This is a genomic window from Nissabacter sp. SGAir0207, assembly GCF_005491205.1.
In the GTDB taxonomy this organism is placed as follows: Bacteria; Pseudomonadota; Gammaproteobacteria; order Enterobacterales; family Enterobacteriaceae; genus Chimaeribacter.
In genome coordinates this window covers 114,638-343,626 of sequence record NZ_CP028037.1, presented here as the reverse complement: position 1 = coordinate 343,626, position 228,989 = coordinate 114,638, and the positions used below count along the sequence as shown (strand labels likewise).

Annotated in this window: 210 protein-coding genes, 6 pseudogenes and 1 riboswitch (2 of these 217 running past the window's edge); of the genes and pseudogenes, 81 read left to right on the top strand and 135 right to left on the bottom strand. The window is 58.8% G+C overall.

The window, feature by feature from the left end:
• The 5 genes in view from C1N62_RS20760 to C1N62_RS20740 are tightly spaced (at most 42 nt apart) and all read left to right on the top strand, a layout consistent with a single transcriptional unit that may run on beyond the window.
• Positions 1–1,315, top strand: the 3' portion of a protein-coding gene (locus C1N62_RS20760) for a DUF3131 domain-containing protein (protein WP_137765626.1). It extends 86 nt beyond the left edge of the window; the window shows 1,315 of its 1,401 coding nt (coding positions 87–1,401); the start codon falls outside the window, past its left edge; it ends in the stop codon at positions 1,313–1,315.
• Positions 1,312–1,770, top strand: coding sequence for a Globin (locus C1N62_RS20755; protein ID WP_137765625.1), 459 nt, complete (start codon positions 1,312–1,314; stop codon positions 1,768–1,770). Before C1N62_RS20760 ends, C1N62_RS20755 begins: the two co-directional genes overlap by 4 nt.
• Complete coding sequence (locus C1N62_RS20750; RefSeq protein ID WP_137765624.1) at positions 1,767–4,493, top strand: response regulator; 2,727 nt, start codon at positions 1,767–1,769, stop codon at positions 4,491–4,493. Before C1N62_RS20755 ends, C1N62_RS20750 begins: the two co-directional genes overlap by 4 nt.
• Positions 4,490–6,688, top strand: coding sequence for a glycoside hydrolase family 2 protein (locus C1N62_RS20745; RefSeq protein ID WP_137765623.1), 2,199 nt, complete (start codon positions 4,490–4,492; stop codon positions 6,686–6,688). Before C1N62_RS20750 ends, C1N62_RS20745 begins: the two co-directional genes overlap by 4 nt.
• Positions 6,689–6,730: 42 nt before the next feature.
• Positions 6,731–7,897, top strand: coding sequence for an alpha/beta hydrolase-fold protein (locus C1N62_RS20740; RefSeq protein ID WP_370465618.1), 1,167 nt, complete (start codon positions 6,731–6,733; stop codon positions 7,895–7,897).
• 42 nt (positions 7,898–7,939) lie between these two features.
• Here C1N62_RS20740 and C1N62_RS20735 read toward each other — a convergent pair whose 3' ends face one another.
• From C1N62_RS20735 to C1N62_RS20710, 6 genes are all read right to left on the bottom strand, one after another.
• Positions 7,940–8,515 (bottom strand): TerD family protein, encoded by a 576-nt coding sequence (locus tag C1N62_RS20735; RefSeq protein WP_137765622.1) that lies wholly within the window; start codon positions 8,513–8,515, stop codon positions 7,940–7,942.
• A 67-nt stretch (positions 8,516–8,582) separates the two neighbouring features.
• Positions 8,583–9,161 carry a TerD family protein gene (locus C1N62_RS20730; protein ID WP_137765621.1) on the bottom strand — a complete coding sequence of 193 codons (579 nt, stop codon included), beginning with the start codon at positions 9,159–9,161 and terminating at the stop codon, positions 8,583–8,585.
• Positions 9,162–9,215: 54 nt separating this feature from the next.
• Complete coding sequence (locus tag C1N62_RS20725) at positions 9,216–10,256, bottom strand: TerC/Alx family metal homeostasis membrane protein (RefSeq protein ID WP_137765620.1); 1,041 nt, start codon at positions 10,254–10,256, stop codon at positions 9,216–9,218.
• A 13-nt stretch (positions 10,257–10,269) separates the two neighbouring features.
• Positions 10,270–10,716: a tellurite resistance TerB family protein gene (locus C1N62_RS20720; protein WP_137765619.1), complete on the bottom strand. Its 447-nt coding sequence runs from the start codon at positions 10,714–10,716 to the stop codon at positions 10,270–10,272.
• Between the two features lie 20 nt (positions 10,717–10,736).
• Positions 10,737–11,909, bottom strand: a complete 1,173-nt coding sequence (locus tag C1N62_RS20715) for a TerD family protein (protein WP_137765618.1) — start codon at positions 11,907–11,909, stop codon at positions 10,737–10,739.
• Between the two features lie 2 nt (positions 11,910–11,911).
• Positions 11,912–12,499, bottom strand: coding sequence for a TerD family protein (locus C1N62_RS20710; protein WP_137765617.1), 588 nt, complete (start codon positions 12,497–12,499; stop codon positions 11,912–11,914).
• A gap of 540 nt (positions 12,500–13,039) precedes the next feature.
• On the opposite strand from C1N62_RS20710, the gene C1N62_RS20705 reads away from it, so the two are divergent.
• Genes C1N62_RS20705 through C1N62_RS20680 form a run of 6 tightly spaced genes read left to right on the top strand, consistent with a single transcriptional unit; the run spans position 13,040 to position 18,572 of the window.
• A complete protein-coding gene (locus C1N62_RS20705) occupies positions 13,040–13,558 on the top strand; it encodes a transposase (RefSeq protein WP_137765616.1) in 519 nt (172 codons plus the stop codon).
• Entirely contained in the window at positions 13,555–14,601 is a 1,047-nt protein-coding gene (locus tag C1N62_RS20700) for an ATP-grasp domain-containing protein (protein WP_168195919.1), read from the top strand. Before C1N62_RS20705 ends, C1N62_RS20700 begins: the two co-directional genes overlap by 4 nt.
• Positions 14,594–15,724 carry a phosphoribosyltransferase domain-containing protein gene (locus tag C1N62_RS20695; RefSeq protein WP_137765614.1) on the top strand — a complete coding sequence of 377 codons (1,131 nt, stop codon included), beginning with the start codon at positions 14,594–14,596 and terminating at the stop codon, positions 15,722–15,724. The genes C1N62_RS20700 and C1N62_RS20695 overlap by 8 nt, the downstream gene beginning before the upstream one ends.
• 1 nt (position 15,725) lies before the next feature.
• Positions 15,726–16,532, top strand: coding sequence for a hypothetical protein (locus C1N62_RS20690; protein WP_137765613.1), 807 nt, complete (start codon positions 15,726–15,728; stop codon positions 16,530–16,532).
• Between the two features lie 13 nt (positions 16,533–16,545).
• Complete coding sequence (locus tag C1N62_RS20685) at positions 16,546–17,625, top strand: cysteine protease StiP domain-containing protein (protein ID WP_137765612.1); 1,080 nt, start codon at positions 16,546–16,548, stop codon at positions 17,623–17,625.
• Between the two features lie 8 nt (positions 17,626–17,633).
• Positions 17,634–18,572, top strand: a complete 939-nt coding sequence (locus C1N62_RS20680; protein ID WP_137765611.1) for an HpcH/HpaI aldolase/citrate lyase family protein — start codon at positions 17,634–17,636, stop codon at positions 18,570–18,572.
• A gap of 8 nt (positions 18,573–18,580) precedes the next feature.
• Here the strand turns inward: C1N62_RS20680 and C1N62_RS20675 are convergent, their stop codons facing one another.
• The gene (locus C1N62_RS20675; RefSeq protein ID WP_240775830.1) at positions 18,581–19,384 is read right to left on the bottom strand and encodes an alpha/beta hydrolase; all 804 of its coding nucleotides are present in this window, start codon (positions 19,382–19,384) and stop codon (positions 18,581–18,583) included.
• Positions 19,385–19,702: 318 nt separating this feature from the next.
• Entirely contained in the window at positions 19,703–20,569 is an 867-nt protein-coding gene (locus C1N62_RS20670; RefSeq protein ID WP_137765609.1) for a LysR family transcriptional regulator, read from the bottom strand.
• Positions 20,570–20,674: 105 nt separating this feature from the next.
• Between C1N62_RS20670 and C1N62_RS20665 the strand changes: the two genes are divergently transcribed.
• On the top strand, positions 20,675–21,823 hold the full coding sequence (locus C1N62_RS20665) for a YbfB/YjiJ family MFS transporter (RefSeq protein ID WP_137765680.1): 1,149 nt from the start codon (positions 20,675–20,677) through the stop codon (positions 21,821–21,823).
• A 317-nt stretch (positions 21,824–22,140) separates the two neighbouring features.
• On the opposite strand, the gene C1N62_RS20660 is transcribed toward C1N62_RS20665, so the two are convergent.
• The 7 genes from C1N62_RS20660 to C1N62_RS20630 all read right to left on the bottom strand — a co-directional run bounded on the left by C1N62_RS20660 (position 22,141) and on the right by C1N62_RS20630 (position 31,365).
• A complete protein-coding gene (locus tag C1N62_RS20660; RefSeq protein WP_137765608.1) occupies positions 22,141–23,133 on the bottom strand; it encodes a replication initiation protein in 993 nt (330 codons plus the stop codon).
• A 1,220-nt stretch (positions 23,134–24,353) separates the two neighbouring features.
• Entirely contained in the window at positions 24,354–24,560 is a 207-nt protein-coding gene (locus tag C1N62_RS20655; protein WP_137765607.1) for a plasmid partition protein ParG, read from the bottom strand.
• Positions 24,557–25,183: a ParA family partition ATPase gene (gene parA, locus C1N62_RS20650; protein ID WP_137765606.1), complete on the bottom strand. Its 627-nt coding sequence runs from the start codon at positions 25,181–25,183 to the stop codon at positions 24,557–24,559. The genes C1N62_RS20655 and parA overlap by 4 nt, the downstream gene beginning before the upstream one ends.
• 1,453 nt (positions 25,184–26,636) lie before the next feature.
• Complete coding sequence (locus tag C1N62_RS20645; RefSeq protein ID WP_137765605.1) at positions 26,637–27,824, bottom strand: M20 aminoacylase family protein; 1,188 nt, start codon at positions 27,822–27,824, stop codon at positions 26,637–26,639.
• Positions 27,825–28,720: 896 nt separating this feature from the next.
• Positions 28,721–29,131 carry an H-NS family nucleoid-associated regulatory protein gene (locus C1N62_RS20640; RefSeq protein WP_137765604.1) on the bottom strand — a complete coding sequence of 137 codons (411 nt, stop codon included), beginning with the start codon at positions 29,129–29,131 and terminating at the stop codon, positions 28,721–28,723.
• 611 nt (positions 29,132–29,742) lie between these two features.
• Complete coding sequence (locus tag C1N62_RS20635; RefSeq protein ID WP_137765603.1) at positions 29,743–30,198, bottom strand: DUF4385 domain-containing protein; 456 nt, start codon at positions 30,196–30,198, stop codon at positions 29,743–29,745.
• 105 nt (positions 30,199–30,303) lie between these two features.
• Complete coding sequence (locus C1N62_RS20630) at positions 30,304–31,365, bottom strand: L,D-transpeptidase family protein (RefSeq protein ID WP_137765602.1); 1,062 nt, start codon at positions 31,363–31,365, stop codon at positions 30,304–30,306.
• Between the two features lie 535 nt (positions 31,366–31,900).
• On the opposite strand from C1N62_RS20630, the gene C1N62_RS20625 reads away from it, so the two are divergent.
• The 3 genes from C1N62_RS20625 (at position 31,901) to C1N62_RS20615 (ending at position 36,208) form a co-directional block, all read left to right on the top strand.
• Positions 31,901–33,295: an MFS transporter gene (locus C1N62_RS20625; RefSeq protein ID WP_137765601.1), complete on the top strand. Its 1,395-nt coding sequence runs from the start codon at positions 31,901–31,903 to the stop codon at positions 33,293–33,295.
• A gap of 9 nt (positions 33,296–33,304) precedes the next feature.
• Positions 33,305–35,686, top strand: a complete 2,382-nt coding sequence (locus tag C1N62_RS20620; RefSeq protein ID WP_137765600.1) for a glycoside hydrolase family 3 N-terminal domain-containing protein — start codon at positions 33,305–33,307, stop codon at positions 35,684–35,686.
• Positions 35,687–35,812: 126 nt separating this feature from the next.
• Complete coding sequence (locus C1N62_RS20615; protein ID WP_137765599.1) at positions 35,813–36,208, top strand: Exc2 family lipoprotein; 396 nt, start codon at positions 35,813–35,815, stop codon at positions 36,206–36,208.
• A gap of 52 nt (positions 36,209–36,260) precedes the next feature.
• Here the strand turns inward: C1N62_RS20615 and C1N62_RS20610 are convergent, their stop codons facing one another.
• Entirely contained in the window at positions 36,261–38,369 is a 2,109-nt protein-coding gene (locus C1N62_RS20610; protein WP_137765598.1) for a TonB-dependent siderophore receptor, read from the bottom strand.
• 389 nt (positions 38,370–38,758) lie between these two features.
• Entirely contained in the window at positions 38,759–40,066 is a 1,308-nt protein-coding gene (locus C1N62_RS20605; protein WP_137765597.1) for an MFS transporter, read from the bottom strand.
• A 194-nt stretch (positions 40,067–40,260) separates the two neighbouring features.
• Between C1N62_RS20605 and C1N62_RS20600 the strand changes: the two genes are divergently transcribed.
• Positions 40,261–40,836: an NTP transferase domain-containing protein gene (locus C1N62_RS20600; RefSeq protein ID WP_137765596.1), complete on the top strand. Its 576-nt coding sequence runs from the start codon at positions 40,261–40,263 to the stop codon at positions 40,834–40,836.
• Here the strand turns inward: C1N62_RS20600 and C1N62_RS20595 are convergent.
• The 9 genes and pseudogenes from C1N62_RS20595 to C1N62_RS20555 form a co-directional block, all read right to left on the bottom strand.
• A complete protein-coding gene (locus tag C1N62_RS20595) occupies positions 40,830–41,546 on the bottom strand; it encodes a YnfC family lipoprotein (protein WP_137765595.1) in 717 nt (238 codons plus the stop codon). The two genes, C1N62_RS20600 and C1N62_RS20595, sit on opposite strands and share 7 nt — an antisense overlap.
• Positions 41,547–41,705: 159 nt before the next feature.
• On the bottom strand, positions 41,706–42,641 hold the full coding sequence (locus C1N62_RS20590) for a transporter substrate-binding domain-containing protein (RefSeq protein WP_137765594.1): 936 nt from the start codon (positions 42,639–42,641) through the stop codon (positions 41,706–41,708).
• An 8-nt stretch (positions 42,642–42,649) separates the two neighbouring features.
• Entirely contained in the window at positions 42,650–43,444 is a 795-nt protein-coding gene (locus C1N62_RS20585) for an amino acid ABC transporter ATP-binding protein (RefSeq protein ID WP_137765593.1), read from the bottom strand.
• 2 nt (positions 43,445–43,446) lie between these two features.
• The gene (locus C1N62_RS20580; RefSeq protein ID WP_137765592.1) at positions 43,447–44,358 is read right to left on the bottom strand and encodes an amino acid ABC transporter permease; all 912 of its coding nucleotides are present in this window, start codon (positions 44,356–44,358) and stop codon (positions 43,447–43,449) included.
• On the bottom strand, positions 44,355–44,885 hold the full coding sequence (locus C1N62_RS20575; protein ID WP_137765591.1) for a GNAT family N-acetyltransferase: 531 nt from the start codon (positions 44,883–44,885) through the stop codon (positions 44,355–44,357). Before C1N62_RS20575 ends, C1N62_RS20580 begins: the two co-directional genes overlap by 4 nt.
• A gap of 9 nt (positions 44,886–44,894) precedes the next feature.
• Positions 44,895–45,716: pseudogene (locus tag C1N62_RS23640) on the bottom strand (ABC transporter substrate-binding protein); the annotation flags it as partial.
• Positions 45,717–45,769: 53 nt separating this feature from the next.
• A pseudogene (locus tag C1N62_RS23635) lies at positions 45,770–47,150 on the bottom strand (LLM class flavin-dependent oxidoreductase); the annotation flags it as partial.
• A 109-nt stretch (positions 47,151–47,259) separates the two neighbouring features.
• Positions 47,260–48,399, bottom strand: a complete 1,140-nt coding sequence (locus C1N62_RS20560) for an amidohydrolase (protein WP_137765588.1) — start codon at positions 48,397–48,399, stop codon at positions 47,260–47,262.
• Positions 48,400–48,432: 33 nt separating this feature from the next.
• Positions 48,433–49,440 (bottom strand): MsnO8 family LLM class oxidoreductase, encoded by a 1,008-nt coding sequence (locus C1N62_RS20555; RefSeq protein ID WP_137765587.1) that lies wholly within the window; start codon positions 49,438–49,440, stop codon positions 48,433–48,435.
• A 211-nt stretch (positions 49,441–49,651) separates the two neighbouring features.
• Here C1N62_RS20555 and C1N62_RS20550 point away from each other — a divergent pair, with 211 nt between their 5' ends.
• Positions 49,652–50,512, top strand: coding sequence for a pirin family protein (locus C1N62_RS20550; protein ID WP_137765586.1), 861 nt, complete (start codon positions 49,652–49,654; stop codon positions 50,510–50,512).
• Positions 50,513–50,541: 29 nt separating this feature from the next.
• Positions 50,542–51,327, top strand: a complete 786-nt coding sequence (locus tag C1N62_RS20545) for an AraC family transcriptional regulator (protein WP_137765585.1) — start codon at positions 50,542–50,544, stop codon at positions 51,325–51,327.
• Here C1N62_RS20545 and C1N62_RS20540 read toward each other — a convergent pair.
• From C1N62_RS20540 to C1N62_RS20480, 13 genes are all read right to left on the bottom strand, one after another.
• Positions 51,294–51,932: a LysE family translocator gene (locus C1N62_RS20540; protein ID WP_137765584.1), complete on the bottom strand. Its 639-nt coding sequence runs from the start codon at positions 51,930–51,932 to the stop codon at positions 51,294–51,296. The genes C1N62_RS20545 and C1N62_RS20540 overlap by 34 nt on opposite strands.
• 121 nt (positions 51,933–52,053) lie before the next feature.
• Complete coding sequence (locus tag C1N62_RS20535; protein WP_137765583.1) at positions 52,054–52,332, bottom strand: PAAR domain-containing protein; 279 nt, start codon at positions 52,330–52,332, stop codon at positions 52,054–52,056.
• Between the two features lie 49 nt (positions 52,333–52,381).
• Positions 52,382–53,608: a hypothetical protein gene (locus tag C1N62_RS20530; RefSeq protein ID WP_137765582.1), complete on the bottom strand. Its 1,227-nt coding sequence runs from the start codon at positions 53,606–53,608 to the stop codon at positions 52,382–52,384.
• Complete coding sequence (locus C1N62_RS20525) at positions 53,592–54,428, bottom strand: DUF6708 domain-containing protein (RefSeq protein ID WP_137765581.1); 837 nt, start codon at positions 54,426–54,428, stop codon at positions 53,592–53,594. Before C1N62_RS20525 ends, C1N62_RS20530 begins: the two co-directional genes overlap by 17 nt.
• On the bottom strand, positions 54,415–55,281 hold the full coding sequence (locus C1N62_RS20520) for a DUF6708 domain-containing protein (RefSeq protein WP_240775829.1): 867 nt from the start codon (positions 55,279–55,281) through the stop codon (positions 54,415–54,417). The genes C1N62_RS20525 and C1N62_RS20520 overlap by 14 nt, the downstream gene beginning before the upstream one ends.
• Positions 55,268–56,125 (bottom strand): YrhC family protein, encoded by an 858-nt coding sequence (locus C1N62_RS20515; protein ID WP_240775827.1) that lies wholly within the window; start codon positions 56,123–56,125, stop codon positions 55,268–55,270. The genes C1N62_RS20520 and C1N62_RS20515 overlap by 14 nt, the downstream gene beginning before the upstream one ends.
• Positions 56,112–56,978 (bottom strand): DUF6708 domain-containing protein, encoded by an 867-nt coding sequence (locus C1N62_RS20510; RefSeq protein WP_240775826.1) that lies wholly within the window; start codon positions 56,976–56,978, stop codon positions 56,112–56,114. The genes C1N62_RS20515 and C1N62_RS20510 overlap by 14 nt, the downstream gene beginning before the upstream one ends.
• A 10-nt stretch (positions 56,979–56,988) precedes the next feature.
• A complete protein-coding gene (locus C1N62_RS20505; RefSeq protein ID WP_137765580.1) occupies positions 56,989–60,114 on the bottom strand; it encodes a T6SS effector BTH_I2691 family protein in 3,126 nt (1,041 codons plus the stop codon).
• On the bottom strand, positions 60,115–60,969 hold the full coding sequence (locus tag C1N62_RS20500; RefSeq protein ID WP_137765579.1) for a hypothetical protein: 855 nt from the start codon (positions 60,967–60,969) through the stop codon (positions 60,115–60,117).
• An 8-nt stretch (positions 60,970–60,977) separates the two neighbouring features.
• The gene (locus tag C1N62_RS20495) at positions 60,978–63,311 is read right to left on the bottom strand and encodes a type VI secretion system Vgr family protein (protein ID WP_137765578.1); all 2,334 of its coding nucleotides are present in this window, start codon (positions 63,309–63,311) and stop codon (positions 60,978–60,980) included.
• A 312-nt stretch (positions 63,312–63,623) separates the two neighbouring features.
• A complete protein-coding gene (locus tag C1N62_RS20490) occupies positions 63,624–65,114 on the bottom strand; it encodes a sugar porter family MFS transporter (protein WP_137765577.1) in 1,491 nt (496 codons plus the stop codon).
• A gap of 168 nt (positions 65,115–65,282) precedes the next feature.
• Positions 65,283–65,831, bottom strand: a complete 549-nt coding sequence (locus C1N62_RS20485; protein ID WP_137765576.1) for a DUF4865 family protein — start codon at positions 65,829–65,831, stop codon at positions 65,283–65,285.
• Positions 65,831–66,220, bottom strand: coding sequence for a tautomerase family protein (locus C1N62_RS20480; RefSeq protein ID WP_137765575.1), 390 nt, complete (start codon positions 66,218–66,220; stop codon positions 65,831–65,833). Before C1N62_RS20480 ends, C1N62_RS20485 begins: the two co-directional genes overlap by 1 nt.
• A 101-nt stretch (positions 66,221–66,321) precedes the next feature.
• Between C1N62_RS20480 and C1N62_RS20475 the strand changes: the two genes are divergently transcribed.
• A complete protein-coding gene (locus C1N62_RS20475; RefSeq protein ID WP_137765574.1) occupies positions 66,322–67,221 on the top strand; it encodes a LysR substrate-binding domain-containing protein in 900 nt (299 codons plus the stop codon).
• 118 nt (positions 67,222–67,339) lie between these two features.
• Complete coding sequence (locus C1N62_RS23515) at positions 67,340–67,462, top strand: hypothetical protein (RefSeq protein ID WP_255508622.1); 123 nt, start codon at positions 67,340–67,342, stop codon at positions 67,460–67,462.
• Here C1N62_RS23515 and C1N62_RS20470 read toward each other — a convergent pair.
• Positions 67,459–68,001, bottom strand: a complete 543-nt coding sequence (locus tag C1N62_RS20470; protein WP_137765676.1) for an antibiotic biosynthesis monooxygenase — start codon at positions 67,999–68,001, stop codon at positions 67,459–67,461. The two genes, C1N62_RS23515 and C1N62_RS20470, sit on opposite strands and share 4 nt — an antisense overlap.
• A 174-nt stretch (positions 68,002–68,175) precedes the next feature.
• Positions 68,176–68,451 (bottom strand): YjcB family protein, encoded by a 276-nt coding sequence (locus C1N62_RS20465; protein WP_137765573.1) that lies wholly within the window; start codon positions 68,449–68,451, stop codon positions 68,176–68,178.
• Between the two features lie 310 nt (positions 68,452–68,761).
• Between C1N62_RS20465 and C1N62_RS20460 the strand changes: the two genes are divergently transcribed.
• Positions 68,762–69,364 (top strand): alpha/beta hydrolase, encoded by a 603-nt coding sequence (locus C1N62_RS20460; RefSeq protein ID WP_137765572.1) that lies wholly within the window; start codon positions 68,762–68,764, stop codon positions 69,362–69,364.
• A gap of 39 nt (positions 69,365–69,403) precedes the next feature.
• Here C1N62_RS20460 and C1N62_RS20455 read toward each other — a convergent pair whose 3' ends face one another.
• Both C1N62_RS20455 and C1N62_RS20450 read right to left on the bottom strand, forming a co-directional pair.
• The gene (locus tag C1N62_RS20455) at positions 69,404–69,775 is read right to left on the bottom strand and encodes a DUF86 domain-containing protein (protein ID WP_137765571.1); all 372 of its coding nucleotides are present in this window, start codon (positions 69,773–69,775) and stop codon (positions 69,404–69,406) included.
• Positions 69,772–70,062 (bottom strand): nucleotidyltransferase family protein, encoded by a 291-nt coding sequence (locus tag C1N62_RS20450; protein WP_137765570.1) that lies wholly within the window; start codon positions 70,060–70,062, stop codon positions 69,772–69,774. The genes C1N62_RS20455 and C1N62_RS20450 overlap by 4 nt, the downstream gene beginning before the upstream one ends.
• A 488-nt stretch (positions 70,063–70,550) precedes the next feature.
• On the opposite strand from C1N62_RS20450, the gene C1N62_RS20445 reads away from it, so the two are divergent.
• Entirely contained in the window at positions 70,551–71,612 is a 1,062-nt protein-coding gene (locus C1N62_RS20445) for a cell division protein ZapB (RefSeq protein WP_137765569.1), read from the top strand.
• Positions 71,613–71,860: 248 nt separating this feature from the next.
• Entirely contained in the window at positions 71,861–72,709 is an 849-nt protein-coding gene (locus C1N62_RS20440) for an SDR family oxidoreductase (protein WP_206057801.1), read from the top strand.
• 14 nt (positions 72,710–72,723) lie between these two features.
• Here C1N62_RS20440 and C1N62_RS20435 read toward each other — a convergent pair whose 3' ends face one another.
• Together C1N62_RS20435 and C1N62_RS20430 are read right to left on the bottom strand one after the other, a co-directional pair.
• Positions 72,724–73,578 carry an OBAP family protein gene (locus C1N62_RS20435; protein ID WP_137765567.1) on the bottom strand — a complete coding sequence of 285 codons (855 nt, stop codon included), beginning with the start codon at positions 73,576–73,578 and terminating at the stop codon, positions 72,724–72,726.
• Positions 73,579–73,698: 120 nt separating this feature from the next.
• On the bottom strand, positions 73,699–73,866 hold the full coding sequence (locus tag C1N62_RS20430; RefSeq protein ID WP_137765566.1) for a general stress protein: 168 nt from the start codon (positions 73,864–73,866) through the stop codon (positions 73,699–73,701).
• 424 nt (positions 73,867–74,290) lie between these two features.
• Here C1N62_RS20430 and C1N62_RS20425 point away from each other — a divergent pair, with 424 nt between their 5' ends.
• On the top strand, positions 74,291–74,488 hold the full coding sequence (locus tag C1N62_RS20425) for a BTB/POZ domain-containing protein (protein WP_137765565.1): 198 nt from the start codon (positions 74,291–74,293) through the stop codon (positions 74,486–74,488).
• Here C1N62_RS20425 and C1N62_RS20420 read toward each other — a convergent pair whose 3' ends face one another.
• From C1N62_RS20420 to C1N62_RS20410, 3 genes are all read right to left on the bottom strand, one after another.
• Positions 74,489–75,364 carry a PhzF family phenazine biosynthesis protein gene (locus C1N62_RS20420; RefSeq protein ID WP_137765564.1) on the bottom strand — a complete coding sequence of 292 codons (876 nt, stop codon included), beginning with the start codon at positions 75,362–75,364 and terminating at the stop codon, positions 74,489–74,491.
• A 66-nt stretch (positions 75,365–75,430) separates the two neighbouring features.
• Entirely contained in the window at positions 75,431–77,809 is a 2,379-nt protein-coding gene (locus C1N62_RS20415) for a phosphoketolase (protein WP_137765563.1), read from the bottom strand.
• 79 nt (positions 77,810–77,888) lie between these two features.
• On the bottom strand, positions 77,889–78,626 hold the full coding sequence (locus tag C1N62_RS20410) for an SDR family oxidoreductase (protein ID WP_137765562.1): 738 nt from the start codon (positions 78,624–78,626) through the stop codon (positions 77,889–77,891).
• 162 nt (positions 78,627–78,788) lie between these two features.
• On the opposite strand from C1N62_RS20410, the gene C1N62_RS20405 reads away from it, so the two are divergent.
• The 3 genes from C1N62_RS20405 to msrA all read left to right on the top strand — a co-directional run bounded on the left by C1N62_RS20405 (position 78,789) and on the right by msrA (position 81,400).
• Complete coding sequence (locus tag C1N62_RS20405; RefSeq protein ID WP_137765561.1) at positions 78,789–79,115, top strand: helix-turn-helix domain-containing protein; 327 nt, start codon at positions 78,789–78,791, stop codon at positions 79,113–79,115.
• A gap of 42 nt (positions 79,116–79,157) precedes the next feature.
• Positions 79,158–80,726 (top strand): GGDEF domain-containing protein, encoded by a 1,569-nt coding sequence (locus tag C1N62_RS20400; protein ID WP_137765560.1) that lies wholly within the window; start codon positions 79,158–79,160, stop codon positions 80,724–80,726.
• Between the two features lie 131 nt (positions 80,727–80,857).
• On the top strand, positions 80,858–81,400 hold the full coding sequence (gene msrA / locus C1N62_RS20395) for a peptide-methionine (S)-S-oxide reductase MsrA (protein WP_137765559.1): 543 nt from the start codon (positions 80,858–80,860) through the stop codon (positions 81,398–81,400).
• 57 nt (positions 81,401–81,457) lie between these two features.
• Here the strand turns inward: msrA and C1N62_RS20390 are convergent, their stop codons facing one another.
• Positions 81,458–83,767: a TonB-dependent siderophore receptor gene (locus C1N62_RS20390; RefSeq protein ID WP_137765558.1), complete on the bottom strand. Its 2,310-nt coding sequence runs from the start codon at positions 83,765–83,767 to the stop codon at positions 81,458–81,460.
• A gap of 311 nt (positions 83,768–84,078) precedes the next feature.
• Between C1N62_RS20390 and C1N62_RS20385 the strand changes: the two genes are divergently transcribed.
• Positions 84,079–84,471, top strand: a complete 393-nt coding sequence (locus C1N62_RS20385; RefSeq protein WP_137765557.1) for an ASCH domain-containing protein — start codon at positions 84,079–84,081, stop codon at positions 84,469–84,471.
• 36 nt (positions 84,472–84,507) lie between these two features.
• On the opposite strand, the gene C1N62_RS20380 is transcribed toward C1N62_RS20385, so the two are convergent.
• Positions 84,508–85,365 carry an oxidoreductase gene (locus C1N62_RS20380; RefSeq protein ID WP_137765556.1) on the bottom strand — a complete coding sequence of 286 codons (858 nt, stop codon included), beginning with the start codon at positions 85,363–85,365 and terminating at the stop codon, positions 84,508–84,510.
• A 151-nt stretch (positions 85,366–85,516) separates the two neighbouring features.
• On the opposite strand from C1N62_RS20380, the gene C1N62_RS20375 reads away from it, so the two are divergent.
• Positions 85,517–86,044, top strand: a complete 528-nt coding sequence (locus C1N62_RS20375) for a GNAT family N-acetyltransferase (protein ID WP_137765555.1) — start codon at positions 85,517–85,519, stop codon at positions 86,042–86,044.
• On the opposite strand, the gene C1N62_RS20370 is transcribed toward C1N62_RS20375, so the two are convergent.
• The 5 genes and pseudogenes from C1N62_RS20370 to C1N62_RS20350 all read right to left on the bottom strand — a co-directional run bounded on the left by C1N62_RS20370 (position 86,045) and on the right by C1N62_RS20350 (position 90,998).
• The gene (locus C1N62_RS20370) at positions 86,045–86,758 is read right to left on the bottom strand and encodes an ABC transporter ATP-binding protein (RefSeq protein ID WP_168195917.1); all 714 of its coding nucleotides are present in this window, start codon (positions 86,756–86,758) and stop codon (positions 86,045–86,047) included. It abuts the gene before it with no gap.
• Positions 86,755–87,626: pseudogene (locus C1N62_RS20365) on the bottom strand (ATP-binding cassette domain-containing protein). The gene C1N62_RS20370 and the pseudogene C1N62_RS20365 overlap by 4 nt, the downstream one beginning before the upstream one ends.
• Complete coding sequence (gene livM, locus C1N62_RS20360) at positions 87,623–88,909, bottom strand: high-affinity branched-chain amino acid ABC transporter permease LivM (protein WP_137765554.1); 1,287 nt, start codon at positions 88,907–88,909, stop codon at positions 87,623–87,625. The pseudogene C1N62_RS20365 and the gene livM overlap by 4 nt, the downstream one beginning before the upstream one ends.
• Before the next feature lie 9 nt (positions 88,910–88,918).
• Positions 88,919–89,833 (bottom strand): branched-chain amino acid ABC transporter permease LivH, encoded by a 915-nt coding sequence (locus tag C1N62_RS20355; RefSeq protein ID WP_137765553.1) that lies wholly within the window; start codon positions 89,831–89,833, stop codon positions 88,919–88,921.
• Between the two features lie 85 nt (positions 89,834–89,918).
• Positions 89,919–90,998, bottom strand: coding sequence for a branched-chain amino acid ABC transporter substrate-binding protein (locus C1N62_RS20350; RefSeq protein ID WP_370465617.1), 1,080 nt, complete (start codon positions 90,996–90,998; stop codon positions 89,919–89,921).
• Positions 90,999–91,790: 792 nt separating this feature from the next.
• On the opposite strand from C1N62_RS20350, the gene C1N62_RS20345 reads away from it, so the two are divergent.
• The 5 genes from C1N62_RS20345 (at position 91,791) to C1N62_RS20325 (ending at position 98,540) form a co-directional block, all read left to right on the top strand.
• On the top strand, positions 91,791–92,216 hold the full coding sequence (locus tag C1N62_RS20345) for a YsnF/AvaK domain-containing protein (RefSeq protein WP_240775824.1): 426 nt from the start codon (positions 91,791–91,793) through the stop codon (positions 92,214–92,216).
• A 48-nt stretch (positions 92,217–92,264) separates the two neighbouring features.
• The gene (locus tag C1N62_RS20340; RefSeq protein WP_137765551.1) at positions 92,265–93,350 is read left to right on the top strand and encodes a YsnF/AvaK domain-containing protein; all 1,086 of its coding nucleotides are present in this window, start codon (positions 92,265–92,267) and stop codon (positions 93,348–93,350) included.
• Positions 93,351–93,855: 505 nt separating this feature from the next.
• Positions 93,856–94,944, top strand: a complete 1,089-nt coding sequence (locus C1N62_RS20335) for a hypothetical protein (RefSeq protein ID WP_137765550.1) — start codon at positions 93,856–93,858, stop codon at positions 94,942–94,944.
• Positions 94,945–95,128: 184 nt separating this feature from the next.
• Positions 95,129–95,833: a class I SAM-dependent methyltransferase gene (locus C1N62_RS20330; protein WP_137765549.1), complete on the top strand. Its 705-nt coding sequence runs from the start codon at positions 95,129–95,131 to the stop codon at positions 95,831–95,833.
• A 313-nt stretch (positions 95,834–96,146) separates the two neighbouring features.
• Complete coding sequence (locus tag C1N62_RS20325) at positions 96,147–98,540, top strand: glucose/quinate/shikimate family membrane-bound PQQ-dependent dehydrogenase (RefSeq protein ID WP_137765548.1); 2,394 nt, start codon at positions 96,147–96,149, stop codon at positions 98,538–98,540.
• A gap of 203 nt (positions 98,541–98,743) precedes the next feature.
• Here the strand turns inward: C1N62_RS20325 and C1N62_RS20320 are convergent, their stop codons facing one another.
• Both C1N62_RS20320 and C1N62_RS20315 read right to left on the bottom strand, forming a co-directional pair.
• Positions 98,744–99,877 (bottom strand): MFS transporter, encoded by a 1,134-nt coding sequence (locus C1N62_RS20320; RefSeq protein ID WP_137765547.1) that lies wholly within the window; start codon positions 99,875–99,877, stop codon positions 98,744–98,746.
• Entirely contained in the window at positions 99,874–100,419 is a 546-nt protein-coding gene (locus tag C1N62_RS20315; RefSeq protein ID WP_137765546.1) for a TetR/AcrR family transcriptional regulator, read from the bottom strand. Before C1N62_RS20315 ends, C1N62_RS20320 begins: the two co-directional genes overlap by 4 nt.
• Positions 100,420–100,708: 289 nt before the next feature.
• Between C1N62_RS20315 and C1N62_RS20310 the strand changes: the two genes are divergently transcribed.
• From C1N62_RS20310 to C1N62_RS20300, 3 genes are all read left to right on the top strand, one after another.
• Positions 100,709–101,278: a TetR/AcrR family transcriptional regulator gene (locus C1N62_RS20310; protein WP_137765545.1), complete on the top strand. Its 570-nt coding sequence runs from the start codon at positions 100,709–100,711 to the stop codon at positions 101,276–101,278.
• Between the two features lie 47 nt (positions 101,279–101,325).
• Positions 101,326–101,802, top strand: coding sequence for a DUF1348 family protein (locus C1N62_RS20305; protein ID WP_137765544.1), 477 nt, complete (start codon positions 101,326–101,328; stop codon positions 101,800–101,802).
• A gap of 199 nt (positions 101,803–102,001) precedes the next feature.
• Complete coding sequence (locus tag C1N62_RS20300) at positions 102,002–103,003, top strand: alpha/beta hydrolase (RefSeq protein WP_370465616.1); 1,002 nt, start codon at positions 102,002–102,004, stop codon at positions 103,001–103,003.
• A gap of 80 nt (positions 103,004–103,083) precedes the next feature.
• On the opposite strand, the gene cynS is transcribed toward C1N62_RS20300, so the two are convergent.
• Both cynS and C1N62_RS20290 read right to left on the bottom strand, forming a co-directional pair.
• Entirely contained in the window at positions 103,084–103,554 is a 471-nt protein-coding gene (gene cynS / locus C1N62_RS20295; protein ID WP_137765542.1) for a cyanase, read from the bottom strand.
• A 28-nt stretch (positions 103,555–103,582) separates the two neighbouring features.
• Positions 103,583–104,242, bottom strand: coding sequence for a carbonic anhydrase (locus tag C1N62_RS20290; protein WP_137765541.1), 660 nt, complete (start codon positions 104,240–104,242; stop codon positions 103,583–103,585).
• Positions 104,243–104,351: 109 nt separating this feature from the next.
• Here C1N62_RS20290 and cynR point away from each other — a divergent pair, with 109 nt between their 5' ends.
• Both cynR and C1N62_RS20280 read left to right on the top strand, forming a co-directional pair.
• On the top strand, positions 104,352–105,239 hold the full coding sequence (cynR, locus tag C1N62_RS20285) for a transcriptional regulator CynR (RefSeq protein ID WP_137765540.1): 888 nt from the start codon (positions 104,352–104,354) through the stop codon (positions 105,237–105,239).
• A 71-nt stretch (positions 105,240–105,310) separates the two neighbouring features.
• Positions 105,311–105,706, top strand: coding sequence for a VOC family protein (locus tag C1N62_RS20280; protein ID WP_137765539.1), 396 nt, complete (start codon positions 105,311–105,313; stop codon positions 105,704–105,706).
• A 175-nt stretch (positions 105,707–105,881) separates the two neighbouring features.
• On the opposite strand, the gene C1N62_RS20275 is transcribed toward C1N62_RS20280, so the two are convergent.
• Positions 105,882–107,306 carry an MFS transporter gene (locus C1N62_RS20275; protein ID WP_137765538.1) on the bottom strand — a complete coding sequence of 475 codons (1,425 nt, stop codon included), beginning with the start codon at positions 107,304–107,306 and terminating at the stop codon, positions 105,882–105,884.
• A gap of 110 nt (positions 107,307–107,416) precedes the next feature.
• Between C1N62_RS20275 and C1N62_RS20270 the strand changes: the two genes are divergently transcribed.
• Positions 107,417–108,073 (top strand): helix-turn-helix transcriptional regulator, encoded by a 657-nt coding sequence (locus C1N62_RS20270; RefSeq protein WP_370465612.1) that lies wholly within the window; start codon positions 107,417–107,419, stop codon positions 108,071–108,073.
• A 76-nt stretch (positions 108,074–108,149) separates the two neighbouring features.
• Here C1N62_RS20270 and C1N62_RS20265 read toward each other — a convergent pair whose 3' ends face one another.
• Positions 108,150–109,046, bottom strand: coding sequence for a LysR family transcriptional regulator (locus C1N62_RS20265; protein ID WP_137765537.1), 897 nt, complete (start codon positions 109,044–109,046; stop codon positions 108,150–108,152).
• A gap of 154 nt (positions 109,047–109,200) precedes the next feature.
• Between C1N62_RS20265 and C1N62_RS20260 the strand changes: the two genes are divergently transcribed.
• The gene (locus tag C1N62_RS20260; RefSeq protein WP_137765536.1) at positions 109,201–109,926 is read left to right on the top strand and encodes an SDR family oxidoreductase; all 726 of its coding nucleotides are present in this window, start codon (positions 109,201–109,203) and stop codon (positions 109,924–109,926) included.
• 165 nt (positions 109,927–110,091) lie between these two features.
• Here the strand turns inward: C1N62_RS20260 and C1N62_RS20255 are convergent, their stop codons facing one another.
• From C1N62_RS20255 to C1N62_RS20240, 4 genes are all read right to left on the bottom strand, one after another.
• The gene (locus C1N62_RS20255; RefSeq protein ID WP_168195916.1) at positions 110,092–110,880 is read right to left on the bottom strand and encodes an IclR family transcriptional regulator; all 789 of its coding nucleotides are present in this window, start codon (positions 110,878–110,880) and stop codon (positions 110,092–110,094) included.
• Between the two features lie 285 nt (positions 110,881–111,165).
• Entirely contained in the window at positions 111,166–111,549 is a 384-nt protein-coding gene (locus C1N62_RS20250) for a VOC family protein (protein WP_137765534.1), read from the bottom strand.
• A gap of 45 nt (positions 111,550–111,594) precedes the next feature.
• Positions 111,595–112,710, bottom strand: a complete 1,116-nt coding sequence (locus C1N62_RS20245; RefSeq protein WP_137765533.1) for an S-(hydroxymethyl)glutathione dehydrogenase/class III alcohol dehydrogenase — start codon at positions 112,708–112,710, stop codon at positions 111,595–111,597.
• A gap of 65 nt (positions 112,711–112,775) precedes the next feature.
• Positions 112,776–113,906 (bottom strand): aminotransferase class V-fold PLP-dependent enzyme, encoded by a 1,131-nt coding sequence (locus C1N62_RS20240; RefSeq protein WP_137765532.1) that lies wholly within the window; start codon positions 113,904–113,906, stop codon positions 112,776–112,778.
• A 723-nt stretch (positions 113,907–114,629) separates the two neighbouring features.
• Here C1N62_RS20240 and C1N62_RS20235 point away from each other — a divergent pair.
• Positions 114,630–115,961: a dicarboxylate/amino acid:cation symporter gene (locus C1N62_RS20235; RefSeq protein ID WP_137765531.1), complete on the top strand. Its 1,332-nt coding sequence runs from the start codon at positions 114,630–114,632 to the stop codon at positions 115,959–115,961.
• A 155-nt stretch (positions 115,962–116,116) separates the two neighbouring features.
• On the opposite strand, the gene C1N62_RS20230 is transcribed toward C1N62_RS20235, so the two are convergent.
• The 9 genes and pseudogenes from C1N62_RS20230 to C1N62_RS20195 form a co-directional block, all read right to left on the bottom strand.
• The gene (locus C1N62_RS20230) at positions 116,117–117,709 is read right to left on the bottom strand and encodes an LTA synthase family protein (protein ID WP_137765530.1); all 1,593 of its coding nucleotides are present in this window, start codon (positions 117,707–117,709) and stop codon (positions 116,117–116,119) included.
• Between the two features lie 344 nt (positions 117,710–118,053).
• The gene (locus C1N62_RS20225; protein ID WP_137765529.1) at positions 118,054–118,773 is read right to left on the bottom strand and encodes a dienelactone hydrolase family protein; all 720 of its coding nucleotides are present in this window, start codon (positions 118,771–118,773) and stop codon (positions 118,054–118,056) included.
• 120 nt (positions 118,774–118,893) lie between these two features.
• Positions 118,894–122,499: an urea carboxylase gene (gene uca, locus C1N62_RS20220; RefSeq protein ID WP_137765528.1), complete on the bottom strand. Its 3,606-nt coding sequence runs from the start codon at positions 122,497–122,499 to the stop codon at positions 118,894–118,896.
• A 90-nt stretch (positions 122,500–122,589) separates the two neighbouring features.
• Positions 122,590–122,721, bottom strand: a complete 132-nt coding sequence (locus C1N62_RS23510; RefSeq protein ID WP_255508619.1) for a hypothetical protein — start codon at positions 122,719–122,721, stop codon at positions 122,590–122,592.
• Positions 122,712–123,347: an urea amidolyase associated protein UAAP2 gene (locus tag C1N62_RS20215; RefSeq protein WP_137765527.1), complete on the bottom strand. Its 636-nt coding sequence runs from the start codon at positions 123,345–123,347 to the stop codon at positions 122,712–122,714. The genes C1N62_RS23510 and C1N62_RS20215 overlap by 10 nt, the downstream gene beginning before the upstream one ends.
• A 12-nt stretch (positions 123,348–123,359) precedes the next feature.
• On the bottom strand, positions 123,360–124,085 hold the full coding sequence (locus tag C1N62_RS20210; protein ID WP_137765526.1) for an urea amidolyase associated protein UAAP1: 726 nt from the start codon (positions 124,083–124,085) through the stop codon (positions 123,360–123,362).
• Complete coding sequence (locus C1N62_RS20205; RefSeq protein ID WP_137765525.1) at positions 124,082–124,888, bottom strand: ABC transporter ATP-binding protein; 807 nt, start codon at positions 124,886–124,888, stop codon at positions 124,082–124,084. Before C1N62_RS20205 ends, C1N62_RS20210 begins: the two co-directional genes overlap by 4 nt.
• Positions 124,885–125,699: pseudogene (locus tag C1N62_RS20200) on the bottom strand (ABC transporter permease). The gene C1N62_RS20205 and the pseudogene C1N62_RS20200 overlap by 4 nt, the downstream one beginning before the upstream one ends.
• Positions 125,700–125,722: 23 nt before the next feature.
• Positions 125,723–126,780 (bottom strand): annotated as a pseudogene (locus C1N62_RS20195) (putative urea ABC transporter substrate-binding protein).
• A 56-nt stretch (positions 126,781–126,836) separates the two neighbouring features.
• Positions 126,837–126,936, bottom strand: a riboswitch (guanidine-I (ykkC/yxkD leader).
• A gap of 407 nt (positions 126,937–127,343) precedes the next feature.
• Between C1N62_RS20195 and C1N62_RS20190 the strand changes: the two are divergent.
• On the top strand, positions 127,344–129,404 hold the full coding sequence (locus C1N62_RS20190; protein ID WP_137765524.1) for an FUSC family protein: 2,061 nt from the start codon (positions 127,344–127,346) through the stop codon (positions 129,402–129,404).
• 44 nt (positions 129,405–129,448) lie between these two features.
• On the opposite strand, the gene adhP is transcribed toward C1N62_RS20190, so the two are convergent.
• Positions 129,449–130,456 (bottom strand): alcohol dehydrogenase AdhP, encoded by a 1,008-nt coding sequence (gene adhP / locus C1N62_RS20185; protein WP_137765523.1) that lies wholly within the window; start codon positions 130,454–130,456, stop codon positions 129,449–129,451.
• Between the two features lie 258 nt (positions 130,457–130,714).
• Between adhP and C1N62_RS20180 the strand changes: the two are divergent.
• The 3 genes and pseudogenes from C1N62_RS20180 to C1N62_RS20170 all read left to right on the top strand — a co-directional run bounded on the left by C1N62_RS20180 (position 130,715) and on the right by C1N62_RS20170 (position 134,068).
• Positions 130,715–131,967 (top strand): annotated as a pseudogene (locus C1N62_RS20180) (MFS transporter).
• Position 131,968: 1 nt separating this feature from the next.
• Entirely contained in the window at positions 131,969–133,024 is a 1,056-nt protein-coding gene (locus C1N62_RS20175; RefSeq protein WP_137765522.1) for a sugar phosphate isomerase/epimerase, read from the top strand.
• Positions 133,025–133,087: 63 nt separating this feature from the next.
• Positions 133,088–134,068, top strand: coding sequence for a LacI family DNA-binding transcriptional regulator (locus tag C1N62_RS20170; RefSeq protein ID WP_137765521.1), 981 nt, complete (start codon positions 133,088–133,090; stop codon positions 134,066–134,068).
• A 6-nt stretch (positions 134,069–134,074) separates the two neighbouring features.
• On the opposite strand, the gene C1N62_RS20165 is transcribed toward C1N62_RS20170, so the two are convergent.
• From C1N62_RS20165 to C1N62_RS20140, 6 genes are all read right to left on the bottom strand, one after another.
• Positions 134,075–134,584, bottom strand: a complete 510-nt coding sequence (locus C1N62_RS20165) for an SRPBCC domain-containing protein (RefSeq protein ID WP_137765672.1) — start codon at positions 134,582–134,584, stop codon at positions 134,075–134,077.
• A gap of 248 nt (positions 134,585–134,832) precedes the next feature.
• On the bottom strand, positions 134,833–135,261 hold the full coding sequence (locus C1N62_RS20160) for a molybdopterin-binding protein (protein ID WP_137765520.1): 429 nt from the start codon (positions 135,259–135,261) through the stop codon (positions 134,833–134,835).
• Positions 135,262–135,343: 82 nt separating this feature from the next.
• Positions 135,344–136,276 (bottom strand): nucleoside recognition domain-containing protein, encoded by a 933-nt coding sequence (locus tag C1N62_RS20155; protein ID WP_137765519.1) that lies wholly within the window; start codon positions 136,274–136,276, stop codon positions 135,344–135,346.
• 169 nt (positions 136,277–136,445) lie between these two features.
• Entirely contained in the window at positions 136,446–137,738 is a 1,293-nt protein-coding gene (locus C1N62_RS20150; protein ID WP_137765518.1) for an FAD-binding oxidoreductase, read from the bottom strand.
• A gap of 26 nt (positions 137,739–137,764) precedes the next feature.
• Positions 137,765–138,187 (bottom strand): RidA family protein, encoded by a 423-nt coding sequence (locus tag C1N62_RS20145; RefSeq protein WP_137765517.1) that lies wholly within the window; start codon positions 138,185–138,187, stop codon positions 137,765–137,767.
• 80 nt (positions 138,188–138,267) lie between these two features.
• Entirely contained in the window at positions 138,268–139,404 is a 1,137-nt protein-coding gene (locus C1N62_RS20140; RefSeq protein ID WP_137765516.1) for a tyramine oxidase subunit B, read from the bottom strand.
• A 177-nt stretch (positions 139,405–139,581) separates the two neighbouring features.
• On the opposite strand from C1N62_RS20140, the gene C1N62_RS20135 reads away from it, so the two are divergent.
• Both C1N62_RS20135 and C1N62_RS20130 read left to right on the top strand, forming a co-directional pair.
• Complete coding sequence (locus tag C1N62_RS20135) at positions 139,582–140,412, top strand: helix-turn-helix domain-containing protein (RefSeq protein ID WP_137765515.1); 831 nt, start codon at positions 139,582–139,584, stop codon at positions 140,410–140,412.
• A 152-nt stretch (positions 140,413–140,564) separates the two neighbouring features.
• On the top strand, positions 140,565–141,950 hold the full coding sequence (locus tag C1N62_RS20130) for an APC family permease (RefSeq protein WP_137765514.1): 1,386 nt from the start codon (positions 140,565–140,567) through the stop codon (positions 141,948–141,950).
• Between the two features lie 30 nt (positions 141,951–141,980).
• On the opposite strand, the gene C1N62_RS20125 is transcribed toward C1N62_RS20130, so the two are convergent.
• Positions 141,981–143,069 (bottom strand): tartrate dehydrogenase, encoded by a 1,089-nt coding sequence (locus C1N62_RS20125; RefSeq protein WP_137765513.1) that lies wholly within the window; start codon positions 143,067–143,069, stop codon positions 141,981–141,983.
• A 17-nt stretch (positions 143,070–143,086) separates the two neighbouring features.
• Entirely contained in the window at positions 143,087–144,394 is a 1,308-nt protein-coding gene (locus C1N62_RS20120) for an MFS transporter (RefSeq protein WP_137765512.1), read from the bottom strand.
• 124 nt (positions 144,395–144,518) lie between these two features.
• On the opposite strand from C1N62_RS20120, the gene C1N62_RS20115 reads away from it, so the two are divergent.
• Complete coding sequence (locus tag C1N62_RS20115) at positions 144,519–145,427, top strand: LysR family transcriptional regulator (RefSeq protein WP_137765511.1); 909 nt, start codon at positions 144,519–144,521, stop codon at positions 145,425–145,427.
• A 78-nt stretch (positions 145,428–145,505) separates the two neighbouring features.
• Here C1N62_RS20115 and C1N62_RS23225 read toward each other — a convergent pair whose 3' ends face one another.
• On the bottom strand, positions 145,506–145,676 hold the full coding sequence (locus C1N62_RS23225) for a hypothetical protein (protein WP_168195915.1): 171 nt from the start codon (positions 145,674–145,676) through the stop codon (positions 145,506–145,508).
• Positions 145,677–145,787: 111 nt separating this feature from the next.
• On the bottom strand, positions 145,788–146,747 hold the full coding sequence (locus tag C1N62_RS20110; protein WP_137765510.1) for a LysR family transcriptional regulator: 960 nt from the start codon (positions 146,745–146,747) through the stop codon (positions 145,788–145,790).
• 190 nt (positions 146,748–146,937) lie between these two features.
• Here C1N62_RS20110 and C1N62_RS20105 point away from each other — a divergent pair, with 190 nt between their 5' ends.
• The 4 genes from C1N62_RS20105 to C1N62_RS20090 all read left to right on the top strand — a co-directional run bounded on the left by C1N62_RS20105 (position 146,938) and on the right by C1N62_RS20090 (position 154,643).
• A complete protein-coding gene (locus C1N62_RS20105) occupies positions 146,938–148,410 on the top strand; it encodes an NAD(P)-binding domain-containing protein (protein WP_137765509.1) in 1,473 nt (490 codons plus the stop codon).
• Positions 148,361–148,888 (top strand): hypothetical protein, encoded by a 528-nt coding sequence (locus tag C1N62_RS20100; RefSeq protein ID WP_240775838.1) that lies wholly within the window; start codon positions 148,361–148,363, stop codon positions 148,886–148,888. Before C1N62_RS20105 ends, C1N62_RS20100 begins: the two co-directional genes overlap by 50 nt.
• Positions 148,881–149,453, top strand: a complete 573-nt coding sequence (locus tag C1N62_RS20095; RefSeq protein ID WP_137765508.1) for a peroxidase-related enzyme — start codon at positions 148,881–148,883, stop codon at positions 149,451–149,453. The genes C1N62_RS20100 and C1N62_RS20095 overlap by 8 nt, the downstream gene beginning before the upstream one ends.
• Positions 149,454–149,915: 462 nt before the next feature.
• Positions 149,916–154,643 (top strand): autotransporter outer membrane beta-barrel domain-containing protein, encoded by a 4,728-nt coding sequence (locus C1N62_RS20090; protein WP_137765507.1) that lies wholly within the window; start codon positions 149,916–149,918, stop codon positions 154,641–154,643.
• A gap of 52 nt (positions 154,644–154,695) precedes the next feature.
• On the opposite strand, the gene C1N62_RS20085 is transcribed toward C1N62_RS20090, so the two are convergent.
• The 3 genes from C1N62_RS20085 to C1N62_RS20075 are packed head-to-tail and all read right to left on the bottom strand — an operon-like array spanning position 154,696 to position 157,624.
• On the bottom strand, positions 154,696–156,192 hold the full coding sequence (locus C1N62_RS20085; RefSeq protein WP_370465615.1) for a tripartite tricarboxylate transporter permease: 1,497 nt from the start codon (positions 156,190–156,192) through the stop codon (positions 154,696–154,698).
• Positions 156,183–156,662 (bottom strand): tripartite tricarboxylate transporter TctB family protein, encoded by a 480-nt coding sequence (locus tag C1N62_RS20080; RefSeq protein ID WP_168195914.1) that lies wholly within the window; start codon positions 156,660–156,662, stop codon positions 156,183–156,185. Before C1N62_RS20080 ends, C1N62_RS20085 begins: the two co-directional genes overlap by 10 nt.
• On the bottom strand, positions 156,653–157,624 hold the full coding sequence (locus tag C1N62_RS20075; protein ID WP_137765504.1) for a tripartite tricarboxylate transporter substrate binding protein: 972 nt from the start codon (positions 157,622–157,624) through the stop codon (positions 156,653–156,655). Before C1N62_RS20075 ends, C1N62_RS20080 begins: the two co-directional genes overlap by 10 nt.
• Before the next feature lie 364 nt (positions 157,625–157,988).
• Here C1N62_RS20075 and C1N62_RS20070 point away from each other — a divergent pair, with 364 nt between their 5' ends.
• Positions 157,989–158,921: a LysR family transcriptional regulator gene (locus tag C1N62_RS20070; RefSeq protein WP_137765503.1), complete on the top strand. Its 933-nt coding sequence runs from the start codon at positions 157,989–157,991 to the stop codon at positions 158,919–158,921.
• Here C1N62_RS20070 and mdcH read toward each other — a convergent pair.
• From mdcH to C1N62_RS20010, 12 genes are all read right to left on the bottom strand, one after another.
• Entirely contained in the window at positions 158,918–159,820 is a 903-nt protein-coding gene (gene mdcH / locus C1N62_RS20065; protein ID WP_137765502.1) for a malonate decarboxylase subunit epsilon, read from the bottom strand. The two genes, C1N62_RS20070 and mdcH, sit on opposite strands and share 4 nt — an antisense overlap.
• A 3-nt stretch (positions 159,821–159,823) precedes the next feature.
• On the bottom strand, positions 159,824–160,438 hold the full coding sequence (locus C1N62_RS20060; protein ID WP_137765501.1) for a malonate decarboxylase holo-ACP synthase: 615 nt from the start codon (positions 160,436–160,438) through the stop codon (positions 159,824–159,826).
• Positions 160,435–161,394, bottom strand: a complete 960-nt coding sequence (locus C1N62_RS20055) for an AEC family transporter (protein WP_137765500.1) — start codon at positions 161,392–161,394, stop codon at positions 160,435–160,437. The genes C1N62_RS20060 and C1N62_RS20055 overlap by 4 nt, the downstream gene beginning before the upstream one ends.
• A 128-nt stretch (positions 161,395–161,522) precedes the next feature.
• A complete protein-coding gene (gene mdcE / locus C1N62_RS20050; protein WP_137765499.1) occupies positions 161,523–162,323 on the bottom strand; it encodes a biotin-independent malonate decarboxylase subunit gamma in 801 nt (266 codons plus the stop codon).
• A complete protein-coding gene (locus tag C1N62_RS20045; protein ID WP_137765498.1) occupies positions 162,320–163,156 on the bottom strand; it encodes a biotin-independent malonate decarboxylase subunit beta in 837 nt (278 codons plus the stop codon). Before C1N62_RS20045 ends, mdcE begins: the two co-directional genes overlap by 4 nt.
• The gene (gene mdcC, locus C1N62_RS20040; RefSeq protein WP_137765497.1) at positions 163,146–163,448 is read right to left on the bottom strand and encodes a malonate decarboxylase acyl carrier protein; all 303 of its coding nucleotides are present in this window, start codon (positions 163,446–163,448) and stop codon (positions 163,146–163,148) included. The genes C1N62_RS20045 and mdcC overlap by 11 nt, the downstream gene beginning before the upstream one ends.
• Positions 163,449–163,461: 13 nt before the next feature.
• The gene (locus C1N62_RS20035; RefSeq protein WP_137765496.1) at positions 163,462–164,307 is read right to left on the bottom strand and encodes a triphosphoribosyl-dephospho-CoA synthase; all 846 of its coding nucleotides are present in this window, start codon (positions 164,305–164,307) and stop codon (positions 163,462–163,464) included.
• Positions 164,307–165,962, bottom strand: coding sequence for a malonate decarboxylase subunit alpha (mdcA, locus tag C1N62_RS20030; RefSeq protein WP_137765495.1), 1,656 nt, complete (start codon positions 165,960–165,962; stop codon positions 164,307–164,309). Before mdcA ends, C1N62_RS20035 begins: the two co-directional genes overlap by 1 nt.
• Before the next feature lie 176 nt (positions 165,963–166,138).
• A complete protein-coding gene (locus C1N62_RS20025) occupies positions 166,139–166,516 on the bottom strand; it encodes a cupin domain-containing protein (RefSeq protein WP_137765494.1) in 378 nt (125 codons plus the stop codon).
• Between the two features lie 68 nt (positions 166,517–166,584).
• Positions 166,585–167,427, bottom strand: coding sequence for a PRD domain-containing protein (locus tag C1N62_RS20020; protein WP_137765493.1), 843 nt, complete (start codon positions 167,425–167,427; stop codon positions 166,585–166,587).
• A 28-nt stretch (positions 167,428–167,455) separates the two neighbouring features.
• On the bottom strand, positions 167,456–168,922 hold the full coding sequence (locus C1N62_RS20015) for a glycoside hydrolase family 1 protein (protein ID WP_137765492.1): 1,467 nt from the start codon (positions 168,920–168,922) through the stop codon (positions 167,456–167,458).
• Entirely contained in the window at positions 168,919–170,754 is a 1,836-nt protein-coding gene (locus C1N62_RS20010) for a beta-glucoside-specific PTS transporter subunit IIABC (RefSeq protein ID WP_137765491.1), read from the bottom strand. Before C1N62_RS20010 ends, C1N62_RS20015 begins: the two co-directional genes overlap by 4 nt.
• Before the next feature lie 273 nt (positions 170,755–171,027).
• On the opposite strand from C1N62_RS20010, the gene C1N62_RS20005 reads away from it, so the two are divergent.
• Both C1N62_RS20005 and C1N62_RS20000 read left to right on the top strand, forming a co-directional pair.
• Complete coding sequence (locus tag C1N62_RS20005) at positions 171,028–171,759, top strand: AzlC family ABC transporter permease (protein ID WP_137765490.1); 732 nt, start codon at positions 171,028–171,030, stop codon at positions 171,757–171,759.
• Positions 171,756–172,049 (top strand): AzlD family protein, encoded by a 294-nt coding sequence (locus C1N62_RS20000; protein WP_137765489.1) that lies wholly within the window; start codon positions 171,756–171,758, stop codon positions 172,047–172,049. Before C1N62_RS20005 ends, C1N62_RS20000 begins: the two co-directional genes overlap by 4 nt.
• A gap of 163 nt (positions 172,050–172,212) precedes the next feature.
• Here the strand turns inward: C1N62_RS20000 and C1N62_RS19995 are convergent, their stop codons facing one another.
• The 12 genes from C1N62_RS19995 to C1N62_RS19940 form a co-directional block, all read right to left on the bottom strand.
• Positions 172,213–172,656, bottom strand: a complete 444-nt coding sequence (locus C1N62_RS19995; RefSeq protein ID WP_137765488.1) for a DUF943 family protein — start codon at positions 172,654–172,656, stop codon at positions 172,213–172,215.
• Positions 172,657–172,712: 56 nt separating this feature from the next.
• Entirely contained in the window at positions 172,713–173,105 is a 393-nt protein-coding gene (locus tag C1N62_RS19990) for a DUF943 family protein (RefSeq protein ID WP_137765487.1), read from the bottom strand.
• A gap of 50 nt (positions 173,106–173,155) precedes the next feature.
• Positions 173,156–173,602, bottom strand: a complete 447-nt coding sequence (locus C1N62_RS19985; RefSeq protein ID WP_137765486.1) for a DUF943 family protein — start codon at positions 173,600–173,602, stop codon at positions 173,156–173,158.
• A complete protein-coding gene (locus C1N62_RS19980) occupies positions 173,595–173,945 on the bottom strand; it encodes a DUF3289 family protein (RefSeq protein WP_240775837.1) in 351 nt (116 codons plus the stop codon). Before C1N62_RS19980 ends, C1N62_RS19985 begins: the two co-directional genes overlap by 8 nt.
• A gap of 7 nt (positions 173,946–173,952) precedes the next feature.
• The gene (locus tag C1N62_RS19975; protein ID WP_137765484.1) at positions 173,953–174,345 is read right to left on the bottom strand and encodes a DUF943 family protein; all 393 of its coding nucleotides are present in this window, start codon (positions 174,343–174,345) and stop codon (positions 173,953–173,955) included.
• 25 nt (positions 174,346–174,370) lie between these two features.
• Entirely contained in the window at positions 174,371–174,763 is a 393-nt protein-coding gene (locus tag C1N62_RS19970) for a DUF943 family protein (protein WP_137765483.1), read from the bottom strand.
• Positions 174,756–174,992, bottom strand: a complete 237-nt coding sequence (locus tag C1N62_RS19965) for a DUF3289 family protein (protein ID WP_240775836.1) — start codon at positions 174,990–174,992, stop codon at positions 174,756–174,758. The genes C1N62_RS19970 and C1N62_RS19965 overlap by 8 nt, the downstream gene beginning before the upstream one ends.
• A gap of 107 nt (positions 174,993–175,099) precedes the next feature.
• Positions 175,100–175,492, bottom strand: a complete 393-nt coding sequence (locus C1N62_RS19960) for a DUF943 family protein (protein WP_137765482.1) — start codon at positions 175,490–175,492, stop codon at positions 175,100–175,102.
• A gap of 26 nt (positions 175,493–175,518) precedes the next feature.
• Complete coding sequence (locus tag C1N62_RS19955) at positions 175,519–175,911, bottom strand: DUF943 family protein (protein WP_137765481.1); 393 nt, start codon at positions 175,909–175,911, stop codon at positions 175,519–175,521.
• A 56-nt stretch (positions 175,912–175,967) separates the two neighbouring features.
• Positions 175,968–176,360, bottom strand: a complete 393-nt coding sequence (locus C1N62_RS19950) for a DUF943 family protein (RefSeq protein ID WP_137765480.1) — start codon at positions 176,358–176,360, stop codon at positions 175,968–175,970.
• Complete coding sequence (locus tag C1N62_RS19945; protein WP_137765479.1) at positions 176,353–177,573, bottom strand: PAAR domain-containing protein; 1,221 nt, start codon at positions 177,571–177,573, stop codon at positions 176,353–176,355. Before C1N62_RS19945 ends, C1N62_RS19950 begins: the two co-directional genes overlap by 8 nt.
• A 490-nt stretch (positions 177,574–178,063) precedes the next feature.
• On the bottom strand, positions 178,064–179,605 hold the full coding sequence (locus C1N62_RS19940; RefSeq protein ID WP_137765478.1) for a methyl-accepting chemotaxis protein: 1,542 nt from the start codon (positions 179,603–179,605) through the stop codon (positions 178,064–178,066).
• A gap of 459 nt (positions 179,606–180,064) precedes the next feature.
• Between C1N62_RS19940 and C1N62_RS19935 the strand changes: the two genes are divergently transcribed.
• The 8 genes from C1N62_RS19935 (at position 180,065) to C1N62_RS19900 (ending at position 188,830) form a co-directional block, all read left to right on the top strand.
• Positions 180,065–181,543: a hypothetical protein gene (locus tag C1N62_RS19935; protein ID WP_137765477.1), complete on the top strand. Its 1,479-nt coding sequence runs from the start codon at positions 180,065–180,067 to the stop codon at positions 181,541–181,543.
• Between the two features lie 247 nt (positions 181,544–181,790).
• Positions 181,791–183,008 carry an SfnB family sulfur acquisition oxidoreductase gene (locus tag C1N62_RS19930; RefSeq protein WP_137765476.1) on the top strand — a complete coding sequence of 406 codons (1,218 nt, stop codon included), beginning with the start codon at positions 181,791–181,793 and terminating at the stop codon, positions 183,006–183,008.
• A gap of 13 nt (positions 183,009–183,021) precedes the next feature.
• Positions 183,022–184,227 carry an SfnB family sulfur acquisition oxidoreductase gene (locus C1N62_RS19925; RefSeq protein WP_137765475.1) on the top strand — a complete coding sequence of 402 codons (1,206 nt, stop codon included), beginning with the start codon at positions 183,022–183,024 and terminating at the stop codon, positions 184,225–184,227.
• Positions 184,227–185,591 (top strand): LLM class flavin-dependent oxidoreductase, encoded by a 1,365-nt coding sequence (locus C1N62_RS19920; protein ID WP_206057803.1) that lies wholly within the window; start codon positions 184,227–184,229, stop codon positions 185,589–185,591. Before C1N62_RS19925 ends, C1N62_RS19920 begins: the two co-directional genes overlap by 1 nt.
• 30 nt (positions 185,592–185,621) lie before the next feature.
• Positions 185,622–186,446, top strand: coding sequence for a MetQ/NlpA family ABC transporter substrate-binding protein (locus C1N62_RS19915; protein ID WP_137765473.1), 825 nt, complete (start codon positions 185,622–185,624; stop codon positions 186,444–186,446).
• 2 nt (positions 186,447–186,448) lie between these two features.
• Entirely contained in the window at positions 186,449–187,534 is a 1,086-nt protein-coding gene (locus C1N62_RS19910) for a methionine ABC transporter ATP-binding protein (protein WP_137765472.1), read from the top strand.
• On the top strand, positions 187,518–188,171 hold the full coding sequence (locus C1N62_RS19905) for a methionine ABC transporter permease (RefSeq protein WP_137765471.1): 654 nt from the start codon (positions 187,518–187,520) through the stop codon (positions 188,169–188,171). The genes C1N62_RS19910 and C1N62_RS19905 overlap by 17 nt, the downstream gene beginning before the upstream one ends.
• A gap of 134 nt (positions 188,172–188,305) precedes the next feature.
• Complete coding sequence (locus C1N62_RS19900) at positions 188,306–188,830, top strand: GNAT family N-acetyltransferase (protein WP_137765470.1); 525 nt, start codon at positions 188,306–188,308, stop codon at positions 188,828–188,830.
• A 52-nt stretch (positions 188,831–188,882) separates the two neighbouring features.
• On the opposite strand, the gene C1N62_RS19895 is transcribed toward C1N62_RS19900, so the two are convergent.
• From C1N62_RS19895 to mntR, 4 genes are all read right to left on the bottom strand, one after another.
• Positions 188,883–189,695 (bottom strand): MetQ/NlpA family ABC transporter substrate-binding protein, encoded by an 813-nt coding sequence (locus C1N62_RS19895; RefSeq protein WP_137765469.1) that lies wholly within the window; start codon positions 189,693–189,695, stop codon positions 188,883–188,885.
• 17 nt (positions 189,696–189,712) lie between these two features.
• A complete protein-coding gene (locus tag C1N62_RS19890) occupies positions 189,713–190,381 on the bottom strand; it encodes a methionine ABC transporter permease (RefSeq protein WP_137765468.1) in 669 nt (222 codons plus the stop codon).
• Positions 190,374–191,399 (bottom strand): methionine ABC transporter ATP-binding protein, encoded by a 1,026-nt coding sequence (locus C1N62_RS19885; protein ID WP_137765467.1) that lies wholly within the window; start codon positions 191,397–191,399, stop codon positions 190,374–190,376. The genes C1N62_RS19890 and C1N62_RS19885 overlap by 8 nt, the downstream gene beginning before the upstream one ends.
• Before the next feature lie 478 nt (positions 191,400–191,877).
• Complete coding sequence (mntR, locus tag C1N62_RS19880; RefSeq protein ID WP_137765466.1) at positions 191,878–192,342, bottom strand: manganese-binding transcriptional regulator MntR; 465 nt, start codon at positions 192,340–192,342, stop codon at positions 191,878–191,880.
• A 204-nt stretch (positions 192,343–192,546) separates the two neighbouring features.
• Between mntR and C1N62_RS19875 the strand changes: the two genes are divergently transcribed.
• The 4 genes from C1N62_RS19875 (at position 192,547) to C1N62_RS19860 (ending at position 195,433) form a co-directional block, all read left to right on the top strand.
• A complete protein-coding gene (locus C1N62_RS19875) occupies positions 192,547–192,747 on the top strand; it encodes a hypothetical protein (protein WP_137765465.1) in 201 nt (66 codons plus the stop codon).
• 183 nt (positions 192,748–192,930) lie between these two features.
• A complete protein-coding gene (locus tag C1N62_RS19870) occupies positions 192,931–193,467 on the top strand; it encodes an SRPBCC family protein (RefSeq protein WP_206057802.1) in 537 nt (178 codons plus the stop codon).
• Positions 193,467–194,630, top strand: coding sequence for a zinc-dependent alcohol dehydrogenase (locus C1N62_RS19865; RefSeq protein ID WP_137765463.1), 1,164 nt, complete (start codon positions 193,467–193,469; stop codon positions 194,628–194,630). Before C1N62_RS19870 ends, C1N62_RS19865 begins: the two co-directional genes overlap by 1 nt.
• A 314-nt stretch (positions 194,631–194,944) precedes the next feature.
• Entirely contained in the window at positions 194,945–195,433 is a 489-nt protein-coding gene (locus tag C1N62_RS19860) for a ferritin-like domain-containing protein (RefSeq protein ID WP_137765462.1), read from the top strand.
• Positions 195,434–195,768: 335 nt separating this feature from the next.
• Here C1N62_RS19860 and C1N62_RS19855 read toward each other — a convergent pair whose 3' ends face one another.
• The 5 genes from C1N62_RS19855 to C1N62_RS19840 form a co-directional block, all read right to left on the bottom strand.
• Entirely contained in the window at positions 195,769–196,665 is an 897-nt protein-coding gene (locus tag C1N62_RS19855; RefSeq protein ID WP_137765461.1) for a manganese catalase family protein, read from the bottom strand.
• Positions 196,666–196,812: 147 nt separating this feature from the next.
• Positions 196,813–197,325 (bottom strand): ferritin-like domain-containing protein, encoded by a 513-nt coding sequence (locus C1N62_RS19850; protein ID WP_137765460.1) that lies wholly within the window; start codon positions 197,323–197,325, stop codon positions 196,813–196,815.
• 415 nt (positions 197,326–197,740) lie between these two features.
• On the bottom strand, positions 197,741–197,887 hold the full coding sequence (locus C1N62_RS23220; protein WP_168195913.1) for a hypothetical protein: 147 nt from the start codon (positions 197,885–197,887) through the stop codon (positions 197,741–197,743).
• 97 nt (positions 197,888–197,984) lie between these two features.
• Entirely contained in the window at positions 197,985–198,980 is a 996-nt protein-coding gene (locus tag C1N62_RS19845) for a cytochrome d ubiquinol oxidase subunit II (protein ID WP_137765459.1), read from the bottom strand.
• The gene (locus tag C1N62_RS19840; RefSeq protein ID WP_137765458.1) at positions 198,977–200,365 is read right to left on the bottom strand and encodes a cytochrome ubiquinol oxidase subunit I; all 1,389 of its coding nucleotides are present in this window, start codon (positions 200,363–200,365) and stop codon (positions 198,977–198,979) included. Before C1N62_RS19840 ends, C1N62_RS19845 begins: the two co-directional genes overlap by 4 nt.
• 305 nt (positions 200,366–200,670) lie before the next feature.
• On the opposite strand from C1N62_RS19840, the gene C1N62_RS19835 reads away from it, so the two are divergent.
• Positions 200,671–200,931 carry a hypothetical protein gene (locus C1N62_RS19835; RefSeq protein WP_137765457.1) on the top strand — a complete coding sequence of 87 codons (261 nt, stop codon included), beginning with the start codon at positions 200,671–200,673 and terminating at the stop codon, positions 200,929–200,931.
• 104 nt (positions 200,932–201,035) lie between these two features.
• On the opposite strand, the gene C1N62_RS19830 is transcribed toward C1N62_RS19835, so the two are convergent.
• From C1N62_RS19830 to C1N62_RS19820, 3 genes are all read right to left on the bottom strand, one after another.
• Positions 201,036–201,335 carry a hypothetical protein gene (locus C1N62_RS19830; RefSeq protein ID WP_137765456.1) on the bottom strand — a complete coding sequence of 100 codons (300 nt, stop codon included), beginning with the start codon at positions 201,333–201,335 and terminating at the stop codon, positions 201,036–201,038.
• Positions 201,336–201,580: 245 nt separating this feature from the next.
• The gene (locus tag C1N62_RS19825) at positions 201,581–202,675 is read right to left on the bottom strand and encodes a site-specific integrase (RefSeq protein ID WP_137765455.1); all 1,095 of its coding nucleotides are present in this window, start codon (positions 202,673–202,675) and stop codon (positions 201,581–201,583) included.
• Between the two features lie 223 nt (positions 202,676–202,898).
• Positions 202,899–203,912 (bottom strand): ABC transporter substrate-binding protein, encoded by a 1,014-nt coding sequence (locus C1N62_RS19820; protein WP_137765454.1) that lies wholly within the window; start codon positions 203,910–203,912, stop codon positions 202,899–202,901.
• A 207-nt stretch (positions 203,913–204,119) separates the two neighbouring features.
• Here C1N62_RS19820 and C1N62_RS19815 point away from each other — a divergent pair, with 207 nt between their 5' ends.
• Positions 204,120–206,228: a TonB-dependent siderophore receptor gene (locus C1N62_RS19815; protein ID WP_137765453.1), complete on the top strand. Its 2,109-nt coding sequence runs from the start codon at positions 204,120–204,122 to the stop codon at positions 206,226–206,228.
• A 36-nt stretch (positions 206,229–206,264) separates the two neighbouring features.
• Here the strand turns inward: C1N62_RS19815 and C1N62_RS23215 are convergent, their stop codons facing one another.
• From C1N62_RS23215 to C1N62_RS19805, 3 genes are all read right to left on the bottom strand, one after another.
• Positions 206,265–206,408 carry a hypothetical protein gene (locus C1N62_RS23215; protein WP_168195912.1) on the bottom strand — a complete coding sequence of 48 codons (144 nt, stop codon included), beginning with the start codon at positions 206,406–206,408 and terminating at the stop codon, positions 206,265–206,267.
• Between the two features lie 108 nt (positions 206,409–206,516).
• Entirely contained in the window at positions 206,517–207,056 is a 540-nt protein-coding gene (locus C1N62_RS19810; RefSeq protein WP_137765452.1) for an alpha/beta hydrolase, read from the bottom strand.
• A gap of 86 nt (positions 207,057–207,142) precedes the next feature.
• Positions 207,143–209,359 (bottom strand): EAL domain-containing protein, encoded by a 2,217-nt coding sequence (locus tag C1N62_RS19805; protein ID WP_137765451.1) that lies wholly within the window; start codon positions 209,357–209,359, stop codon positions 207,143–207,145.
• 312 nt (positions 209,360–209,671) lie between these two features.
• Between C1N62_RS19805 and C1N62_RS19800 the strand changes: the two genes are divergently transcribed.
• The 5 genes from C1N62_RS19800 to C1N62_RS19780 are packed head-to-tail and all read left to right on the top strand — an operon-like array spanning position 209,672 to position 214,645.
• Complete coding sequence (locus tag C1N62_RS19800; protein ID WP_137765450.1) at positions 209,672–211,240, top strand: ABC transporter substrate-binding protein; 1,569 nt, start codon at positions 209,672–209,674, stop codon at positions 211,238–211,240.
• A complete protein-coding gene (locus tag C1N62_RS19795; RefSeq protein WP_137765449.1) occupies positions 211,240–212,292 on the top strand; it encodes an ABC transporter permease in 1,053 nt (350 codons plus the stop codon). The genes C1N62_RS19800 and C1N62_RS19795 overlap by 1 nt, the downstream gene beginning before the upstream one ends.
• The gene (locus tag C1N62_RS19790) at positions 212,289–213,146 is read left to right on the top strand and encodes an ABC transporter permease (protein WP_137765448.1); all 858 of its coding nucleotides are present in this window, start codon (positions 212,289–212,291) and stop codon (positions 213,144–213,146) included. The genes C1N62_RS19795 and C1N62_RS19790 overlap by 4 nt, the downstream gene beginning before the upstream one ends.
• The gene (locus C1N62_RS19785) at positions 213,136–213,987 is read left to right on the top strand and encodes an ABC transporter ATP-binding protein (RefSeq protein WP_137765447.1); all 852 of its coding nucleotides are present in this window, start codon (positions 213,136–213,138) and stop codon (positions 213,985–213,987) included. The genes C1N62_RS19790 and C1N62_RS19785 overlap by 11 nt, the downstream gene beginning before the upstream one ends.
• Positions 213,980–214,645 carry an ABC transporter ATP-binding protein gene (locus C1N62_RS19780; RefSeq protein WP_137765670.1) on the top strand — a complete coding sequence of 222 codons (666 nt, stop codon included), beginning with the start codon at positions 213,980–213,982 and terminating at the stop codon, positions 214,643–214,645. The genes C1N62_RS19785 and C1N62_RS19780 overlap by 8 nt, the downstream gene beginning before the upstream one ends.
• A gap of 223 nt (positions 214,646–214,868) precedes the next feature.
• Here C1N62_RS19780 and C1N62_RS19775 read toward each other — a convergent pair whose 3' ends face one another.
• The 6 genes from C1N62_RS19775 to C1N62_RS19750 all read right to left on the bottom strand — a co-directional run bounded on the left by C1N62_RS19775 (position 214,869) and on the right by C1N62_RS19750 (position 222,786).
• Positions 214,869–215,207 (bottom strand): hypothetical protein, encoded by a 339-nt coding sequence (locus tag C1N62_RS19775; protein ID WP_137765446.1) that lies wholly within the window; start codon positions 215,205–215,207, stop codon positions 214,869–214,871.
• Positions 215,208–215,397: 190 nt separating this feature from the next.
• Complete coding sequence (locus C1N62_RS19770; protein ID WP_137765445.1) at positions 215,398–215,871, bottom strand: lysozyme inhibitor LprI family protein; 474 nt, start codon at positions 215,869–215,871, stop codon at positions 215,398–215,400.
• On the bottom strand, positions 215,868–218,174 hold the full coding sequence (locus C1N62_RS19765; protein WP_137765444.1) for a pesticin C-terminus-like muramidase: 2,307 nt from the start codon (positions 218,172–218,174) through the stop codon (positions 215,868–215,870). The genes C1N62_RS19770 and C1N62_RS19765 overlap by 4 nt, the downstream gene beginning before the upstream one ends.
• Before the next feature lie 378 nt (positions 218,175–218,552).
• Positions 218,553–220,667: a TonB-dependent siderophore receptor gene (locus C1N62_RS19760; RefSeq protein ID WP_137765443.1), complete on the bottom strand. Its 2,115-nt coding sequence runs from the start codon at positions 220,665–220,667 to the stop codon at positions 218,553–218,555.
• Complete coding sequence (locus C1N62_RS19755) at positions 220,603–221,760, bottom strand: ABC transporter substrate-binding protein (RefSeq protein ID WP_137765442.1); 1,158 nt, start codon at positions 221,758–221,760, stop codon at positions 220,603–220,605. Before C1N62_RS19755 ends, C1N62_RS19760 begins: the two co-directional genes overlap by 65 nt.
• A 180-nt stretch (positions 221,761–221,940) precedes the next feature.
• A complete protein-coding gene (locus C1N62_RS19750) occupies positions 221,941–222,786 on the bottom strand; it encodes a GNAT family N-acetyltransferase (protein ID WP_240775835.1) in 846 nt (281 codons plus the stop codon).
• A gap of 378 nt (positions 222,787–223,164) precedes the next feature.
• Here C1N62_RS19750 and C1N62_RS19745 point away from each other — a divergent pair, with 378 nt between their 5' ends.
• From C1N62_RS19745 to C1N62_RS19725, 5 genes are all read left to right on the top strand, one after another.
• The gene (locus tag C1N62_RS19745) at positions 223,165–224,379 is read left to right on the top strand and encodes an MFS transporter (RefSeq protein ID WP_137765441.1); all 1,215 of its coding nucleotides are present in this window, start codon (positions 223,165–223,167) and stop codon (positions 224,377–224,379) included.
• Positions 224,380–224,473: 94 nt separating this feature from the next.
• On the top strand, positions 224,474–224,929 hold the full coding sequence (locus C1N62_RS19740; RefSeq protein ID WP_137765440.1) for an acyltransferase: 456 nt from the start codon (positions 224,474–224,476) through the stop codon (positions 224,927–224,929).
• Between the two features lie 76 nt (positions 224,930–225,005).
• On the top strand, positions 225,006–225,227 hold the full coding sequence (locus tag C1N62_RS19735; protein WP_168195911.1) for a type II toxin-antitoxin system Phd/YefM family antitoxin: 222 nt from the start codon (positions 225,006–225,008) through the stop codon (positions 225,225–225,227).
• Entirely contained in the window at positions 225,224–225,616 is a 393-nt protein-coding gene (locus C1N62_RS19730; RefSeq protein WP_137765438.1) for a type II toxin-antitoxin system death-on-curing family toxin, read from the top strand. The genes C1N62_RS19735 and C1N62_RS19730 overlap by 4 nt, the downstream gene beginning before the upstream one ends.
• A gap of 116 nt (positions 225,617–225,732) precedes the next feature.
• Positions 225,733–226,329 (top strand): hypothetical protein, encoded by a 597-nt coding sequence (locus tag C1N62_RS19725; protein WP_137765437.1) that lies wholly within the window; start codon positions 225,733–225,735, stop codon positions 226,327–226,329.
• Positions 226,330–226,359: 30 nt separating this feature from the next.
• On the opposite strand, the gene C1N62_RS19720 is transcribed toward C1N62_RS19725, so the two are convergent.
• Entirely contained in the window at positions 226,360–227,535 is a 1,176-nt protein-coding gene (locus C1N62_RS19720; protein WP_370465620.1) for a sugar transporter, read from the bottom strand.
• A 315-nt stretch (positions 227,536–227,850) separates the two neighbouring features.
• Here C1N62_RS19720 and C1N62_RS19715 point away from each other — a divergent pair, with 315 nt between their 5' ends.
• A complete protein-coding gene (locus tag C1N62_RS19715; RefSeq protein ID WP_137765668.1) occupies positions 227,851–228,819 on the top strand; it encodes a sulfonate ABC transporter substrate-binding protein in 969 nt (322 codons plus the stop codon).
• Between the two features lie 29 nt (positions 228,820–228,848).
• On the opposite strand, the gene C1N62_RS19710 is transcribed toward C1N62_RS19715, so the two are convergent.
• On the bottom strand, positions 228,849–228,989 hold the final stretch of the coding sequence (locus C1N62_RS19710; RefSeq protein WP_137765435.1) for an acyl-CoA dehydrogenase family protein. It continues 1,077 nt past the right edge of the window; only the last 141 of its 1,218 coding nucleotides appear in the window; its start codon lies beyond the right edge, outside the window — the gene reads right to left on this strand; it ends in the stop codon at positions 228,849–228,851.

Here is a 228,989-nt window from a genome sequence, read left to right as displayed (position 1 = left end):
GAGCCAGGGCGGCCGCTATCTGCGCAGCGGCGCGTGGCACTATCCGGGGCGGATGGGCGAACTGACGGCGGAGGAGCGCCAGTGGGCAGAGGTGGCCTGGCGCTACTTCAAGAACAATACCCAAAGCGGCACCGGCCTGATCAACGCCAGCGACAACCGGCCAGTCACCAACCTATGGCAGATTGGCGACTCGCTGATCGCCCTGACGGCGGCGCGCCAGCTGGCGCTGATTGATGAGGTGGAGTTTGACGACCGGCTCACCCGGCTGCTGGCGACGCTGAACCAGCTACCGCTGACCAACCTGAAAACGCCGAACCTGCTCTACAACACCAGCAATGCCACCATGGTCAACTACAGCAACAAACCGGCGATCCTCGGCTGGTCGGCGCAGGACATCGCCCGGCTGATGACCGGCTTGCGCATCGTGGCGCTCTGGCACCCCGCCTACAGCGAGTACCTCGACCGGGTGATCATGCGCTGGAACTTCTGCAACGTGGTGGATGACAAGGGACAGCTGCTGCGCGGCGGGATGCGGGACGGCAAATTGATGCCGCAGCCAGAAGGGCGGCTCGGCTACAGCGAGTATGGCGCGGCGGCGCTCAGCCTGTGGGGCTTCCCCTCGGCGCGTTCGGTGACGCCGCCCTACCAGTCGGTGATTGTCGATGGCATCGCGATTGATGTCGATGCCCGCGACCCGCGCACCACCTACACGCCAGCGGTGGTGACCAACACCCCCTACGTGCTGGGCGGGCTGGAGTACGCCTGGCAGACGCCGGGCCAGGACGCCACCCTGCTCACCATGCAGCAGAAGCGGGCGCAGAATATCTACCGCGTGCAGGAGCAGCGCTGGCAGAAGGAGAAGGTGCTGACGGCGCGTGATGAGTTCAACCTCAACGCCGAGCCGTGGCATATCTACGACACCATTTTCGGCAACGGCTACGCCTGGAACACGCTGGGCGACAACGGCAACTACTACCCGACGCGGGCGCTGGTCTCCACGCGGGCGGTATTCGGCCTCTGGGTACTGTGGAAGAGCGACTTCACCGACGCGCTGATGACCATGACCCGCCTGACGCGCGACAACCAGCGCGGCTGGTATGAGGGGCGTTTTGAGGCCACCGGCGGCTACAACCGCATGATCACCCTGACCACCAATGCGATGGTGCTGGAGGCGCTGTTCTACAAGCACAACTATGGCCCACTGATCCGCAGCGTGCCGCAGGAGAGCTACTTCAATACCCGCCTGAGCGATGTCTTTAACCCACCCCGCTTGTGCATGCCGCAGGAGCGCAAACCCGGAGGACAACAGCCATGAGTTTCTCCTATGATGCCGTTTTCAATGACAGCTACGCACGCATTACGGACAGTGATAACGGGGAGCGTTTTTTCAACCACTTCTACCAACTGTTCATCCACAGCACCGCCGAGATCGAGGCCACCTTCCTGGAGCAGGATGAGGCGCGCATCCGCAAGATTGTCTACAAGACCTTCTTCTACATGCTGTCGGTCTCCAGCACCCACAATGTCTCCAACTACCTGATCAATATCTCGCGCACCCAGGATGCAGAGGGGATCAAGCTGCCGCCAGCGTTCTACGCCCACTGGCGGCGAGCGATTCTGGAGACGGTGCGGCGGCTCGATCCTGACTGTGACGAGGAGATCATCACCGCCTGGGCGATGGTGATCGCCCCCGGCCTTGAGTATGTGCGGCGGCAGGCGGAGCTGTTCCACGTCATCGCGCCGCCGGCAGTCCCAGGAACCACACCATGAAAAATGCCATCTTTGCGGCGCTGGACCATATCAATGCCGCGATCATGATTTACGATGCCGAGGAGCGGCTGGTCGCCTTCAACGAACAGGCGCTGGACTACTATCCGGCGGTCAAGGATCTGATGGTACGCGGCACGCCGCTCCCTGCCCTGATTGAGGCATTCATCACCTCTGGTTACATCTCCGAGATTGCCGATCAGGGGGCGCTGGCCGCCGTACTGACCGAGCGCTGCCGGGTTGATAACCACTTTGAGATCCGCAAGCTGCCGGGGCGTACGGTGTTCGTGCAGCATAACCGCACCCCGGACGGCGGCATTGTCAGTTTGCATACCGACGTCACCCATTTCGCTGACATCCTCGCCTCCCGCAACCAGCTGCATGACGACTTTATCCTCGCTGCCGAGGCGACCCACATCGGCATCTGGGACTGGGACTATTTGCAGGATCTGGTGCAGGTCAATGACGCGCTGCTGATGCTGCTGGGCTACCCGCGCCGCAGCTGGAAGTACCGCTCTGATGACTGGCGCGGGTTGATCCACCCGGATGACCTGCCCACCGCCGCCCGCCTGTTAAAAGAGGCGGGCACCGACCGGATGGCGGTGTTTGAGTGTGAACTGCGCATCCTGCACAGCGACCAGCAGTACCGCTGGTTCCTGCTGCTCGGACAGGTGATCAGCCTCGCCAACGACGGCGGCATCGGGCGGGTGATCGGCACCATGCAGGACATCACCCAGCGCAAAAAGGCGGAGGCCGCCTCGTTGCAGGCAGTGGAGATGGCGAAAGCCGCCAGCCAGGCCAAGAGCGCGTTCCTCGCCAACATGAGCCATGAGATCCGTACGCCGATGAATGGCATCCTCGGCATGACCCAGCTCTGCCTCGACACCGAACTGACGCCCGAGCAGCGCGACTACATCACCATGGCCCATAGCTCCGCCCGCGTGTTGCTGAAGGTGATTGATGACATCCTCGACTTCTCCAAGATTGAGGCTGGCAAGATCACGCTGGATATGGAGGAGTTCGCGCTGCGCCCCTTCCTGCAAGGGATCATGCGCCCGCTGATGCCAAAGGCGACCGAAAAGGGCATCGAGTTGCTGGTGGATGTCGCGCCCGGCATCCCGGAGTACATCTACTGCGACTCGGTGCGGCTGCGACAGGTGCTGACCAATCTGGTCAGCAACGCGCTGAAGTTCACCCACGAGGGCGAGGTGGTGATGAGCATCACCCCCGGCATCGCCGCCCAGCAGCTCTCCTTCGAGGTGAAGGATACCGGCATCGGCATCCCGCCAGAGAAGCAGCGGCTGATCTTTGAGTCCTTCAGTCAGGCCGACACCTCCACCACCCGCAAATATGGCGGCACCGGCCTTGGCCTGACCATCTCCGCCCGGTTGGTAGAGATGCTCGGCGGCGAACTGCGCGTCGCCAGCACGCCCGGCAGCGGCAGTACCTTCTTCTTCGCCCTGCCGGTGCTGAAAAAAGTGCCGCAAACAACCGGGCCGACCCACGTACCCGCGGTCATTAAGGGCACGCGCATCGCGGTAGTGGATGACAACCAGACCAACCTGCGGTTGATGCAGGAGATGCTGCGCAATATGGGGCTGCAACCTTTCACCTTTAGCAGCGGCCAGGCGGCGCTGGATGCGCTCGAGATTTCGCCGGACTTCCCGCTGATCCTGCTCGATGCCCAGATGCCGGACATGGATGGCATGACGCTGGCGCTGGAGATCACCTCCACGCCGGAGTTGCGCCACAGCAAGCTGATTATGCTCAGTTCGATGGGGCGCTACATGGACACGGCGGTGCTGAAGAAGATTGGCGTCGTGCACTTCCTCAACAAGCCGGTAGACCAGAATGAGCTGTTCAGCGCCATCGTGCAGACGCTGGCGCCCGGCGCGCCCGCTACCGTCGCGCCAGTGGCCCCGGCCGCGCCGCCGGTCGCCGCGCCTGCGCCACAGGGCCAGCAATACCGCATCCTGCTGGCGGAGGACAATCTAGTGAACCAGAAACTGGCCGTGCACTTCCTCGGTAAGCTGGGCCATCAGGCGGATATTGCCAACAATGGGCTGGAGGCGCTGGAGATGAGTGCCCGGCAGGAGTACGACCTGATCCTGATGGATCTGCAAATGCCGGAGATGGATGGGCAGAAGGCCACCCAGATCCTGCGCCAGCGTGAGGCGTTCGCCACCCCGCCGCACCACTTCCCGATCATTGCGATGACCGCCCATGCCATGCAGGGCGACCGCGAATACTGTCTGGAGAATGGCTTCGATGGCTACATCGCCAAGCCGGTAATGCTGGATGCGCTTTCGACCGAAATTGCCCGCGTGATGGCCAGTCAGCAGGGCGCGCCAGCGCCAGCGGCCCCCGTGGCGGCGAATGACCCGGCCGAGGCGGTCGATTATGCGCTGATGCTGGAGCGGGTTGGCCACGATAAAGAGTTGCTGGTGGAGTTGATCGGCATGTTCCTGCTGGATATTCCGGTGCTGCTCGACAACCTGCACCGGGGCGTGGCGCAGCATGACAATGATGCCGTCAAACGCAACGCGCACAAAATGAAGGGCGAGGCCGCCACCTTTGCCTGCGAGAAGCTGGTACAGGCGCTCGGCCAGCTGGAGCAGGCGGCCGAAGCCGATGACACCGCCGCAATGGCGACGCTGGATAGCCAACTGGATACATTGTGCCAGCGCGTGAATGATGCCCTGACACAGATTAAGGAGACGCCATGAAAAGGTTACTGGTCGCCGCTGGCGCCCTGCTGTTGCTGGCCGGGTGCGCCGATCGCACCGCCCACGGCCCGTCCACCCAGTCGTTGGCCGGCAAGTGGCGGGTGCATGACGCCAACGATCCCGCGCTGGCCGGGTGGCGCGCCGACGATGGCCAGTGGCAGTCCCTGCGCGTGCCGGCCAACTGGTATGTCGCCGGGCTGGATCATCAAGGGGCGCTCTGGTATCGCACCCAGTTCTCCTTGCCGCCGCTGCGCCCGGACAACATGGCGACGCTGGTGTTCAAGGGGGTGGATTACCATGCCGATGCCTGGCTCAACCAGCGCCCGGTGGGCCGCCATACCGGCTACTTCCAGCGCTTCTCCCTCGACATCAGCGAGGAGGCGCGGCGCGACAACCAACTGGCGGTGCGGGTCGATAGCCCCTTCGAGTCGCCGGACTCCACCTGGCCGCTGCATAAGAACGTGATCAAGGGGGTCTTCTCGCAGCATGATGCCCGCCCCGGCGGGGCCTGGACGAAACAGGGGCAGGATGCCAATACCGGTGGCATCTGGGCACCGGTGGACGTGCACATCAGCCGCGGCGCGGTGATTGACAACGTGCTGACCACCCCGGCGTGGCAACAGGGGCTGGCGCACCCGGCGCTGACGCTGGCGATTGACTACCGCACCAACCGCGACCGCCCGGCGATGCTGCATATCCGCGTCAAGCCGCATAACTTCTCCGGCAAAAGTTACACCTTCAACCAGCCGGTCAATCTGGCCTACCAACGCAGCGGCGCGCAATCCTTGCAGGTGACGCTGCCGATGGCGGGGGCGGCGCTGTGGTGGCCGAAAGGGTATGGCGATCCCAACCTTTATGAGGTGGAGGTCAGCCTGACGGACAACCTTGGCGTAATGGACCGCACCACCACCCGCACCGGGCTGCGGCAGATCGTCAAACCCGCGCAGGGCGGCTGGGTGATTAACGGCAAGCGCATCTTCCTGCGCGGCACCAACTACATCGGCTCCTCCTGGCTGAGCGCCATGAAGCCCGCCGACTGGGAGAAAGATCTGGAATTGCTGGAGGAGATGAACGCCAACGCCATTCGTGTGCACGGGCACATTGCCAGCCACGAGCTGTATGAGCTGGCGGATGAGCGCGGAATGCTGATCTGGCAGGATATGCCGTTGCAGTGGGGCTATAACGACAGCCCAGAGTTCGCGCAGGAGGCGGCGCGGCAGGCCACCGACGCCATCCGGCAGTATGGCAACTACCCGTCGATCATTGTCTGGGGCGGACAGAATGAGCCGCCGTTTGATTCACTCTGGATGCAGAAACGCTTCCCAGACTGGTATCCAGAGATGAACAAAAATCTGGCGCAGAAAGTGGCGGATGCGCTGGCGCAGGACACTACCCGCATCATGCACCCGTGGTCATCCGTCACCGAGCACTTCTGGCAGGGGTGGTATTTCGGCACCATCAATGACTTCCTGCAACCGGCCAAGAACGGCATCATCACCGAGTTTGGCGCGGAGGCACTGCCGAATCTGGAGACGCTAAAGACCATCATCCCGGAGAAAGATCTCTGGCCAGCTACCACCCAGCCGGGCGATCCGGGTTGGGCAATCTGGAAGTACCACAATTTCCAGCCGGTGCAGACCTTCCAGTTCGCCAAAATCGAGCGCGGGCCAACCATCCAGACCTTTATCGAGAATACCCAGCGCTATCAGGCTGACTCCGTGCGCACCGCCGCCGAGAGCTATCGCCGCCAGCGCTACCAGCCAGTGAGCGTGCTGTTCCAGTTTATGTTCGTCGAGACCTGGCCCTCCATCAACTGGGGGGTGATGGACTATCGCCGCCAGCCAAAACTGGGCTACTACGCGTTGCAGAAAGCCTATCAGCCAATTTTGCCCTCTATTGAACCCGTTACGCTAAACTGGAAAAGCGGCGCGGCCGGGAAGGTCAACCTGTGGGCGATCAATGACACCCTGAAGGCTTACCCGAAGGCGCGCCTGGCATGGACGATTACCCAGGATAACCGGGTATTGGCGGCGGGCGAACAGCGTCTGGATATGGCGGCTGACAGCGGCGTGAAGCTGGCGGCGGCCAGTGCGGTGCCACAGGGCGGCGCGCCAGTGACGGTGACCAGCCGCCTCTATGACCGGTGGGGCAATCTGCTTGGTGCCAATGACATCGACTTTACCCTACAAAAATAAGCAGGAGGCTTAATGCGTCATCCCTTTCGCGCCCCGCACCGGCTGTCGGCCGGTGCGGGCCTGTTACTGCTCGCCCTTGGCTGCGGAGCCGCCCCCATGACACCCCTGACCATCGCGGAAGATTTCAACGAGAATCTGCCGCTTAGCCAGGCGGTCACCAAGGTGAACGCCGATCGCAGCATCACCTTCCGGCTGTTTGCGCCACAGGCGCGGCAGGTTTCGGTGGTGGTGGGCGCGCTGCCGCGTACCCGCGTCAGCTACCCGATGGAGAAGAACGATCAGGGCGTCTGGCAGTACCGGCTGGCGTCACAGTCGCCCAATCTTTATGAGTACTACTTCAATGTGGATGGCTTCCGCAGCATCGACACCGGCAGCGCGATGCCGAAACCGCAGCGGCAGGTAAACACCAGTCTGGTGCTGGTGCCCGGCAGCCTGCTGGATGAGCGTGCGGTGCCGCATGGCCAGGTGCATGGCCTAACCTACCACTCCAAGGCGCTGGACAAGGAGCGCCACCTCTACCTCTGGTTGCCGCCGGGCTACAGTCAGGCCGACAAGCCGCTGCCCGTGCTCTACTTCTACCACGGCTTTGGCGATACCGAGAGTTCGGCGCTGGTGCAGGGCCGCTTCGCGCAAATCATGGATAACCTGCTGGCAGAGAAGAAGATGACGCCGATGGTGGTGGTATTCCCGGACACCGAAACGGACGTTACTGAGGCGGTGCCGGAGAACTTCCCGCGTCAGGAGCGGCGCAAGGAGTTCTACCCGCGCAATGCCAAGGCGGCTGACCGTGAGCTGGTGGAGGACATCATCCCGCTGATTGAGCAGAGTTACCGGGTGCGCACCGACGCCGAAGGGCGTGGCATCGCTGGCATCTCGCAGGGCGGCTATCAGGCGCTGGTCTCTGGCATGAACCACCTCGACCAGTTCCGCTGGCTCGCCAGCTTCAGCGGCGTGACCACCGTGACCGTGCCGGATGCAGGCGTGGCGCAGGCGCTGGCCGATCCGCAGCGCATCAACCGCCAGCTAAAAGATTTCACGCTGGTGGTCGGCACGGATGATGACGTGACCGGCAAGGACATCAACGACCTGAAAAAGCAGCTGGATGAGAAGCAGGTGAAGGTGGACTTCCACAGCTACCCCAAGCTGGGGCATGAGATGGATGTATGGCGGCCCGCCTATATCGACTACGTGCAGAAAGTCTTCAAATAGCAAAAAGCCCGGCAGTGCCGGGCTTTTTTATCAGGCGGAGACTTAGACGTTCACGCCGAAGCTTTTCGCCAGTGCAGACAAGCCGCCTTCGTAGCCCTGACCCACGGCCTTGAATTTCCACTCGTCATTGTGGCGATAAAGTTCACCGAAGATCATCGCGGTTTCGGTCGCGGCATCTTCTGACAGGTCATAACGCGCCAGTTCGGTTTGGTCATCGTTGTTGACCGCACGGATGAAGGCGTTGCTGACCTGACCGAAGTTCTGCTTGCGCTCATCCGCTTCATAGATGGTCACGGCAAAGACCACTTTCTTCGCGGCGCTATCCACTTTATCCAGGTGGATCAGCAGTTGCTCATCATCGCCCGCGCCTTCGCCGGTGCGGTTGTCACCCTGGTGGATCACGCCGCCGCAAGCGCTGGTTTTGTTGTTGAAGAAGATGAAGCTGGCATCAGAGAGCACCTTGCCATCTTCGCCCACGATGAACGCCGAGGCGTCCAGGTCAAAGGCGTTGCCATCGGTCTGGCGGGCATCCCAGCCCAGACCGAACAGCACGGATTTCATGGAAGGGGCTTCTTTGGTCAGGGAGACGTTGCCGCCTTTTTTCAGTGAAACTGCCATACTTTTTTCCTTTTCGTTAATGTTTTGAAGATCAATCGCGCCGTCCACGACGGCGCGGGGCCAACCATCAGGCCGCGTTAATGCCGAAGTTTGCGCACAGCGCCGACAGGCCGCCGCCAAAGCCCTGCCCTACCGCACGGAATTTCCAGTCACCGTTATGGCGATACAGCTCGCCGAAGATCATCGCCACTTCAGTGGAGCTATCCTCTTGCAGGTCATAGCGCGTCACTTCGTTGTTGCTCTCTTCATTCACCAGACGGATAAAGGCGTTGCTCACCTGACCGAAGTTCTGGCGGCGCGCGGTCGCGTCATGGATGGTGACGGTAAAGACAATCTTGTCGACGCTGGCAGGCACTTTCGCCAGTTCCACCGTCAGCTTCTCATCATCGCCATCACCGGCGCCGGTGCGGTTGTCACCCTGATGCACCACGGAACCGCAGCTGGAGCGCAGGTTGTTATAGAAGATGAAGTCATTGTCCTGTGAGACCTTGCCATTGGCTTGCAGCAAAAAGGCCGAGGCATCCAGGTCAAAGTCCTGCCCATCCGTAGAGCGGGCATCCCAGCCCAGACCCACCACCACTTTTTTCAGGCTTGGGTCGGTTTTGCTCAACGAAACATTGCCGCCTTTGGAAAGTGAAACACCCATGTGGTTCTCCTGTTATCTGTAGAGAGGGCGGGCATCGCCCGCCGGTATGAAAATTTATCCCTGACGATCGTCTGCCGGCGCATCTTTGCCGGGGAACATAACGCTCGCCAGAATGCCAAGGGCCAGCACGCCCAGTACCACGTAGAGGCTGGTGGTGGCGCTGATGCCGTAGCCGTGGTGCCAGAGGTGGTCACTGGCGTTCAGGCCCAGTTTGAACGCGATGAAGAACAGCAGCACGATGACCGCTTTTTCTAAGTGCACCAGATATTTGCGCAGGGCTTCCAGCACAAAGTAGAGGGTACGCAGGCCAAGGATGGCAAACATCATCGCGGAGTAGACGATCAACGGCTCACGGCTGACCGCAATCACCGCCGGTACGCTGTCAAAGGCGAACATCACGTCCGACAGCTCCACCACTGCCACGCAGAGCAGCAGCGGCGTGGCGTAGCGCACACCCTTCTTCACGGTGAAGGCGAAGCCCTGATTCTCGGGCTTGGCCAGCTCGGCGCTTACTTCCTCTGACTTCAGCAGGAAGCGGTTGCCCGCCAGCTTTGGCCAGACTGGGAAGAAGCGACGCACCAAACGGTTGGCGAGGTGATCGGAGTAGTCCTCAATCTCCTCGTCGTCATCGCCAGCGCGCAGCATCATCACTGCCGTCCAGGCGACAATCACCGCAAACAGCATTTCGACCCACGGGCCAAGCATCAGCAGGCCCGCGCCGATCGCCACGAAGATGGCACGAAACACAATGGCCCCGATGATCCCCCAGTAGAGCACGCGGTGGCGATAGCCGTCAGGCACTTTGAACCATGCAAAGATGGCCATCATCACAAACAGGTTATCGACCGACAGCACCTTCTCCAGCGCATAACCGGTGACAAACAGGCTGGCAATCTCCGCGCCGTGGTGGAAATAGAGGAAGGCGGCGAAGCCCAGTGCCGTCGCCACCCAGAACAACGACCACATCACCGCGCTTTTCAGGCTGATCGCCTTATCGCCACGGTGGGCCAGCAGGTCAATCAGCAGCGCGGCCACGGCCAGCACCACAAAAACGATGACCGTTTCAGCCGGGAAACCAATCAGGGTAGATTCCATCGTGTACTCTCAGTTAGAAGAATTCGTCAGGCTTCAGGCCCAACTCATGGCAGATGGCAATCAGGGCCTGCTTCTCCGCCTCATCAAAATCTGCGTCGCTCTTGGCGATCATCACGCCCAGACGCACCGCCGCACGGGCCTCCTCCGGCTTGTTGCGCAGCTTGCCGATCACCTTCAGGCACTCGGAGCGCCCAATATCCAGATCGAAATCAAACTTCTCAGAGAGCTTCTGGAATTCGCGGATCACTTCGTCAGTGCTGAAGACCTTGAGCGCGTCGCTGATTTCAAAGTACTTCACCAGCTTCTGCTTCTCTTGCGGCGAGACCACGCCATCGGCAAACGCGATATAGGTGCCGGTCGCCACACAGCCCTGCATGAAGTCTTTACCCTTATAGCGGCTGACCTCGGTCAGGAAGGTTTCGCGGCCCTGATTGAATTTATTTTTGGCCCAATCAAACATAGTATTTTCCTCGTAAAAGATTACTTGCTGCCTGCCCGCCAGTTGAAACCCCAACCGTAGGCTTTATCCATCGGCTCATGGCCGGCGAAATAGTCATTCAGGCGTTCCACCTTCAGGGTGCCCTGGGTGTTCTCCAGCCGGGCGATGGCGCACATCATGTTGCGGCTGCCGCCTTCGGTGAGGCGGGTCTCAATCGGCGGCTGCTCTGGCAGTTGCAGCGTGACCACGCCGTCGGTTTTCGCCCAGTTCGGCACGCCCTTATAGATGAAGGCGAACACCACTACCTCAGCAATCTCATCCCAATGCGCGCCATTGATGTTCAGCCACTCGCCCTCAGAGCGGGAGCCGGTGCGGTCATCGCCCTCCAGGTGCACATAGGGGAAGCGATCAAAATCACCGAAGCGGTTGCCGAGCGCCTGAATCAGGTCTTTCTCACCATTTTTCAGGCGGACGTAAGCACCGAGATCGAGGTCAATGGCGTTGAGCTTGTTGAAGAAGCCGCCGCCACTGCCGCGGTTCCAGTTCAGGTTGACGCGGATACGGCCAAAGCCCTGGCTCTTGCTCAGGTTGACCGACTTGGTCAGGTTGATGGTCGGCTGCTCTTTGGTCAGCGTCACCTTGCTGAGGTTGATTGGCGCGGGTTTCGGGGTCGGCGCGGGAGCGGGCGCTGGCGCGGGGGTCTCCTCTGCGGCCTCATCGATGGTCACGCCATAGTGCTCGGCCAGCGGTTGCAGCCCGCCATTGAAGCCCTGCGCGACAAAGCGGAATTTCCACTCGCCGTTGCGGCGATACAGTTCGCCGAGGATCAGCGCCGCCTCGCGGCGCCCTGCCAGATCCACCTCGCCCGCCAGTTGCGGCTGCCCGTTATACTCAACACCCACGGAAAGGGAGCGCAGCGCCTGCACTGACTGGCCACCCTCTGGCGTAATGGTGAAGGCCACTTTCTGCACGTCGGCGGGCAGCGCGCTGAGGTTCACGGAGAAGGCGCTGGTTTCGCCCTCGGTCAGCAGGATCAGCGAGCGATCCTGGCTCTGTTTCTGGCCGTAGAAGACAAAATCGTCATCCTGGCGAGTTTTGCCCTGCTCGTTCAGGCGAAACGCGGAGACATCCGCGGCCACGCCGCTCTTGATGCGGATGATGACCGTGGTGTTTGGCACGGCGGCATTGCCGCCGGCAATCAGTTGGGTCGCCATGGTTACCCCGCCAGCTCGCGCACGATCATCGGGATCATGCTCTCAATGGTGCGGCCATTGGCCGGGATACCGTGCGCCTTGAACTGCCAGTCGCCGCCGGTGCGGGAGAGCGAGGCAATAAACAGCGCGGTGTGCTCCCCTTTCTGCGCCAGATTGTAGGTCGCCAGCTCTTTATTGGCCTGATCGAGGATGCGCACCCCGGCATTTTCCACTTTCGTGAAGTTCTGGCCGGTAAAGCTGTTGACGGTGAACGCCAGGTGCTGCACCTCTGAAGGCACGCGGCGCAAATTGATGGTGATCACCTCATCATCCCCGTCACCCGCGCCAGTACGGTTATCACCGCTGTGCACCACCGCCCCGCAATCTGACTCAAGCTTGCGGAACCAGACGGTATCCACCTCGCGCCCGGTGCTGTCCAGCATGACGCAGGAGGCATCCAGGTCGATGTCACCGCCACCGCCGCCAAACAGGCCGAACAGCCCTTTGCTTTTTACCGCATCCCAGCCGAGACCTACATGAACCGCGGTAACGGTCGATCCTGACTCCTTGGTCAAAGACACCGACTGGTTTTTACTTAGCGAAATAGCCATCACGAAACTCCTTGCTGTGAAGATAAGCGTGTGCAAATGCATTCAGTGCCAACAAGTGAATCTTTTATGACGGGTTACCCATTAGCCATAAATAGATTGATTCACACCTGTTAACCTGCAAATAAATCGATCTGGCGACAGTATTACAAGAAATAGTCTGAGTTGTTTAGGAAAGGTTTATTGATTTACACATCAAATGATTAAACTATAAAAACTGACTTTGATTGCAATAGTCACGGAGTAAATGGTAACGACTGTAACAAACTCCTCCTTGGTGTTTTACGCTTTGTGTAAATCTATGTAATAAAAACTTTTTTTACAGTAAATCGTTGCTTAATTATTCTTGTTTGATTTATTAATTCATCAACCATGACTATTTTTTGATTAAAATAAATACCTTTCAGCTCTCATTTCCCGACGATTTACATTGTCCTATTTAAATAAATAGAAATAAAATTACATTTATTGACATATTTTGCAAAGATAAGTAAATGCCATTGATTTATCTGCCAACTATCTTGCCAACTATAAAGATGAAACGTGGAAGATTCTTCGATCCACACCGCACTCTTTTCTGTGAAATCTGAATCAATACGTCTGTCGGCCTTTGAAAAAAACTTTCTTAGTTGTCAGGCGGTATTCCTGTTGCTTCAGAAAGGGAAAACAATGATAAAAGCCAACAGATACAATATCTTTGACATCAAGATGCAGCTCATTTTCGCGTTTGGGTCACCAGACAGTGTTCAGGCGCGGGAACGGCAGTTGTTGCAGGAGATCATCCCCCATTGCGCACGCAATCTTCCCTTCGTGATCGATCACCTTGACCTGCTGCATGAGGGGGTGGAGCTGCGGCTCACTATGTCGCCAGGTACCGAATTGTCAATGTTGGTCAATGCCCTTAAAACCCACAGTGCCAAACAGCTGGGCGAAATAACCGGAAACCGTAAGTCTGGCTTATGGTTGCGGGGCTATGGTGCCCACTCTATTGGCGAGGTGCCCGCCGCTGCCTCGACGCTCTCCGCGCTGATCGCCAAGAACCGTCGGGAGCAACAGTCATGATGTGGTTGATGGAAGGATTCTCATCCCAACGCGGGATAATCCAAGGCTTGCGCGAGGCGATTCGCCACTACGGTTGGCAGGATGCCCACGGCCAGCCATTGAGCGTTATCGCCTCACACCGGCAGTACCGGCCAGAGATCACCCAGTGCGCCGATATCGCGCTGCGCGAACCGACTGACCCGGTGCAGCGGCTGGAGTTTATACGGGAAACCGTTGCGGCTTATCAGGTCAGGGTCATCCATACCGGCAAGCCGGGCCGTTGGTTTGAAGCCCACCGACAGGAGATTGAGGCTACCGGCGTGCAGTTGATCACGGGTGCAACCGGGCCGGCCTCACAGGCACTGGCGGATGACAAAGCGGCCTTCACCGAGGCATTGATGGCACAGGGCATTCCGCATACCCCGGCGGTACGCGTGGAGAACCTGGAGGCGCTACGCGACACGTTGCAGACGCTGAAGGCCAGCTACCCGCGCCTGTGCATCAAACCCAATACCGGCATCTATGGCCTTGGCTATTGGCAGTTGGACGATCAGGCACCAGCCAGTTTGATGCTGGAGGCGCCAGACTCCCGCCGCATCCGTACCGAAACCTATCTTGACGCGCTGGCCCAGAGCGGCGGCCTGAAACAACCCATGATCGTCATGCCCTATCTGCCCGGCCCGGAGTGCAGCATCGATTTGGTGGCGCGTCGTGGACAGGTACAGGCGGCGCTGGGCCGCCGTAAAGATGGCCCGATGCAAACGCTGTTTGAGCATGGCGAGGAGGTTGAATTGGCCTGTCGCGTCGCGGCGCTGCTTCAGGCAGATGGGTTGATCAACGTCCAGACGCGGGCCGGTGATGATGGCCGCCCGCGCGTGCTGGAGTGCAATTTGCGCCCCAGCGGCGGGGTCGCCTATGGCCTGCAAAGCGGCATCAATTTACCGGCCATCATGATGGCCGATCGGCTGGGGTTAACCCTTCCCCGCCAACAACTCCGCCATACCACGGTGCGTATCGTGGAAGAGGCTATTCCGGTTCCTGCCAGCGAGTCACACCATGCGTAATGCCCACGGTCACGAAGAACATTTGGAGGCCAGCCTGCCGGCGGGCAAGATGTCGCTGGACCTCTTTTGCCAGCCGGGATGGAGCGCTGACACGCTGTTCTCTATGGCACAGCGCCGCAATCCACGGCGCGCCTTTCTGTTTGTCAGCAAGGTGCTGGGTCGCCATATCCCCTGCCCGCCCCGCCTGATGCGCAAAGCCTTTAGCGATCTGGCCGACCAGATCCCCACCAACCTGCCCGGCCCGCTGCTGGTGATGGGCATGGCGGAGACGGCGGTCGGGCTGGCGGCGGGTGTCCATGCCGCCCTGCGTGCGCGCGGTGAGCAGGCGATCCTGCTGACCACCACCCGCCACCCGCTCGGTGGCGATCTGCTCTGCCGTTTTGAGGAGGAGCACAGCCACGCCACGGCGCATCTGGTGCATCAGCCTACCCACCCTGCCCTGCGTGAACAGGTGCAGCAGGCCCGCACGTTGGTGATGGTGGATGACGAGGCCACCACCGGCAAAACCTTCCTCAACCTCTACCGTGCGCTGCACGACGCTGGGCTTACCCAGTTGCGGCAGGTGGTCACCGCCACCCTGACAGACTGGTCAGCCAATGCGCTGGGCGGGCAGATCGCCCTGCCGGTCAGCGCGGTCTCGCTCGCCACCGGCCGCTGGCGCTGGACACCGGCCAGCACGCCGGTGGTGCTGGATGCCCCGCAGGTCAACATTACCGCGCGTGGCAGCCAGCCACTGAACGGGCTGGCGGATCGCTGGGGACGGATGGGCGTTGACGAGGTGGAGCGCCTGCTGCACCTGCCGGCCCCCTGTCCCGGCGAACGCATTCTGGTGCTTGGCTCTGGGGAGTATGTCTGGCAGCCGTTCCTGCTGGCCGAATGGCTGGAGAACCAAGGGGCGCAGGTCAAATTTGGCTCCACCACCCGCTCCCCGGTCTCGCCGGGGCTGGCCATTGAGCAGGCGATGAGCTTCCAGGATCACTATGGTCTGGGCGTACCGATGTACCTCTATAACGTCGATCCCGCTGCCTATGACCGGGTGATCCTCTGTACCGAGACACCCGCCTCCGCGTGGGATCCGGCTTTTTTGGTTCGCTTCCCGCATCTGCACATCCACGAGGGCTGATATGCCGCACGACGCCTTTACCCGCCCGATCATCTTTACCGATCTGGACGACACCCTGTTTCAGACCCTGCGCAAGATCCCTGGCCCGCAGGCGCAGCAACCCTTAGCCGTCGGCGCGCTGGACAGGGATCTCGCCCCGCGCAGCTTTATGATGGCGCGGCAGGCCAATCTGGTGCAGTGGATGCTGGCACAGGCGGAGACCATTCCGGTCACCGCGCGCGGCACTGACGAGCTGGCGCGGGTCTGCATCCCCTTTGATTCCTACGCCATCACGACCCACGGCGCGGTGATTTTGACACCACAGGGCGAGCCGGATGCCAGCTGGCAAGCGCAGATCAGCGCGCAGCTTGCGCCCTACCAGACACGGCTGGCGGCGCTGCAACAGCATGTATCAACGCTGTTGGCCGACCCACAGGCGCAGGATGCCCATCTGCCTACCGCGCCCGGCTGGTGCCGGATGTGCCAGGAGTATGGCATCCCCATCTATCTAGTGATGAAGGTGAAGGAGAGCAGCCAACTGGAGGCGCTCAACCGCTATGCCGACTGGGTAGCACAAACCTTTGATCTGGACGGGTTCTACGTCCACCGTAATGGCAATAATATTGCCTGGTTGCCCAACTGCATCGACAAGGGCCACGCCGTGCGCTACCTACTGGCGCGGCTGCATGAACACGCGCCTGATCGGCCAGTGCTCGGCTTTGGCGATAGCCTGACGGATTTCAGTTTTATGCAGCAGTGTGACTTTCTGGCGCTGCCCCAGCGCAGCCAGGTGCTGGCCCTGTTGCAGGATGCCCTGTCGCGGCATTGATTAAGGAGTGATTATGCATACCCCCTTCGCCCTCGCCTCGGGCTCTTATGATGCGTCGGACATTACGTTCCTGCTCTCGCCGGTCGAGGTGGATTACACCCCGGTTGAGGAGAAGGAGCGCCTGATCCAGCGGGGCGACAAACACTATTCAGAGATGCTCTCTGAGGAGCCAACGCCATCGGCGGCGCATCAGGCCATCTACCGGCAGGCAATGGCGCAGTTTGGCCCACGCATTGCCCAAGAGGTGACCGCACTGGCGCTTGGCCTGGCGGAACAGGTCAGCGCCCGCCCGCTGGTGCTGGTTTCGCTGGTGCGCGCCGGGGTGCCGCTGGGCGTCTGCCTGCTGCATACCCTGCGGGATCTGGGCATCGACGCGGTGCACTATGGCGTCAGCATCATCCGCGATCGCGGACTCGATCAAACGGCGTTGGCGCACATCACCCAGACACATGGCAGCGCCGGGGTGGTGTTTGTTGATGGCTGGACGGGCAAGGGCGCCATTTCGCGTGAGCTGGCGGCGTCGCTGGCCCCGCTGCCAGCCTTTGGCCATCCGCCACGGCTGGCGGTGCTGGCCGACCCCGGCGGCTGCGCCTGGCTCTCTGCCTCCGGCGAGGATTGGCTGATGCCGTTCGGCATCCTCGGCGCGCCGGTCTCCGGGCTGGTCAGCCGCTCGTTATGGCGCGAGGGCGAATTTCATGGCGCGATGTATTGCCGCCACCTGCTCGACCATGACATCAGCCGCCAGTTTGTCGCGGAGATTGATGCCCTGCGTGCGCAGCTGAGCCAACCGGTGGCGGCCGCGCGGCCTGACCCCGAACGGCGCACCCTGCGTCGCCACTTAAGCGAGCGGGTGCTCGCCATGCTGGCGGAGACCTACCGGGTTGACTCCCTTAACCGCATCAAACCCGGCATCGCCGAGGCCACCCGTGCGGTGATGCGCCGGGTGCCAGATCATGTGCTGGTCAGCAATAAAGCGGATGCCGACGTGGCCCTGCTGGTTCACCTCGCGGAGGAGGCTGGTATCCAGGTCGAAGAGGTTGGCGAGGCCATCGGGATTTACCGGGCTGTCACCATTATCAGAAAAGTGGTGTAAGGATGAGGATGATGGAAACTGTCACGCCTAACGATTTGGGTGCCACCCTGTATGTACCGGCCACCCATCCCCAATTGCTGGCGATTGCCCGTGGCGAGAAGTACCCGGAGTTGCTCTCTATGGTGATCTGTCTGGAGGATGCGGTGCTGGAACGCGATATCCCGCAGGCGCTGGTCAACCTGCGGGTGACGCTGGCACAGCTTGCCGACTCCCCCATCGAGCCGCGCCCGCTGCTGTTTATTCGCCCGCGCCATCCTGACATGGCTGCCGCCCTGGTGGCTGACAGCGCGCTCTGCCTCAATGTGGTGACCGGGCTGGTGCTGCCCAAATTTACCCTCGCCGATCTGGAGCGCTGGTTGGCGATCACCGCACATAGCCACCTGCGCTGGATGCCCACCCTGGAGGATGCGCGGGTCTATGATGTCGCACAGATGCAGTTGCTGGCGGAGGCGCTGCACCAGCGCGCGGCCGACCGGGTACTGGCGTTGCGAATTGGCGGCAATGATTTGATGAGCGTATTGGGGCTGAGGCGCAGCAAAGATCATACGCTGTATGAGGGGCCGTTGGGCTATGTGATTAAAATGCTGGTCAGCGTGTTTGGATCACGCGGGTTTGCCCTCACCTCGCCGGTCTGTGAGTTGATCGACTCGCCGGACATGCTGCGTCAGGAGCTGAAACAGGACATTTTGCATGGGCTGGTGGGCAAGACTGCCATTCATCCCAGCCAGATCCCCATTATCCATGCCGCCCTGAAAGTCGCGCCACGGGACTACCAGGAGGCATTGCGCATCCTGAATGCTGACAGCGCGGTATTCAAGTCTGACGGAGCAATGTGCGAGCCAGCCACCCACGTCAACTGGGCGCACCGCATCATCCAGCAGGGGCAAAAATATGGCTATGCAGAAAGCCCCTCCGGCGAGGCCGAACGCATCAACCACGCCGGATAAAGCCCCCTTTAGCGCGCGAAGTGATCCAGCAGCGCATCCTGTAGGGCCAGCGGCATGACCGTCATGTGTGACTGGCCCGGATAGAGCATAAAGCTGACGTGGCGGGCACCCTCTGGCATCGCCTGCAATGACCACGCCAATTCACGCACGCCATCCACCATGGCACGCTGCTGGCGGTGGCGCGCCAGTACCTCACGCTGCTCCGCTGGCAACTGCATCTCACTTTGCTGCAATGACTGCTCATACTCCCCGACCGTCAGCCGCAGCCGATCTGGCCACTTTTTCGGCGGCTGTTTCGCCAGCGTCATCAGGTAACGGTTGTTCCACCAAACCGAGGGGCTGGCAGCATAGAAGTGTTGGAAGGTGTCTGGCTGCGTCAACGCGGTATAGAGCGTGTAGAGGCCACCGTAGGAGTGGCCGAACAGCGCCTGACGTTGATGATCGATCGGCAGCTGCGTTTCGATGTGCGGCTTCAACTCCTGCATCACAAAACGGGTAAAGGCTTGGGCATTGCCCGGTGCGCCCGGATCATAGGTGCCGCCAGCCGGGTTGCTCTCCAGCTTGACCTCTTGGGTGGCGGGGCGGTAATCCTGATCGCGGCGTGATTTGCCCGGATAGCCAATCGCCACCACCACACCCGGCTGCATTGGGCAGCGGCTGCAAGAGTATGACGCCATCATGCTGGCCGCTGGCGCGAAGGCGGCATTGCCATCCAATAAATAGATGACCGGCCACCCCCCGGCGGGCGCGTTGCCCGGCGGAACGTAGGTCATGATTTGATAGTCACCGTTTTCAGAATGCAGGGTTTCCACCTGCGATCCTGGCAATACATAACCCTGCCCGGCCGCCAGTGTAGCGGTGGTGACACATAACCCGAGAAGAAGGAAAAGCGCGCGCATCCGTTGCTCCCTGACTGTAACGCCCCGCCATTGGCGAGAGAGATGAGTGATTTTTTGACGGCAGAACAGTAGCACAGCCATTAATGAGAGTGCTAATAATTATCATTTACTTAACGTAACCGCCGCCGTCATAGCGTGCGCTGCTTCCAGGAGAGGAGAGATAGCCATACCATAATCCTGAAATCATAAGATTACAGGATTACAGGATTACAGGATTACAGGATTACAGGATTATTTGTCTGCCGTTTTCCCCAGCACGTCAATCAATGCGTCGAGGTTGGTGTTGCGGGTGCCCTTGCGCCAGATGAGCCAGATGTCCGCGAACATATCCTCATCTTGCAACGTATGGGTTTTGACGCGCGTGGCCCCCGGCAGGGAGTTCAGCACCGACTCCAAAATCATCGCGATGCCCGCGCCGGTGCTGACGCACGCCAGCATACTGTGGTAGGACTCAATCTCCACAATCCTTTTAGGTTGGACATTTCCCTGCGCGAACCAGTTGCCGAGCCGCCGGCGATAGGAGCAGGTATTGCGGAACGCGAAGACCGCATCCTCCCGGACATCCTGCGGCCCCTGAATGGGTGCGTGGTCATGGGCCGAGATCAACACCATCTTCTCTTTATAGAGCGGAATGCCCTCCAGCTCTGACGGCAGGGTCATCACATCCGTAAAGGCGGCGGCATAACGCCAGTTCAGGACATCTTCCGTCACTTCATCTGACAAGCCGGTAAATAACTCCAACGTCACCTGTGGGTAGCGATTATGGTACGCTGCCATGACATCAGGCAGGTGAATGGCTGCGGTGCTCTCCACCGCGCCCAGGGTAAATAACCCGCCCGGCTCCTGGCGCTGTATCGAACGTCGCCCCTCCTCTGCCAATTCCAGCAGCCGGGTGGCATAGCCCAGAAAATCCCGCCCTTCGGCAGAGAGGTAGATGCGCTGCTTCTCACGGATGAACAATTGGCAGCCCAGCTCCTCCTCCAGCTGCCGGATACGGGTGGTGATATTGGAGGGCACCTTGTGCAGTTGCCGCGCGGCACCGGTGATCGATCCTAGCGTGGCGGCGGTTCGAAAATACTCAAGCTGTGTAAAGTCCATCTTCTCACCTAAAGAATAAGTTTTTAACTATTATTCATTATACAAGAATTGATGCGCTGGATAGGCTACCTGCCTGCTATTTTTTTGGAGAGTGTTGTGTCACAGATGCGCGTCGCCCTTACCGGGTTTTTTACGTTAATTGCTGTCATGGGCATGGGGCGGTTCTCCTTAACCCCCCAACTGCCGTTGATGTTACAGGAGCAGATTATCTCGCTCTCATCGGCTGGCCTGCTGGCTTCCATGAACTATATCGGTTATCTGGTAGGGGCCATCTATGCCATGCGCCTCAACCAGCGCCACGCGCTGCACCTGCGCGTAGGCATCTGGATGACGGTTGCCGCTACCCTGCTTTCAGCCTTTACGCCTGATTTTACCTTGCAAGCGATTTTGCGCTTTCTTGCTGGGTTGGGCGGCGCGTGGGCGCTGATCATCATTACAGCCTGGACACAGGATCGGCTGGCCGTATTCAACGCTCCTCGTCTATCTGCCGCCGTCTTTTCCGGGCCGGGCGCGGGCATCATGCTGACCGGCATTCTCGCGTGGGTGCTGGCCCATGTCGACGCCTCCTCCGAGCAGGGGTGGCTAGTCTATGGCGGCGTGGCGTTGCTGATCGCCCTGCTGTTCCGCACCTCACTGCCAACGGAAATCCATCGACCGCAGGCGGGCACAGCCGCCCCGCTCAGCTGGTCTCCGGCGTTGAAAAAATTGCTGGTGACCTACACCCTCGCCGGTTTTGGCTACATCCTGCCAGCGACCTTCCTCTCACAGTTGGCAAACGTGATGTTCCCCGGCAGTACGCTGGCCGCGCTTTTCTGGCCGATGTTTGGACTGGCAGCAATGCTGGGTGTGGCTGCCGTGATTTTCCTCGGCACTCGCCTGCCAACCCGCTTCCGGCTGACGCTGACGCTGGTGCTTCAGGCAATCGGCGTTGCCTCTGTGGTGGCGTTCCCCGGCATGGCAGGACTGGTCACCGGTACACTGCTGACCGGGGGCGGTTTTCTGGCAATCATGCAGCTCAGCATGAGAATGGGCCGTGAGATCGCACCCTCCCAGACCGCGCGGGTAGTAGGCATCCTGACCACGGGTTATGCCACCGGTCAACTGGTCGGCCCGCTGGTCTCTTCCGCCAGTGTGCACCTGTTCGGGTCGCTCTCGCCGGCACTGGGTGTAGCTGCGGTGAGCCTGATTGCCGCAGCGGCGCTCACCGCTTCCAATCGCCCGTCCTCTGGCCTTGAAGCCACTCAAGCAAAATAATCCAGCTCTATTCACTTCAGGCCGCGTAAGCGGCCTTTTTTATTCTGTGGCGCATCATTTTTCTGTCACGCTAAGTTGCTGTAATGGCGGTCACTGGGGAGGGAGCAGAGGGTGGGAAGCACGTAAGAATGATGCATTGCGTCATCATAAGATTGGCAAAAAGAAAAGCGCTATAGCGCGCTAAATGTACAATATTTCACTTGTAATTTTTGGATTTATTCAAACTTATAAAAGTTATTCACAGAAACGGGGGATAACTCTGTGCGTTACTTGGGTGAGATGCCCAACAAGCGCTCTCCCACCCCCTGAGACCCATATCAACTTTTTGCGGAAGCCCGTTTGGTCCGGGTATTCACTTCTGCCATTACCGCTTTCTGCGCCACCTTATCACCCACGATTTTGTACCAGCTTGCTAACTTCCGCAGGTCTGGCAGGGTGGCCTTCTCCGCTTTGTCATAGGCCAGTAACCGCGCGCGATACTCCTCAAAAATCTCAATGCAACTGCGTGCCCACTCCCCTTCGAGATCCGACCCCGCAACGGCCCGCGGGCGGCGCGGCAGGCGCGGACGCAGCGGCTTGCTCGCTTCCGGGGAGGATTCATCCATGTAGGCGAATTTGATAGCGACAACCGTGCGGCCACTTTTGATGGGTTCCCAAACGACGGAGATGTCGGTATTGGCGTTGATGCGGTTGATGGTTGGCTCAAGCAGCTTCTGCCGGAAATCACGGTAATCTTCATACTTGCCGACCAGCCCGGCTTTCTCGCGCATCCAGCCGAGATCGAGCGTCACCTCCACGGCTTTGCTGCTACGTCGGCCATAGAGATTCTTGGCTTTGATCAACCAGCCATAGAGTCGCACGGAAAAGGGGGTATCAAGTTTGGCGATATTGGTGAAATTGAGCTTGGTGAAGGACTCCTTCAGCTCATACAGATAGGGGGCGACATCCTGCCCGAAACGCAATACCACGGCGCTGTGATCGTCGCTGCTGACATACTCCAGGCGGGAGAACCAAGAGAGTTGCACGGTACGGATCTTGCCGGTTTTGACATCCGGTTTGTAGATCGTCACCGGCTTTTTCATCAGGCTTTCCGCCGCTTCCCGCAGCTGCCGGTGGCTGCTGGTGGGGTTAACCCCATAGATACGCTGATAATCCTGAGGAAAAAGACGGTAAAGCGTGTCAGGTTGAGGTTTCCTGCTATCAATTTGCGCCAGCGCCAGGTTGAGCAACCGCATCTCATCCAGCGTCACACTGTAGGCGCCTTCAAGCAGATCGTTGCCCTGAACCACAGTAAGTTTGTTGAGTTCCATGAAGCAGGATCCTTAAGTGGAATGTATTTAAATTATTCCACATAAAAAATAAAAGCGTAAAGAAAAAATATCCGCTGTAATACACTGTTTTAATTATTAAATTATTCACTAACTCATAGCGGTTACAGGAAATGTCTCCACATAGTGATTTTGATCGCAGTTCGATCCCCACCGCGATCCCGGCCAATGGCTACCCCTTTTGACAGGAAATTTCTCCACCTTTACCCCATTGCCGCCCTGCCCTCCCCTTTCGTCGACAGGAAATCCCTCCACGTGTGCTGTACCCATAGGTCAAAGGGGCCTGGAGAACAGGAAAAGTCTCCACCTTTAACAGGCGAGCCAGGATAACGGGCAGTGTTTGGGCGCGAATATCCAGAACAGGAAATCTCTCCACCTATCGCAGCTGAACTCCGCTGGCAGCTGGGCTGAAGAGAGCAACAGGAAATTCCTCCACCTTTAAGCGGCGGCAGAGGCAACAGGAAATTTCTCCACGTGACAGTAACCCAGCGGTCTGAGAGGGATGAACAGGAAATCACTCCACCTATAGATTTGCGAAATAGCAGGCAAACATGGCCTACCAACATCCGGCTCAGCCAGTGGCTTAGTGTACAGAGTGGGAAAAAGCATTTTGCCCTGTTTTTAGTGATGACAGGAAATCTCTCCACATAAGAGCAAGTGCACGGCTAACAGGAAATTTTTCCACGTAATCTGCTTTTGAGAAGCACCATCACTTCAAGGAGTTATTACGGGATCACGTAACAGATTGTCTACTTATCAATGCCAAAAACGGCCACAGCGGGGCAGGAAATGACTCCACATCAGAGGGGGCAGCAGAGGAGGAAAAGAGTAATAAATATCCTAGATCCGGGTGAAATGATTAGGATCGCATGAAAGTTATCAACAGGAAAAGATTCCACATATAGAAGGCTAATTAAATCAAAAAGTTATCCACAGGAAAAAATTCCACATATAACAGGAAATCTCTCCACGTATAACAGGAAATCTCTCCACCTGTAGCAGGAAATCTCTCCACATATCTCATTGCAACCGTTTGATCTTAAAAAGCGAAATGTGCCCTTAAAGAGAAAGATCTAAAATTAAAAAGAGATAAAGACTATTTTGATCTTGGATCTTAAAGGGATCTTTCAGGAGGGTTCCTGGGTGAAGCAGGCATTAGCCCATTTTTGTAAGATCAGGGCCGGTGCGGCCCCGATAGGCGATCACTGCTCGTTATGGGCAAGCCAACCCTGGATCAATTCGGTTAATACATCGCGCATCTCACGATCCTTCAGGAAACAGGTCGTCTTGAAGCGACGATGAAGATCCTCGTCAATGTTCGTCTGTAGCTTCTTCTGCGCCGCTGAGGGCTTGGCAACCGCATCTAAGGCGGGTGCCAGCTGCTTGTGTTGACCAAGTTTCATCTTCATGCGAGCAACTCCAGAATCTCTTTGGTGATGATCTCGATTTCACCCTTGGCATTGCCATCTGTGGTGTCGAAGACGGTGCCACCATCCAGCATGGTGCGGATATAGACCTGACGCTGGGTCGTACCGGTTTTCAGCGCAGGCACGCCGGTGTCCGCAATCGACTCTTTCAGCACTTCCAGCATCTTGGCAGAAGCCACTTTTTTGGTGATGAGGAAGCGCGCAACGATAGGTTGGAGGTTCTCCCGCGCTTCAACCACCGCCAGGATGGCACCACATGCAGCAAAATCGAGGGGAGAGGGTGTCACAGGTATCAACACCAGATCGCTCACCATCACGGCCGCAGAGGAGATGGCAGAGATGGCCGCCGCGCCATCGATGATGACGTAGTCATACTCTTTGAGCTGCTTGCGAACGGTGTACACCTCTTTTTCAGAGGCCGCTTCCGCCAGGTCAAATTGGCATTTTTCCTCTTCGTACCAGTTGCTGATACTGCCCTGGGGATCGGTGTCCACCATCACGACTTTGTGACCTTGTCTCGCCAAGCAGGTCGCGACGTTGACGGAGGTTGTGGTCTTCCCTACCCCACCCTTTCCGTTCAGGAAAGAGATGATTTTTGCTGCCATGAGCTCACCTTCATAATCTCAGGATTCCAGGATTCTGTGATTCTCTCATCCTAGGATTACAGGATGCGGGAACGAAGCGCTTACTATAAAGAAAGTTATCAAGGGGTTCAATGGCAATGATTACAGAATCCTAGGATTCTGGGATTACAGGATTCTGTGATCAAGCCTGATTCTACCTGCATTGAGCGTAAAATAATTGCCTTAATAATCCTGGAATCCTAGGATTATGGAATCCTCGTTGGAGGGTGGGCAAAGCCGAGTCACCGGGCTTTCTCGCACTTGAAATGGCAGGCAGTCAGGCGGGTATTGCCTGTTCCATGCGTGGCTAAGGTGGAGCGATTTCATGCTCCTGCCCAAACCAATTTAGTGAATTTTCTGATCGTTTTTTGTAGCCAAAAAAATTTATATTTATCCCAGGATTGCAGGATTTTAAGATGCTGGAATCCTCGCCCGATGACACTTTTCGGCCATGAAAAAAACTCGCCTGTCATGAAAACGTCACAATATGAAAGATTACGGAATCCTGGGATTATGGAATCTTTTACGGAAAATAGTTTGTTGGCAAAGAATCGAATTTTTTCGGAAGCAGGAAATCTCTCCACCTTAGTTTTTGGGCAGAATCGGAAGGTTAGTGTACAGAAGCGACAAGGTCTGAAATGCCTAATGACTCATTGATCGCGGTGATGGAAAAGGCATGGCGCCGCCCGCGCACAGCGGGCGTTTGCGGCGTGATCAGGCCAAGGTGGAAGGATTTTCTGTAGGCACTATGCCCCCATTGCTGCTCGCGAACATGGCTACGCCTACGTGCATCATAGAATCCTATAATCCCAGGATTACGGGATACTCGTTGGATAAGTATCACTTGTCAGGCCGGATGCAGTAGAGAACCCTTTGCACAGCATCACAGCATCACAGCATCACAGCATCACAGCATCACAGCATCACAGCATCACAGCATCACAGCATCACAGCATCACAGCATCTTATAATCCTATGATTACAGGATTCCAAGATTACAGGATTATTGCTTGACAGCGAGAATCCTGGAATCCCAGCATCCTGAGATGACAGGATGACAGGATGACAGGATGACAGGATGACAGGATGACAGGATGACAGGATGACAGGATGACAGGATGACAGGATGACAGGATGACAGGATGACAGGATGACAGGATGACAGGATGACAGGATGACAGGATGACAGGATGACAGGATGACAGGATGACAGGATGACAGGATGACAGGAAATTTCTCCACCTATCTTTTTTGGCCCACTATACGTTACAGCAATGAACATTTTGTCATCAAACCAGCCTGGCTGCGGCCGCACATGCTATGTGGAAAGATTTTCTGTATGCCTATGCTTCTAGAATCCCACAATCCCACAATCCCACAATCCCATAATCCCATAATCCTGTAATCTTGGGATTATAGGATTCGCAGGTGATGCTCAGCTGGGAAAGGGGGTTGCCTGATCAACAAGCCTATGCGGTAAAAGCTGTTCCGCCAGTTCTACCCACAGGGCAATGCCTGTTTCAATTGAATCATCGTTGAAATCAAAACATGCGCTGTGCAGGGGAGGGGAGGGCGCTGCCTTGTCGGCACCCAACCAGAAATAGGCACCGGGGCAGGCGTGAAGCATGAAGGCAAAATCCTCCGACGCCATAGAAGGATTGGTTCCCCAGTGAACATGATCCTTGCCGACCACCCGCTCTGCGACACAACGTACTTTCTCTGCCCAGTCTGCATGGTTGAGTGTCACCGGATAACCGCGTTGATAGTGCATCTCCCCTCGCACACCAAACGACCGTGGCAGATGGGTAACGAACTCCCCAATCAGTGTCTCCACCCGGTCACGGACGTTGGCATGTAGGCAGCGTACCGTTCCTTTCAATACTGCGCGTTCTGGAATGACATTGATGGCCTCGCCAGCGCTAAGTTGAGTCACGCTGATGACCGCGGAATCAAGAGGGGATAAACGCCTTGCTGGGATTGTCTGTAGGGCCAAAATCAGCTCGGCAGCTGCGACCAGCGGATCCGCGCCCTCATCGGGCATAGCAGCGTGGCAACCTTTGCCAGTCAACGTTACCTCGAAGGTATCAAGTGAGGCCATCATGGCACCATTGTTGAGCGCGACGTGCCCCTGTGGCAATCCGGGCCAGTTGTGCATTCCAAAAATGGCATCCATCGGGAACAGGCGGAAGAGACCATCCTCAATCATCTTGCGTGCGCCTGCCAAATTCTCTTCAGCCGGCTGAAAAACCAGATGCAGCGTCCCGGAGAAATGACGCGTCTGGCTAAGGTGTCTGGCCGCGCCCAATAACATCGCCATATGGCCATCATGGCCGCAAGCGTGCATGTGGCCCGCAAGCGTGGAGCTGTATGGCTGCTGAAGGCGTTCCTGAATGGGCAGGGCATCCATATCTGCCCGCAGGCCAATTGTCGCACCAGGGCCGTTTCTAAGCGTGCCTACCACGCCAGTGCCAGCCAGGCCACAGTGCACCTCAAAGCCAAAGGTTTCCAATAACTCTGCGATCCGCCGAGAGGTATGATGCTCCTGAAAACCCAATTCCGGGTAAGCATGAAATTCATGGCGCCACGATATTGCTTCTGCAATCAGCGCATAGGGAAGGGCCATTACGTGCTCCTGTGTGATTCAAGGGGATCGCGCATAAAGAACATTTTTGCCGGGAAACAAAACGCCTACCTGGCGGAGCGCTGCATCAAGCATAGAGGATATCAAATCCCTAGGTAGCGCGATTTAACCAAAATATCAGACTGGACATTTTCTACACAATGGCAGGTACTGTTTACGATATAAGCCTGCCGGTGAGCGCAATTGATGCATTCCCATCGCTGGTCATTTTAAAGGGCTGGGCCGAAGATGAGGTAATAACGGCATAAGCGGGCATCGAGAGGCGCAGTATGTCCGGTATCTATTCAGATAAGATTACGCAAACCGGGCTACTGTTTTTGAAAAAAAGCCTGACAGGGAAACGAACGCTGATAACCGTTTCGTGGCCAGGTACGTTTTCGCTGGGGCCGGATGTGCCAATGTTAACATTGGATTATTTTGGCACGTCATAATTCGACCAGTAAGCGAACCGCCAAAATTTTCGATGACCGGGGCTATGGCCCGATGGGAGATTTCTGAATTTACCCGATTTGATAAGTAAAAAGGCTAAGTTGTTAACATTATTGTCAGAGTAAGAATAACCCTAATTTTGTATCCGCCTGGTGATGAGCAATGCTTTTTACGCGCTGCAGGGAAGTGCTTACATTGATAGATAAAAAAGCACAGGTTTTTTAATGATATATTTGCATCAAACAGAAAAATTAGGATAAGTGCGCGGGGAATGGCATCTATGACCTGACAGGTTAGCCTGAAAAACTCAATTTTTCTTAGAAAGTAACGATAAAAAAACGGCCTGTGAACACAGGCCGCTTAATAAAATACTTTAAACGTGAAAGGCATTTGCCTGCTGTGAAGGATATGACAGGTACAGCATGAAGCCATTCATTTTTAAGAAATTTTTACTGCTTGATCAGGAAACTCTCAAGAGTCTTACCTGCATCCAGCGCCTCTTTAATGGCTGCTGGGGTGCGGCCCTGGCCGGTCCAGGTCTTTTGCTCACCTTTTTCATCGGTGTATTCATATTTAGCCGGACGCGGTGCACGCTTAGTTTTACCGGTTTTACCTTTGCTGGCTTCGATAGCCATCAAATCGCTTGGATCAATACCGTCGGCCAGCAGCATTTCGCGGTATTTAGCCAGCTTATCTTCACGCTCTTTCTGCTCTGCCAGCATGGATTGTTCTTCGTCACGGCGCTCAGAGACAACGGATTCCAGCTTGGAAAGCATCTCTTCCAGCTCTTGCAAAGAAACTTCACGCGCTTGTGCTCGCAGAGTACGAATGTTGTTCAGAACCTTCAAAGTATCGCTCATATCATATCCATTAGTTTAGTTAAACCAGTAATAACGCGCATACTATTGAGTGACCGATGTCGCGTTGTTTCTTTGATTATAATTGTAAACATAACTTCCCCTATTAGGCAAAGGTTGATTGTAAAAAAAAGCGTAAAAATTTTATTTCCCTCACGCGCATTTATATAGCAAAAACGGTAACGCGTACCGGGCAGATTAATATTGGTTTGGCTGCAACATCAGGCCGGTCACGCCAACCTTCGCCCTTAAATGCAATTGCCAGCAGGGGATTATTCACAGGCGGAATCATGCCAGCCGGTTCTGCTTTCGTGACGATTAGCACATATTGCTTATTGTCTGGATAAGTCACTGGCGTGGTCAGCGGCAAATAATCTGCGGCCAGAGGCGAAAAATGGGCAGGATAAGCGGAATAGTTAAACCTGAACTCAACAGCAATAAATAATGGGCTATTTACCCTTTCTTACGCTGCCCGCCGCCGATATGTCTGGCTCGCCGACCCATGGCGACTTTCGAAAATGCAGGTTTATGCGCGGTAGGGCTGGGCTAAGACAATGATTATACGTGTTATCCTGGCTAACAGTGGCGACCGGCAAAGGCCGCCAGCCGTCATATTATCCATAGGCTTGCTGATGGGCTTTTTTACGCCGTAGGTAATCCTCATCCTCACGTAACCGGTCCCAATAGGCTTTGAACACGGCAGCGGCCGCCGCTTTCTCCTCATTTACGCTGTAGGGCAACACCTCGCCCTGCGGATCATATTTACGCCCGCCCTTATGGTTGGCATAGCGGCGTGCGCGCGTATAACCCATCTGGATGAATTTGCGTGCCATATCCATACCGACGAAGTCATCTGCCTGGCGGTACGCCTCAAACAGCTGGTAAATCGCCTCTGCGGAGGCCTCGGCAATCGGCACGGTACGAAAGCGCCAGTGCGGCAAAATTTCGCTTTTATAGGGTTCCACCAGCAATACGCCCTGTTCGCCGCGTCCAACCTGATACAGCTCCGGGTGTTGGCGAAAATCGATGGTGGTAAAGTCCTGCTCGTAATTGAAGGGAGGAAAGGGCATAGCGATGGCGCTCCTTGGGCTTGGATAACTACCTTAAGCGTAGCAAAGCGGAGCGGGAGAAAAAAAACGGGAGCCTGTTGGCTCCCGTCATCGAGGGGTAAATGCTTAACCGGCGCTTGGCTCGGTCACCGCAGGCTGGGTTTCAGCCGGGGCGGTTGGCTCGGTTGTGACCGGTTGGATCACCGGCGGCTGCGGCACGGCTTCAGGCTGTGCTTCCGGTTGTTCCGGCTGCGCAGGCTGCGCGTCATGCAGGCCATTGACCTTCACCGGCATCCCGGAGCGGGTTTCAATCGCCTGATCCACATCAGAGGTGTTGACGCTGGCATCAGAGATCACCTTGCTCACCACCGGGGTCAGGGACACGGGCACCGGATCCTTGGATTTCCACTGCTCTTCGTTTTCAGAGAGCGGGTTGTGGACTTCCACATAGCGGGAGCCGTCCGGCTCTACGGTAGCCTTCACCGGCTCATTGATGAACTGGACGCGCGTGCCGACTGGCACATTCTCAAACAGCCACTTGATGTCATTGTCACGCAGACGCACACAACCGTGGCTGACGCGCAGGCCAATGCCGAAGTTGGCGTTGGTACCGTGGATGGCATACAGGCGGCCAACGTAGAGCGCATAGAGGCCCATCGGGTTGTCCGGGCCTGCCGGGAAGACCTCTGGCAAGGTTTCGCCGCGCGCCGCGTACTCAGCATGCATGGCTTTGGTTGGTGTCCAAGTCGGGCCATCTTTCTTGCGCTGTACGGAAGTCACCCAGTCAACCGGGGTGTCTTTGCCCAGCTCACCAATGCCGATCGGCAGTACCACTACGGTGTTGGTGCCTTTCGGGTAGTAGTAGAGGCGCATTTCAGCACTGTTGATGATGATGCCTTCACGCGGGGTGTCCGGCAGGATCAATTGCTGGGGGATCACCAGCTGGCTACCGGCTTTCGGCAGCAGCGGGTCAACGCCGGGGTTGGCTTCCATCATATTGCTCAGACCCATCTGGAACTGGGCGGCAAAATGCTCCAGCGGTTGGGTGCTGTCGTTCGGCACATCGATAACGATGTTCTCGCCTACCAGGCGGCTGTTCTTGGCCGGTAGCGGATAGACTACCGCAAAGGCTGCCTGGCTATAGGCGACCACTGCGAAGATCACTGTGAATAACGCGCGAATGCTCATAATGTCTTTTCGTTGATTGTTAATGCCAGATTGGCAGGGTGGTTGATGTTACAGCCGGGCATCAGGCCCGACTGCTAAGTGTCGTTTTACAAGGTCGCGTTCCAGGTTCAAACAGGTAACCCATCCTATTTGCGGGCAGAGATTATAAAGGTTTATTGACCGGCCGCCACTGTTTGTTAATCAAACAATTTAATTAACCTGTCAGGAAGTATAACAGCCCTCACTGACCTCACGCTTTAAGAGAGGACTCTGGAATATTTGATGTCTTGCCAGTCTCTTACAACAGGTAGGGTTGCGCTCGGTCACAAAGCGTAAATAAAGCAAGAAAACGTAAACAAGCTGTTAATTTTCTCAATTGTCGCAAAGAAAGGTGCAACGCCATACTTCTTCCCGAATGCGCAGGCCCGGCCTGCCCTCAGACCATCACCACGAAGCCCGTTTCGCCAGCAGTGACGCCAGCGAAACGGGCGCCGTCAAAAAATAACGCGGTGGCCACAGGCCGTTATCTTTTTGACCCCTAGACGAGAAGATAAATATGACCCGTTACCCTGCTCTGACCCTCAGTGACAAGATTGGCTATGGCCTGGGCGATATGGCCAGCGCGCTGGTTTGGCAAACGGCCACCCTGTTTCTGGCCTACTTCTATACGGATGTTTTCGGCCTGCCTGCCACCGTCATGGGCACCATGTTTCTGGTGGTGCGCGCGGTGGACGCGCTGATTGACCCCTGCATCGGCTCGTTGGTGGATCGCACGCAGACGCGGCACGGCAAGTTTCGCCCCTGGCTGCTGTGGATGGCCATCCCGTTTGGCGTCTGCTGCCTGATCACCTTCTACGTGCCGGATGTATCACCGACGCTAAAAACGCTCTACGCCTGCGTGACCTACAGCCTGTTGAGTCTGGTCTACTCGGCGATCAACGTCCCCTACTGCGCCATGCCCGGCTCTTTGACGCTCGATCCGCGCGAGCGCCACTCGCTCCAGTCATGGCGTTTCGCGCTCGCCTTTATCGGCGGGCTGGTGGTGACGGTCATCGCCCTGCCGATGGTCTCCTGGCTGGGCGATGGCGACACCCGGCGCGGCTACTTCTATGCCATGAGCCTGATGGGGCTGCTGGGCGTGGTGCTGTTCTTCTGCTGCTTCGCCATGACCAAAGAGCGCTACCACTCGCCGCGCGACACGCGCCATACCCTGCGGGGCGATCTCAAGCTCCTGTGGCAGAACCACCAGTGGCGCATCGTCTTTGCCTTTAACGTGTTGCTGCTGTTGGCAGTGGTGACGCGCGGCTCCGCCACCATCTACTACGTCAAATATGTGATGCTGCGGCCGGATCTGGTGTTCGCCTTCATTGTGGCGAGTCTGGTGGCGGCGCTGTTTGGCGCGCTGCTCTCGGAAACCCTGCTTGGCCGCTTTGACCGGGTGAAATCCTTCCGCTGGACCATTGCCACCTATGTGGTGATTGGCGCGGCGATCTTCTTCCTGCCGCCCAACGCCGTCTGGCTGATCTTTGGCGTGAATGTGCTGTTCTGCTTTGTGCAGAACCTCGGCACCCCGTTGCAGTGGGCGATGTTCTCGGATGTGGTGGATTATGAGGAGCACCGCAGCGGCCGCCGGATGGATGGGCTGGTCTTCTCGACGGCACTGTTTGCCATCAAGCTTGGGCTGGCGTTGGGCGGGGCGGTGGTGGGCTGGGTGCTGGGCATGGTGGACTACCTGCCTGCCACCGCGCAACAACCCGCCCAAGTCACCACCACCATCAATGCGCTGTTCACGCTGGTGCCCTCCCTGCTGTTTATGGTGATGGGCTCCCTGCTGTTCATCTACAAGCTCAATAGCCGTTACGTGCGCGACATCGCCGATGAGTTGGCGAAGAAACGTGACGTTCAATCGCCAGCCACGGTAGCGGCCCCTGATTCCGCCCACCTTATATAAGGAGAGAGTATGTCCCATCTTTATCAAGATGCCTCGCAGCCGATTGCAGCGCGGGTAGAGGATCTGTTGTCCCGCATGACCGATGAGGAGAAGTATGCCCAGATGCACGCGCTCTGGCTGATTCTCTCTGCGGAGGGTGATCACCGCAGCCGCACCGACCTCAGTGACAGCTTTATAGGCTCAAAGGGGGAGGGCGATCTCGCCACGCGCCTGAAGCGGGGCATCGGGCAGATCACCCGGCCGCTCGGCACCCACATTGTGGAGGCGCATGAGGGCGTGAGGGCGCTCAACCGGCTACAAAAGAGTCTGGTGGAGGAGACGCGGCTGGGCATCCCGGCGATGTTCCACGAGGAGTGTCTGGTGGGGCTGCTGTGCCGCGACGCCACACTGTTTCCGTCCTCGCTCAGTTACGGCGCGACCTGGGATCCGGCGCTGATCGAACAGGTGGCGGGCGCGATCCGCCGTGAAGCCAAGAGCATCGGCTGTCATCAGGGGTTGGCACCGGTGCTGGATGTCTCGCGTGATGCGCGCTGGGGCCGAACCGAGGAGACCTTCGGCGAAGACCCCTATCTGGTGGGCATCATGGCGACCGCCTATGTGCGCGGCTTGCAGGGGCCAAACCGCGATTTGCTGGCGACGCTGAAACACTTCGTCGGCCACTCCTTCAGTGAGGGGGCGCGCAACCATGCGCCGGTGCACCTGGGATTCCGCGAGTTGAATGACACCTTCCTGCTGCCGTTTGAAATGGCGGTCAAACTGGCGAACGCTGGCTCGGTGATGCCGGCCTACCATGACATTGACAACCAGCCGTGCCACAGCGACCACTTCCTGCTGACCGAAGTGCTGCGCGAGCGCTGGGGCTTTGACGGCCTGATTGTCGCGGACTACGGCGGCGTCAGCCTGCTGCACCAGCACCACGGCGTGAGTGCAGACGGGGCGGCCTCGGCGGCGCTGGCGTTCAACGCCGGGCTGGATATTGAGCTGCCGAAAGATGACTGCGCCCGCCATTTGGCAGAGGCGCAGGCGCGCGGGCTGATCTCCGCCGACAAAATCGATGAGATTGTGGCGCGCATCCTGACGGAAAAATTCCGGCTGGGGCTGTTCGAACGCCCCTATGTGGAGGAGTCACAGGTGGCGTTGCAACAACAGGAGACCCGCCAGCTCGCCCGGCAGGCGGCGGTGCGCGGCATCACCCTGCTGGAGAACGATGGCACCCTGCCGCTGTTGCCGAAGGCCGGGCAGCGCATCGCGGTGATTGGGCCAACTGCCGATGATCCTTTGGCGCTGCTGAGCGGCTACAGCTTCCCGGTGCACCTGATCATCAGCGACATGACGGCGCAGACAGAGCAGATTACCACCCCGCTGCAAGCGCTGCGGCAGGCGTATGGCGAGGGGGCGATCCGCTATGCCAAAGGGTGCCACATTCTGGAGCAGCGTCAGGCCGGTGCGCCGGTGTTTCCCGGCGACAGCGGCAAGCCGTTGCAGCGCTCGCCGGTGTCGCAGGATCGCAGCCTGATCGCCGCCGCGGTGGAGCAGGCGCGCCAGAGCGAGGTGGCGCTGGTATTTGTGGGCGATTTGGCGGGCCTGTTCCAGAGCGGCACGGTGGGGGAAGGCTCTGACAGTGACAGCCTGCAACTGCCCGGCGTGCAGCAGGCGCTGCTTGAAGCAGTGGTGGAGACCGGCACCCCGACGGTGGTGGTGATGACCAGCGGCCGTCCCTACTACCTCAACGGGCTGGAGGATCGGCTGGCTGGCTATCTGGTGGCCTTCGCGCCGGGGCAGGAGGGCGGCCACGCCATCACCGATTTGCTCAGTGGCCGCGAGGCCCCCAGCGGGCGATTGGTGGTCTCGGTGCCGAAAAGCGCCGGTGCGATGCCCTATTACTACAACCATAAATTGAAGAGCGGCGGCACGCCCATCGCCTTCCAGTTCGGCGCACGCTACCCCTTCGGCTATGGCCTGAGCGGCACCACCTTCGACTACTCGGATCTGCGGCTCGGCGCGGCGCAGGTAGAGAACCGCCACGGTGAGGTGGTCGCGCAGGTCAGCATCACCAACAGCGGGCCACGCGCCGGCAGTGAGGTGGTGCAACTCTACGTGCGGGACACGCTGGCCTCGTTGGTGCGCCCGGTACAGGAGCTAAAAGCCTTCCAGCGCGTCACCTTGCAGCCGGGCGAGCGCGCGACCCTGACCTTCACGCTGCCGACCGACATGCTCAACTTCACCGATGCCCAAGGGCGGCGGGTGGTGGAGCCGGGCGAGTTTGAACTTCAGGTGGGGGCTTCCAGCGCGGACATCCGTGGCCGCGCCACGGTGCGGGTTACCGGCGGGCTGAACGTGCTGCCTTCCGACTGGCGAATGGTCAGCCATTGTGAGGTCGAGCACGGCTAAAACCGACTGGATCTTCCCGCATCCCTCCTAGATGCGGGATTTTTTTCACATTAACACATTGAACTTAATAAATTATTTACAAAATGGTAGGCTGTCGCCGTTTTTTGGAGATTTGGGACAAAGGAAATGAAGAAGACGCTCACCATTGCACTCTCTTTGGCGCTCTGCGCCTGTACTACCGCGAAGACTTCCCCACAGCAACACGCCCGGCACTATATCTTTGCCACCAGCCATGACAGCGATCCGCAATTCCGAATGCTGGTGGCGGACTCGATCAAAAATGCGGTGCCGATGTTTGACTACTTCTACCAGCTGGGCAAAGAGGACAAACAGGCGGGCAGGGATCGCGCCACGGCTGACCAGCGGATCGCCTATTTCCATACTGATGAATTTTTGACCAGGGCAGGGCGCACGTCGCAATTCATCAACCACACCTACCAAGAGGGCCGTGACAAGCGCAACGAGCAGATCTTTGTGCAGGAGATCACCGGTGCCTATTGGGATGGTTACGAGGGGCGCTAGGCGCAGGAATAAAAAAGCCCGGCATTAGCCGGGCTTTTTGTTGCATCAGGCGTCAGAAATCGTAGCCGACGGTCGCGACCACGGTACGCTCCTGACCCCAGTAGCAGTAGCCGGTGCCGTAGCAGGCGGCGACATACTTCTTGTCGGTCAAGTTATTGACGTTGAGCTGCACGAACGCGCCTTTCAGCTCGGGGCTGAATTGGGCCAGGTTCATACGGACAGAGGCGTCAAACAGTGTGGCGGAAGGCATATGCAGGGTATTTTCGTTATCCGCCCACTGGGTGCCGATATAACGTACGCCCGCGCCGACATCCAGGCCAATCGGGGAGTTGTACTGGCCCCAAAGGGAAGCCATCTGTTTCGGCGTCACATACGGGGTGTTGCCGTCATTGCCATCCACCGCGTCCTTGAATCTCACCTTGTTGTAGGTGTAGCCAGCGATGATGTTGAAGTGTTCGGTGATCGGGGTGCGCGCTTCCAGCTCCAGCCCTTGCGAATGGATTTTGCCCACCGGCACGTTATAACTGCCCACCACCACGCGGTTGGCGACATCTTTCTGCGTCAGGTCATACAGCGCGGCGGTGTAGAGCGATTTGCTGCCCACCGGCTGGTACTTGATGCCCACTTCATACTGTTCGCTGGTGGTCGGTTTCAGCAGGTTTCCACTCGCGTCTTTCAGCGTGGCAGGGGTGACGCCAGTGCTATAGCTGATGTATGGCGAAATGCCATTATCAAAGGCGTAGAGCAGGGAGCTGCGGCCGGTGAAGTGATCATCATTGCGCTCGTCAACGGCATTGGTCTCATCGGTCACCGTCTTGGTCTTCATACGATCGTAGCGACCAGAGAGCGTCAGGTGCCATCTGTCCAGCTTCATATCATCTTGCAGGTAGCCGCCCGTCTGGGTGTACTGGGTTTTGGTGTGCGTGCTGCTGTAAATCGAGAGCGCATCACCGCCTGTTTCCCCGGTATAGGGGTTAAGGTAGGTGGCAGTCGCGTATTCAGAGGAGGCGTCATTGCTAAAGTGCTGGAAGTCGAAACCGAGCACCACCTTATGCTCCAGCATACCGGTAGCAAAATCGGCTTCCAGCTGGTTATCGATGGCGAACGCATCCAGCGTGGAGTCCTCACCCGAGTAGTAGCGGCTCATCTCGCTGCGATCGGCATTCCAGCCCGCGCCGTAAACCTGCTCCAGCTTGGTATTGGAGTGGGTGTAGCTGGCATTCTGGCGGAATGACCAGGTGTCATTGAAGGCGTGCTGGAACTCGTAGCTGTAGATTTGCTCCCAACGCTTGAAGACGTTGTGGCTGCTCTCGCCATCAAAGAAACCGCGGCTCAGGCGGTCGCCATACAGGCTGCCATCGGCGGGCACGGCGGAGTGGTAGCCGCCAGAAGGATCTTTTTGCAGGTAGGCGCGCAACAGCAGGGAGGTGTTCTCATCCGGTTGCCACAGCAGTTGCGGGGAGATGGCGTAACGCTCCTCGCGCTGGTGGTCATACTGGGTATCGCTGCTGCGGGTCATGCCAGTCAGGCGAAACGCCCACTGGTCATTGATCGCACCGGTGTAGTCAAACGCGCCGCCCTTGGTATTGAAGTTACCGGCGGAGAGGCGGAAATGGCCTTCCGAGGCAAATTGTGGGCGCTTGGTGGTCTCGATTACCACACCGCCAGGGATGCTCTGGCCATACAGCGCAGAGGCGGGGCCTTTCACCACATCAATGCGCTCCAGGAACCACGGGTCAACCTGCAAGGCGTTATAACTGCTGCCGTCGCTGAGCAGGCGCAGGCCATCGAGGAAGGTGTTGTTGACGTCGCCGCCGTGGAAGCCGCGCAGGGAGATGGTGTCATAACGCGTTGCGCCGCCAGCAAAGTTGGTGAACACGCCCGGCGTATAGTTCAGGGCGGCATTGAGGGTGGTGGCGTTCTGGTCATCGAGTTGCTGGCGGGTCACGACTGACACTGCCTGGCCGGTAGTAATCAGAGGTTGATCGGTTTTCGTGGCGCTTTTGCTGGTTTTTGCCGTGTAGCCCTGCGTGGGGGCATCAGCGGTGTCGGCAGGCTGGGCCGTGACGACAACAGTATCTTCCGCGAGGGAGGCGAAGGGCACAAACAGCGCGAGGGAACACAGCAGGCTGGAGCGCTTCAAATTAAAAGCCGACAACATATTCATAATCCCTATAAAAATCTTTTCGAGTTAAACAGAAAGAGCAACGCGTGTGAGTCAGGCAATATCGCCCGCGGCCTCATGGGGTCGTGGATGCGATCAATTCACATTATTTAAATCTAATGATAATTATTATCATTATTAACGACACGATTCAAGAAGATGTTTCAGAGTTGTGGCAAGTGGCTATACTTTTATCCCCCTGATAAGAAAGGGCTAAACGGAATAGATAAGCCAGAATAAAGGGAAAACAGCGGCGGGGCGGCCAACGGCGGGAAAAGTGGCGTTAAGATATAACTTCACCTGCGTTGAACAGTAGTCAGATTTAACTATATAAAACGGGTGGGAATGGCCGAAAAACCGGCCCACGGGGGCCGGTTAGACGGGGGTTAGCGATTGACCAGTTTGGCTGGCAGCGCCACCACCAGCAAAGAGCTGAGCAGCAGGCTGGCGGCAAATACCCACAGCGCGCCACCGCTCTTGCCGGTCAGATCCAACGCCAGCCCCATCAGCGAGTTGCTGACCAGCCCGGCGATATTGGCGAGGGAGCAGGCCAGCGCAAAGCCAGTGGCGGCGGCGGTGCCCTTCAGGAAGGTGCCGGGCAGGCTGAAGAACACCGGCACCGCGCCAATGATCGCCGCCTGCGCCAGCGAAAAGAGCAGCACGGTGGCGGTGACGTTATAGGTAAAGAAGGTGCTGGCGGCCATGGCGGCGGCACCGACCATAAAGGGCACGATGATGTGCCAGCGCCGTTCGCGGTGGTAGTCCGAACTGGCACCAATCAGCAACATGCCGACCAACGCCGCCAGGCTGGGCACCGCGGTCAGCAGGCCAATCAGGGTCAGATCCGTAACGCCAGCAGTCTTGATAAAGGTCGGCATCCAGAACCCCATCGCGTAGGCGCTGAGCAGAATGGAGAAGTCGATGCCACCGAGCATCCAGACTTTCAGGTTGAAAAAGCCGTCGCGAAAGCGCGCGCGCACTGGGCCAGCGTCTGCCTCATCCGCTGCCAGCGCGCGGCCAACTTGGGCTTTCTCCTCGGCATCCAGCCAGGCCGCCTGATGGTAGCTGTCCGGTAACTGGCGGAACGCCAGCAGGCCAAGCAGAATGCTCGGCACGCCCTCCAACAGGAACAGCCACTGCCAGCCGTGCAGGCCGTGCCACAGGTCAAAGCGGCTCATGATCCAGCCGGAGAGCGGGCCGCCCACCACGCTGGAGAGCGGCAGGCCAATCATAAACAGGGCGATGATGCGGCCGCGCCGATGGGAGGGGAACCAGAGCGTCAGGTAGTAGAGCACGCCGGGCAGGAAACCCGCCTCCGCCACCCCGAGCAGCAGGCGCAGCACGTAGAATTGGGTGGGGGTAGTGACCAGCAGGGTGGCGGCGGAGAGCAGCCCCCAGGTGATCATGATGCGCGCGATCCACACCTTGGCACCGACGCGTTGCAGGATCAGGTTGCTCGGCACCTCAAACAGGATATAGCCGACAAAAAACAGGCCAGCACCCAGCCCAAAGGCGGCCTCACTCAGTTGCAGTTGGCTGGCCATCTGCAATTTGGCGAAGCCGATATTGATGCGATCCAGATAGGCCGCGAGGTAACAGAGGCATAAAAACGGGATTAACTTCCAGGTGATCTTGCGGTAAAGCAGCGAGTCAGCGTCCTTTAGTCCGGCAGGACGGGTGATCTCAATGGCCATAACACACTCTCCGTCATCAAAGTCACCTGCCGCATGGTGGCGCAGGCCAATGCCCCGGTGGGGCGGTCAACAACTGTTATGCCGTACCATTTAATGAATACGGTCGCCCGGCATCATAGCGAATCTGCATAAAGAGTCACCGGAATTCGCCATTGGCACCGGGCAAACCGCACCAAAAAGCGAGGGGAAGCGTCATGGAAGCAGGGATTTTATTGATGGCCGCTGGCCTGAGTCGCCGTTACCGCAAGGCCAGCGGCGGCCAGCACAAGTTGCTGGCCTCACTGGGCGATGGCGAAACGGTGTTTGCCCGCAGCCTGCGCCACGCACAGGCGAGCGGCCTACCGGTGCGCGTCATTGTGCGGCCGGAGGATGAGGCATTGCACCGGCTGGCGCAGGCCGCCGGAGCGGAATATCACTGTGTGGCGAGCGGCGGATTAGGGGAGTCAATCGCCGCTGGCGTGGCGGCCACCGCGCGGTGGCCGGGCTGGCTGGTGGCGTTGGCGGACATGCCTGCCCTGCATCCGCACACCTATCGGCAGGTGGCCTCGGCGCTGGATCAGGCCCCCAGCGCGCGCGCCTTTTACCACGGGCGGGCTGGCCATCCGGTCGGCTTTGGCGCCGCCCTGTTTACCGCGTTGTGCCAGCTTCGCGGCGATCAGGGCGCACGCAGCCTGTTGGCCGACGCGCCGCCGCAGGCGGTGGCAGTAAACGATCCCGGCTGTCTGTGGGACATCGACCTGCCAGCGCACCTGCCGCAGGCCGATCAGTAGTAGCTGGTCTGGTAGGTCTGGTTGTAGCTCAGCCCGGCGCTGCCATAGTCACCCTCGGCGGTGATGGTGGCGGAACAGCTCAGCGGGTTGGCGTGCTCGTCATAGCGGCAGGACATCTTGTTGATGCCGGCTGGCTTGCCGTCCACTTTGGCCTCGGTGGTCGCATCCAGCCGTTTGTGGGCGGGGGCGTCATCTTTGACCTCAATTTCGGTTTTGCCGAGCGGGCTTTGGAACAGCGTGGTGCGCGGGAAGCCAAGTTCGTCGTAGCTGTAGTGGGCGAAGCTGTCATCGTTGGCGGTCTTCACCACCTCGGTCACAAAGCCCTTGGCGTCCTTGCGATAGAGCAGGCTGCCGTCAATGGTACGCTCCAGCCGACAGTGCGCATCCAGTTGGTAGAGCTTTTTATGGCTGGCGCGATCGACAAAGTAGTCGCCCTCCTTGACCAGATCGACATCCACATCCATCTGCGGCTGGAAGGCGCGCAGTGCCTGCACGCAGCCCTGCTCATCCAGCGTGCCGCGAATATCGGCGGTGATCTTGCCGGACTCATCTTTCTGGATTTGCGAGAAGGCCCTCACCTTGCCGAGCAGTGGGTCAAAGCCAAAAATGTTGGAGAGGCTGGCCAATGAAGGGTTGACCCTCTCCGGCGCGCGGTTGTCGCAGGCGGTCAGCGCCACGGCGCCAAGCAGAAAAAGAGCGGCCTTATGCATGGTGTTATCCTTATCCTTAGAACGCTATCGCATCATAACATGCTGAATTTGCGACACTATAGCGACTAAACAGGATAAAGATCGCTTTTATGGCAGGAAACCATCATGCCCGGCCAATTGGGGTTAAGGCCGCCGCTTCTGTTTCATTAAGTGCAATTTTTAACCGGCATTGGCGCTCTCGCTGGCGGGCGTATCACCAATACCGGGCGGATTGACCTGCGAACGCTCAATTTTCTCCTCCGTCTCGCCCCAGCGATCGATCGCCCGTGCATAGTCACCGCGCGCGATCGCGCCATTGATCGCCTCACTCAGCGCGGCGGCCAGCCCATTCCCCTTGCGGGTAGTGGCAGCGACCTGTGCCAGCTGCGGGCCGTTGCCCACCAGCCGCGTCTGGCCGGTCAACGCCGCCTTATAGGCACCGGTCGAGTGTGGGCCAAAATAGAGATCGACCCGGCCGGACTGGAGCGCCAGGCTGGCGGCGGCATCATCGGTGACATAGACCGGCTGGGCCGGGGCCAGCCCGGCGGCACGGTTCTGCCTGTCCCACCCCAGCAGCACATTCTCCTGATTGGTGCCGGAACCAACAATCACCTTCAGCCCGGCCACATCCGCCGGTTTGCTGATAGCGTGGATGGGGCTGTTGCGGCGTACCGAAAAGGCCAGCGTATCCTGCCGATAAGTGGCGAAGTCAAAGCGGGTTTTGCGCTCCTTGGTCACGGCGATATTGAACAGCGCGACATCATATTTGCCGGAACTGATGCCCAGCGGCCACTGCTCCCAGGAGGCTGGCACCAGATTCAGTCCCAGCCCCAGCCCATCCGCCAGCAGGCGCGCGACATCAATGTCGCTGCCAATGCGCGTCTGGTTGTCATCCGCCAGCACCGACAGCGGCGGCGCGTTCAGCGCGCTGACCGCCACCGTCAGCTTGCCCGGTACGGCAAAGTGAAAACCGGGCGGGATCAGCGCCACCGCCGCCGGATTTTTGGCGGTGTGGATGGGCTGTTGGTTGGCAGCCAGGTCAATCAGGGGCGTGGGAGCCGCTGCCCACGCACAGGCCGCGGGCAGGGCAAGCAGCCCGAGGATCACGTTTCTCATGCGGCCCCCTACAGCACTTTGGCCAGAAAACGGCGGGTGCGCGGATGCTGCGGCGCATTGATCACCTGCCGGGCGCTGCCCTGCTCGACGATCTTGCCATCCACCATAAACACGATCTGGTCAGCCACCTCACGCGCAAAGCCAATTTCGTGGGTCACCACCACCAGCGTGACGCCGGAGCGCGCCAGACGGCGGATCACATCCAGCACCTCGCCCACCAGCTCCGGGTCCAGCGCGGAGGTCGGCTCATCAAACAGCATCACGCGCGGGTTGAGCGCCAGCGCCCGCGCGATGGCGATGCGCTGCTGTTGGCCGCCAGAGAGTTGGCGCGGCCAGGCATCGGCCTTGTGCCGCAGCCCGACGCTCTCCAGCAATTCCTGTGCCCGCGCAATCGCCTCTGGCCGCGTCTGCTTTTTGTGGACGATGGGTGCCTCAATGATGTTCTCCAGCACCGTCAGGTGCGGGAACAGGTTGAAGTTCTGGAACACGTACCCCACCTCGGTGCGTTGGCGCAGGATGGCGCGCTCCTTCAGTTCATAGAGGCGGTTGCCGCGCCGCTGGTAGCCGATGTACTCGCCATCGATCTGGATAAAGCCCTCATCGACCCGCTCCAGATGGTTGATGGCGCGCAACAGCGTGGATTTGCCGGAGCCGGAGGGGCCGAGGATCACCGTCACCGAACCCGGCGGCAACTCCAGCGACACCCCATCCAGCGCCTTGTGGCGGCCAAAGTATTTGGTGACGTTGGTAATGGAGATGTGGCCGCGCGCGGGCTGCGCGTGGTAATCGATCGCTTCAGACATGGTTAGCTCCTTACCGGGCCAAGAGGGGCGCGGCCAAACCGCAGACGAAGTTTTTGCCACAGCGCCGGGCGGGCCTCGCGGCGGGAACTGCGCGCCAGCCAGCGTTCGCCATAGTACTGGAACAGCGACAGCACGCTGGTGATCACCAGATACCACACCGCGCCCACCATCAGCAGCGGGATCACCTGCTGGGTGCGGTTGTAGATCATCTGGATGGTGTAGAACAGCTCCGGCATCGCCAGCACATAGACAATCGAAGTGCCCTTCGCCAGGCTGATGATCTCATTGAAGGCGGTGGGAATGATGGTGCGCAGCGCCTGCGGCAGGATGATGCGGAAAGTGCGGTGGCGGCCGGGCAAACCGAGCGCTGCGGCGGCCTCAAACTGGCCGTGGTCAACGCCCAGAATGCCGCCACGGATAATCTCAGCGGTGTAGGCCGACTGCACCAGCGTCAAGCCAACCACGGCGGTCGGGAACTGGCCGAGCACATCAATGGTCGGGTAGTTGCCCAACGAGAACGAGGTAAAGGGAATGCCGAGCGACAGCGTGTCATAGAGGTAGGAGAAGTTGTAGAGCACGATCAGCACCACCACCAGCGGCAGTGAGCGGAACAGCCAGATGTAGGCCCAGGCCAGCCCGGAGAGCAGCCAGGAGGGCGAAAGGCGTGCCAGCGCCAGCCCGGTGCCGAGGATCAGGCTGAACAGCGAACCGAGCAGCGTCAGCAGCAGGGTTTGCTGGAGTCCCTCAAGGATAATCGGATCGAAGAACCAGCGGGCAAAGACGCTCCACTCCCAGCGCGGGTTGAAGGCCACGGACTGCACCACCGCGGCGGCGATGAACAGGGTAAAGGCCGCGCCCAGCAGGCGCAGCGGGTAGCGCGCGGGCACCACGCGCAAGGTTTCATGCTGCTTCATCCCGCCTCCCCGGCGTGCGCCGCCTGCGACGGGGCGATGCTCTCGCCCAACACTTTGGTGAACCGCAAGCGTCCGTCATGGGGCGGCTGGCTGTACTCCTCCGGGTCGCGGCTGAGGTCAAACTGCGGCTCATACCCCTGTGACAGGTAGAGGCGCACCGCCTCTGGCTGGCGGAAGCCGGTGGTAAGGTAGGTTTTGCGGTAGCCAGCCAGCAGGGCGCGGCGCTCCAGCTCCGCCACCACCTTGAACGCCAGCCCCTGACGGCGCAGGTCACGCCGCGTCCAGATGCGCTTTAGCTCGGCGGTGTCGGCATCCAAGGGCTTGTAGGCCCCCATCGCCACCAACTCGCCCGCCTGCTCCAGCACGATAAACAGCCCGTGCGGCGGCAAGTACCACTCGGTCAGTTCCTCTTCGGCGCTACGGGAGAAGAAGTCGCCGTAGCGCGCCTCATACTCGCCAAACAGGCCGGTGATAATTGGTTGCAGCGCCGCATCCTCCGGCGAGACATCACGGAATGTCATGGTCATATCTGCTCCTTAGTCACCCAGGCCGGGCGGGTTGATCTCAGACTTGTCGAGCCGCTCGACGCCTTCCCCCCAGCGATCCAGCACCTGGCTATAGGCACCGGCCTGAATCACGCCGTTCAGCGCGGTATTGACCGGCTCCACCAGACCGCTGTTCTTTTTCAGCGTCACGGCGATGTGCGCCGCTTTGGGCCAGCCGCCGTCGAAGGTGCCGACCAGCCGCGTCTTGCCGGTCAGCGCCGCTTTCCATGCGCCAATCACGTTCGGCCCAAAGTAGGCGTCCGCGCGGCCGGTTTGCAGCGCCAGCGTCTGGGCGGCGTCATCCTTGGTGTAGATCGGGGTGAAAGGCTTCAGCCCCTTCTTGCGGTTTTCAGCATCCCAGCCCAGCAAAATCGCCTCCTGATTGGTGCCGGAGCCGACGATGATCCGCAGGCCAGCGATATCCTCCGCCTTGTCCAGCTTTTGGATGGCGCTGGTGGACTTCACATAGAAGCCCAGCGAATCCTTGCGATAGGTGGCGAAGTCAAAGCGCTCCTTGCGATCCTTGGTCACGGTGATGTTGCTGATGGCGGCGTCATACTTGCCGGACGCCACGCCGAGCGGCCAATCCTCCCAGGAGGTGGGCACAATGTTCAGCTCCAACCCCAGGCTGTCGGCCACCAGCCGCGCAATATCTGCCTCGCTGCCGATCAGGGTCTTGTTGTCCTCGGCGAACAGCGCCAGCGGCGGCGAGTTGAGCGCGGCGATCGCCACGGTGAACTTGCCCGGTACGGCGAAGTGATAACCGGCAGGGATCTGCGCCACGGCGGCCGGGTTTTTCGGCACGTTGATCGGCACCTCATTGGCCTTGACGTCAATGCTGGGGACAGCGGCATAGGTGACGCCCGTAAACAGCAGCGCGGCGGTCAGGGCGGAGAGCAGGAAACGTTTCTGCATAGCGATTCACTCTTATTGTTATTGGGCGAATTGGTTGGTTGGCTGATCCAGACCAAAGTTGTCACGCAGGGTAGTGCCGGTATATTCGGTGCGGAACAGGCCGCGTGCCTGTAACAGCGGCACAACGCTCTCCACAAAGCGCGGGAAGGTGACGGGCGTACCGCCGTTGATGATAAAACCATCGGCCGCACCGCTCTCAAACCAGTGCTGGAGGCCATCTGCCACCTGTTCTGGCGTGCCGTGGAACAGCGGGCGCGGCGTGGCGGCTTCCAGCGCCGCCTGTCGCAGCGTCTGCCCCTTCTCACGCGCATTGCGTTTGATCTCATCCGTGGTGCTGCGGAAACTGTTCTGCCCAATCTCGCCCAGTTCCGGGAAGGGGGCATCCAGCGCGTATTGGCTAAAGTCGTGGTGGTCAAAGAAGCGGCCCAAATAGTTGAGGGCATCCTTGATGGAGACCAGTTGCGCCGTCTGCTGATACTGGCGCTCCACATCCTCGGCGCTGTCACCGACGATCACGCTCACGCCCTGGAAGATGTGCAGGTGCTCGGGGCGGCGGCCGTTCTCCACCAGTTGACGTTTCACATCCAAGTAGAAGGCGCGTGCCTCCTCGACGGTCGGGTGGTGGGTGAAGATGGCATCCGCATGGCGCGCCGCCAGCTTTTTGCCATCCTCAGAGGCACCGGCCTGAAATATCACTGGGCGGCCCTGCGGCGTGCGGCCAATGTTCAGCGGCCCCTGCACCTGGAAGAAGTCGCCGTGGTGGTCAAGGGTGTGCAACTTGCTGGCGTCAAAGAACTGGCCGCTGGCCTTGTCGCGCACGAAGGCGTCCTGCTCCCAGGAGTCCCATAGCCCCTTGACCACCGTCAGGTACTCGTCAGCGATGCGATAGCGCAGCGCATGGTCGGGGTGCTGCGGGCGCGAGAAGTTTTTCGCGGAGCCTTCCAGCGGGGAGGTCACCACGTTCCAGCCAGCCCGGCCAGCGCTGAGGTGATCGAGGCTGGCGAACTGGCGCGCCACGGTAAACGGCTCGCTGTAGCTGGTGGAGAGGGTGCCGACCAACCCCAGATGGCGCGTGACGCCGGAGAGCGCGGAGAGCAGGGTCAGCGGCTCAAAGCGGTTCAGGAAGTGGGGGATCGATTTCTCATTGATATACAGCCCATCGGCGACAAAAATAAAGTCGAGTTTTCCCTCTTCCGCTTTTTTCGCCACGCTTTTGACAAACTCAAGATTAATGCTGGCATCGGCAACGGCGTCCGGGTGGCGCCAGGCGGACATATTTCCTGAGGCACCATGTAATATGGTGCCAAGGCGGAGTTGGCGGGTCATGGTTATTTCCTTATTCAATTGACGGGGCGTTGAAATGACTATTCCCGAATGGACGCGGGATGTGAAATAACAAATCCCGCAATCTAAACATCAAAAAGGCAAATAACCGGAACGGTTATTGGGGCAGGGGAAGGCTATTCAGGGCGTGCTCAGCGAGCTGGGAAAAATAGCGCGCCGCCGGGGCAATCAACCGCTCGTCAGGGTTGAATCCGGGGTGGTGCAGCCCGTCGTGGCTGGCGCTGCCAATGCTGACAAAAGCACCCGGCACATGGTGCAGGTAGAGCGCAAAATCCTCCCCGCCCATCTGGGGCGGCGTCTCCACCAGTTGGTAGCCCACCTCCTGCGCCAACTGCTGGCTGAAGGTGGCCCAGTGTGGCGTATTGACCAGCGCTGGCGGGCCGGGCGACCAGAGCAATTCGGCTGCGCCACCCGAGGCAGTGGCAATGCCGTGGATCAGCTGGCGGATATTCTCCGCGATGCCCTCACGGATGGCGTTGTTGTGGGTACGCACCGTGCCCTCCAGCTCCACCTGCTGCGGCAGCACGTTCCAGGTGGTGCCGCCAGCGATGCGCGTCACGCTCACCACCACCGACTCCAGCGGGCTGTAGCGCCGGCTGGGCAGGGTCTGCAACGCGCCGACAATCTGGCTGGCGATGACGATGGCGTCCACCCCCTCCTGCGGCCGCGCCGCATGTGCGCCACGCCCATTGACGCGGATCACGAAGCGATCGACGTTGGCATAGAAGGCGCCGCCGCGCGTTGCCAGCGTGCCGGTAGGCAGTTCCGGCGCATTGTGCATGCCAAAAATAGCCTGTACCCCCGCCAGCACCCCGGCGTCAATCAACGCCTGCGCGCCGGTGAAACACTCCTCCGCCGGCTGGAACAGGATGCGCACCCGGCCGGGCAGCGAGGCCTCCCGCGCCTTCAACAGGGCGGCCGCGCCAAGCATGACGCTGGTGTGCACATCATGGCCACAGGCATGCATGACGCCACGGTGCTGCGAGGCAAACGGCACCGGGGCGATCTCCTCAATCGGCAGGGCATCAATATCCGCCCGCAGGGCAATGCATTTTTCGCCGTGGCCTATTTCCACTACCACGCCGGTTTTTAATGAATAGGGCAGGGGCGTTAATCCCAATCCTTTTAACCAACCGGTAATTCTTTCGGTGGTGGCAAACTCTTTATTTGAAAGTTCCGGGTATTGATGTAATTCACGCCGCCATGAAATAAGCTGCTGCTCTAATTGTTCGCTCATGCGTCTCCCTATTAAATAATTTCTCACGCCACGTTATGCGGGCACCTGCGTCGTGGCCGGTTGGTATTCAGCCAGCAGCGCCAATGAGGTCAGGCGCGCCACGCCCTCGCTGATCGGCGTATCAATAATGAACTCTTCAATGCCGTGGCGTTTTGCCAGGCTTGCCAGCTGGGCGTGCACCTGCGCGGCGGTGCCTTTGAGGGTGGCGCTCTGGCGTGGTTCGATCTGGTAGTCAGTCAACCCGGCCTGCCGCACATAGGCTTCCGCCTGCGCCTCGGTGCCGACGGTCACGCTCTGGCCATGCGGGTTGATCACGCGGAAGTGCTGGAGATCGGCGGCCAACAGCGTGGCCTCTGCGGGCGAGGCCGCGACAATCGCCTGTACCGCCACAATCGCCCGCTGGCCGCCGCTAAGCTGGTGGTAGGTCTCGAGCGCCAGCTCCAGATCGCGCTCGCTGCCATTCAGATGGGCAGCAAACACAAAGTGCCAGCCCAGCTCCGCCGCCAGCCGCGCGCTCCCTTCACTCGCCCCCAGCAGGAAGCGCTGGGCCGGACGTGAGGGCAGGGGCGTCGCCAGCAGCTCATCGCTTTCACCGGCGTTGCGCGCCTCCAGCCAGTGGTTAAGTTGCGCCAACTGCGCCGCGAAATCGCCCTTTTCAGCCGCGTTCACCCCCTGTTGCAGCGCCCGCGTGGAGAGTGGCAGCCCGCCGGGTGCCTTGCCAATGCCAAGATCGACCCGGCCGGGTGCCAGCGAGGCCAGCAGGTTGAAGTTCTCCGCCACTTTATACGGGCTGTAGTGCTGGAGCATCACGCCACCCGCGCCCACACGCAGGCTGTGGGTCTGCGCCAAAATCCAGGCGATCAGCACTTCTGGCGATGGGCCAGCCAGCGAGGGGCTATTGTGATGCTCCGCCACCCAAAAACGGTGAAATCCCCACGCCTCCGCCCGTTTGGCCAGATCCAGGGTGCGAGCCAGCGCCTGCTCGGCGCTCTCGTCCGTCGCCAGCGGGCTTTTGTCCAGCAGGCTGAGTCGGTATGCCATACGATGTGCCTTCCTTTTTGCAAGAGAGTGCCGCAATTATTGGAAGGCGGCGGTCAGGATGTAAAAGAAGAAATATCGCTTAACGCTTGCGGGGAACGGGATAGGGCTTGCACTTCATTTCAATTGCAACTATTCATCAGGGGGGTGGCTGGGTTATCCTTAGCGCACTAAGTGTGACAGTGTCACGCCACTTTTTATGACAGGTGAACCCATGAGCTTCAGAACCCTGAAACAGCAGCACCCGGCCCTGCGTGACGACATCGGTGATCTGGTGACCCGCCGCCCGCTGCCCAACGCCCAGCTTCCGCAGCTTGATCCGTTCTTGTTCCTCAACCACCACGGCCCGCAGGTCTACCCCGCCAATAACCAAGGGTTGCCGTTTGGCCCACACCCGCACCGTGGTTTTGAGACCGTGACCTTCATTCTGGAAGGCGAGCTGGCGCACCTCGACAGCGGCGGCCATGAGAGCGTGATTAATGAGGGCGGCATCCAGTGGATGACCGCTGGCTCCGGGCTGGTACATGCCGAGATCTCGCCGGCCTCCTTCAAACGCAGCGGCGGCCCGCTGGAGATCCTGCAACTGTGGGTGAACCTGCCGGCCCGGCTTAAGATGACGCAGCCCGCCTATACCGGCTTGCAACAGGCCGATATTCCAGCCATTGAAGCCGCAGAGGGCCTTGCCACCGTCAGCCTGATCTCTGGGGAGTTTGACGGTCAACAGGGGCCATATGTGTCACAGACCGGCATCACCATGATGACCGCCCAGTGCCGCGCTGGCGCGCAGCTTACCCTGCCTGCCCCGGCGGGCCACACGGTATTCCTGTATGTGGTGCGCGGTGATCTCTCCCTCAACGGGCAGGCGCTGAAGCCCCACCACCTGATTGAGCTGAACGATGAGGGTGACAGTGTCACGTTGGCGGCCAGCGGCGAGGCAGTGATCTTGTATGGCCATGCCCAACCGTTCAATGAGCCAGTAGTCTCCTACGGCCCCTTCGTGATGAACAGCCGCGAGGAGATCAATCAGGCGATTGTCGATTACCAAGCCGGTAAGTTTGGCGACGTCACGCTGTAAGCGCCATCAACCCCCAGACAGGAGCCGGGATGCAGACCACATGGTTGGCACGCCACGACGGGCTGGAAGCGTCTCATACCCTTTCGGATGCCGCAGGATTCCCAAGGCACACCCATGAGGAGTATGTGCTGAGCGCCAACCTCGCGGGCGTTGAGAAGATCTGGTTTGACGGCACCGCCCAGCGCGTCGAGGCCGGGCAGGTGACGATCTATAACCCGCTGACCGTGCAGGCCTCTGAGTTTGTAACGCCAGGCAGTGCCTTTTTCAGCCTGCATCTTGATGTTGGTTGGCTGCGCCGCCTCTGCCAGCAGAGCGAGCTTTCACTGCAAGGCGATATGCTGTTTCAGGAGGGAGCGTTCGATGACCCGGCGCTGTTTGCCGCCATCGCCGCCCTGTGTCAGGACAGCGAAGTCGGCGGGCAGGAGCGGCAACTGCTGCTGTTGGCGGCACTGTTGCCGCACCAGCACGCCTGTCGTCCCGGCGCGCGCCCGGCCCCGCTCCACGCCGTCATTCGCTTTATGCACGCCAACCTGACCGAGGCGCTGCGGCTGGAGGATCTGGCGGCGGTCGCTGACGTTTCACCCTTCCATCTGGTGCGCAGTTTCCGCCAGCAGACCCACATGACGCCGATGCGCTACCTGCAACAGTTACGGCTAATGGAGGCGCGCCGACGGCTACGGCGTGGCGAGGCCCCGGCCGCCGTGGCGCACGCGCTGGGGTTTTACGATCAGAGCCATCTCAGCAACGCCTTTAAACGGGTAATGGGCACCAGCCCGCAGCGTTACGCGCTGCCGCGCAGGATAAATTCGCTATAGCCGCTGTACATCACGTAGAAGGCGAAGTAGGCAAAGATCAGTGCTGACGCGACGTAGGAGAAGACCAGCATCCGTTTGCCGAGCAGTCTCCCGCCCTGATGCGACACCCCGCACAGCACCAGTGACCAGACCACCCCAGCAATGAAGAAGCCCGCGAGGAACAGGCCGGCATTCTCCATCCCCGCCTGCTGGCGAGCGATCAGGCTGCCGCCCACCGCCGCGAACCAGAGAATCGCCGTCGGGGAGGAGAGCGCCAGCAGCACCCCGCGGCCAAACAGCGCCAGCCGGCTGCCATCCACGGCGGCCGGCGTTGCCGGATTGGCGGTGGCGCGCAGCGCGGTCAACACCATCTTAAACGTAAGGAACAGCAGGATCGCCGAACCGCCGAGCCACAATGCCCAGCGCACCGGCGCGAACGCCAGCAGGGCAGCCATCCCGGCCATTGCCAGTACCGCATAGATCAGATCGCCGACGCAGGTGCCCAGCCCCAGCATCATGCCCTTGCCAAACCCGCGCTGCATCGCCAGCGCCATCATCGCAATATTCGCCAGCCCAATATCCAGACAGAGCGAAAGACTAAGCAAAAATCCATTATAAAAAGGCACAACACTCCCCTTATGGCGGTTATCAGACGACGCCATCTCACCACAGCATAAGAGCAAGGTATTGGAAAAAATTGCACCGGACAAAAAAAGCCCCCGGAACGGGGGCGTGTTGACTAGCCGGTCACACCTCATAGGTGTCTTCAGTGATGGAGGCAATCAACCCGGCCTGACAGGGGCAGGTGCTGCGGCTATGGAGCGTACCCGCATAGCCCCGCCCCTCCAGCTCATCGTCAGGGATGGCACCCGCAATCCGGTATAACCCGGCATGGACGCCGCAGGTGACGGCATCTCCTTCACGTGCTACCGGCCGGTCATATAGCGTATATAACGGGTCTCCTTCGGTGATGATGCCGCCGCAGGTGGTTCTGTCACCCTGTATTAAATAGTGGCCTTGCGCCATAACGATCTCCTTGCTGACTGTTAAATGAGCACTCCCAAAGGGGGTAGCGCTACGCACTTTCTGGGGCGACCGGGGAGAGATGGGTGATCCACACACTCTCCTGCATCGGCACTCCGCTGATCACCAACTGCATGGCGGATGTGCTGGCCGCCGCCTGTGACGCAGTCGCCAGCGCCAACCAGGGAGCCGCCGCGCCAGCATCGCCGCACAGGTCATCCAACGGATAACGCCCATTATCTGCGCGGATGCCGCCCAGCGGCGATTGGCCGCAGCGCGCCATCACGGCAGATTGCGATTGCCTGTTTAATGCAGCCAGCCAGAGATGGCCCAACTCCTCGCCATGGCGCAGTGGCACCCAATAGGCTGACTGTTCAATGCCCTGCGCCAGAGTGGGCAGCGTGGTCTGCTCTGGACGGTGGAGTAACGCGATGGGCTTCAGCACCTCTTGCGTCAGGCGGTTGCCCAGCAGCAGTGCTACAGCGGCCTCCGCGCTCCCTTTTACCGTTTCCGGCGCGACCTGTATGGCGACCACCAGCAGCAGGCTCTTCTTCTCTATATGCCGATCCAACCACTCATCGATAACCGCCATGCCTGTACCCGGCAGGCGCGCCAATGGCTGTTGGATCCCTTGCTGTTGCCAGGCGGAGCGCCACATCTCCCACAGGTGCTCGGCAGGCAGTGTGCAGGAGGACTCAAATAGGATCGCCACCTCCTGATTGGCTGGAACTTGCGCAAGCTGGCCGGCCAAAGAGGCGGCCAATGTGGTAAAGGCAAGGTCAACCGTATTAAGGGGCGTGTGCAATGGCAGGGTCTTATCACCGATACGGCTGTGCGCAAAGGTGTGGATACCATCGCGGCTTAGGCGTGGCGTTAATATCCTTTCGCTTTTGAGTGTGGATTCCAGCGGTGGTAAATAACGGCCATCACTCAACGTGGCATGGCCGGTAATAAACTGGGCTGACAGAACTTGCAAGGCACGCCGACCTTGCCGGGTTTTTTCTAGAATCATCTCCTGCCGCTCCCGGTTCCAGAGGGATATAGAGCAAGAGTACAAGGAAAAATAAAGAAGACGGAGCAGCAGTGCCATCAGCCAGATAGATATGGGTAAAATCAGCGGCGTAAGCGAACGAGAATACTCTTCTGTTGTGGATTTAATCGCCCCAAAAAATAACATGCTGCTGACTACCATTATTCCCAATGCGGTGATCCAACGCCATGCGTTAGGGGGTTTTGGCCATGAGCGCAGCTCTAAAACATTATTAAAATTCACTGGCATGGTATTTACTCCCTGTTTTGTCCTGAGGTGCGGTACGTGACTCATGGTCAATGTCTGCTGGCCAGCGTACGGTTTCGCGCAGCTTCCAGGTGCGCGGCTGGGTTTTATACAGCGGCCGGGTGGGCACCGGGCGGTGTGCCATGTAGTGGCAGCAGTGGCTCCACAGACCGCGCTGCACCTTGGGGTGGCCGATAGAATCGCTGAGCATAAAGCGGTCAATCACCTGACGGGTGCCCGGCTGGCAGACCGCGCACCAGAGCTGATAGCCTTGGTTATAACGCCCGGACTGGTAGCTCAGTTCACCGTGGATATCAGCCCAATCAAAAACCTTGATGGTGGTCGGCCAGCGCACCCAAGGGTTCCAACTGCGGGTATGCTGATAGACATACACTTTCTGGCGTGCGCGATTAAAGCGGATAGGAAGGGAGCGTGGGACATATAGAGCTATCTTAATACTTAAGAACATTAAGGAAAATATCACAAATGACAATAGTAAATATAAAATAAAAATTGAAGGATGTTCAAATAGATCATGAATAATCCCTGGTATAAGTAGTAGGCTTAAATAACATATTAATGGGATCGGAGTTACAATAAGTAGCAATATGCTCAATCCCCACATGATATTGTCATGCAATGGCAACTCCATCCACACATTATTTATTTCAGTAATATAAGTCAGGCGAGGCGCAGTGTGTTGCGCCTCCACGCTTTTGGGTAAATCCTCTTCCCAGTTTTTTAACGCTGGGGATAGGGTGGCCTCTCTGGAGAAATAATTCTCCACTGCGGCGTTCAGGGTCTCTTTATCAGCGTGTTTCATCGCGTGCTCCTGACGTTTCTGCCACCTCATCCTGAGGTGCAGTACGTGACTCGTGGTCAATGTCTGATGGCCAGCGTACGGTTTCACGCAGCTTCCAGGTGCGCGGCTGGGTTTTATACAGCGGCCGGGTGGGTACCGGGCGGTGTGCCATGTAGTGGCAGCAGTGGCTCCACAGACCGCGCTGCACCTTGGGGTGGCCAATGGAATCGCTGAGCATAAAGCGGTCAATCACCTGCCGGGTACCGGGCTGACAGACCGCGCACCAGAGCTGATAACCTTGGTTATAGCGTCCGGATTGGTAGCTCAGTTCACCGTGGATATCAGCCCAATCAAAAACCTTGATGGTGGTCGGCCAGCGCACCCAAGGGTTCCAACTGCGGGTATGCTGATAGACATACACTTTCTGCCGTGCGCGATTAAAGCGAATGGGAAGAGGGCGGGGAACGGTCAGCATTAACTTTATGTTCATAAAGGCTAAAGTAAAAATGAAGAATAATGAAAATAAATAGAAAATAAGAAATAAAAAATTATTAAAGAAGGACTCATATAGAAAGCCAGGCATAAAAATAAATAAACAGCAAAATGGAAATGCTAATGTAATAGCAATTGTAGCCAACCAACCGCCTCCCCAGAAAATGTCTTCATAATATGGCACCTCCATCCACACATTATTTATTTCATTAATATAAGTCAGGCGAGGCGCAGTATGCTGCGTCTCAACGCTTTTTGGTAAATCCTCTTCCCAATTTTTTAATGGAGGAGTTAGGGTGGACTCTCTGGAGAAATAGCTCTCCAATGCAGCATTCAGCGTCTCTTTATCCAGATGCGTTAAGTTTTTATCAGCGTGTTTCATCGCGTGCTCCTGACGTTGCTGCCATCTCATCCTGCGGGGCGGTACGTGACTCATGGTCAATGTCTGCCGGCCAGCGCACGGTTTCGCGCAGTTTCCAGGTACGCGGCTGGGTTTTATACAGTGGCCGGATGGGCACCGGGCGGTGCGCCATGTAGTGGCAGCAGTGGCTCCACAGCCCGCGCTGTACCTTGGGGTGGCCGATGGCGTCGCTGAGCATAAAGCGGTCAATCACCTGACGGGTGCCGGGCTGGCAGACCGCGCACCAGAGCTGATAGCCCTGATCATAGCGTCCGGACTGGTAGCTCAGTTCACCATGGATGTCAGCCCAGTTATAAACTTTGATGGTTGTTGGCCAGCGCACCCAGGGGTTCCAACGGCGGGTATGCTGATAGACATACACTTTCTGCAGGGCGCGATTAAAGCGAATGGGGAGGGGGCGGGGGGTATACGCAATTAATTTCAAATCAAATAATGAAGCTGTCAAGCAAATAAAAGACCCTATAAACATAATAAATGGAATTGAATAACTAGGGATGCCTGAAATAATTATATCTAACCCAATGGCTAAGAACAAAAATACACCGATTGTAGTTAAGATGAATGTAAAGGGGGCAGCGCACCATAAAATATCTTCATGGAGTGGCACCTCCATCCACACATTATTTATTTCATTAATATAAGTCAGGCGAGGCGCAGTATGCTGCGTCTCAACGCTTTTTGGTAAATCCTCTTCCCAATTTTTTAATGGAGGAGTTAGGGTGGACTCTCTGGAGAAATAGCTCTCCAATGCAGCATTCAGCGTCTCTTTATCCAGATGCGTTAAGTTTTTATCAGCGTGTTTCATCGCGTGCTCCTGACGTTTCTGGCAAATCATCCTGAGGGGCGGTGCGTGACTCGAGGTCAATGTCTGCTGGCCAGCGCACGGTTTCGCGCAGTTTCCAGGTGCGCGGCTGGGTTTTATACAGTGGCCGGGTCGGCACCGGGCGGTGCGCCATGTAGTGGCAGCAGTGGCTCCACAGCCCGCGCTGTACCTTGGGGTGGCCGATGGAGTCGCTGAGCATAAAGCGGTCAATCACCTGACGGGTGCCGGGCTGGCAGACCGCGCACCAGAGTTGGTAGCCTTGGTTATAGCGCCCGGACTGGTAACTCAGCTCACCGTGGATGTCAGCCCAATCAAAAACCTTGATGGTGGTCGGCCAGCGCACCCAGGGGTTCCAACTGCGGGTATGCTGATAGACATACACTTTTTGCCGTGTGCGATTAAAGCGGATGGGGAGAGGACGGGGAATGTATAACGCCATTTTTGCGGTTAAAATAAAAGCGGAAAAAATAAAAAACATCATTATTATATAAAAAATAAAAAACCCTAAATTATCTAAAAGAATTTCAATAAAAAAACCTGGTAGAAAAATAAAGCTTATAGAGCATAAGAAAAACATTCCACTCATAACGAAAGATAACCAACCCCCTCCCCACATAACATCCTCATGCTTTGGCACCTCCATCCATACATTATTTATTTCATTAATATAAGTCAGGCGAGGCGCAGTGTGTTGTGCCTTAACGCTTTTGGGTAGATCCTCTTCCCAGTTTTTCAACGCTGGGGATAGGGTGGACTCTCTGGAGAAATAGCTCTCCACTGCGGCATTCAGCGTCTCTTTATCCAGATGCGTTAAGTTTTTATCCGTCTGTTTCATCAGTTGCTCCTTAATCTTCTGCCTTAACTTGCAAGCCCATTACCCATGCCTGATTGGCTGCATCTGGCCAGTAGCTAACACCCAGCACCGCCTGCGGATAGAAGGTGCTGTCTGCCCAGGCTTCGCCTTCAATAACCAGATCGTTGCCCTGCCAACGCTCGGTTACTGTGCCGAGATCCGGCCGACGGCGGCGTGGTTGCCAAGGGGAGGGGACTAATGGTTCCAGCCGCGCGTTGGTGGAGCGTGGCGTGTTGTGGGTCGTGGCGAGCAGGATCTCTGTGCCGCCGGTTGCGTTCGGCAGCGTCAGGCTATAGCTCCAGGCTGAGTGGTCTTTGTCGCAGCCCGGCAGCACGATGCGCATCTTGATCAGATCCTGGCGATCGAGCAGTTCAACGAGTTTGTCGCTGTAGCCCACCTCGGCCGTCAAACCATTGTTGATGGCGTTGTAAGCCTGCAAGGCAGCATTGAGGTTGGCGTCATTTAGCGTTGGGATAGTGCTAAGTCGCCACGGCGCATCTTTACTGCGTGGTTTGCCAAAGCAGCAGCGGCGTAACCAGATCTCAAAGGGGGTACTGATGGCGTTCTCAGCCTGAATGGCCAGCGCGGCACCGGTTAAGATTAATAGTCCAGCTAAACCGGCAGGGCCTAATAGGGCAAAATTGGCTGCATATGAAGCAATAATTGCCGTTATGCCCCCGGAACCCATTATTAATCCACTGCCAAAATACCAGATGCCTGATTTGATATTTTTATTTTGAAACTTATCCCAGCCTTGTATCAGCATCCCCACCCCATCAATAATCGCTGATAACCCCCCTAACGCTCCCCCCAGCCTGATTAGCCAATGGGTTTTATTGACCCAGGGTTTGGCCATAGCCAGGGTACGCAAAAAGCCGGCGCCCTCGACGGCGGCGCTGACCACCATGGTGACATTGGAGAGCAGCGCCAGCCGGGCTTTGCTGTCATTGCCAATGGCTTGCTCCAGCGCCTGATGGTTGGCTTCCAGCGCGCCAATTTGCAGCAGTAGCATCCAACTCGACAGCCCCATCCCCACGCTGTTGCCGCTCACTATTCGGCGCATCATCTGCGCCTGGCTGCGCAATAGAGATGTCGTTTGCGATTGGGAGAGCGTCAGGGTGCCTTGATCGACCCCGTCAGCCAGCGACAGGGCAGAGATGCGCAGTTCGGAGAAGTGCCGGAGCTGGCCTGCCTCGGTCAGCGGGCTGGAGGAGACCGCCTCCAGACTGGTGCCGGCTTGGTGCAGCGCGGTGTGGAGTTTATCGGGTGCCATGTCGCTGACCAGCGTGACCTGGATGCGTCGCGCCAGCACCTCTTGATCCGTGACCCGCAGCAGCCCGCCAGTGGTGACGGTACGGGTAATGGTCGTCCCTTGCTGTACCGCGCCGCCAAATGGGATGGGCGTACTGGCCGCAGGCAGCACGGAAGCGGCCATGTCGATATAGAGCTGCTGAAACTCCCTAATGGACATCGTCAGGGTAAACAGCGTGACCTGCTGGCCCGTGAGCAGGTAGGCCATGCCTTGCATCACCCGCGTATAGGCCTCTTTTGCGGTCTGGCTCAGTTTGGTGGTCAGGCGGCTATAGGCACCGCTGAGCGCCAAAGCACGCTGCATCAGGGCTTTTTGTACCCGTTTTGACTTCAGGAGGTTGCCCAGCTCATCCGATCCCAGCAGTACCTTAAGGTTGCTGTATCCTTGGATGCCGTTGTAGACCGCTTCTAACATCGAATGCTGATTGCCCAGCAACCCCCGGAAGCCAGCGCTGTCGGGCGTCTCAAACCAAATACGCCACGCCTCTTCGGTATGGGGGTCGGTGCAACTGCCCTGCACACATGCCATCAGGGTGCCCAGTTGGGCCACCCAGCCAGTGAGGCTGGTCTCTGGTGCGTAGTCGTGGATGATGATCGCCTCCCACTCCCGCGCCTGATACCATGCCGATAAACTGCCACCCGTCGCCGTTAGCCGCCGCTGGTAACGTGCCAGCGTCTGCTGATACTTCTGGTCAAAGGTGGCGCGCGCCACTTCGTCATAGCAGGTCTGTAGCCGCGCCAGCTCGGCAGCATAGCTCTCCTGCGCAATCTGTTCGGCGGGCACCACGGTGACCTGGGCCGCTGGGTAACCACTGGCTGGTCGCTCATAACGCGGCTGGCTGCGGGCGGTGGTCTCCTGTTTTATCCTGGCCAGCGTCTGGGCGATCGCCTCAGAGATCAGGTGCTGGTGGCGGATCTCCGGGGCCTCGTTCCACTGCTGGCGCGCCTCCACCACGCGCAGGCGATCCTCATTCAACTCTTCCACCACGCCCACGGGATCATTGAGCGCCAGCGCCGTGATTGCACAGCCGTGTTGTAGCGTCATCTGAGCGACATGCTCTGCCAGTGCCTGCGCGCGGCTCAGCCGGGGATAGAAGCCATGCATACCGCCGGGCGGCGGGAGCGGCGAGTTCTGTTCGTGGCTGCCAGAGGGATCATTCAAGACCGGGACGGGGTCAAGCCACTCATCAGTGGCAAACTCCGCGACCTGAGCCTTCAGGAGAGAGAGGCTGCTGTCCAGCACGCGCGCCTCGGGAATGAGGCTGGGCGACCGTTTCAGGGTGGAAAGGTTGATTTTGGTGAAACGGGCGCTGGGCCGTACGCCAGAAGCGTACTCCTCCAGCACCTGCTGGCTCCAGGGATCGCTGCTGAAGGCGATCCATGCCTCACTATATTGGCTGTCATCAATGTTGATGAAACTGGCCAATATGTCATGCCCATAGGTGAGGCAGGCGCGGCTCAGCGGCTCCACCGTATCGCTTTCAGGCATCGTAAAAGGGTTGAACTGGCGCAAATAGCCTTCTGCCGTGACCTCATAAGCCTGCCAGATACCCTGATCCAGCAGCACATAGAGATAGCCTTCACGCAGGGTACGCAGCGCATATTTAAACTCCCCACCCGTCAGCGTGACAGGCTGGGGCGGCACCGTGGGCTGCCACGCCCTGCTGACCATCCGCGCCGGGACGGCGGCCACCCGCAGCGGCAGGATAGGCAAGCCGCTGCGCTGGCAGGCTTTGCAGCCGGAAGGCAGTGCCGCTGCCTGCTGTGCAAGGGGCAGATAGTGGGCAACGTGTTGTTGGATATTCATCTATTTCTCCTGCGAAAGGGCGTCAAGCACCGGTTGTATCCTGTGGGCCGGGTGGCGCTTCACCTGTTGCACTAGCTGGACAAGGGCCGGCGAGGTGCGGTAATCGTCCTCACTGTGCAAGGCAATCAGGGCGAGCGTAAAACGGTCATGCGGGTGATTGACCCGATCACTGGCCCATACCCATATCTCTGCCGCACGGCGGGCGGCGTCATCGGGCAGGGGCGAGGGGGAAGCGGCACGTTGCCAGGCAAAGAGCAGCGCCTGTACCTGCGCCATGTCTGACTGGATGCGTACCATGCCGCTATCCATTGCCCACTCGTGGCCTTCGGCACTGCCCTGAAGGTGATGCAGCTTTCCGCTGGCGGAGGGATACCACCAGTGCGTGATCGGCCAGAGGGTTTCGGCCAGCCCATAGGTGTGGTGCAGCAGCTCAAGGCGCAAAGGCTCATAGAAGGGCAACACCTTGTGGTCGCCGAGTGCGAGGCCCAACTGGCGGCTGCGCGTCACCAACAGGGTGGCAATCTTATCCGGCGAGTGTGGGCTGGCCAGCCAGCCACACAGGTAGCGCCGTTCATGCGCGGCCTCCAACCCGACACGCGTCATTGAGGCGTTGAACTGTGCCTGCGGGAGGGGTTCGCCCGGCGCGGCCAGTTGCACCAACACCGGACAGTGGGAAGGGGAGTGGGCCAAATCAAGGCGCAACACCGGAGTGAGGGCTTCCTGCCCAAGCGCGGCTTCCAGCTCGCGGAGGTGCAGTGGGCTGTCAGGTGAGACCTGCCGTAACGGATCAAGCAGAAGGTAGCGGTAACTCTCGTTGTCATGCAGTGGGAGCAGTGACGCAGCGATCTCTTTCATGGCGACTCCTATTTCTGCTGTTCGGCACAGGTTGCCTCAGGGGGAAGTTCAGGCAGCGGCGGCGTGTAATTTTCAGGTTTCATCCGCTTGTGACTGGCGGCTTTCATCGCCAGTTGCCCAGTGGTCTTCAACGTGATGCCTGAGCTATCCAGTACAATGGCGCTGCCGTGGCAGGCCAACGTGAGCCTTTTTGCCGCTGTCAGGCAGATCTCATCTTCCTGGCTGGTGATGTGCATCTCCTTGAGAGAGGTGAGGGCCATACCATCCCCCTGGGCCTGAATCTCCACTTTGCCCCTATTGGCGAAGATTTTGATGCCAAGGGATTTGGCAAACAGACTGATCATCTCGCCTGCGGCCACGGTGAATTTTTTGAAGACGCTGACATTGCTGTTGCCGGCTGCCGTCTGGATGAGGTGTTGGCCGCTACTGATCTGGATACTTTGGGGGGAAACCTGCGCAATGCCCGCCGGCGCGCTCATTAACAAAACCGGCTGTTGCAACTCGTTGAGGGCGTTTTCCAACAGGGATTTTTGTGCCTGTATCTGCGCCAGTTCGGCTTTGGCGGTTTTGACTGCCTCGTTCAACGACTCTGCCAGTCCGGCGGCCTGCTGGAGCGTGGCGAGGGCCGCCTGCATCTCCCGCTGTTTGCCCCGCGCCTGCAGCTGCGCATCGGCGCTGATGAACAGCCCGCGGCCAGCGCGGATGACGCCATAGCTGTCGCTGCGCAGTTCGATGCCCTCGCCGCGCGGCTGCTTCTGCTCATCCACCAGATAGCCCAGATTGAGCTGGCTCCTGCCGCCATACTCTGTGGAGAGCGTGATGTGCTCCTGCCCGCGCGAGTCATCCAGCCGCAGCAGGTTCTGGGCCGGGGTGCGCAGTATGTTGCATTTGTAGTTCTGGATGGTGACCGGGTCCGGGTGCGCCGAGTCGTGCAGCACCCCGGCGATGTAGGGGCGGTCGGGGTTGCCGTCCTCAAAGGCGATGGCGACCTCGGTCCCGGCCAGCAGTGGCAGGTGCAGGCCCCAGCCGTCGCCGGCGTAGGGGCGCGCCTGACGTACCCACAGGCTCTCCTGACCCGCTGGCCACGACTGGCGGTCAAACAGCAGGTTGACGCGGTAGCGCCCGTACCGGTCGATGTGGGCATAGGGGTCGTTGTGCCGGGTGCTGGTGACGCGGGCGGGCAGCGTGCCGGCCATCACCCGCCGGGGCGGCAGCGGCGGGCGGAAACCACAGGCACCGACCGCCGGCAGGGCGGTCAGCCGCACCACATAACTGCTGTCGCGCCGGGCATGGCTGAGCAGGCCGGTCACCAGCACGCCCTCACGGAACGCTGCCGCGTCCGGCCCGCCGCCGGTGACCTGCAGCCGCTCGCCGGGGGAGAGCGCCGCACAGTTGGTGGTGGCTGTGAGCTGGGTCTGGCGGTTCAGGTAGCGCTCGTGGTGCAGGCGGGCATAGAACGCACCACTCTCCGGTGCCGGGTGGCGCCCCTGAGGCGCGCCGGCCGTCAGATAGCCCTCCGCATAGTGGCAGGCTTCGCCGTAGGTGGTGGGGTCACCGCCGGTAGCGTCCACCTGCACGGCCAGCGCCTGCGTGGCCTCACGGTAGTTATAGTCGTCGGTGGTCACCGACTTCTCCACCACCTGATGGTGATGGGCCATCGCCCATACCGACTCCACCCCCCGGTCATGCATGCCCGAGGGCGGCACCGCCGCCAGCACCCGGCCCGGCAGGGTGTTTAGCGGGCCATCAAAGAACTCCACCACGTCAATGTTCAGCCGGGTGTCCACCGCCAGACGAAAACCGATGCCCACCCCGGCCAGCAGCCGACGGATGAACGCCAGGTCATCCTCGTCGTACTGCATCACCTGCTCCCGGCGCGGATAATCCTGCGTCAGGGTAAAGAGGAAATCCTGCCCGCGCATCCCATGGCGGCTGCGCAGGATATGCTCGACTATCTGCGGCACCGACATGTCCTGATAGATGGCGTTCTGGCGGCTGCGTGACAGCAGGGCCAGTCGCGGTTGCAGCGTCAAGGCGTAGTGCCCCTCGTCAGGCGAGACGGAGAGCTGGCTGAAGGCGGTCACCACGCCCTGCACTACCCGCACCGGTTGCTGCACCCGCTCGCCGCCGGGCTTCGTCACCGGCGTATGCAGGGTCAGCGAGGCCGGGCGCATCAGCATCGCCTGCGCGGTGAGTGCCTTCTCAGGGCTGGTGAATTCAATGGCGTAGTGGAAGGGCCGGCTGAGCGCCTCCTTGCCCTCAAAGCTCAGGACATCCAGCACGGCGGTGCAGTCACGCACAGCCAGCCGGTGGTGGCTGTGGTTATACATCTGGCGGCTCATGATTCATGCTCCTTATGAAGGGCGGCCGGGCAGGCTCCGTCCCGGCCAGAACAGGGGGCCATATTGTGGGCAGGCAAAGGCCGCAGGCACGCTGCGCAAAATCAATAAAGCTTATATTTCAACGGGTCGGCACAGGATTTTGGGCGTCATGCCGTAAAGGAGGGGCGTGGCAAAGGCGCGAGCAACAGAGGCAGGCCGCGGGTTGTAGGGGGAAAGAATATTTAATGCTTATAAATAAGCGGCGATGTATCAGGCTGGGACAGAGAGGAGAGGTAAACAAAAAGCCCCCGGAACGGGGGCTTGGGGAGGGGCTTATACCACGGGGGTGTTTGGGGTATCGTCGAACTGTTTCTTGAACTGCTTCTCCAGTTGCTCCAGCGATTTGCCGCGTGTCTCGGGGGCGCAGAGCACCACGAAGATGGCACCGGCGATACCGACGGCGGCGAAGATGAAGAAGCTCATCGACAGGCCGACCGCGTCCAGCAGCAGCGGGAAGGAAAGGGTAATGGTGAAGTTGGTCATCTGCATCATAAAGACCGAGATGCCGGTGGCGCGGCCACGGATGCGCATCGGGAACAGCTCCGACAGCAGCAGCCAGGTCACCGGTGACAGCGCGCCCTGCTGGAAGCAGAGGAACAGCAACATCCCACCCAGAATCATCCAGCTACGCACCAGATTCGGCGCGCCATCGACGCTCTCCGGCAGGAAGTAGCAGAGGCAGCCGATAATAATCAGCATCGCAGTACAGCCCATCTGGCCCACCATCAGCAGCGGACGACGGCCGAAACGGCTCAGCATCATGATGCCGACAAAGGTCATCAGCACGGAGACCACGCCGTTACAGATGGTCGCGATCAGGGCGGCATTGGTGCCCATACCGGTGGATTGCAGCATGGTCGGGGCATAGAACATGATGGTGTTGATGCCGGAAAGCTGCTGGATCATGGCGATGCCGATACCCAGCGCCACCAGACGCTTCATCCAGGTGGAGATGGTCTTGTTGCGGCGCGAGTGGCGCTCATCTTTCGGGGCAACCGCCTTGCGGATGTCTGCCAGCTCACGCTCTACATAACGTGAGTTGCGGGTACGCTCCAGCACGTCGCGCGCCTCGCGGAAACGGCCATGCATCACGTACCAGCGCGGCGTATCCGGCAGGAACAGCATCCCTACCCACATGATCAGCGCTGGCACACAGGCGATCCCCAGCATCCAGCGCCAGGTGGTCTCGCCGCCCCACACTTCGTTGATCGCCGCGTTGCTGGTGTAGGCCACCAGCTGGCCGGAAACGATCATCAGCTCCTGGAGGGTCACAAACTGCCAACGGCGGTTAGAGGGAACGATCTCCGCGATGTAAACCGGCACAATGGCCGCCGCGCCGCCTACCCCAAGGCCGAGGATGAAGCGGAAGAAGATCATCATGTGGGCGTTCGGTGCCATCGCGCAGCCGAGCGAACCAAACATAAAGATGATGGCCAGTACCAGAATCACCTTTTTGCGGCCAAGGCGGTCAGCAAACCGGCCCGCAGTCATGGCACCAAAGGCGGAGCCGAGGATCAGCGAACTGGTGACCAGCCCAGTGGTCAGCGGCGTCAGGTGCAGGTCGGTCTTCATAAACAACAGGGCGCCAGCAATTACCCCGGTGTCATACCCAAAAAGCAGGCCACCCAAGGTGGCGATCACGGCAATCACCTTGACCAGCGGTTCGACGGGCGTTTTCGCCGTACGTGGCGCGCCTGCTTGCTCATTAATCGTGCTATTCGTCACACGTCTCTCCCTGTAATTATTGTCTTTTAGCAGTGCCATTGCGTGTTAAACGCATGCCTTATCAATGAAGCAACACAGAATCAAGCTTAAGCACAGATGTGACGGATCGCTAATTTTTACAAATTAACGGCATAAAAAATCATCAGCAGTCACAATTTTCCAACGAATAATTACAGGGTGGAACAGTTCTTTCCCAGAGAGAACGCACTATCCATAAGTGGAAGGATTTTCTGTAGTGCAACCAAATGAAAGATAGCCGATGCGATAGCGCTGCTCCGCCTCCACCGGCTGGGCAATCTCTTCTGACGAAAAGGTCATGTGCAGATGTTGCCAGCAGGCCGGGTTCCAGGCCGCCAACTGATGGCTGGCCGGGGCGGGCAGGCATACGCCGGGCAGATCGCTGTGTGGCGGAATCGACGTGATTCGGCGACTGGCCCATCGGCATTGGCGCAGCAACTGGAGGTCTGGCATATGCAGCAGCGGCCAGAGATCGATTGCTGGCCAGCCAAAGGCAGCCGTCAGCGCCGCGAAACCGGGGCTGCACAGGAAACGCTGCATCGCGGCACTGTCCTGCCACAGGTAGAAAGGCGCATAGCGGTTCTCCGCGCCCTGCTCGCCGCGCAGGGCATAGAGGTAGGCTTTGAAAACCAGCCCCGGAAAGCCATCCAGCTTATGGCCGTTCTCTTCAATTCGGCGGATGACAATGCCCATGTCGTAATCGGCTGGCAGGGTAAAGCTGTATTGCATGGCGATCATCACACGTCCTCCGGGTTATACATCTGCCCATGACTGAAACTCCACTCTTCGGCCTGATTGCAGGTGATGATGACCATCACGTCCTGCGGTGTAATGCCCAGCTCACGGTGCAACGCCTGCGCCAGATGGTGGTAAAACGCCTGTTTCTGTTGGCGACTGCGGGAACGACCGGCGGTGATGGTGAACAAAATGAACTGCTCGCTGCGTGGGCCGCCCAGATAGTCACGGTCAGCAATCAGGCGGCCGGGCGGGCAACACTCAATCATCTGGAAGCAATCACCGGGTGGAACAGAAAATCTCTCCACCAGTTGCTGCTGGAGCAGGGTGGACAACCGTTGTAGCCACGCCTCGGTACGGCCTTCGCGTAGCATGATGCGGGTAAAGGGCATAATGACTCTCCTGTCTGGATGGTCAGGAGAGGATATGCCGCTGGCACTGTCCTGAATATCGCATAATATGGGAGAGACAATCCCGAAAAACAGGATGGATGATGGAGAAGCGTCCCTGGTGTTTTGACCTTGATGCGTTGCAGAGTTTTGTTACCGGCATTGAGCTGGGCAGCTTTGCCCGTGCGGCCGATCGGCTGGGGCGCTCGACGTCTGCGGTCAGTGCGCAGCTGAAAAAATTGGAGCAGCAGTGCGGCGTGCCGCTGGTGGAGCGAGCGGGACGCCATTTGGTGCCCAGCCGGCAGGGCGAGGTACTGCTCGGCTATGCGCGTCGGCTGCTGGCGCTGAACAGTGAGGCGGCGATGGCGGTCGGCGGCAGCGCCCTCAGTGGGCCATTGCGCATGGGCCTGCAGGAGGATTTCGGCGAGCGCCTGTTGCCCGCCGTGCTGGGGGCATTCTCCCGGGCGCACCCCGAGGTGCAGATGAGCGCGCGCATCGGCCGCAACGCGGAGCTGTTGCAGGGCATTTTGCAGGATGATTTAGATCTGGCCCTGTGCTGGCAATCACCACAGCCTACGCCCTTTATGGCGCACCTTGGCGAATTGCCGCTCCACTGGATTGGCGCAAACGCAGGGGAGAGCCGCCGTTTCAGCGGGAGTGAACCGGTGCCGCTGGTGGTGTTTGAGTCGCCCTGCCTGATGCGCCGCTACGCCACCGACGCACTGGATCGCGCGGGCATTCCGTGGCGCATTGCATTGGAGAGCCGCAGCCTGCAAGGCATCTGGGCCGCGCTCGCTGCCGGGCTGGGGGTGACAGTACGAACCGGGGCGGGCCTGCCCGCCACTCTCTGCCGGCTGGCGGCACCGTCCTTGCCGGCGCTACCGTCAGTTGGCGTGACATTACACCAAAATCGGGCCACCCTTTCGCCGGCCGCAGAGAGCCTGAAAGCGCGTTTATGCCATGAGCTGACCCTGGCACTGGCGGCAGTTCATCCCGGCCCGTAACAAATTTTTTGCTTTCATTTGGGTAAAATGCGTTATCTCATCTATAGTTATGCGCGGCCTCGTCAATGAGGCATTGTCTTAAAACACTGACGATTTTTCGCGTTGAAGGATACACGGAATGTTTTACCGCATTGTCACGCTCATGATCGCTTTTTCATTTTTTCTGTGGATTCTTTTTGTGTCGCATCCTTCACAGCTGGGCGTGCTGTCGCAACTCGGCATCAGGCTGTTTGGCAGCTAACGCCTGAGCCAGCCGGCCAGCGCGCGGGTCAGCCACGGCATCCAGAAGAAGACCACCAGCCCGACCACCGTGGCGTCATTCAGCAAATGGCCCGCCAGCGTGCCGGTCAACGCTGGTGCCACCTGGTGCCAGAACATCGGTACCAGATTGGTGGAGGGGAAGATTACCGCCAGCGTCAGCAGATATTGTTTCCAGCGCGCTGGTCGGCGTACCCCATGCTGGGGCGGGGTGAACCAGAATTGGCTACCCGCGCGCACCTCGATCTGGTCGCCCTGCGCCAGCAGGGGCGAGATTTCGGCCAGTAGCCCTTTGCGCTCCTCAGAGGCCGTCCAGCGCGTCAGTTGTTCCAACGTATCAAAACGGATCAAGACGGTGTAAGTCTCCCCCTCCTCACCCGGCCGCAACACATTGACACCACGATGGCCGTCAAAGCTCTCCGCCACCGGCATGATGCGCGCTAGCCAGCGCTCATAGGCCGCCTGCTGGCCCGGCAGCAGCGTATGGGTAATGACCAGCGTAACAGGTTCACTCTTCACCATCGTGTTTTCCCCTTTTCCATGATCGACCATCGAAGACGGCATGCCTGACACCATCCTATGCGAGCCGAGAAAAAACGCGTAACGAGTAATTTTTAATGAATGGTTAAAATTATTTGGTGGAGAGGAGGGGCAGAGAAGAGAACGCCGCAGGCCAGAAGCGCTGCGGCGTGGGGATTAAGGCATTGGCCAGTTTTGCGGGGCCTGGCTCATGATTTCGACAAACAGATCCTTGGCATGGGCGCCATAGAGCGCCATATCCGCCGAGGTGATCCCCAGCAAGCCCATTACAAACCAGCAAGAGACGGCAATGCCGACGCTGCTGGAGAGGAGAGCCAGGCCGTGGCGGCTGGCCCTACGCAGGCTGATGTTGAGGGTGCTGGCAAAAAACATGATAACGGCGCTGAGAATTTCCCAGCGCGCCAGAACGACGCCGGTGGCGAGTGCACTCATGATGGTAGTCCTTGCAAAAACCGCGCTAGCCGTGTGCCGGCGTTATTAAGGTCGTCCGTTGCACAGCATGTAGCGCTTAAGTCAAATTACAGATAAGTGTGACAGCGGTCACATTGTAGCACACTGTTTAACCAGTGGATAAAAAATAAACTCTCCCAAAATCAACCAATAACCCTTGTTGTTATTAATAACGTTGAATCATCACATTTTTTGTTTAAATCATTTTCCTCGGTGATATTTTTATATGGAACAATAAACAGCCTGATAACCTGCTGGCAGGTGCCAGCCTAAAAAGAGAGAAGGAGCTGAAATGTCCCATTCACTGGTGATCTTTTTACACGGCGTTGGCAGCCGGGGCAGCGATTTGGCAATCCTGGCCTCATTCTGGCAGCGCATTCTGCCAGCCGCCCGCTTCGCCCTGCCGGACGCGCCTTTTCCTTTTGACGGCGGCGGCAACGGCTTCCAATGGTTCAGTATTAACGGCGTGACGCCCGAAAATCGTCCCGCCCGGCTGGCGGCGGCACGTGAGAGCTTTGATGCCGCTCTGTCCGCCATCGTCAGCCAGCATGGTTTTACCGATCGGCTGGATCGCGTGGCGCTGGTGGGGTTCTCACAGGGATCGATCATGGCGCTGGATGCGGTAGCCAGCGGTCGCTGGCCGGTTGCGGCGGTGGTGGCCTTCTCTGGCCGGCTGGCGTCACCGCCGCCCTTCACGCCGACCGATAGCCCGCTACTGTTGATTCACGGTACGGCGGATGCGGTCATTCCCTGGCAGGAGAGCGAACGCGCCAGCGAGGCGCTGAAGGCGGCAGGTATGGCGGTGCAAACCCACTTCCTGCCGGGTGTGGGCCATACCATCGATGAAGAGGGCGCAGCCCGCGCCGGGAAGTTCCTGGCGGAGGTGTTGGGTTAGGGTAGGGGGCCGGCCATTAACCGGGCTTATCGCGAGGCGTTAACTATCGTGGTTGCCAGTTTCTGCATCTGGCCTTATGTCATGAAGCTGGCTAAGCAGGTCTGGCAGGGCTGTCTGTACCGTGTCCCAAACCATGTCGAGATTGATGTCAAAATAGCCATGGGCAATGCGGTTGCGCATGCCACGCATATTACGCCAGGGCACGTGCGAATGGCGTTGGACAAAGGGCATGAAGCCGTCCATTACTTTGGTAGCGGCTTCACCAATAATGATCAGGCTCATTATGACCGCCTGCTGCGTGCGCTTATCTTCCAAAAAAGCGTCTTTGGTCATTCCCGTGATAAAATTACAGGCATCATTGGCTGCCTGTTCCATATGATCCAAATAATCAGGGAGGCGATGTTCATTCATACTGGACGTGCTTCCGCAAGAACCTGAGCACGGAAAGCCATTGGCAGATCAGCGGGTGTCAGTAAGTCGACATGAATGCCCAGCAATACTTCCAATTCATCTTGCAGGCCACCCAGATCAAACAGCGTCGCACCGGGCAATGTATCCACTAATAAATCAAGATCGCTGCCATCAGCATCTGTGCCATGTAGCACTGAGCCGAATATGCGTGGATTTGTTGCACGAAAACGGTGAGTTGCTTCACGCACCGCACTGCGTTTCAGATTAAGTACCGTTGAAGGACGCATGAGGCCTCCTTTATGGGCCGGAATATAGTGAAATAGTATGCAACGTTAAGGGGGGTTTCAAGATCCATTCCCCTAATAGTCAATTGTTGTGCTCCCCCTCCCAATGAGTAAACCCAGTGCAATGTCCCTGGACCCACCGCCGCCCCATCTACCCGCTTACGCTGGTGGGCACCAGCGGGTATAGCCAGTGGAAAATCATTCTGGTTCGCCGCTTGCCAGCATATTCTGGCCCATTGGCAGAAAATGGGCTGATTTATCTCACTGGCCTTTTTTAGTTTTCTCAACGAGGGAATGTGATGGCGGTCGGGAGCGAGGCGGCTATAGTCGTTTTAGTGACCCATCAATCCGGCTTAAGTGTCTGGATAATGTCTTTTAAGGAGGGCGTGTGTGTCCGTTAAACAGGGTAAACCATTGGGTTCGGCAAGAGGAGTTAATTTCTTTTTAACAGCGCCGGCCTCTTTATGGAATCAAACGAGAGGTGACAGGAAATGAAATTTAGAAGTAAACATATTTATTACGAATATATCGATTATTTACTGCGCATTGGCTATATCACGGAAGAGACGGCGCTGGAGTTGGTGCCGTTGATTAACAGTGACAAGATGGAGCTGGTCGATAATATGCTGGGGGATATTGAGGGTGGTTTTCATGGCCGCCAGAAAGATTACCTCCGCAGCACCTTCTATAAGGATCTGGAAAATGGTGAGCTGAGCAACCACGGTGGCGAGGGTGGCCAGTCCTACCTTTATGATCTGCTGTTACGTCAGCACAGCACTGAAAATCTCTCGCTCAACCAGACCGTCGAAACCCTGAAGACCAAACTCGGCCAGCGTGATGTTGAGCTGCAACAGAGCGTTGACCGCGAACTGCTGATGGAGAAGGCCGCTGCCCGCTTCAAAACCATGCAGGCGGAGAACGAGCGCCTCAGTCAGGAGAACTCGGCCCTGAAGAAAGAGAATAAAGAGCTGAAAGAGTTCTCCCAGCAGAAACGCATCGACGGGAAGATCCCTGGCTATGTGAAAGAGGTGAGTGCCAAGCTGGATCTGGATGACAAGGGGTTTTCGCAGCTGGCGACCCGTTGGTCGATCATTGGCTTTGTGGCGGCCTTTTTGGCAGTTATCGCCGCCTTCTTCACCTTTGCTGAAGGCTCGGTGTTATTGGCGAATGCGCAGGTCTATGACGAGATCGCACTGCTCTATGTCTTCTTCCGCGGCGTGCTCGGCGTCGGTCTGCTCTCCTGGCTGGCGAACGTCTGCTTCAGCACCTCGCGTAACTACACCCATGAGTCGATCCGGCGTAAGGATCGCCAGCACGCTCTCAACTTTGGCCGGCTGTTCTTGCAGATTTACGGGGCCAGCGCAGAGAAAGAGGAGATGCTGAATGTCTTCAAAGACTGGAACATGGCCGGCGACTCCTCCTTCTCCAAAGACGCGGCGGCCCCGCCCAGCGTGCTGGAGATGCTGGAGAGCCTCAACAAACTGAAAACGGGCCTGCTCAGCAAAGGCAAGAGTGTGGTGCCGCCAACGGGCGGCGATACGCCACCGCGTTGATGTTCCTATTTCCCCATCGCATTTCCCCGGTTTCCGGAATTGATTGCGTGGGCTGCCTCAGGCAGCCCTTTTTTTGTTCTGGAGAATTTTCAGGCCCGCCTTGCGCTTGCCCTCTCCCCGTATAGACTTTCAGTGGCGCGCCAGCCAATGGGCGTGTCGCTATTTTCCATCCTTTGGGTAAGCCCGGCGCGGCAATAATGCCACACCGCCAACGGGCGATATTTCTCCTTAAACGTGAGGGCAGTCTGATGAATAACGCAGGCGATGAAAAAACAGGGGCGGGACAGGCCGCAGGTGAAGAGAATAACATTCCAGAGCCAGTCTATATCGACCCGGAATATAAAGCGGCAGGAAAATTAAAGGGCAAGGTGGCGATGATTACCGGTGGCGACAGCGGCATTGGCCGGGCCGTCGCGATTGCGTTTGCCAAAGAGGGGGCTGACCTGGCGCTGCTCTACCTGAAACATGGTGATGATGCGGAAGCGACCCGCCAGGAAACGGAGAAGTGGGGTGCCAAAACCGTGCTGATTGCCGGTGATATTGGTGATGAGGCGTTCTGCCATCAGGCAGTGGCGCAGGTGCATGAGGCGTTCGGCCAGATTGATATCGTGGTGAACAATGCTGGCGAGCAGCACCCGCAGAAGGATTTTGATGACATTACCGCCGAGCAGTTGCAGCAGACCTTCCGCACCAACTTCTTCGGCATGTTCTACCTGACGCAGGCGGCGGTGCGGAAGATGAAAGAGGGCGCGGTGGTGATCAACACCTCGTCACTGACCGCCTACCACGGCAACGCTGAGCTGATTGACTACTCGGCCACCAAAGGGGCCATCACCGTATTTACCCGCTCACTGGCGCTAAACCTGGCACCCCGCGGCATCCGCGTCAATGGCGTCGCGCCCGGCCCAATCTGGACACCGCTGATCACCGGCTCCTTCGCCGGCGAGGATGTCGAGAAGTTTGGTACGGACTTGCCGTTCGGTGCAGGGCAACCGGCCGATCTGGCGCCCGCCTATGTCTATCTGGCAAGTGACGACTCACGTTACGTCTCCGGCCAGATGCTGCATGTGAATGGCGGGGCCATCGTCAACGGCTAACGCGACGGGAAGCCTCAGGGCTTCCCGCTGTTCTCCGTGGCCTGTGGCGGCACCTGTGTTTCGGCATGGCCGGTGAAACCGGTGGCGCCATGCTGGTGCTCGCCGCCACCTTCGACCCGCTGGAGCTGGATCACCTTGCCATGCTGCCAGGCATCGGCCAGTTTATCCGGCTCAGGTGCCTCCAGCGAAGCGCGATCCTGCTGGCGCTCCTTGGAGTCAATGCCAAAGCGCTGGTCACGATCCTTCAACAATTTCTGGTCAAGTTGCCCCTCGCCGGTAAAGCCCATCATCAGCGCCGGAATGCCATAGGGCAGTTCTTTGTCGCGGTCAGTGTGCCAGGTGTGCCAGGTCTTGCCGTAAGTGGTGACAATCTTGGACATCAACGCTTTCTCCGCCACCTCTGGCAGGCCGGGCGCAATCAGGCTGCCAGACTTCACCTCATAGCGATGGCTGTGCCACAGCACTTTCTCCTCCGGCGGCAGCTTCTCATAGAGGCGGGCGCTGATGATGTACTCCACCCCCATCAGCTTGGCGTCTTTGCCGTTGCCGTCATAAATCACTGCCTGCATCACATCATCATTGAGAATGGTGACGTAGTGGTGCGCCTCCATCTGGCCATTTTTATCGCCGTTATAGAAGTGGAAGCCATCCAGATAGGCGCTAATGGCGTCAATCGGCGCGCGATCCTGCAACACATTGGCACCGGTCTCCAGCACCTTGTCTTTGGTGGTCTTTTCGGCACCGGGGGCCTGGATCTGGGTGGGGCCACTCTCTTCGGCATAGGCTGGTGCACTACCGGCCAGCACGGCGCAGAGCAGTGCCAGACAACGGAGAGGAGAAAAACGGGGGGTGTGGACAGAGGGTGTCATAAATGCCTTCCTTCGCATAATGCCGTGTGCGGGTCATGCCGCACGCAATAAAAAGCCGACCGAAGCAAAATGCCTCAGCCGGCTTGCCAGTGAGGTGGTGCCGCAGTATAGGGGCATGGTCTAGTCAGCCTGATTGCGGTGCAGGCCACCTTTTCGTCCAGCTTCGGACGCACGGGCCGGGTCATTTTTAAAATTCCCGCCGCTGCGCTGTCCACCCTTTCTACCTGCTTCTGATGCTTTCTCTCTGTTTTCCGCAAAGTTTCCCGAACCTCCACGATGCTCGGCCATGACACCTCCTATCAGTGAGTGAGAACCAGGGAGCGGGCGAGTGGATGCTGTCATGGATACAGCAGAACCCAACAATATGCCCACCCCTTGAGCTTAGCCAATCACTTAATATTCACAAGCGGAGCGGTATGAAAAAAGCGCAGCTATTTTTTCTTACCGGGAGGGATGAATAATATTTTTTATCAAGGAGGGTATCGGTTCAAGGGGTTAGCGACAGGCAGGTTGTACCGGATTATTTCTCTGTACAACTCTGGTGATAAGAAAAATAACAGGACAATGAAAGGTCTGGTGCATTCAGAATCCTCTTAATAGTTATTTCCACTCAACCGTCCTGTACCAGTGACTATTATGAATAAATTGGCGCGCCCGCTTTCATGAACTATATATAGAGAGGATTAAATAATAACGTGAGCAGGAGCAGATGATGTTTAAGGCCCTAATCGGCATTTTCAACAGTCCAGACAGCTTTCTTACGATGATCTCCGGCCGCAATTTGGATGAGGATCTGGATGACAAGGGGCGCATTTTCATTGATGAGAATGGCACCGCCTTTGTTAATCCGCATAACGAGGAGGTGCAGCAGGATTTTGCGCGCCACATTGAAGTGATGCGCAAGATCTGACTACAGAGATAGCTGGCCGTCAATCAGGGTGTGGCACTGCCCACCCACCCAAGCGGCACCGTCGCGGAAGGTGATCTCAACTCGCCCATCCCGCTGTTTGCAGGTGCCCTGCCGCACCCGGTAACCGTGACGCAGTGCCTCATCCAAAGCGAAATCGTGGTGTTTTAGCCACTGCGCCAGACAGGCATTCGCGCTGCCGGTTACCGGATCTTCCACTAACGCACCCTGTTCAATGACCAGCGCCCGCAGCTCAACGTGGGCAGGCTGGTCATTTGGGTGGCGGCCAAAGAGCGTCACGCCGCTGGCCCCGCTCTGAGCGAGCACGTCCGCCAACGCCGAAGGATCAGCGTTCACGGCCAGGCAGGCTTCGGCGTTCGCCATATTGACCAGCAGCCATTTGATGCCCATCTCTACCACCTGTGGCGCGATGGTGGCCATCTGCCCACCGGGCAGGGCCGCGGCCAGTGCTGGCTTGATCTCCTCCGGTAGGTCACGGAACTGCGCTTCCGGCGAACGGAAGGCCAGCTGGTTGCCCTTGACCTCAATCTCCACCAACCCCACGCCGCACTCCTGCACCACCCGGCCATTTTTCGGCGCGATCACCCTTGCTTCGAGCAGCGCAAAGGCGGTGCCAAGGGTAGGGTGGCCAGCAAAGGGAAATTCGGTGTCGGGAGTAAAGATACGCACCCGGTAGTCTGCCGCCGCATCCGTCGGCGGCAGGACAAAGGTGGTCTCTGACAGGTTCGTCCAGCGGGCGATGGCGCGCATCTGCCCATCACTCAGCCCCTCCGCATCCATGATAACCGCCAGCGGATTGCCGCTCAGCGGCGCGGAGCCAAATACATCAACCTGTTTAAAACGCCGTGGGATTGCCATGCCTGATCCTTCCGATAGTGGAAAATCAACACATTAGCCTGTTTCTCCCCCCACGGCCAGCGCGGATCAGGTCACCTTGCGCCACTTCCACGCCTGCACGTCCGGCAGGTCAACGCCATGCTCGCGCACATAGTGGTAGTGCTCCTCCAGCTTGTCATTGAACAGTTTCAGCGCCTCGCCAGCCTGTGCCTCCAGCCCCGGCACCCGCTCAATGGCGGCAATCGCCAGGTGGTAGCGATCCATCTGGTTCAGCACCGTCATATCAAAGGGCGTGGTGGTGGTGCCCTCCTCCATAAAGCCGTGGACGTGGAACTGGTCATGGTTGGCGTGTTTATAGATCAGACGGTGAATCATATAGGGATAGCCGTGGTAGGCGAAAATCACCGGCTTATCGCGGGTAAAGAGATCCGCGAAGAAGGCGTCGCTGTGGCCATGAGGGTGCTGATCCTCCGATTGCAGCGCTAGCAGATCCACCACGTTTACCACCCGGATGCGCAGTTCGGGCAGGTGGGTGCGCAGCAGATCCACCGCTGCCAGCGTCTCCATGGTTGGTACGTCGCCGGCGCAGGCCATCACCACATCGGGTTCATCCCCCTGTTCCGAGCCAGCCCACTCCCAAATGCCCATGCCAGCCTCACAGTGGGCAATCGCCTCCTCCATGCTCAGCCACTGCGGCTCTGGCTGTTTGCCAGCGATGATCACATTGATGCGGTCGTAGGTCTTCAGGCAGTGGTCACCGACCCACAGCAGGGTATTGGCATCAGGCGGCAGGTAGACGCGCACCACGTCTGCCTTTTTGTTCGCTACCACATCGACAAAGCCGGGATCCTGATGGCTGTAGCCATTGTGATCCTGCCGCCAGACGTGGGAGGAGAGCAGATAGTTCAGCGAGGAGACCGGCTGACGCCACGGCAGGGTGCGCGCCACCTTCAGCCACTTGGCGTGCTGGTTGAACATGGAGTCAACGATGTGGATAAAGGCCTCATAGCAGGAGAACAGCCCGTGGCGGCCGGTCAGCAGGTAGCCCTCCAGCCAACCCTGACAGAGATGCTCGCTCAGCACCTCCATCACCCGGCCATCATTGGCGAGCTGCTCGTCGTAGGATTTGATCTCCTCCATCCACACCCGATTGGTCGCCTCGAATACGCTGCCCAACCGGTTGGAGGCGGTCTCATCCGGGCCGAAGAGGCGAAAATGTTTCTCCTCTTCATTCAGCCGGAAAACATCGCGCAGGTAGTCGCCGTAGATGGCGGTGGATTGCGCTGCCGTCGCGCCGCGCTCGCCAATCTCCACCGCATAGTCGCGGATGTCTGGCGTCTTCAGCGCCTTGCGCAACAGGCCACCATTGGCGAATGGCGTCGCGCCCATCCGTTTTTCGCCTTGCGGCGCCAACTGGCGTAGCTCCTCCTTCAGCCGCCCCTGCTCATCAAACAGCTCCTCCGGGCGGTAACTGCGCAGCCACTGCTCCAAAATGCGGAGGTGGCCCTCATCATCACGGCAGTTCGCTACTGGCACCTGGTGGGCACGCCAGAACCCCTCGGTCTTTTTGCCATCCACCTCTTTCGGCCCTGTCCAGCCCTTAGGGCTGCGGAAGATCACCAGCGGCCAGTGCGGCACGCCCTGTTCCGAGGTGCCATTGCGCGCCTGCTGTTGAATGTCACGGATGCGCGCCATCGCCTGTTCCAGCACGGCGGCGGTTTGCTGGTGCATGTCGGCTGGCTCATGTCCCTCAATAAACAGCGGATGGTAGCCGTAGCCCTTGAACAGCTGCGCCAAATCTTCATCGGTGCAGCGCGCCAGCAGGGTCGGGTTGGCAATCTTGTAGCCGTTGAGGTGCAAAATCGGCAGCACCGCGCCATCACGGGCCGGGTTGATGAACTTATTGGAGTGCCAGCTGGCCGCCAGCGGGCCAGTCTCCGCCTCGCCATCACCAATTACGCAGGCAGCGATCAGATCCGGGTTATCGAACACCGCGCCATAGGCGTGTACCAGCGAGTAGCCCAGTTCGCCGCCCTCATGGATTGAGCCGGGCGTTTCCGGCGCAGCGTGGCTGGGAATGCCGCCGGGAAACGAAAACTGCTTGAACAGTTTGCGCATCCCGTCTGCATCCTCGGTGATCTCCGGGTAGATCTCGCTGTAGGTGCCCTCAAGATAGGTGTTCGCCACCATCCCCGGCCCGCCGTGGCCCGGCCCGCAGATGTAGAGCATATTCACATCCTGCTCGCGGATGATGCGGTTCAGGTGGGCATAGAGGAAGTTCAGGCCGGGCGTGGTGCCCCAGTGGCCCAGCAGGCGTGACTTGATGTGTTCGGCCGCAAGCGGCTGGCGCAGCAACGGGTTATCCATCAGATAGATCTGGCCAACGGAGAGGTAGTTGGCGGCGCGCCAGTAGCGATCGATCAGCGACAGGGTTTGCTCGTCCAGAACGGGCGAAGGGTGTTCCATGGCAAGGCTCCTCCAGGGTAGGCTTCAGGAAAGATTGCCCTAAGTCTAGTGAAGGAGCCGGTTTTATGCCTGCCGCGCCTCAGAGGTTGGCGACGCCACCATCCACCTGCACCTCCGTGCCGACCACAAAGGAGGACTCCTCTGATGCCAGAAAGAGCGCGGCATCGGCCACTTCACGTGATGTGCCGAGGCGGCCCAGCGGTACCAGCGCGTTGACCTGCTCAAAGAAGCCCGCATTCGCCTGCGCCAGGTTCTCCAACGCCGGGGTGTGGATCGGGCCGGGACTGAGGCCATTGCAGCGGATGCCACGCGCCAGTAGCTCACCAGACAGCGTGCGCGCCAATGAGAGCAGCCCGGATTTGCTGGCCGCGTAGGCACTGCTCTGCGGCAGGCCAATCCGGCTGCTGACGGAGCCGCACAGGATGATGGAGGAGGGGTTGGCCAGCAGCGGCAGCAGCGCCTGAATCAGGAAAAACGGCCCTTTCAGGTTGGTGTCCATCAGCCGGTCATAGTGGGCCTCATCCCACTCTTCAAGCGGCAGGTGCGTGACATCGCCGGCATTGACGAACAGGACATCCAATTGCGGCCATCGGGTGGCGAGCTGCGCTGCCAATGCCCGCTGCCCAGCGATGTCGCCAGCATCGTGCTCCAGAACCCAGGCTTCCGGCAATTGCCGCGCCGCCTCTGCCAGTTTCTCGGGCGAACGGCCTGTTACGGCCACCTGCGCCCCCTCCTGTAGAAAACGCCGGGCGGTCTCCAACCCAATGCCGCTGGTACCGCCGGTGATCAGTGCATATTTTCCTGTCAGACGTGCCATAACGCTTCTCCTCTTGGGTGGTTTAGCGGCATTATCGGAAGGACAGTAGGCTTTGGCTAGCAGGCACCTTTTGGATACCAATGGACAAACAGGAGCGTAATAGTGAGTTTACCGGCTTCAGCGCAGAAAAATAATTTTCACCCAGCGGGGCAAGCCTGCCCCATGCTGGATTTCGTCAACCTGATCGCTGGCAAATGGGCCATCCCCATCCTCTACCGGCTGATAGTGACTAATGCCCCGGTGCGCTTCAAAACGCTGCAACGTGCCGTCGCGCCCATTACCCAGAAAGAGCTGACGCGCCAGTTGCGCCAGTTTGAGCAGCGTGGGCTAGTGACCCGCACTATCTATGCCGAGGTGCCGCCGCGCGTGGAGTACCAGATCACGCCGCTGGGGCAGAGTTTGCAGCCTGCGCTCGATTCGCTGGCGGAGTGGATATGCGCGCACCGCGACCAGCTGGCCTACTCGCCGCCCACCGCAGAAAATGATTAGCTATGCTTTACTAAACGTTTTATACGGGGATGCCATCACCCTATGAGCTCAATCAACGACGCCCCACCCTCTGTTTTTCGCTCATCCTTGGGACGCTCCATCATTGTGTTTTTGGCGATCATGAGCGTCGCGGTGATCGCGATTAATGGCTGGACGCTCTGTGACTCCTACAATCGCACCCTGCGCGCTACCCACGATCAGGCCAAAAATCTCTCCCTCTCGCTGGCACGTCAGGCAGAGGATACCTTTTTGCAGGTGGAGATTACGCTGAGTGACATTGCCCGCGAGATCAGCGATCACGGCGTTGACGGGCAGAACATGGAGAGCCTGAGCAGCCTGCTGCGTGGCCGGCGGGCCGTGCTGCCGCAGTTGCAGGGGCTGTTCGTTTATGACGCCGAGGGCAACTGGTTGGCCACCTCCAACACCTACACCCCAGCACTGGCGAACAATGCCGATCGCGAGTACTTCATCTGGCACCGCACCCACAGTGACAATGAGATCCACCTCGGCAAGGTGATTCGCAGCCGCTCCAGCGGCAATCTGGTCATCCCGGTCTCCATGCGGCTCACCAATCCTGATGGGCGTTTTAGCGGCGTGGTGCTGGCGACCGTCAGCGTGGACTACTTCCGCCAGCACTACAGCTACTATGTGATGAGCGAACGCAGCCTGCTGGGGCTATTTCTGGCGGATGGCACCATCCTTTACGTGCGTCCTTTCCCTGATTCGGTGATCAACACCAGTCTGTCCAACAGCCCGCTCTTCACCCGCATCTTAAGAACCTCTGACAGCGGCAGTGAGACCTGGCGCTCAGCGATGGACAATGAGGTGCGCATCTTTGGCTATGCACGGCTGAAACGCTACCCGCTGATTGTCGCGGCCGGTTACGACAAGTCTGACATTCAGGCCCAGTGGCGCAGCGATAACCTGCTGGACGTGATCCTGAGCACCCTGTTGCTGCTGGCGCTGTTTGTGCTCGGGTTCTTTGTGATGCGGCAGGTGCGGGTCAGTATGCGCAACCATCTGGAGATGACCCAACTGCGGGACAACCTGACCACCATCAACCACACCTTGCAGGCATTGGCGCTGGTGGATGGGCTGACCGGGCTGGCAAACCGTCGCCAGTTCGACATTTTCTTGGAGCAGAGTCTGCAACGTTCGGCCCGCACGCGGGAGCCGGTTTCACTGATCATGATGGATATTGATTTCTTCAAGCGCTACAACGACGCCTACGGCCACGTTGCCGGGGATGAGTGCCTGAAGAAGGTGGGTGAGGCGCTGCTGTCACTCTCCCATCGCCAATCCGATCTGGTGGCGCGCTACGGCGGTGAGGAATTCGCGATGGTGCTGCCCTACACCAGCAAGGCCGACGCCGCCCGGCTGGCGCAGCGGGCGGTAGACACCGTTCGGGCAATGGGCCTGCGCCATCAGGATACCGAGATCGCAGAGCAGGTCGTGACGATCAGCGCTGGCAGCTACACCTGCATCGCCAGCGCCTCCAGCCCCGACGCCCGCGCGTTCAAGGAGTCCGCCGATCAAGCGCTCTATCAAGCCAAACGCGACGGCCGCAACCGCGTCATCTGCCGCGAGGGGGGATATGGCGGGCGAGGGTGAAGCTTATTAGACCTTCGTGCCCTTTGCAGGTTGGGGGCTGGCGCTCTGTGCCATAAACGGCCACTATTAATGGTTAAGAAAATCGTTGTGCCGCCTATGGGCGGAGTGATGAACCAAGCCGAGGAGACCTTATGGCAATTGAATACGCAACACTGGGTGGTGGCTGCTTCTGGTGTACTGAGGCAGTCTTCAAAGATGTGATTGGCGTGGTGTCCGTGGAGAGTGGGTATACCGGCGGGCAGGTGGAGAATCCAACCTATCGCCAGGTCTGCTCCGGTGAGACCGGCCATGCAGAAGCGATTCGCATCGGTTTCGACCCAGAGCAGGTCAGCTATGGCGATATCCTCGACATCAGCTTTGCCACCCATGATCCTACCCAGCTCAACCGGCAGGGCAATGATATCGGTACCCAGTACCGCTCCGTGATCTTCCCGGCGACGCCAGAGCAGGAGCAGGAGGCACGCGCCGCCATCCAGCGCGCGCAGGCCAACCATGAGCAACCGGTGGTGACCACCATCGAGCCGCCTGCCACCTGGTATCCGGCAGAGGCGTACCATCAGGATTACTGGGACGGCGAGGGCCGCCAGAACCTCTACTGCATGGCAGTGATCCCGCCGAAGCTGCAAAAGCTGCGCAAAAGCTTCGCCAACCGCACCAAGTCGCTCCAGCAGTAATCTCGCACGCGTAAAAAAGGCCGGCATCATGCCGGCCTTATGCTTTATGCCTGTCCGTCAGAAGTGGGTGTTCAGGCTCATGTAGTAGGTGCGCCCCGACTCGTTGTAGGTGTACGCGCCCGCCCCATAGAGGTAGGACTGGGTATTGTCGTTACCGGTGGTCTGCGCATTGCCCTCGCGGAAATGGCGCTTGTCGAACAGGTTGTCGATACCCAGCGTTACGCTGACGTATTTGTTCACGTCATAGGTACCGCTCATCCCCAACAGGGAGTAGGGGCTGACCTTCCACGTCTCGCTGCCCGTCACCGCCTCACCCTTGTAGTTGTACTTCTTCGGCGTCTGTGTGCCGTACCAAGTCAGGGTGGTCTGCAAGGAGAGTTGCGGCGTGGCCTGCCAACTCAGCGTAGAGTTAAGGGTGTACTCCGGGATGATCGACAGGCGATCGCCGGTCTCCTTGTTTTTGCTTTGCAGCATGTAGGTCAGGTTGTTGTTCCACTGCAAGGTGTCAGTGAAGGGGATATTGACCGTGCCCTCCAGCCCCTCTACCACTGCTTTTGGTACGTTCTGCCACTTGTAGATGTCCGTTGTGCCGTTGGTCGTGGTGCCCACTGGCTGATAGCCCGCCTCAATCTTGTTGCGGTAGTCATTGCGGAACCAGGTGATGCCCGCCTGATAGCCGTCACGCTTCCACTCCAGCCCAATCTCTTTGTTGATGCTGGTTTCAGCTTTCAAGTCCTCATTGCCCAACAGATAGCAGGCACCGGTACTGGCCGCGCAGCCCTGCCCACGGCTGTAGAGGATGTAATTCGGGTTGGTTTGGTAGAGGCTCGGCGCTTTGTAGGCGCGGGCGATCCCCAGCTTGAGCGTCACCTCATTGCCCAGCTCCTGCGACAGGTTCAGCGACGGGCTCCAGTTGTTGCCGACGATGGTGTGGTGGTCAAAACGCAGGCCCGGCGTCAGCATGGTGCTGTCGGTCAGCTCAATATTGTCCTCGGCGAACAGGGAGAAGATCTCTGCTGAGGAGTAGGGGCTGCGGCCACTGCTGGAGATGCCGGGGATCGCGCCGCCCGAGAGCGCCTGGCTGTTGGATATGCCATCTTTCATGCGCTGCTGATCCCACTCAGTGCCGAGGGTGAGCACTTGGTTGACGCCAAGATCCAGCGGCAGGCTCACTTCACTGTGCAGCAAGATGTCATCCAGCTGGATGCTGGAGAAGCCGTCGTCGGAGAAGATCCCCTCGGTGCCGCCAGCCAGCCCTTCGTTCAGGCGGGTGTTGCGGGTGTTCTCATACTGCGCGTAGGTCTTGGTGCTGATGCCGTTCTCCCAAGCGCCGTCCCACTTCACCGCAAAGTTCTGGCGGTAGAGGCGGTTGGTCTCCTTGCCATAGTACGCCTTCACCAGCGCGTTGGAGTTGGTGTTCTGGGTATCGCCCGCGTAGAGGTTGCCCTGACGGCTGTAGCCAGCGCGAAACTCCAGTGACTGCATCGGCGCGAAGGCCCAGCGCAGCAGGGCGTTGACGTCCTTGTTCTCCACCCCCTCACGCCCGGCAGGCACCGATCCCGCATAAGTGCCGGTACGCGCGGCCTCATGGCCAGCATTGATGTACTGATCATCGGCATCGGTTTTGTTCAGGCCGCCATAGAGGCGGAAGGTGAGATTGTCGGCCAGCGGGCCGGAGAGGCTGAAGTTGGTGCGCTTGGTGGATCCCTCCTGCTTGTGCTGCGGCACGTTGTAGTAGGTGTTCCAGGAGCCATGCCACTCTGGCGTGTCTTTTTTGGTGATGATGTTCACCACGCCGCCGGCCGCGCCGTTGCCGTATCGCGCCGCCGCCGGGCCACGAATCACTTCGATGTGGTCGATGATCTCTGGCGGCACCCAGTTGCTGTCGCCGCGGGTGTCGCGCTCGCCACGCCAGCCAAGGCGCACTGAGTTACGGCTGGTAACCGGCAGGTCATCAATCAGGATCAGGGTGTTCTCTGGCCCCATGCCACGGATGTCAATCTGGCGGCCATTGCCACGCTGGCCGCTGGTGGAGTTGCCGGTCAGGTTGACGCCCGGCATGGTGCGGATCAGCTCTGAGACATCACGCGCGGGTGGGTGCTTGCGGATCTCTTCAGCGGTGATGGAGGAGACGCCCGGCGCCTGAAGCGTCTGGACGGCGGCGGTGACCAGCAGGGTGTCGCCGCTGTCGGTCTGCTCGCCGGAGGCGCTCGCCTCGGCAGTGGCCTCTGCCTTGGCGGCCTGTTGGGTGCTGTTTTGCGTATCAGGCGTGGGAGTTTCCGCCGCCTGTGTGTTCCCTGCCAATACCATCGAGCCAATGCCCAGTTTGATGAGCATGGCTAATGAGTGACGCGATATCGTTTGCATTGTGCTGTCCTGCCTAAATATGTCCTGACCGGCAAAAAGATCCTTCACTGGAACGGGCCGGTTCTCGTTGTTTATAAGAGTCGTGGTTTCCCGGTTAACCGGGGAGACGCTGCACCCGTGGCCACTGGCCCATAGACCAACAAATTCACAGGCCGCAATACATTATTGCAAATACGAATAGTTATCAATGATGTTATTATTTACTAATATTCATCATTTCAGAGAAAACGGAGAGCCTTTTCCGCGCCATTTCCCTACACTCCAAAATTATGACGGCATGATTTCAACCGGTTGACAGTAGAGAGACGAGCATGGGCGATGAGCAGTACCAGCAGGCTAACCAATGGCAATTTGGTGATTCAGCAGAGATGGCGGATGCGCTGCTGGCGCTGGTGATTGATGGCCAGAAACGCGCGACCTGTGGTTCGCTGCAATCTTATTACGATGACAATGAGCCGCTGCCGCAGGTGGATGAGATCAATATCATTCTGGATGGCCGTGGCCGCCGCGCTTGCGCCATCCGCATCACCGAGGTGGCGCTCTGGCGCTTTTGCGACGTGCCGGAAGAGTTTGCGCTGGCCGAGGGCGAAGGGACGTTTGAGGAGTGGAAGCAGGAGCACCGCCGCTTTTTCAGTCGTAACGGGGAGTTCAGCGAAGAGATGAAGCTGGTCTGCTTTCGCTTCGAGCTGGTGGAAGAGTTCTAGCAAAACGGAGGGGCGTGACGCCCCTCGCAACAGCCATCAGCGCAAGCCGTTAAGCCTATCCAGCGCCTCTTCCGGCAATACCAACTCGGCACTCGCCAGATTCTCCTGTAAGTGGCGCGGCGAAGAGGTACCGGGGATCAGCAAAATATTGGGCGAGCGCTGTAACAGCCAGGCCAGTGCCACCTGCCGGGGCGTCGCGCCCAGCGACTGCGCTACCTCGGTCAACTGGCTGGACTGCAATGGCGTAAAGCCGCCCAGCGGGAAGAAGGGCACAAAGGCGATGCCCTGCGCGTTGAGTGGATCGATCAGCCCCTCATCCTGCCGCTGCGCCAGATTGTAGAGATTCTGCACGCAGACAATCGGCGTCATCTGTTGCGCGTCGGCGATCTGTTTGGCCGTAACGTTGCTCAGGCCAATATGGCGAACCAGCCCTCGCTCCTTCAATTTAATCAGCGCCTCCAGCGGGGCTTCCAGCGAGCCTTCCTCCGGGCGGTTCGCGTTGAACATACTGCGCAGGTTTACCACTTCCAGCGCCTCCAGACCCAGATGGCGCAAATTATCCTCTACCGCCTGCTCTATCTCCTCCGCGCCCAGCGCTGGCAGCCAGCCGCCACGGGCATCGCGCCGCGCGCCAATTTTAGTCACGATGCAGAGATCGTCGGGATAGGGATGAAGCGCTTTTTTAATCAGCTTATTGGTGACGTGTGGGCCATAGAAGTCACTGGTGTCGATATGGCGCACGCCGGCCTCTACCGCGTCTTGCAATACCTGAATCGCCTGCGCCTCATCGGCGGGTGGGCCAAAAACGCCACGGCCAGCCAGTTGCATCGCGCCATAGCCGATGCGGCCAAGCGTGCGGTCACCAAGGCGATAACTCAAAGTGGGTTGGGTCATGGGCACCTCCGGGGTATGTGAGTTTCAATTGTAACGCCATTGCGGCTATGCAACGATGAAACTGCCAGGCGACGTGATGCCGCCAGCGCAAATTATCACTATGCAAATATTTAGTTCCAACATACTTAGCAATAGAATAATAGGAGTTCACATGGAAAGCAGTGTTCCGGTCATCACAACTGACAGGCTGATTTTGCGCGGCCACACGCTGGAAGATATGCCAGCGCTGACGCGGCTGTGGGGTGATGCGCAGGTCACCCGCTATATTGGCGGCGCGCCCAGTGGCAGGGAGGAGAGCTGGTCACGCCTGTTGCGCCATGCCGGGCATTGGCAGTTGCTGGGGTTTGGCTACTGGGCGGTGGAGTCGCGGGAGAGCGGGGAGTACCTCGGTTGCATCGGCTTTGCAGATTACCAGCGGTCGCTGGAAACCGATGTCAGTAACATGGCGGAGATGGGTTGGACGTTCCTGCCCGCGTTCCACGGCAAAGGCTACGCCACCGAGGCGGTCGCGGCGGCGCTGGCCTGGGCAGCCAGCAACCTGACGCGCCCCATCTGGTGCATGATTAACCCGGACAACACCGCCTCACACCGGCTGGCGCTGAAAATGGGCTTTGAGCAGCAGGGCTATGACCGCTACCACGACAAGCCGGTGGTGCTCTACCGCCACCGGCCAGCCTAATCAGCCGCCGCCGAGGTAAGCTTTCCGCACCTCCTCATTCTGCAATAGCTCCGAGCCGCTGCCGGTCAGCCGGATGCGGCCATTGGCCATCACGTAGCCACGGTCAGAGAGCTTCAGCGCATGGTTGGCGTTCTGCTCCACCAGAAACAGCGTCATGCCGCCCTGCGTCAGTTCCCGCAGGATGCTGAAGATCTGGCGTACCACAATCGGTGCCAGCCCAAGGCTCGGCTCGTCGAGCAGCAGCAGGCGCGGGCGGCCCATCAGCGCCCGCGCAATCGCCAGCATCTGCTGCTCACCGCCGGAGAGCGTCATCGCCCGCTGGGCACGGCGCTCCTCCAGCCGCGGGAACAGCCCATACATGCGCGCCAAATCCTCTTTCATATGGCGGTTGCCGATGGGGATGGTGCCTATCAGCAAATTCTCCTCCACCGTCATATCCGGGAAGATGCGCCGCCCCTCCGGGGCCTGCGCAATGCCGTTGCTGGCGATGAAGTGGGTGGAGCGACGGCTAATCGGCTCGCCCCGGTAGTAAATCTCCCCGCCGGCAATGCGCGGCTGGCCGAAAATCGACATCAACAGTGTCGATTTGCCCGCGCCATTCGCGCCAATCAGCGCCACCGTCTCGCCCTCCTGAACGGTCAATGACACCTCCTGCAACGCCTGAATCGGCCCGTAGAACACATCCACATTGCGGAACTCCAGCATCGGCGTCATGCCGCATCCTCCTCGTCAGCGCCCAGATAGGCGGCAATCACCCGGTCATCATGCTGGATCTCGCGCGGCGTGCCTTGGGCAATCACGTTGCCGTGGTCCAGCACGATGACCCGGTCAGAGATCTCCATCACCATGCCCATGTCGTGCTCAATCAGCAGCACCGTGGTGCCGTGCCGCTCGCGCAAGGCGCGGATGATGCGGCTCAGCGCCAGCGTCTCCACCGGGTTGAGGCCAGCGGCCGGCTCATCCAGACAGAGGATCTCCGGCAGGGTGCACATGGCGCGGGCAATCTCCAGCCGCCGTTGCTGGCCGTAGGAGAGGGTGCCGGCCAGCCGGTTGGCGCACTCCACCAGATCCACCACCTCCAGCCAGTAGAACGCCTGATCGATCGCCCGGCTCTCGGCCCGCCGGTAGCCGGGCGTATTGAATACCCCGGCCAGCAGGTTGCGGTTGACGCGCATGTGCTGCGCCACCAGCAGGTTCTCCACCACTGACAGCTCCCGAAACAGGCGGATATTCTGGAAGGTGCGCGCCAGCCCGGCGCGGTTCACCAGATGGGTGCCGCCAAACATTTTGTACCAGATGCGTTTCCCGAGCTGCGCGGGTGCAGCAGGTCGGCCGGGTGCAGTTTCGCCCCGAGCACTTGGATCACGTCCGTGGTGCGGGCGTGGGTATGCAGCCGGATCGCGCCGCCGGTGGCGCGGTAGAAGCCGGTCAGGCAGTTGAACACCGTGGTCTTGCCCGCGCCGTTCGGCCCAATCAGTGCGGTGATGGAGCCGCGTCCCACCTCGAGGCTGACGTCATTCAGCGCGCGGATGCCGCCAAAGTGCATCATCAGCCGCTCGACCTGCAAAATGGCGTCACTCATGGCGCCACCCCCTTGCGGATGGCATAGCCGCTGCGGCTGGTGCGCACCAGCCCGCGCGGCCGCCACATCATCATCATCACCATCAATACGCCAAACAGCAGCACGCGGTACTCCGCGAAGCTGCGCAGCAGTTCCGGTGCCACTGTCAGCACAAAGGCCGCCAGCACCACCCCAAGGGTCGAACCCATTCCGCCGAGCACCACAATCGCCAGGATCAGCGCCGACTCAAAAAAAGTGAAGGAGGTGGGATTGACGAAGCCCTGATAGCTGGCGAAGAACACCCCGGCGATGCCAGCGGTGGAGGCACCGAGCATAAAGGCGGAGAGCTTGACCAGCACATGGTTCAGCCCCAGCGAGCGGCAGGCGATCTCATCCTCGCGCAGCGCCTCCCACGCGCGGCCAATTGGCATCCGCGTCAGCCGGTGCTTGATATAGAGCACCAGCAGCACCACCAGACAGAGCACGGCGTAGATAAAGATAAACTTCAGGTTGGGGTTGTAGCTGATGTTGAGGAACTCATGGATTGGCGTGCCGCCCTCGCGCGCGCGGCGGCCAAATTCCAGGCCAAGGAAGGTCGGGGAGGGCACCGAGATGCCATTCGGCCCGCCGGTCACCGCCAGCCAGTTGTTCAGCACCAGCCGGATAATCTCCCCAAAGCCCAGGGTGACAATCGCCAGATAGTCGCCGTGCATCCGCAATACCGGGAAGCCGAGCAGCGCCCCGGCGGCGGCGGCCATCAGCGCGCCGAGCGGCAGCATTGACCAGAAGCCCAGCCCAAGGTGCTGGTAGCCGAGCGCCAGCCCATATGCGCCAATCGCATAGAAGGCGACGTAACCCAGATCAAGCAGGCCAGCCAGCCCCACCACGATATTCAGCCCCAGCCCCAGCAGCACATAGATCAGCCCCAGTATCGCCACCGTCAGCAAGTATTTGGTGGCGACGAACGGGAACAGCGCCGCCAGAAGCACCAGCAGCGGGATAACCCAGCGCAGCCGCGAGCGGTAACCCACCTGCCGCACATAGACCCCGTCGCCCTCGCCCTCAAACTTGGTGAGGAAACGCCCACCACGGCGGGTCTGCAACAGCAGGCTGAGCAGCAGGCGGCCCAGCGCCACCACGGCCACAATCAGTGCCACCCGCCGTGGCTCGGTGTGGTAGCTATAGCCATCCAGCACCACGCCCACCACCGGGCCGAATACCACCAGCGCAATCAGCCCGGCGACCACCGCGTCCAGCACACTCTGTTTGATGTCCACGCCTTCGGCGCGTTGATTCTGTGTCATGGCGGCTCCTTACACCTTGGCGACCAGCGGCCGTCCCAGCAAACCCTGCGGACGGAAGATCAAAATCACCACCAACAGCGAGAAGGAGAAGACATCCTTGTAGTCGGAGTTGACCAGCCCGGCGAACTGCGCCTCTGACACGCCAAGCAGCAACCCGCCCAGCATCGCGCCCGGCAGTGAGCCAATGCCGCCCAGCACCGCCGCGGTAAAGGCCTTGATGCCGATGATGAAGCCGGCATAGAAATCAAAGGTGCCGTAGTTGAGGGTGATCAGCACGCCAGCCAGACCGGCCATCGCCGCGCCAATCACAAACACCAGCGAGATGACGCGGTCAGTGTTGATGCCCAGAATCGAGGCCATTTTGCGATCCTGCTGGGTGGCGCGGCAGATGCGCCCCAGCCGGGTATAGCGGATCACCCAGGTCAAGATCGCCATTCCGGCCAGCGAGGCGACCAGAATAAACACCTTGGTGTAGGTGAGCTGCACCACGCCATCCCCCAGTTGCAGGCGGAACACGCCGCTCAGCAGGGTCGGGATACCCTGTTGGTTCGGCCCCTGACTGAGCTGGGCGTAGTTTTGCAGGATCAGTGACATGCCGATCGCCGAGATAAGCGGTGCCAGCCGGGTGGAGTTGCGCAGTGGCCGGTAGGCGATGCGTTCAATCACCCAGCCATAGACGGCGGTCACCCCCAGCGTGAAGACCAGCGTGCCGAGCATCAGCAGCGGGAAGGAGTGCAGGCCGAAAGAGCTGAGCAACGCCAGCGCGATGGCGCACAGGTAGGCGGAGATCATATAGACCTCGCCGTGGGCAAAGTTGATCATGCCGATGATGCCGTAAACCATGGTGTAGCCGATGGCGATCAGGCCATACACCGCACCGAGCGTCAGGCCATTTAGCAACTGTTGTACAAAGAGAGCATCCATAGGGATCAGTCCGCCAGTTCAGGCAGGCCGCACGACGCGGCCTTGGGAGGGGGGAGGCCCCGGCTGCTTGCCGGGGCGTGGCGCATCAGAGCTGGTGATAGTGGCCCTTGTCATCCCACTGGTAGACCACGTAATCCGACACTTTGAGGTCACCCTTGCCATCCCAGGCTTTTTTGCCCATCACTGTGTCAACGCTGTTGGCCTTCAGCCACTCGGCGGCCTTGGCGCTGTCCTCACTGCCAACCGCATTAAACGCGGCGGCGATCGCCTGTACGGAGGCGTAGGCATAGAGGGTGTAGCCCTCCGGCTCAAAACCGCTGGCGCGGAATTTGTCGATCACCGCCTTGCCTTCGGGCAGGGTGCGTGGGTCGTTGCCGAAGGTCATCAGCACGCCGTTGGTAAATTGTGGGCCGCCGGCGGCGGTGACCATCTCCTCCGTCACCACGCAGTCACCGGAGAAGAACTTCGCCTCCACGCCCTGTTCACGCATCTGGCGCACCAGCGGGCCAGCCTCGGGGTGGCAGCCGCCAAAGTAGACCACGTCGGGCTTCAGCGCACCCATCTTGGTTACCAGCGCATTGAAGTCCTTCTCGCCACGCGACAGCCCCTCATACATCACCGCCTTGACGCCGCGCTTGTCCAGCACCGCGCGGGTGGCATCCGCCAGCCCCTGCCCATAGGTGTCTTTGTCATGGATCACCGCCACCCGCTTCGCCTTCAGGGTATCGAGAATATAGTTGGCGGCAATCGCGCCCTGCTGGTCATCGCGCCCGCACATGCGGAACATGCCGGTCATGCCGCGTTCGGTGATCTGCGGGTTGGTGGAACCGGGGGTAATGCTGATGATGCCAGCCTCGTCATAGACCTCGGAGGCGGGCATGGTGGAGGAGGAGCAGAAGTGGCCCACCACTGCCGCGACATGGGATTGATCCACCAACCGGTTGGCGACCGCCACGGCTTGCTTCGGTTCGCAGGCATCATCACCCTGCACTAGCGTGATCTTCTCGCCTTTGATGCCGCCGGCGGCATTGATGTCTGCCGCCGCCTGCGAGGCACCTTTCCAGTATTGCGCGCCATAGGTGGCGTTTGGCCCGGAGAAGGGGCCAGCGACGCCGATGACAATATCGGCATGGGCAGGGAATGCGCTAACTGCGGCAGAGACCATCATCACCAGGGAGAGTTTTTTTAGGGTATGGGACATTGTTGAATTCCTTAGCTCTGAAAAAAGCGGAACGCCGGAGTGCGGCGCGGAAACGTACTAATGCCATAACGCGTGCGTTGCGAGATTGCGGTGAAGCGCAACGGTGAGTAAGCAAAAAGCCCGCCACCTCGTGAGCCGGGCATCACATTGCCGCCATGCAGGGCAGCAGGATGGGGCTGGAAGCAGAGGGGAGAGTCCTGGATGCAGGAGAAGATGACTGCGTCCGTCGCAGTCCTGCCGTGATGTCACGCCACCACAGCCTAGCCGAGTGCTGCAAAATTGTGCACTGAATAAAAACAAAAGCTTGAAGCAGGTAAAAAAATCGCTTTATTTTGGTGCGTTTTGCTACCGGGGTGAGATAAAAGGGAAAGGCTGTTCAATCATTGTAAATATAACGTCAATTTCTGCGCCGATAATGTAACCACCTTTTTCACCTTTGACGTGCCACCTGCCTCAACCGATTCCGCCAAGGCTGACAGTGCCCTCATTTATAGGGATTTTTTCGCCTGCTGCCGTTTTTCCCCGGATTCGGAATTGCCCTAAAACCGGTGTACCCGCCTTTTTTTCCTGTTGTGACACAGATCCTGTACTACAGTTAATTCTTGTGTAGGCAAGATATTAATCTGGCTTTATGTCATAAGTGCATTTTTAATTCTTTTTTCATCATTTTAGAAAGAGAAAAGTGCGTAACTGCACAAGCATTTAGTGACAGGCTGGAAGCCAGGCCGGCCTTCAACCAACAGGACAGGGGAGTTAATGATGACCAGGCGACACAAGCAGGCTCACGAGGAGAAGAAAGCGGAGAGCCGTCTCGTTGAGGAAGCCTCCATTCCCCTTGCCCAGGAGAAGCTGGACGTCACCAAACAGCAGGTTGTCAGTGGCCGGGTCACCGTGACCCGCAAGACCGTGCATCATGAGCATCCGATCAATGAGATGCTGCGCCATGAGCAGGTCGAGGTACAACGTGTCCCGAAAGGGGAGCGCGTGGATACCATGCCGACAATCCGCGAAGAGGATGGCGTTACCATCATCCCGGTGGTTGAGGAGGAGATTGAGGTGATTCGCCGTCTGGTGCTCAAGGAGGAGCTGCATATCAAGAAAGTCGCCATACACAAGCCGTTTCAGGATAGCGTTACGCTTCGCAGTCAGGAAGTGTCTATTGATCGGCAAGAGGATGAGTAACCGGCATCTTCGTCTTACCAATCCGCTAAAGCAAAAGAGGAAACTATCATGGCACACGAAAAAATCGTTACCCTTTTTGATACGACTCAACAGGCCGAAGCAGCACGTAAAAATCTTATCAAAGCCGGTTTCCCTGATGATGATATCAACTTGATCAGTGGAGAAAACCTTCAGCACGAAGGCAAAGCTATCCGCCATCCGAGCATCTGGCAGCGCCTGTTTGGCACCGATGTTGAGGAAGATTACGCAGACGTGTACACCCGTGCGATGGATACCGGCGGCGTAATCCTTACCTTGCGCGCCGATGAAGATGATGCCGCCCGTGCGATGGGCATTCTGGATCGCCATCAGGCTGTTGATGTGCCGTCCCGTAAAACCGGTCTGGCAGATACCGGCCTGACCACAGGTGCGACCGCAGCAACAGGCGCTGTTGGGGCCACGGGCACCGCTGCTACTACCCATACTGACGCCGTTCACACCTCCCTGACCGGGGATGAGAGTGAAGAAGAGATCCTGCGTCTGGCGGAAGAGAACCTGGAAGTCGGCAAGCGTCTGGTGAAAGAGGGTTCTACCCGCGTTCGCCGTTACGTGACCACTGAAGACGTCACTGCCGAAGTGGCGCTGCGCGAGCAGCACGCTGACATCTTCCGCCGCGCGGTGGATGAGCCAGCCTATCTGGGTGACATCGACTGGTCTGAGAAAGTGGTTGAAGTGACTGAAACCCACGAACAGCCAGTGGTGAACAAAACTGCCAAGATTGTGGAAGAGGTGGTCGTGCGTACGGATGAGTCCGAACGTGTTGAAACCATCAACGATACCATCCGTCGCCAAAATGTGGACGTTGAGCATGTCGATCACACTGACAAAGATGTGCTGCACACGGATAAAACCGCAGGTGTCGCTGGCACAGCGGGCGTAAATACCGGTGCCTCCACCACTACCGGCAGCACAACCACTGGCACTACCACGCCGGGTTCTGCCACCACTGGTACGGCTGGCTTCACTTCTGATGCCAACACCCCGCCGGCCAGCACTTCGCCGGGCCTGACAGAACCGGCAACGCCATTTACGACTAAGTCTGATAAATCTGACCCACTTAAATCAGATGGCGTAATCAATAATCCGAAAAAATAGGATTAGTTTTCTAATAATATCCTTCGCGATTAAACGAACCACCTCAAGCCACCCCAACGGGTGGCTTTTTTTATGTGGTGGGTATGCATTCAGGCAATGGGGTTTATTCCGAAAATAAGCATGAAAAGTATTGCGTGATATTTTACAAATATCAGTTTCATTAATGGAATAAAAGATAAGTGAAGTGAAATTTTATATTTTAAGATATTGAAATTTATGGTTAATGCTCAGTATTTTTCACTTTTTATACAGTGAGGTAAACGGGTTTCCATTAATCATAGGTAACGCTGGTAGGGAGTGAAAGGGTTGGGATAAACGAACATAAACGACAAATTACTTGTCAGTTCAAAGGCATCAATTTAAGTTAGCCGCCGTAATCAGTGTTGAATATTCAGGTGTACGCCGGGAGCGACCACCGTTTTTGCTATGACTGATACAAAATTGGATGCCTTTTTGGCCTTTAAGTAACCAGGGTGATTGTCGCCATGTTTGGCAAGGAAAGTATATGGATCTGAATGCAACGCTGTCAGCCGGTGCGCCGGTTTCCGAAACTCCCTCTTGGACTGCACAAAACGAGATGCCGGTTCAAACCGTCACGCCGGTATTTATCGGCAACTTCATTCGGCAGGATGGCCAGAGCGGCTCCTCCCTGACCCGCATCGCTGACTGGCAAGCGTTCAACCAACACTTTAAGGGCGCAGAGTGCCGCGACCTGATGCAGGCAGAATTCCAGGAATTCGCCATGATGGTCTCGGTCAAAAAGGATGGCCAAGACGTCAACTTCGTGATGAACCCCTACACGCTGTTTATCCAGCAGGCGATCATGAACTGGCAGGATGGCAGCCTGGCGCTTTGCTATGGCGAAGATGAGATCATGGGCATGGCGGAGCGCTCCACCTTCCCGCTGCCGGCCAACGCCGGTTTCCTGTCAGAGTTGATGGAGCAGGTGGGCACCCCGGCGCTGACCAGCTACCACGCCGTGCGCCACTACTTCGCGCAGGGCGGCAACGCCTGCTACGTGCTTTCCGTGGACGATCCGACGCAGGCGGACTGCGCCGCCCTCGCGGAGATGATCATCCACCAGCCGGAGATTGACCTCTGCTGCTCGCTGCTCAGTGCCGAATTCAATCCAGTGCTGCAACTGGCCTTGCCGGTACAGGCACCGCTGTTTACGGCCGAAACCTTCCCGTATGAGCGTGCCGCCTGGTATCAGGACGAAGAGGAGATCACCCTGTTCGCGCCCAACGATGCGGCAAACGTCACCCTGATGATCTTGCCAGAGGGCGAGGGCGAACCGCGCATCCTGAGTCTGGCCGAGTTGCAGGCTGAACAGCCGTTGCTGGCGGAGCGGGTGCGCACGCGGTTGGCGACGGTGTCGCTGCCGGTTGTGCTGCCCATGCCAGCGGCCCTGCTGGGACGCTATTGCCAGTTGGCAAATGCGCTGGGCAGCCGCGCCAGCGCCGACATGGAAAAAATCGCGCTGGCAGGCTCCCCCCGCCTGTTTGACGTACAGGGCCTGCCGCTGCACCGTGGCAATGCCCGCATTGTGGAAGCCCCCCTGTTGGTGGATGCGACCTGCCACTGGGTTGCCTGAACCCCCGCCTTATCCATACAAACTATACTGATATCGGCCCGCCGCAGCGGTTTATGCTTGCGGCGGGCCTTTTTATTTCATGTAATAGTCTAATTCGTAACCAACTCGTAACAAAAAACTTGAGAACTTAAAACAGAGAGCAGACAATACCGCGCACACCCAGCAGCAAACCAAGGGAAACGCCGTGAAAGCCAGGGTCGATTACGATCTTTTTGCTCGTGCTTATGATGCGGACAGCCAGGCCAACCTGTGGAATGCCCACTATGAACGGCCTGAGATGCTGCGCCTGCTGGGTGATGGTGAAGGGAAGTGGATACTGGACGCGGGCTGTGGTGGCGGATTGCTGTCACAGGCGCTGCAAAACGGTGGCGCGAGGGTAAGCGGCATCGACAGCAGTGGCGCGATGTTGGCCATCGCCCGGCAACGGCTGGGTGAACAGGCCGAACTGTGCCAGGGCGATCTGAATCAGCCTCTGCCCTATGCTGATGGGCAGTTTGACGCGGTGGCCGCGTCACTGGTGATCCACTATGTGGATGACTGGCCAGCGCTGGCGGCCGAGTTTGCCAGGGTACTGCGCCCCGGCGGGCGGCTGGTGATCTCCACCCACAACCCCTACATGGACCATAAGATTTCAGGTAACCAGAATTACCTCTCCAGTTACACTTTTGATTACGTCTGGAACAAGGGCGGCGTAACGTGTGAATTGCGTTACTGGCACCGTCCACTGCATGCCATCATGGCGCCGCTGCTTGGCGGCGGGCTGCAACTGGAGTCGTTTAGCGAGCCTTATCCGGCCGCTGAAGTACAGGCGCGTTTCCCCGACACATGGCAAAAAATCGTCGCAACGTCCCCGTTTATCTTTCTGGTTGCCTCAAGGCGACATCAATAAACAGCATAAATTCTGTCCCGGCACTCACTTAAGCCGCCATTTTGCTCAATACCGGCTAATGTTTTAAGCAGGGTGGTGTTTCTTTGCCCAATGGGTGAAGTGGGTGCCCTGAACCGTTCGCCCCCGGTGAACCGGTTCGCCACGGGACAAGCTGACATGATTGTCGCCAGCGCCGAACCAGGCGCTGACCTGACCACACTGTCCAGACGGTGCGCCAGGCGGCGCAGGGAGGAACAACCGGGCACTTCCCGGCTGTTTGCAAGAGTTAGCTTTAACTAACTCGCTGATAAAAGTAACTTTTAAGGTTAATATTATGCAAAGTAAAGCTTCGCTATCACGTACCCTCGTGATACTTACAGCTTTGTTCGCCTTGTTGAGCGGATTGTACTTTTTGATAGGTGGGATATGGCTGGCAACCATTGGTGGCTCTCTTTACTACATCGTTGCAGGTGTGGTGATGCTGGCTACCGCATGGTTGCTCTATCGTCGTAAAACCGCGGCACTGATGCTGTATGCCGTGTTCCTGTTGGGCACGGTTGCCTGGTCTGTCTGGGAGGTTGGTTTTGACTTCTGGGCGCTGACCCCGCGTCTTGACGTGACCTTCTTCTTCGGCCTCTGGCTGGTTCTGCCGTTCATCTACCGCTACCTGACCGCGAAAAACGGCGCAGCACGCGGTGCGTTGACCGGTGTGCTGGTGCTGACTGTGCTGGTACTGGCGTGGGCAGTCTTCAATGACCCGCAGGAGATCAACGGTACGCTGGACACTACCCAGCAGCCGACCCCGGCGGCGAGCCAGGATACCTCCGGTATTCCAGCAGGCGACTGGCCGGCCTATGGCCGTACTCAGGGCGGTACCCGCTACTCCCCGCTGAACCAGATCAACGACAAAAACGTTGACCAGTTGCAGGTAGCCTGGACCTTCCGTACCGGCGACCTGAAGGGCGCGAATGACCCAGGCGAGATCACTGACGAAGTCACCCCGATCAAAATCCGTGACATGCTCTACCTCTGCACCCCGCACCAGAAGCTGATTGCGCTGGACGCGGCAAGCGGTAAGCAGAAGTGGCAGTTCGATCCGCAGCTGAAAGCTAACCCGACCTTCCAGCACGTAACCTGCCGTGGTGTCTCTTACCACGAAGCGCCGGCTGCCTCTCAGGCTGCCACCGAAGGCGCTGCGCCAGCCCTGTGTGCCCGTCGCGTACTGCTGCCAGTGAACGATGGCCGCCTGTTCGCACTGGATGCGCAGACCGGTGAGCGTTGCCCGGAATTCGGCAACAATGGTGAGCTGAACCTGCAATCCAACATGCCGGTAACCACGGCAGGCCAGTACGAGCCGACCTCCCCGCCGGTGGTGACTGACCATGTGATCGTGATCGCAGGCGCGGTGACTGACAACTACTCCACCCATGAGCCGTCTGGCGTCATCCGTGGTTTCGACGTCAACAGCGGCAAGCTGCTGTGGGCCTTTGACACCGGCGCGGCCGATCCGAACCTGGTGCCAGAGAACGACCAGAAATACACCCCGAACTCCCCGAACTCTTGGGCGCCGGCGGCGTATGATGACAAACTGGATCTGGTCTACCTGCCGATTGGCGTGGCGACCCCGGACATCTGGGGCGGCAACCGTTCCAAAGAGATGGAGCGTTTCGCAAGCGGTATGCTGGCGCTGAACGCCTCCACCGGTAAGCTGGCGTGGTTCTACCAGACCGTTCACCACGACCTGTGGGACATGGACGTGCCGGCGCAACCGACCCTGGCTGACATCACCAAAGATGGCCAGACCGTTCCGGCTATCTATGTACCGACCAAAACCGGCAACATCTTTGTGCTGGACCGTCGTACCGGCAAGCCAGTGGTTCCGGCCCCGGAAAAACCAGTACCGCAGGGTGCCGCGAAGGGTGACTTCACCTCCCCGACCCAGCCGTTCTCTGACCTGACCTTCCGTCCGTCCAAGGATCTGTCTGGCAAGGACATGTGGGGCGCCACGATGTATGACCAGCTGGTCTGCCGCGTGATCTTCCACCGCCTGCGTTATGAAGGCATCTTCACCCCGCCGTCCGAGCAGGGCACCCTGGTCTTCCCGGGTAACCTGGGTATGTTCGAGTGGGGCGGTATCTCCGTCGATACTGACCGTCAGGTGGCGATTGCCAACCCGATGGCACTGCCGTTCGTCTCCAAGCTGATCCCACGTGGCCCGAACAACCCGGCTGAGCCGGAAGAGGGCAACGGCGGCACCGGTTCTGAGCTGGGTGTTCAGCCGCAGTACGGCGTGCCGTTCGGCGTGATCCTGAACCCGTTCCTCTCTCCGTTCGGCCTGCCGTGTAAACAGCCAGCGTGGGGTTACATCTCCGCGGTGGATCTGAAGACCCACGACATCGTTTGGAAGAAACGCGTTGGTACGGTTTACGACAGCACCCCGCTGCCGCTGCCGTTCAAAATGGGTATGCCGATGCTGGGCGGCCCGGTCTCCACGGCCGGTAACGTCTTCTTCATGGCGGCGACCGCAGATAACTACCTGCGCGCGTTCAACATGAGCAACGGTGAGAAGCTGTGGCAAGCCCGTCTACCAGCTGGCGGCCAGGCTACCCCGATGACCTATGAAGTGAATGGCAAGCAGTACGTTGTCATCGCGGCTGGCGGTCACGGCTCCTTCGGCACCAAGCTGGGCGACTACGTAGTTGCCTACGCCCTGCCTGACAGCAAATAACCGTTACCCTTAACGGTCAAAGCCCCTCCATGGAGGGGCTTTTTTTATGGCTGGCGCTAGCCGTTTTGCTCTTGGGTGAGGCTATAAAGGCCCTATGTTACTGTTGATCAGCAACAGAGCGGGGAGGGCATCCTCTTTTCAACCTCTTATAATAAAGTGGAAAAGACGATGGCGGCCCACAGTGATCAACAGTGGGCTTTTTATCAGGCAGGATTGGGTTTCCGCTGCTGATTACCGATCGCAAACACCAATAACAGGGGGAGCATGGCAAAAATGAGCAGCGCGATCCTGCTACTGGTCAGCGCGTACATCTGGCCAAAAAGCATCGATCCGACGACTTGTCCCGCAGCCAGCATGAAAAACAGGGTACTGACGCCCGTTGCCGGTGAAGGCTCGGTCGCGGCGGCTCCCCAGACCAAAAGCACGCCGGAAAGCACCACATACCCTGCGCCACCCAATGCCACAGCGGGAAACAGCCACCACGAAAAGTGCTGGCTAAACGCCATCAGCAACAGTGGCAGGGCCAGACAGCACTGTGAAAGCCGGTAGATCTGCTTCAGGATAATGACTCTCTCCAGCGGGCCAGTGGCAACGCCCGCGATCCCAGCCGCCCCGGCGGTCATCCACAACAGGCTGATGGTGCTCTGCTCAATACCCAGTTGATGCAGCAGTGCCGGGCCAAAACTCCACCATGCCGCACTGGCGATACCGCTAAAAAAGGCAATCGTCATCAATCGTTGAAGTGTGCGGTGGCGTAGAAAGCGTTGCAATGAAGTGGGTTGCGTCGAGGGCGTGTTGGGCACAGCACGCCATATCGGTAAGGCACACAGCAGGGCCAGAAACGCGAACAGCGCACATGCCATCCTCCATCCGCCCGGAAGCCAGAACAGAACCGGGACAGAGACGATAATGCCCGCACTCGTCCCGGCATTGATCACCATGTTCATTTTGGGCTGCTGTGAGGCGGCATAGGTTTGGCTCACCGCTGCCGCAATGGCTGGCGAGGCCAGCCCGGCGCTCAGTCCGGCGATAAAAAGCCCCAGACCTAGCAGCCACGGCGCAGATGCGACAGCAATCAGCAGCAGGCCCGAGGCGGCACTGATCGAGGAGAGTAACGCGGGCAACCTTGGCCCGGCCTTGGCTGAAAGCAGCGGCGTCGCAAGGATGGCGAGGCAATACGCGATAAAGCTGCACGCCGAGAGAATGCCTGCCAGCTGCGGGGTGAAGGGGATGTCGCGCATGACATCCGGCAACATAACGCCCCATGCAAAGCGCGCCATGCCATATGAGACGGCGATAAGCGAAAATCCGGTCAGCCCCAGCAGCACATGTTTCATTCGTGGCCGCCCAGACTTTTGATGAGCTGGAGCGAAGCGGTTTTCCCAGCCTCGCAGGCAGCGGGGGCACCCATTATCAGGGCGGTGGTTAACGTGCCTTCAAAGAGCGTCCAGATGGCGTCGGCCAGCGGGATATTCTCCCTGCCGCAGAGATGGCGGATGCAGGTTGCAATGTAGGCACGCATCTCATGGCGGTAGGCCATAGCCTGTTCCGCCAGCAGGGGTTCTTTTTCCGCATATTCGCCCCAGACCTTCAGGAAAAAACACCCCTTGATGCCATAGTCACCCATCCAGTTTCCCATGATATCAAACAGATGAGTGATCGACTCCGGGTTTTCTGCGGGGCAGAGGGCAGAGAAGAAGCGTTCACGGTGCGCATCCATGATGGCCGCGGTCAGCGCTTCACGTGAGGGAAAGTAACGATACAGGGTTCGGGTCGATACGCCCGCCTCCTTGCAGATGGTATCAGTGCTCGTTGCCTGAAAGCCGTTAAGGTAGAACAGTCGCTCAGCGGCCTGGATGATGTCGTGTTTTTTGTTCATAGCTTAAAAGTAAACCGATCGTTTTACTTTTTCAAGGCGCCTTTCCCCTTGGATTGGCGGTGGCCTGATAAATAGAGGATCAAAAAAATGTCCGTGCCGCCTATGGGGCTGTCGGCCTGATGACAACCTTTTGCGTCCTCGACCCGCCTGATACTGACCAAAAACCATGATTTTTTATTTCCCTTAAAAACAATGACTTATTTGCAATTGCACGCTCTTTTTTCCCTTTTGGAAATTTCTCTCTTAAAAAACGATTGACGAGGTAGAACGATCGTTCTACCTTTAACGCATGAACAAGAAGCCAACGGATACACGAGAAAAGATCCTGAAAACTGCTGAGCAGCTCATCTATCAGAACGGGATCCATGCCATGGGCATGGACTTGCTGGTCAAGAGCTCAGGGGTGGCAAGGAAAAGTATTTACCACCATTTTGCGAACAAGGAGGACGTGGCCGCAGCCGCATTGAATGAGCGTGACGAACGGTGGATGCACTGGTTCAGAACAGAATCTGATAAAGGCGAAACGCCTCAGGATCGCATTCTGAACATGTTCACTGTACTCAGGAGCTGGTTTGAGTCTGAAGGCTTTCGTGGCTGTGCATTTATCAACACAGCCGGGGAAGTGGGTGACCCTAACGATCCTGTTCGCCAGATAGCGAAAATCCATAAGCAGAAATTGCTGGATTACGCCCTTGAACTCAGCGAACAGCTAAATATTGAGCACCCGGCAGTTCTGGCCAGACAGCTGCTGATTCTGATGGAGGGCGCTATCACCATGTCATATGTGATGGGCGACTGGAGCGCCGCTGATAACGCAAGAGACGTTGCGAAAATTTTGCTGGAACAGGTCTCAGCCTGAGACCTGAATATCAAAAAAACAGTTCTAAAATTTACAGGAGTTTCACCATGACTGATTCACAAGTACGCCCACCGCTGCCTCCTTTCACTCTCGAAACGGCGATTGAAAAAGTGCGCCTGGCCGAAGATGGCTGGAACACCCGCGATGCTGCAAAGGTAGCGCTGGCTTATTCGCTCGATACCAAATGGCGTAACCGCGCCGAGTTCGCCAATAACCGCGAAGAAGCGGAAGGGTTTCTTGCCCGTAAGTGGAAAAAAGAGCTGGAGTACCGCCTCATTAAAGAGCTGTGGGCGTTTGGCGGCAACCGCATCGCCGTCCGTTATGCCTACGAATGGCGTGATGATTCAGGCAACTGGTTCCGCTCTTACGGCAACGAAAACTGGGAGTTTGAGGCTGATGGCCTGATGAAACGTCGCTTCGCATGTATCAACGACATGCCTATCAAGGAGAGCGAGCGTAAGTTCTTCTGGCCGCTGGGGCGTCGTCCTGATGATCATCCGAGCCTGTCAGATCTGGGTCTGTAAATCACTAATATTATGAGAGACCCCCGACTGCTCTCTTAGCCGGGGCTGTCCTCAACCGGGGAATGGAAAAAGCCCACAAGCTGAATCTTCCCATTTTAAAGTGCGCATCCTTCTAGGGACGGAGATACGTCAGGTAGTCCGCCCCTTTAAGTAGCGCACGATATAATAATATACAATATTTTAGGGTGCCGCTATGAACATGAAATCTGCATTATTGACTGCCGCTATGGCAGCCGTTTCACTCAACAGCTTTGCCGATGCGCCTCAGCCTGATCGCCACGTGCAAGGGTTCCTTAATGCACTGAATGGCGCTGGAGGTAAGCCGATTGAGCAGCTCTCTCCACAGGACGCGCGGCAGGTGCTGATCGATGCCCAGAAAGGCGCGAAGCTTCCTGCTGCTGACGTCAGCGAAAAGACCATCAATGTTGAGGGTGGAAAAATAAAACTCAACATTGTGAAGCCGCATAATGCGCAGGGGATCCTGCCGGTCTTTATGTTCTTCCACGGTGGCGGTTGGATCCTGGGCGATTTCGCGACGCACGAGCGTCTCGTGCGGGATCTGGTGAGTGAATCCGGCGCGGCGGCTGTTTTTGTCAACTACACACCATCACCGGAAGCGCATTTCCCGGTTGCAATTAATCAGGCCTACGCGGCAACCCGCTGGGTAGCCGAGCACGGCAATGAAATCGGCGTTGATGGCAAGCGTCTGGCGTTGGTGGGTAACAGCGTTGGCGGCAATATGGTCGCTGCCGTAGCGCTTCAGGCCAAACAACACCAGTCACCCGCAATTCGCTATGAGGTCATGTTGTGGCCGGTGACGGACGCACATTTCAACACCGCATCTTACAACCAGTATGAAAACGGGTATTTCCTGTCGCGTAACATGATGAAGTGGTTCTGGGATGCCTACACCACCAAAGAGAGCGATCGCAATAACATTCTGGCATCACCGCTGCGCGCAACGCCTGAGCAGTTAAAGGGACTGCCACCGACCCTGATCCAGACTGCTGAACTTGATGTGCTGCGCGACGAAGGTGAGGCTTATGGCCGCAAGCTTAATGCCGCTGGCGTCGACGTAACGGTCACCCGCTACAACGGCTTGATTCATGATTATGGTCTGCTGAACGCACTGAGCGACGTTCCTGCCGTACGGGCCGCGCTTGGCCAGGCCGCTTACGGACTGAAAGAACACCTGAAGTAATGGATATGTGACCAGCCGGCTTTGCCGGCTGGTCGCTGAACCACGGGATATTGCAATCCACAAACCCGCTCAACGGGGAGTCAGAAAGGCTTGGTAGGCAGGTATTTTCCGTCCAGAGTGATCACGGCACGATGGCCGCCATCCGGATCTTCGACTTTCTTGATGTCCAGTTTGAAGTTGATGGCGCTGATAATGCCGTCACCAAACTTCTCGTGAACCAGAGCTTTGAGGGTGGTGCCGTAAACAGACATCATCTCGTAGAAACGGTAAATGGTCGGGTCGGTCGGTATGCCATCTGCAACGCTTCCGCGAACCGGCATCGACTGCAGTAATGCAACCTCATCAGCATGAAGGTCGAGCTTCTTACCTACAATTTCTGCGGCGCTGGCAGGTAACGGATGCTGGCCAAGCAGGGCTGCGGTGACAAAGGCTTCGGACAAACCAGTGCCATCCACGATCTTAGCGAAAGAGAGATCCTTGCGGGCCTTAGCCAGAATGATGGTTTCAGTGAGTAACTGACGTGCGGTTTGGGTCACTTGAGTTTGGATCATGGTCTTTTCTCCTAGGTAAATAGGGGGTTCAGGCAACGTGCCTAGCGTGTGGGGAAACGGCGTTCACGTCCGGATTATCGGCGAGGGAGACAAAAGCGCTGCTACGGCTATCAAAAGCGTCAATGCGTCCGCTCTCAATGTCATAAATCCAGCCGTGCAGGGTCACGCGGCCCTCTTCAAGCGCGAGACGAACGGACGGGTGAGTCTGGATGTTAGCCAGTTGCGCAATGACGTTTTCGCGCACCATCGCTGCGACTTTGGCTGACGGGTCTGGATGCTGGCGTGCTTCGTTCACCACCCGGGCGGAGTCGGCGTAACGCAACCAACTGGACACGGCGGGCATATGATCCAGACACTGGCAGGTGGCAACGGCGGTCATGGCACCGCAGTCAGAGTGACCGCAGATGACGATGTCATTGACCTTGAGCGCGGCGACCGCGTACTCCACAGAGGCTGACACGCCGCCCGGCTCCGGGCCATAAGAGGGCACAATGTTGCCAGCGTTGCGGATCACAAACAGATCGCCAGGTTCACGCTGGGTGACCAGTTCAGGTACCAGACGGCTGTCAGAGCAGGAAATAAAGAGTGCCTTCGGGCTCTGCTGGCTAGCGAGGCTTTTGAACAGTGTTACCCGCTCGGGGAAAGCGTTTTTCTGGAAATTCAGAAAGCCTTCAATAATCTCTTTCATGGTTGACGTCTCAATGTCGTTTGGGTGTGACAAAGAGTAAGCAGCGCATGACATAAGGTAAAAGTCTCATTTATTATGATTCAAATCAGAAAATCTTATGAGGCAGGTTATGCTCGCCCGGCACATTCAGTATTTTCAAGCAGTTGCGGAACATCTCAGCTTTACGAAAGCAGCGGCGGCGCTGCACGTGTCGCAGCCCGCCCTCTCTCAACAGGTAAGGCAGCTGGAAGAGAGCCTCGGCGCCCAGCTATTCGATCGTACAGGGCGAACGACGCGTCTGACCGATGCCGGAGAGGCCTATCTGCAATATGTTCGCCGTGCTGCTCAGGAATTGCAGGAGGCCAGACGTGCCATTCATGACGTGAGCGATCTCAGCCGGGGTTCACTGCGCGTAGCCGTGACGCCAACCTTCACCACTTATCTGGTCGGGCCGCTGGTTGAGGCATTTCACTTCCGGTATCCCAATATTACCCTTACTGTGCGGGAAATCTCACAGGAGCGCATAGAGGATCTGCTTTTGGCAGGGGAGCTTGATGTGGGGATCGCTTTCAGGGAAGTCACCAGCCCGGACATCGACTTCGTTCCGTTGCTGGATGAGACGCTGGCTTTGGTGGTCAGCCCCAGACACCCATTGGCAAAGGAAACGTCCATCGGATTAGAGACCCTGAATGCCGAGTCACTCGTTTTACTCAGTCCAGAATTTGCGACCCGCGAACAGATCGACAGCTATTGCCGCACACACGGAATTCATCCTAAGGTGTTGATAGAAGCCAACGCTCTCGGCGCGGTAATTGAAATTGTGCGCAGGACAGCTTTGTCGACGTTATTGCCCGCGAAGATCGCCTTGGCCCATAACGACTTAGTCGCGATCGCACTTGAACCCGAGCGCCTGCAGCGCACAGCCGTGCTTATGTGGCGCAGGGACGCCTGGCGTAGCTCCGCGGCTCGGGTGTTCACTGAACTGGCGATAGAAGTCTCTACCCAATTACACGCCTGATAGCCGATTTAGAGGCAACAGCCTGAACCCCTTGCGTATTAATAAACATTAGCTAAGAGGAGATAAATAACATGTCAGTGACTACGGGTGTACACCATATTGGCCTAGCCGTATCGAAGCTTGAAGAGAGTGCTGCCTTCTTTACCAAGCTCTTGGGCTGGCAAGAAGTGAAGCGGCGCGATGATTATCCAGCCATCTTTGTGAAAGATGATGCCCTTATGATCACGCTTTGGAAAACGCAAACAGAAGAGCCGGTTAACTTTGATCGTAAAATGAATGTCGGACTCCATCACCTGGCTTTACGGGTTAACAGTAAAGAGACTCTGTTTCAGCTACTTGATGTGCTGAAGGCAAATCAAATTGAAATCGAATTTGAGCCAACCCTTCTTAGGGAGGGGCCGTCAATGCATATGATGTGTTACGAACCCAGTGGTATTAGAATCGAGTTCTATTACTCAGGGGAATAATGACGGATTTTTCCTGATAAGAGCCTGTCATTGACTCTTTATAACCGCGAAATGAGTAAAGGTGACCGGTCATGCGGTCACCCAATTTAATCCCGCCATTAGCGAAAACAGATAACATCTCCTATTTCCCACCTAACAGCGGTAAATATGCACATCTCTAGCGATATGCGTAAATTCAACCCGCGCGTTGTGCATTGAATCCGGAAATCACCCTTTTTGCACTTAACAGAGAGAGCAGCGGGGCGGCGGCCATCACGGCAAACAGCAGCCATGCAGCGGATGACGCGCCCTCTGTGCCGCCGGGCATCGACAACCCACCCGCATTCGCCAGCATACCTGCGACGGCTGAACCCAGCGCGGTGGCAAACAGCTGAACCGTGGTAATTGAGGTTGCCGCGGCATCCTGATCGTCAGTGGGTGCAACCTGTAGGATACGCGTCAGCAAATGCGGCCAGCCCAGCCCGATGCCAAACCCTACCAATGTCAGGCCCAGACCAATCAAGGAGAGCACTATCCACTCTCCCCCGGCAGAGCGGGGTGTGCTGAGCGCCAGTACCACCATGCCCACCAACACCAGCATCGGGCCAACGGCGATAGCGCGTTTGATGCCACGGCCTTGCCAGCCAGAACTCCAGATTTCTGATACCGTCCAGCCTGCGGCCATCAGCGCCGCCAGGTAGCCAGAGATCAGGGGCGTCTGCCCATGCAGGATTTGCAAAAAGTAGGGGATGAAGGTTTCACTCGTCATGCCAATGATCAGCAGCCCCATAGTGATGTAGAGCGCGAGCAGAGGGGAGTTCAGCCGCAGCGCATCACGCGGCAACAGGCGGATTTCACTGGTAAACTCCCGGCGTATCAGCAACAGAACCAGCACAACCGCAACGCCTATTCCCGCCACGTTGACCGCCACGTCAGATGACATTCCCCCTGTGCTGACCGCCATCACTGCGGCGACCAGCAGCAGTAACTGCACCAGCGGCAGCTTACCTGCCGGAGGCGCGGTGTCACGTTTATGCTTGGGAAAGACCAGCCAGACCAGCAGCATGTAGAGCAGCGTCACAGGTATCAGTACGCCAAAGGCCGCGCGCCAAATATTCATCTCCGCAAATATTCCGCCAGCGGCGGGGCCGAGCAGGGTAGCGACGCCCCACATACCGGAGATCAACGCCATCGCGCGCGGCCAGAGCTTTTCATCAAAGACCGCATAAATCATGGCATAGCAGAGCGCAAACAGAAAACCGCCGCCCAAGCCCTGTAGCGCCCGGCCAGCCAGCATAACCGGCATATTCTGCGCCAGTGCACATATCAGGCTGCCCGCGATAAATAACAGTGCCGCGACTGAATAGGCCTTGCGCGGCCCGGTCAGGGCCAGCAGCCGTGCGGTCAGCGCAGAACCCAGAATGGAGGCCACGACAAACAGCGTGGTATTCCATGCATAAAGCTCCAGGCCACCAATTTCATTGACCACAGAGGGAAGTACAGTTGTTGCGATATAGATATTGATTGCATGTAGCGCCACCCCTCCTGAGAGGGCAATAGCGAAAAACAGGTTTCTACCACCCAGTAAATCACCCCAGCTTCCTTCCTGTACTGATGACATATCAGCCTCCCGGCATGTGTTACTCCAAATGTCCCGTTGCTGGCTGCAATGGGATCCGCTACAGTAATAAAACAAGTCAACGCTTGGATTATTAGAGGGGGTCATTTATTTTGTCAAGCAATCGCTTGTTAAATACCGTGGAGAAAGCATCCGCGACACCTGAACGTCTGCTTTACTTGCTTAAAACGCGGGGGCCGCAACAGTCAGCGGAGGCCGGGGAAATGCTGGGCATGACAGCTGAGGCGGCGCGCCAGCAGCTCACCAAACTTGCCTCGGCGGGTCTGGTGGAAACCTATTCTCAGAGCAGGGGGGTCGGCCGGCCCAGCCAGTTCTGGACGCTGACCCAAGCAGGACATAATCGCTTTCCAGATACGCACTCTACGTTGACGGTTCAGCTACTGGACACGGTGCGTCACGCCTTCGGCGAACAGGCGATTGATCGCCTGATTGACCTGCGCGAGCAGGCCAGCCGCGAGAACTACCTGCGTGAGCTAAAGGATGCGCCCGATCTCAAAGAACGGGTTGCGCGTCTGGCCGCGTTACGTTCGCTTGAGGGGTATATGGCGGAGTATGAGGAGCTGGCGGATGGGACGTTACTCTTTATCGAAAATCACTGCCCAATCTGTGCCGCCGCTGCCGCTTGCCAAGGATTTTGCCGCGCTGAATTAACGGTGTTCAGCGAAGTGCTCAATGCAAAAGTAGAGCGTACCGAGCATATTTTGAATGGAGCAAGGCGCTGCGCTTATACCATTACACCCAAAATATAAAGCAACCTGGGCTGAGCGCTGATGAAAGGTTGAATGCGAACATACCCCTGCGTGCCTTGGGCTGCGGTTATGATTTTTAAACCAAGGGATTCGCATTCTCCTCTTTGATGAAATCAACAAACGCGCGCAGTGGGGCAGACATAAACCGGCTGGGGAAATAGAGCCACGGCCCCCCAAAGCTGAACCACCACTCAGGAAGGACGGGTAAAAGCGCACCTGTTTCGAAATGTGGTTGCAGCCAGTTTTCAAAGGTAGCAATGATGCCGTGGCTATCTCGTGCCAGATCAATGGCCGCAGAAGCGCCATTGACACCAATAGTCAGGCGAGCAGGGGGATTGACCCGGACAACCTCTGCACCGCGTTCAAACTCCCACGGTACCAGTGCGCCGCTGGAATATTTCATGCGAATACAATCATGTTCAAGCAAATCAGCCGGATGTAACAGTGAGTCGTGCGCAGCCAGGTAAGAGGGGGAGGCCGCCAAAGCCAGGCGCTGCTCCCGAGGCCCTATCGGCACGGCAATCATATCTTTTGCCAGATGTTCACCGTAACGTATGCCGGCATCGCATCCGGCTGACGTCGCGTCTACAAGGCGGTCATCCACCATCAGTTCCACATGTAAAAGTGGGTGGTGGGTAAGGAAACGTCCCAGCATCGGCTGCAGGATATCGACCATCACTGCACCCGTCACATTGAGCTTAAGCACGCCGCGTACCTCCTGCTGGGAGCTGGCAACGTCATTAAGTACCGATCTCATCTCATTGAGAAGCGGGGCAATACGGCCAGCCAGCGTCCGGCCTGCTTCGGTGGGCGTCACGCTACGCGTGGTGCGGATAAAAAGCGGCACGCCAAGACTTGATTCAAGTGCTGTGATTTTTTCACTTACCGTCGAAGGAGACAGGCCAAGCTTTTTTGCGGCCATGCGAAAACTATTTTCCGTAAAAACCGCGAGAAAAACCGATAGATCATCCATCGCCACTGCCTGCCATTGTTCGCTTTTCCGATCAGCTTATTCGTATTGCCCTACATTATCAAACGCTGCCCGCCGGGTTATAAATCAGGAACACCTTCGTTTCTTTTGGGAGCGGAAAGTACCAACACCTGACCAGATTAATTGAGGAGTATGTATGGAAAAGAGAAGCGCACTGATTACCGGGGCAAACAAAAGTATCGGGTTTGAAACGGCCAGACAGCTGGGTTTACGAGGTTATAAGGTGTGGCTCGGGTGCCGGGATGAACAACGCGGCCGCGCCGCGATGGAAAAGCTGGCGGCGGAAGGGATTGAGTCCTGTTTTATTGTTATGGATGTGACGGACGCAGGGACTCTTCAGGAAGCAGCCCAACAGGTACTGAAAGAAGAGGGGAAACTGGATGTGCTGATTAATAATGCCGGAATTTCAGGCGATCAGCAGGTCGCCCCAAGCGAGCAGAGTATCGATGACATTATCGAGGTATATAACACCAATGTATTTGGTGCCATCAGGGTGACGCAGCACTTTATTCCGCTACTGAGAGCCGCATCTGGGGCCAAAATTATTATGGTCAGTAGTGGCTTGGGTTCGCTGGAGTGGGTCTCGGATCTGAATCACCCTTATTCCAAAATTCAGGCAATGGGGTATACCAGTTCAAAAACCGCATTGAATGCCATCACCGTTGCGTTTGCCAAAGAACTTATTGACGACAATATCAGCGTGAATGCCGTCGATCCGGGATATACCGCGACTGATTTTAATGGGCATACCGGCTACAGAACGGTCTCTGAGGCTGCTGCCGGCATTGTCTGGCTGGCAGAGCGGGAGGGTTCAGAAACGACAGCGGGCTTCTTTTTTGATGGCAGCCGGGCACCCTGGTGACAGCCGTTTCATGCCATTAAAACCTGCGGTGGGTGGCTTGAATAAAACGGTGGGGTTTGAAATATATTGGGGTGCTCCTGCATTCGCCTTTGGCATAGAGCAGACATGCGCGCGGGCCAATGTCTGCTAAAAGCCAAAAGCGGCGTGGCGCCTGACAGCAAAATATCAGGCGCCGAACATGACACGGGTAATTTTGTCAGAAGTCGCCTGTAGCAGGGTAATCAGGTTCACCATATCATTCAGGTTCTTACGGACGTGCGGCGCGGAGAGGCTGAGGCAGGCAATAACATTCTGCTCATTATCGAATACCGGTACTGCCGCACCCACTACGCCCACAACAAATTCTGAATCGTTAATCGCATAGCCAGTCTCGCGGGTTTTAATGACTTCCCGCTTCAGATGATCGGGATCGATAATGGTATTCGGCGTAACTTGCTCCCACGGCCCGCTGAGCAGATAGGCTTCCAGCAGCTTGTCAGGCATGTTCGCCAAAAAAATGCGGCCACTGGACGTACAGTGCAGGGGCGCTTTATGCCCACGCTCGAAGTAGAGTGTCAGAGGCGATTTACTCTTCGCGCTGTCCACATAGATAACGTCAGCCCCCTTGATGATGCCCAGACTGCACGTTTCATCCGTTTTACGCGCCAGCTCCATCAGAAGTGAATGCACCGGGCTTTGATAAATGGATGAGGAGAGGACGCCAAGCGCCAGTTCCAGCAGGCGCTGGCCTGCCTGATACTTACCTGACTCAATCCCATTCTCCAGATAACCGAAGGCCTCAAGATTATTCACCAGACGGTGCGCTGAGGTTTTGGGTAAATCGAGCTCAACCATCACGTCTGACACCGTGAAATTAGGCCGGCGTGACAGCATTTCCAGCGCCTCAAACGCTCGTTCGGTCGGCGATGACTCTTTGACTTTGACACTGCCATGCTGAATGTCTGCTTCGCTCATATTCATTACCTGTATTCGGAACCGACCATACTGCGGGTCGTAAAATCTGCCTGTGGCATGGGGCGGGGCCAGGGCCAAACCCAGCATTAAACTCCGGTATATATTAACAGCAAAAAATGGCGCGGATACAAAATGCATTTGACCGACGGCTTAGATGGGAAACGCCGGGAGAGATGCCGCCTGAACAGCGTGAAGCCTGTTCAGGCGAGCAGCGCTATGGCTGGATACGGGCCGTTGCTGTACTGGCCGCGGCCATTCGTTCACTGGGGACTTCAGCAGGCCATTTTACTCTGCCGCAAAGCAGTAAACGGCCAGTTTATTGCCGTCAGGATCGCGGGCATAGGATGCATAGGCATTTTCTGCCCAGCCGCGCGGCCCCGGCTCGCCTTCGCACTTGCCGCCCTGCGAAAGTGCTGTGGCATGGAAATCATCAACGGCCTGACGACCCGGCGCCTCAAAGCTCACCGTCACACCATTGCCTACCGTTGCCGGCTGGCCATTTGCTGGCTTAAGGACGAAGAATGAGGGTTTGTCCTTGCCCCAAATTGAGCCGTTTTCACCCAAGTCGGTCAGGCGTGAGTAGCCCAACTTGCCCAGAACATGGTCGTAAAACTCACGGGCTTTATTCAGATCGTTGGTTCCAACGGTAACGTGCGTAAAAATTGACATATCTACTCCTTCTTAAAGGGCGCAGCCAGCGTGTCCGGCCGCGGATCAGAAATGAATGACCGTCCGGATACTCTTACCTTCATGCATCAGGTCAAAAGCCTGATTAATCTCAGCAAGAGCGAGGTTGTGGGTGATGAAGGCATCAAGCGGGATCAGGCCCTTGACAGCATTATCGACAAAGGTTGGCAGCTGACTGCGGCCCTTCACCCCACCAAATGCTGAGCCGCGCCAGACGCGACCGGTTACCAGCTGGAAAGGCCGGGTGCTGATCTCTGCGCCCGCTGGGGCAACCCCGATGATGACGGACTCTCCCCACCCTTTATGGCAACACTCGAGTGCAGCGCGCATCAGGCTAACGTTGCCAATACACTCAAAGGAGAAATCAACGCCCCCGTCCGTCATCTCAATGATGACATCCTGAATGGGGCGATCATGCTCTTTGGGATTGATAACCTCGGTCGCGCCCAGCTCTTTTGCCAAAGAAAATTTTGCAGGATTGATATCAATGGCAATGATTTTTGAAGCCTTGGCCATTCGCGCGCCGATAATGGCGGCAAGACCGATACCCCCCAGGCCGAAAATTGCCACGCTGTTGCCTTCCTTCACTTTGGCTGTATTCAGCACGGCACCTATGCCCGTGGTCACGCCGCATCCCAGCAGGCATATCTTTTCAAGCGGTGCATCCTTTGGCACTTTCGCCAGCGAGATTTCCGGCACGACGGTGTACTCAGAAAAGGTAGAGGTTCCCATATAATGAAAAATTGGCTCACCCTTATAAGAGAAGCGGGTCGTGCCGTCGGGCATCAGGCCTTTGCCCTGCGTTGCACGGATGGCCTGACACAGGTTGGTCTTGCCAGACAGGCAGAATTTGCACTTGCCGCATTCCGGCGTGTAGAGCGGAATGACATGGTCGCCCACGGCAACCGAGGTGACGCCTTCACCGACCGCTTCAACGACCCCTCCACCCTCATGGCCCAGCACGGCCGGAAAAACACCTTCCGGATCAACACCTGAAAGCGTGTACGCATCGGTATGGCAGACGCCGGTGGCAACGATACGTACCAGCACTTCACCAGCTTTAGGAGGCTCCACATCAAGTTCGACGATCTGGAGGGGTTCATTTGGGCCAAACGCGACGGCTGCACGGGATTTAATGGACATGGTTTTACCACTTCAGTTTTGGTGATTCAGGGGCAGGGCCGCCAGACGGCTGACCCTACGAGGTGTCAGAGATACTTTTCGACCACGGAGGCAAAGGCGTCGACGTCGTTCTCGGTATTGAACAGCGCAAATGACACCCGGATGCCGTCCCGTTCAGGCGAGACGCGAACATTGTTCTCGGTGAAATAGGGCAACCATTTATCGGCATCGAGGCGGATGACGTAGATATGCGGGGCGCGATCGTCACGGCTTCGTGGCCCCACCAGATCAATACCCATACGATCCAGGTGAGACAGCAGACGATCGCCCAGGTCATACAGATGAGACTCAATATTTGCCACGCCAACGCTTTCAATCAGCTCAATGGCCCGGCCCAGCGCGGTCACCGTTGGCAGGTTATAGTTACCTACCTCAAAACTGCCCGCCCCTGCGCGCAAAGCCATATTGTCGCGGCTGGCGATAAAGTCCGCGGGCGGGTTTTCCAGGCTGGCCGCCGCCAGGAAAGGCGGCACCAGATTGGTAACCTCTTTGCTGATGTACATGATCCCCAGCCCCTGCGGCACCAATAGCCCTTTATGTGAACCACACACCATGACTGAGACGCCCATCTCCTTGAGCGACATCGGCGTTACGCCCACGCTCTGCATGGCGTCAATCATCAGCAGGATGCCCTGTTCTTTACAAAAACCGGCGATGCTTTCGATATCAAACTTATGGCCTGCGTGGAAAGTGATATGGGACAGAGAAATAATGCGGGTACGCTCGTCGGCCACTGACCGGAAAGTTTCAGCATTGACGCGCTCTGTCATTGGCACGAACCGCACTTCAACGCCTTTTTTTTCAATGTTCAGGAACGCATAGGTGTTATTGGGATGATCGCCCTCCAGCATTAAAACGTTGTCGCCTTCGCGGAAGGGATAGGCATTGGCGATGAGATTGCAGCCTTCAGAGGTGTTTTTGGTAAACGCAATTTCAGAGGCGCTTACGCCAAAAAAGCGAGCAACCTGCGCGCGCACCTCTTCCAGGCGCGCCATCCATGCTGACTTGGGGCCAGCATGATTCAGACTCTCGTCAAGAAACTGTTCAATCCCTGCTTTCACGTCAACCGATAAAGGGGACTGATGCCCTGAATCCAGATACAGGCAATTGCCAGTAACCGGGAACTTTTCACGAACGGCATCAACGTTATAACGCATTTTATTACCTCGTTTAGAAGCGGATAGGAGTGACGTTTCAGGGCACCTTTACTCCGGAGAAACAGCTGATATCAAACTGAGTTATTTCTCTGAACCCTGACCAGCCCTTGTCGCTGAGAATAGAACCAATCCGACACTAAAATCAATAACCGGAACTAAAAGTTCCATTAAATTTTAATGGTTCTTTAACGTTGCAGTGCTGGCTTTAAATATAATCCATTGAATTTAAATGTTTTAACTATAGCGCTGTGTGAGATGTTCTTTTTTATGGTTTGCGCTCGCACCATACTTAAGCCCAAGTGTGGGGCAATTGCACCAATTTGGTTATCTTTCAATTTATTGATTTTATTGTATATTTTTATAGGTTTGAATTTTTTACTGCTGTGAATGTATTGCGCATTGACATGGATATTTTTTAACTTCAGATTGTTCTACAGAGAGTGGAGGGCGTGATCTGCGTTCCATTAATATTCATTAAAAGTGCCATTTAATTTTAGTGAGACAGAGTTCACAGTTTCCCAATCGCTTATGTAATTAGATTGTTAAAAAGGTAGCTGCTGCCATGGCGGTGATTTTGGAGGATACGTTGAAGGCATGACTGGTGTTATTACGCCAAGAGTCGGGGCAGTAATAACTCTCCCAACACGTAAGTGAGCTGCTGACTAACACACAATGTGATGGCTGCTCCTTGTCGGTGCTTACCCGCTTTAAAATGAGGTCTGGATGAACAAGAAGGCATTATTCAAACAGATAGCGATAGCTATCGTGCTTGGCATACTTGTGGGATGGGGATTACATCACTACTCAACCTCTCAGGAACATGCCAAAGAAATTGCTTCGTATTTCGATCTGGTGACTGACATATTCCTGCGCCTCATCAAAATGATCATTGCCCCCCTGATTTTCGCGACCGTGATTTCTGGTCTGGCCGCAATGGGCAATACCGGGTCAATCAAACGCATCACATTCCGGGCACTGGCATGGTTTATCAGCGCTTCCATTATTTCTTTAATGATTGGTATGGGGTTGGCGAATCTCTTTGAGCCAGGTAAGGGTTTAAATCTCGTAGCCGATAGCGCGCAGCATGTTCAGACGGGCCTCAATACCGGGGGCTTTAGCCTGAAGCAGTTCCTCACGCATCTCTTTCCACGCAGTATTGTGGAGGCGATGGCCAATAACGAAATCCTACAGATCCTGGTATTTTCTCTTTTCTTTGGCACCGCGCTTTCATGGGTCGCTGCTCATTCAGGTGAGGAGTCATCGATCGTCAAGTTTATCAACGAACTGGCAAAAGTGATGTTCCGCGTGACAGATTACGTCATGTGCCTTGCGCCAGTGGCCGTATTTACGGCACTGGCTTCAGCGGTCACCGTTCAGGGAATGGGGCTACTGGCAGATTATGGCAAACTGATTGGCCTGTTCTATCTTGGCCTGCTTATTCTCTGGACTATTCTGTTTGCGATTGGCTACTACTTCTTGGGGAAATCCGTTTTTCGTCTGGCCGATCTCATTCGCGCGCCGTTGATGCTTGCCTTTGCCACCTCAAGCAGCGAATCCGCCTATCCCAAGACCATGGAGGCGCTGGATAAATTCGGTGTGCCGCGCAAGATCACCAGCTTCGTTCTTCCGCTGGGGTACTCTTTTAATCTTGATGGTTCGATGATGTATCAATCATTTGCCATTCTTTTCATCGCTCAGGCTTTCAACATTGAGCTGAGTTTTACTCACCAAGTGTTGATTTTGTTGACGCTGATGCTGACCAGTAAGGGAACGGCGGGGGTCGCGAGGGCATCTGTGGTAGTGGTCGCCGCCACCATTCCTATGTTTGGGCTTCCTGAGGCTGGCGTGCTGCTGATTCTCGGCATTGATCAGTTTATGGATATGGGGCGCACCGCGACCAACGTCATCGGCAACAGCATTTCGACCGCCGTGATCGCCACCTATGAGGGTAAAAGGCCGTTATCCGAGCACGCCAACTATGCTGCCGATCCAGTGCAAGCCTGCCACGAGAATCAAGAAAATACGTCTTCGGCTCTGTCACAGAAATCAGTCTAGCCGTGCGTTGTGCAGAGAGAAAAAGGTTAATTAGGCAACCACGTCGTTGATTATGTAGTACCGGATAGAAAATAACTGTTGCCCTTGACGAACAAAGTCCCTCTACGGAGGGACTTTGTTTATGGGTGGTGCGCATTACTTTCTGGACGAAGCCATTAGCGGCTTATATTGTAATATGCTTGGATATCTGGATCGGCCTCGGTTTCCGTAACTTGGTATTCCTCTTCTTTACCATGCGGCATAGTAGAGAAGTAGCTATCACCTATTGCTGAGTGCCACATAAATTTTGAGTGGCAATCAGTATCAAAAAGGGAGCAGCCGAGGAAGTAGTTCGGCGCTCGGTTTATTTTTAAAAGATTAAGGATGGTAGGTGCTGTGCCCAAGCTATTCTTTCCTTTAGCATCGTAGATAAAGTGATGAATGCCCGATCCGATGAGGATAAAGGGAACTCTGTCGACGAAATACTTGGCATTACTGCCAAAACTCTCTTTATATTCTGGTGATGGGAAAGTAGCGTGATCGGCTGTAATGATCAAAATGGTATTATTGTAGTAAGGGCTTTGTTTAAACCAGTCAACAAATTTGCCAAGCTGAGCATCATAGTTATGAAATTTGTTGTAATAAGGGTTTTTACCATCTTGGTATTTTTCATCGGGACTATCCATGCCGTGGTGTGTTCCAACACAGTAAACACCGATAAAAAAATTATCCTTAGTTTTTTCAACAATCTTTTGGAGAGATTCAAAGGTCTGCTTGTCAGACATGGCTTGAGGTCTGTTGATGACAAAATCCTCTTTTCCATACACTTTGTCAAAATTCAAACTCTCCATGAGATTGTTTAAATTACTGTTACTACTGTCCGCTGAGAGGAAGTAAGTGCCATAGCCATTACTTTTCAAAATGTTCGCAATGGAAATCAAACTATTGTTATAGGTTTTTTTTAGCTCTTCGATTGATATTTGTCCCACGCCAGAGGTATCATTGGCATTATAGCCTCCTTTATATTGGTAACCTGATGTCAGTTGACCTCTTAACCCTCTGAATGTTGCAGCAGTATGGTTAAAATAGTTTTTTACTATGAATTGTTCATTATAGTATTTATCTAAGTTTGGCGTGACATCTAGCCCTTTTTTGTTGACAGTATCAATAACTTGCTCTGATAAACCCTCTGTGAAAATAACAATCACATTGGGGTGCTCTTTGATATTCATCTCGGCTGGAAGAGAGGATGACTTATAAATATTATATTTTAAGAATTTCTTAGCTACGTTTTCGCTGTCATTGGTGGGTTCAAAAGTCATTTGCTTATAAGTTGCAGATAGTGTAGCAAAGGAACTGGTTAGTGGCCCCTGCAAAAACAGAACTGGGAAGATAAACAGCTTGAGCCAGGGTGATTTTAATCTTGGTAAAAAATATACTGGCATCGCTAATATAAGATATGCCAAAAATATTGCCGTAATTTTAAAGATCTGAGAGAAACCGATGGCACTTGCCTCAGACAAGTTCATAATTGTGAGGGGGATGATATAATCTCCGGTACTGATGATTGAGCTTATCTGTGCGCCAAGAAGCACTGAGTAAGCCAACCAGACCACCGTAGAAGTTTTTCTAGACTGTAAACTAATGATAAAAATATAGACAAGTGTTGCCTCAATCAATAAGAATAGAGAAGTGTATTTATCACAGTTGTTTGAAAGCAGAAAGCAAATTAAGCAATAAAAGGCAATGTATAACACATTTTTAAACATGATAAATCCTTTTCATATAATCCATATCACTTATAATTACAAAAAGAAATGAATTGGAATGATAGAGTTGGTGCAGAAATTTGGTTTTGAGTTAAATCAAAAAGAAAGAGCAGGAATAAATGATTGAAGGGGATAAATGATTATCCAAATTACGGGGGATATTTTAAATTTATTAAGTGAATGCATTTAATACATCTGAGATGAAGTTCGTGTAACTTTAGTGCGCACAATCTATCTTATGTTAAATTGGCTTCGCGGAGCCGGTTGTAGCTCCTCTCCCCTTACCACTATGCAGTGGGAGCCTCTCTCGATGCCCCCACCGTGGTACAGCTAAATAAAACCTATCAGATTACTTCGTCCAGCAGCGCGTACATGGCGTTGAATGCGCGGGTGGAGACCGTCGGGTGGAATTTTGCGACGCCTTCGACGTTGGCATTCGGGTCGGTGAAGGAGTGTACCGCGCCGCCGTAGCTGACCAGCTGCCAGTCAGCGCCCACGCCGTTCATCTCTTGGGCGAAGGCGGTCAGTTGCTCGCGCGGCACCAGCGGATCAGAAGCGCCATCCAGTACCAGCAGTGGGCATTGGACGTTTTTCGCATCGTGCAGGCCGCTGGCGTCGAGGGTGCCATGGAATGAGATGGCGGCACGCAGGGCCTCGCCGCTGCGGGCAAGCTCCAGCGCGCAGTGGCCACCGAAGCAGAAACCAAAGGCCGCGACCCGGTTGCTGTCGACTGCCACAAATGCCTGATCTTTTAGTGTCGCGAGGGCTGCCGCCATCCGCACCACTTCATCAGCCGTGTCTTTGACCGCGCCCATCGCGGCGCCCGCCTCTTCCGGCGAGGTCGGGCGGTTGCCCTTGCCATACAGATCCGCAATAAACACCGCGTAACCCTGGGCGGCCACCTGCCCTGCCAGACGTACGGCGTTCTCAGTGACGCCCATCCAGTTTGGGGCCATTACCAGCCCCGGTCGAGTGCCAGAGAGTGCGGCGTCAAATACCAGCACACCCTCCATCTCTTGGTGGTTGGCGGTATAGGTGATCGTTGTGTGTTGAATGTCTGCCATGGTGGCTCCTGTTAACTGCATTGGCGGATGGCCGCTGATTCTAGGGGTTTTTTAACATGGCTTCATTACATTTTACTGGCCGTTTACCTGCCATGATGCAAGAAGTGAACGGCCAGTCGATTACCCCACGTCCCGCGTCAGCACAAACACACCCTGCCCGGCGCGCACTGTGGCACCAGATGCCACTTGGATGGCCTCCACGATGCCGTCGCAAGGGGCCAGAAGCGGAATCTCCATCTTCATTGCCTCGATGATCGCCAGCACGTCGCCCGCCGCGACTGAATCTCCCTCCGCGACATTAACCTGCCAGAGGTTGCCAGCGATGGCGCTCTCCACACGCTGTTGGCCGGGTTGGAGCGGTACCTCATCGGACTGCTCAACGGCTGCCTCCTGGCTCTCAAAATGTGCCTGCCCCGAGGCTATCCAGCGATCGCGCTCGGCACCGAAGGCGGCCTGCTGGTGGGTGCGGAAGGCAGCGATGCTCTCCGCCTCCTGCGTCAGGAAGCGTTGGTAATCCGCCAGCGCCAGCTCGGTCTGTTCAATGCGCAGTGGATAACGCCCGAGCGGGAAGTCGCGGCGGATGTTTTGCAGCTCCTCCGCAGAGACCGGGTAGAAGCGGATCTGGTCGAAGAACCGCAGCAGCCAGGGGGTGCCGCCAAAGTCAGCGACTTCGCGATAGCGGTTCCACATCTGCAAGGTACGCCCGACAAACTGGTAACCGCCCGGCCCCTCCATGCCATAGATGCAGAGGTAGGCACCGCCAATGCCCACGGAGTTCTCCGCCGTCCAGGTTCGCGCCGGGTTGTATTTGGTGGTGACCAACCGGTGGCGCGGGTCGAGCGGTGTCGCCACAGGCGCGCCAAGGTAAACGTCGCCCAGCCCCATCACCAGATAGCTGGCCTCAAACAGGGTACGGTAAACATCGTCCACTGCTGGCAGGTCATTGATGCGGCGAATGAACTCCAGGTTGCTTGGGCACCACGGGGCATCGCGGCGCACTGTGGCCATATACTTATCAATCGCTTGCTGGCAGGCGGGATCATCCCAAGAGAGCGGCAGGTGCACAATCCGCGAAGGCACGCGCAGATCCCGTTGGGCGCACACCTCTTCCCAGCAGGTGGAAACCATCGAGAGCAGGGTCGCCAACGGCAGTGCGTCGGGCCGGTAGTGAATCTGCAAGGAGCGGATGCCGGGCGTCAGGTCGAGGATGGCCGAATGCTGGCTGGCGGCCAGCACTTGCATCAGCGCATGTGCCCGGAAACGCAGCACCAGATCCAGCTCCGGGTCACCTATCTCCAGCAACAGGTGGGTATCACCCGCCACGCGTGCTACCAGCCGCTCGTCGGCCCTGCCCATCTCCAGCACCACCGGCGAGGTGATGGCGGCAGGCCGCCAGGTGGAGGTGACTGGGCGCAGGGTTGCCAGCGTCTGATCCTGCTCCGCGACCAGTTGCCGCGCCGTCGGAATATCCACCGGCACAAAGCGCAGGCGGTCACCGGCCTTTAACTGGCCGAGCTGGCAGAGATCGGCCTCAATCACCGTCACCGGGCAGACAAAGCCGCCGAGGCTCGGGCCGTCTGGCCCGAGGATCACGGGCATGTCGCCGGTAAAGTCCACCGCGCCGATGGCATAGGGGTTGTCATGGATGTTGGAGGGGTGCAGCCCGGCCTCGCCGCCGCTCTCCCTCACCCACTCTGGCCGTGGCCCGATCAGGCGCACGCCCGTGCGGCTGGAGTTAAAATGCACCTCCCAGTCGGTCTGGAAGAAGGTCTCCATGTAGGCGGGGGTGAAGTACTCCGGCGCGCCATGTGGCCCGTAGATCACCCGCACCTGCCGGACGGCTGGCAGGGCCGGGCACAGCGCCTCTGGCAGGCGTTCGCCGGCATGGTGCGTTTGCAGTTCCGCCAGATGGAGCACGTCGCCGGTGCGCAACGCGCGGCCAGCATGGCCGCCGAACTGCCCCAAAGTGAAGGTGCTCTTGCTGCCGAGGTACTCTGGGACAAGGAACCCGCCGCGCAGGGCGAGGTAACTGCGCGCGCCCGCCCCGCTGATGTCCCCCAGCCGCAGCGTCTGGCCAGCGGCGATGAAGAAACTCTGGTTCATCGGCTGCGCCACGCCATCCAGCTCCACCGGCAGCGTGACCCCGGTAACCGCCGCTACCGCCGCAGTATTGAAGCGCAGCGTAGGGCCGTTCATGGTGATCTCCAGCGCGGCGTCACTGTCGCTGTTGCCCAGCAGGCGGTTGGCGAGGCGCAGCGCCAGGCTGTCCATCGGGCCGGAGGGCGGCACGCCCACGGCCCAGTACCCCAGCCTGCCGGGGAAATCCTGCACGGTGGTCTGGGTGCCCGCAGAGAGCACCTCCAAGGTGGTGGCCTGATAGGTCAGTCCATCCAAGCAGCGCGTCCACGGGTAGCCGGTGGCAAAGGGCGCATAGGCCAGAATCTGCCGCAAATAGCCGCGGTTGGTCTCCACGCCATACAGCCGGGTGGCCGCCAGCGCCTGCTCGAGCGCCGCGATGGCCTGCCCGCGCGTCTCGCGGTGGGTAATCACTTTCGCCAGCAAGGGATCAAAAAATGGCGGGATCTCACAGCCTGCCTCCACCCAGCTATCGATGCGCAGCGTGCGGCCATCGGCGGGCGGGAACGCCACATCGGTCAGCAGGCCCGGCGAGGGCTGGAACTGGCGGCCCGGATCTTCGGCATAGAGCCGCGCCTGAATGGCGTGGCCGTGGGGCGACAGGGTCGCGGCAAGCTCGCGCAGCGGCGGCAGTTCACCAGCCGCCAGAGCGATCATCCAGCGCACCAGATCCACCCCCCATACCTGCTCGGTAACGCCATGCTCGACCTGCAACCGGGTATTGACCTCGAGGAAATAGAACTGCTCCGCCTGACTATCGTAGACAAACTCCACGGTGCCAGCGCTGCGGTAGCAGACGGCCTTGGCAAGCGTCACGGCAGCGGAGCAGAGCGCTTCCGCCATGCCGTGCGGCAGGTTGGGGGCTGGCGTCTCCTCCAGCACCTTCTGGTTACGGCGCTGGATGGAGCAGTCGCGCACCCCCAGCGCAATCACCTCGCCCTGCCCGTCGCCAAACACCTGCACCTCAAGGTGGCGCGCCCGTTCGATATATTTTTCGATGAAGACGCCCGCATCGCTGAAGTTGTTCTGCCCCAGCCGCTTGACGGCATCGAACGCCTCGGCCACATCCGCCGCGTGGTAACAGATGCGCATCCCGATGCCGCCGCCGCCAGCGGTGCTTTTTAGCATCACCGGATAGCCCACCTCGGCCGCCGCACCCTGCGCCTCGGCCAGACTCTCCAGCAGGCCGGTGCCCGGCAGCAGCGGCACCCGGTTCTCCTGCGCCAGCGCGCGGGCAGTATGTTTCAGGCCAAACATGCGCAGTTGCGCTGGCGTCGGGCCGACAAACGCCAGCCCTGCCGCCTCGCAGGCTTGCGCGAAGGCCGCGTTCTCTGACAGAAAACCATAGCCGGGATGGATGGCGCTGGCCCCGCTCTGTTGCGCCGCGTGGATAATCTTCTCGGCCACCAGATAGGTGTGCGCCGCCGGGCCATCGCCGAGGCTCAGGGCCTCATCTGCCTCGCGCAGATGCAGGCTACCGGCATCGGCGTCTGAAAATACCGCCACGCTTTTGACGTCCATCTCGCGCAGCGTACGGAAAATGCGGCACGCAATCGCGCCACGGTTGGCAACCAGAAGTTTTTCAAACATGTGTCAGGCTCACAGGGGGGCGGGTCGTCCCGCCAGATTCAAGGCCGCTCATGGCCGTCCATGAGGGAGATCCGTTGGCGTCGGGCTACTTCAGCGTGGCCGCTCGCCTTGTGGGCGCGGCTGGGTGGGCGAATAGGCATAACGCCCGGCGCGCGCGTCCAGCATCTCCACGCACCACCGCCGCAATTGCCGCCAGAGACGGGCAGAGGCTGTCAGTTCCATACCAACACCTCGGCGGCGGTTGGGTTCCAGCCATTGCAGGGGTTGTTAAGCTGCGGGCAGTTGGAGATCAGCACGATCACATCCTGCTCGGCGCGCAGCTCCACATATTTGCCAGCGGCGGAGATGCCATCCTCAAAGGTCAGTTGGCCATCGGGCGTCACCGGCACATTCATAAAGAAGTTGATGTTGGCCGTCAGGTCGCCCTTGTTCATGCGGCCATCATGCAGGCAGGCGCAGAGGAAGTTATCGCGGCAGCTATGCATTGAGCGCGTGTCCAACGCATAGCGTACGGTGTTGCTCTCCTGCGAGCAGGCGCCGCCCAGGGTGTCGTGGCGCCCGCAGGTGTCGGCCGTGATGGTCAGTAGCGGGTTACCGAGGTTAGACCACAGCACGCTGCCGGTGGTGAGGTAGGCGTTATTCTGGCGGCGCAGCGTGCGTTGCGCGTCATAGCGTTCACGCGGGTTGGCGGCGCTGTAGAACAGCGTGTCCACTGCCTGATTGCCCTCCACATCATGCAGCCGCACGGTCTGGCCGCGTTTCACCTCAAACAGGTAGGGTTCGCCCGCCGGGATGGTGTGGCGGAAAACGGCATCGTCAGCGTGTCTGGCATGGGTAGTCACGGTCATGATCTCTTCTCCTTACAGGGTGAACCGGCGGGTGTTTTGGAAGGCGCGGGCATTCTCCGGGCGCGAGGTTTCGCACAGCGCGGCCTGTCCCTCCTCCGCCAGATGCCAGGCGAGGTGCACCGGGCGCGGTGCGTAGTGGCGGGCGGGATCCATCGGGTGCGGCAGGGCGGTCAGCACCACCAGCACATCCATCGGCGCGTACAGTTCAACCGCGTCGCCCGGCTGGGAGTGGTTGGCGTGGAACTGGAACGTGCCCTGCCCGTCCACCGTGACCTTGCTGAACAGGTTAAGCACCATTTGCAGATCCTCAATGCCAAGGTTCCACTTGCCCATCTCCACCAGCAAATTGTCCGTGCCGTTACGGTGGAAGCCGTTGCGCAGCTCCTGATACCGGCCCTGGCCATACTTTTCTGCGGTTTCCGCGGCATTCAGCACGCCGCCAAAGCTGTCATGCCAGCCGCAACTGTCAGCGACAATCGCCGCCAGCACCCGGCCCATGTCCGAGTAGAGGCAGTGGCCAACGGTCAGTTTCGCCGTATGCTGCCCCTTCAGCGTATCCGGCAGGTTCAGCCGCTCACTCTTCTCATGGGCGTTGAGCAGCATCAGGCTGACATTGGCGCCGCCCTCAATGTCGGTCAGGCGCAGCACCTGCCCGCGTTTCAGGATAAAGGAGGTGTGGCCGCCGCCGGGCAGTGTCTCCTGATGGAGGGTTGTCCGGGTTTGCGCGAAGAGCGTCATGATAGTAACTCCTGTAAAGGGGATGGTAAGGGAGCGCCCGGCTGCACGCCGGGAGCGGCAAGGACGCCGCGCTGTTGCTGCCGATCTTCGTTCAGCGGCAGGTCATAGGTGATGCGCGCGCCATAAGCCTCGGGCGCATGGGGATCAATGCGCACCTTGTCGAACACCAGCAGCCGGGTGCCGAGGTGGAAACCCTCGGCCAGATCGTGGGTCACCATAAAGACCGTCAGCCGGGTCTCATGCCACAGCTCCAGCAATAGCTGGTGCATATCCTTGCGGATGCCGGGGTCCAGCGCGCCAAAAGGCTCATCCAGCAGCAGGATGCGCGGCTGCATCATCAGCGCCTGCGCGATGGCGAGCCGTTGCTGCATGCCGCCGGAGAGTTGTGCCGGGTATTTCGCCAGCGCGTGGCCCAGCCCGACCCGCGCCAGCATCGCCTGCGCCCGCTCCCGCGCCGCGCGCTTGTGCTTGCCAAACAGCCGGCCCGTCAGCGGCGCGCGGGAGAACTCGAGGCTGGCAGTGACGTTGTCCAGCACCGTGAGGTGGGGAAAGACCGAGTAGCGCTGGAACACCACGCCACGGCTGGCGTCCGGCTCGGCGGGCAGCGGCACCCCCTCGAGCGTAATCGCGCCGCGGCTTGGCCGCTCCTGCCCCAACAGCAGGCGCAGGAAGGTGGACTTGCCGCAGCCGGACGCGCCCACCATGGTGCAGAATTCGCCCTCATTGACCCGCAGGTTGAGGTTCTCCAGCACCACGTGGTCGCCATACTGCTGCCAGATATTGTTGATCTCGATGAAACTCATGATTGGGTGGCCTCCGCCCAAGGGAAACAGCGACGGTGCAGGTAGCGCAGCGCCAGATCCATCAGCCATGCCAGCAGCGTGATCCACAGGACATAGGGCAGGATGACGTCCATCGCCATATAGCGGCGCACGAGGAAGATGCGGTAACCCAGCCCGGCCGTGGAGGAGATGGCCTCGGCGGAGATCAGGAACAGCCAGGCAGAGCCGAGCAGCAAGCGCAGCGAGGTGATGAGCCGCGAGAGCAGTTGCGGTAGCACCACCCGCAGCACCACGATCCAGCTATTGGCCCCCAGCGTCTGCGCCTTGATGACAATCTCCGCTGGGATCTCTCTGGCGCGTTGCTCCAGGTCACGCGCCAGCATCGGCGTTACCCCAATCACAATCAGCATGATTTTCGATAGCTCATCCAGCCCGAACACAATGAACAGGATGGGCAGGATGGCGAGGGGCGGCACCATTGAGAGCACGGTCATAAAGGTGGACAGCGGCGCGCGCCACAGGGGGAACACCCCGGAGGCGACACCAAACAGCAGCCCCAGCAGCGAGGCGATACCCAGCCCCAGCAGTAACCTGCCAAGGCTGGTGGCGGTGTCCAGCCAGAACAGGTAGTCGCCGCTGCGTTTGTCCGGGGTGAAGGCCATGCGCTCCAGCGCCGCCGCCATCTGCGACAGCCCCGGCAGCAGCTTGTCATGGGGTTGGCCTCCATCCGCACCGCCGACCCCATGAAGTAAGCAGCGATGAGCAGGATAAAGGGCAGCAGCACCAACATCAGGTGCAGGCCCCGGCTGGGGTGGCGATTGATTTGCCGCATAGCGCTGACTCCTTCTCTCACTGTTACAGCGTGCCGTCGGCCGCCATCTTCAGGTAGCTGTCATCGAAGCGCAGCTTCACATTGCCCGCGTCGCCGCGCGTGACGTTGCCGGGGAACTGCAACCCGATAAACTCCGCGCTGTCGGCCCCCTCGCCCAGCAGCCCCTTGTCAAAGGAGAACTGCGCCACCCGCTGCATGGTGTCGGCCAGCGCCGGGCCAGTAACGAAGCGGAGGTTGTCGGCGGGGGTATAAAACAGGTGGGTGGTTTTCAGCTGCGCCTGATACCCGGCGAGATCGGTGCCTGAGGCGGCGGCCATCGCACTCAGCGCCTCGGTATTGCCAGCCTGCATCAGCGACATCATCTCAAACCAGGCACCGGTCAGCGCCTTGCCCAGCGCCGGGTTATCTTTCAGCACCTCGGTGTTGACCACCATCATGTCAATCAGCTCGCCCGGCACTTGGGAGGAGTCAAATACCTCGGTGGCCTCCGGCGTCGCCTTGATGGCAGAGAGCTGGGGATTCCAGGCGACCGCCGCTTTCACATCCGGGTGGCGAAGGCGGAGACAATATCGGCGTCGGAGGTGTTGACGACGGTCACGTCGCGCTCCTGCAACCCGGCTTTCTCCAGTCCGCGCACCAGCAGATAGTGGGAGACGGAGAGTTCCGGCAGGTAGATGCGCATTCCCTTCAGGTCAGCCAGCGTCTTGCCCTGCCCCTTGACCACCACGCCATCATTGCCCTCGGAGTAGCTCCCTAAGATCAGCGCGGTGCTGTCAACGCCGCCCGCCGCCGGGATGGTCAGGGCATCCATATTGGTCATGGTGCAGCCGTCAAACTGGCCGGCGGTGTACTGGTTTACCGATTCGATATAATCATTGAGCTGGGTAATGTGTACCTGAATGCCATATTTGGCCGCCCACTTGTCCATGATGCCGGAGGCAGCCAGGTTGCCCCACGGCATCCAGCCGGCGTAGATAGTCCAGCAGAGGTTGAACTCTTTTTTGGCGGCGGCATGGGAGGGGGATGTGGCCAGCAGGGCCAGCGCAAGCAGGGGAACACTCAGCAGACGGAAGCATTTCATGGGAAACCTCGGGTTTTGGCGAAAATATGGGAGCAGCGCGACACCAATGGTGTGCTGTCTCCCGGGCTTTTCTCCCGCCGTGTAACCCCAGATGAGGTCGCCAGCTCTCGGACCAGCCATCCACGTTTGTGGACCGGAACCCTAGCCTGCTATTTACAGTGATCGTCGTGCTGCTCTTTGTGCTAAACGAGGCAAGAAGCGTGCCAGAAAAAATAATCATTAATAACAACGGGTTAAATTTTCATGCTCACAGCGTGCCTCAGGATGGGTCACCCGCGATACAAGAAAGCCTCAATTCGGTGCAGGCAGTTGGCGGGGGAATATTTTTCTGCTGGGGCAATTTATTTCATTTGAAACCCTGACGGCCCCTGATTGAATAGCCCGAGCATCACTAATGAATTGTTCTCGCCTATATAACCAGCGAATGAAAGGCGCTATCGAGATAATTATCATTAAAATCAATGAAATAATTCATTCATAATTTGTATCATTAATCCCAGCGCGGAATGTTTCGCCTTCTGGCAGGATACGCGCCACGCAGCGTGCATGAGTACGAACTTTCAATGAAGTGGTTTACCAACAACGCCATTCTGTTTTCCGTTAAAACCTGTCTGGCCGCCTTTCTTGCCCTCTCTGTCTCTTTAGAACTTAACTTTGAAAAACCCGCCTGGTCGCTGACCACGGTCTATGTGGTGTCGCAGCTCTATTCGGCCTCGACCCTCTCCAAATCGGTATTCCGCCTGCTGGGTACCTGGCTCGGTGGCCTGTTTATCTTTTTGATCTATCCGGCCACGGTAGAGTCGCCGGTGCTGTTCAGCCTGTGTGTCTCGCTGTGGGTGGCGGTCTGCCTCTACCTGTCGCTGCACGACCGTACGCCGAAAAGCTATGTGTTCATGCTGGCGGGTTACAGCGCGGCGATCATGGGCTTCCCCAATGTCACCTCCCCCGATGGCATCACGGAGACGGTGATCTCGCGCATTGAGGAGATCACGCTGGCGATAGTGTGCAGCACGCTGGTGCACCAACTGGTATTGCCGGTATCGATGCGCAGTTTGCTGGAGCAGAGCGTCAGCACCTGGTACGAAAATGGGCGCAAATTGTGCAGCGAGCTGATCACGGTGCGGCCGAAGGATAAGTCGCTGGAGCGTGAGGAGATCCTGATCCAGATGGCCAACTTCCCGCTCCAGATTGAGACGCTGATCACCCACTGTGTCTATGAGGGGGACGCGGCGCGCAAGCTGATCCGGCTGGTCAGCGTGCAGTACCAGCACCTCTCCTACCTGATCCCGACCCTGACGGCCATTGACGCGCGGCTCACCCTGCTGGCAGAGCAACAGGTACGCTTCCCGGAGCAGGTGGCGCAGACGTTGCGGGCATTTTTGCTGTGGCTGAATGAGGGCGAGCAGGCCAGCGGCGACGGTGGCATCCAAGAGGTGCTCACCACCAGCCAGTCGCAATTGAAAGCGGCGTGGCAGGCCGGGGAGTTACGCACCGAAGAGAGCATCCTGCTGATTGGTCTGCTGGAGCGGCTGGCGGACTTTGTGCGCATCGCCGGTGCCTACCAGAGCGTCAGCGCGCTGGTGAGCGACCTCTCCGGCGACACCAGTCTGGCGAGAAAGGCCCGCCCGCAGCGGCACATTGATAAGGGGCTGCTGCTGCTGTCGGCCTCCACCGCCTTTTTGGCGACCTTTGGCTCCTGCCTGTTCTGGGTCGGCAGCGGCTGGGCGGATGGCGCGACCGCGCCGATGATGGCGGCAATTCTGGCCTCCTTCTTCGCGGGCACAGATGCCCCGCTCACGCCGATGAAGCTGTTTATCAAGGGCGTGCTGATGGCGCTGGTGATCAGCGTGCTCTACATTGCCCTACTGATCCCACAGGCGACCACCTTTGAGGCGCTGCTGATGATCCTGACGCCGGGGCTGCTGGCGTTGGGGCTGGTGATCGCCCGCCCCTCCACCAACCTGATTGGCCTGAGCGTCGCCACCCAGATCCCCGGTTTTATCGGGCTGAGCCACCACTTCCGGCCCAACCTGCCGGGCGTGCTCAATACCGCGCTGTCGGCAATGGTCGGCATTCTGTTCGCGGTGGTGGTCACCGCGATTATCCGCAACAAGCGCCCCGCCTGGACGGCCAAGCGCGCGCTGCGCAAGGGGCTGCGTGACCTGCTGCGCTTCATCAAGGAGATTGAGCGCAACGCCTCCTCGCTGCTGGCGCGCCAGCACTACATCTCCCGGACGCTCGACCGGGTGAACATCATCCTGCCGCGCAAACGCATCGACCCGGAGCCGGACTTGTTGGCCGGGGGCGACCTGATCACCGAGGCCTGGCTAGGGGCGAACTGCTATGACTTCTACGCCCGCCACCGCGAGGTGCTGGAGCGCCACCAGATCAACAGCGCGCAGATGTTCCATGAGCTGGCGCTGTTCATTAAGGGAAAAATGAAGACGTTGCAGGCTACCCCACACCCGGCGCTGCTGCGCGAGCTGGACTTACTGCTATTGAGGCTGGAGGCGCTCGCCCGGCAGGATGGCGCGCTGTTTATGCCGCTGTTCTACCTCTCCAACATCCGGCTGGCGCTGTTCCCGCTGCACCACTGGCCGGGGCGGGTGGTGCCGACAGAGTGAGGCCGTGGCCGGGCGCGCTGCCCGGCCAACCCACCTCAGCCGCGTTAGCTGAAGTCAATCACCATCCGGCCGGTGATCTTGCCCTGTACCATCTCCTCAAAGATGGCGTTGATATCCTCCAGCGGCCGACGGGTAACCTTCGGCACCACCTTGCCCTCGGCGGCGAACTGGAATGCTTCGGCCAGATCCTGCCGGGTGCCAACCAGCGAGCCGATCACCTCAATGCCATCCAGCACCAATCGCGGGATGTTGAGATCCATCGACTCCGGCGGCAGGCCGACCGCCACCACCCGCCCGCCAGCGCGCACCGCATCAATCGCCGAGTTGAAGGCCGCCTTCGCCACCGCCGTCACCACGGCCGCATGGGCGCCGCCGGTCTTCTCCTGAATGATCTTCGCCGCGTCCTCGGTGCGGGAGTTGATGGTCAAATCCGCGCCCATCTCGGCGGCGAATTCCAGTTGGGAGTCATAGACGTCGATGGCGATCACTTTGGCGTTAAAGACGTTTTTCGCATACTGCAACGCCAAATTGCCCAACCCGCCCAGACCGTAGATGGCGATCCACTGGCCGGGGCGGATATGGCTGCTCTTCACCGCCTTATAGGTCGTGACCCCGGCGCAGGTGATGCTGCTGGCGGCGGCGGAGTCCAGCCCGTCCGGCACTTTCACCGCGTAGTCGGCCACCACGATGCACTGCTCAGCCATGCCGCCATCCACGCTGTAACCGGCGTTTTTCACCTGGCGGCAGAGGGTCTCGTTGCCGGTGTTGCAGTAGTCACAGTGGCCGCAACCTTGGTAGAACCAAGCAACGCTGGCGCGATCGCCCGGCTGGAGCGAGGTGACGCCCGGCCCGATCTCCTTCACCACGCCAATCCCCTCATGGCCGAGGATCACGCCGGTGCGGTCGCCAAAGTCGCCGTTTTTCACATGCAGATCGGTGTGGCACACGCCACAGCACTCCATTTGCAATAGCGCTTCGCCATACTCCAGCGGGCGCAGGGTTTTGTCTGTTACGTTGACACGATGGTCATGGGTCACGACAGCCGCTTTCATAGTCACTCCTTACTGTATGGGTGTCGCTTCACGGTAGGCTCTGTACGGAAATTGTTCAACCCAACGGCGCAGAGTCAGATAAACCTGAGGGAAATCAGCCCAGCGCCTTGCTCGCCATTTCTGCCTGTTTTTTGCACTCTGTTGCCACCCGTGACCCCCTTCACATATCAGGCATCTGGGGCTGGCAGCTTATTTGTAATCGATTACTTTTTAAAGTGAACGATTTTGTAATCGATTACTTTTATCTGAGAGGCGCTTATGCCGTCCATAACAGAGAGTTCGCAACGCGTTGAAACGGGGCTGAAAATGCTGGTGCCCCGTCTGTCTTTGATGATGTTTCTCCAGTTCTTTATCTGGGGGAGCTGGTCAGTCACCCTCGGTCTAGTGATGACGCAACACAACATGTCGTTATTGATTGGCGATGCCTTCTCCGCCGGGCCGATCGCCTCAATCCTCTCGCCGTTTGTGCTGGGGATGCTGGTGGATCGCTTCTTCGCCTCGCAAAAGGTGCTGGCGGTGATGCATCTGGCTGGCGCGGCGATCCTCTACTTCGTGCCGGATGCCATGCGCGCGGAGAATGGCGTGTTGCTCATCTCCCTGCTGTTTGGCTACACGCTCTGCTATATGCCGACGCTGGCGCTGACCAACAATATCGCCTTCCACAGCCTCTCCAACAGCGAGCGGAGTTTCCCGATTGTGCGGGTGTTCGGCACCATCGGCTGGATAGCCGCTGGCCTGTTCATTGCCGCGATCGGCATTGCCGCCAGCGTTGGCATCTTCACCGTGGCGGCCATCTGTTCGGTGATCCTCGCCCTCTATAGCCTGACGCTGCCCCACACCCCGGCCCCGGCGAAAGGGTTGCCGCTCAGGACGCGTGACCTGTTCTGCGCGGACGCCTTCGCGCTGATGAAAATCCGCCACTTTTTGGTGTTCGCCATCTGCGCCACCCTGATCTCGGTGCCGCTGGGCACCTACTACGCCTACACCGCCTCCTGGCTGGCGGATGCCGGAGTAGAGAACGTCAGCGCCGTGATGTCCTTCGGCCAGATGTCCGAGATCTTCTTTATGCTGGTGATCCCGCTGCTGTTCCGTCGGCTGGGGTGAAGTACATGCTGCTGATCGGCATGTTCGCTTGGTTCCTGCGCTATGTGCTGTTTGCCCTTGGCATGGGCGAGGAGGGGCGGCTGATGATCTACGCTGGCATCCTGCTGCACGGCGTCTGCTATGACTTCTTCTTTGTGGTTGGCTTTATCTACACCGACCGGGTGGCTGGCGAGAAGGTGAAGGGACAGGCGCAGAGCATGGTGGTGATGTTCACCTACGGCATCGGCATGTTGCTCGGCTCGCAGATCTCCGGCGCGCTCTACAACACCTTTGTGGCGGGCAGGAATACCGCCGACAGCTGGGCCACGTTCTGGTGGATACCGGCGATTGCGGCGGCAGTGATTGCCGTGATCTTTATGGTCTCATTCAAATACCGGGATGAGGATGCGGTTCAACAACGGAGATAACATGAAAACACTCAAAGGCCCCGGCATCTTTCTGGCGCAGTTCATTGGCGGGGCCGCCCCAGCCGATCTGGCGGGCATCGCGGCATGGGCCGCCGGGCTGGGCTACCGGGCGGTGCAGATCCCCTGCAACCATCCGCAGATTTTTGATCTGGCGCTGGCGGCGCGCAGCCAGACCTACTGTGATGAGGTGACCGGCCTGCTGGCCAGCCACGGGCTGGTGATCAGCGAGCTTTCCACCCACCTTGAGGGGCAGCTGATGGCGGTGCACCCGGCCTATGAGTCGGCCTTTGATACCTTTGCCCCGGCAGCGGTGCGCGGTGACCGCACGCGTCGCAGCGAGTGGGCGACGCAGGTGCTGCATCAGGCGGCGGCGGCCTCCGCCCGGCTGGGGCTGACGGCCCACGCCACCTTCTCCGGCTCGCTGGCCTGGCCCTATCTCTACCCCTGGCCGCCGCACAACGCGCAGCTATTTGAGGAGGCGTTTCGCGAGCTGGCGCGCCGCTGGCGGCCAGTGCTGGACGCTTTCGACCAGCACGGCGTTGACCTCTGCTATGAGCTGCACCCCTGTGAGGATCTGCATGACGGCGTTACCTTTGAGCGCTTCCTCGCGCTGCTGGATAACCACCCGCGCTGTAACATCCTGTTCGATCCCAGCCACCTGCATCTGCAACAGATGGACTACCTGCAATTCATCGACATCTATCACGCGCGCATCAAGGCGTTCCACGTCAAGGATGCGGAGTTCACCCCGAATGGCCGCAGCGGCGTGTATGGCGGCTACCAGCCCTGGCTGGCGCGCGCCGGGCGCTTCCGCTCACTGGGCGACGGCCAGATCGACTTCAAGGGCATCTTCAGCAAGCTGGCGCAGTATGGCTATGAGGGCTGGGCGGTGCTGGAGTGGGAGTGCTGCCTGAAGGAGAGCGAAGTGGGCGCGCGTGAGGGCGCGGAGTTTATCCGTCGCCACATCATCCCGGTGGCAGAGCGGGCTTTTGATGATTTTGCCGCGGGTGGGCACTCGGCCCAGCAGATCCGCCACCAACTGGGGCTGGGGGAGTAAACCCCGGCCAGCGAAACTGTGGTAGCCTGCCGTATCGCATAACCCGCAGGAAGTGTCATTGTTATGTCTATCCAGAAAATCGCGCAACTGGCCGGGGTGTCAGTGGCGACCGTCTCCCGTGTGCTGAACAACAGTGCCAGCGTCAAACCCCAGAACCGCGACCGCGTGATGGATGCCATCCGCGAGAGCAACTACCAGCCCAATCTGCTGGCGCGCCAGTTGCGCACCGCCCGCAGTTCGATGGTGCTGGTGATGGTTTCCAACGTCGCCAACCCCTTCTGTGCCGATGTGGTCAAGGGCATTGAGGAGGAGGCGGAAAAGAACGGCTACCGCATTTTGCTGTGCAACTCCGGCTCCGATACCGAGCGCTCGCGCTCCAGCCTTGGGCTGGTCTCCGGGAAAATTGTTGATGGGGTGATCACCATGGACGCCTTCAGCCACCTGTCGGCGCTGACACCGCTGATTGGCGACGCGCCCTGGGTGCAGTGTGCCGAGTACGCGGACAGCGGCGACGTCTCCTGTGTCGGCATTGATGACACCGATGCCGCAGAGTCGGTGGTGCGTTACCTGCTGGCGCGGGGACGCACGCGTATTGCATTGATTAACCACGATCTCGACTACAAATATGCCAGCCTGCGCCAGCGCGGCTATCTGGATGAGCTGGCGGCACAGGGCTGCCAGTGGCAGCGCATCGCCTATGCCAGCGACCTGAGTTTCAGCGCGGGCAAAGCGGCGATGGAGTCACTGCTGCAACACGACTCGCCGCCAGACGCGGTGTTTGCCGTCTCTGACACGCTGGCGGCCGGGGCGATGGCGGCGGCGCGGCAGGCCGGGCTGCGTGTCCCACAGGACATTGCCATCGCCGGGTTTGACGGCACCGATCTGGCGGAGATGGTATCGCCGCCGCTCACCACGGTGGCCCAGCCGTCACGCGCCATTGGCCGCAAGGCATTTGAGCTACTGTTGCACAAGATTGAGAACCCGCACGCCACGCCACAGCGGGTGATGATGGCGTGGCAGTTGATCAGCCGCGCCAGCGCCTGACCCCCCCTACCGCGCCCTGGCGGCCGCCACCAGACCCTCCAGCCACGCCTGATGGCCGTTGATCATCGGGTTGGGGGTGGTGGCAGCCAGCGCTTCCGCCGGTTTGCCCCGTTGCGTCTCCTGCGTCAGGATGCGCACCCGGCCACCCGGCAGATCTTCCACCAGCCAAGCGTGGTGTACGTCCAGCCGCTCCGGGGTATTCTCCTCGCCAGCCCAACCGTGCCAGGCAACGCGCCCCGCCTCACCGGCGGTGGGCGCGACATACTCCGTTACGCGTGCCTCCACTGGGAAGCCGAAGGTTTCAAAGTAGAAGCGTATATCCTGCGCCAGCTCCGGCCCTTTGCCGTCATAGAACCGGGGATTGGCGGAGTTGGCGTAATAGGTCGGCCACAACTCAGGCGTTGCCAGCAATGGCCAGACGGCCTGCGCGGTCAGGCCAGCGACAATCACCTCATTGGAGGCAAAGTTCTCGGTAAAGCCAGGGACAAAGTCCTCCGGCCAGATAATGGCATTCATTTTCATCAGGTTATCTCCACAATGTCAGCATCAACAGGAAGCGCCCGCTCCCTGAGGGATGCGGGCATGATGGCAGTGGGAGAGATATAAGTGAAATCGCCATTAATGATTTTAACTATCATCCGCGGTGATATCAGCGCCGGGGGTTGGGTTCAGTTACGGTAGCGTGCCGCCGGCTGGTTGCCGGTGCATCGTCTGACGCGTGCTTTCAAACGCGTCTCACGGCTGCTTGGGATCAGTGAGAACAGCTATTGTTTGACCGCTACCAGCACTGATGACGCTTTGACCAGCGCGATGACCCGCTTGCCGCTCTCCAACGCCATCTCCTCCAGACTCTCATTGGTGATCACCGCGGTCAGCTCAAGGCCAGAGTCGGTCTTCACCTTGACGTTGGCATTGACTGCGCCCTGCTCTATCCGGCTGATTTCGCCAGTGAAGTGGTTGCGGGCAGAGAACAGCAACCCGCAGTCGGCTGACGCCAGCATCACCCATGACGCCTTGATCAGCGCCATCACCTCGCGGCCCGGCTGCAAGCCCAGCGCCTGTTGGCTGTGGCTGGTGACAATGGCGGTCAGTTTGTCGCCGCCCGCCAGCGTAATTTCTACTTCGTCATTCACCGCGCCGCTGGAGAGCGCGGTGACGGTGCCGGTCAATTGGTTGCGTGCTGATACTGGCATAAGAACCTCAATAAACAGGGAGTGTGCCTCTACCTTAGTCAGGCCGCCGCCGTAACGCAAAGCCGCGTAACGGGTTTGGCGGTCAAAACAGCAGCATATGCAGTACGCCGCGCACCACAATGCCCACCAGCGCGCCGACGATGGCGAAGCGGGCCACCCGCGCCACGCGAAAGCCCGCGCCGAGCATGATCCCCAGCCCCGGCAGATCCAGCGTCTGTACCAGCCAGCCGGTGGAGGCGTTGAGCATCTGCGCATTGATCTTGCCACTTTGCAGCAGGTCAGTGGCGACGCCCAGATAGGCGGTGCCGCCAGCGAGGCACTTCACCAGCGTCGGCATCACCAGCACGGTGGAGATGTGCAGGGTAGAGAGCAGCGGCGAGAGCGCCTGCTCCAGCAGCGTGATCATCCCGGCGGCCTTCAAAATTCCCACCACGGTCATTGAGAGGATCAGCATCGGGATGGCGCCCAGTGCCAGTGAGATCGCTTCTGAGCCGCCGCTGTTGATGATGCTGATCAGCCCCTTTTTCTGCGGCGAGTGCACCTCCGCGTCATCTGGCGAGATCACCTCCTTCATCGGCAGCTTGCGCGCCAGCAGGTGCCAGGTGACCGCACCGGCCACCAGCCCGCCCGCCACCGAAATCAGGATGGCGGCCAGCCAGTGCAGCCCCATCGGCGTCAGCGGATAGAGCACGTTGGCCTGCCCCATCGCAAACAGCATCGCCAGCGTGGCGGCCAGATGGCGGTCAGAGACCCCCTTGCGCTCCATCATCGCTAGCGTCGCCACCGGCGCGGCAAAGCTGACAAAGTTAAGCTGGATCAGCGCAAACAGGCTCAGCCCGGTCAGGCCAAAGGGTTTTAGCAGCGGCGCTGTCCAGTTGATGATTCTGGCCAGCACGCCAAGGGACTCCAGGTACTTCATCAGGATCAGCATTACCACCATCACTGGCACCAGCGTGTAGAGGGCGATGTCCACGGCGGTGCGCCCGGCGTCCATAATGATCTGTATGATATTCAAAGCATTCTCCATGTGCCACGCGCGGCCGGGGGCGCGGGGGCGAAATTCCCTGTAGAGGGTGGGACGGGTGGAAATCAATGTTGGGGGAGTTCTGTTATAGGCCGCAAACGATTAAATAGCAATATGGCGATCGGGCAGGCTGCGCCCCACCGGGGTGGGGCGCAGGGGGTCAGAAGCGGTCGAAGCGATAGGGCGTGGGGTCAATGATCGGCGTCTGATTGGCGACCAGATCTGCCGCCAGTTGCCCGGCCGCCGGTGAGGTGCCAAAGCCGTGGCCGGAGAACCCAGTGGCGAGTGTCAGGCCGGGCAGCGATGCCACCGGGCCAATCACCGGGTTGGAGTCCGGTGTCACATCAATGGTACCGGCCCACGCCTGTTCCACCTCCGCCCGTTCGAACACCGGCCAGGCGGCACGCAGGTTAGCCAACGCCTCCTGGTTCAGGGTCGGGTTAACTTGCGGGTCGAGGGTGCGCACCCGCTCAAAAGGCGAGCGCCCGCTGGCCTTCCAGCGGCGCGGCAGCGCCACATCCCGCAGGAAGTTTTTGCCCAGCGAGATGCGCAAAAAATCGCGCTGGCTACGCAGTTGCGGCAGGTACTTCATCCCCAGCAGCAGGTGATCCAGCGTCAATGAGGCGTCCAGCGCGCCGCGCTGGGTGATGATAAAGCCGCCATCGTGGTGTTTGCGGAAGGAGAAATCTGGCGCGCCCACCGCGATCTCCGTCGGCCCCGCCATCGGTTTGGTGCGCAGTACCGAGCAGATCAGCGGCAGCGTCGGCAGGGAGATGCCGAGATTGCCGAGGAAACGCCGCGACCAGAGGCCACCGGCCAGCAGCACCTGATCGCAGCGAATCTCGCCCTGCTCCGTCACCACGCCGCTGACACGCCCGGCCGCGGTGGTCAGGGTACGCACCGCGCACTGCTCAAGGATGATCGCCCCTTTCGCCATCGCGGCGGCGGCAATGGCACTGGAGGCCAGCGTTGGCTCGGCGCGCCCGTCTGAGGCGGTAAAGATGCCGCCGACCCACTGTGCCCGCCCGCCCGGCACCTTCGCCGCAATCTCCTGACGACTCAACAGCCGGGAGTCCAGCCCCAGCGGCCCGGCCGCCTGAAGCCAGCGCTCGTGCATCGCCATTTGCGCCTCTTCACGGGCGATGAACATGATCCCCGCCTGCCGGTAGCCGACGTCGCGGCCGACACGCTCCGGCAGCGCCGCCCACAGGCGGTCGGCGGCCAGCGCCAGCGGAATGTCCTCCGGCAGTCGGCTGGTTTTGCGCACCCAGCCAAGGTTGCGCGACGACTGCTCCCCGGCGAGGCGGCCCTTCTCCAGCACCACCACCGGGATATTGCGTTCAGCCAGCGCCAGCGCCGCGGTCAGGCCGACGATGCCGCCGCCGATAATCACCACCGCCGTGGAGGCGGGGAGTCGGCCAGAGGTCTGGACAGGATGGATGACAGGGGCCATAGCATATTTCCTGTTAGAAAAGGGAGTTACAGGGCAACGGTGATCTCTTTCACCTCGGCCTGTGAGGCACCGCGCCAGGCGGTCACTTCCAGCTCGAATTTATAGAGGGTCGAGCCGAGCGGCGGGCAGGTGACGGTGGTGGCCGGGTTGATGCCACGGAACTTCTCGCCCACCAGATCCATCACCGCTGGCACATCATCCGGGTTCTGTACATAGACGCGGGAGAAGACCACGTCCGCCAGCGTGGCGTCCACCGCGGCCAGCGCCTGCTCGACGTTGGCGAACACCTGCCGCGTCTGCTCCAGCACGTCCTCGGGGATCTCCTTGGTCTGCGGGTTGCGGCCCGCGGTGTTGGAGACAAAGATCCAGTTCTCGACCGCTACAATGCGGGAGTAGCTCGCCTGCTCCTCAAATTTGGAGCCGGTTTTGACTTTGATGATTGGGTTCATGCACATTTCCTTGGGTGAACCGGCAGCGGCTGGCTGCCGTTGATAGGTTTCCCGGCCGCCGGGCGTCCGGGCAGAAAGGGTTAACTCAGGACGGGGGTTTCCCACAGGTTGAGCGTGACGCCGATGCCCTTCGCCCGCGCGTTGCGGTAGACCACCGTGCCCCAGGCGACATCCTCGACCGGCATCCCGCCCACGGACATGATGATGATCTCCTCATCGTTGCGGCGGCCCGGTGCCTCGCCAGCGACAATCTTGCCGATGTCCTCCAGCTGGTCACGCGTCATCTTGCCCTCTGCCACCATGTCCATAAATCGCACGCCAATCACCGGAATGGTGTGGTGCGCGGGCTTCGGCACCTCCTCAAACCACGCCTCATACAGGCCGGTGTTGTCCAGCACCTTGCGCACGTCGGGCTGCTCCATGCCCTCGTCGATGTTGCAGAGCGCTGGCATCGCCAAAAATGCGCCGGGCTTCACCCACTCGCGCTTGACGATGGGATAGGTGGCCGGGTCACCCACCTCGCCGGAGCTGCAATAGGTGACGATGTCCGCGCCGCGCACCACCTCCTCCAGCGTGTTGACCACCCGCACCGTGGTGATCTGCGGGTAGGTGGCGTTCAGCCAGGAGATGAAGTGATCGAGGCTCTTCTGGCCGCGCCCCTGTACCTGAATGGTGTCGAGCTGCGGGCAGACAGCAATGAAGGCGGCCACCGTGGTCTTGCCCATCACGCCGGGGCCAGAGAGGCCAATCACTCTGGCATCGCGCCGCGCCAGATGCCGCGCGCCGACGCCCGGCACGGCCCCGGTGCGGTAGGCGGAGAGCAGGTTGGCGGACATGTGGGCCAGCGGCGCGCCGGTGTCGGCGTCATTCAGGGTGAACATCAGGATCGAGCGCGGCAGCCCCTTCTCCTTGTTGGCGATGTTGGAGCCATACCACTTGACGCCAGCGGTACAGAAGTTGCCGCCCAGATAGGCTGGCATCGCCATCAGGCGGCGGTCAGCGGTGGGCTTGGGCATGGTGGGGAACGGCGAGTGCTCCGGGAAGGTCACCATCGCGCCGTGCGAGTCATTGTTGGCCCCGGCCATGCGGTAGTCGCCGTGGTAGAGCAGGCCGAACATCTCCTCCATGGTATCGACGCAGGCGGGCATATCGGTTACGCCAGCCCGGATCATGTCCTGCTCGGACAGGTAGATAAAATCAATGTTGGTGTCAGTCATGCCGGTTGCCCTCGTGATTAAGCCAATGATGTCCTGCCGGGAAGCGGAGTGTGCCCCGATGCGTCTATCAATAGCGCGGGCGGCGACGGCCTGTATTGAATATTTGCGACATGGCGGAGGGGAGCTGGCACTGGCCTTGCATCTTGAGATGACCCCTTACCGTTGCAGGAACTGCCGATGACCCATGCCCACCCCGCCACGCCGCGCGCCATCCACCCGGAGCAACCCTGGTTTGTGCTGAGCGCCGCGCAGCACTACCACTATGCCGCCTCCAGCCATCCGGCGATTTCCCACTTCTACAGCTTTACGGTGGCGGAGTCGGTGAATGCCGCGCTGGCGATCCCGGATGGCTGCGTGGATATCGTGATTGACTGCGACGCCCCACGCCCGGCGGCGCGGGTGTGCGGCACCACGCTGGCGGCGCGTAGCGCGGAGCTGGTGTGCGGCCACCGCTACTTTGGCGTGCGTTTCGCGCCGGGCGTGACGCCGGATTTCCTCGATCTGGTGGCGGGGGAGCTGGTGGAGCGGGAGTTCAGTTTTCTGGATGTCGCGCCGGACGCGCGCCCGGTGCTGGAGCAGATCATGCAGCAGGGGCAGTTTTCGCAGCAGGTAGCGCTGTTCACCCTGCACTTCACCCACCGGCTGATGCGCAAAACCTCGCCGGTGACGGCGCTGACGCTGCACGCGATGGATCAGCAGAAGGGCAATATCCGCATTGACCAGCTGGAGGGGCTGACGGGCTACACCTGCCGCACTATCCAGCGCCAGTTCCGGCAGGACACCGGCATGTCACCGAAAACCTTCTGCCGGATTTTGCGCTGCCAGTCGGCGCTCAACACCATCCACCGGCAGGCGAGCATCTCATTTAGCGATCTGGCGCTGGATCTGGGGTTCAGCGACCAGTCGCACTTCCTGCGTGAATTCAAGCGGCTGGTCAGCGCCACCCCGGTGAGCTACCAGCGCCATATCGCCCACCACGCCTACGCCGGGCGCATCTGCTACAACTGAGCGCGGCGGCACCCTTTTGGTGCAACGCTGCACCCTGGGGCTGTCCGATTTTTTCTATCGCCCCCCTGCCCGCTGGGCAATGATGCCAGGGAGTCATCCGCCCCAGACGCGCGCCGTCTGGGTTCACTCCACCCGCATTAAGGGCATTGGCGATGAGCAACCCCACAGGTTTACGAAAAAATACCCTTGGCCTCTTCTCACTGGTCTTCTTTGTCGTCGCGGCGGCCTCACCGCTGACCGGCGTGGTGGGCGGCCTGCCGGTTGCCATCTTCACCGGCAACGGCGCGGGCATCCCGGTGATCTACATTGTCGCCTGCGCCATCCTGATGCTCTTTTCGGTGGGCTATATCGCGATGAGCCGCCACGTCACCGACTCCGGCGCTTTCTACACCTACATCTCCACCGGGCTGGGCGAAAACTGGGGCGCATCGGCCTCGGTGCTGGCGCTGATGGCCTACTTCTCCATTCAGGCGGCGGTGGTGTCGATGCTCGGCTTCTTCACCCATCTCTTTTTGGCGCAGCACCTGGGCTGGTCACTCCCTTGGTGGATGCTGAGCATGGCCTTTACCGTGATTATCTGGGTATTGGGCATCAAGCGGGTGGAGATTGGCGGCAAGGTACTGGGCGTGCTGATGCTGGCGGAGGTAGCGATCGTGCTGCTGACCGACATCATGCTGCTGGTGAAAAAGAGTGGCCCGCTGAGCCTCGCCTCCTTTGAACCCTCGGTGTTTATGCATGGCAACCTTGGCATCGCCTTTGTGTTCGCCATCGCCGCCTTTATCGGCTTTGAGTCCACGGCGATCTACGCCGAAGAGTGCCGCGACCCGAAAAAAACCGTGCCGCGCGCCACCCTCTGCGCGCTGCTGATCATCACGGTGTTCTTCTGCTTCACCAGCTGGGCGCTGGTACAGGCGTATGGCGTCGGCCAGATTGCCGAGGTGGCGCGGCAGGATCCGGGTAACTTTATCTTCACCATCACACGCCACTACGTCGGCCAATGGGCGGTGGACACCATGTCTGTGCTGCTGATCACCAGCCTGTTCGCCGCCGCGCTGGCTTTCCACAACAACATCTCGCGCTACATTTTCAGCATCAGCCGTGACGGCCTGATCTGGAAGGAGCTGTGCGAAACCCACCCGACCAACGGCACGCCGCACAAGGCCAGCCATGCGCACAGTATGCTTCTGCTGCTGTTTCTGGCGGGGATGGGCAGCGCGAACGTTGACCCGATGGTGCACATCTTTGCCTTCGGCTCGGCTATCGCCACCCTCTGCATCATGGTGTTGCAGGTGGGCGTCTCGGCTGCGGTGATCGTCTTCTTCCGCCGCACCCCGCGCCACGGCAACAGTGGCTGGCAGGTGTTCTGGGCACCGCTGCTGGCGATGGCCACAATGGGCGTGACGGTCATTCTGATGGTCAACAACCTGCAACTGCTGAGCGGCAGTGACTCCATACTGGTGCGTTTTATTCCGTGGCTGATCGCCGCCTGTGCGATGGCGGGCTATGTGATGTCATTGAAACGGCGGGTACGGGCGTAAAAAAGCCCCGCATGGCGGGGCGTGAAGGGATCAAACGGTGGCGGGCTGGGTGGCGGTGGCGTCAATGTGGGCAATCACCGCCTGCGTCACCTCGGCGGTGGTGGCGTGGCCGCCCACATCCGGCGTCAGGATGCCACGGGCGCAGGCGTGCTCGACCCCCTGCATCAGGCGGGCGGCGGCTTCCGCTTCGCCCAAGTGGATCAGCATCTGGGCGGCCGTCCAGAAGGTGGCGACCGGGTTGGCGATGCCCTTGCCGGTGATGTCGAAGGCCGAACCGTGGATGGGTTCGAACATCGACGGGAAGCGCCGCTCCGGGTCGATATTGGCGGTGGGGGCAACACCAAGGCTACCGGCCAGCGCGCCCGCCAGATCGGAGAGGATGTCTGCGTGCAGGTTGGTTGCCACGATGGTATCCAGACTCTGCGGGTGCAGCGTCATCCGTACCGTCATGGCGTCCACCAGCATCTTATCCCAGTGCACATCCGGGAACTCCTGCGCCACCTCGGCGGCAATCTCATCCCACATCACCATGCCATGCCGCTGGGCGTTGGACTTGGTGACCACCGTCAGCGTTTTGCGTGGGCGTGACTGCGCCAGCGCAAAGGCATAGCGCATGATGCGCGTGACGCCGGTGCGGGTGAAGATGGCGACCTCGGTGCCCACCTCCTCCGGCAAGCCGCGGTGCGCGCGGCCACCGTGGCCGGAGTACTCGCCCTCTGAGTTCTCCCGCACGATCACCCAGTCCAGATCGCCGGGGCCACAGTTGCGCAGCGGCGGCACGATGCCGGGCAGGATTTTGGTCGGGCGGACGTTGGCGTACTGGTCAAAGCCCTGACAGATGGGCAGCCGCAGCCCCCACAGGGTGATGTGATCTGGCACGTCTGGCGCGCCGACCGCGCCAAAGAAGATGGCATCAAACGCTTTCAGCGTCTCCAGCCCATCTGCTGGCATCATCACGCCGTGCTGCTTGTAGTAGTCCGAACCCCAGTCAAAGGTTTCAATGGTGAAGCGCAGGTCAGAACGTTGGCGCTCCAGTGCGCGCAGCACCTCGATGCCGGCGGAAATCACTTCGGGGCCAATGCCGTCCGCCGGGATGGCGGCGATAGAGTAGTGACGCATGGTAGTCTCCTGATGGATTAAGGGGTTTTCGGGTGGGCGGCGGTCGCCTGCGGCGCGCGGCCAAGTCTGGACAGCACCAGTACCAGCACGGCGGAGAACGCCAGCAGCCCGGCGACAAAGTACAGCCCGCCGGTATAGGAGCCGGTCTTTTCGCGGATCACGCCGATCATCATCGGCCCGACAAAGCCGCCAAGGTTACCGATGGAGTTGATGGTGGCGATACCCGCAGCGGCGGCTGGCCCGGAGAGGAACAGCGTTGGCATACTCCAGAGCGGCGGCTTGGAGGCGCTGATGCCTACGGTGACCAGCGTCAGCGCCAGAATCACCGGCAGCATGGTGGTGACGTTGCCCGCCAGTACCAGCCCGGCCGCCGCCAGCAAACAGGCACCAATCACATGCCAGCTACGCTCATTGGTGCGGTCTGAGTGCCGCGCCCAGAGGATCATGGCGAGTATGCCGAACACCGCTGGCAGCGCGTTGAGGAAGCCAATCTCCAGCGAGGAGGCACCAAAGGCGTGGATAATCTGCGGTGACCAAATGCCGAGCGTATACAGCCCCGCCGAGGTGCCGAAGTAGACCAGCGCCAGCGCCAGTACCCGCCGGTCGGCCAGGCCGCGCCACGCGCTGCTGTGGCTGTTGCCCACCGCGCGTGCCTGCTCCTCGGCCTGCATGGTGTTGTGCAGCCAGTTGCGCTCCTCCTCCGTCAGCCAGCGCGCCTTCTCCGGCCGGTCAGTCAGGAAGAACAGCACCACCACGCCCAATACCAGCGCCGGGATCGCCTCAATCACGAACATCCACTGCCAGCCAGCGTGTCCCAGCCAGCCATCGAGTTGCAGCAGCGCGCCGGAGAGCGGGGAGCCGAGCGCCGTGGAGAGCGGCGCGGCCGCCATAAAGATCGCCGTGACCTGCGCGCGCCGGGCCGCCGGGAACCAGTAGCTGAGATAGAGGATGATGCCGGGAAAGAAGCCAGCCTCCGCCACGCCCAGCAAAAAGCGCAGGATGTAGAAGCTGGTGGTGCCCTGCACGAAGGCCATGCAGCCGGAGACCAGCCCCCAGGTGATCATCACCCTGGCGATCCAGATACGGGCGCCGACCTTATGCAGAATCAGGTTGGAGGGCACCTCAAACAGGAAGTAACCCAGAAAGAAGATCCCCGCGCCCAGACCAAATACCGTCGGTGAGAAGCCGAGATCCTGGTTCATGGTCAGGGCGGCGAAGCCGATGTTCACCCGATCAAGAAAGGCGATGAAGTAGAGCAGCATGATGAAGGGCACAATGCGCAGGGTGACTTTGCGCATCACCCGTTTTTCGAGGTCAGCGTTCATGAGGCAATCCTCAGTTTGTGTAGGGGATGTTATTTTTTTGTAAGCAAAATTAGTATGCTGTTTTGGCGGGCATTATCATCAGCGGCGGTTTATATAAATTATTGAGATAATCGGGGAGTGAGGAATGGAACTGCACCAGCTGCGTTGCTTTATCGCGGTGGCGGAGGAGCTGCACTTCGGCCATGCCGCCCAGCGGATGGGCATGATGCCTGCCTCCTTTGGCCGCTTTATCCGCCTGCTGGAGGAGGACTTGGGCGTACGGCTGCTGAACCGCTCGACCCGCAATGTGTCGCTGACCGCCGAGGGCACGGCCTTTTTTGGCGAGGCGGCGCAACTGGTTGCGCAGGCGGATGCGTTGGCGGCGCGCTTCCGTCAGGCTGGCAAGGCGTTGCGCCGTCCGTTGCGCATTGGCGCGATTGACAGCGCCGCCTGCGGGCTGATTCCGCACCTGCTGATGATGTGCGGGCAGACGCGGCCAGAGCTGGAGATCCACATTACCGAGGACAAGACTGCCAACCTCATCCCGCGCCTCAAGTCCGGCTGGCTGGACGTGGCCTTCATCCGCCCGCCGGAGCAGCTTGATCCCCGGCTGGAGCTGGCATTCATCGCGCGGGAGCACTGCGTGCTGGCGGTGCCGCTCGGCCATCCGCTGGCGGCGCGGCGCAGTGTGACGGTGCTGGATTTTCAGGCGGAGCCGATGATTATCCCGGAGCGGCGCGCGCGGCCACACAGCCACGATCTCACTATCTCGATCTTCAAATCCGCCGGTTTTAGCCCGCGCATCGCCCAGTACGCGGAGGAGAAACAGACCATTTTAAGCTTTGTCGCCGCCGGGCTGGGGCTGGCGATTGTGCCCGCCTCCTTCAGCAACATGAACAGCGAGGGGGTGGCCTACATTCCGTTGAAGCTGGAGAAAAGCCTGAAGGGGTTACCGCTGAGCGCTGCCTGGCTCAAGGGCGCGGCCGATCCCGCCACCCATTCGCTGCTCGCCATCATTGCCGAGCATAAGCAGTGGCTGGCGACGCACCTCTAGCGTTCGGGCAATCGGACAGGATTCAAATCGGGGAAGTGTCGCGTGGGAACTGCCCCGGCGGGCGCCGGGGCAGGAAAATCAGGACTGTGGCTGACCGACCGGGCCGCTGCCCAGCGTGCCGCCCGGTGAGGCCTGACCGCTTGGCGCGTGCGGGCGACCATCCTCTTTCACCGCGCTGCTACGGTGTGAGCAGCCTGCGAGGGCCGTGAATGTTGCGACAACCAACAGGAGCGCAGAAATTTTCTTCATGGAACCACCTTTGAGTGAAGTGAAAAAACGTCTTTCTGAAAGCGTGCAAAACCAAAGGATAGTCAATGATTTGGATTTTCACAGGTAAGGCGTTTCCGAAAACGCCCCGCCCTACGCCTGATTGATTAGCCGCATCACCCGGTGGTGCTCGCCAGCCGGCAGCTGCTGGTAGGCTGGCAACAGCGCTGCGGCGGCCTCGGCCAATGCGGCGATCAGCCCCTGTGCGGCGGCGGAGATCTGGCGGCCCTGCGGCGTGATGACGCCAAAGAAGTAGGGAATGTCCTCCTCCAGCGGGCGGATGGCGACGCCCTGCAACGGCATTCCCCACGCGGTGACCGGCTCCAGAATCGCCACGCCCAGCCCGGCGCGCACACAGGCCAGAATATTGGCCGAGGAGTTGGTCTCAATCGTCTCATGCGGCGCGGCCTTCACCCGCTTCAGCGCCTTCTCAAACCGCCCGCGCAGCCGCAACGGACTCCACGGGGTGATCAGGCGGCGGCCAGCAAGACTCGCCAGATCCAGCGTGGCCTGCGCCGCCAACGGATCCTCCTGCGGCAGCGCCACCACGCAGCGCGACTGCCCAATCCAGTGCAACTCCACGGCATGGTGCTCAAGCGGCAGGCTGCACAACCCCACATCCGCCTCGCCCGTGATCACCGCATGGGTGGTGTGCTCCGCCGACTCACTGACAATCTGCACCCGCGTCTGCAAGTCGAGGGCAGCCAGCGCCTGTGGCAACAGCCCGGCGGCCAGCGCTGGGGTAGCGGCAATGTTCAGCGGCCGCTGCTGCTGGTGGCCAATCTCCAGCGCGCGCTGGCGGATCTGCTGCAAGGACTGAAGCGCCTTCTGCACATACTGGTGCAGCTGCAACGCCTCCTCCGTGGGATGGATGCGCGGCCCATTGCGCACAAACAGCGGATACCCCAGCGACTGCTCAAGCTCCTGGATCAGGCGTGATACCGCCGGCTGGGAGCGATCCAGCACCTTGGCGGCTGCGGTCACGCTACCGGCAGAGATCACGGTGGCAAACGCTTCCAGCTGTTTGAGGTCAAGGTCATGTAGGGAGGTCATCAGAGGCTGCTTTCTCTAAGGGGTTGATAATGCCCGCTTCAGGACGGGGGGACGCCCCATGATAGTCACAGCCAACGGAATAAGCTAATAAAGAATAAGTATTAATAAAACGCATTAATATGCGTTGATAATGTGAAAAGTGTATCATGGCAAAAAGCCGTTATCCGTTTTGAAAGGGAGTCATTGAGCTATGAATTATCCCGTACCGGGGCCGCAGGGCCTGGCAGCGCTGGAGGCCCGGCTGGCTGACGATCTCAGCCTGCTGGAGCTACCCGCGAAGAGTTGGGTGCCTGAGCGCCTTGTGGAGGGGCAGCGGGTGCTGGACGTGGTGCTGATTGGCGGCGGCATGTGCGGCCTGACCGCCGCCGCCGCGCTGCGCCTGCTCGGCGTGGATAACCTGCTCTGTCTGGATCGCGCCCCGGCCGGGCTGGAGGGGCCGTGGGAGACCTTCGCGCGCATGGAGACGCTGCGCTCGCCCAAGCAACTGACCGGCCCGGCGCTGGGGCTGCCCGCCCTGACCTTCCGCGCATGGTATCGCGCACAGTTTGGCGAGGCCGCCTGGGATCAGCTCGACAAGATCCCCAAGGGGCAGTGGATGGACTACCTGCGCTGGTATCGCCGGGTGCTGTCGCTGCCGGTGCGCAACCAGACGGCAGTCGAGCGCATTGAGCCGCAGGCCGATGGCCTGTTCCGCGTCGAGTTCCGTGATACCGCCAGTGGCGAAACCGGCCACTATCTGGCCCGCCGCGTGGTGCTGGCGAACGGGCGCGACGGATTGGGTGGCCCTTGGGTGCCAGCATGGGCGCATGACCTGCCGGCCGGGCGCTGGGCGCACTCGGCGGATGAGATTGACTTTGCGGCCCTGCGCGGCAAACGGCTGGCGGTGATTGGCGCAGGTGCCTCCGCGATGGACAACGCCGCCACGGCGCTGGAACAGGGCGCGGGCAGCGTATCAATGCTGATCCGCCGGGCGGATCTGCCGCGCGTTAACAAATTCACTGGCATCGCCAGCCAGGGAGTGGTGCATGGCTTCGCTGCCCTTAGCGATGAGTGGAAGTGGACTTTCCTGCTGCACACGCTGAATGCCCAGACGCCGCCACCGCGTGACTCTACGCTGCGCGTCTCGCGCCATCCGGCTGCCACATTCTGGCTCAACAGCCCGGTGCTGCACGCCGAGGCGACGGAGGGCGGGCTGTGCCTGCACACGCCGCGCCGCCAGCATGAGGTGGACTTTGTGATCTTCGCCACCGGCTTCCGGCTCGATTTCAGCCGTAAACCGGAGCTGGCGGCCTTTGCGCCGCACATCCGCCTGTGGCGCGATGTCCATACCGTCGAGCCGGAGCGGCAGAGTGAGGAGCTGGCAACCTCCCCTTACCTCGGCAACGGGTTTGAGTTCACCGAGCGCGAACCGGGCAGTTGCCCGGCGCTGCGCCACCTCTACTGCTTCAACTACCCCTCGACCCTGAGCCACGGCAAGCTTTCCGGTGATATTCCGGCGGTCAGCGACGGCGCACGCCGTCTGGCACAGGCCATCGTCGCCAGCCTGTTCACCGAGGATCGCGAACTGCACTACCGTGCGCTGGTGGCCTATGACAAAGCGGAGTTGCAGGGCGATGAGTGGCAGGACGCCGGTGCCGCAGGGGGTAACGATGGGCGGGCATGAGTTGGATGTGATTGACCGCCTGCTGCACCTCACGCCGGGCGATGCGCGCTGGCAGCTGCGCCGCGAGCGCCCGGAGTTTGTTGAGGGGGCGAATGCTTGCCGCGACAGCGTGCTCACCCCTCAGGACGATCAGGGCATCTCCCCGGCGTTGCGGCAGGCGCTGGCGCTGCGCATGGCGCGGCTGATTGGCAATGCCGCGCAGATTGAGAATTATCAGGCGGGGCTGGCGGACGAGTATGCCCCGCTGGCGGCGGGTGAAGGCGTCGCTCCAGAGGGTTCACTGCTGGCGGCCGTGGTGGCGCACTGTGACAACGTGACGCTGGCACCCGCGCAAGCGCAGGAGGCGGACATCCGCCGGTTGGAGCAGGCGGGCTTGAACGCCGGGCAGATCGTCGCACTGGCAGAACTGATCGCCTTTGTGAATTTCGAGTCGCGGGTAGTGACCGGTTTGCAGGCGCTGGAGAACTGGCATGAGTAGTACGGTAAAAATCACCATTAAAAGCCTGAAGTGGGCACCCTGGGTCACGCCTGTCGAGGTGAGCCAGGCCACGCCCGCCCAGCGGGCGGCGATGCAGGTCACCCCCTCCAATACCAAGGTGTCGCCCTATGTGCGCACTCTGGCGCTCGACCCGGAGTCCTCCGTTGCGCGTACTACCCTGTTTAACGCCATCATGTATGTAAAGGGCGGGCTGGGGCGTGACGACCGTGAACTGGGGGCGTTGATCGCCTCGGGCGTCAATGGCTGCGCCTACTGCGCCTCGGTTCATGCGCGGCGCTATCTGGAGCTGTCCGGGCGGCATGACGTGGTGAGCCGCCTCTACACGCAGGGCCTCGACAGCCGCTTTGATGCGCGTACCCAAGCGATTGTGGACTTTTGCCGCGCGCTCTCCGGCCATGCTTCGGAAGTGACGGCAGAACAGGTTCAGGCGCTGCGCGACGCTGGCCTGAAACGGCACGAGGTGGTGGATCTCATCCATGCCGCGGCGATTTTCGGCTGGGCGAACCGGCTGATGCACACGCTGGGCCACGCTGTCGCTGCATAAAATAACCTCCCGGCCTTATTTAATAAGCCACGGCCGGGTTTTTTATTCCGTAAAAACCGCTGGCGCTGAAGCAGCCACTCTCATCCTATTATTCCCCCCCAATGAGTCGCCAGTTTTCAGTCCTGTTAAATAACTATTTAATGAATAGTTAAACCACAAAATATTAGTTGCAGTGATCAATTAGGGATTAATAAAAGATTAAGCAAATTTTAATTAATATTTTCTTCCGTCTAACTTACTGTTTTTTATTTATGTCGTTCGAACTGCTTGGCGTGGCGTGGAATTATTTTCGCTACACCGGGACATTTACTATCGATTGATATAATTTCTCTTCAAATTTTCAAGTGACCCCCAATGATAATAACACCGTAATTTTTGCTTTTACGTGCTTTCGAAATGGAATTACACCCTGGCTTTCCCAAGCCAGGGAAATGACTCGTCAAATACGCTTGAAGGTGAATCATGCAACGTAAAAAACTTCTCTCCCTCTGTATTGCCCTCGCACTCAGTAATAATAGTTTTGCCGCTAATACTTCCGAAGATAAAACGCTCCTGAAGTGCCCGACCAATATCAACCAACTTACCCCAGCACAGCGCGACGCCCTGCCCAAGGCCTGCCTGACCCCGACCGCGCTCTCGCAGGAGGAGTGGACGTGGATCGCCGGTGGCGCGGTGGCCGCCGCGCTGGCGGTGGGCTTTATCGTGGCCGATGACGACAACAGCCACGCTGTCTCCAGCGGAGATAATGGCAGCGACGACGGCGGTGATGATAATGGCGATGACGGCGGTGACGATAATGGTGACGACGACGGCGATGATGTCAGCAAGATCATTGATATTAATGAAGACAGCATCGGCATTGGCGAAGGCGATATCGGTACGCAACTGGCGGTAGATGGCTACACCATCAACAGCAACGCCACTACCGGCGGGCAGGCTGGCGGCACAGGCCTAAGCCTGAGCGGGAATGACAATACCCTCAATACCCTCGGCCCAATCGTGGTGGATGGCAGCGGCTCCACTGGCGTGCAGGTGGTAGGCAACGGCAATATCCTGAATAACGACGGTGATGCCACCCTCAGCAACGGCGGCACCGGCTTTGTCGTCGCCGGTGACAGCAATACCCTGAACCAACACGGCGATATGGCAGTGGGCGACTTTTCCACCGGTATTAGCGTCAGCGGGCAGAACAACACCGTCAACCTGAGCGCTGATAATATCGCCGTCACCGGCCAGCAGGCCACCGGCGTGCAGGTGGCGGGCGAGGCCAACCAGATCATCCTGACCGGTGACATGCGGGTGGATAAAGATCAGTCCTCCCCGCTGGCTGGCGAGAAATTTTATGATGCCACTACCGGGATTGCCGTCACTGGCAGCAACAATACGGTGATACTGGACGGCCACCTGCAGGTGGTGGTGGATACGGAAGTGGCCCCCAAAAAATATGGCAAAGCAGATGGCTCACAGGAGACTATTTCGGGCGTGACCATCAGTGGCGACGGCAACCGCGTGGAGTTACGGCAGGGCCTGCAGCTCACCGGGGAAGTGGATCAGATCACGGATACGGTAGCCGGCAATGCGATTGCCGAACAACGCACGCAAACAGGCCATGAGCCAGCCATAGCTATCACCATTGACGGTGCCTCTACCCTCTCCCTACAGGGGGACAGCACCATTGACGGTGACTTCCCGGTCGGCTTTGTTGGCTTTAATCTCACCAACGGCGCGGAATTAGAGATCGCTGAAGGCGCTACCCTGAATACTTTCGGTATCAACAGAACCAACGCCTATTTTTCTGATAATACTGGCCTGTTCAAGCTGACGTCTGGGGGCAGCCTTATCAATCAGGGGGCAATCCAGGTACAAAATATAACACTCGCACAAGGTTCTAATAAAAATACCCTGATACGTAATCAGGGCAGCATAGAATTAGAGCGTACCAGCGAGGTGGCAGGTCTGTATGTCTTACCCTATGGTCTGTATGTCGATGGAGGGGCTACTGCCGTTAATGAGGGTAGCTTAACCAGCCGCATTATGAACCAAGACAGCTTGGTTAACACCCTGCAAACCTTCAGTGCCGTTAACATGAGCTGGTCGAATAATACCGTAGCGGGCATCCAGTTAATGACAGCGTTCAATGGCGCCTCTGCAACCAATATGGCCAACGGCACGCTGGAGGTGTATGGCCGCGGCGTTGCGATGAGTGCAATTGATAACAGCACCGCCGATAACTTTGGCACCATCACCACCGATGCCATGTGGAAAGATGCGGCCGATACCACGCAAATGTCAGTTAATATCCCATCCGACTCGCCTAAAGACTTTGCCGTCGGCATGTATACCGGCACAGATTCTGGTGCCAGCAACAACAATGCCGTTGCCACCAACCATCAGGGCGGCGTGATCACGGTGTATAACGCCGGGGCCGGTATGGTGGCCTATGGCAGTTCCAATCAGGTTATCAATCAGGGCACCATTAACCTGGAGAGCAATGAAAATGCCCAGCCGGGTCAGCCGCTGGTCGGCATAGCGGTGTATAAAGGCGGTACCGCCATCAACGACACTACTGGCGTGATCAATATCAATGCCGAAAATGGTCAGGCGTTCTACAGCGATGGCAATGCCAACAACACCATCATCAACCGTGGGCAGATCAACGTCGGCGATGGCGTGCCGGACAGCGCCGACAACAGCAGCACGTTGGCCCAGGATGAGCTGCCTGATGGCACCGTGCTGAGCGGCACCACCACGTTGACACAAAATACGCTGATCTACACCGGCTCCACCGTCAGCAACACCGGCACCGTCGAGGGCAGCCAGCTGGATATATGGGGCACGCTGAACAATGAGAGCGGAGCCACCATTGATGCGCCGCTGTTTATTGAAAATCAGGGCACTGTCAATAACAGCGGCCTGATTGAAGACACCCTCATTGTCAAAAGCGGCGGTACTGTCAATAACAGCGGCGTGATCAACGGCGCCCAACCCTCGATCACCGACGGGACGGTTATCAATAATGCCGGCGGCACCATCCAGAATGGGGTCGTGGCCGTTAACAGTACCCTGACCAACCACGGCAACTGGAACGCCACTAACAACAAAGACTTCGGGGTACGTAACAATAGCGTGTTAAACAATGCCGTGGATGGCACCCTTACCATCGCTAACCAGCGCTATATGACGATTGAGAGTGGCTCGGTGTTCAAAAACAGCGGCACCATGATTAGCACTGATACTAAGAAAGACCATGTTGTGTTGCGGATCGGCAAGAACGGCGACAGCAACATTATTAACAATGGCACCCTCAACCAGACCGGCAGCAGCGTGCTGGTGGGATCGATAGCTGACCATGCCAATCCCTCGACCTTCTGGAATCAGGGCAATGGCCTGAACGGCTACAGCGGCACCACCGGCGAGGTGAACTATAACGGCACCAACGGCACCGCCGTGTATATGAAGCACAGCAACAGCGTGGCGATCAACGACGGCGTGATGAACATCAGCGGCAGCAACACCGTCGCCATGAAGGGCAGCAGCAATGCCCAGCTGGTGAACAACGGCACCATCAATCTTGGCACCGAAGGCACCAGCGACACTGGCATGGTGGCGATGCAACTGGACGCCAACGCCACCGCCGACGCGGTGCTGGAGAACAACGGCACCATCAATATCTACGCCGCCGACTCCTACGCCTTCAGCCAGCTGGGCGACAACGGCCGCATCGTCAACAACGGCACTGTCAATCTGGCCGGGGCCAATAGCGGACTGGTGAAAGAGAGCGATGTGCAGATTGCTGGCGTCAATGGCAACACTGACGACAAGAGCGAGGTGCACTACGCCAATTACACCCTGCCCACTGACCCGACCGCCGCCAGCACGCTGAACCAGTACACCATCGGCACCAACGCTGACGGCACTGCCGGGACGTTGACCGCCAGCAACGTGGCGCTGGGTGACGTATCGATTGACACCGGCTTCACGCAGGGCAGTGCCGCCACCACCCAAACATTCAACGATGTGTTTGTCGGCGACAATATCAGCGGCGAGCAGAACATCACTTCCACCAGCGTGGTGTGGAGTGCCGAAGGCCAGAAAGACGACAGCGGCAACGTGGACGTCACCATGACCAAAAACGCCTACGCGGATGTGGTGAGTGACGAGAGTGTGTCCAGCGTGGCTAACGCATTGGATGCGGCCTACACCAACAATGACCTGTTCACCAGCCTCAACCTGAAGAGCACCGCTGAACTCAACAGCGCGCTACGGCAAATCTCCGGCAGTCAGGCGAAAAGCGTGGCGCGTGACGCCCGCGTGCTGGGCAACCGCTTTGAGATGCTGGCTGACACCGCACCGGTGATGGGCAACGGACTGGCGTTCAACGTGGTGGCGAAAGGTGACCAGCGCAGCGAGCTGGGCAACGACACCCGCTATGACATGATGGCACTGCGTCAGCAGTTCGCGCTCAGTAACCACCAGACGCTTTCGCTGGAGTACGGTATCGCGCGGCTGGATGGTGACGGCGATGTCAGCACCGCCGGTGACAACGGCGTGACCGGTGGCTACAGCCAGTTCTTTGGTGTGCAGCACTCGCTGCCGCTGGCCGACAGTGGCCTGAGCTGGAACAACGCCCTGCGTTATGACATCCATAACCTCGACAGCAACCGGCAGGTGCAGTATGGCGACGTCAATCGCGTAGCGGACAGCGACAACAACCAGCAGTATCTGGAGTTCCGCAGCGAGATGGCGAAAAGCTACACCCCGCAGAAAGGGCTGACGCTGACGCCGTTCGCGGGCATGAAACTGCGTTACACCTCGGAGGAGGGCTACAACGAGCGCGGTGCCGGTGATTTCAACCTGCGCATGTCAGGCGTGGAGGAAACCGCCGTGGATGCCGTGGCTGGCCTGAAACTGACCTACGCCGGGGAAAACGGCTGGGCAGCCACCGCCACACTGGAGGGTGGGCCGAACCTGAGCTACCAGCAGGGTGAACGCACTGCGTCATTGCAGGGCGCGGCCGGTCAGCGCTTCCGCGTGGAAGATGGCCAGAAAGGCGGCGGCGTTAACGGGCTGGCGCAGGTCGGCGTGAAGTACCAAAGCAAAAAGGCCGCGCTGAGCGCCGATGCTTACCACTGGCAGGAGGATGGCCTGCGTGATACCGGGCTGATGGTCAACTACCGCTACCACTTCTAATCTATAAAAAAAGCCCCATCAGAACGTTGATGGGGCTTGTGTCGGTTTTTTATCAGGCCGTTTTGGCGCGCCGCACCAGCCGCCAGCAGGGCGTCAGCAGCACAAACAGTGACAGCACAATCAGCAGCCAGGAGAGCGGCGTGGCCGCCAGACTGCTCACCTCCCCGCCCCCCAACGTCATCGCCAAATTCAGCTGGGTTTCAGCGATCGGGCCGAGCATCACCCCAAGGATAATCGGCGCGCTGGGGTAGTTCAGCTTCTCAATAAACCACGCAAAGATGCCGATGCCAAAGAACAGCCAGAGATCAAAGGCCGAGTTATTGACGGCATAGACCCCCACGGTAATGAACAGCATGATCACCGGCGCGAGCAGCACGGTCGGCAGGCGCAGCGCCTGACCGAAGATGCGCGTCGCCGTCAGTCCGCCCACTACCGCCAGCATCAGCGCCGAAATCAGCATCTGGAGCATGAAACCATAAGCGATGTCCGGGTGATCCTGGAACAGTTGCGGGCCGGGGCGCAACCCCTGCACCAGCAGGCCGCCGAGGATCACTGCCGCCACGCCGGAGCCGGGGATGCCCAGCGTCAGCGCCGGGATCATGGAGGAGGCGTTATCCGCGCCATTGCCCGATTCCGAGGCCGCGATGCCGCGCGGGTTGCCCTCACCGAAAGTCTCCGGCGACGGATCGCGCCGCTTGGCATCGTTGTAGGCCAGATAGCAAGACATGCTGCCGCCCGCACCCGGCAAAATGCCGATGATGATGCCAATCACGGAGCTGCGCAGCCAAACCGGCAGGAACATCCGCCACTGGGCCAGCACGCTACCCTGACTGCGCAGGTTCAACAGGTGGCCGGGCATCCCCTCCTTGCTGGCGTTCACCATCATGGTGATCACCGGCGGGAAGGCGAACAGCGCCGTCAGCAGCACCACCAGATCCATCCCCTCTGACAGTTCAAGGAAGCCGAAGGTGAAGCGCTCATCGCCGGTGGAGATATCCTGCCCAATGGTGCCGATCAGCAACCCAATCAGTGCCGAGATCGCGCCTTTGACAAAGTCACTGCCCAGCAGGGATGTCACGGTGGCGAGGCCGAGTACCGCCACCCAGAAGAACTCCGCTGGCCCGAAGGCAAGGCTGATTTTCGCCAGCCCCGGCGCAAACAGGATCAGCGCAATGGCGGAGAGCACGCTGCCCACCACGCCGGAGAAGACCGCCACCTGCAACGCATAGGCCGCCTTCCCTTGGCGGGTCAGCGCGTAGCCATCCATCACCGTGGCGACGGAGGCTGGCGTACCGGGAATGCGCAGCAAAATCGCCGGAATCGCCCCGCCGTAGCTGCCGCCGTTGTACATACCCGCCATCATGCCGAGGGCGAACAGCGGGTCAATGCCAAAGGTCAGTGGGATCAGAACCGCAATGCCGGTGGTGACCGTCAGGCCGGGCAAGGCGCCCACCACCAGCCCGGCTACCGTACCCAGCAGCACGGCCGCCAGGTTGGTAGGTGCCAGCACCCCTGGCAGGGCGCTCATCAGTGCATCAATCAAAACCATGCCTCCAGCCAGTGTTCAATCAGGCCCGCAGGCAGCGGGCGTTGCAGCAGGACGTGGAACACCAGCACGATAAACACCAGCGTGCCGACTACCACCGCCAACGAGAAACGCCAGCGGCCAAAGCCCGCCAGCGCTGGCACCAACAGGCCGAACAGCAGGCTGGCGGCAATGTAGCCAATCGTGTTCATCAGCAGCAGGTAGCCGAACACCAGCAGGAAACTGAAGGCCAGACGCCACGGGCGGGCGAACAGCGGGGCCGCGCCCTCCTCTGCCGCCGTGCCGCCGATGAACTGGCGCGCCAGCTGCACCAGCCCAAACAGGCCGAGCAGCAGGGCCAGCGCCCGTGGGAAACTGGCACTGGTGGGATTGAAGCTGGCGGCGGTCTGCCAGACGTAGGCCGCGATCAGCAACCACAGTACGGCGCACAGGATTTCGGCCGGGCGTCTCCCGGCGGCTCTGCTTAGCGCCACGGGGTTACTTTCCAGGTGGTGGCCAGATCGTCATTGATGCCGTTAATCAGGGTCTGGTACTGCGAGGCATCGAGGTAGTTCAGCGGCATCTCCGCCTTCTTCGCTGCCTGCTGGTACTCTGGATCGTTCACTACTTCGGCCAGCGCCTTCTCCAGCTTGCTGATCACCTCGGGCGGCGTGCCAGCCGGTGCGGCCAGCCCGCGGGAGGCCCCGGCCACCAGATCAATTTTCTGCTCATGGAAGGTCGGTGCTTCCGGCAGCCAGCTGGAGCGCTGATCCGCCATCACGCCCAGCACACGCAGCTGGCCCTGACGCACCGGCTCTAAAGATTCACTCAGGTTCATGGTCGCCGCCGGCACATGGTTGCCGAGGATGGCCTGACGCACTGGCGCGGTACTGCCGAAGAAGGCGGCCTTGAATTCGGTGCCGGTCTTGCGGTTGAGGTTCAGGATGGCGATGTGCTCGGAGGAGCCAGCCGCGCCCGAGGTGCCAATCACGATCTTGCCGGGCGACTGCTTGGCGGCATCCAGCAGCTGTTGCAGCGTCTGGTAGGGGCTGTCGCGGTTGACCACCAGCACGGCCGGGTCATAGACCACGTTGGCGATCGGCTGGAAGTTGCTCATCTGGTATTTGGCCTTGCCCTCAACCGCCAGCGCGTTGATGGCCGGTGGGTTGATCATGCCGATGGTGTAGCCATCCGGTTTGGCGCGCGCCAGTGCCGTCCAGCCAATCTCGCCACCCGCGCCGGGCTTGTTGATCACCGCGATACGCGCGCCGTCGCCCAGGTGCAGCTCGAGATAGTGGGCAATGGTGCGGGCAGCGATGTCCGTGCCGCCGCCGGGCGCGAAGGCCACCAGCATCTCGATGGGTTTTTCCGGCCAGGCGGCCAGCGTCGGGGCGCTAAAGGAGAGCGAGGTGATCCCGGCAAGCAAAACGGCCACAGGTGTGCGCGATGTTTTCATGATGGTCCCTTAAACAGGTGCGATTTTGTTATTGATTTAACGGGTCTTGAGCCGCGTGTGATGCGATGCATCATGCAGCAACGGCCACGCCAAATACACTCTCATTTTGGCATATTGTTATGCTTTCTTATCATAACAAATGCCTATGTATGTGCGCTGATGATGTATTTTTTGCATGATAGGCAATGGGAGATGGGCATCTGTGCCAGCGTTTAAAGGGCCGGTTGATCGCCTTTACACCCCCCCTCGCGCGTGAAAAATCACAGGATTAAGCCGCACAAAAGCCGACTCTCTCTTATGGAAACATCCCCTCACCGGTTAAGCTTAGGCTTCTGTCACCGGCGAGAGGAGATGACCCTGCCCTATGCACGTCAACATTGATAACGAGATTACCTTTCGTAAGCTGTCGATTTTTATGGCATTTATGGAGAAGGGCAATATCGCCCGGACGGCGGAGGTGCTGGGGATCAGCAGTGTCAGCGTCCACCGTGCCCTGCACACGCTGGAAGAGGGCGTGCAGTGCCCGCTGTTTGCGCATCAGGGGCGCAATCTGGTGGCACTGCCTGCGGCCTGGACGCTGTTGGAGCACTGCCGGGAGGTGATGCAGCGGATGGCGCGCGGGCTGGAGGAGACGCGGCGCATCGCCGGGATTGGGCAGGGTCGGCTGCGGGTCGGCACCCTCTACTCGCTGACGCTGGACACCATGCCGCGCATGATCATGGGCATGAAGCTGCGCCGCCCCGATCTGGAGCTGGATTTGACCATGGGGTCAAACCGGCTGCTACTGGGGATGCTGGAGGAGAACCTGCTGGACGCCATCCTGATCTCTGTCTCGGAGGTGGCGCTTGACCGCAAGGCGATGGAGGTGATTCCGCTGTTCCAGGATGACATCTATCTGGCCGCGCCAGCGGTGGAGGCGCTGGACACCGGGCGCGAGGCGGATCTGCGCCACTTCAGCCGACGCAAGTTTGTGTCGCTGGCGGAGGGCTTCGCCACCTATGCCGGTTTTCAGGAGGCATGCCACATCGCGGGCTTCGAGCCGGACATCGTGACGCGGGTGAATGACATCTTCTCGATGCTGAGTCTGGTGCAGGCCGGGGTGGGGCTGTCGCTGGTGCCGGGGCGGATGAAGAAGCTGTATGAAAATGACCTGCAACTGCTGAAACTCGCCGAGCCATACCAGATGCGCCAGCAAATTGGGCTGGTGTTCGCGCGCAACCGCGAGCGTGATCCCAACCTGCTGGCGATTGCCGCCGAGGGGCGGATGTACGCCCTACGGATGCAGAAGGGTGCCTAGCCGCGCCGCAGCCGGGCAGCCAACTGGCAGGCACCCTCCAGCCCAATCTGTTCCAGTGCCACGCACTCCCCCTGCCAGCCGGATTGCCGCGTCAGCGAGGTGAGTACCTGGCCGGGCGGCATCTCAATCGCCAGCCGGGCGTCGCGCTCCCGCGCCGCCACCATCGCCTCCTGCCACTGCACGGTGCGCGCCATGTTGTGCGCCAGATCGTCAGCGATGCGCTCCGGCTGCCAGAGCACCCGCGCCGTGCTACCGCTGAGCCAGCCGCAGCGCGGCCGTTGCAGCGTGACGTGGCGGAAGGCCTCCGCCAGTTGCCGCGCGGGCGTATCCAGCAGCGCGCAGTGGGAGGGCACGCTGACCGCCAGCCGCTGGGCGCGGGTCGCCCCGGCCTCCAGTGCGGCGCGCCCGGCGTCGGCCATCGCCTGATCGCTACCGGCAATCACAATCTGGGTGTCGGCATTGATGTTGGCGATGTAGACATCATGCTGGGCCACCAGCGTCTCTACCTGACTCAGCGTCAGGCCCGAGAGGGCCGTCAGCCCGTAGCCGTGCGGGTAGGCGTGCTCCATCACATCGCCACGCAGCGCCACCAGCCGCAAGGCGTCCTCAAACGCCAGCGCGCCCGCGATCACGGCCGCTGGATAGGCGCCAATCGACAACCCGCTGACCAGATCTGGCCTGACGCCGCGCGCCTCCAGCGCCCGCCCCCACGCCACACCAGCAATCAGCACCGCGAGCTGTACCGCGCGGGTATGTTGCAGCGCGCCGGGGGTGTCGAGGGTCGCCAGTTCATCCCCCAGCACCTCGCGCGCGCTGGCGAGGGTCGGCGCATCGGGCAGTGCTGCCAGCATACCGGGGTACTGCGCGCCCTGGCCGGGAAAGGTAAACAGAATTTTCATCACTTACTCCTGACACCAAGGGTCGCGCACCAGCCGCGGCCCCCGGTGGGTTTTTAGTAGCGCCCGCCGGTCGCGCAGCCACTCATCCAGCGCGAACCCGCCGAGCGGCGTCTCAATCTGGGTGTCCACCCGACAGGGCAGCGTCGCCAGCGCCTGTTGCCACGCCTGCAAGACGTCAAGGGGCAGCGGCTGCGGGGCGCGGATCAGCAGATCCAGATCGCTGGCGGCGTGCAGCACCGGCAGGCCGGTCGCCAGCGCATAGCCCGCACTGCCGGTGATGCCCCACGCCCACGGCCAGCGCTGGCCTGCCAGTTCCCGCGCGGCCTGAAGCGGCGGCAGGTCAGCAAACGGTGAGCGTGACAAGGTTACGGAATCACTCAGCGCCTCAGGTGTGACGCAGCGGACAATCTCCTGCTGCGCGACCCAGCCAGCGGCGCGCTGGCTGCGGCTCTCACCGCGCACCCCCACCGGGATCAGCCGCTGTTCGTGGCTGTCCCGCCGCACCACCACCGGCAGCGACGGGTGCCACTGGGTGTCCACCCACGCGGCGGTGATGCCGGTCAGCGACTCTGCCGAGCGTAGCCAGAGCAGGTCATGGGGAGTGGGCGTCTTCATCATGACCCCGGCGTCATGGCGATAAACAGCGGCAGCGACAGCGTGCAGAACAGCGAACTGAGCAGCAGCACCGCTTCGGCATCCGGTGACTGCACGCCGTAACGGTTGCCGAACACCACGCCAAAGAAGCCAGCTGACAGCGCGATCATCAGGATAGTGGTGACCGCCAGCGCGCCATGCAGGCCAAGCAGCAACACAATGCCCCACGCAATCGCTGGCTGGATGAGCAGCTTGGTGAGGGTGGAGGTGATCACCACCTGGTTAATCTGCAACCGCCGGGCAGAGAGGATCAGGCCAGTGAGAAACAGCGCGGCGGCGGTGGCAGAGAGGCCGAGCGGCTTGATCGCCGCCAGCAGCAGGTCGGGCATCACCACGCCAAAGGCGGAGAGCAGCACGCCGAGCAGCGGCCCCCAGACAATCGGCTTTTTCACCGAGCGCCACATCAGCACCGGCAGCAGCGCCAGCGCACTGCCCCGCTCGCCTGCCGTGGCCTGCGCCTTCTCACGTTCCAGAATCAGCAGGCAGAAGGGTGTCATCAGCACCGAGCCGCAGGCGATGGAGACCGCCACCGACAGCGAGGTGGATGGCCCCTCCCCCAAAATGCTGCCGAGGATCGGCAGCCCGAGCGCCGCATAGTTGGGCAGTGCCACGGTCAGCGTCAGCACGGCCGCATCCTGCGGCGCTTTTTTGAAGAGTTTGACCGCCAGGAAGTAGATCCCGGCATAGGTGACCCACATGGAGAGCGTCAGCCCCAAAATCAGCGGCCACTGCGCCATGATGCCCTGCCAGGGCGTTTTGACCGTGGCGCTGAACAGCGCGGCAGGCAGGGCAAAATCCATCACATAGATATTCAGCAGGGAGACTTTCGAGTTATCGATCAACTTCGCTTTGCCGGCCCAGAAACCCAGCAGCATGATGATAAAGATGGGTGCTAACGCATGGAGAATTGTATAAGCCATAGGGTCACCTATAAGGAGTAGGAAAAGATCACTGACGCAATTTTTATTATTTTCAGAGGCCGTTTCTCCGGTGGGCGCGTGGTGCGCCCACCGGGACAGCAATCCGGCAGGTGTCTCTTTTTACTGACTTACCAGTCGGCGCGCATTCGCTCACGCACCTCGGCGGAACTGCGCCGGTTCTCCGCGCCCAGCCGCACGCTGAGGTTTGGCTGCTGGCGCGCCTCACGGATCGCCAGTTGCAGCGTGCCCGTAACCTGCGCCAGATCCTGTGCCTCCGGGGCGTCGGGGTGTTCAATATCGAGCAGCGTGGAGAGCAAACCGAGGGTGGCGTAGTTGCTCACGTCATAAGCCATCGGCGGGATGGTGGCGGCCAGTTTCTCCAGCGCCTCCACCGTGCGCAGCGTGATGCGCGCCGCCGACGCCTTGCCCATCGCATGGACGGTGACGCCCGGATCGTTGAAGGCGATCAGCCGGTTGGCCTGATAGCCATGCGCCAGAAACGCACCGGACATCGCCTTGCCCACGATCAGCCCAATCACCGGATGCCCGGCCAGCCGCGCCTGTGCATAGGCCCCGGCCGCGCCCGCCAGCGCCTGATGGATGCCAAACGCCTCCTCGCGCCGACCATAGGCCTGACTCGGCACATCAATCACCGCGATGATGGGGCGCTTCACCGCCTTATCAGCGTCCTCTGCGAGGGTCTGGTGCAGCACTTTCGCCAGCGTCCAGCCCTCCAGCAACCCGACTTCGCCATGCGCGGCGCGCGGATAGCGGTTATCCGCGTCCGGCACCACCGCGATAAAGCGGGCAATCTCGCCGCCAATCTCGGCATCGGCCACCTGTACGGAGGGGCACAGCCCCGCCATGCGGGGCGCGTTGGCCGTCAGTTGCGCCAGCCAGCGCGCGCCACGGCTGATTGAATCACTCATTGTTTGCCCTCCGCTGCGTAAACCTGTTTCACACTCTCTGCGTCCGCCTGCTGGCGGGTATCAAAGGCAGCCAGCCGCGCCAGATACCAGTCGTAGCGATCGCTGCGGTGCTGGGCTGGCACACCCTGCGCCAGCGCGGCTTCCATCGCCTCGCGCACCGCGTGGATGCCGTCGTCTACCAGCGCATCCGCCAGCCCGCCGTGGAAGCGCGCCTCGCCACCGGTCATGCTCCAGATGAAGGGGCGATCGCGCGAGTCATACTCCTCAATCCCCGCCTCCTGCTCGATTACTTGTGGGCCATTCAGCCCGAGCCGTGCCTCACGGGTCACGATCAGGTGGCTGCACAGCCCGGCGGCAATCGACATCCCACCGAAACAGCCCACGGTGCCAGCCACGATGCCAATCACCGGCGTATAGCGGCGCAGATCGACTATCGCCGCGTGGATGTCCGCGATCGCCGCCAGCCCAAGGTTGGCCTCCTGCAAGCGCACCCCACCGGTTTCAAGGCAGAGCACTGCCTGCGTTGGCGTGCCGTTGCGGTGGTCTTCCGCCGCCAGCTCCAGCGCGGCGGCCATCTTCGCGCCAGAGACTTCGCCCATGCTGCCGCCCTGAAATGCGCCCTCTATCGCGATCACCACTGCCGGTTGGCCATTGAGGGTGCCTTTCGCCACTACCATGCCGTCATCTGCCTGTGGCACGATGCCCTGTTGCGGCAACCACGGTGAGGTGATGCCAGCAAAGGGATCGAGCAGTTCCCGGTAGCTGCCCGCATCCAGCAGGGCCTTGGCGCGCTGGCGCGCATTCAGCTCGATAAAACTGCCGTCATGACGCATAACCCACCTCCTCAAATGCCTGTTCAATGCGGATGCGCGCCACGCCCGGCGTCGCGCCGAAATCATGGATCACCAACATGCCGGACGGCAGGCCGCTCATCTCCGCCAGACGGCTGAACAGCGCCTGCCAGCGTGCCTGGCTGTTATCCACTGAGGTGGTGATCTCGACGCGGAGCGTCTGTTGCGCATCGGCGGTAAACAGCACCTCCATATCGCCGGAGCCGACCACGCCCGCCAGCGCCCTGCCATGCAGGGTGCGGCCAGCGGGGAGGGACAAAGTCATTTTTTCCATAACATCCTCTTTCTTAATTAGGGGTAGAGCGATCCAGGAACAGCGTGGCGGCCAGCAGATCGGCCGCGCCGCCCGGCGAAGCGTTCAGCGCCAGCAGCGCGGCATCCAACTGCGCCAGCGCCTGCCGGCCAGCGGGCTGCGCGGTGCCGCCCGCCTGCAACACCGCCCGTGCGCCGGTTTGCATCGCCGTCAGGCCCGCCAGCCCGGCGCGGTTCAGCACGCAGGTGTCGCTGAGCGAGGTCATGATCGCCAGCAGCGCATCCAGCCGCGCCTCGGTTTCGGTGGCACCCAGCTGGCGGCTCAGGCGCAGCCGGGGCAGTGCCAACCCGGTGACGTGCGGGAAGCCCTGTTGCGCCTCTTCGCGCGCGCCCGGTACGTGATAGCGATGGGTGGCGCGCAGGCCGTTGCTGAACTGGCGTGGGGCGGCGCGATCCGGCAGTTGCGCCAACTGGGCCGCGGTATTAGCCAGCGTGGCGCTGTCGCCCTGCCCGCCCTGCATCGCCGCCGCACAGACCAGCAGGCCGACTGCCCAGATCGCGCCCCGGTGGGTATTGACGTTGCCGGTCGCCGCCATCATCTGGCGTTCGCCCTCGCGCCCCAGCTCACCAATCCGTTCCCGCAGCGCAATGTCCGCCGGGCGTTGCCAGCTCTGTTGCGCCAGCTGGTGGAAGGCGGGCGTCAGGGCATGGGCGGAGCGCTCCATCAGCGCCAGCGTCAGGTCACGGTGCGCGCCGCTGCCGCGCATATCCACCAGCCCCGGCTTTGGCGTCAGGCGCGCTTCATCGATCAGGCAGGCAGTCGCCCGCTGCGCCAGCGCGGCGGCGCTGGCTTCGCTTTGGCAGTGCCGCAGCGTCGTCATCACCAGCTCCGGAACTTGGCCGGTGGGTTGTAGAGGCCATCAGACCACTCTACCAGATCGGCCACGCTGCCAGCCGCCAGCAGCGAGCGGGTGGCCTCGGCGCGGCGGATGCCCAGATCCTCGGGATAGGCCACCTTGCCGCTGCGACGCAGTGCCGCCACCCGTTGCGGGTCAGCGCCCAGCCCGATGTCGGTGATACCGGCCACCGCCGCCACCATCGCCCGCCGCTCTTCCAGACTGTCGGCGCGGTAGAGGTAGGCGATGCCCTCCTCCGTCAGGACGTGGGTGACGTCATCGCCATAGATCATCACCGGCGCCAGCGGCATCCCGGAGGTTTTGGCGACCTCCACCGCGTCCAGCTTCTCAACAAAGGTTGGTTTGACGCCGGCCTGGAAGGTTTCGACCATCTGCACCACCAGCTTGCGGCCACGCTGCATCGGGTCGGGTTCCTTCATCATCGCCAGCCAGGCCGGGGTGGCGTGGCGGCGGCCGTGGGGGTCATGCCCCATGTTTGGCGCGCCGCCAAAGCCAGAGAGGCGGCCACGCGTGACGGTGGAGGAGTTGCCGAGGCCATCCACCTGAAGGGTGGAGCCGATGAACATGTCCACCGCATACTGGCCCGCCAGCTGGCAGAGCGCGCGGTTGGAGCGCATCGAGCCATCCGCGCCAGTGAAGAAGATGTCTGGCCGGGCGCGGATGTACTCCTCCATCCCCAGCTCGCCGCCGAAGCAGTGGATGCTCTCCACCCAGCCGCTCTCGATCGCCGGGATCAGCGTCGGGTGCGGGTTGAGCGTCCAGTGCCGGCAGATTTTGCCCTTCAGCCCCAGCTGCTCGCCGTAGGTGGGCAGCAGCAGCTCAATGGCCGCCGTGTTGAAACCAATGCCGTGGTTGAGGGACTGCACCTGATGCTCGGCATAGATGCCCTTGATGGCCATCATCGCCATCAGGATATGCTCCTGCTTAATCAGGCGCGGGTCACGGGTAAACAGCGGTTCGATAAAGAAGGGTTTGTCGGCGACCACCACGTAGTCCACCCACGAGCCGGGGATGTCCACGCGCGGCAGGTCGCTGACGTCATCCACCAGCTCATTTACCTGCGCGATGACGATGCCGTTGCGGAACGCGGCGGCCTCTACCAGCGCCGGGGTATCTTCGGTGCTGGGGCCGGTGTAGAGGTTGCCCTGGCGGTCGGCTTTGTAACCGGCGACCAGCGCCACATTGGGGGCAAGATCCACGAACAGGCGGGAGTAGAGTTCGATATAGGTGTGGATGGCGCCGATCTCCAGCAGCCCATCCTCCAGCAGCTGCGAGACGCGCAGGCTCTGCGGGCCAGAGAAAGCGAAATCGAGTTTGCGGGCGATGCCCTTCTCAAAGATGTCCAGATGCTCGCTGCGCCCGACGCTGGGCATAATCATATGCAGGTCGTGCACGGTGGCAGGGTTCACCTCCGCCAGCATCCGCGAAAGGAAATCCGCCTGCTTCTGGTTATTCCCCTCCATCACCACCCGGTCGCCGGGGGCGATCAGCCGCTCCAGCATCGCGACCATGTCGTCGGTGGGAAGTACCTTGCCCTGCACGCCGGTCGCGGCCAGCCGCCGCTGCTTCTCCGTGCGGCGCGTATCCCAGACGCGCGGGGATGTGTGTCCTGTCAACATTATCAGCCTCCTGAGATGGCCCACCGTGGCGATGGGCGGGATTCAGGATCCAGTGTGGCGGCCTCTGGCAAGGGCATCAATTAAGCCACGGCGCTAACCATTAGGCTGAGAGTAATGATTGGCTGGCAAAAATGTGCGGCAGATCAAAGCGCCGCCCATTTTTGGCGTCATGCGCACTAAAACTCCGACGGCTCACCCGGCAGCGGTTCAGAGATCGCCTGCCCTTCGACGCCAGCATAGGTGATCACCAGCACAGCGGGTTCATCGGTGGTATAGCCGCGGTGCGCGCTCTCCACCGTCTCATTCAGCGCCTCGCCCGCCCGCACCGTATGAGTCTCGCCGGTCTCTTTGTCCTCGACCGTTAACTGGCCGGAGAGCACATAGGCGGCATTGGGCATCGGGTGGGTGTGCCACGGCAACTCCGAGTGCGCGGGAATGTGCATTTTCATCACGGTCAACTTCGGCTTACCCGCCGGGTAACGTTCATAAGTCTGGCCATTCCAGGCCTGCCCGCTGCTCAACAGCTCTTCGGTATCAATGGATGTTGATGGCATGACATACCTCAATAGGAGAGTGTCCATTGAGTGTAGTTGCAAATAAGGGGTTGATTGGAAAGGAGAGGTCAGGCTTCACTCCCCTCCTCCGCCAGTCGGCTGATATGGATGCTGAGCCAGGTCAGTTCATCTTTGGGTAGGGTGACGGCGTATTTATCCTGGATATAGTCACGAATCGCCCAGGCGACGGCCATCGCTTGCGGGTAGAACCTCAGCAGCTCCTGGTAGAAGTCGTCGCCGCCGGTTGAGGCGATGCTGCGGCTAATGATGCGCTCAGCGAAGTAGCGCAGGTGGGTGATAAAACGCTGGTAGTGCAGCGTGGTGGGGTTCAGGTCACGCTTGAGTTTGTAACGCACAATTTCGGCGATGCGGTTCACCAGTTGCACTTGCTGGTGGGCGTCGCCATTTTCACTCTGCGCCGAGGCGTTGATCAGGTGGAAGGCGATGTGCACCGCCTCATCCTCCGGCAGCGCGACGCAAAAACGGCGGGCGACCAGCGCCCGCGCCTGCTCGCCGAGTTGGTACTCGCGCGGGTAGTAGCGCTTGATCTCCCAGCTCAGCCTGTTGGTCAGCGGCGCGCCGCCTTTGCTGCGCTCCACCGCGTAGAACAGGTGCTCCGCGAGGGTAAAGAACAGCACGGTGTGCAGCGGCGTTGGGTAGTGCGCTTGCGCCAGCGTGATGATGTCATGGGTGACGTCAAAAAAGGCCGCCGGGATGCTGTCGGTCAATGACAGGAAGTGGCGGGACTTCAGGGTCTCCAGCGGGATAAAGACCTGCTCGATATGCGCGATGTCCACCAGCGCGCCGGGCCGGGCATTGAAGCCAATGCCCTTGCCGAACAGCACCATCTCGCGCTGATCGTGATCCACCAGCAACATGCTGTTATTGAGTGATTTTTTGACTCGTATCACATCAGCTCCCTGCGGCCTTCCGACGCGGTTAGTCCAGATCCTGCCCGTTGGAGGCGATCACCTTCTGATACCAGTAGAATGAGTCCTTGCGCAGGCGCGCCAGCGTGCCGTTGCCCTCATCATCCTGATCAACATAGATAAAACCATAACGCTTGGACATCTGCGAGGTGCCAGCGCTAATAATGTCAATGGTGCCCCAACTGGTATAGCCCATCAGCTCCACGCCCTCATCCACCGCCTCTGCCATCTGCTCGAAATGCGCGCGGAAGTAGTTGATGCGGTAGTCGTCATGCACCTGCCCCTCCTCGACCACATCCTTCGCGCCAAGGCCGTTCTCAACAATAAACAGCGGCACACGGTAGCGGTCATACAGCTCCAGCAGCGAGATCTTCAGCCCCACCGGGTCAATCTGCCAGCCCCACTCTGACGCCGGCAGGTAAGGGTTTTTTACGCCCAGAATGGTGTTGCCGGCGGTGCGCTCGGCATCGGGCTGGGTCGACTCGGTCAGCGACATGTAGTAGCTGAAGGAGAGGAAATCGACCGTGTGCGCCTTCAGGATCGCCAGGTCATCCGGCTGCATCTCAATCTTGATGCCGCGCCGCGCCAAATCGCGGGTGATCAGCGGCGGGTAGCTGCCAAACACCTGCACGTCGGTGTAGAAGTAGTTCTCGAGGTTCTTTTTCAGGGTGGCTTCCACATCCTCCGGGTGGCAGGTGCGAGGATAGGTGGTGAGCTTGGTGAGCATACAGCCCATCTGGCTGCCGGGGATTTTGGCGTGGCAGTCGCGGGTGACCAGCGCGGAGGCGACAAACTGGTGGTGCAGCCCCTGATAGATATCCTGCTCGGCCTGCCCCGGCGCGCTCTTCTCCGCGCGGATGCCAGCGGTGGTGAAGGGGTGGCGATGAATGCTGTCGATCTCATTGAAAGTCAGCCAGTAGCGCACCAGATCTTTATAGCGGTCAAAGCAGACGTTGCTGTAGCGCACAAAGGCGTCCAGCACGTTGCGGTGCACCCAGCCGTTGTACTTCTCACTCAGGGCCAGCGGCATCTCATAGTGTGACAGTGTCACCAGCGGCTCGATCTGGTGGCGGCGCATCTCGCGGAACAGATCCTCATAGAAGCGCAGGCCCGCCTCGTTAGGCTCGCGCTCCTCGCCGGTCGGGAAGATACGTGTCCAGGCGATGGAGACCCGCAGCACCTTGATGCCCATCTCGGCAAACAGCGCCAGATCCTCTTTATAGCGGTGGTAGAAGTCGATGCCGCGCCGCTTCGGGTAGCGCTGGTCGTTCCGCCCGTGGAGGGCATCGGCAATGTGCTCCTCTGACAGCGCCATATGCCCGGTGTAATCCTTGGGATCAAGGTGCGCCTTGTGGGCAATGGCGTCCGCGACGGACGGCCCCTTGCCATCGACATTCCATGCCCCTTCGGCCTGATTGGCGGCAATGGCCGCGCCCCATAAAAAGTGCTCGGGGAAAATTGATTTGCTGTGACTCATACGGACTCCTTGAGGATCATGATTGGATTCGGGTCGCCGACGGCACTGGCCGACGCGGTGGGAGAGAAGTGGAAACGCTCACTGTTGGTGACCACCATGATCACCACTGGGTCGTAACCAGCGGCAAGCAGCGCCGCCAGGTCAAAGGTCACCAACAGGTCGCCCCGTTGAACGGTCTGGCCGGGCGTCACTTGTGGCTGGAACCCTTGGCCGTTCAGCCGGATGGTGTCGATGCCGATGTGGAAAATCAGCTCCGCGCCGTGGGTGGTGATCATGCTGACGGCATGGCCGCTCTCGAATACGCTCTCGATGGTGCCGTCCGCTGGCGCGCGCAGTTCGCCCCGCTCTGGGATCACGGCGATGCCATCGCCCATGATGCCCGCGGAGAAGACATCATCTTTTACCTGCGACAGCGGGATCACCCGCCCCTCTGCCGGGCGATGGAACGGGAACTCGCCAGCGGCTGGCTGCGGCACCTCTTGGGGCAGCGCGGCCTCTTCATGCCAGAGCAGCAGCGTGGCGGTAAAGGCGATGACGAACGCCAGCCCGGCACCCATCAGGGCGTAGAGGATGTTCCAGGCATTGTCTGGCGAGATGAACATCGAGATGCTGGCAAGGCCGGGGCCGACTAGTGCGAACGCCTCCACCGCCATCCAGCCAATAAAGCCGCCGCCCACCACGCTGCCCGCGATCACCGCATAGAGCACCTTTTTATGCAGTAGCGTGACGCCGTAGAGCGCTGGCTCCGTAATGCCGAACAGCGCCGAGAGGCCCGCGGAGAGCGCGGTGGACTTCAGCACCTTGTCCCGGCACTTCAGCGCAACGGCCAGGCTGGCCCCGGCCTCGGCGATGTTGTGAGCCAAGGACGCTGGCAGGTAAAGCATCTCACGGCCAAACTGACCCAGACTGGTGACCGCGTAGGGGATCAGCGGCTTGTGCATCCCAGCGGCGACAATGAATGGCAGGATGCCAGCCAGCACCGCCGAGGCAACAAACCCCAGCTTGCCATAGAGCCAGACGATTGCCGTCGCCAGCAGGGAGCCAGCCTCAAAGCCGAGCGGGCCGAGCAGTAGCAGCGTCACTGGCGCGGTGACCAGCAGCGAGAGCATCGGCGAGAGGAATATGCGCAGCGCGCCCGGCGTGTAGCGGTTGAACAGGCGCTCGGTCTGGGCGTAGAACAGTACGCACAAAATGGCTGGGAACACCTGTGAGGCGTAAGCGATGTTTTGCAGGTCGAGCGAGAGGAAGGTGGTGCCCTCCGCCAGTTGTTTGGACATCGCGGGCAGTACCATCACTGACACCGCCGAGACCGCCACCAGCACGTTTACTTTGAGTTTGGTGGCGGTGGTGATGGCGACCAAAATCGGCAGGAAGTAGAGCGGCGCGCTGCCGATGTTGTCCAGCACCCGGTAGGTGGCGCTGTCACGGCTCAGCCAGCCAGCCATCGCCATCAGGATCAGCAGGGATTTCAGCACCCCGCCGCCAGCGATGGCTGGCACCAGCGGCTGGAAAACGCTGATGACAAAATCGACCAGCCGCGCCCCCCATCTCCCCTGTTTGGCGGGTGAGTCTGCCGTAGCTGTCGGGGCGCCCGTCATCAGCTGTTTCACCGCCTGATACACCTCCACCACCTGGCTGCCGATAATCACCTGGCACTGCGCGTTGACTCGTGCCCCGAGCACGCCCGGCACCCGCTCCAGCGCCGGCTGATCTACCTGCGCGTTGTCATGCAGGCTCAGCCGCAACCGGGTGGAGCAGTGCTCACAGTGCGCGATATTACCTACCCCACCCACCCGACTGACAATCTCCTGCGCCATCTCTGCATGGTTCATCCGGCACCTCCGCGTTTGTCCAAAAAAAAAGACCTGAAGCGCCCCTTTTGCAAAGGGAGCTTCAGGTCTTGCCTGGCTAAGCCAGTAACACGCCTGCCTTAACTTCTAGGTTTTTCGGCCCACGATTGCAACCGGTTTCCCCCAGCAAACTAAAAGAGTGTGACGCCCTTGGCAAACTGCCGCGCCTGCCGGGCCATTAACCTGATCGAGCGCAAAAAAAGTTGCCCGCTTCTGTGCATTACCCTCTAGAATCGGGGGCCTCAAGGAGAACTCATGAACCGCTCACTCTCTATTTCTTCACACAACCCAGCTTCCGCCGAGCTGATACGCGGGGTGCTGGCCGCCCTGCCGGTGATGATCGGCTTCCTGCCGTTTGGCCTGTTGCTGGGCGCGCAGGCGGCGCAGAAAGGGCTTTCCGCGCCTGAGCTGATGATGATGACCGGCCTGAACTATGCTGGCGGATCGGAGTTTGCTGCCATTGCGCTCTGGACGTCACCGCCCCACGTCCTGACGATCGTAATGGTGAGCCTGCTGGTCAACAGCCGCCACCTGCTGATGGGCGCGGCGCTGGCCCCCTACCTGAGCCACTTGCCGCTGCGCAAGGCGCTGCCCGCGCTGTTCTTCATGTGTGATGAGAGCTGGGCGCTGGGCATGGCCGATGCCAGCGAACGCCGGGCGCGCGGGATGACGCCCGCGATGAGTCTGGCATTCTATGCCGGGCTGGCGGGCGCGCTCTGGCTGACCTGGATTATCTCAACCGGCTGCGGCGTGCTGATTGGCCCGGCGCTGGGCGACGTCACCCGCTGGGGCTTTGACATGGCCTTCCCGGCGGTGTTTTTTGTGCTGCTGCGCGGCATGTGGAAAGGATTGCGCGTCGGCCTTCCGTGGCTGGTAAGCCTAATCGCCGCTGGCGCGACCTGGCATTGGGTGCCCGGCGCGGCCTATGTCCCGGTCGGCGCGCTGGCCGGCCTCGCGACCATCTTCCTGATGAGCAAAAACGCATGATCTCATTGACTGTCGTCACCATCACCCTAATGGCACTGGCGACCTACCTGACGCGCGTCACGGGTTACCTGTTGTTGCGTGACCGCACCCTCGGCCCACGCGCCAAAGCCGTAATGGACGCCGCGCCCGGCTGCGTGCTGATCACCGTAATCGCCCCGCACTTCGTCACTGCCAACCCCGCCGATCTGCTGGCACTGGCCATCTCGCTGCTCGCCGCCATGCGCTTTTCACTGCTGCCAGTGGTGGTGATCAGCGTCGCCGCCGCCGGCCTGCTGCGTCATTTGCTGTAGTGGGAGGGGGTGAAAGGAGCAGTTTGTGAAAAAGGAGATATTGTAAGTTAGCAAACCCTTGCAAGCATCTTATTCAATGTCGGATACGAATTTCAGATAAGGTTTCGTGTAAAAAAGGATCTAAAGAAGATCCTTTTTTTATCCTGTATCTGTGTTAAAAGTATCAATATGACTTATATTTAAGCCCGCTATTTGGTGTTTTGCTTACATTAAAAAGAATATTTCTATCAATGCATCTGGCCTCTGGCTCCATTTCATAAAAGCAGAAAACTTCATCAGTGAAAAATAGTAGGCTTTCGTTGGGTTCAGTGCGATACCCGTCCCCGAATTCCATAATAGTTACGCTATAATAACCAGCAGTATCGTTATGGGGAATGCCGTATTTTGATTGAATCATATCCTTATTGGCTCTCCACCATGCTATCTGGCGGCTTTTCAAATACGGGAAGTGCCTGACAATCAAAATATCCCCATGGCAAGGAGGACTGGTTTCATTACAAACACTGGCTCCGTGCGCCGCTACGATCTCAACTGGGATTAAATACTGCCAGAGCAGATAGCCACAGCTCGCTGCTACAATAACACTCGCAATAAGTCGCTTATTCACCACGCCTCCTTCTTATATGGAAAAATCCTTCAAGAAAAATACCTATAAATATAATATCATCGATAAAACAAACCAGTGTTCTGGCTGGACATAATCCAAAGTCGTGGTTTTTTCTCGATACATCTGGCCTCTGCTGGAATTTTATCGAAGCACAGCAAGTCAGAATCTTCATCCGTACCGCGATCGATACGATAGCCTTTGCCAAAGTCCATAATAATCACGGTATAATAATTATCTTCAATTTTATGCGGGATGCCATATTCTCTCTGAATCATATCCTTATTATTTTCCCACCACGCAATTTGCCGGTTTTTAAAATAGGGGAAATTCCTGACCAGTATGGTATCTTCGTCGTGAACGGCCACAATCTCAGCCGGCGTAAAATACTGCCAGAGCAGATATCCGCAGCTCGCTACTGCGATAATGCTCACAATCAATCGATTATTCACTCTGCCTCCTGATGAAAAAATATCTCAAGATATTTCTTTCATTTGTGTATTCAGCCAAGCCTAGTCCAAAAAAAACTTGGATTGAAATGATATTCAACCCCTGTATTTTTATTGTCGCTTATACTCATTAGCGGTAATTTGTCGATGCACCTTGCTTTGGTAGGCATATCATTGAAACACAAAACATCTTCGGTATAAAACATTAAAGAATCTCCTTCAGGCTCAGTGCGGTAACCGTTACCAAAGTCATGGATATATACATTGTAGGATTTATATCCTTTATAGGTTATGTACTTGGGTATTCCATGTTTTTCCTGAATCATGTGCTTGTTGGCTTCCCACCAAGCTATTTTGCGACTTTCCAAGTAAGGAAAATTCTTGACTAATATTGTATTACCATCATGTACGGCCACAATTTCAACCGGAGTACAATACTGCCAGAGTAGATAGCTACAGCTTGCAGCCACGATAATGCTTGTGATCAGTCGCTTATTCATCCTCCCTCCCGGTGATTTCTATAGTGGCATTCATCTCGGTGATAAATGGTTTGTAGCCGTATTCATCCCAGCGTTGAAGTGCAAACCTCAATCGGAAGATACGAAACTCACGGCGTACGGGATTCAGGGTATCTACATTATCAAGACCAAAGTGATCCTGGATGAAGTAATGTATTCTTGCGTTATAAGAGTCTCCTTCGACTGCCAGTAACTCCAGCTTGATATACGTTAACCAAGTCTCATAAACTGAAATCACCATTCCGATATTCTGAAAGAATAGATGGTAAATAAAAGCAACACAGGCTCCTTTTTTATACAGGAAAAATTTTGAAATCTTTCTCATATTCGCCTTACCAATAAAACTGCCCTGTGTTTTTACTCCATCCAATCCAGCGAAGCGGCTTTTTTTCAATGCACCGTGCAGCAACAGGCATATCATCAAAGCACAACAAATCAGAATCTTCATCCGTTTCTCTATCGATACGGTACCCCTCCACAAAGTCCATAATGTTCACACTGTAATAGCCATCTTTGGACTTGTGTGGAATCCCGTACTTTGCCTTGATCATAGCCTTATTAGCTTTCCACCAAGCTATCTGACGACTTTTCAAGTGCGGAAAATGCCTGACCAAAATAATATCACCATCATGTACTGCCACAATTTCAACCGGCGTCAGATACTGCCAGAGCAGATAACCACAGGCCGCAGCCGCGACAATACCCGTTATCAGTCGCTTATTCACCCCACCTCCTTTCCATATGAAAAAATTATCGATAAAACTGACCGCTATTTTGGCTCCAGCCAATCCAGTGGAGTCTATTTTTTTTAATGCATCGTGCATCTACATGCATATCATCAAAGCAAAGTAAATCTGAATCTTCATCTGTGCCTTGATCAACGCGATAACCATTACCATAATCCATAATAAATACTTGGTAGAAGCCATCCTCAGATATGTGAGGAACCCCGTATTTTGCCTTTATCATATCCTTATTGGTCTCCCACCAAGCTATCTGACGAATTTTCAGATACGGAAAATTCCTGACAAGAATAAAATCGTCGCTATGTACTGCAACAATCTCAACAGGTGTCAGATATTGCCAGAGTAAATAGCCACAGCTTGCTGCTGTGATAATACCTGCTATCAGTCGTTTATTCATCCTGCCTCCCGGTGATTTCTATAGTAGTATTCATCTCGGTGATAAATGGTCTGTAGCCGTATTCATCCCAACGCTGAAGTGCAAACCACAGCCGGAAGATACGAAACTTCTGATATACCGGATTTACTACATCAGCACCATCAAGACTAAAGTAATCTTGAATGCAGTAGGCAACTGTCTCCCATGACTTCCAACGTTTTAAGTGTAATGTGCATTGACCAGCTATCATGAATTGATATCACTAGTCAGAGTGAAGGGATTGTAAAGCACAAGTAGTATAGGATCCTTTTTTATGTGGGAAAATTGATGCAAATAAACCCCTTTCCCATTTACGCTTTACCAATAAAACTGCCCTGTATTTTTACTCCACCCGATCCACCTAAGCCGTTTTTTTTCAATACATCGAGCGGGAACCGTTATATCATCGAAACACCGTAAATTTGAATCTTCGTCTGTTTCATGGTCAATGCGATAGCCATTGCCAAAATCAAGAATAAACACCTGATAATTGCCATCTTCATCTTTCTTGGGAATGCCGTACTTATCTTGAATCATGTCCTTGTTGGCCTCCCACCAGGCTATCTGACGACTTTTAAAGTACGGGAAATGCCTTACCAATATTGTATTACCCTCATGCACCGCTACAATTTCAACGGGAGTCAGGTACTGCCATAACGTATAGCCACAGGCCGCAACCGCGATAACACCCGCAATCAGTTTATTATTCACCCCACCTCCTTTTCATATGGAAAAAATTATCGATAAAACTGACCCCTATTTTGGCTCCAGCCAGTCCAGCAAAGCGGATTTTTTTCAATGCATCGTGCATCTACATGCATATCATCAAAGCAAAGTAAATCTGAATCTTCATCTGTGCCTTGATCAACGCGATAACCATTACCATAATCCATAATAAATACTTGGTAGAAGCCATCCGCAGATATGTGAGGAACACCGTATTTTGCCTTTATCATATCCTTATTGGCCTCCCACCAAGCTTTCTGACGAATTTTTAGATACGGAAAATTCCTGACAAGAATAAAATCGCCGCTATGTACTGCAACAATCTCAACTGGTGTAAGACATTGCCAGAGCAGATAGCCACAGCTCACTGCTGCGATAATACTTACAATCAATCGCTTATTCACCATGCCTCCTTCTCATATGGAAAAAGCACTCAAGAAAAATATCTATGAATCTAATATCATCGATAAATAAAACCAGTATTTTTGCTAAACCTAATCCAAAGCCGAGGTTTTTTTTCAATACATCGAGCATCTACAACCATTTCATTAAAGCAAAGCAGATCTGAGTCTTGGTCTGTGCCACTGTCGACACGATAGCCATTACCAAAGTCCATAATATGCACGCTGTAATAATCATTTTCAGATTTGTATGGAATTCCATATTTTGTTTTTATCATGTCCTTATTGGCTTTCCACCATGCAATTTGCCGGCTTTTAAAGTAGGGGAAGTGCTTGACCAGTATCGTATCTTCGTCGTGAACGGCCACGATCTCAACTGGTGTAAAATACTGCCAGAGCAGATAGCTGCAGCTCGATACTGCGATAACGCCCGCTATTAAAAATTTATTCACCCCACCTCCCGGTGACTTCCACGGTAGTATTCATTTCGGTGATAAATGGCTTATAGCCATATTTATTCCAACGCTGAAGTGCAAACCACAGCCGGAAGATACGAAACTTTCGATATACCGGATTTAGTACATCAGCATCATCGAGACCAAAATGGTCCTGAATATGGTAGTGAACCTTTGCCCGATAAGCATTCCCCTCGACTTCCAGCGACTTCAGCGTGATATGTGTTGCCCAGGTATCGTGGATAGCTATTACTAGTCCATTAGTGCGATCTATAAGTTGACCAAATTTTGGTAAAATTGAAAATTCATTGATTGTTATCATGAATTTATATTTGTGTTCCAGAGGGTAAATAAAATATTCACCATTCATGTAAGTACTAATGATTTCTTTTATTTTTAATAACGAACTTTGTTCAGAACGGTCATTAAGGATCTGCTCTTTCAGCGCCCTGTCCAGCAATGGGCTGCTGTACGGCGTGCCGCTGTTCTCCTGCATATGGTCAATCATTTCCGTAATAAGCTCTTTGTATGGGCCATGAAATGAGAACATATGCGCCAGTTCCCGAAACTCATCAAACATGAGACGTGCGCTTTCATCACGACTGACTGCTTCTTCCATCAGGCTGCCCGGATAAAACCCACTATATGGATTGGCAGCCACGGGCGGTATCAGGGTGAGCGTATACGGGTTGACTCTCGCCGAGATATCCGTCAAACCAAAACGAGTTTTCAGCTCGGCCTCGCTAAGGTCGCCGCACTGCATATCCTTTGCGCCGTAATCATCCATCGTACGCTGAGTGGCATAGATAAGCGCCGGGATGGGCATCGGTTCAAGCCCCTTCTCTTTTGCCTCGATAAGTTTCTTCTTCCGGGCTTCCTGCTTCCGCTCCGCCACGCGGCCGGCGTTGCAGTCACTGTCATAGGTATGCGAGAGGACTGACGGAATAAACCGGGCGCGACACGGGCAGGAGCTGTAGCTGTCCAGCGAACCCGCCCACTCTTTCAGTTCTCCGCCGACCTGGTAGGTATCTCCCATGCCGCCGCAGACACGGAACCGCCCTTCATGCTTCCCACAGGTCACCGGGTCACCCTCCCTGACCTGTTGCCTCACAATGCCGCCTATTTCGTAGGTGTCGTCAGACGCACCAGCAAGAATGCTTCCCCCGCAGGTGGTTTTATCCAGGTGATATAGAAAAAATCCTATTGCCATAATCCCACACCAATTTAATGGTTATAAAATTGGCGCATCATACCTTACTTGCAGATGGGATCAATCTGGGCCTCATCAAAATGACGGAAGTCCGTTCCGAACGTATTGAATTATTATCCGAAGGTATTCATGCAAGGCATATTTTTAATGAAACCTATTATGGATGTGCTGGAAAACATCTGTCAGCGGCATTCTTGCGGGTTGTCATTAGATGAACAGAATTTCAGAACAGGCAGCACCAGCCTCCGTGTCGAACAGGTTAATCCGTAAGCCGGAACTCACTCCCCAATAAAGCACGGAACTATGGCGGTATCCCTGATGCTAAAAAACGGGCGGCTAGCTAAATAGAAGGACTTGCTACGCGATGAGGGGAATCGGTCGTTCGATGGAAAGAGCAGTCGATGCCCTGTCGCGTGAAAGGTTGAAGATCAACGGGTGATAGTTGTCGCCTATTGACATAAAAAAGCCCGCTTGCGCGGGCTTGAGAAGGTTATTGGCGGAGGGTGAATACCGCCACTGTCTGGCGCAGTCGGTCGGATTGCTCCTCCAGCGAGGCGGCTGCCGCGGCGACTTCCTCCACCAGCGCGGCGTTGTGCTGCGACACCTCATCCATCTGCGTCACCGCCGTGTTGACCTGGCCGATGCCGTGGCTCTGCTCCTGCGTGGAGACGGCAATCTCGCCCATGATGCGGGTGACGTTATGGATCGCGTTGCCGATGCGCTCCATGCTCTCGCCGGCCTGCGCCACCAGTTTGCTGCCGGTGCTGACCCGCGTGTCCGCCTGCTCAATCAATCCACGGATGTCTTTGGAGGCGGCGGCGGAACGCTGCGCCAGATTGCGCACCTCGGCGGCAACCACCGCAAAGCCCCGACCCTCCTCGCCAGCGCGTGCCGCTTCGACCGCCGCGTTCAGCGCCAGAATATTGGTCTGGAAGGCGATGCTCTCAATCATGCTGATGATACTGGCAATGCGGTCTGACCCCTCTTCGATGCCGGCCATGGTGCCGATCACCTCATTCACGATGCCATTGCCCTCGGAGACAATCTGGCGCGCTGCCTGCGCCAGCTCGTTGACCTGACCGGCATTGTCAGAGGTCTGGCGGACGGTGATGGTCAGCTGCTCCATGCTGGCGGCCGTCTCGCCCAGTGAGGAGGCCTGCTCCTCGGTACGGGCAGAGAGATCCCGGTTGCCGGAGGCGATCTCCTTGGCGGCGTGCGCCACTGCGTCACTGGCATCACGCACCTGGCCGATGGTCTCGGCCAGCGAGCGGCGCATACTCTCCAGCGCTTCCATCATTGCGCCAATCTCATCCTGACGGGCTGCCACCACCGGTGTCTGCAATTGGCCGCGGGCGATCTCCAGACAGTGGGTGCGGGCGCGATCAATGGCTCCCAGCAGACGTGTCTTCAGCAGGCGCACCACCGCCGCCAGCGTCAGCAGGAACAGCACGGAGAATACCGCGAGGCAGAGCAGGCTGAAGTGGAAATCAGACTGGGCCTTCTCGTTCAGTGAATGGGCATACTCTTCGCGGAAAGCCAGCAGCGCATCCAGCGAGATCTCAAACTGGCGATCCAGCGCCGGCACCTGGCCGGTGATCAGGCCATTGACCTGCGCGCTGTCACCCTCGCGCACGGCGGCCATCAGCGGTTGGAGCGCCTGATCGTGGTAAGCCTGCCAGCGATGGGCAAAGGCATCCGCCAGGGGCTGTTCGCCCGGTTGCTTTGGCCAGCCTTGGTATGCGGCGAACGCCTGTTCCGCCAGGCCATAGACGCGCTCCGCCTTCTGTAAGGAAGCGGTGGCCTCTGCGGTGTTCCCCTGTGCCTGATAGGCAAGGGCCTGCGCCGTATGTACCCGCAGGGTGCGGCTGTGGTTAATGGTATCGACAATCGACAGCACCACCCGGATCTCGCGGTTGACATCATTCAGGGAGTGGTTGCTGCGTTGCAGGTAATAACTGCTGATGGCGATGCTGGTAAAAAACAAGATAGAGAGAAAAATCAGGGAAAACAGAGTAAAACGCCGGATAGACATAGTGGAAACCTGCTCAAGACGTTAAAAGGAAGTCAATAAAAGCCGAGATGGCTTGACTCTGTTAACGGCAGCGAACAGAAAAACATGAGGGTGCAGAAAAAAAGAGTGGTTCCACGTGGATAAAAACATTGCGCCGTCGCATGGCTTAATTTTGTGCAGGGAGTTGGCGGCCAAATTTATCCTGTTGATGTGAATGAGATTTATACGGATAAAATAGCATTACCGTGGCTTAATGAATATTGTGTCACCCAATCAGCAGGCCAGTCACAAGCTGCTGTTAAAATAGGCTAAAAAATGGCGGACGAAAAAACGCGGCAGAGGGACGTAAAAAACAGACTTCCGCGCATGAAGGGTAAATAAAAATTAACGTTAACATTTTGATGTTTTATTCATGGCGGGAGTTGTTATTGTCTTTCACTCTTCGGTTTTTTATCGGCAACTTCAGCGTAAGGGTAACACATGAAAAGCATCCCTCTTTTTATGTCTGCCATGGGCGCGGGCATTATTATGGCGTTTGCAGGGCTGGGCGTGCACTCCTATTGGATTGATGAGCTATTTACCCTCGGTTCCATTAGCGGCGATCTGCACAATCTCTACCAGACGTACTTATTTAATGATATCCATCCCTTCTTATATAATACTCTGCTTTACTTGTGGGTTCAGGTATTTGGGGTGAACGAGGCCGGCACCCGCGCCTTCAGCCTCTTCTGTTCATTATTGACGGCCCTGTATGTCTGGCAGCGCGGGCGTCAGTTGCTTAACCCCGGTATGTTGGCGCTCTACCTGCTGCTGTTCCTGACCAGCTATGGATTTATCCACTTCGCGCTCCAGGCTCGCTCCTATGCATTGTTAATCATGCTCTCCACCATGCAGTCATTTGAATTTATTTATAATTTACGCGGGGAGAAAAATAAAGGACGCTTTTATTTGCTCTGCATACTGGTCTGCTGGACGCACTTTATCGGGCTTTTTTTCACCGCCGCGCTGTTTGCCGCACGGTTGCTGCGCGTCGAGGGACGCGTCCGGCAGCTGGTGGAATATACCTTGGTCATGTTGGTATCCAGCTCACACTTTATTATTATCATGCTAATGTCGGGATTCGAGGGAAAGAATGATTGGGTGCCGCTGATTGCGCCGCTAGACCAGATATATAACACCATCCACCTTGTTTTCCCGATAACGCACTTCCCTAAATACGTGGTGGGCGACACCGTTAACAGCTTGCTTATCACGTTGGCGTTTATTGGCATATGCGCGTTCCCGTTATTGCAGCGCGGGACGGAATCCCCCCTGGCTGAGCGCAAAACCTATATCTACGGATTGCTGGTGCCGCTGGGGCTTTTTATCGTTATTACCGCGATAATCTCGCTGCGCAAACCGGTTCAACTGGATCGCACCATGTATATCTGCTCGCCGCTGGTGCTCTTCATTGCCGTGGTATTTTTGGAGCGATTAAAAGGCGCAGGAAAGATATTGGCGGTGGTGATCGTCATACCCTCCCTGCTTTCAGCCTACAAAAATATTTATTATCAAAATGATGACTATATGAGCGGTAATGAAGCCTACGACCAATCGACCCTCTACGCGATCGCCACCTGCAATGATGGCAATACGGTAGGTAGCCTCAACGGTAGCCCAACGCACCCCGAGTGGCGCTATCTGGATTTTTATCTGCATAAGTACAACGGGATGATGATTAACCCGCGCTGTCAGGCCCTCTGGCAACGTTTTGACCCCCGCACCAGTCGGCCGGATCTGGTGCAGTTCAACCACCCGACCGCTGCGCGGCTGGCGCTGGCTAAACCCTTGCTGGATGCGGGCTACCGGCAGGTAGACCAGCCCGGCCCCCACCGGGATTACAACATAGGCGCGCTGGCCTCCCCGGCCTATGTCCAACGCACAGGCGTCAAGACGCGGGAACTCTCGGTTATTCGTTAATGCTATGCCCGCCATTAGCGGAAATAGGGCCAATGGCGGGCGCAACGTTTGCCGCCTATTGGCTTTATTAAGCCTGAAAATGGCAAAGCAAAATAACGGATAACCACTGCATAAATTGCACTAAGCCGTTGCTTTACACGCCGCCCGCCCGCTCATTACACTCGGCCCATATTCCTTCATCCGCTTATTTTTTCGGGCTTTTCTGCTCCTGTCCCATCGCGCCCGTTATTTATCAGGGAGATAAAATATGGTGAATACCGTTTCCCCGTCGCGGCGCGCTGTTGAGGCCGCGCGCATCACTGACGCACAACAGGCGCTGGCGGCAGCCCGTGCCGTGGCGGCGCAGGCGCTGCCCGGTGCGGCGCTGCGTGACCGCGAGCGCCGCTACCCACTGGAGGAGCTGGCGCTGTTCAGCCAGAGTGGGCTGGGCGGCATCACACTGCCGACGCCCTATGGCGGCGCGGCCCTGCCTTTTGGCGTGCTGGCAGAGGTCTTCCGGCTGATCTCCGCCGCCGATCCGGCGCTCGGCCAGATCCCACAGAACCATTTTGGCCTATTGCGCCTGATTAATGAGATCGCCCCCCATTCGCTCAAGGAGAAGATCTTTGGCGCGGTGCTGGCGGGCCAGCGCATCGGCAACGGCGGGCCGGAGAAAAATACCAAGCATACCCTCGATATGCGGGCGCGGCTGACGGCCACGCCACGCGGCCTGCGGTTGACCGGTGACAAGTTCTACTCCACCGGCGCGCTGTTCGCTGACATCGTGGCGGTCAAGGCGCTGAATGATGGCGGTGAGCCGGTGCTGGCGCTGATCCCGACCCCGGCTGACGGGCTGGCGATCATTGATGACTGGTCTGGCATGGGCCAGCGCACCACCGCCAGCGGCAGCATGGCGCTGCGTGACGTGCTGGTGGCCGCGGATCACGTACTGCCGCTGACGCACCTTACCGCGCGCCCCACCATTCAGGGTGCGGTGTCGCAGCTGATTCAGGCGGCGATTGATGCTGGCATTGCCCAGGGCGCGCTGGATGAGGCGCAGGCCTTTATCCGCGAGCGCTCCCGCCCGTGGGTGGATGCGGGGGTGGCACGCAATGCGGATGACCCCTACATTCTGGCGGACGTCGGCCGGCTGGATACCGAACTGGCGGCGGCCAATGCCCTGCTGCGCCGCGCCGCCCGCGTGCTGGATGAGGTGGATGCCCAGCCGATCACCGCCGAGAGCGCCGCCCGTGCCTCCATCGCCGTGGCGGAGGCCAAGGTGCTGACCACTGAAGTGGCGCTACGGGCGGCAGAGAAGCTGCTGGAGTGGGGCGGCAGCCGTGCCACGCTGGCGGAGTACGGGCTGGATCGACATTGGCGCAATGCCCGCACCCATACCCTGCATGATCCGGTGCGCTGGAAGTACCACGCCATTGGCGCCTATACCCTGAACGGCCACCTGCCGGCCCGCCACTCCTGGATTTGACAAGGATACCCCTATGACCACCCATGTTACGCCGCCACGTCCGGCGGCCCGCATCACCTCCGCCGCGCAGGCGCTGGAGGTGGCCGATGCCCTGGCGGCGCGCTTTGCCGCCGGGGCCTCCGACCGTGACCGCGACCGGCACCTGCCACGGGCCGAACTGGCGGAGCTGTTTGCCTCCGGGCTGGGGGCGATCACCGTGCCACGCGAATGGGGTGGCCCGGCGCTGCCCAACCGTGTGCTGGCGGCGGTGATTGTCCGGCTGAGCGCCGCCGATGGCTCGATCGGCCAGGTGCCGCAGAACCACTTCTATGCGCTAGAGGTGCTGCGGGTAAATGGCTCGCCGGCACAGCAGGCGCGGCTATATGGCGAGGTGCTGGCCGGGGTGCACTTTGGCAATGCGCTGGCGGAGTTCAGTTCACCGGCCGCGCACCAGCGTTACACCCGGCTGGAGCGCGGCGCGGCGGGCTGGCAGGTGGTCGGGCAGAAATTCTATGCCACCGGCGCGCTGTTCGCGGGCCGGGTGCCGACGGCGGCACTGGGCGAAGATGGCAAGGAGCGGCTGGTATTCCTACCGGCTGACGCGCCGGGGTTGCGCATTACCGATGACTGGTCAGGCTTCGGCCAGCGCACCACCGGCAGCGGCAGCGTGGCCTTTGATCAGGTGCCCGCCGACAAGCAGGACATCGTGCCGTTTCAGAGCGCCTTTGAGCGGCCGACGCCGGTTGGCCCGCTGGCGCAGCTGCTGCATGCCGCCATCGATCAGGGCATTGGCCGCGCCGCCTGGCAGGAGATGCTGGCCTTTGTGCGCCAGCATGCCCGCCCGTGGATCGATTCCGGTGTGGAGCGCGCCAGCGACGACCCGCTGACGCTCGACCGCATCGGCAAGCTGACGGCGCGGCTTCAGGCGGGCGACGCCCTGCTGGAGGAGGCCGGTGACGCGGTGGACATTGCCCAGCAGCGCACCGAGGCCGCCACCGTGGCAGAGGCTTCCATCGCCGTGGCACGGGCGCGCGCCTGGACTACCGAAGTATCGCTGGAGGCGGGCAACCTGCTGTTCGAGCTGGCTGGCAGCCGCGCCACGCTGGCAGAGCATAATTTCGACCGCCACTGGCGCAATGCCCGTACCCATACGCTGCACGATCCGGTGCGCTGGAAGTACCCAGCGATTGGCAACTATGTGCTGAATGGCGTCCTGCCGCCGCGCCGGGGGACTCTCTGATGGCGAAACCCCTGTTGCTCAACGCCTTTACCATGAACTGCGTCGGCCATATCTATCATGGCATGTGGACGCACCCGCAGGATCGCTCGGTGGAGTTCAACCGCCTCAGCTACTGGACAGAGTTGGCACAGCTGCTGGAGCGCGGGCTGTTCGATGGCATCTTTATCGCTGACATCCTCGGCGTGTATGACGTCTACCAGAATGGCATTGGCCTGACGGCGAGCGAGGCGATCCAGTTGCCGGTCAATGACCCGCTGATGCTGGTCTCCGCCATGGCGGCAGTGACCGAGCACCTCGGCTTTGGGCTGACCGCCAACCTCAGCTATGAGGCGCCCTACCCCTTTGCCCGCCGTATGTCGACGCTGGATCACCTGACCAATGGGCGCGTCGGCTGGAACATTGTCACCGGCTACCTCGACAGCGCGGCGCGGGCGATGGGCAAGCACAGCCAGACGGCCCATGACCGGCGCTACGATCAGGCCGATGAGTTCCTTGAGGTGAGTTACAAGCTGTGGGAAGGGAGCTGGCAGGATGACGCGGTGCGGGCCGACAAGGCGCGGCGGGTGTTCGCTGATGCGGCGCGCATCCACCCGGTGCGCCACCACGGCGAATTTTATCAGGTCGAGGGGGTGCACCTCTCCTCACCCTCGCCGCAGCGCACGCCGCTGCTGTTTCAGGCTGGCAGTTCCGCCCGTGGCGTGGCCTTCGCGGGCCGCCATGCCGAGTGCACCTTCGTCACGGGTTCCTCGCCGGAGGGAGTACGCCGGCAGGTCAGCGCCCTGCGACAGGCGGCGGTGGACGCGGGCCGCCCGGCAGACGCGCTGAAAGTGTTCATGGGCATCGGGGTGATTGTCGCACCGACGGCCGCCGAGGCGCGGGAGAAGCACCGCGAATACCTGCGCTACGCCAGCCCGGAGGCGGGCATTGCGCACTTCTCCAGCTCCACCGGCATTGATCTGGCGCGCTTTGGGCTGGATGAGCCAATTCAGGCCGGGCCAACGCAGGCGATCGAGTCCGTTACCCAAACCTACAGCGGCTGGACGCGCCGCCGCTTGCTGGAGCAGCACGCGCTGGGCAGCCGCTACCCGCTGTTGGTGGGCGATCCGCAACAGGTGGCTGACCAGCTGCTGCACTGGCTGGATGAGGGCGACATTGATGGCTTCAATCTGGCGCGCATCATCAATCCCGGCAGCTATGAGGAGGTGATCCGCTGGGTCATTCCTGAGCTGCAATCCCGTGGCCGCTACAAGACCGGCTACGCGCCGGGCAGCCTGCGCCATAAACTTTTCCAGCAAGGCGACCGCCTGCCTGCCAGCCACCCGGCGGCGGCGTGGCGGCAGCCAGCTGACCCCTCCGCGCGCTGACGCGGCACTGATAATGATAATGGAGCACATATGACGTTACCTGTCTGGGGAATATCTCGTATTGGCAAAACCCTGCTGCTGGCCGCTTCTGTGGCCTTCTCGGGCGCGGCGCTGGCCGCCAGTTACAGCGGGCCACTGAAGGTTGGCACCACCGCCGCCTTTGCCCCGCCGCTGGAGGCCGCGGCCGCCGAGGCGGGCAAGCAGGGGCTGAAGGTGGAGATTGTGGAGTTCAGCGACTGGATTGCGCCGAACGTCAGCCTGGAGAATGGCGACATTGACGTTAACCTGTTCCAGCACAAACCCTTCCTCGGCAATGCCAATCAGGAGGGGGGCTTCCATCTGGTGCCCTATGCGCCAGCCATCATCAATCAGGTCGGCCTCTACTCGAAAAAACATGCCAGCATCGCGGCGCTGCCGGAGGGGGCGACGGTGGCCATTCCCAATGATCCGATCAATGGCGGGCGCGGCCTGCTGCTGTTGCAGAAGGCGGGCTTGATCACCCTGACGCCGGGCGTGGGCATCAAGGCCACCACGGCGGACATCGTTAGCAATCCCAAGCATATCCGCATCATCGAGGTGGAGGCGGTGCAGCTGGCGCGCTCGCTGGATGAGGTGGATCTGGCGATTGGCTACCCGCACTATCTGCGCCTCTCTGGCGTGATTGCGCCGGAAAAAGCGCTGCTGTTCGATGGGCTGGAGCACCCCGAGTATGTCATCCAGTTCGTGATCCGTGACGGCCATCAGGATGACCCGCGCCTGCGCCAGTTCGTCGATATCTACCAGCATTCGCCGGTGGTGCGCGCCGCGCTGGATAAGTTCTACGGCACGCTCTATCAACCCGGCTGGAGCCAGTAACCATGTCAACCCTTGTGCTGCCGGTTCCCGGCGATACCACCGAGGCCGCTGCCGATTGGGGCAGCCCCGGTGACACCCATGTGCGGCTCGCCGCCGTCAGCAAGGTCTACCCCGGCCAGCAGGTGGCGGCGCTGCATGAGATTGACCTCGATGTCCGGCGCGGCGAGATCTTTGGCATCATTGGCCGCAGTGGCGCGGGCAAATCGACGCTGATCCGCACCCTCAACCGGCTGGAGCGCCCGACCGGCGGGCAGGTGGTGGTGGATGGCACCGATCTGGACGGGCTGGATGAGGATCAGCTGGTGGCTTACCGCCGCCGCACCGGCATGATCTTCCAGCACTTCAATTTGCTCTCCGCCAAGACGGTGCGGCAGAACATCGAACTGCCACTGCGGGTGGCGGGCGTGCCCGCGGCGGAACGGCAACGGCGCGTGGATCGGCTGGTGGCGCTGGTGGGGCTGGAAGCGCGGCAGGATGCCTACCCGGCGCAGCTCTCCGGCGGCCAGAAGCAGCGCGTCGGCATCGCCCGCGCGCTGGTGCATGACCCGGCGCTGCTGCTGTGCGACGAGGCGACGTCGGCCCTTGACCCGGAGACTACTCACGCCATCCTCGATCTGCTGCGCCGCATCAATCAGGAGATGGGCATCACCATTGTGTTGATCACCCATGAGATGGAGGTGATCCACGAGATTTGCCACCGGGTGGCGGTGCTGGACAATGGGCAGGTGGTCGAGCAGGGGCCGGTCTGGCAGGTGTATGGCAACCCGCGCCACGCCACCACCCGCCGCCTGCTGACACCGCAGCATGACCGGCTGGGCGTGGCGTTGAGCGACCAGCCCGCCGATCCCTTCGCGCCGCTGCTGGTGCGGCTGCGCTACCACGGTGACGGTGTCACGCCCAATTTGCGCCGGGTGCTGGCGGCCTTCCCCGGTGACGTGACGCTGGTGGAGAGCGCGCTGGAACCCATCCAAGGGCGCACCGTCGGCCACCTGCTGTTGGCGATCACGCCACCCGCTGGCACGCCGTTGCGGCCGGATCACACCCTTGCAGACCATGTGGAGGTACTGGGTTATGTCGCTGCTAATTGATCGCCTGTGGCAAGGCATTCTCGATACGTTGCTGATGGTGGGCGTCTCCTCGCTGCTGGCGCTGCTGCTTGGCCTGCCGCTGGCGGTGGTGCTGGTGGTCAGCGATCGCGGCGGCCTGTATGAGAACGTGCCGCTGAACCGGGTGCTGGGCTGGTTGGTGAACCTGTTCCGCTCCGTGCCCTTCCTGATCCTGATGGTGGCGCTGATCCCCTTCACCCGGCTGCTGGTGGGCACCAGTTACGGCGTCTGGGCGGCGGTGGTGCCATTGACGGTGGCGGCGATGCCTTTCTTCGCACGCATCGCGGAGGTGAGCCTGCGTGAGGTAGACCACGGCCTGACGGAGGCGGCGCAGGCGATGGGCTGTAAGCGCGGCCACATCATTCGCCATGTGCTGTTGCCGGAAGCACTGCCCGGCATTGTCAGCGGCTTTACCATTACGCTGGTGACGATGATCAACGCCTCGGCGATGGCTGGCGCGATTGGGGCGGGCGGGCTGGGTGACCTCGCCTACCGCTACGGCTACCAGCGATTTGACACCCAAGTGATGCTGACGGTGATCGTCGTACTGGTGGCGCTGGTCACGCTGCTGCAACTCTCCGGCGACCGTCTGGCGCGCCGCCTCAACCACCGCGCCTGACGGCGCGGTTCTTCTGCATTTTTCAGCTTCTGTTTGCCGGATTTGTTGTTTTACTTCCGCCTCACCATCAGGAATAGTGCCATTACCCCTTCTGTTGACAGATTATCCTGTGCAGGGGCGAGGAGGAGAATGCGATGAGTGAACCCTGTTTTATTGAAACCCGGCCCGACGATCCGCGCGTGGCCACGCTGATGGCGGCGCTCTCCCGCGAGTGTCGCGCCCGCTATGGGCTGGCCTCCGGGGATCGCAACCCCGTGCCGCTCTCCCGCTTTCAGGTGCCGGAGGGCGGGTTTATCCTGCAACTGCTGGACGGGGAGCCGGTGGCGATGGGTGCCTATACCCGCTATGACCAGGATACCGCCGAGCTGGACTATGTCTGGACGCGCGCTGACCAGCGCCGCCAGGGGCTGGCGCTGCGGATGGTGGCCGAGCTGGAGCGCCGCGCCCGCGAGGAGGGCTATAAACAGGCGATCATCACCACCGGCTGCCGCCAGCCGGAGGCCATCAGCCTCTGCCTGTCGCTGGGCTACACCCCGCTGTTTGATGTCCATGCCGATCCTGCCCGCTATGCCGAGCCGCCCTACGACGGCCATCTCTCCTTCGTGAAGTGGCTGGTGGCGCTGACCGCCGTTCGGCGGCGGGTGCTGAAGGCCAGCTAGCCGCAGGCATAAAAAAACCCGGGCAAGCCCGGGTTTTTGTTGGCAATCACTCTCAGTTGTTCACCGGAATGACCGCGCCTTTGTACTTGGTGCGGATCCAGTCCTGAATTGCCTTGGAGTGCAGCACAGTCACCAGTGCCTTGATGTCCGGCTTGTTTTCATCGCCACGGTGCACGGTGATGATGTTGGCGTATGGGTTGTTCTCGCCGCTCTCCACCGCAATCGGGCCTTTCACCGGGTCGAGGCCAGCGTCGATGGCGTAGTTGGCGTTGATCACCACCGCGTCGCCTTCGTCATTGTTGTACATCTGCGGCAGCAGCGCGCCTTCCACGTTCGCCAGGAATTGCAGGTGTTTCGGGTTCTCCACGATGTCGCTAATGCGCGCGTCCACCTTGCTCACGCCCGGTTTCAGCTTGATCACGCCTTCGCGCTCGAAGATGGAGAGGATACGGCCCTCTTCCGCCACGGCGTCACGCATGATGACCTTGCCGTTGTTCGGCAGGTCTTTCAGGCTCTTGTACTTCTTGGAGTAGATGCCGATCGGCTCGATGTGGATCGCGCCAGCGCTAACGAAATCGTAGTCTTTGTCGCCTTCGTGGTCTTTCAGCACGCTGTTCAGGTACGGGATGTGCTGGAAGTAGTTGGCGTCGATGTCATGGCTCGCCAGAGCGGTGTTCGGCAGGATGTAATCCTGGAACGGTTTGATCTCCAGATCGATGCCCTGCTTCGCCAGAATCGGCTTGGCCTGCTCGAGGATTTCGGCGTGCGGCACGTTGGACGCGCCGACGGTCAGGGTGTCCGCCCAGGCAGAGAGGCTCAGGGCTGACAGGGTGGCCGCAGCCAACAGCGTTAAGGTCTTTTTCATTATATCTATCCAGTCTGTTAACGTTTATCGAGCAGTTTGGTAATGACGTCGCCAATGAGCTGGATGATGAACACGATGATCAAGATCATCACGGTCGCCACCAGGGTGACATCGTTATGGTTGCGCTGGAACCCTTCCAGATAGGCCAGGTTACCGAGGCCACCCGCGCCAATGACGCCAGCCATCGCGCTGTAGCTAACCAGCGCGATCAGCGTCACGGTGATGCCAGACACCAATGCCGGTGAGGACTCCGGCAGCAAGACGCGGAAAATCAGGGTGCTGACGCGCGCGCCCATCGAGCGGGACGCCTCAATTACCCCTTTGTCCACCTCACGCAGGCCAATCTCCACCAAGCGGGCGTAGAACGGCGCGGCACCGACAATCAGCGCCGGCAGCGCGGCATCCGCGCCCAGGATGGTGCCAATCAGTGCCTTGGTGAAGGGGATCAACAGCACAATCAGGATGATGAACGGGATGGAACGGAACACGTTCACCACAATGGAGATCACCGAGTAGAGCGCGCGGTTCTGGAACAGGCCGCCACGGGCGGTCAGGAACAGCGCCAGCCCCAGCGCGATGCCTAGCACCAGGGTGGCGATACCGGCCAGGCTGGTCATATAGAGCGTTTCCAGGGTGGCGGCCCAGAGCTGGTCCAGTTTCAGGTGCGGAAAAAGTGACTCAGTCATGGGTGACTACCTCGGTTGCGATGTCATGGTGTTGCAGGTCGAGCAAAATCTTCTCCAGCAGGTCGGCGGAGGCGTTGACGTGCAGCCAGAGTTCGCCAAACGCGCCATTGGCGGTCTGGGTCATCTTGCCGTGCAGGATGTTGAACGGCAGGCTGTAGCGCATCGCCAGTTCCGATACCACCGGCTGGTGGGCGTTGTTGCCGGTAAAGGTCAGCTTGAGCAGCGCGCCGCCCAGCGCCTTCACCAGCGCCGGGTTGAACGCCTCTTCGGTCTGCTGGTACTGGTTGACCTGATTGACGAACTGGCGGGTGATGGGCTGTTGCGGGTGGGTAAAGACCTGAATCACCTCGCCCTCCTCCACCACGCGGCCGTTCTCCATCACCGCAACGCGGTGGCAGATTTTGCGCACCACATGCATCTCATGGGTAATCAGCACGATGGTCAGGCCCAGCTTGCGGTTGATGTCGAGCAGCAACTCCAGAATGGCGTCGGTGGTCTGCGGGTCGAGGGCGGAGGTCGCCTCGTCACACAGCAGCACTTCCGGGTTGTTCGCCAGTGCGCGGGCAATGCCGACGCGCTGCTTCTGGCCACCGGAGAGTTGGGAGGGGTAGGCGTGCTCGCGCCCCTCGAGGCCCACCAGCGCCACCAGCTCTTTCACGCGTTGCTGGATGGCGGCTTTCGGCGCGCCAGCAATCTGCATGGAGAAGGCAATGTTTTCGCTGACGGTGCGCGACCAGAGCAGGTTGAAGTGCTGGAACACCATGCTGATCTTCAGCCGGGCGCGGCGCAACTGCTCGCCGCTGGCTTGTGCGATGTCCTGCCCGGCCACGTTGACCACGCCGGAGGTCGGTTTTTCCAGACCGTTCAGTAGGCGGATCAGGGTACTTTTCCCTGCGCCGCTGTAACCAATGATGCCGTAAATCTGCCCGCGCTCCACGCGCAGGCTGACGTCGTCGACGGCCACGATCGGCTGTTTGTCGCCGTTGAATATTTTCGACACGTTCGAAAGAACGATCATACCCGTGGATCCTTATCTACTGCCGTTAATTTCAGCAACATGCGCTGAATAAATAATCTGACACTGGGTGCTTTTTATTTATCGGTTTATAACTGGCATAAATGACATAAATTTAGTGTATTTGCCCGCCTCATGCTAAAGAAAGAATGTCCGAAGCGAAAGCATTAAAATGCACCGTCTTAGTGCGTTTTTTTCTAAGGTTATATTGACGGCGTTAATGGCTGAAAGCCCTTGAATCAATGGGGTTGCGGCGGATTGCACCGCAATAAAAGCTGGCCCACCTTGGCAGGCAGGCCGGAAATAACGGGAGAGAACCAGAGCGTTGCAGAGCATTGACCCAAGGTGGGCCGAAATGAAACAGACAGTAGTATGGGACAACGCCAGAGTAGCGTGAACAATCAGGGTGGGGAACGATGAAATTTGGCTTTAGATAGCCAGAAATAGGTTATTGCCGCCAACGGCGGCAATAAGAAGGGGATTAAATGGAGTGTTGGCCCTGCTCCACAATACGGCGGAAAATAGCCAGCGTTTCGTCGCTGACATGGTGCTCAATGCCCTCGGCATCACGGCGGGCGGTCTCCGGGCTGACACCCAGCACCAGCAGGAAGGATTCACAAATCTGGTGGCGAATGCGGCTCTCGGTCGCCAGCTTCTCCCCTTCGGGCGTCAAAAAGACCCCACGGTAGGGCATCTGTACTACCAAACCGGCGGCGGCCAGCCGTTTCAGCATCTTGGCGACCGTGGGTTGTGACACCCCGAGTCGCGCTGCCAGGTCAACCTGGCGTGCCTCACCGAACTCCCCGATCAGATCGGAGATCAGCTCGACGTAATCATCAATCAACTCACGGCGGTGGGCTTCCCGCACTTGCAGGAACCCCTGGACATGTTCTTCGACATCAAGCAATGGGTTGCTGCCGGACTGGTTGGTTTTATCTTGGGCCATCAACTTTCCTCGTTTTTACTGACCAATCCCCGGCTTTCCTACCCGGCATTAGCGCACTGACGAGCCTATTGTAAACCATGCGCGCCCCAGAACAAATTTCACGTCATTTACTTTTGCTATAAAATATAGCCTGTGCTATATCTGTTTATTAATCGATCACGGCGGCATCAGGCCGACGTGGACAGAACCAGAGGGGGAAAGACAATGGCGTGTTTCATTCAACTACTCAAAAATTATGCCCGGTCACCCTTTACGCTGCGCCTGATGCTGGTGGAGCTGCTGGCCGAACGCCTGACCCAGCCGCGCAAGCCGGGAGACGCCCCGGAAAAGAAGCCAGCCCTGCTGAACGCGCTCGCCCGGCTGCCCAAACCGGCCGCTGACCTGCCGCATACCGCACGTAGCTAACCCTGGCGGGGGAGCCTTCCCCCGTAGTTTCTCCTTTCTTGCTGTTCCCGCACTTCCTCCTGCCCCTGACTGAAATTCACCCCATTTGCCGGTAATTTGGCAGAACTTTGCTTAACTCTATAGGGACTGGCCACAAGATGGAGCACGCTCCATCAGCAGGCGCACAACCAGGAGGAGAGGATTTTGCAAGACGCTAATCGAGAAGCCACTGGGGTGGAGAAGAGTGATGAGCCGGTGATCCGTAGCTGGATCACCGTAGGACGCCCGGCGGCGGAGCTGCACCGCCTGTGGCGGCAACCTGATACCTTGCCGCAGGTGATGGGCCACTTTGCCCAGATAGAGGTCACCAGCCCGACCGAGGCGCGCTGGCGCGTGGAGGGGCCGCTGGGGAAAACCTTTGACTGGCAGACGCGGGTGGTTGATGAGGCCGAGGGGCAGTTTATCCACTGGCGTTCGCTGGAGGAGGCGGACGTGCCCAATGAGGGACGGCTGATCTTCCGCCCCGCCCCCGGCAACAAGGGCACCGAGCTGACGCTGGTGGTGCGCTTCGACCCGCCGGGCGGCATCCTCGGGGAGAAACTGACCTCGCTGTTCGATCTGATGCCGAAAGAGACCTTCAGCAAGGCGCTGCGCCGCTTCAAAAGTCTGGCGGAGACCGGTGAGATCCCGCAACTGTCACCGCTGCCAGCCGGCGGCGATCGCAAAGAGAAGGAGGCGTAATGCGTGCACTGTGCTGGAACGGCGTGAATGACCTGCGGGTCGAGACTGTCAATGATCCCACCATCATCAATCCCAACGACGCCATTTTGCGCGTCGGCCTCAGTACCACTTGTGGCTCGGATCTGCACGTCATTGATGGCCTGATCCCCACCATGAAGGAGGGGGACATCCTCGGCCATGAATTTATGGGCGAGATCGTGGCGGTCGGCAAAGGGGTGAAAAAGGTGAAGGTGGGGCAGCGGGTGGTGGTGCCCTCCTTTATCTCCTGTGGCTCCTGCTGGTTCTGCCAGCATGAGCTGCACTCCTGCTGTGATAATACCAACCCGCATAGCGAGCTGGGCGAACCGGTGCTCGGCCACCCCACAGCTGGCATCTACGCCTATAGCCACGCCTTCGGCGGCTATGCCGGCTCCCATGCCGATTACATCCGCGTCCCCTTCGCTGACAATGACTGTTTCGTGGTGCCTGATGAGGTGACAGACGAGCAGGCGCTGTTTCTCTCCGACGCCGCGCCGACCGGCTACATGGGCGCGGACTTCTGCAATATCCACCCCGGCGACATCGTGGCGGTGTGGGGGTGCGGCGGCGTTGGCTTGATGGCGCAACAGAGCGCCCTGCTGATGGGTGCAGAGAAGGTCATCGCCATTGACCGCTTCCCGGAGCGGCTGGCGATGGCGCGCAAGCTGGGCGCGATTCCGCTCGACTACACGCAGATTGACATCCATGAGGCGCTGATGGAGCTGACCGGTGGCCGCGGGCCGGACAGCTGCATTGATGCAGTGGGGATGGAGGCCAAGGGCGAGGGGCTGACGCAGGTCTACGATCGCACCAAGCAACTGCTGCATCTGGAGACGGATGTGGGCGCGGCGCTGCGGCAGGCGATGTACTCCATCCGCAAGGGCGGCACGCTCTCCATCCTTGGCGTCTATGGGGTGATGGATAAATTCCCGCTCGGCCTGCTGATCAACAAAAGCATCACTGTGCGCACCGCGCAGCAGCATGGCCAGCGCTACATGCAGCGGCTGATTGACCACGTTGCCAAGGGGGAGCTGGACACCGCCTTCATGGTGACGCACCGCTTCTCGCTGGAGGACGCGCCGCTCGGTTACGACATGTTTAAGCACAAGAAAGAGGGGTGCATACGGGCAGTATTCAAGCCCTGATGCCGCCCTGCCCCATCCCAAGCGGATGGGGCAATATCTGAACAATGCCTCCCCGCTGTACAGCTTTTATTTTCCCTATCCTTCCAATGGCAGGGAAAATATTCGCGCCCGTGAGATGCCAGGCCCTCGCTCATTTGCCATTTACTGCCTCAATGTCTTATTTGTTTACAGTGCAAAGTGCTAGCCTTTCCGGGGCGCGCCTTGTAATTCAGCCATATTCGACTATTACTTAAAGGGAGGATGAATAAAGTGCATCGAGTGCAGATGCAGTTCAATGAACTTCCCTACCATGCAACGTAAAAGAGGATTATCAGATGGCTATTAAGACCCTGAAGGATCTTTTCATTCATGATTTGTCGGATGTTTACAGTGCAGAGAAACAAATAACCAGAGCACTGCCAAAAATGGCCCGCGCAGCCGAAGACCCAAAATTAGTCGAAGCATTCAACACCCACCTGGAAGAGACCCAAGGCCAGATTGACCGCCTGGATCGGCTGGTGGAAGCCACGCCAGAAGTGCGCATCAAACGCATGAAGTGCCATGCCCTTGAGGGACTGGTGGAAGAGGCGGTGGAAATCATTGAAGGCGTGGAAAAAGGCCCGGTGCGTGATGCTGGCCTGATCGGCGCCGCCCAGAAAGTGGAACACTACGAGATTGCGACCTACGGTACCCTGCGCGCTATGGCGGAAAGACTGGGCTACACCGAAGCAGTCAAACTGCTGGAAGAGACACTGCAAGAAGAGAAAACCACTGACGAGAAGTTGACGGTGATCGCTGAAAGCCAGCAGCCTGAACAGAAATAACCGGTTTCTCCTGTTGTTGATCTTATTGCCCCGGCGCTGCCGGGGTTTTTTTTATCCTATGTTGGCGGATAAAAAAAAGCCCGCCGAAGCGGGCTGAACAATCAACGTAATTCGTTACAGAGAAATCTGACCGGGCCACTATAACGCGTTATCTCTTCTGGCTGGTTATTTCCGCCCTTATTTAAGAGCAATCCTAACGCGCCTGCGCATTATTTAAACTCTTTGCGTAGACCTAACGTAGCAATTAACAGAATTGTAATATTTCGGCGGGAGAATAAAAAAAGGGCCCCCCCTCCGGGCGGCCAAAATAACCATCAACAGGCAAAACGGGGAGACTATTTTTTACGCGCGGCGGCCTCATTCTCAATCGGCCCGGCAGAGCCGAGATCCGCGCCGGTAACAGGGTTAATCGAAGTGTCAGATTGGGTGCGCATCGCCATGGCTTTCAGGTCAGCGGCCTGCTCGCCGGGCAGGTCAACCGACGCGCTGCCATCCGCGCCATCCACGCCCGCCTGTGGTTCACGCACGTAGTTGAAGTTATCGTCAGAGTTCCAGCTGCCGCGTACCTCCTCCTCACCTGACATGTTGTAGTAGGTGTTGGCGAACTCCGGCATCGGCGGCAGTTTGCCCGGCGGGAAGTTATTGCGGATGGAATAGAGTGCCTTCTCAAAGGATTGCTGGTGCGCCACCTCACGCGTCATCAGGAAGCCCAGCGCATCTTTGATGCCCGGATCGTCAGTGACGTTGATCAGCCGCTCATAGACCATCTTGGCGCGCGCCTCGGCGGCGATGTTGGAACGCAGGTCAGCGGTCGGCTCGCCAATGGTGTCCACGTAGGCCGCAGTCCACGGCACGCCAGCCGAGTTAATCAGCGCCGGGCCGCCGCCGTACAGCAGCGAGGTGATATGGCTGTCATTGCCATTGCCGGTCAGTGAGCGGTACAGCTCCGCCTCTTTCTGCGTGCCCTCGGCCAGATCGCCTTTGGCGCCCTTATTCAGCATGGCGATAATGGTGCCGATAATCTCCAGGTGGCTCAGCTCCTCGGTGGCGATATCCAGCAGCAAATCTTTGCGGCCCGGATCGTCCTCAGCAAGGCCCTGGGTAAAATAGCGGCAGGCTGCCGCCAGCTCACCCTGGGCACCGCCGAACTGTTCGAGCATCAGGTTGGCAAGGCCGGGATTGGGCGCTGCCACGCGGACGGTATATTGCAGTCCTTTTACGCGTTTAAACATTGCTTGCTTCCTCATTTTTATAGGTATGGCAAACCCTCTCCCACGGAATATCAGGCAAGCGACATCGGCCCTGAAAAAAGGGAGGGATCGGTAAACAGGTTTATTGGTGCAGATATCCCGGCGCACGCGCCGGGATCGGGAGAAACACTATTTCTTGGCTTCGGTGTCCGGTGCTTCCGCACGGGCCAGGAATTTCTGGGTGGTATCTGGCAGATGTTCCAGCACCCATTTGGCCATCTCTTTTTCCTGTTCCAGAATCTGGGTAAAGATGCGCTCACCCTCTTGGTCGCCCAGCACTTTCGCTGCCGCAATCAGGGAGGTATAGGACGCGATCTCCAGGTTCTCAAACACGTAACCGCTGATGCTACCCTTGACCACTTCATCGCTGGCGAACATGCCGCCCATTGCCTGGCCCATGGCCGTCACTTTACCGGCAATATCCTTGAAGGTGGAATTGGAGGTGTCATAACGATCAATAACGCTTTTAACCAAACGCTGCTGCTCTTTGGTTTCACTAATATGCTGCTCGATGCGCATTTTCAGGTCAGGATAATGCTCCAGGCGGTCTGCCATGCCTTTCAGCATGGTTTCGGCTTGTTCTTCCATTGCATGGGCATCACGCAGCCAATCAAGATAATTCTCTTGCGTTGTCGTTGTCATAAGTTATCTCCCAGTCATTCACCGTAGAACATCATTTTCCGTTACCTGAATAAGTCTAGACGCAAATGATCATTTAGCCAGTCATGCGGCGGGGCAAGCCCATGATATTTCGTGAAGCGGGATTAATAACTGGCTGAAATAATTAATATTCCGCGCGGGCTGTCATGACACCTCCCAGAACAGGCGAAACCCTGATGGCACCAGGACTGGCGCGCCTTGCGGCCGGTTTATAGGGTGCGACGGATTAGGTGGTTGATGGGGTGAAAATGGACAAAAAAAGCAGAAATCTGAACAGGGAGAACTGGCTGTAAAATAGCGTTTTGGGAGCATTCCTAAACGACTAAAATAGAGATACCCAGCCCGATGGCATCATTCTGATACACAACGGGCAGTTATTTTACATGACGCACATCTATCAGCGCCAAAACACGGTGACATAGGTACCAATGACTAACATAAATATTGCCCAAGCCGTATAGGCAATGGTGAGTTGGGTTTTACCATCTGGCTCATCCGGGCCTGGATCGTTCTGTATTTCGCCGGGTAACTCGCTGTCTTTCATAATATCTTCCTTTTTTACCAGTGTAATTACATGCACGTTTTGGCATGGAGAGATCTGGAGGTTGATATTAGAGGTATAGATCAGCATCCGGCGGGGATCAATATTTTATCCTTACCGTCTGGCGGTGAATTTTCCCTTTGAATACCCAGAAGACATAGGTGTTATAAAACAGTGTGAAGGGGATCACCATCGCGAAACCGGCCAACACAAAGCCTTGGCTGGCCGGCGGCGAGGCGCTGTTGTAGAGGGTGAGCTGAGGCGGTAATACCTGTGGGAACAGGGTAAGGCCAATCGCCAGAAAGCCCAGCCCGGTGGCAGCCAGCAGCAGCATCAGCGCCGTCAGGGCGTAACGGCGGGCAAGCGTCAGATAGAACAGCGCCACCAGCATCGCCAGCACGGCGGCAAAGAGCGCGATCAGCGCGCCATCCTGCCAACGCGCCCGGTTGTGCTCATTCAGGTGCACCAGCCAGATCATCAGCCCCATAAACAGCAGCAGGGTGCCCACGCCACCCCACCCCATCATGCGGCGAAAGTGTTCGCTGAAGGGGCCAGCCATCCGCCACTGGAGCCAGCCAGCACCCAATACCAGATAGAGCACAGTGATCACCAGCCCACAAAAGAGCGTAAAGGGCGTACACCAGAGCAGCGCTTCTGGTGCGGCGGGCGGCACTGGCACTCCCTGGATAAAGCAGCCAAACAGGATGCCCTGAAACAGTGACGCCAGCAGGGAGCCGATGAACACCGCCGCGTCACACCAGCCGGGCGAGCGGGCGCCGTGGCGAAACTCAATCGCTGCGCCGCGCAACACCAGCGCCAGCAGCATGACCACCACCGGCACCAGCATGGTGCTCAAAAAAGTGCTGTAGGCCTCGGGAAACAGCGCCAGCATCCCGCCCAACAGCAGCACCAGCCAGGTTTCATTGGCGTCCCAGATCGGCAGGATTGAGAGCACCACCCGATGGCGATCGGCGGGTTGGCGCGTCAGGCCAAGCCAGATGCCTACCCCCAGATCGGTGCCGTCCAGCAGGATATAGGCCAGCAGGGAGAAGGCCAGCGTGGTCGCCGCCAGCAGCGGCAGCAGTTCGCCGGTCATGGCGGCCCCTCCTGTCGGCCAAGCATCGGCCAGATTTCCGGCGCTGGCCCGGTCTCCCCCGCGTTGGGCGACTGCCGTAACAGGCGCAGCAGCAGGGCCAGCCCAATGCCAAAGGTCAACAGGTAGACCACCACAATCGCCGCCGCGACCGCCAGCGAGAGCGGCAGGCTGAGCACGGTGGCGCTCTCACTGGTGCGCATCAGCCCATAGACGGTAAACGGCTGGCGGCCAGATTCGGTCACCACCCAGCCGGCCAGCATCGCGATAAAGCCGGCTGGCCCCAGTGCCACCATCAACCGGCACAGGGCGCGGCTGGTAAACAGGCGTTTGCGCCACCACTGCACCACGCCCGCCAGCGCGGCGACGGCCATCAGCAGCCCCAACCCGACCATGATGCGAAAGGCAAAAAATACCAGCGCAACCGGCGGCAGATCCGCCGCCGGGAAGGCGGAGAGCGGCTCGATAGTGCCGGAGAGATTGTGCCGCAGATAGAGCGAGCCGAGATGCGGGATCGCCACCTCAGCATGGTTCTGCTGGCTCGCCTGATCGGGCAGTGCAAACAGCCGCAGCGGCTCGCCCTCGCCCGGTGGCGGCCGCTGCCAGCTCCCCTCCATCGCCGCCAGCTTTTGCGGCTGGTGCTCCAAGGTATTCAGGCCATGCAGGTCACCCACCACGATCTGGAGCGGCGTCAGCACTACCAGCGCCGCCATGCCTACCCCATACATAATGCGCGCATGGGGATGGCGGCTGTCGCGTAGCAGGCGATGGGCGGCGCAGGCGGCAACCACCAAAAAGGTAGCGATGGCTGATGCCAGCACCATATGCGTAAAGCGATAGGGAAAAGAGGGATTGAAGACGATCGCCCACCAGTCGGTCGGGATAAAGCGGCCATTTTCCGCCAGCCGGAAGCCGTCCGGCGTTTGCATCCAGGCATTGGCCGCCAAAATCCAGAAGGCGCTCAGTATGGCACCTACCGCCACCATGATGGTGGCAATCAGGTGCAAGGTTTTACCAATGCGTGGCAGGCCGAACAGCATCAACCCGACAAAACCGGCCTCAATAAAGAAGGCCACCAGCACTTCGTAAAACATCAGTGGCCCGAGCACCGCGCCAGTGCGGGCGGAGAATGGCCCCCAGTGGGTGCCGAACTGGAACTCCATCACCACGCCGGTCACTACCCCTACCCCCATGTTCAGGGCAAAGATCTTCTGCCAGAAACCCATGATCTCCAGATAGGCGGGCCGCTGGGTGCGTACCCACAGGATCTCAATCACCACCAAAAACAGGGACAAACCAATGGCGAACGCCGCCAGCACGATATGCAGGCCAATGGTGAAGGCAAATTGCGAACGGCTGACCAGCAGCACGAAATCCTGAGTATCCATATTCCCTCCTTCACCAAGTCTATGCGCGGAAAGGGGGTTTGCAAGGCGAAAGCGGCGGGCCAACGGTTGGCGCGAGGTGATATATAAAGATTATGAAAGGTGAAAATGAGAATAAATGATTTGTGTGAAGGCAGTCCCAAGATGGAAAAAGCCGCTTCGGCACGGGTGGTTTAAGCCTATAGTTATACGACGCGCAAAAAACGCGCCGCAGCCCGAGGCTGTGATTATATTATCTGGTTGAATAATCCTTTTATTACATTCATATACAAATGCCGCGTAGAGTGCCAGCTAAGTAAGGATCAGCTATGAAGAGAAAAATCCCTATCCTGAAAAATACATACGAGCAAGTTTATCATGATGCCGGGCCACACCATGCCGTCCCGTTGTTGATTATGTCGAGTGAAGCGGGAACAGAAGTATTCTTTTCACCTAAGCTCAACCAGTTGCAGTTACTTGCTGCATTGGACATTGCCATTATTAATATGACCGCCTACCGGGAGAAAATGGGTCAGCAGGATATTACCGGCGAGGTGTGGAGTGCCGCCAACAGCGACCGGGCCAGCTAACAATGGGGAAAAACCGGGGGCTGATGCTGATTGTCCTCTCCGGGCGCAATCAGCATATACTCCTATAAATCAACCGCCTATCCTAGGTTGATCGGCCGCCTGGCCTACCGCCAGCCATCCTGATTGAAAAGATCGTCGTCATTATTACGTGCAGGGAGTTTACCCATAATGCCCGCCCAATGTTCAACCTGCTGTTTGCTGATATACTTCACTTCGGTCGTACCTGGATGGCTTTCTGAGGGAGTCACATAGGCAATACACGGAAAAAACTTCGGCCTGTTCTGGAACAGCAACTCCTCCACTTCTTCATTATTCATCAGAGGGTTTATTCCTGATCCCGGGAATAAAAGGTACTCATCAAAAAGCCATGTGCGATACTCCACTATATTAGTTAATAGCTTCATAACAGTTCCTTTATCCACTAGCTGTAGAGGGGCACATCAATGTTAGTATGGTGCATTTAGCCATTTTTGGTAGCTATTAAATGAATGGTTTGACACTTCGATGACAAATTAATTTCAACCACCAGAGAAGATCCCTCTTCTTCAAGCAGTTAGTAATTAAGCACTATTTAGATTTTTCCCACAAAACCGATTTACCACATCTTCCATCTAAATGAGATATTACCGCGCCCAAGGGGGTGACAGCGTCACGCCCCCATATAGAGCATCGCATCTGTAGGAAGCACCAAACGGATGCCGCCATAATGATGTGGCAAGGTCAGGTAACTTTCTGCCTGGATTATTTCCTGCATATTGTCGGAGAGCCGCCCGAGCGCTTTTTGCATCTGCTCCAGATAATCATGGGTGTCATACACTTTATCTATGCCTTCCAGCGCATGGTTCATGATTTTGCGCGCCACGTCATTCGGCACGCCCAGTGCCGATAACTTCGACCGCGCGGTACGCCGCAAGTCACGGGTGGTGAACGCCTCCAGACCTAGCCCCCGCTCTGCCCGCACCAGCCGACGCAAGGATTGGGTGATCGCCCCTTTCGACAACGGCAACTCCGGGTTGAGTGGCGAGGGCGCCAGCCAGGGACTGCCGGGGTTAGCGCGGTCGAGCGCCTCAATGCACTGGCGCATCAGTGGGCTGATGGGCAGCGTATGATCGCGCTGGGATTTATTGCGTTTCCCCTGCCGCCAGATGCCCGCCTCCAGATCAAATTCACTGCGCCGCGCGCGCACCACCTCGTCCGGCCGTCGCGCCGAGAGCAGGCAGAGGCGCAATGCCCAGCGGCACTGCTCCGACAGATCCCACATGTCCAGCCCATGCCAGAACACCCAGATCTCTGCGTCGGTCAAGGTACGTTCACGCGGCGGATTGTTGCGGCCGCCGACATCGCGACGTTTCATCGCCCCCAACGGCGAGTGATCCAGATAGCCCTGCGTCTCCGCCCAGCCGAGGAACTGTTTACACAGCGCGAACACCCGCTTGGCCTCAGAGATTTTGCCTTCGGCCAGCAGCAGGTTGAACAGCCGGTTAAGGCGCAAGCGCGTCAGCTTTTTCAGTTGCAGTGTCCCGATGCCGGGCAGCACGTGGTTCAGCAGGGAGGAGATGGCAATCTCGGGCCGACGGCGGGTTATCATTAATGACAGCCGGATCCAGATACGCATGATCTCCTCGACCGTGCCCTCCTCGTCCACATTGTCCAGCTGCGCCAGCGGGATCGCCTGCAACTGTTCCATATACTCCAGAACGTGTCGGCCCACCCGCTCATTAACAAAATCACTGTTCAAATCCATAACGCTTGTTTTTCTGTGAGTTAGCTGAAGGCGGCAGTTATAGCAGGTTCCTCTCCACAGCTCAAAAGCTTTGTGACTCCATACCTAATAAGTCTGGAGTCACAGAAACAAAGCTACGCTCATAATAATGAGGCTGGCAGCATCATGATTGTGATTTATCAGAAACGCATTTAGCGCAAAACGCGCCCACTTGGGCGCGTAAGAAGGGAGACGAAAGCCGGTTTTATACTGGCCCCTGCGCGTGCAGGATGCGCTGTGCATCGGCGTCACTTAGGGTGTAGTCGAAGAAGCGCTGGTAGAACGTCTTGGTGATTTTCAGCATGTCGATGTCAGTGAACCGTGTTGGGTGCAGTGTTTTGGCGGCCCAAGGAATTTGCAGCGCCGCTTCGGTGCCGTAGCGATCCCATGGGAAAACGCCCGCCGGGTTGCGGAACACTTTGCCAGCCTGCTGGGCCTTTAGCGCAGCGAAGATCGGCGCATCACCCGAGTCTGCAATGTTGCCAGCATCGGCACCGAGAATAATCACGTCCGGCTGCCAGGCTAAAATCATCTCCGGTGAAACTTCATGCATATTGCCGGAAATGGATGCCGCGGCATTGCGCCCGCCTGCCGCACGGATCCACTGGTCAATCAGGGTGCCCGCGCCATCCACTTTCAGGGGGTGCAGGGAGGAGATATGCAGCACGCGCGGGCGCTGCGCCTCGGGCAGGTTTGCCAGCCGCTGCCCAACCTGCGTGATCTGCCCATCCAGCCAACTGTTGTAAGCGTTGGCCCGCGCCATCGCATCCGGCGTGCCAAGTACCTCGGCGGTGGTCAGCAGGGATTTTTTCATCGAAGCGTAGTCGGTAAAGCGCATCTCCAGCGTCGGGATATGCGCCTGCCGGTAGGCCGCCGCATCGCTGTCGCCCGCTGGCACAAAGATCACGTCGGTGTTTCGTGCCAGCAGTGCCTCACTGTTGAAGCTGATGCCATGCACTGACAGCGCCTGCGACAGCGACGGTTGCAGGCGGAACATCCACGGTCGGCTCTCTGGATGATTGACGGTGGCGACGATTTTGTCACCGGCACCGAGAGTCATCAGCAGGGAGTGGTGGGCAAACCAGGCATCGGCGATGCGGCGCACCTGTGTCGGCAACGTGACGCGATGGCCAGTATCATCTGTTACCTGTCGGGGGCCATCTGCGGCAAATGCGGGCAATGTGGCGGTGAAAAACAGGGAACATGCCCAAGCTGCCATGCGGGATCTGACCATAACCTACCTGCCTGAAAGAGGAGAAAGGCGTACCATAACATAGCGCTATATATATTTATATATATCGAAACCATAGGGCGCGCCGACCAATCGTTATATACATTCATATATATCGCTGTGCTACCCTAGCCGCCCTTTTTTTATTGCCTATGGCTTTCGGCGCTTCGCCGTTTTGATTTTATGATGAGCACAATGCACAGATTTACCCGCCATGCCCTTGCACTGGCGGTGCTTTCCGCCCTGCCGGGCTACGCCTGCGCCAGTGATGACACCCTGACCGTGACCGCCAATCCAGCCACCACCGGCAGCGAGCCAGCCGCCACGGAGAAACGCGCCTCGCTCGGCAACTTGGGCAAGCGCGAGATCCGCAATACGCCCTACTCCGTCCAGAGCGTCTCCCCAAGTGTGATGACCCGGCAGCAGCTGAAGGATGCGAAACAGGTCTACCGTTATATGCCCTCTGTGCAGGGTGATGGCGCACGGCCACAGACGCGCGGTATGCAGGGTAGCGTGGTGCAGAACAGCCTGTTGGACGGGCTGAATATCGTCTCAACCACCCAATATCCGGTCGAACAGTTTGATCATATTGAAGTATTGAATGGCTTGGGTGGCGCGCTCTATGGCCCGGCCAACCCGGCAGGGATGTTCAATTTTGTCTCCAAACGCCCTACCGATCTGCCCCAGCACAGCCTGACGCTGGGCGGCGGCACCGACGGCAGCCGGCTGGTTGCCACCGACCTCAGTGGCCCGATCGACAGCAACGATCGCGTTCGTTACCGCCTGAACCTGCTAGATGATGAGGGGCACAGCTATGCCGCCAACAGCCGTAAACGTCGCCAGCTGTTCAATCTGGCGCTGGATGCCAACCTCACTGACCAGACAGTGCTGGAGACCACCTTCAGCTATTACCACTACTATGCCAAAGGGCTGCCCGCCAATTATGCCTTGGCCAGCGGCGTCGCGTTCCCGTCGGCATCACGCATCGATAAGGATCGTTCCGGTCAGTATTATGCGGGAAATGACGATAAAACCCTGACCGCCTCACTGCACCTCAAGCATGACTTTGACGGCAACTGGCAGGGGGAGATCGCCGTGCTGCGCCAGATCGCTGACCGCGAATCGACCGCCGTCACCAACACTTTCCTGAACAATGACGGAAGCTACAAGACCACCGCGTCCACCTCCACCGCCAGCCGCTTTACCATCAACAGCTACTTTGCCAACCTGACCGGCGAAGTAGAGACTGGCTGGTTGAAGCACGATCTGGCGGTCGGGATGCGCGGTTTTGTCTGGAAGAATTACAACCCGCGCAATGGCGGCAGCTACACGCTGGGCGAGGCGAGTCTGGATAATCCGCAGCGCTTTGCGGAGCCGGACTACCCGGACTACACGGATCGCTACCACTCGGCGACCACCACCCAGCAGGCATTCCTGTTGAGCGATACCCTGACCTTCTCACCGCAGTGGAGCCTGCTGCTCTCTGGCAGCGAGAGCTTCCTGACCTCGGCCAACTACGGCAAAAGTGGCGTGCGCAGCAGCCAGTCCGATGACAGTGGCTTTAGCGGTTCTGCCAGTCTGATGTACAAGCCAGTCGATCCGCTGACGCTCTATGTCACCTACGCCGACAGCCTGCAACAGGGCGACGTGGCACCAAGCGGGGCCAGCAATGCCGGATCGGTGCTCTCCCCCTACCGCAGCAAGCAGACCGAGGTGGGCAGCAAACTGGCCGTGGGCCGCACGTTGCTGACCGCCGCGCTGTTCCAGATTGATCGCCCCTACGCCTATACCAATAGCCAGGGGGAGTATGCGGTGGATGGCGCGCAGCGTAACCGCGGGCTGGAACTGATGGCAGACGGGGATGTATTGCCGGATCTGCACCTCTATGGCGGCATGACCTGGCTGGACCCGCGCCTGCGTGACAGCGCCAATGCCGACGCCAAAGATAAGCAGATTGTCGGGCTGCCGCGTTACACTGCCAGCCTGTTGGCGGTCTATACCCTGCCAATGCTGAGCGGAACGGAGATCCATGTCGGGGGGCGCTACGTGGGCCGCAGGCCGACGGACAACGCGAATGATAACTGGACGGGGAGCTACGCCACCTTTGATGCTGGCGGCAGCTACAAAACGCGGTTGTTTGAGACGGATACCACCTTCCGGCTGGATATCACCAACCTGACCAACCGCCACTACTGGACGAATATCGTGCCGGGCGGCTTGAATGGCTACAGCGGTGCGGGCTATGCCTCGGCCCAACTGGGAGAGCCGCGCATGGCACAGCTCTCGATGCAGATCGCCTTCTAATAAAGGCATCGCCCGGCGCAGAGGCCGGGCGATGGATCAGTGTTTGGTTTTGTCCGTTTCAGGCTCTTTGTCGCCGGCTTCCGGCGCACTGTGCGGATCGTCTTTATCTTCGGCCTTGGACGGCGCAGGATTCTGATGCTTGTCGTTTGGTTTATCGCTAGCAACATAACTCGGGTTCATCGCGTGCTCCTCACGGGTTGATCGTTATCCAGACTTTCATTCGCAAAAACGAAAGGTGAATGAAGAGTATAGCCAAAATTCCACGCCCCGCCGCCCGCCTTCCCGCCGCTAACGCAACTGGTTGCCAGAGAGTTGGTTGATCAGCACCTCGCACAGCGGCCACTCGCCGTAGCCCGCCTCACTGTGCAAGTGGCCAGCGCCCTTGATAATCCGCAAGTCGCTACCCCAGGCGGTGGCCAGTTGGTTGGCGCGCGTCAGGCTTAGGTGCTCATCGTTATCACTGGCAACCATCAGGCTCGGGAAGGGCAACCGTGCCAGCGACAGTGGCCGTTGCAGGCGGATTGGCGGCAGGGCGTACGGCGCATCCACATCCGCGGGGGCCACCAGCAGCGCGCCCTTGATGCGGGCATCGGGATAATGCGCTGCCCACTGGGTGATGGCTACCGCTCCGCAGCTATGCCCGATCAGCACAATCTCCCCCTCCAAGGGTGCGAGGGTCTTTTGGATGCCCTCAATCCACGCCTGCCGCTCGGGCCGCTCCCAATCCTGTTGCTCAACCCGCATAATCTGCGGGTATTTCTGTTCCAGCAGGGTCTGCCAGTGGTGTGGCCCAGAGTTGGTGTAGCCGGGCACGGTAACAAAATGCATGGTGAAGTTCCTTATCAAAGTGACGTTGTCACGTTTAGCGAGACCAGCACCCCAGCATAGGGTGCACGGGCCAGCGCGACAAGCGTTTACTCCTCGCGTTTCAGCGCCAGCAGCGCCGGGATCTGCTCCTGCGGAATGGCATGGGAGAAGAGGTAGCCCTGCATCTCATCACAGCCCGCCTCAGCCAGCACCGCCATTTGCCCCTCGGTCTCCACCCCTTCGGCGGTGACTGTCAGGCCCATCGCCCGCCCCAGCCGCACCACGGACTCAATGATGGCGCCCGAGTTCTCCCCCTCGCCGAGGTTCTGGATAAAGGAGCGGTCAATCTTGATCTTGTCTACCGGGAATCGGCTGAGGTAGCTGAGGCTGGAGTAGCCGGTGCCGAAGTCATCCAGCGCGATCTTGAACCCGGCCTCACGCAGCGCCAGCAGCGTCGCGCGCGAGATCTCATCGTCATCCAGCAGCACGCTCTCGGTGATCTCCAGCTCAATCCGTGTCGGGTCGGTCTGCTCCTCCGCCACGATATGCTGTACCCGCTGGGCAAAGCCGTTGGTGCGGAACTGCACCGGCGATATGTTCACGGCGATAAACAGGCCCGGCCAGCCGTGGGCCGCGCGGCACGCCTGCCGCAACACCCACTCCCCCAGCGGGATGATGATGCCGTTCTCCTCGGCAATCGGAATGAACTCCTCTGGGGCAATTTGTCCACGCACCGGGTGCTGCCAGCGCAGCAACGCCTCAAGCCCGATGATCTGCTGGCCGCTGATGCCCACCTGCGGCTGGAAGTGCACCGCCAACCCCTGCTCGTTGAGCAAGGCATTGCGCAGATCCGTGGCGAGTGCCTGCCGCGTTTTGACAGAGTCATCCATCGACTGCTCAAAGTAGCGGAAGTGGCCGCGCCCCTCATATTTGGCGACATAGAGGGCAATGTCCGCCTTGCGCATCAGCTCGCCACGCTCGATGGCATCCGCCGGTGCCAGCGCCACGCCAATGCTGACGCCAATAAAGGTATCGTTGCCAGCCAGCAGGAAGGGGCGCTCGATCGCCACGTGGATGCGCTGGCAGAGCGCCTGCACATCGCTCAGCTCCTGCACTTCGCTCTGCACAATCACGAACTCATCGCCGCCGATGCGCGCCACGGTGTCGGTTTTGCGTACCAGCCCGTTGAGCCGCGACGCCACTTCCTTAATCAGGCCATCGCCCGCGCCGTGGCCCAGCGTGTCATTGACGTTCTTGAAGCGATCCAGATCGAGCACCAGCAGCGCAGTATAGCCACCGTTGCGCAGGGTCGCCGCCAGCGAGTGCGACAGCCGATCCTCCAGCAGCGCGCGGTTTGGCAGGCCGGTCAGCACGTCATGGAACGCCAGGTGCTGCGCCTGCGCCTCGCTGGCGCGCAGCTCAATCATCGATTTTTGCAAGTTGAGGGAGGAGCGCCAGAGCGAGCGGACGATCACCGCAATCACCAGCAGGAACAGCAGCGCAGAGAGCGCCGTCGCCGGGCCAATGACGCTGAGCATCCGGCTGCCGGGGCGCTCTGGCTGCCAGGTCAGGTAGCCCATCGGCTGCCCCGCGCGCGCATGGAGGGGAATACTGTGCTCGCCCGGCAACTGCCCCGGCCGCGGGCTGTAGTGCAGGCCGGCAATCATGCTGCCCTGTGACAGCTCATCCAGATAGCCATCATTCAAGAAGCGCAGGCTGACCAGCGTAAAGGGGCGGCCGCCCAGCGGGACATTGATTGGGCTGGCCGCCATGATCATCGGCTCGCCCCTGACCATCACCATGTCAGAGAGAGTGGTGGTGCGGGAGCGGCTGTGCTGCGCCGGTGAGGAGTGGCGGGCCGCCTGATCGCCACGCTGGCGCAATTGGTTGAGGCGTGGCACCACCTCCTGTGGCAGGACGGTGGGGTCTGGGCTGGCGACGCCATTGATGGAAGCAAAAACCAGCCGGTTCTCCGCGTCGAAGATAAAGACCTGCTGATGTTTGAACATGCTGAACAGCCAGTTGCCGACATTGTCGTTCAGCCAGTTGGTGTCGATGGGCTGTTGGTTCAGCTGTTGCCCCAGCGGCGGCCAGGCGGCGACGCTGCGTTGCTGTCCTGCCAGCTCACCCAGACTATGATTAAGGGAGGTGGTCAGGATGCGCGTCTCCTGCTCCAGCTCACGCTGGTTGGTGTTATGCCCAAGCCATACCAGAAACAGCGTGATCAGCGTGAACATCACCAATAGCACGGTCGCCAGCGGATAGAGCATCTGCCGGTTAAAGCGGCGGCGAAAGCCATCGGGGAGGGTCAAATTGCTGAGCATGGGCGGTTCCGGACTGGTGGACGCGATCCGTTAAGATTAGTACAAAAATCAATCTTGTTAATGCTTCACCGCAGAGGGCGGCGGCAAGCGCGCCCGGTGGCAAGAGAAAAATCAGAGAGGCCGTCAATTGTCTGAAAATGGCTGGCAAAACCGGCCGCAGGCCAGAAAACAACGGCTTGAAACGGGAATCGCTCAGGTTATATTCATATTAGATATGTATATAACGATAAAGCATAAGCATAGCCAATATTGTTCTGGTTGCCCTACCCTAAGTTAACCTACACTCGCGAAAAACACTCTTAAGGCAAACCTATGAAATTCAACGCCCCAACCTTGATTGCCCTGGCCCTGGCGGCCTCATTTTCCGTCTCGGCGGCGACCCCGCCCGATACCTTGGTAATTGCCCAATCGATTGACGACGCCAGCAGCCTCGACCCGGCGCAGGGTTTTGAACTGACCTCCGTGCAGGCATTCACCAACCTTTACCAGCGTCTGGTGCAGTCTGACCCGCAAAACCCGACTGACATCAAACCGACCCTCGCCAGCAGCTGGCAGCCGGGTAGCGACAACCGCAGCATGACCTTCACCCTGCGTGACGGCGCGACCTTCTCCAGCGGCAACCCGGTGCGCCCGGAGGATGTGATCTTCTCCCTCTCCCGCGTGGTGAAGCTGAACCTTGAGCCATCGTTTATCCTGACCCAGCTGGGCTGGACGGCGGAGAACGTCGACGCCAACCTGAAAAAGGTGGGTGACAATCAGGTGCAGGTGAGCTGGAGCGCCAACGTCAGCCCGACCTACGTGCTGAGCCTGCTCTCTGCGCCGGTGGCCTCAATCGTTGATGAGAAGACCGCGATGGCGCACCAGCAGAAAAATGACTACGGCAACCAGTGGCTGATCTCTCACTCTGCTGGCAGCGGCCCCTACCAGATCCGCCGCTTCATCGCCCATGAGGTGCTGTTGCTCTCCGCCAACCCGACCTCACCGGCGGGTGCTCCGAAGCTGAAAAACGTGCTGATCAAGAACGTGCCGGAGCCAGCCGCCCGCCGCCTGCTGCTCGAGCAGGGCGATGCGGATATCGCACGTAACCTGGGCGCTGACCAGATGGCCGCGCTGAAGGGCAAGGCGGGCGTCAAGCCGGTTGCCTACCCGATGGCCTCCCTTTACTACGTGCAGTTCAACATCGACGCCTCGCCAGCGCTGAAGAACCCGGCATTCTGGGAGGCTTCCCGCTACCTGTTCGACTACCACGGCATTGCCGACGATCTGCTGAAGGGCCAGTTCCAGGTGCACCAATCCTTCCTGCCGGAAGGTTTCCTGGGCGCGCTGAATGACAACCCGTATACCTTCGATCCGCAGAAGGCCAAAGAGATTCTGGCGAAAGCGGGGCTGAGCAACGTCAGCTTCAAACTCTCCGTCAGCAACCAGCCGCCCTATCTGGACATCGCACAGGCGTTGCAGGCCAGCTTTGCCAAGGGTGGCGTGAAGGTGGAACTGCTGCCGGGCATCAGTACCGAGGTGGCGTCCAGCGTCAAGGCACACAAATATGAGGCCACGCTGAATGCGTGGGGCGCGGACTACTTCGACCCGAACACCAACGCCGCCGCCTTTGCCTATAACCCGGAAGATGGCAGCACCACGCTGGCGATGCGCTCCAACTGGCACATTCCTGAGCTGACCAAGCAGGTACTGGCCGCCACGGCAGAGAGCGACAAGGCCAAGCGCGTGGAGATGTACCAAGCCATGCAGCGTGAAGTGCAGAAGAACTCACCTTACGTGATCGGTTTGCAGGCGCGTAATCTGGTGGCGCTGCGCGACAACCTGCAAGGCTACGTGCAGGGCATTAACCCTGACATGGTTTACTACAATCAGGTCAGCAAGTAATGGCCGCAGTAAATCCTGAAGCCGGGGCGACCCGGCTGTTTTTACGCCGTGCCAGCCGGGTGGCGACCGGCCTGCTGTCGGTGGCGATCACCCTGCTGGGGCTGCTGGCCTTCACCTTCGCTCTGTCACGCCTGTCGCCGGTCGATCCGGTGTTGCAAGTCGCTGGCGATCACGCCAGCGCAGCCACCTATGAGCAGGTGCGCCGCGATTTGGGTCTCGACCAGCCGGTGCTGATGCAGTTCGGCCACTACATTGAGCATCTGGCGCAGGGTGACATGGGCATTTCGCACATCACCAACCAGCCAGTGCTTGACGACCTGATGCGCACCTTCCCGGCCACCGTGGAGCTGGCCACCTGCTCGATCCTGTTTGGCGCGATTTTTGGCATCTCGCTGGCGCTGCTCGCCGCCTGGAAACCCGGCAGCCTGCTGGACAACGTGGCGCGGCTGGTGTCGCTGCTCGGCTACTCGGTGCCGATCTTCTGGCTCGGCCTGCTCGGGCTGCTGCTGTTCTATGCCGTGCTGCACTGGTCAGCCGGGCCGGGGCGGCTGGATGATCTCTACGTCTATACGCTGGAGCCAAAAACCGGCTTCGTGCTGATTGATACCTGGCTCTCCGGTGACCGGGAGATGTTCCTTAACGCGCTGGCGCACCTGTGGCTGCCGGTGGTGGTGCTCGGGCTGCTGGCGATGGCCAGCATTACGCGTCTGCTGCGCGCTGCCCTGCTGGAGGAGAGCAACAAAGAGTATGTGACGCTGGCGCGCGCCAAGGGCGCAAGCCGGGGCCGCATCCTGCTGCGCCATATCTTCCCGAACGTGCTGGGCACACTGATCACCGTGCTGGCGCTCTCTTACGCCAGCCTGCTGGAGGGTGCGGTACTGACCGAGACGGTCTTCTCCTGGCCGGGCGTCGGGCGTTACCTGACCACCGCGCTGTTCGCCTCGGATGCGCCAGCGATTTTGGGTGGCACGCTGCTGATCGGCACCTGCTTCATCATCCTGAATGCGCTGGCGGATGCCCTGACCTACCTGACTGACCCGAGGACTCGATGACGCAACATCTCTCTGACGTGGAGCCACTCACCCCGCGTCGCCGTCGCCGCCGGGTGACCACCCTGGCGGTTGGCGGCACCCTGATTGCAGTGCTGCTGCTGGTGGCGCTGTTCGCGCCCTGGCTCGCGCCTTTTGATCCGAACGCGCAACAGATGTCGGCGCGCCTGCTGCCGCCCTCGGCGCTGCACTGGTTTGGCACCGACGGCTTTGGCCGCGATCTCTATTCGCGCGTGCTGTATGGCACTCGCCCCACCCTGCTGCTGGTGATGCTGATTCTGGTGCTGACCATCCCGGTCGGGATGCTGATTGGCATCAGCGCCGGTTACCTCGGTGGCTGGACCGAGCGTGTGCTGATGCGCATTACCGACATCTTTATGTCGCTGCCCAATCTGGTGATTGCGCTGGCGCTGGTGGCGATGCTCGGCCCCGGTTTACTGAATGGCGCGCTGGCACTGGCCTTGACCAGCTGGCCGCCCTTCGCGCGGCAGGCACGGGCGGAGACGCTGGCCCTGCGCCGCAGTGACTACCTGGCCGCCGCCCGGATGCAGGGCATCAACGGCCTGCGCCTGATGTTCGGCCATATCCTGCCGCTCTGTATGCCGAGTGCGGTGGTTCGCGCCGCCCTGAGCCTCGGTGGCATCATCCTGTCGGCGGCGGGCCTCGGCTTCCTCGGCATGGGCGTACAGCCGCCGACCGCGGAGTGGGGTTCGATGGTGGCCGAAGGCAGTAAAGTGATTTTTGACCAGTGGTGGGTCGCCGCCGCACCGGGTGGCGCCATTCTGTTCGCCAGCCTGGCCTTTAACCTGACAGGCGACGGCCTGCGTGACCGACTGGATACCCGTAATGGCCATTGATACTGCCCCTCTGGTCGTAGCCGACCGGCTGCGCATCTCCGTTGCCGACAGCGGCGCCCCGCTGGTCAATGACCTGACCTTCTCCCTTGGCCGTGAGCGCGTGGCGCTGGTGGGCGAGTCCGGCTCTGGCAAGTCCCTCACCGCCCGCGCGCTGATGGGGCTGCTCTCGCCATCACTGCGGGTGCAGGCACGCACCCTGACGGTGGGCGGCGAGGCGATCCTGAACCTGAGCGAACGCCGCTGGGGCCAGTTGCGTGGCAACCAGATCGCGATGGTGATGCAAGACCCTAAGTACGCCCTCAACCCGACGCGCACCATTGGCTGGCAGGTTGAGGAGCCGCTGAAGCTGCACAGCGCCCTCTCCCGCGCCGAGCGCCGCGAGAAGGTGTGCGCGATGCTGGACGCCGTGGGCCTGCCGCAACCGAGCGAGCTGATGAAGCGCTATCCGCACCAGCTGTCGGGCGGCATGGGACAGCGCGTGATGCTGGCGATTGCGCTGATCACCGAACCGCAGTTCCTGATTGCCGATGAGCCGACCTCGGCACTCGACCACGCGATGCGCGATCAGGTGCTCGGCCTGATCCGCAAGCTGGTTGAGGAGCGCAACATGGGCCTGCTACTGATCAGCCACGATCTGCAACAGGTGGCCGATCACTGTGACCGGGTGATGGTGATGTACAAGGGCGACATTCTTGACGCCTTGCCGGCCGCCGAACTGCCGTTCGCGACCCATCCCTACACCAGCACGCTGTGGGCCTGCCGCCCCAACAAATCGACGCATGGCAAGCCGCTGCCGACGCTGGATCGCGCCGCTCTGGAGGCTGACCGTGGGAATCATTGATCTGAATGGCCTGAGCGTGTCACACCGTCAGGGTTACGAGATGCGCACCGTGGTGCATGACGTGTCGCTGACCGTGCAACCCGGCGAGTGTTTTGGGCTGGTCGGCCCCTCCGGCTGCGGCAAATCGTCGCTGCTGTGGGTGATGGCCGGGCTGAACCCGCACTGGGAGGGGCAGATGCAGTTGGCTGGCCATCAGGCGACGCCGGGCAAAGCCTTCACTGGCGACCTGCGCCGCGAGGTGCAGATGGTATTCCAGGATCCCTACGCCTCGCTCCACCCGCGCCACCGCCTGCGCCGCACGCTGGCGGAGCCGCTGAAGCTGTTTGGCTTCGACAATGTGAATGACCGCATCAATGACGGCTTCCGCCATGTGGGGCTGGATCCGGCGATGGCCGATCGCTACCCGCACCAGCTCTCCGGCGGTCAGCGCCAGCGCGTGGCCATTGTGCGCGCCCTGCTGCTGCAACCGAAAGTGCTGCTGCTCGATGAGCCAACCTCTGCGCTGGATATGTCGGTACAGGCCGAAGTGCTAAACCTGCTTAATGACCTGAAGCAGCAGGATAAGCTGACAATGGTGCTGGTCAGCCACGACCCGGATGTGATTGACCACATGTGTGACCACGCGGTGCACATGGCAGCCGGGCGGATTGTTGGTTAACACCCAAAAACGACGAAGCACAGGCGCAATGCAAATTGCGCCTTTTTTGTGGGGTCTGCTCGGAAAGACATCCTATGGCAAGACTCTTTTTTGATCAAAGGAGGTTGCGGCGGATTCTCAACCTTTGAAAACCACCTGCTCATGTGGCCCTGTCGTTTACAAAGCCAGAGATTACTCATTAAAAATAAGATTAAGGTCATCCTTAGGAGCCTTTCCTATTACTCTATCGGACCGATCCCCGCCCCGTCGGTTCTATAGAATCTGAACGAACCCAGCCAATGACAGCGTCTCCATTTTTCCTGAAAAACATAACCGATGAAAAACCGTTATATTGAGCGTAAACACTAACCACATCACCCTTAATTATGAAGGTATCTTTAATTTTACATGCTTCATTAGGGGCACTATAAAAATACACCCTTGGCTTATACTTAACTATATAGTTTGATTGTGCCGTTGGCTCTATTGATTGTTTTTGTTCAGCCAATTTATTTTTATCGCCGCATCCTCCCCATGATAAAAATGAAGATGCGATCAAAGACAAAAACAATACAGACTTCATAAGATTCCCTCTTTGTTCATTTGGCTCATCAAATCACTTGTATAATTTGGATTATTAACGTGCCCAGGCCCTGCCAGCGCGTGTCCTCCAGTAAGCATTTGGTACATTGCTTCTGATAATCTGGCTTCGTGATACATGGTAATTAGAAGAAAGACTCTCAAGGAGAGCCTTTCTTCTAGAACCCTATTTTTTACTGAACTGAATGAAGGAACTGATTCCTATCTTTACATTCGATGTCTGAGAACCGCTTGCCCATAAATTCGCAATGATATTTTATGTAATCGTCCCATTTAGGCTGTGTCATAGGTTGCTTCACACCTCTATTAACCTCTTTTGTAATTATTGCACTTAGCTCACGATTTCTCTCATATGTTTGCTGATACAGGCAAGCATTTTGATTTATTTTATACTCAGCGCCATCATCAGGGGTATATGCACAAATTTCATCCCTGGCTTTAAGCCATAATCTTTGTGAATGCATGACTTCATTTTTTATAGCAGGAAATGATTTGATTATACTCTGGTATAAATAATTAAGAGTGCCATCTTCTAATTTGTAGTTATTGTAGGAGCATTGTTCCAATGCAGCTGTATTTTCACTCGTACAATTTTCATAAGCAAATGTAGAAAAACTGATTAAAGACAATAGTAAGAATCTTTTCATTGAGACAACCCTTCCTCAAATAACTTAGCCTCATCTTCTCTTCGAGTTATCAACCCATCCAAACCTTTACCAACCCAAAGCCTTTTCATAGATCGGAACTGATTAGGAATGTCATTCAAATCACCTGAAACAAAGTCATCATGTATATTTTTCATTTCCACACGTGATTCAGCGCTTGGTTTTGTGAAGGAAGTACCGCGGTTAATTACTAACGAAAGCATTGCACCTTGGCAATGCGGATGAGTGTTTAAAACCTCAGGATATGTATCTACAACTATTTGTGCATATTCTGATTTCATTTTCATCGCTAAAGATACAGCATCCTCTTTGCTAATTGTTATATCATCTAGCGAAGGAATAATAGCTACTGCATCACTTCCTGTCAGCCGAATAGCCTTTTCTAGTCGAGTCAGCTGCTCCGTAGTAAAGTAACCTGAAAGCATAGCCCGCATTTTAGATACAGTTTGTTGCCCTAAATCAAAGCCATACCCAATTGTAACACCACTAGCACTACTACCTTTAGGTACATAAGGGCGCTTTTGATATCCTTCTGCTTTTAGAATCAACTCTGCTGATTTTTTAGATATTTTATAAATACCCAAACTAGTTTCAAAGTCGAACGTTTCACTAAATTTTACTGCAATAGCATCAAGAAACACAATTGGGTGCATGTGCCATAATGCTTCACCGCTGCGGATCTCCGGTACATTTTGCATCCACACCAATTTGTTGATGAAATCCCGGTTATACAGCGCCAGATCCGGGTATTTCTTTGCCTGCTCATCCAGCGCAGCCTGCCACAGGGCTGACATCCCATCTTTCAACCATTCGCTGTGATGTTTCACCACCAGACGCTGTACTTGATATTGGATATGCGGTTGTGCGTTATGCAAAAATCGCCACAGTTCGCCGGCATCAATCACACCATCCTTGTTCAAATCCATCAGTTTCAGCAGTCTCTGGTATTTCTCGATGTAACTCGAAGAATACATATCCCGCGTTTCACTCCGGGCCAATGCTTCCAGCCGCCCATATATCTGGCGCAGCCATCCCTCTTTCGGGGTTTGAAAGATACTTTGCGGCGCATCCTCCTGCTCCAGCGGCATAAAGCCCCGCTTTTCGAGATCAAATTGATTAACTCTCTCCACATCTTCCGCTGTCATCCAAGCCAGTTCGGCAGGAATGTAATACCATGTCTTGCCGTCAGCCTCTAATTTCCGGCACTCACTTTCCGGCGTGTAACGCTCTGCGGTACTGAGCGAAGGGTCTCCGCTCACGCCGGCCACCACAAACGTTTTATCACGCTCCCTGTACATCCAGCGGGTTTTATCTGCCAACGTGTGCAGCTCTGCCGAACCGGTCGTCACTCCAGCTTTGTTCGCCAGATAATTCTTCATCCGCGCATCCTGGCTGAACACCTCCAAATGGCAGAAGTACTGCGGGCCGCCATATGGATGTTCATTAAGGCCCAGGTGGCCTATAAGCTCTCCGGCCTTGATCACCGGCGCATCTGCTCCGGAAACTGTCACCACCTGATTAAATACACCATGCTGGCGGGCAGCCTGCATCCATGCGGGCAGCGCAACTCCTTGCAGCTTCACAAACTTATCCAGCCCGGAAATCCAGCCAGATTCCCCAGCAGATAATCCGCTTTTCGCTCCTTCCGGTATCGACACCACGGACACGAAGATAAACGGGGCAGGCCTGCCGTTCAGCAGGAATGAAGCCTCCTGCTTAATCTCCACCACGGCACCACGTGGCAGCGTCGTCTGACTATCTCGCGGTACTTCATAGTGGTGCAGCGCATCGCGGGGAACGTTGACCCCTTCCTTTAGTCCGCTACGTATCCAGCCGGGAAACGTGTTGTCCTGGCGAATTTTGAGCGAGCTGGCGGTCACGGTGGCAATCGGCATGTCTGTGATACCGTACTCAGATAGCGGGGCTATCTGCATCCACAGAGTATAGAAATCCAGTGCGTTTTCGGGTTTGTCTTTATCCGGGGTACAAGTGGATTTGATGAGTACGAAGGTGGAACTGAATTTCAACATCTTTTTCCCGAATGCCGCCGTCTGATAATCGTCATTCAGCCGCCAGACAACCACCTGACCATCGGTCATAGATTTCAATCCATGACTGTCGGTTTTGAAAATCGCGTTGCCAGCAAAGCTTTCATAGAGGTGAATCCCCCCATGCCAGTGCTCTGCTTGCTTCATTAGCCAGTGGGTATCTCCCCCACTGCCCTGCATGGCTGCCATGAAGCCTATTGCCGAACGGTAGCCGTCAACCGGAAATACCATTTTCATTCCATTATCCTTAATCTTTTAATGGCTATTTGCCCATCATACACCGTTCATGGCATAACCAAAATTTCCTATATGGCCTAGGTTGTTACTGAACATCGCATTGTTCCGGAGACATGCACACAATGGGCGTTGTTGGCTGCTTTTTGGCTAAGCCCTATAGGTCAGCAATCCAGCGAGAGCACTCATAACAGGGTTTTCGGTGACCTGAAAAGCGGCCGCCAAGTGAGCTAGCGGTCAATGTGATTGCTGCCCAGCACTGTCTTTTACACTGGAGATTAAGTGATCGTTGATTTTGAATAATAAACTAAAAGTATGTTGTAACTACTTGCGTGGTGTAAATACATTGCTAAAAAAGCCGGCTATTGCCGGCCTTGGGGATTAGAAATCAACGGAGGCGGAGAGCACCACTTCGCGCGGATCGCCGATCGCGATACGCAGGTTGCTGGCGCTGGAGGTGTAGTAGGTGGTGTCGAACAGGTTTTTCACGTTCAGTTGCCACTTCACATCGTAGCCACTGTAGGGCGTGTGCCAGGCGACAAAGGCGTCGGCTACCGTGTAGTCATCCAGCCAGAAACTGTTGGCGGCGTCGCCCGGTCGCTTGCCAACATAACGACCGCCGACACCGGCGCGCAGGTCATCATTGGCAATCAGCCCGGTATGGCCAAAATCATTGGTCAGGAACAGCGCGGCCGTGTGGCGCGCGGTGTTGGGCATCCGCATCCCACGGTTCTCTGGGTCCTCTTTGACCCGTGCGTCGGTATAGGCATACGATCCCACCAGACTCAGGCTACGGGTCAGTTGGCCTGCCATATCCAGCTCCACGCCCTGTGAACGCACCTGCCCAGCGGTGCGGGTATAGGTTTCGCCGCCAATCGTCTCGCTCACCATCACATTGCGCTTGCGGATGTCATATAGCGCCAGCGTGCCGGTAATGCCGTTAGACGTGTCAATTTTCGCGCCCACCTCATACGCCTTGCCCTGCTCCGGTGGCAGCGCACCAATCTGTGTGGCAATGGAGGAGTTGGGCTTGAACGACTCGGTATAGCTGGCGTAAAGACTCGACCAGTTATTTAGGCTGTAGACCACGCCCACGCGCGGCACCAGTTTGCTGTCTGAACTCTGGGTATTGGTGACGAATGGGCGGCCCTTGCCGGCCATCACGTCGAAGCGGTCGTAGCGCAGGCCGCCAATCAGTTGCCAGTGCTCATCCAGACGCAGCACGTCCTGCATAAACAGCCCACGGCTGTCGATGTTCTCACGCTGGTCGCTGTCCTTGGCGCTGACGGCGGTGCTGGTATCCAACAGGCCATAGACCGGATCATAGACGTTAAACAGGCTGTTCTTGGTTTTGGTGCCGCGGATCATGTCGCCCCGGTAGGTGCGGTCGGCCTCATAATCGACGCCCATCAACAGCTGGTGGTTGACGCGCCCCCAATCAACATCGCCATTTAAGGAGAGTTGCGCGATCTGGGTACGGGCATTGGCGGCAGCCGTCGAGTCGGCCTGGCGCGTCAGGATACCTGTGTCGGCGTCATAGGCGGTGGCGCGCGCCTGATTGTCGCTGTAGCGGTTGCGGTTGAAGGAGTAGGTAAACTGGGATGACCAGTTCTCGCTCAACGCCTGATCGGCTTGGAAGGTCAGGGTGTCCTGATCACCACGCGTGGCGTTGTAGGTTTCGTCGAAACGGCGCTCACGCGGCACATTGACCGGCTTGCCGGTGTTGGTGTCCAGCACCGTGCCGCGATCAAAGGGCACCAGATACTCCATATGCTCCCAGGAGAGCCGCACCACCGTGCTGTCGCCCACCCACATCAGGGAGGGCGCCACCACGGTCTGGCGTGTACGGCCAAAGTTGCGCCAGTAATCCGTCTCACTGTGATCGACAATCAACCGGCCAGCAAACCCGCCGCCCAGTGGGCCAGTGACGTCAAGCTGGCCGCCACCGCCGCCAAAGCTGCTGGTGCGCCCTTCCAGATGCACATGCGGCGTCATCTGCGGTTTTTTGCTGATGATATTGACCATCCCACCCGGTTCATTCATGCCGTAGAGCATCGACGACGGGCCTTTCAGCACCTCCACCCGTTCAGTGGTCGGCGTGAAGTTACGCGCCTGAATGGAGCGCAGCCCATCGCGCAAAATGGAGCCGTCGCGGTTGTCGCCAAAGCCACGTTTGATCACCGCATCCTGGGTGCCGCCCAAGGTGTTGGACTGGGTAATGCCGCTGACGGTGTAGAGCGCCTGATCGAGGCTGCTGGCATCCTGATCCTCCAGCACCTGTTTCGGCACCACGGTAATGGATTGCGGCGTCTCGACGATGCGGCTCTCGCTGCGGGTGGCGGTTACGCTGCTGTGCGGCTGGTACGAACCGGTGTTGGCGGTTGCGGTCTCTTCCGCTTTTTTCGTGACGACCAGCGTATCGCCGGTCTCCTCAGCCTGAGTGAGGGTGGGAATGATCAGGCTGCTGCCCAACAGGCAGGTCGCGATGGTTTTCATGGGGTAACTGGCTCCAGAAAGTCCCTGTCAAAGTCAGCGGCAAAAAGCGCTGATAAAGGTCTTGTAATGTCTGTTGTGGGTTGAGATCGCTGAACAAGGCTGGATAGAGCGCCTTGGCAAAATATTCGGTGGCCACCACGTGATAGGGGCTGAGGTAGAAGTTGTGCCACAGGGCATAGGCACGCCCGTCGCGCACCGCCGGCAGTTGCGCGAGGATCGGCTGTTTTGCCATCACCTGCTGGAAGCTCTGCGCGGCCTGTGCCGCCGCCACCTGCGGGCCGAGGCGTACCGTGCGGCTCCCCCCCTCTGGTTCGCCCAGGCCGGTGGCGATATAGACGTCAGGGTTGGCGGCCAGCACGCTCTCCGGGTTCAGCTCGCCGAACACGCCGCTCACCTGACCTGCCGCGATGTTCTCCCCGCCGGCGAAGGCCAGCAGTTGCCCAAGGTTGCCATTGACGGCGGTGGTGCAGCAGGTGTCGCGCCGACCGAGGTGCAGATGCAGCATCACGCGGGTTTTTGGCCCTTGGTAGGTCGACAGCCGCTGTTGGATCGCCGCCATATGGTGTTGGTAGAAGGCGATGAACGCCTCCGCGCGCTGCGGCTGGTTGAAGATCTCGCCCAGCAAGCGCACGCTCGGCACGGTATGGTTAAGCAGATCTACCCGCAGATCCACCACCACCACCGGCACATGGGCCTGCTCCATCAGTTGCAGGAAGGCGGCGTTACCGGCGGTGCTTTTGGCCAGACGCGGCAAAATCACCAGATCGGGGTTGAGCGCCAGTACCTTCTCGGCGCTGATGTCATTGACGCTGCCGCTGCCCAGTTGCGGAATGGTCGCCAACTGTGGAAATGCCTGCCGGTACTGCGCCCAGGTCTGCGGGTCATACTTCGCCAAATCCGCTGGCCAGCCCGCGATATGTGCTGCCGGATAACCCGGTTGCAGCAGGGCTAGCGTGTAGAGCATCCGGCTCTCACCGAGGATAACGCGCTGGGGGTGATCTGGGACGGTGACCTGTCGGCCGAGCAGATCGGTCACCTGTTTGGCGTGGCTGCCGAGGCTTACCACCAGCAGCAAAAGAGCGGCAAAACGCATGGGGTCCATCCGGGCTATCAAAGAGGTCGCAAAAGATAATCAATATCATTTGCTTTTACAATCTATTCCGGGAGGAAACTATTCATTTCATTAGTTAATGGCGGGCAGAAAGAAAGAATCCCAGAATCCTGGGATTACAGGATTCTGGGATTCTTGCATCAATCAGTGAGCTGGCGCGGCTTAGCCCATCGCCTGTGACAGCAGGCCAAACGCCTGCGGCGTGCCGGGCGCGGGCACCCACGGCGTACCCTTGACCATCACGGTGGGGTTATCCACCTCTTGCAGCCCCTGCCCTGTCAGCCAGCTGCACAGGCCAAGGCGCGGATCGCTGTCAACGCGCACAAACTCGCCCGCCAGATCGGCCATCAGCGTGCTGATCAGCACCCTCGCCTGCTGGGGATCATGGGCAATAACCGGCCCGATAAGCCAACCATGCCCGAATCGGCGCAGGCCGGCGAACCCCTGTGGCTGGCCATAGGCATCCTGCAGCAGCAACACACGCTCACCCTCGTTCAATAGCGTGGCCACCATTGCCGGGCGGAACAGGCCGTGGGCGCGGTGATCCAGCGCGGCAAGCAGATCCGCATCCTCTGCCGTGGCCGGGCGCAGCCGCTGCCCTGCCAGTGGGGCGACCGGCGCGATTTCGCCGAGGGCGGCACACTGGTGCTGTTGCACCAGACCGGTAACGTGGAAGCCAAACTTCTCATAGAGCGCCTTGCCCGCCTCAGTGGCGTTAAGGCGCACGGTGTAGCCGGGCATTCGCTCCAGCATGGCAAGCAGCAACTGCTGCCCGATCCCCTGCCCGCGATACGCCTCATCCACAATCACCAGCCCCACGGTGGCGTAGGCCTCACCCCAGCGCCAACCGAGGATGGTGCCCACCACCTGCCCCTCCTGCTCGGCCACCACGCCCTCCCCGAGGCGCAGCGCCTGCTGCCAATCCTCCAGCCGGTGTGGCCACTTTACCTGTTGTGATAGCGTCCACGCCTGAGGTAGATCGCTCTGCTCCATTGCACGAAAATGCATCGTCCTCTCCTTACATCATGCTGGCGCTTTGCGCACCAACCTCTCACTTGAAGCCATGCTGTCAGGCCAAGGGCGCAGGTTCACACCGTTGCAGCCAGTCTCAACCATCCAAAATAGAGATTATTTTTCGGTTTGCATACCCTTCACGCGTCACTCGTGGGCTGAGGCTTAATCATCACATTACGTGACTTAAGTGACAAACCTATTTGGGCAATCAATGCTTGCCGCTCCCGGATGGCACGACTACACTGCCCGGCTCCTTAATGGAATCATCAACGGCGACAGCAGGGGCACCCCCCTACTGGCATGACAATAACAACGCGACATGCCGGCACGCGCAGTTCCTTTCTCTCATTTTTACAGTAAGCAATTAGCATCATGGAAAATACCAGTCACACCCCGGCCCCCGCGCCGTCGGCCGCTTGGGCGATTTTCGCCCTGGCGTTGGGCAGCTTTGCCATCGGCATGAGCGAGTTCTCAATCATGGGACTGCTGTCCGAGGTCTGCCACTCCCTCTCTGTCACCCTGGCGCAGGGCAGCCAGTTCATCAGCGCCTACGCGCTGGGCGTGGTGATCGGCGCGCCGCTCTTCTCCCTGCTCACCGCCCACCTGCCGCGCAAACGCCAGCTGATGCTGTTTATGGCACTGTTTTTCGTCGGCAACCTCGGTAGCGTACTGGCGAACAGCTACCATGCGCTGGTACTGGCGCGCTTTGTCAGCGGCCTGCCGCACGGCGCGTTCCTTGGCGTGGCCGCGCTGGCCGCCGCGGCGCTGGTGTCGCCTGACCACCGTGGCAAGGCGGTAGGCCGGGTGATCCTTGGCCTGACGTTGGCCTCGCTGCTCGGCAACCCATTGGCGACGCTGCTGGGCGAGTACATCAACTGGCGCTGGGCATTCGGCGTAGTGGCCCTGCTGGCGCTGCTGGACGTGCTGCTGATCGCCGTGATCTTCCCGAAACGGGGCGACGAGGCGGTCAGTTCGCCGCTGAAGGAGATCAAGGCGTTGATGAATATGCGCATCTGGCTGACGCTGGGTATCGCGGCGATTGGCTTTGGCGGCATGTTCTCGGTGATCAGTTACATTTCGCCGGTGGTGACCTACGCGGTGCACCTCTCCCATAGCTGGCTGCCGGTGATCCTGTTCGCCTTCGGCCTTGGCATGGTGGCTGGCAATTTGGCGGGCGGCTGGGCGGCTGACCGGAAGATCATGCCCGCCATCTTCTTTGTGCTGGTATGGAGCATCGCGGTGCTGCTGCTCTTCCCGCTGCTGGCACCGAGCCTGCTGGGTGCCATCGTTGGTAGCTTCCTGATCGGCACCAACCTGGCGCTCTGCGCGCCGTTGCAGGTGCGGCTGATGCAGGTGGCTGGCAAGGCGCAGACGCTGGCAGCGACCCTTAACCACTCCGCCTTCAACATCGCCAACGCGCTGGGCGCCAGCCTCGGTGCCTATGTGGTGGAGCATGGCTACCCGGTGACCTACACCGCCACCTATGGGGCCATCCTACCGCTGCTGGGGCTGGTGATCTTTGCCTTCTCCCTGCTCAATGAGCGTGCCGCCCGCTACCGTGGCGAGCCGGTGGCGCCAGAGGCGTAACATCTCCAAGCGGCCTGCGGGCCGCTTTTTTATGCGGTTTTCCACCTCAGGCGTTTAGGTTTATCATCGGGCCTTCACTGACAAGGAGAAGCACATGGTAGCGCGACGCAGCGTCGGTATTCAGGACGTCACCCTCGGCAAGGATGTGGTGATCTACGAACCGGTCAACCTTTACGGCTGCACCCTGGGCGATGGGGTCTTCATCGGCCCCTTCGTGGAGATCCAGAAGAACAGCACCATCGGCCACGCCAGCAAAATCCAGTCCCACTGCTTTATCTGCGAATTTGTTACCATTGGCGAGCGCTGCTTCATCGGCCATAACGTCACCTTCGCCAACGACCTGTTCCGCGACGGCGCACCCAACCCTGACCCCGCCAGCTGGGGGCGCACGGTGATTGGCAATGATGTCTCGATCGGCAGCGGCTCCACCCTGCTGGCGGTCACCATCTGCGACGGCGCGGTGATTGGCGCAGGCAGCGTAGTGACCAAATCGATCACCGAGAGAGGCATCTATGCCGGCAACCCGGCCCGGATGCTGCGGCGGCTGTAAGCTTTCACCAACACACCTGTACATGTTACCTGTACAGGTGTATTGTGGCATCACCATTTCCTTACGGGCAAATATCATGAAAGAGATGAGTTATACCGACGCGCGCCAAAACCTTGCGGAAATACTCAATGACGTTGCTGCTGGCGAACAAGTTGAGATTATCAGGCGAGGTAAGGAGTCTGCGTATGTTGTAAATGCTCAAGAATACCGGGCATTTATGAAACATAAATTAGAGCGTGAATTTGAAGAGATGATGTCTATACATGGTGATGCCATTAAGGCACTTGCCGATCGATGAACACACCTCTTTTTATTACTAGCAATGAAGTGATAACCATTCATGACTATATCCTCAACCGTACACCCGGTGTGCAAGGCTTGGCAGACCGGGGACGGGTTGACGCAGTGGTATCGCGGGTCATAAATCTTTATGACTATATGGGCGAAAAAGATATTTTCATGTTGGCGGCAAGTTATCTCTTTTCTATTTCCCGCGGGCATGTATTCACAGATGCAAATAAGCGTACCGCACTGGCCATTACTTTGATCTTTTTGAAACGTAATGGCATTGATACACGCCTGACTGACAATGACAAATTGGTTGAATTGACCGTCTCTACCGCTGCGGGATCTTTGTCTCTAGAACAAGTTAGGGTACAGCTTCAGCAAATTATTGAGCGTTCATAACCAGACCACCCGATTTATTACGTTGTCGTCTCAAGTTCTCCCCCACTTATCCGATAACCCCCTGACATCATGCACTTCCGGTCGCCGGGGGTGCCTTGCCAGAAAAGGATAAGCCTGTGCTGTTACCTGAAATCTGCCGCCATATCGGCGCGCAACCTGGGCGTTATGCCCGACGTTTCAACTTTGCCTCATGCGAGCTGTGGCTCTGCACCGAGATCTGCCACATCTTCAATTTTGATCTGGGGCATGCGCATTTCCCCGCGTTGGGGGATGGGCGCTACTTCCTCTATAACGAGGATGACAAACGCGACCTGAGCCTCTACCGCGATCTGTCGCAGGATGAGGGTGCATTCCAGCACCAGTTGCTGACGCATATAGAGGCCAAGGTGGCCTACCCCAACCAGAACCCGCCAAAGAATTGGCTGAAATCGCTCACCATGAAGATGGCAAAATACCGGGGTGCGGGCGTGGCGCTGGAGGGGTGGGTGTTCCTGACGTGGACGTCCGATGACAAATATAAGAAAACGCCGCAGCCGGAGCAGTTCTTTGCCAACGTGGAGGCACAGCTGCTGGGGGAGGAGGCGCTGGGCTTGCTAGGGGAGACGTGGGTGGTGGAGCCTGAACGTTACCCGGTGATTGATGAGGTGTTTGAGTGGCGTGGCCGCCCCAAACGTATCGTGGTGCAGGCGCTGCGCATCGTGGCAGCAGAGTAAGCGCCGGGGCAGCCCCCGGCGCAGTGGCGGTTAGCGCCGGCGGGTACGCTGGCGCAGGTAGAGGCTCAACCCGATGAAGGTCAACAGGCCGATGGCCGCGCCGCTGGTGCCGATGTTGCCCAGTGAGGTACGCAGGATAATCTGGTTGCCGAGCAGCGCCCCCAGCCCAATCCCCAGGTTCACAATCGAGGAGTAGATCGACATGATGATGTCTGGCGAATTGGGGTCAGTCGCCAGCACCTTCACCTGGAAGGAGAGGTTGACCATCATGATCGCCATGCCCCAGAACAGGCTGAGGATCAGCAGCTCCATCGCATTGGTCGCCACATAGCCGAGCAGGAACATCGACAGCGTAATCAGCGCGATGGAGGTGAGCAGCAGCGTGGTGGCGAAGCGCTCGCCCATAAAGCCAAACAGCAGGCTGCCGATGATCCCTGCCCCGCCAAACACCAGCAGCAGGAGCGTGGTGAAGCCATCGCCCATCAAACCAATGTTCTTGATGAACGGCTCAATGTAGCTGTAAGCGGTGTAGTGTGCGGTAAACACCAGCGCGGTGAACAGGTAGAGGCTGAGCAGCATCGGCTGGCGCAGCAGCGCTGGCAGGCTCTTCAGCGAGGCGTGGTGTTCACTCGCCAGTGACGGCAGCAGCTTGAACAGCATCACCAGCACCACGATGGCCGACACGCCAATCACCACGAAGGTCATGCGCCAGCCCAGCAACTGGCCGATGATCCGCCCGAGCGGCAGGCCGAGCACCATCGCCAGCGCCGTGCCGGTCGCCAGCATACTCAGCGCCTGGGTCTGTTTGCCCATCGGCGCAACGCGGATGGCAATTGAGGCGCTGATCGACCAGAAAATGGCGTGCGCCAGCGCAATGCCGATGCGCCCGGCCACCAGCACCCAGAAGTTCCAGGCGACCACCGATAGCACATGGCTCAGGATAAACACCACGAACGTCCAGAGCAGCAACTGCTTGCGCTCCACCTTGCTGGTCAGCAGCATCAGTGGCAGTGACATCAGCGCCACCACCCAAGCGTAGATGGTCAGCATCCAGCCAGCGTGGGCGGCATCAATCGCGTAGGTCTGCGCAATGTCCGTCAGCAGGCCAACCGGCACGAACTCCGTGGTATTGAAGATGAAGGCGCTGATGCTCAACAGCAGCACCCGCAGCCACTGGGTGCGGCGCGAGGTTTGCGGGATGTCCAAAACGTGATCAGTCATGATAAAAGTGGGGCGCCTCTCTTCAGGGAAAAGAAATATTTTGGGACGTAATCCACAAAAATGGAATTATTTTTATGTTTTCAGTGGGTAGGGCGTCAGAACACGCCTTGCGCAGCGCAGGTTAAAAAGGCGTCCATTGCCGCGCCGTTTCTAACCAAATCGAAAAAAAGCATTTAGTAATTAGGCATATAATATGCCGATAAAACCGTTTTCAATTCTGTCATGGCTGGTCAGGATAGGGGCATTCCGTGAGCGCCTTTCTGCTTGGCACGGTCACTTTCACTAAGGGATAACAGAATGATGAAAACGCCATTTGGCCGCACCCTCGCCGCCACCGCCCTCACCAGCGCCCTGCTGGCCGTCTCCTCCGCAAGCTGGGCGGCAGAGAAGCCCGAGGTGGTGAATATTGGTTACCAGAAGGCGAATATCTTTGCGCTGTTGAAGTACCGCGGCACGCTGGACGAGCAGTTTAAAAAACAGGGGATCAAGGTGCGCTGGGTGGAGTTCCCGGCCGGGCCGCAGATGCTGGAGGGGCTGAACGTCGGCAGCATTGATTTGGCGGCCACCGGCGACGCCCCGCCTACCTTTGCGCAGGCGGCACAGGCCGATCTGGTCTATCTGGCCCACTCCCCGGCCAACCCCAAAACCGAGGCGATTGTGGTGCCAGAGAACTCGCCGATCCACAGCGTTGCTGACCTGAAGGGCAAGCGCGTGGCGCTGAACAAAGGCTCTGACGTCAACTACCTGCTGGTGAGCGCGCTGGAGAAGGCCGGATTGACCTACAAAGACATTACCCCGGTCTACCTGCCGCCGAGCGACGCACGCGCCGCCTTCCAGCGCGGGGCGGTGGATGCCTGGGTGATTTGGGATCCGTTCTACGCCGAGGTGGAGGCCCACGCCAACGCCCGCAAGGTGCAGGACGCCGAGGGGCTGGTGCCGCACTACACCTTCTACCTTGCCAGCCGCAAATTTGCCGATGGCCATCCGCAGGTGGCGCAGCAGGTGATTGATGAACTCTCCACCCTGAGCGACTGGGCCAACGGCCACCCGGATGAGGCGGCGAAAATCCTGTCGCAGTCCACCGGGCTGGAGCAGCCGATCTGGGCGCGCGCGCTGTCACGGATGCCGTTTGGCGCGCAGCGCATGAGCCGAGAGGTCTTCACCGAACAGCAGGCGCTGGCGGATACCTTTACCCGCATCGGCCTGCTGCCGGTGAAAGTGGAGGTGCGCAGCGCCACCTGGTCGCAGGACGCCGCGCTGAAGCAGTAACCCACCGGGCGGCCGCGCCGCCCCTCCCCCTACTCCCCGTTGCCGATCTGCCAGACGAAGATCGGCGTTTTGCCGTTGACCTCCCACTCCCCCACGGCGCGCGCCTTGTAGATCACCGGATTGTGTGACGCCACGGTGCGGGCGTTGCGCCAGTGGCGATCGAGCGCCTT

Excerpts from the sequence above, each read along its gene's own strand:
- C1N62_RS20755 (WP_137765625.1), top strand. The coding sequence starts at position 1,312 with ATGAGTTTCTCCTATGATGCCGTTTTCAATGACAGCTACGCACGCATT.
- C1N62_RS20750 (WP_137765624.1), top strand. The coding sequence starts at position 1,767 with ATGAAAAATGCCATCTTTGCGGCGCTGGACCATATCAATGCCGCGATC.
- C1N62_RS20745 (WP_137765623.1), top strand. The coding sequence starts at position 4,490 with ATGAAAAGGTTACTGGTCGCCGCTGGCGCCCTGCTGTTGCTGGCCGGG.
- C1N62_RS20735 (WP_137765622.1), bottom strand. The coding sequence starts at position 8,515 with ATGGCAGTTTCACTGAAAAAAGGCGGCAACGTCTCCCTGACCAAAGAA.
- C1N62_RS20730 (WP_137765621.1), bottom strand. The coding sequence starts at position 9,161 with ATGGGTGTTTCACTTTCCAAAGGCGGCAATGTTTCGTTGAGCAAAACC.
- C1N62_RS20725 (WP_137765620.1), bottom strand. The coding sequence starts at position 10,256 with ATGGAATCTACCCTGATTGGTTTCCCGGCTGAAACGGTCATCGTTTTT.
- C1N62_RS20720 (WP_137765619.1), bottom strand. The coding sequence starts at position 10,716 with ATGTTTGATTGGGCCAAAAATAAATTCAATCAGGGCCGCGAAACCTTC.
- C1N62_RS20715 (WP_137765618.1), bottom strand. The coding sequence starts at position 11,909 with ATGGCGACCCAACTGATTGCCGGCGGCAATGCCGCCGTGCCAAACACC.
- C1N62_RS20710 (WP_137765617.1), bottom strand. The coding sequence starts at position 12,499 with ATGGCTATTTCGCTAAGTAAAAACCAGTCGGTGTCTTTGACCAAGGAG.
- C1N62_RS20700 (WP_168195919.1), top strand. The coding sequence starts at position 13,555 with ATGATGTGGTTGATGGAAGGATTCTCATCCCAACGCGGGATAATCCAA.
- C1N62_RS20695 (WP_137765614.1), top strand. The coding sequence starts at position 14,594 with ATGCGTAATGCCCACGGTCACGAAGAACATTTGGAGGCCAGCCTGCCG.
- C1N62_RS20690 (WP_137765613.1), top strand. The coding sequence starts at position 15,726 with ATGCCGCACGACGCCTTTACCCGCCCGATCATCTTTACCGATCTGGAC.
- C1N62_RS20685 (WP_137765612.1), top strand. The coding sequence starts at position 16,546 with ATGCATACCCCCTTCGCCCTCGCCTCGGGCTCTTATGATGCGTCGGAC.
- C1N62_RS20680 (WP_137765611.1), top strand. The coding sequence starts at position 17,634 with ATGATGGAAACTGTCACGCCTAACGATTTGGGTGCCACCCTGTATGTA.
- C1N62_RS20670 (WP_137765609.1), bottom strand. The coding sequence starts at position 20,569 with ATGGACTTTACACAGCTTGAGTATTTTCGAACCGCCGCCACGCTAGGA.
- C1N62_RS20665 (WP_137765680.1), top strand. The coding sequence starts at position 20,675 with ATGCGCGTCGCCCTTACCGGGTTTTTTACGTTAATTGCTGTCATGGGC.
- C1N62_RS20660 (WP_137765608.1), bottom strand. The coding sequence starts at position 23,133 with ATGGAACTCAACAAACTTACTGTGGTTCAGGGCAACGATCTGCTTGAA.
- C1N62_RS20655 (WP_137765607.1), bottom strand. The coding sequence starts at position 24,560 with ATGAAGATGAAACTTGGTCAACACAAGCAGCTGGCACCCGCCTTAGAT.
- parA (WP_137765606.1), bottom strand. The coding sequence starts at position 25,183 with ATGGCAGCAAAAATCATCTCTTTCCTGAACGGAAAGGGTGGGGTAGGG.
- C1N62_RS20645 (WP_137765605.1), bottom strand. The coding sequence starts at position 27,824 with ATGGCCCTTCCCTATGCGCTGATTGCAGAAGCAATATCGTGGCGCCAT.
- C1N62_RS20640 (WP_137765604.1), bottom strand. The coding sequence starts at position 29,131 with ATGAGCGATACTTTGAAGGTTCTGAACAACATTCGTACTCTGCGAGCA.
- C1N62_RS20635 (WP_137765603.1), bottom strand. The coding sequence starts at position 30,198 with ATGCCCTTTCCTCCCTTCAATTACGAGCAGGACTTTACCACCATCGAT.
- C1N62_RS20630 (WP_137765602.1), bottom strand. The coding sequence starts at position 31,365 with ATGAGCATTCGCGCGTTATTCACAGTGATCTTCGCAGTGGTCGCCTAT.
- C1N62_RS20625 (WP_137765601.1), top strand. The coding sequence starts at position 31,901 with ATGACCCGTTACCCTGCTCTGACCCTCAGTGACAAGATTGGCTATGGC.
- C1N62_RS20620 (WP_137765600.1), top strand. The coding sequence starts at position 33,305 with ATGTCCCATCTTTATCAAGATGCCTCGCAGCCGATTGCAGCGCGGGTA.
- C1N62_RS20615 (WP_137765599.1), top strand. The coding sequence starts at position 35,813 with ATGAAGAAGACGCTCACCATTGCACTCTCTTTGGCGCTCTGCGCCTGT.
- C1N62_RS20610 (WP_137765598.1), bottom strand. The coding sequence starts at position 38,369 with ATGTTGTCGGCTTTTAATTTGAAGCGCTCCAGCCTGCTGTGTTCCCTC.
- C1N62_RS20605 (WP_137765597.1), bottom strand. The coding sequence starts at position 40,066 with ATGGCCATTGAGATCACCCGTCCTGCCGGACTAAAGGACGCTGACTCG.
- C1N62_RS20600 (WP_137765596.1), top strand. The coding sequence starts at position 40,261 with ATGGAAGCAGGGATTTTATTGATGGCCGCTGGCCTGAGTCGCCGTTAC.
- C1N62_RS20595 (WP_137765595.1), bottom strand. The coding sequence starts at position 41,546 with ATGCATAAGGCCGCTCTTTTTCTGCTTGGCGCCGTGGCGCTGACCGCC.
- C1N62_RS20590 (WP_137765594.1), bottom strand. The coding sequence starts at position 42,641 with ATGAGAAACGTGATCCTCGGGCTGCTTGCCCTGCCCGCGGCCTGTGCG.
- C1N62_RS20585 (WP_137765593.1), bottom strand. The coding sequence starts at position 43,444 with ATGTCTGAAGCGATCGATTACCACGCGCAGCCCGCGCGCGGCCACATC.
- C1N62_RS20580 (WP_137765592.1), bottom strand. The coding sequence starts at position 44,358 with ATGAAGCAGCATGAAACCTTGCGCGTGGTGCCCGCGCGCTACCCGCTG.
- C1N62_RS20575 (WP_137765591.1), bottom strand. The coding sequence starts at position 44,885 with ATGACCATGACATTCCGTGATGTCTCGCCGGAGGATGCGGCGCTGCAA.
- C1N62_RS20560 (WP_137765588.1), bottom strand. The coding sequence starts at position 48,399 with ATGAGCGAACAATTAGAGCAGCAGCTTATTTCATGGCGGCGTGAATTA.
- C1N62_RS20555 (WP_137765587.1), bottom strand. The coding sequence starts at position 49,440 with ATGGCATACCGACTCAGCCTGCTGGACAAAAGCCCGCTGGCGACGGAC.
- C1N62_RS20550 (WP_137765586.1), top strand. The coding sequence starts at position 49,652 with ATGAGCTTCAGAACCCTGAAACAGCAGCACCCGGCCCTGCGTGACGAC.
- C1N62_RS20545 (WP_137765585.1), top strand. The coding sequence starts at position 50,542 with ATGCAGACCACATGGTTGGCACGCCACGACGGGCTGGAAGCGTCTCAT.
- C1N62_RS20535 (WP_137765583.1), bottom strand. The coding sequence starts at position 52,332 with ATGGCGCAAGGCCACTATTTAATACAGGGTGACAGAACCACCTGCGGC.
- C1N62_RS20530 (WP_137765582.1), bottom strand. The coding sequence starts at position 53,608 with ATGCCAGTGAATTTTAATAATGTTTTAGAGCTGCGCTCATGGCCAAAA.
- C1N62_RS20525 (WP_137765581.1), bottom strand. The coding sequence starts at position 54,428 with ATGAAACACGCTGATAAAGAGACCCTGAACGCCGCAGTGGAGAATTAT.
- C1N62_RS20520 (WP_240775829.1), bottom strand. The coding sequence starts at position 55,281 with ATGAAACACGCTGATAAAAACTTAACGCATCTGGATAAAGAGACGCTG.
- C1N62_RS20515 (WP_240775827.1), bottom strand. The coding sequence starts at position 56,125 with ATGAAACACGCTGATAAAAACTTAACGCATCTGGATAAAGAGACGCTG.
- C1N62_RS20510 (WP_240775826.1), bottom strand. The coding sequence starts at position 56,978 with ATGAAACAGACGGATAAAAACTTAACGCATCTGGATAAAGAGACGCTG.
- C1N62_RS20505 (WP_137765580.1), bottom strand. The coding sequence starts at position 60,114 with ATGAATATCCAACAACACGTTGCCCACTATCTGCCCCTTGCACAGCAG.
- C1N62_RS20500 (WP_137765579.1), bottom strand. The coding sequence starts at position 60,969 with ATGAAAGAGATCGCTGCGTCACTGCTCCCACTGCATGACAACGAGAGT.
- C1N62_RS20495 (WP_137765578.1), bottom strand. The coding sequence starts at position 63,311 with ATGAGCCGCCAGATGTATAACCACAGCCACCACCGGCTGGCTGTGCGT.
- C1N62_RS20490 (WP_137765577.1), bottom strand. The coding sequence starts at position 65,114 with ATGGCACTGCTAAAAGACAATAATTACAGGGAGAGACGTGTGACGAAT.
- C1N62_RS20485 (WP_137765576.1), bottom strand. The coding sequence starts at position 65,831 with ATGATCGCCATGCAATACAGCTTTACCCTGCCAGCCGATTACGACATG.
- C1N62_RS20480 (WP_137765575.1), bottom strand. The coding sequence starts at position 66,220 with ATGCCCTTTACCCGCATCATGCTACGCGAAGGCCGTACCGAGGCGTGG.
- C1N62_RS20475 (WP_137765574.1), top strand. The coding sequence starts at position 66,322 with ATGGAGAAGCGTCCCTGGTGTTTTGACCTTGATGCGTTGCAGAGTTTT.
- C1N62_RS23515 (WP_255508622.1), top strand. The coding sequence starts at position 67,340 with ATGTTTTACCGCATTGTCACGCTCATGATCGCTTTTTCATTTTTTCTG.
- C1N62_RS20470 (WP_137765676.1), bottom strand. The coding sequence starts at position 68,001 with ATGGTGAAGAGTGAACCTGTTACGCTGGTCATTACCCATACGCTGCTG.
- C1N62_RS20465 (WP_137765573.1), bottom strand. The coding sequence starts at position 68,451 with ATGAGTGCACTCGCCACCGGCGTCGTTCTGGCGCGCTGGGAAATTCTC.
- C1N62_RS20460 (WP_137765572.1), top strand. The coding sequence starts at position 68,762 with ATGTCCCATTCACTGGTGATCTTTTTACACGGCGTTGGCAGCCGGGGC.
- C1N62_RS20455 (WP_137765571.1), bottom strand. The coding sequence starts at position 69,775 with ATGAATGAACATCGCCTCCCTGATTATTTGGATCATATGGAACAGGCA.
- C1N62_RS20450 (WP_137765570.1), bottom strand. The coding sequence starts at position 70,062 with ATGCGTCCTTCAACGGTACTTAATCTGAAACGCAGTGCGGTGCGTGAA.
- C1N62_RS20445 (WP_137765569.1), top strand. The coding sequence starts at position 70,551 with ATGAAATTTAGAAGTAAACATATTTATTACGAATATATCGATTATTTA.
- C1N62_RS20440 (WP_206057801.1), top strand. The coding sequence starts at position 71,861 with ATGAATAACGCAGGCGATGAAAAAACAGGGGCGGGACAGGCCGCAGGT.
- C1N62_RS20435 (WP_137765567.1), bottom strand. The coding sequence starts at position 73,578 with ATGACACCCTCTGTCCACACCCCCCGTTTTTCTCCTCTCCGTTGTCTG.
- C1N62_RS20430 (WP_137765566.1), bottom strand. The coding sequence starts at position 73,866 with ATGGCCGAGCATCGTGGAGGTTCGGGAAACTTTGCGGAAAACAGAGAG.
- C1N62_RS20425 (WP_137765565.1), top strand. The coding sequence starts at position 74,291 with ATGTTTAAGGCCCTAATCGGCATTTTCAACAGTCCAGACAGCTTTCTT.
- C1N62_RS20420 (WP_137765564.1), bottom strand. The coding sequence starts at position 75,364 with ATGGCAATCCCACGGCGTTTTAAACAGGTTGATGTATTTGGCTCCGCG.
- C1N62_RS20415 (WP_137765563.1), bottom strand. The coding sequence starts at position 77,809 with ATGGAACACCCTTCGCCCGTTCTGGACGAGCAAACCCTGTCGCTGATC.
- C1N62_RS20410 (WP_137765562.1), bottom strand. The coding sequence starts at position 78,626 with ATGGCACGTCTGACAGGAAAATATGCACTGATCACCGGCGGTACCAGC.
- C1N62_RS20405 (WP_137765561.1), top strand. The coding sequence starts at position 78,789 with ATGCTGGATTTCGTCAACCTGATCGCTGGCAAATGGGCCATCCCCATC.
- C1N62_RS20400 (WP_137765560.1), top strand. The coding sequence starts at position 79,158 with ATGAGCTCAATCAACGACGCCCCACCCTCTGTTTTTCGCTCATCCTTG.
- msrA (WP_137765559.1), top strand. The coding sequence starts at position 80,858 with ATGGCAATTGAATACGCAACACTGGGTGGTGGCTGCTTCTGGTGTACT.
- C1N62_RS20390 (WP_137765558.1), bottom strand. The coding sequence starts at position 83,767 with ATGCAAACGATATCGCGTCACTCATTAGCCATGCTCATCAAACTGGGC.
- C1N62_RS20385 (WP_137765557.1), top strand. The coding sequence starts at position 84,079 with ATGGGCGATGAGCAGTACCAGCAGGCTAACCAATGGCAATTTGGTGAT.
- C1N62_RS20380 (WP_137765556.1), bottom strand. The coding sequence starts at position 85,365 with ATGACCCAACCCACTTTGAGTTATCGCCTTGGTGACCGCACGCTTGGC.
- C1N62_RS20375 (WP_137765555.1), top strand. The coding sequence starts at position 85,517 with ATGGAAAGCAGTGTTCCGGTCATCACAACTGACAGGCTGATTTTGCGC.
- C1N62_RS20370 (WP_168195917.1), bottom strand. The coding sequence starts at position 86,758 with ATGACGCCGATGCTGGAGTTCCGCAATGTGGATGTGTTCTACGGGCCG.
- livM (WP_137765554.1), bottom strand. The coding sequence starts at position 88,909 with ATGACACAGAATCAACGCGCCGAAGGCGTGGACATCAAACAGAGTGTG.
- C1N62_RS20355 (WP_137765553.1), bottom strand. The coding sequence starts at position 89,833 with ATGGATGCTCTCTTTGTACAACAGTTGCTAAATGGCCTGACGCTCGGT.
- C1N62_RS20350 (WP_370465617.1), bottom strand. The coding sequence starts at position 90,998 with ATGGTCTCTGCCGCAGTTAGCGCATTCCCTGCCCATGCCGATATTGTC.
- C1N62_RS20345 (WP_240775824.1), top strand. The coding sequence starts at position 91,791 with ATGATGACCAGGCGACACAAGCAGGCTCACGAGGAGAAGAAAGCGGAG.
- C1N62_RS20340 (WP_137765551.1), top strand. The coding sequence starts at position 92,265 with ATGGCACACGAAAAAATCGTTACCCTTTTTGATACGACTCAACAGGCC.
- C1N62_RS20335 (WP_137765550.1), top strand. The coding sequence starts at position 93,856 with ATGGATCTGAATGCAACGCTGTCAGCCGGTGCGCCGGTTTCCGAAACT.
- C1N62_RS20325 (WP_137765548.1), top strand. The coding sequence starts at position 96,147 with ATGCAAAGTAAAGCTTCGCTATCACGTACCCTCGTGATACTTACAGCT.
- C1N62_RS20320 (WP_137765547.1), bottom strand. The coding sequence starts at position 99,877 with ATGAAACATGTGCTGCTGGGGCTGACCGGATTTTCGCTTATCGCCGTC.
- C1N62_RS20315 (WP_137765546.1), bottom strand. The coding sequence starts at position 100,419 with ATGAACAAAAAACACGACATCATCCAGGCCGCTGAGCGACTGTTCTAC.
- C1N62_RS20310 (WP_137765545.1), top strand. The coding sequence starts at position 100,709 with ATGAACAAGAAGCCAACGGATACACGAGAAAAGATCCTGAAAACTGCT.
- C1N62_RS20305 (WP_137765544.1), top strand. The coding sequence starts at position 101,326 with ATGACTGATTCACAAGTACGCCCACCGCTGCCTCCTTTCACTCTCGAA.
- C1N62_RS20300 (WP_370465616.1), top strand. The coding sequence starts at position 102,002 with ATGAAATCTGCATTATTGACTGCCGCTATGGCAGCCGTTTCACTCAAC.
- cynS (WP_137765542.1), bottom strand. The coding sequence starts at position 103,554 with ATGATCCAAACTCAAGTGACCCAAACCGCACGTCAGTTACTCACTGAA.
- C1N62_RS20290 (WP_137765541.1), bottom strand. The coding sequence starts at position 104,242 with ATGAAAGAGATTATTGAAGGCTTTCTGAATTTCCAGAAAAACGCTTTC.
- cynR (WP_137765540.1), top strand. The coding sequence starts at position 104,352 with ATGCTCGCCCGGCACATTCAGTATTTTCAAGCAGTTGCGGAACATCTC.
- C1N62_RS20280 (WP_137765539.1), top strand. The coding sequence starts at position 105,311 with ATGTCAGTGACTACGGGTGTACACCATATTGGCCTAGCCGTATCGAAG.
- C1N62_RS20275 (WP_137765538.1), bottom strand. The coding sequence starts at position 107,306 with ATGTCATCAGTACAGGAAGGAAGCTGGGGTGATTTACTGGGTGGTAGA.
- C1N62_RS20265 (WP_137765537.1), bottom strand. The coding sequence starts at position 109,046 with ATGGATGATCTATCGGTTTTTCTCGCGGTTTTTACGGAAAATAGTTTT.
- C1N62_RS20260 (WP_137765536.1), top strand. The coding sequence starts at position 109,201 with ATGGAAAAGAGAAGCGCACTGATTACCGGGGCAAACAAAAGTATCGGG.
- C1N62_RS20255 (WP_168195916.1), bottom strand. The coding sequence starts at position 110,880 with ATGAGCGAAGCAGACATTCAGCATGGCAGTGTCAAAGTCAAAGAGTCA.
- C1N62_RS20250 (WP_137765534.1), bottom strand. The coding sequence starts at position 111,549 with ATGTCAATTTTTACGCACGTTACCGTTGGAACCAACGATCTGAATAAA.
- C1N62_RS20245 (WP_137765533.1), bottom strand. The coding sequence starts at position 112,710 with ATGTCCATTAAATCCCGTGCAGCCGTCGCGTTTGGCCCAAATGAACCC.
- C1N62_RS20240 (WP_137765532.1), bottom strand. The coding sequence starts at position 113,906 with ATGCGTTATAACGTTGATGCCGTTCGTGAAAAGTTCCCGGTTACTGGC.
- C1N62_RS20235 (WP_137765531.1), top strand. The coding sequence starts at position 114,630 with ATGAACAAGAAGGCATTATTCAAACAGATAGCGATAGCTATCGTGCTT.
- C1N62_RS20230 (WP_137765530.1), bottom strand. The coding sequence starts at position 117,709 with ATGTTTAAAAATGTGTTATACATTGCCTTTTATTGCTTAATTTGCTTT.
- C1N62_RS20225 (WP_137765529.1), bottom strand. The coding sequence starts at position 118,773 with ATGGCAGACATTCAACACACAACGATCACCTATACCGCCAACCACCAA.
- uca (WP_137765528.1), bottom strand. The coding sequence starts at position 122,499 with ATGTTTGAAAAACTTCTGGTTGCCAACCGTGGCGCGATTGCGTGCCGC.
- C1N62_RS23510 (WP_255508619.1), bottom strand. The coding sequence starts at position 122,721 with ATGGAACTGACAGCCTCTGCCCGTCTCTGGCGGCAATTGCGGCGGTGG.
- C1N62_RS20215 (WP_137765527.1), bottom strand. The coding sequence starts at position 123,347 with ATGACCGTGACTACCCATGCCAGACACGCTGACGATGCCGTTTTCCGC.
- C1N62_RS20210 (WP_137765526.1), bottom strand. The coding sequence starts at position 124,085 with ATGACGCTCTTCGCGCAAACCCGGACAACCCTCCATCAGGAGACACTG.
- C1N62_RS20205 (WP_137765525.1), bottom strand. The coding sequence starts at position 124,888 with ATGAGTTTCATCGAGATCAACAATATCTGGCAGCAGTATGGCGACCAC.
- C1N62_RS20190 (WP_137765524.1), top strand. The coding sequence starts at position 127,344 with ATGAAGTGGTTTACCAACAACGCCATTCTGTTTTCCGTTAAAACCTGT.
- adhP (WP_137765523.1), bottom strand. The coding sequence starts at position 130,456 with ATGAAAGCGGCTGTCGTGACCCATGACCATCGTGTCAACGTAACAGAC.
- C1N62_RS20175 (WP_137765522.1), top strand. The coding sequence starts at position 131,969 with ATGAAAACACTCAAAGGCCCCGGCATCTTTCTGGCGCAGTTCATTGGC.
- C1N62_RS20170 (WP_137765521.1), top strand. The coding sequence starts at position 133,088 with ATGTCTATCCAGAAAATCGCGCAACTGGCCGGGGTGTCAGTGGCGACC.
- C1N62_RS20165 (WP_137765672.1), bottom strand. The coding sequence starts at position 134,584 with ATGAATGCCATTATCTGGCCGGAGGACTTTGTCCCTGGCTTTACCGAG.
- C1N62_RS20160 (WP_137765520.1), bottom strand. The coding sequence starts at position 135,261 with ATGCCAGTATCAGCACGCAACCAATTGACCGGCACCGTCACCGCGCTC.
- C1N62_RS20150 (WP_137765518.1), bottom strand. The coding sequence starts at position 137,738 with ATGGCCCCTGTCATCCATCCTGTCCAGACCTCTGGCCGACTCCCCGCC.
- C1N62_RS20145 (WP_137765517.1), bottom strand. The coding sequence starts at position 138,187 with ATGAACCCAATCATCAAAGTCAAAACCGGCTCCAAATTTGAGGAGCAG.
- C1N62_RS20140 (WP_137765516.1), bottom strand. The coding sequence starts at position 139,404 with ATGACTGACACCAACATTGATTTTATCTACCTGTCCGAGCAGGACATG.
- C1N62_RS20135 (WP_137765515.1), top strand. The coding sequence starts at position 139,582 with ATGACCCATGCCCACCCCGCCACGCCGCGCGCCATCCACCCGGAGCAA.
- C1N62_RS20130 (WP_137765514.1), top strand. The coding sequence starts at position 140,565 with ATGAGCAACCCCACAGGTTTACGAAAAAATACCCTTGGCCTCTTCTCA.
- C1N62_RS20125 (WP_137765513.1), bottom strand. The coding sequence starts at position 143,069 with ATGCGTCACTACTCTATCGCCGCCATCCCGGCGGACGGCATTGGCCCC.
- C1N62_RS20120 (WP_137765512.1), bottom strand. The coding sequence starts at position 144,394 with ATGAACGCTGACCTCGAAAAACGGGTGATGCGCAAAGTCACCCTGCGC.
- C1N62_RS20115 (WP_137765511.1), top strand. The coding sequence starts at position 144,519 with ATGGAACTGCACCAGCTGCGTTGCTTTATCGCGGTGGCGGAGGAGCTG.
- C1N62_RS23225 (WP_168195915.1), bottom strand. The coding sequence starts at position 145,676 with ATGAAGAAAATTTCTGCGCTCCTGTTGGTTGTCGCAACATTCACGGCC.
- C1N62_RS20110 (WP_137765510.1), bottom strand. The coding sequence starts at position 146,747 with ATGACCTCCCTACATGACCTTGACCTCAAACAGCTGGAAGCGTTTGCC.
- C1N62_RS20105 (WP_137765509.1), top strand. The coding sequence starts at position 146,938 with ATGAATTATCCCGTACCGGGGCCGCAGGGCCTGGCAGCGCTGGAGGCC.
- C1N62_RS20100 (WP_240775838.1), top strand. The coding sequence starts at position 148,361 with ATGAGTGGCAGGACGCCGGTGCCGCAGGGGGTAACGATGGGCGGGCAT.
- C1N62_RS20095 (WP_137765508.1), top strand. The coding sequence starts at position 148,881 with ATGAGTAGTACGGTAAAAATCACCATTAAAAGCCTGAAGTGGGCACCC.
- C1N62_RS20090 (WP_137765507.1), top strand. The coding sequence starts at position 149,916 with ATGCAACGTAAAAAACTTCTCTCCCTCTGTATTGCCCTCGCACTCAGT.
- C1N62_RS20085 (WP_370465615.1), bottom strand. The coding sequence starts at position 156,192 with ATGGTTTTGATTGATGCACTGATGAGCGCCCTGCCAGGGGTGCTGGCA.
- C1N62_RS20075 (WP_137765504.1), bottom strand. The coding sequence starts at position 157,624 with ATGAAAACATCGCGCACACCTGTGGCCGTTTTGCTTGCCGGGATCACC.
- C1N62_RS20070 (WP_137765503.1), top strand. The coding sequence starts at position 157,989 with ATGCACGTCAACATTGATAACGAGATTACCTTTCGTAAGCTGTCGATT.
- mdcH (WP_137765502.1), bottom strand. The coding sequence starts at position 159,820 with ATGAAAATTCTGTTTACCTTTCCCGGCCAGGGCGCGCAGTACCCCGGT.
- C1N62_RS20060 (WP_137765501.1), bottom strand. The coding sequence starts at position 160,438 with ATGATGAAGACGCCCACTCCCCATGACCTGCTCTGGCTACGCTCGGCA.
- C1N62_RS20055 (WP_137765500.1), bottom strand. The coding sequence starts at position 161,394 with ATGGCTTATACAATTCTCCATGCGTTAGCACCCATCTTTATCATCATG.
- mdcE (WP_137765499.1), bottom strand. The coding sequence starts at position 162,323 with ATGAGTGATTCAATCAGCCGTGGCGCGCGCTGGCTGGCGCAACTGACG.
- C1N62_RS20045 (WP_137765498.1), bottom strand. The coding sequence starts at position 163,156 with ATGCGTCATGACGGCAGTTTTATCGAGCTGAATGCGCGCCAGCGCGCC.
- mdcC (WP_137765497.1), bottom strand. The coding sequence starts at position 163,448 with ATGGAAAAAATGACTTTGTCCCTCCCCGCTGGCCGCACCCTGCATGGC.
- C1N62_RS20035 (WP_137765496.1), bottom strand. The coding sequence starts at position 164,307 with ATGACGACGCTGCGGCACTGCCAAAGCGAAGCCAGCGCCGCCGCGCTG.
- mdcA (WP_137765495.1), bottom strand. The coding sequence starts at position 165,962 with ATGTTGACAGGACACACATCCCCGCGCGTCTGGGATACGCGCCGCACG.
- C1N62_RS20025 (WP_137765494.1), bottom strand. The coding sequence starts at position 166,516 with ATGCCATCAACATCCATTGATACCGAAGAGCTGTTGAGCAGCGGGCAG.
- C1N62_RS20015 (WP_137765492.1), bottom strand. The coding sequence starts at position 168,922 with ATGAGTCACAGCAAATCAATTTTCCCCGAGCACTTTTTATGGGGCGCG.
- C1N62_RS20010 (WP_137765491.1), bottom strand. The coding sequence starts at position 170,754 with ATGAACCATGCAGAGATGGCGCAGGAGATTGTCAGTCGGGTGGGTGGG.
- C1N62_RS20005 (WP_137765490.1), top strand. The coding sequence starts at position 171,028 with ATGAACCGCTCACTCTCTATTTCTTCACACAACCCAGCTTCCGCCGAG.
- C1N62_RS20000 (WP_137765489.1), top strand. The coding sequence starts at position 171,756 with ATGATCTCATTGACTGTCGTCACCATCACCCTAATGGCACTGGCGACC.
- C1N62_RS19985 (WP_137765486.1), bottom strand. The coding sequence starts at position 173,602 with ATGAATAAGCGACTGATCACAAGCATTATCGTGGCTGCAAGCTGTAGC.
- C1N62_RS19980 (WP_240775837.1), bottom strand. The coding sequence starts at position 173,945 with ATGAGAAAGATTTCAAAATTTTTCCTGTATAAAAAAGGAGCCTGTGTT.
- C1N62_RS19970 (WP_137765483.1), bottom strand. The coding sequence starts at position 174,763 with ATGAATAAACGACTGATAGCAGGTATTATCACAGCAGCAAGCTGTGGC.
- C1N62_RS19965 (WP_240775836.1), bottom strand. The coding sequence starts at position 174,992 with ATGATAGCTGGTCAATGCACATTACACTTAAAACGTTGGAAGTCATGG.
- C1N62_RS19945 (WP_137765479.1), bottom strand. The coding sequence starts at position 177,573 with ATGGCAATAGGATTTTTTCTATATCACCTGGATAAAACCACCTGCGGG.
- C1N62_RS19940 (WP_137765478.1), bottom strand. The coding sequence starts at position 179,605 with ATGTCTATCCGGCGTTTTACTCTGTTTTCCCTGATTTTTCTCTCTATC.
- C1N62_RS19935 (WP_137765477.1), top strand. The coding sequence starts at position 180,065 with ATGAAAAGCATCCCTCTTTTTATGTCTGCCATGGGCGCGGGCATTATT.
- C1N62_RS19930 (WP_137765476.1), top strand. The coding sequence starts at position 181,791 with ATGGTGAATACCGTTTCCCCGTCGCGGCGCGCTGTTGAGGCCGCGCGC.
- C1N62_RS19925 (WP_137765475.1), top strand. The coding sequence starts at position 183,022 with ATGACCACCCATGTTACGCCGCCACGTCCGGCGGCCCGCATCACCTCC.
- C1N62_RS19920 (WP_206057803.1), top strand. The coding sequence starts at position 184,227 with ATGGCGAAACCCCTGTTGCTCAACGCCTTTACCATGAACTGCGTCGGC.
- C1N62_RS19915 (WP_137765473.1), top strand. The coding sequence starts at position 185,622 with ATGACGTTACCTGTCTGGGGAATATCTCGTATTGGCAAAACCCTGCTG.
- C1N62_RS19910 (WP_137765472.1), top strand. The coding sequence starts at position 186,449 with ATGTCAACCCTTGTGCTGCCGGTTCCCGGCGATACCACCGAGGCCGCT.
- C1N62_RS19905 (WP_137765471.1), top strand. The coding sequence starts at position 187,518 with ATGTCGCTGCTAATTGATCGCCTGTGGCAAGGCATTCTCGATACGTTG.
- C1N62_RS19900 (WP_137765470.1), top strand. The coding sequence starts at position 188,306 with ATGAGTGAACCCTGTTTTATTGAAACCCGGCCCGACGATCCGCGCGTG.
- C1N62_RS19895 (WP_137765469.1), bottom strand. The coding sequence starts at position 189,695 with ATGAAAAAGACCTTAACGCTGTTGGCTGCGGCCACCCTGTCAGCCCTG.
- C1N62_RS19890 (WP_137765468.1), bottom strand. The coding sequence starts at position 190,381 with ATGACTGAGTCACTTTTTCCGCACCTGAAACTGGACCAGCTCTGGGCC.
- C1N62_RS19885 (WP_137765467.1), bottom strand. The coding sequence starts at position 191,399 with ATGATCGTTCTTTCGAACGTGTCGAAAATATTCAACGGCGACAAACAG.
- mntR (WP_137765466.1), bottom strand. The coding sequence starts at position 192,342 with ATGGCCCAAGATAAAACCAACCAGTCCGGCAGCAACCCATTGCTTGAT.
- C1N62_RS19875 (WP_137765465.1), top strand. The coding sequence starts at position 192,547 with ATGGCGTGTTTCATTCAACTACTCAAAAATTATGCCCGGTCACCCTTT.
- C1N62_RS19865 (WP_137765463.1), top strand. The coding sequence starts at position 193,467 with ATGCGTGCACTGTGCTGGAACGGCGTGAATGACCTGCGGGTCGAGACT.
- C1N62_RS19860 (WP_137765462.1), top strand. The coding sequence starts at position 194,945 with ATGGCTATTAAGACCCTGAAGGATCTTTTCATTCATGATTTGTCGGAT.
- C1N62_RS19855 (WP_137765461.1), bottom strand. The coding sequence starts at position 196,665 with ATGTTTAAACGCGTAAAAGGACTGCAATATACCGTCCGCGTGGCAGCG.
- C1N62_RS19850 (WP_137765460.1), bottom strand. The coding sequence starts at position 197,325 with ATGACAACGACAACGCAAGAGAATTATCTTGATTGGCTGCGTGATGCC.
- C1N62_RS23220 (WP_168195913.1), bottom strand. The coding sequence starts at position 197,887 with ATGAAAGACAGCGAGTTACCCGGCGAAATACAGAACGATCCAGGCCCG.
- C1N62_RS19845 (WP_137765459.1), bottom strand. The coding sequence starts at position 198,980 with ATGACCGGCGAACTGCTGCCGCTGCTGGCGGCGACCACGCTGGCCTTC.
- C1N62_RS19840 (WP_137765458.1), bottom strand. The coding sequence starts at position 200,365 with ATGGATACTCAGGATTTCGTGCTGCTGGTCAGCCGTTCGCAATTTGCC.
- C1N62_RS19835 (WP_137765457.1), top strand. The coding sequence starts at position 200,671 with ATGAAGAGAAAAATCCCTATCCTGAAAAATACATACGAGCAAGTTTAT.
- C1N62_RS19830 (WP_137765456.1), bottom strand. The coding sequence starts at position 201,335 with ATGAAGCTATTAACTAATATAGTGGAGTATCGCACATGGCTTTTTGAT.
- C1N62_RS19825 (WP_137765455.1), bottom strand. The coding sequence starts at position 202,675 with ATGGATTTGAACAGTGATTTTGTTAATGAGCGGGTGGGCCGACACGTT.
- C1N62_RS19820 (WP_137765454.1), bottom strand. The coding sequence starts at position 203,912 with ATGGCAGCTTGGGCATGTTCCCTGTTTTTCACCGCCACATTGCCCGCA.
- C1N62_RS19815 (WP_137765453.1), top strand. The coding sequence starts at position 204,120 with ATGCACAGATTTACCCGCCATGCCCTTGCACTGGCGGTGCTTTCCGCC.
- C1N62_RS23215 (WP_168195912.1), bottom strand. The coding sequence starts at position 206,408 with ATGAACCCGAGTTATGTTGCTAGCGATAAACCAAACGACAAGCATCAG.
- C1N62_RS19810 (WP_137765452.1), bottom strand. The coding sequence starts at position 207,056 with ATGCATTTTGTTACCGTGCCCGGCTACACCAACTCTGGGCCACACCAC.
- C1N62_RS19805 (WP_137765451.1), bottom strand. The coding sequence starts at position 209,359 with ATGCTCAGCAATTTGACCCTCCCCGATGGCTTTCGCCGCCGCTTTAAC.
- C1N62_RS19800 (WP_137765450.1), top strand. The coding sequence starts at position 209,672 with ATGAAATTCAACGCCCCAACCTTGATTGCCCTGGCCCTGGCGGCCTCA.
- C1N62_RS19795 (WP_137765449.1), top strand. The coding sequence starts at position 211,240 with ATGGCCGCAGTAAATCCTGAAGCCGGGGCGACCCGGCTGTTTTTACGC.
- C1N62_RS19790 (WP_137765448.1), top strand. The coding sequence starts at position 212,289 with ATGACGCAACATCTCTCTGACGTGGAGCCACTCACCCCGCGTCGCCGT.
- C1N62_RS19785 (WP_137765447.1), top strand. The coding sequence starts at position 213,136 with ATGGCCATTGATACTGCCCCTCTGGTCGTAGCCGACCGGCTGCGCATC.
- C1N62_RS19775 (WP_137765446.1), bottom strand. The coding sequence starts at position 215,207 with ATGAAGTCTGTATTGTTTTTGTCTTTGATCGCATCTTCATTTTTATCA.
- C1N62_RS19770 (WP_137765445.1), bottom strand. The coding sequence starts at position 215,871 with ATGAAAAGATTCTTACTATTGTCTTTAATCAGTTTTTCTACATTTGCT.
- C1N62_RS19765 (WP_137765444.1), bottom strand. The coding sequence starts at position 218,174 with ATGAAAATGGTATTTCCGGTTGACGGCTACCGTTCGGCAATAGGCTTC.
- C1N62_RS19760 (WP_137765443.1), bottom strand. The coding sequence starts at position 220,667 with ATGAAAACCATCGCGACCTGCCTGTTGGGCAGCAGCCTGATCATTCCC.
- C1N62_RS19755 (WP_137765442.1), bottom strand. The coding sequence starts at position 221,760 with ATGCGTTTTGCCGCTCTTTTGCTGCTGGTGGTAAGCCTCGGCAGCCAC.
- C1N62_RS19750 (WP_240775835.1), bottom strand. The coding sequence starts at position 222,786 with ATGCATTTTCGTGCAATGGAGCAGAGCGATCTACCTCAGGCGTGGACG.
- C1N62_RS19745 (WP_137765441.1), top strand. The coding sequence starts at position 223,165 with ATGGAAAATACCAGTCACACCCCGGCCCCCGCGCCGTCGGCCGCTTGG.
- C1N62_RS19740 (WP_137765440.1), top strand. The coding sequence starts at position 224,474 with ATGGTAGCGCGACGCAGCGTCGGTATTCAGGACGTCACCCTCGGCAAG.
- C1N62_RS19735 (WP_168195911.1), top strand. The coding sequence starts at position 225,006 with ATGAAAGAGATGAGTTATACCGACGCGCGCCAAAACCTTGCGGAAATA.
- C1N62_RS19730 (WP_137765438.1), top strand. The coding sequence starts at position 225,224 with ATGAACACACCTCTTTTTATTACTAGCAATGAAGTGATAACCATTCAT.
- C1N62_RS19715 (WP_137765668.1), top strand. The coding sequence starts at position 227,851 with ATGAAAACGCCATTTGGCCGCACCCTCGCCGCCACCGCCCTCACCAGC.